The organism is Rhizobium sp. SYY.PMSO (assembly GCF_046840415.1).
In the GTDB taxonomy this organism is placed as follows: Bacteria; Pseudomonadota; Alphaproteobacteria; order Rhizobiales; family Rhizobiaceae; genus Rhizobium.
The window spans coordinates 287558-514051 of sequence record NZ_CP177350.1 but is presented as its reverse complement, the minus strand read 5'-3'; the positions used below and the strand labels follow the sequence as shown (position 1 = coordinate 514051).

At 59.5% G+C, this 226494-nt stretch carries 208 protein-coding genes and 19 pseudogenes (2 of these 227 only partly in view); 86 read left to right on the top strand and 141 right to left on the bottom strand.

Features of this window, described 5'->3' with window-relative positions; translation table 11 throughout:
- Positions 1–469: the start of a magnesium transporter CorA family protein gene (locus ACJJVH_RS20780; protein ID WP_113384269.1), read on the bottom strand. 506 nt of this gene lie to the left of the window's left edge; the window shows 469 of its 975 coding nt (coding positions 1–469); its start codon is at positions 467–469; the stop codon falls past the left edge of the window.
- Between the two features lie 433 nt (positions 470–902).
- Here ACJJVH_RS20780 and ACJJVH_RS20775 point away from each other — a divergent pair, with 433 nt between their 5' ends.
- Positions 903–2093 carry an OpgC domain-containing protein gene (locus ACJJVH_RS20775; protein ID WP_112800205.1) on the top strand — a complete coding sequence of 397 codons (1191 nt, stop codon included), beginning with the start codon at positions 903–905 and terminating at the stop codon, positions 2091–2093.
- 46 nt (positions 2094–2139) lie between these two features.
- Here ACJJVH_RS20775 and fhuB read toward each other — a convergent pair whose 3' ends face one another.
- The 7 genes from fhuB to ACJJVH_RS20740 form a co-directional block, all read right to left on the bottom strand.
- Positions 2140–4101 carry a Fe(3+)-hydroxamate ABC transporter permease FhuB gene (gene fhuB, locus ACJJVH_RS20770; RefSeq protein ID WP_412066006.1) on the bottom strand — a complete coding sequence of 654 codons (1962 nt, stop codon included), beginning with the start codon at positions 4099–4101 and terminating at the stop codon, positions 2140–2142.
- A 34-nt stretch (positions 4102–4135) separates the two neighbouring features.
- Complete coding sequence (locus ACJJVH_RS20765; protein WP_412066005.1) at positions 4136–5086, bottom strand: ABC transporter substrate-binding protein; 951 nt, start codon at positions 5084–5086, stop codon at positions 4136–4138.
- Between the two features lie 8 nt (positions 5087–5094).
- Positions 5095–7509: a TonB-dependent siderophore receptor gene (locus ACJJVH_RS20760; RefSeq protein WP_162749242.1), complete on the bottom strand. Its 2415-nt coding sequence runs from the start codon at positions 7507–7509 to the stop codon at positions 5095–5097.
- A gap of 140 nt (positions 7510–7649) precedes the next feature.
- Entirely contained in the window at positions 7650–8612 is a 963-nt protein-coding gene (locus ACJJVH_RS20755; protein WP_412066004.1) for a FecR family protein, read from the bottom strand.
- A 98-nt stretch (positions 8613–8710) separates the two neighbouring features.
- Complete coding sequence (locus ACJJVH_RS20750; protein WP_113393201.1) at positions 8711–9214, bottom strand: RNA polymerase sigma factor; 504 nt, start codon at positions 9212–9214, stop codon at positions 8711–8713.
- A 480-nt stretch (positions 9215–9694) separates the two neighbouring features.
- Positions 9695–12079, bottom strand: a complete 2385-nt coding sequence (locus ACJJVH_RS20745) for a caspase family protein (protein ID WP_412066003.1) — start codon at positions 12077–12079, stop codon at positions 9695–9697.
- A gap of 940 nt (positions 12080–13019) precedes the next feature.
- The gene (locus ACJJVH_RS20740) at positions 13020–14219 is read right to left on the bottom strand and encodes an adenylate/guanylate cyclase domain-containing protein (RefSeq protein WP_412066002.1); all 1200 of its coding nucleotides are present in this window, start codon (positions 14217–14219) and stop codon (positions 13020–13022) included.
- A 191-nt stretch (positions 14220–14410) separates the two neighbouring features.
- Between ACJJVH_RS20740 and ACJJVH_RS20735 the strand changes: the two genes are divergently transcribed.
- From ACJJVH_RS20735 to ACJJVH_RS20720, 4 genes are all read left to right on the top strand, one after another.
- Positions 14411–14869, top strand: a complete 459-nt coding sequence (locus ACJJVH_RS20735) for a MarR family transcriptional regulator (RefSeq protein WP_112799169.1) — start codon at positions 14411–14413, stop codon at positions 14867–14869.
- Positions 14870–14949: 80 nt separating this feature from the next.
- Positions 14950–17016, top strand: a complete 2067-nt coding sequence (locus ACJJVH_RS20730; protein ID WP_412066001.1) for an FUSC family protein — start codon at positions 14950–14952, stop codon at positions 17014–17016.
- The gene (locus ACJJVH_RS20725; RefSeq protein WP_112799164.1) at positions 17013–17210 is read left to right on the top strand and encodes a DUF1656 domain-containing protein; all 198 of its coding nucleotides are present in this window, start codon (positions 17013–17015) and stop codon (positions 17208–17210) included. The genes ACJJVH_RS20730 and ACJJVH_RS20725 overlap by 4 nt, the downstream gene beginning before the upstream one ends.
- 8 nt (positions 17211–17218) lie before the next feature.
- A complete protein-coding gene (locus tag ACJJVH_RS20720; RefSeq protein ID WP_412066000.1) occupies positions 17219–18352 on the top strand; it encodes an HlyD family secretion protein in 1134 nt (377 codons plus the stop codon).
- 243 nt (positions 18353–18595) lie between these two features.
- On the opposite strand, the gene ACJJVH_RS20715 is transcribed toward ACJJVH_RS20720, so the two are convergent.
- Positions 18596–19519, bottom strand: a complete 924-nt coding sequence (locus tag ACJJVH_RS20715; protein ID WP_412065999.1) for an alpha/beta hydrolase — start codon at positions 19517–19519, stop codon at positions 18596–18598.
- A 99-nt stretch (positions 19520–19618) separates the two neighbouring features.
- Between ACJJVH_RS20715 and ACJJVH_RS20710 the strand changes: the two genes are divergently transcribed.
- Positions 19619–20512 carry a LysR family transcriptional regulator gene (locus tag ACJJVH_RS20710; RefSeq protein ID WP_112799158.1) on the top strand — a complete coding sequence of 298 codons (894 nt, stop codon included), beginning with the start codon at positions 19619–19621 and terminating at the stop codon, positions 20510–20512.
- A 230-nt stretch (positions 20513–20742) separates the two neighbouring features.
- Here the strand turns inward: ACJJVH_RS20710 and ACJJVH_RS20705 are convergent, their stop codons facing one another.
- From ACJJVH_RS20705 to ACJJVH_RS20685, 5 genes are read right to left on the bottom strand one after another with little or no spacing between them, the layout of a single operon-like run.
- Positions 20743–21717: an aliphatic sulfonate ABC transporter substrate-binding protein gene (locus tag ACJJVH_RS20705; RefSeq protein ID WP_412066248.1), complete on the bottom strand. Its 975-nt coding sequence runs from the start codon at positions 21715–21717 to the stop codon at positions 20743–20745.
- A gap of 30 nt (positions 21718–21747) precedes the next feature.
- Positions 21748–22518, bottom strand: coding sequence for an ABC transporter ATP-binding protein (locus ACJJVH_RS20700; protein ID WP_113357142.1), 771 nt, complete (start codon positions 22516–22518; stop codon positions 21748–21750).
- Positions 22515–23321 carry an ABC transporter permease gene (locus ACJJVH_RS20695; protein ID WP_113384246.1) on the bottom strand — a complete coding sequence of 269 codons (807 nt, stop codon included), beginning with the start codon at positions 23319–23321 and terminating at the stop codon, positions 22515–22517. The genes ACJJVH_RS20700 and ACJJVH_RS20695 overlap by 4 nt, the downstream gene beginning before the upstream one ends.
- On the bottom strand, positions 23305–24282 hold the full coding sequence (locus ACJJVH_RS20690) for a formylglycine-generating enzyme family protein (RefSeq protein ID WP_113384488.1): 978 nt from the start codon (positions 24280–24282) through the stop codon (positions 23305–23307). Before ACJJVH_RS20690 ends, ACJJVH_RS20695 begins: the two co-directional genes overlap by 17 nt.
- A gap of 56 nt (positions 24283–24338) precedes the next feature.
- Positions 24339–25775: a sulfatase-like hydrolase/transferase gene (locus ACJJVH_RS20685; RefSeq protein ID WP_113384245.1), complete on the bottom strand. Its 1437-nt coding sequence runs from the start codon at positions 25773–25775 to the stop codon at positions 24339–24341.
- Positions 25776–26013: 238 nt separating this feature from the next.
- Between ACJJVH_RS20685 and ACJJVH_RS20680 the strand changes: the two genes are divergently transcribed.
- Both ACJJVH_RS20680 and ACJJVH_RS20675 read left to right on the top strand, forming a co-directional pair.
- Positions 26014–27054: a LacI family DNA-binding transcriptional regulator gene (locus ACJJVH_RS20680; protein WP_113384244.1), complete on the top strand. Its 1041-nt coding sequence runs from the start codon at positions 26014–26016 to the stop codon at positions 27052–27054.
- Positions 27055–27058: 4 nt separating this feature from the next.
- A complete protein-coding gene (locus ACJJVH_RS20675) occupies positions 27059–28552 on the top strand; it encodes a sulfatase (protein WP_412065998.1) in 1494 nt (497 codons plus the stop codon).
- A 161-nt stretch (positions 28553–28713) separates the two neighbouring features.
- Here ACJJVH_RS20675 and ACJJVH_RS20670 read toward each other — a convergent pair whose 3' ends face one another.
- Together ACJJVH_RS20670 and dsbD are read right to left on the bottom strand one after the other, a co-directional pair.
- Positions 28714–29358 (bottom strand): DsbA family protein, encoded by a 645-nt coding sequence (locus tag ACJJVH_RS20670; RefSeq protein ID WP_412065997.1) that lies wholly within the window; start codon positions 29356–29358, stop codon positions 28714–28716.
- 26 nt (positions 29359–29384) lie between these two features.
- Entirely contained in the window at positions 29385–31142 is a 1758-nt protein-coding gene (dsbD, locus tag ACJJVH_RS20665) for a protein-disulfide reductase DsbD (protein WP_412065996.1), read from the bottom strand.
- Positions 31143–31255: 113 nt separating this feature from the next.
- Between dsbD and ACJJVH_RS20660 the strand changes: the two genes are divergently transcribed.
- A complete protein-coding gene (locus tag ACJJVH_RS20660; protein ID WP_112799141.1) occupies positions 31256–31918 on the top strand; it encodes a response regulator transcription factor in 663 nt (220 codons plus the stop codon).
- A complete protein-coding gene (locus ACJJVH_RS20655; protein WP_412065995.1) occupies positions 31915–33240 on the top strand; it encodes an ATP-binding protein in 1326 nt (441 codons plus the stop codon). Before ACJJVH_RS20660 ends, ACJJVH_RS20655 begins: the two co-directional genes overlap by 4 nt.
- 60 nt (positions 33241–33300) lie before the next feature.
- Here the strand turns inward: ACJJVH_RS20655 and ACJJVH_RS20650 are convergent, their stop codons facing one another.
- The 3 genes from ACJJVH_RS20650 to ACJJVH_RS20640 all read right to left on the bottom strand — a co-directional run bounded on the left by ACJJVH_RS20650 (position 33301) and on the right by ACJJVH_RS20640 (position 35512).
- A complete protein-coding gene (locus ACJJVH_RS20650; RefSeq protein ID WP_412065994.1) occupies positions 33301–34185 on the bottom strand; it encodes an MBL fold metallo-hydrolase in 885 nt (294 codons plus the stop codon).
- A gap of 251 nt (positions 34186–34436) precedes the next feature.
- On the bottom strand, positions 34437–34868 hold the full coding sequence (locus tag ACJJVH_RS20645) for an ArsR/SmtB family transcription factor (protein WP_412065993.1): 432 nt from the start codon (positions 34866–34868) through the stop codon (positions 34437–34439).
- Positions 34865–35512, bottom strand: coding sequence for a peroxiredoxin (locus ACJJVH_RS20640; RefSeq protein ID WP_412065992.1), 648 nt, complete (start codon positions 35510–35512; stop codon positions 34865–34867). Before ACJJVH_RS20640 ends, ACJJVH_RS20645 begins: the two co-directional genes overlap by 4 nt.
- A gap of 122 nt (positions 35513–35634) precedes the next feature.
- Between ACJJVH_RS20640 and ACJJVH_RS20635 the strand changes: the two genes are divergently transcribed.
- From ACJJVH_RS20635 to ACJJVH_RS20615, 5 genes are read left to right on the top strand one after another with little or no spacing between them, the layout of a single operon-like run.
- Positions 35635–36573 (top strand): MBL fold metallo-hydrolase, encoded by a 939-nt coding sequence (locus ACJJVH_RS20635; protein WP_113372240.1) that lies wholly within the window; start codon positions 35635–35637, stop codon positions 36571–36573.
- 17 nt (positions 36574–36590) lie between these two features.
- A complete protein-coding gene (locus tag ACJJVH_RS20630) occupies positions 36591–37022 on the top strand; it encodes a YeeE/YedE thiosulfate transporter family protein (RefSeq protein WP_113422542.1) in 432 nt (143 codons plus the stop codon).
- Positions 37019–37459, top strand: a complete 441-nt coding sequence (locus ACJJVH_RS20625) for a DUF6691 family protein (protein ID WP_412065991.1) — start codon at positions 37019–37021, stop codon at positions 37457–37459. Before ACJJVH_RS20630 ends, ACJJVH_RS20625 begins: the two co-directional genes overlap by 4 nt.
- Positions 37460–37473: 14 nt before the next feature.
- Positions 37474–39150, top strand: coding sequence for a TIGR01244 family sulfur transferase (locus ACJJVH_RS20620; protein ID WP_412065990.1), 1677 nt, complete (start codon positions 37474–37476; stop codon positions 39148–39150).
- 20 nt (positions 39151–39170) lie between these two features.
- Positions 39171–39962, top strand: coding sequence for a sulfite exporter TauE/SafE family protein (locus ACJJVH_RS20615; RefSeq protein WP_412066247.1), 792 nt, complete (start codon positions 39171–39173; stop codon positions 39960–39962).
- Positions 39963–40083: 121 nt separating this feature from the next.
- On the opposite strand, the gene ACJJVH_RS20610 is transcribed toward ACJJVH_RS20615, so the two are convergent.
- From ACJJVH_RS20610 to ACJJVH_RS20545, 14 genes are all read right to left on the bottom strand, one after another.
- Complete coding sequence (locus ACJJVH_RS20610; RefSeq protein ID WP_412065989.1) at positions 40084–40953, bottom strand: F0F1 ATP synthase subunit gamma; 870 nt, start codon at positions 40951–40953, stop codon at positions 40084–40086.
- On the bottom strand, positions 40950–42497 hold the full coding sequence (locus tag ACJJVH_RS20605) for a F0F1 ATP synthase subunit alpha (protein WP_412065988.1): 1548 nt from the start codon (positions 42495–42497) through the stop codon (positions 40950–40952). The genes ACJJVH_RS20610 and ACJJVH_RS20605 overlap by 4 nt, the downstream gene beginning before the upstream one ends.
- Complete coding sequence (locus ACJJVH_RS20600; RefSeq protein ID WP_412065987.1) at positions 42484–43224, bottom strand: F0F1 ATP synthase subunit delta; 741 nt, start codon at positions 43222–43224, stop codon at positions 42484–42486. Before ACJJVH_RS20600 ends, ACJJVH_RS20605 begins: the two co-directional genes overlap by 14 nt.
- 13 nt (positions 43225–43237) lie before the next feature.
- The gene (locus ACJJVH_RS20595; RefSeq protein WP_112799117.1) at positions 43238–43483 is read right to left on the bottom strand and encodes a F0F1 ATP synthase subunit C; all 246 of its coding nucleotides are present in this window, start codon (positions 43481–43483) and stop codon (positions 43238–43240) included.
- Positions 43480–44181, bottom strand: coding sequence for a F0F1 ATP synthase subunit A (locus ACJJVH_RS20590; RefSeq protein ID WP_113372246.1), 702 nt, complete (start codon positions 44179–44181; stop codon positions 43480–43482). Before ACJJVH_RS20590 ends, ACJJVH_RS20595 begins: the two co-directional genes overlap by 4 nt.
- Complete coding sequence (locus tag ACJJVH_RS20585) at positions 44178–44474, bottom strand: ATP synthase subunit I (protein ID WP_162751714.1); 297 nt, start codon at positions 44472–44474, stop codon at positions 44178–44180. Before ACJJVH_RS20585 ends, ACJJVH_RS20590 begins: the two co-directional genes overlap by 4 nt.
- A complete protein-coding gene (locus ACJJVH_RS20580; RefSeq protein ID WP_112799111.1) occupies positions 44471–44761 on the bottom strand; it encodes an AtpZ/AtpI family protein in 291 nt (96 codons plus the stop codon). Before ACJJVH_RS20580 ends, ACJJVH_RS20585 begins: the two co-directional genes overlap by 4 nt.
- Entirely contained in the window at positions 44758–45207 is a 450-nt protein-coding gene (locus ACJJVH_RS20575; protein ID WP_412065986.1) for a F0F1 ATP synthase subunit epsilon, read from the bottom strand. Before ACJJVH_RS20575 ends, ACJJVH_RS20580 begins: the two co-directional genes overlap by 4 nt.
- Positions 45204–46640, bottom strand: coding sequence for a F0F1 ATP synthase subunit beta (gene atpD / locus ACJJVH_RS20570; RefSeq protein ID WP_113434232.1), 1437 nt, complete (start codon positions 46638–46640; stop codon positions 45204–45206). Before atpD ends, ACJJVH_RS20575 begins: the two co-directional genes overlap by 4 nt.
- 388 nt (positions 46641–47028) lie before the next feature.
- Complete coding sequence (locus tag ACJJVH_RS20565) at positions 47029–48135, bottom strand: sn-glycerol-3-phosphate ABC transporter ATP-binding protein UgpC (protein WP_112799107.1); 1107 nt, start codon at positions 48133–48135, stop codon at positions 47029–47031.
- A 9-nt stretch (positions 48136–48144) separates the two neighbouring features.
- Positions 48145–50088 (bottom strand): glycoside hydrolase family 127 protein, encoded by a 1944-nt coding sequence (locus ACJJVH_RS20560; RefSeq protein ID WP_412065985.1) that lies wholly within the window; start codon positions 50086–50088, stop codon positions 48145–48147.
- A 28-nt stretch (positions 50089–50116) separates the two neighbouring features.
- Positions 50117–50986 (bottom strand): carbohydrate ABC transporter permease, encoded by an 870-nt coding sequence (locus ACJJVH_RS20555; RefSeq protein ID WP_412065984.1) that lies wholly within the window; start codon positions 50984–50986, stop codon positions 50117–50119.
- Complete coding sequence (locus tag ACJJVH_RS20550; RefSeq protein ID WP_113357161.1) at positions 50986–51909, bottom strand: carbohydrate ABC transporter permease; 924 nt, start codon at positions 51907–51909, stop codon at positions 50986–50988. Before ACJJVH_RS20550 ends, ACJJVH_RS20555 begins: the two co-directional genes overlap by 1 nt.
- 98 nt (positions 51910–52007) lie before the next feature.
- Positions 52008–53255, bottom strand: coding sequence for an ABC transporter substrate-binding protein (locus ACJJVH_RS20545; RefSeq protein ID WP_113357162.1), 1248 nt, complete (start codon positions 53253–53255; stop codon positions 52008–52010).
- Positions 53256–53449: 194 nt separating this feature from the next.
- On the opposite strand from ACJJVH_RS20545, the gene ACJJVH_RS20540 reads away from it, so the two are divergent.
- Positions 53450–54445, top strand: a complete 996-nt coding sequence (locus tag ACJJVH_RS20540; RefSeq protein ID WP_412066246.1) for a LacI family DNA-binding transcriptional regulator — start codon at positions 53450–53452, stop codon at positions 54443–54445.
- 156 nt (positions 54446–54601) lie between these two features.
- On the opposite strand, the pseudogene ACJJVH_RS20535 reads toward ACJJVH_RS20540, so the two are convergent.
- Both ACJJVH_RS20535 and ACJJVH_RS20530 read right to left on the bottom strand, forming a co-directional pair.
- Positions 54602–54819, bottom strand: a pseudogene (locus ACJJVH_RS20535) (IS481 family transposase); the annotation flags it as partial.
- Between the two features lie 580 nt (positions 54820–55399).
- Positions 55400–56308, bottom strand: coding sequence for a LysR family transcriptional regulator (locus tag ACJJVH_RS20530; RefSeq protein ID WP_412065983.1), 909 nt, complete (start codon positions 56306–56308; stop codon positions 55400–55402).
- A gap of 279 nt (positions 56309–56587) precedes the next feature.
- Here ACJJVH_RS20530 and ACJJVH_RS20525 point away from each other — a divergent pair, with 279 nt between their 5' ends.
- The 6 genes and pseudogenes from ACJJVH_RS20525 to ACJJVH_RS20500 all read left to right on the top strand — a co-directional run bounded on the left by ACJJVH_RS20525 (position 56588) and on the right by ACJJVH_RS20500 (position 60992).
- Positions 56588–57247: an ABC transporter permease gene (locus ACJJVH_RS20525; RefSeq protein WP_412065982.1), complete on the top strand. Its 660-nt coding sequence runs from the start codon at positions 56588–56590 to the stop codon at positions 57245–57247.
- An 11-nt stretch (positions 57248–57258) separates the two neighbouring features.
- Positions 57259–58056 carry an ABC transporter permease gene (locus ACJJVH_RS20520; protein ID WP_412065981.1) on the top strand — a complete coding sequence of 266 codons (798 nt, stop codon included), beginning with the start codon at positions 57259–57261 and terminating at the stop codon, positions 58054–58056.
- A 17-nt stretch (positions 58057–58073) separates the two neighbouring features.
- On the top strand, positions 58074–58922 hold the full coding sequence (locus ACJJVH_RS20515; protein ID WP_412065980.1) for a transporter substrate-binding domain-containing protein: 849 nt from the start codon (positions 58074–58076) through the stop codon (positions 58920–58922).
- Positions 58923–59025: 103 nt separating this feature from the next.
- On the top strand, positions 59026–60273 hold the full coding sequence (locus ACJJVH_RS20510) for a CapA family protein (RefSeq protein ID WP_412065979.1): 1248 nt from the start codon (positions 59026–59028) through the stop codon (positions 60271–60273).
- A gap of 141 nt (positions 60274–60414) precedes the next feature.
- Complete coding sequence (locus tag ACJJVH_RS20505; RefSeq protein WP_113401186.1) at positions 60415–60714, top strand: type II toxin-antitoxin system RelB/DinJ family antitoxin; 300 nt, start codon at positions 60415–60417, stop codon at positions 60712–60714.
- Positions 60701–60992 (top strand): annotated as a pseudogene (locus ACJJVH_RS20500) (type II toxin-antitoxin system RelE/ParE family toxin). Before ACJJVH_RS20505 ends, ACJJVH_RS20500 begins: the two are co-directional and overlap by 14 nt.
- A gap of 51 nt (positions 60993–61043) precedes the next feature.
- Here the strand turns inward: ACJJVH_RS20500 and ACJJVH_RS20495 are convergent.
- Entirely contained in the window at positions 61044–61478 is a 435-nt protein-coding gene (locus tag ACJJVH_RS20495) for a helix-turn-helix domain-containing protein (protein WP_412065978.1), read from the bottom strand.
- A 144-nt stretch (positions 61479–61622) separates the two neighbouring features.
- On the opposite strand from ACJJVH_RS20495, the gene ACJJVH_RS20490 reads away from it, so the two are divergent.
- Positions 61623–61883: a helix-turn-helix domain-containing protein gene (locus ACJJVH_RS20490; protein WP_113401189.1), complete on the top strand. Its 261-nt coding sequence runs from the start codon at positions 61623–61625 to the stop codon at positions 61881–61883.
- Between the two features lie 15 nt (positions 61884–61898).
- Here ACJJVH_RS20490 and ACJJVH_RS20485 read toward each other — a convergent pair whose 3' ends face one another.
- From ACJJVH_RS20485 to ACJJVH_RS20475, 3 genes are all read right to left on the bottom strand, one after another.
- Positions 61899–63311, bottom strand: coding sequence for a hypothetical protein (locus ACJJVH_RS20485; RefSeq protein ID WP_412065977.1), 1413 nt, complete (start codon positions 63309–63311; stop codon positions 61899–61901).
- A complete protein-coding gene (locus tag ACJJVH_RS20480) occupies positions 63308–64549 on the bottom strand; it encodes an MFS transporter (protein ID WP_412065976.1) in 1242 nt (413 codons plus the stop codon). The genes ACJJVH_RS20485 and ACJJVH_RS20480 overlap by 4 nt, the downstream gene beginning before the upstream one ends.
- 99 nt (positions 64550–64648) lie before the next feature.
- The gene (locus tag ACJJVH_RS20475) at positions 64649–65548 is read right to left on the bottom strand and encodes a helix-turn-helix domain-containing protein (RefSeq protein WP_412065975.1); all 900 of its coding nucleotides are present in this window, start codon (positions 65546–65548) and stop codon (positions 64649–64651) included.
- 264 nt (positions 65549–65812) lie between these two features.
- Between ACJJVH_RS20475 and ACJJVH_RS20470 the strand changes: the two genes are divergently transcribed.
- Entirely contained in the window at positions 65813–66826 is a 1014-nt protein-coding gene (locus ACJJVH_RS20470) for a class I SAM-dependent methyltransferase (RefSeq protein ID WP_412066245.1), read from the top strand.
- 190 nt (positions 66827–67016) lie between these two features.
- On the top strand, positions 67017–67646 hold the full coding sequence (locus ACJJVH_RS20465; RefSeq protein ID WP_412065974.1) for a hypothetical protein: 630 nt from the start codon (positions 67017–67019) through the stop codon (positions 67644–67646).
- Position 67647: 1 nt separating this feature from the next.
- Here the strand turns inward: ACJJVH_RS20465 and ACJJVH_RS20460 are convergent, their stop codons facing one another.
- From ACJJVH_RS20460 to ACJJVH_RS20440, 5 genes are all read right to left on the bottom strand, one after another.
- Positions 67648–69669 (bottom strand): relaxase/mobilization nuclease domain-containing protein, encoded by a 2022-nt coding sequence (locus ACJJVH_RS20460; RefSeq protein WP_412065973.1) that lies wholly within the window; start codon positions 69667–69669, stop codon positions 67648–67650.
- Positions 69632–70006, bottom strand: a complete 375-nt coding sequence (locus ACJJVH_RS20455) for a hypothetical protein (protein WP_412065972.1) — start codon at positions 70004–70006, stop codon at positions 69632–69634. The genes ACJJVH_RS20460 and ACJJVH_RS20455 overlap by 38 nt, the downstream gene beginning before the upstream one ends.
- A gap of 23 nt (positions 70007–70029) precedes the next feature.
- On the bottom strand, positions 70030–70434 hold the full coding sequence (locus tag ACJJVH_RS20450; protein WP_412065971.1) for a hypothetical protein: 405 nt from the start codon (positions 70432–70434) through the stop codon (positions 70030–70032).
- A 3-nt stretch (positions 70435–70437) separates the two neighbouring features.
- The gene (locus ACJJVH_RS20445; RefSeq protein ID WP_412065970.1) at positions 70438–71187 is read right to left on the bottom strand and encodes an AAA family ATPase; all 750 of its coding nucleotides are present in this window, start codon (positions 71185–71187) and stop codon (positions 70438–70440) included.
- Positions 71188–71343: 156 nt separating this feature from the next.
- The gene (locus ACJJVH_RS20440; RefSeq protein ID WP_113372272.1) at positions 71344–71724 is read right to left on the bottom strand and encodes a hypothetical protein; all 381 of its coding nucleotides are present in this window, start codon (positions 71722–71724) and stop codon (positions 71344–71346) included.
- 127 nt (positions 71725–71851) lie between these two features.
- Here ACJJVH_RS20440 and ACJJVH_RS20435 point away from each other — a divergent pair, with 127 nt between their 5' ends.
- The 5 genes from ACJJVH_RS20435 to ACJJVH_RS20415 all read left to right on the top strand — a co-directional run bounded on the left by ACJJVH_RS20435 (position 71852) and on the right by ACJJVH_RS20415 (position 75061).
- Positions 71852–72532 (top strand): thermonuclease family protein, encoded by a 681-nt coding sequence (locus ACJJVH_RS20435; protein ID WP_412065969.1) that lies wholly within the window; start codon positions 71852–71854, stop codon positions 72530–72532.
- Positions 72533–72549: 17 nt separating this feature from the next.
- Positions 72550–73182, top strand: coding sequence for a thermonuclease family protein (locus ACJJVH_RS20430; RefSeq protein ID WP_412065968.1), 633 nt, complete (start codon positions 72550–72552; stop codon positions 73180–73182).
- Positions 73179–73802: a thermonuclease family protein gene (locus tag ACJJVH_RS20425; protein ID WP_412065967.1), complete on the top strand. Its 624-nt coding sequence runs from the start codon at positions 73179–73181 to the stop codon at positions 73800–73802. The genes ACJJVH_RS20430 and ACJJVH_RS20425 overlap by 4 nt, the downstream gene beginning before the upstream one ends.
- A complete protein-coding gene (locus ACJJVH_RS20420) occupies positions 73803–74117 on the top strand; it encodes a hypothetical protein (protein ID WP_412065966.1) in 315 nt (104 codons plus the stop codon).
- A 398-nt stretch (positions 74118–74515) separates the two neighbouring features.
- Positions 74516–75061 carry a hypothetical protein gene (locus tag ACJJVH_RS20415; protein ID WP_412065965.1) on the top strand — a complete coding sequence of 182 codons (546 nt, stop codon included), beginning with the start codon at positions 74516–74518 and terminating at the stop codon, positions 75059–75061.
- A 33-nt stretch (positions 75062–75094) separates the two neighbouring features.
- Here ACJJVH_RS20415 and ACJJVH_RS20410 read toward each other — a convergent pair whose 3' ends face one another.
- Positions 75095–75436, bottom strand: a complete 342-nt coding sequence (locus tag ACJJVH_RS20410) for a helix-turn-helix domain-containing protein (RefSeq protein ID WP_412065964.1) — start codon at positions 75434–75436, stop codon at positions 75095–75097.
- A gap of 300 nt (positions 75437–75736) precedes the next feature.
- Here ACJJVH_RS20410 and ACJJVH_RS20405 point away from each other — a divergent pair, with 300 nt between their 5' ends.
- Positions 75737–77083, top strand: coding sequence for a hypothetical protein (locus tag ACJJVH_RS20405; RefSeq protein ID WP_412066244.1), 1347 nt, complete (start codon positions 75737–75739; stop codon positions 77081–77083).
- Between the two features lie 121 nt (positions 77084–77204).
- On the opposite strand, the pseudogene ACJJVH_RS20400 reads toward ACJJVH_RS20405, so the two are convergent.
- The 6 genes and pseudogenes from ACJJVH_RS20400 to ACJJVH_RS20375 all read right to left on the bottom strand — a co-directional run.
- Positions 77205–77496: pseudogene (locus tag ACJJVH_RS20400) on the bottom strand (transposase); the annotation flags it as partial.
- A 524-nt stretch (positions 77497–78020) separates the two neighbouring features.
- Positions 78021–78845, bottom strand: coding sequence for an ABC transporter permease (locus tag ACJJVH_RS20395; protein WP_412065963.1), 825 nt, complete (start codon positions 78843–78845; stop codon positions 78021–78023).
- Complete coding sequence (locus tag ACJJVH_RS20390) at positions 78842–79693, bottom strand: ABC transporter permease (RefSeq protein ID WP_412065962.1); 852 nt, start codon at positions 79691–79693, stop codon at positions 78842–78844. Before ACJJVH_RS20390 ends, ACJJVH_RS20395 begins: the two co-directional genes overlap by 4 nt.
- 31 nt (positions 79694–79724) lie before the next feature.
- A complete protein-coding gene (locus tag ACJJVH_RS20385; RefSeq protein ID WP_412065961.1) occupies positions 79725–80804 on the bottom strand; it encodes an ABC transporter ATP-binding protein in 1080 nt (359 codons plus the stop codon).
- Complete coding sequence (locus tag ACJJVH_RS20380; RefSeq protein ID WP_412065960.1) at positions 80804–81883, bottom strand: ABC transporter substrate-binding protein; 1080 nt, start codon at positions 81881–81883, stop codon at positions 80804–80806. Before ACJJVH_RS20380 ends, ACJJVH_RS20385 begins: the two co-directional genes overlap by 1 nt.
- A gap of 446 nt (positions 81884–82329) precedes the next feature.
- A complete protein-coding gene (locus ACJJVH_RS20375) occupies positions 82330–83277 on the bottom strand; it encodes a hypothetical protein (protein ID WP_412065959.1) in 948 nt (315 codons plus the stop codon).
- Positions 83278–83661: 384 nt separating this feature from the next.
- Here ACJJVH_RS20375 and ACJJVH_RS20370 point away from each other — a divergent pair, with 384 nt between their 5' ends.
- The 11 genes from ACJJVH_RS20370 (at position 83662) to ACJJVH_RS20320 (ending at position 98471) form a co-directional block, all read left to right on the top strand.
- Positions 83662–84624 (top strand): hypothetical protein, encoded by a 963-nt coding sequence (locus ACJJVH_RS20370; protein ID WP_412065958.1) that lies wholly within the window; start codon positions 83662–83664, stop codon positions 84622–84624.
- Between the two features lie 172 nt (positions 84625–84796).
- Positions 84797–86326 (top strand): histidine ammonia-lyase, encoded by a 1530-nt coding sequence (hutH, locus tag ACJJVH_RS20365; RefSeq protein ID WP_412065957.1) that lies wholly within the window; start codon positions 84797–84799, stop codon positions 86324–86326.
- Between the two features lie 175 nt (positions 86327–86501).
- Positions 86502–87251, top strand: coding sequence for a histidine utilization repressor (gene hutC, locus ACJJVH_RS20360; RefSeq protein ID WP_412065956.1), 750 nt, complete (start codon positions 86502–86504; stop codon positions 87249–87251).
- Between the two features lie 262 nt (positions 87252–87513).
- Positions 87514–89568, top strand: a complete 2055-nt coding sequence (locus ACJJVH_RS20355) for a hydantoinase/oxoprolinase family protein (protein WP_412065955.1) — start codon at positions 87514–87516, stop codon at positions 89566–89568.
- A 2-nt stretch (positions 89569–89570) separates the two neighbouring features.
- On the top strand, positions 89571–91532 hold the full coding sequence (locus tag ACJJVH_RS20350) for a hydantoinase B/oxoprolinase family protein (RefSeq protein WP_412065954.1): 1962 nt from the start codon (positions 89571–89573) through the stop codon (positions 91530–91532).
- A 164-nt stretch (positions 91533–91696) separates the two neighbouring features.
- Positions 91697–92587 carry an ABC transporter substrate-binding protein gene (locus tag ACJJVH_RS20345; RefSeq protein ID WP_412065953.1) on the top strand — a complete coding sequence of 297 codons (891 nt, stop codon included), beginning with the start codon at positions 91697–91699 and terminating at the stop codon, positions 92585–92587.
- A gap of 89 nt (positions 92588–92676) precedes the next feature.
- The gene (locus tag ACJJVH_RS20340; protein WP_412065952.1) at positions 92677–93456 is read left to right on the top strand and encodes an amino acid ABC transporter permease; all 780 of its coding nucleotides are present in this window, start codon (positions 92677–92679) and stop codon (positions 93454–93456) included.
- 88 nt (positions 93457–93544) lie between these two features.
- Positions 93545–94315, top strand: coding sequence for an amino acid ABC transporter permease (locus ACJJVH_RS20335; RefSeq protein WP_412065951.1), 771 nt, complete (start codon positions 93545–93547; stop codon positions 94313–94315).
- Between the two features lies 1 nt (position 94316).
- Positions 94317–95102, top strand: a complete 786-nt coding sequence (locus tag ACJJVH_RS20330) for an amino acid ABC transporter ATP-binding protein (protein WP_412065950.1) — start codon at positions 94317–94319, stop codon at positions 95100–95102.
- Between the two features lie 87 nt (positions 95103–95189).
- Positions 95190–96527 carry an MmgE/PrpD family protein gene (locus ACJJVH_RS20325; RefSeq protein WP_412065949.1) on the top strand — a complete coding sequence of 446 codons (1338 nt, stop codon included), beginning with the start codon at positions 95190–95192 and terminating at the stop codon, positions 96525–96527.
- Positions 96528–96584: 57 nt separating this feature from the next.
- Positions 96585–98471: a LysR family transcriptional regulator gene (locus ACJJVH_RS20320; RefSeq protein ID WP_412065948.1), complete on the top strand. Its 1887-nt coding sequence runs from the start codon at positions 96585–96587 to the stop codon at positions 98469–98471.
- 428 nt (positions 98472–98899) lie between these two features.
- Here the strand turns inward: ACJJVH_RS20320 and ACJJVH_RS20315 are convergent.
- Both ACJJVH_RS20315 and ACJJVH_RS20310 read right to left on the bottom strand, forming a co-directional pair.
- Positions 98900–99040 (bottom strand): annotated as a pseudogene (locus ACJJVH_RS20315) (type II toxin-antitoxin system PemK/MazF family toxin); the annotation flags it as partial.
- On the bottom strand, positions 99037–99183 hold the full coding sequence (locus ACJJVH_RS20310) for an antitoxin MazE-like protein (protein ID WP_412066243.1): 147 nt from the start codon (positions 99181–99183) through the stop codon (positions 99037–99039). The pseudogene ACJJVH_RS20315 and the gene ACJJVH_RS20310, both read right to left, overlap by 4 nt.
- A 5-nt stretch (positions 99184–99188) precedes the next feature.
- On the opposite strand from ACJJVH_RS20310, the gene ACJJVH_RS20305 reads away from it, so the two are divergent.
- Complete coding sequence (locus ACJJVH_RS20305; protein WP_412066252.1) at positions 99189–99677, top strand: hypothetical protein; 489 nt, start codon at positions 99189–99191, stop codon at positions 99675–99677.
- A gap of 29 nt (positions 99678–99706) precedes the next feature.
- Here the strand turns inward: ACJJVH_RS20305 and ACJJVH_RS20300 are convergent.
- Together ACJJVH_RS20300 and ACJJVH_RS20295 are read right to left on the bottom strand one after the other, a co-directional pair.
- Positions 99707–99907: pseudogene (locus ACJJVH_RS20300) on the bottom strand (helix-turn-helix transcriptional regulator); the annotation flags it as partial.
- Between the two features lie 250 nt (positions 99908–100157).
- Positions 100158–100409 carry a GlsB/YeaQ/YmgE family stress response membrane protein gene (locus ACJJVH_RS20295; protein ID WP_412065947.1) on the bottom strand — a complete coding sequence of 84 codons (252 nt, stop codon included), beginning with the start codon at positions 100407–100409 and terminating at the stop codon, positions 100158–100160.
- Positions 100410–100499: 90 nt separating this feature from the next.
- Between ACJJVH_RS20295 and ACJJVH_RS20290 the strand changes: the two genes are divergently transcribed.
- Complete coding sequence (locus ACJJVH_RS20290; protein ID WP_412065946.1) at positions 100500–100952, top strand: YidB family protein; 453 nt, start codon at positions 100500–100502, stop codon at positions 100950–100952.
- A gap of 52 nt (positions 100953–101004) precedes the next feature.
- Positions 101005–101403 carry a DUF3597 domain-containing protein gene (locus ACJJVH_RS20285; protein WP_412065945.1) on the top strand — a complete coding sequence of 133 codons (399 nt, stop codon included), beginning with the start codon at positions 101005–101007 and terminating at the stop codon, positions 101401–101403.
- Between the two features lie 209 nt (positions 101404–101612).
- On the opposite strand, the gene ACJJVH_RS20280 is transcribed toward ACJJVH_RS20285, so the two are convergent.
- Positions 101613–101930, bottom strand: coding sequence for a hypothetical protein (locus tag ACJJVH_RS20280; protein WP_412065944.1), 318 nt, complete (start codon positions 101928–101930; stop codon positions 101613–101615).
- 778 nt (positions 101931–102708) lie between these two features.
- Between ACJJVH_RS20280 and ACJJVH_RS20275 the strand changes: the two genes are divergently transcribed.
- A complete protein-coding gene (locus ACJJVH_RS20275; RefSeq protein ID WP_412065943.1) occupies positions 102709–102927 on the top strand; it encodes a hypothetical protein in 219 nt (72 codons plus the stop codon).
- 233 nt (positions 102928–103160) lie between these two features.
- On the top strand, positions 103161–103640 hold the full coding sequence (locus tag ACJJVH_RS20270; RefSeq protein ID WP_412065942.1) for a hypothetical protein: 480 nt from the start codon (positions 103161–103163) through the stop codon (positions 103638–103640).
- Positions 103641–103743: 103 nt separating this feature from the next.
- Here ACJJVH_RS20270 and mobQ read toward each other — a convergent pair.
- Positions 103744–104574, bottom strand: a pseudogene (gene mobQ, locus ACJJVH_RS20265) (MobQ family relaxase); the annotation flags it as partial.
- A gap of 192 nt (positions 104575–104766) precedes the next feature.
- On the opposite strand from mobQ, the pseudogene ACJJVH_RS20260 reads away from it, so the two are divergent.
- The 5 genes and pseudogenes from ACJJVH_RS20260 to ACJJVH_RS20240 all read left to right on the top strand — a co-directional run bounded on the left by ACJJVH_RS20260 (position 104767) and on the right by ACJJVH_RS20240 (position 107141).
- Positions 104767–105092 (top strand): annotated as a pseudogene (locus tag ACJJVH_RS20260) (conjugal transfer protein TraD).
- A complete protein-coding gene (locus tag ACJJVH_RS20255) occupies positions 105016–105330 on the top strand; it encodes a conjugal transfer protein TraD (protein WP_412065941.1) in 315 nt (104 codons plus the stop codon). Before ACJJVH_RS20260 ends, ACJJVH_RS20255 begins: the two are co-directional and overlap by 77 nt.
- 193 nt (positions 105331–105523) lie before the next feature.
- Positions 105524–105961, top strand: coding sequence for a hypothetical protein (locus tag ACJJVH_RS20250; protein WP_412065940.1), 438 nt, complete (start codon positions 105524–105526; stop codon positions 105959–105961).
- Between the two features lie 29 nt (positions 105962–105990).
- Positions 105991–106098 carry a hypothetical protein gene (locus ACJJVH_RS20245; RefSeq protein WP_412065939.1) on the top strand — a complete coding sequence of 36 codons (108 nt, stop codon included), beginning with the start codon at positions 105991–105993 and terminating at the stop codon, positions 106096–106098.
- Positions 106099–106397: 299 nt separating this feature from the next.
- A complete protein-coding gene (locus ACJJVH_RS20240) occupies positions 106398–107141 on the top strand; it encodes a hypothetical protein (RefSeq protein ID WP_412065938.1) in 744 nt (247 codons plus the stop codon).
- A 500-nt stretch (positions 107142–107641) separates the two neighbouring features.
- Here ACJJVH_RS20240 and ACJJVH_RS20235 read toward each other — a convergent pair whose 3' ends face one another.
- From ACJJVH_RS20235 to ACJJVH_RS20150, 18 genes are all read right to left on the bottom strand, one after another.
- Positions 107642–108124: a GNAT family N-acetyltransferase gene (locus ACJJVH_RS20235; protein WP_412065937.1), complete on the bottom strand. Its 483-nt coding sequence runs from the start codon at positions 108122–108124 to the stop codon at positions 107642–107644.
- Positions 108124–108408, bottom strand: coding sequence for a DUF1778 domain-containing protein (locus ACJJVH_RS20230; RefSeq protein WP_412065936.1), 285 nt, complete (start codon positions 108406–108408; stop codon positions 108124–108126). The genes ACJJVH_RS20235 and ACJJVH_RS20230 overlap by 1 nt, the downstream gene beginning before the upstream one ends.
- A gap of 316 nt (positions 108409–108724) precedes the next feature.
- Entirely contained in the window at positions 108725–109072 is a 348-nt protein-coding gene (locus ACJJVH_RS20225; protein ID WP_412065935.1) for a hypothetical protein, read from the bottom strand.
- A 73-nt stretch (positions 109073–109145) separates the two neighbouring features.
- Positions 109146–111950, bottom strand: a complete 2805-nt coding sequence (locus tag ACJJVH_RS20220) for a type IV secretory system conjugative DNA transfer family protein (protein WP_412065934.1) — start codon at positions 111948–111950, stop codon at positions 109146–109148.
- Complete coding sequence (gene virB11 / locus ACJJVH_RS20215; protein ID WP_412065933.1) at positions 111919–112968, bottom strand: P-type DNA transfer ATPase VirB11; 1050 nt, start codon at positions 112966–112968, stop codon at positions 111919–111921. Before virB11 ends, ACJJVH_RS20220 begins: the two co-directional genes overlap by 32 nt.
- A complete protein-coding gene (gene virB10 / locus ACJJVH_RS20210; RefSeq protein WP_412065932.1) occupies positions 112965–114302 on the bottom strand; it encodes a type IV secretion system protein VirB10 in 1338 nt (445 codons plus the stop codon). Before virB10 ends, virB11 begins: the two co-directional genes overlap by 4 nt.
- Positions 114303–114312: 10 nt before the next feature.
- Complete coding sequence (locus tag ACJJVH_RS20205) at positions 114313–115137, bottom strand: TrbG/VirB9 family P-type conjugative transfer protein (protein ID WP_113372286.1); 825 nt, start codon at positions 115135–115137, stop codon at positions 114313–114315.
- Positions 115137–115871: a virB8 family protein gene (locus ACJJVH_RS20200; protein ID WP_412065931.1), complete on the bottom strand. Its 735-nt coding sequence runs from the start codon at positions 115869–115871 to the stop codon at positions 115137–115139. Before ACJJVH_RS20200 ends, ACJJVH_RS20205 begins: the two co-directional genes overlap by 1 nt.
- A 61-nt stretch (positions 115872–115932) precedes the next feature.
- Entirely contained in the window at positions 115933–117006 is a 1074-nt protein-coding gene (locus ACJJVH_RS20195) for a type IV secretion system protein (RefSeq protein ID WP_412065930.1), read from the bottom strand.
- A 31-nt stretch (positions 117007–117037) separates the two neighbouring features.
- Entirely contained in the window at positions 117038–117259 is a 222-nt protein-coding gene (locus ACJJVH_RS20190; RefSeq protein ID WP_412065929.1) for a hypothetical protein, read from the bottom strand.
- The gene (locus tag ACJJVH_RS20185) at positions 117256–118047 is read right to left on the bottom strand and encodes a conjugal transfer protein (RefSeq protein ID WP_412065928.1); all 792 of its coding nucleotides are present in this window, start codon (positions 118045–118047) and stop codon (positions 117256–117258) included. The genes ACJJVH_RS20190 and ACJJVH_RS20185 overlap by 4 nt, the downstream gene beginning before the upstream one ends.
- A gap of 23 nt (positions 118048–118070) precedes the next feature.
- Positions 118071–119243, bottom strand: coding sequence for a lytic transglycosylase domain-containing protein (locus ACJJVH_RS20180; protein WP_412065927.1), 1173 nt, complete (start codon positions 119241–119243; stop codon positions 118071–118073).
- Complete coding sequence (locus ACJJVH_RS20175; protein WP_412065926.1) at positions 119221–121740, bottom strand: VirB4 family type IV secretion/conjugal transfer ATPase; 2520 nt, start codon at positions 121738–121740, stop codon at positions 119221–119223. The genes ACJJVH_RS20180 and ACJJVH_RS20175 overlap by 23 nt, the downstream gene beginning before the upstream one ends.
- A gap of 3 nt (positions 121741–121743) precedes the next feature.
- Complete coding sequence (locus ACJJVH_RS20170) at positions 121744–122070, bottom strand: VirB3 family type IV secretion system protein (RefSeq protein WP_113401279.1); 327 nt, start codon at positions 122068–122070, stop codon at positions 121744–121746.
- Between the two features lie 3 nt (positions 122071–122073).
- A complete protein-coding gene (locus ACJJVH_RS20165) occupies positions 122074–122433 on the bottom strand; it encodes a TrbC/VirB2 family protein (protein WP_412065925.1) in 360 nt (119 codons plus the stop codon).
- Positions 122430–123473: a lytic transglycosylase domain-containing protein gene (locus ACJJVH_RS20160; protein WP_412065924.1), complete on the bottom strand. Its 1044-nt coding sequence runs from the start codon at positions 123471–123473 to the stop codon at positions 122430–122432. The genes ACJJVH_RS20165 and ACJJVH_RS20160 overlap by 4 nt, the downstream gene beginning before the upstream one ends.
- 683 nt (positions 123474–124156) lie before the next feature.
- Positions 124157–124939, bottom strand: a complete 783-nt coding sequence (locus ACJJVH_RS20155; protein ID WP_412065923.1) for a hypothetical protein — start codon at positions 124937–124939, stop codon at positions 124157–124159.
- A 557-nt stretch (positions 124940–125496) separates the two neighbouring features.
- The gene (locus tag ACJJVH_RS20150; RefSeq protein WP_412065922.1) at positions 125497–126561 is read right to left on the bottom strand and encodes a substrate-binding domain-containing protein; all 1065 of its coding nucleotides are present in this window, start codon (positions 126559–126561) and stop codon (positions 125497–125499) included.
- Positions 126562–126761: 200 nt separating this feature from the next.
- Here ACJJVH_RS20150 and ACJJVH_RS20145 point away from each other — a divergent pair, with 200 nt between their 5' ends.
- From ACJJVH_RS20145 to ACJJVH_RS20125, 5 genes are read left to right on the top strand one after another with little or no spacing between them, the layout of a single operon-like run.
- Positions 126762–128045, top strand: coding sequence for an extracellular solute-binding protein (locus tag ACJJVH_RS20145; protein ID WP_412065921.1), 1284 nt, complete (start codon positions 126762–126764; stop codon positions 128043–128045).
- Positions 128046–128056: 11 nt separating this feature from the next.
- Complete coding sequence (locus tag ACJJVH_RS20140) at positions 128057–128989, top strand: carbohydrate ABC transporter permease (protein ID WP_412065920.1); 933 nt, start codon at positions 128057–128059, stop codon at positions 128987–128989.
- Position 128990: 1 nt separating this feature from the next.
- Positions 128991–129848 carry a carbohydrate ABC transporter permease gene (locus ACJJVH_RS20135; protein ID WP_412065919.1) on the top strand — a complete coding sequence of 286 codons (858 nt, stop codon included), beginning with the start codon at positions 128991–128993 and terminating at the stop codon, positions 129846–129848.
- A gap of 4 nt (positions 129849–129852) precedes the next feature.
- A complete protein-coding gene (gene argH, locus ACJJVH_RS20130) occupies positions 129853–131361 on the top strand; it encodes an argininosuccinate lyase (protein ID WP_412065918.1) in 1509 nt (502 codons plus the stop codon).
- On the top strand, positions 131361–132446 hold the full coding sequence (locus tag ACJJVH_RS20125) for an ABC transporter ATP-binding protein (RefSeq protein WP_412066242.1): 1086 nt from the start codon (positions 131361–131363) through the stop codon (positions 132444–132446). Before argH ends, ACJJVH_RS20125 begins: the two co-directional genes overlap by 1 nt.
- A 1209-nt stretch (positions 132447–133655) precedes the next feature.
- Here ACJJVH_RS20125 and ACJJVH_RS20120 read toward each other — a convergent pair.
- From ACJJVH_RS20120 to ACJJVH_RS20110, 3 genes are all read right to left on the bottom strand, one after another.
- The gene (locus ACJJVH_RS20120) at positions 133656–133979 is read right to left on the bottom strand and encodes a hypothetical protein (protein WP_412065917.1); all 324 of its coding nucleotides are present in this window, start codon (positions 133977–133979) and stop codon (positions 133656–133658) included.
- 267 nt (positions 133980–134246) lie between these two features.
- Positions 134247–134570, bottom strand: coding sequence for a DUF736 domain-containing protein (locus tag ACJJVH_RS20115; protein ID WP_412065916.1), 324 nt, complete (start codon positions 134568–134570; stop codon positions 134247–134249).
- 711 nt (positions 134571–135281) lie between these two features.
- Entirely contained in the window at positions 135282–135815 is a 534-nt protein-coding gene (locus ACJJVH_RS20110) for a hypothetical protein (RefSeq protein WP_113503700.1), read from the bottom strand.
- A 307-nt stretch (positions 135816–136122) separates the two neighbouring features.
- Between ACJJVH_RS20110 and ACJJVH_RS20105 the strand changes: the two genes are divergently transcribed.
- A complete protein-coding gene (locus ACJJVH_RS20105; protein WP_112804196.1) occupies positions 136123–136377 on the top strand; it encodes a CopG family transcriptional regulator in 255 nt (84 codons plus the stop codon).
- 2 nt (positions 136378–136379) lie between these two features.
- Entirely contained in the window at positions 136380–136751 is a 372-nt protein-coding gene (locus ACJJVH_RS20100) for a type II toxin-antitoxin system RelE/ParE family toxin (RefSeq protein WP_412066241.1), read from the top strand.
- A 57-nt stretch (positions 136752–136808) separates the two neighbouring features.
- Here the strand turns inward: ACJJVH_RS20100 and ACJJVH_RS20095 are convergent, their stop codons facing one another.
- From ACJJVH_RS20095 to ACJJVH_RS20060, 8 genes and pseudogenes are all read right to left on the bottom strand, one after another.
- Complete coding sequence (locus ACJJVH_RS20095; RefSeq protein WP_412065915.1) at positions 136809–137204, bottom strand: type II toxin-antitoxin system VapC family toxin; 396 nt, start codon at positions 137202–137204, stop codon at positions 136809–136811.
- Positions 137201–137467, bottom strand: coding sequence for a type II toxin-antitoxin system Phd/YefM family antitoxin (locus tag ACJJVH_RS20090; protein ID WP_412065914.1), 267 nt, complete (start codon positions 137465–137467; stop codon positions 137201–137203). Before ACJJVH_RS20090 ends, ACJJVH_RS20095 begins: the two co-directional genes overlap by 4 nt.
- 150 nt (positions 137468–137617) lie before the next feature.
- Positions 137618–138064, bottom strand: a complete 447-nt coding sequence (locus tag ACJJVH_RS20085; RefSeq protein WP_412065913.1) for a transposase — start codon at positions 138062–138064, stop codon at positions 137618–137620.
- Positions 138061–139008 carry a transposase gene (locus ACJJVH_RS20080; protein ID WP_412065912.1) on the bottom strand — a complete coding sequence of 316 codons (948 nt, stop codon included), beginning with the start codon at positions 139006–139008 and terminating at the stop codon, positions 138061–138063. Before ACJJVH_RS20080 ends, ACJJVH_RS20085 begins: the two co-directional genes overlap by 4 nt.
- A gap of 103 nt (positions 139009–139111) precedes the next feature.
- Positions 139112–139732, bottom strand: coding sequence for a plasmid pRiA4b ORF-3 family protein (locus ACJJVH_RS20075; RefSeq protein ID WP_412065911.1), 621 nt, complete (start codon positions 139730–139732; stop codon positions 139112–139114).
- 103 nt (positions 139733–139835) lie between these two features.
- A complete protein-coding gene (locus ACJJVH_RS20070; protein ID WP_412065910.1) occupies positions 139836–140777 on the bottom strand; it encodes a DUF2493 domain-containing protein in 942 nt (313 codons plus the stop codon).
- A 335-nt stretch (positions 140778–141112) separates the two neighbouring features.
- Positions 141113–142134: pseudogene (locus ACJJVH_RS20065) on the bottom strand (toprim domain-containing protein).
- 13 nt (positions 142135–142147) lie between these two features.
- Positions 142148–142706, bottom strand: a pseudogene (locus ACJJVH_RS20060) (methylase); the annotation flags it as partial.
- 192 nt (positions 142707–142898) lie between these two features.
- Between ACJJVH_RS20060 and ACJJVH_RS20055 the strand changes: the two are divergent.
- A pseudogene (locus ACJJVH_RS20055) lies at positions 142899–144117 on the top strand (ATP-binding protein).
- Between the two features lie 52 nt (positions 144118–144169).
- On the opposite strand, the gene ACJJVH_RS20050 reads toward ACJJVH_RS20055, so the two are convergent.
- The 6 genes and pseudogenes from ACJJVH_RS20050 to ACJJVH_RS20025 form a co-directional block, all read right to left on the bottom strand.
- Positions 144170–144508: a hypothetical protein gene (locus ACJJVH_RS20050; protein WP_412065909.1), complete on the bottom strand. Its 339-nt coding sequence runs from the start codon at positions 144506–144508 to the stop codon at positions 144170–144172.
- 242 nt (positions 144509–144750) lie between these two features.
- On the bottom strand, positions 144751–145173 hold the full coding sequence (locus ACJJVH_RS20045; protein ID WP_412065908.1) for an antirestriction protein: 423 nt from the start codon (positions 145171–145173) through the stop codon (positions 144751–144753).
- Between the two features lie 93 nt (positions 145174–145266).
- A pseudogene (locus ACJJVH_RS20040) lies at positions 145267–145564 on the bottom strand (hypothetical protein).
- A pseudogene (locus ACJJVH_RS20035) lies at positions 145561–145829 on the bottom strand (DUF6117 family protein). Before ACJJVH_RS20035 ends, ACJJVH_RS20040 begins: the two co-directional pseudogenes overlap by 4 nt.
- A gap of 74 nt (positions 145830–145903) precedes the next feature.
- Entirely contained in the window at positions 145904–146467 is a 564-nt protein-coding gene (locus ACJJVH_RS20030; protein ID WP_412065907.1) for a hypothetical protein, read from the bottom strand.
- A 389-nt stretch (positions 146468–146856) separates the two neighbouring features.
- Positions 146857–148047, bottom strand: a complete 1191-nt coding sequence (locus tag ACJJVH_RS20025; RefSeq protein ID WP_412065906.1) for a DUF932 domain-containing protein — start codon at positions 148045–148047, stop codon at positions 146857–146859.
- 621 nt (positions 148048–148668) lie between these two features.
- Here ACJJVH_RS20025 and ACJJVH_RS20020 point away from each other — a divergent pair.
- Positions 148669–148911 carry a hypothetical protein gene (locus tag ACJJVH_RS20020; RefSeq protein ID WP_412065905.1) on the top strand — a complete coding sequence of 81 codons (243 nt, stop codon included), beginning with the start codon at positions 148669–148671 and terminating at the stop codon, positions 148909–148911.
- 131 nt (positions 148912–149042) lie between these two features.
- Entirely contained in the window at positions 149043–149483 is a 441-nt protein-coding gene (locus ACJJVH_RS20015) for a hypothetical protein (protein ID WP_412065904.1), read from the top strand.
- 21 nt (positions 149484–149504) lie between these two features.
- On the opposite strand, the gene ACJJVH_RS20010 is transcribed toward ACJJVH_RS20015, so the two are convergent.
- The 3 genes from ACJJVH_RS20010 to ACJJVH_RS20000 form a co-directional block, all read right to left on the bottom strand.
- Positions 149505–149942 carry a hypothetical protein gene (locus tag ACJJVH_RS20010; protein ID WP_113401151.1) on the bottom strand — a complete coding sequence of 146 codons (438 nt, stop codon included), beginning with the start codon at positions 149940–149942 and terminating at the stop codon, positions 149505–149507.
- 121 nt (positions 149943–150063) lie between these two features.
- Entirely contained in the window at positions 150064–150741 is a 678-nt protein-coding gene (locus ACJJVH_RS20005; protein ID WP_412065903.1) for a transcriptional regulator, read from the bottom strand.
- 419 nt (positions 150742–151160) lie between these two features.
- Positions 151161–151628 carry a MarR family winged helix-turn-helix transcriptional regulator gene (locus ACJJVH_RS20000; protein ID WP_412065902.1) on the bottom strand — a complete coding sequence of 156 codons (468 nt, stop codon included), beginning with the start codon at positions 151626–151628 and terminating at the stop codon, positions 151161–151163.
- A gap of 71 nt (positions 151629–151699) precedes the next feature.
- On the opposite strand from ACJJVH_RS20000, the gene ACJJVH_RS19995 reads away from it, so the two are divergent.
- The gene (locus ACJJVH_RS19995) at positions 151700–152563 is read left to right on the top strand and encodes a haloalkane dehalogenase (RefSeq protein WP_113452327.1); all 864 of its coding nucleotides are present in this window, start codon (positions 151700–151702) and stop codon (positions 152561–152563) included.
- Positions 152564–152734: 171 nt separating this feature from the next.
- On the opposite strand, the pseudogene ACJJVH_RS19990 reads toward ACJJVH_RS19995, so the two are convergent.
- The 5 genes and pseudogenes from ACJJVH_RS19990 to ACJJVH_RS19970 all read right to left on the bottom strand — a co-directional run.
- Positions 152735–153354 (bottom strand): annotated as a pseudogene (locus ACJJVH_RS19990) (IS5 family transposase); the annotation flags it as partial.
- Between the two features lie 168 nt (positions 153355–153522).
- The gene (locus tag ACJJVH_RS19985) at positions 153523–154182 is read right to left on the bottom strand and encodes a DUF3313 domain-containing protein (protein WP_412065901.1); all 660 of its coding nucleotides are present in this window, start codon (positions 154180–154182) and stop codon (positions 153523–153525) included.
- A 98-nt stretch (positions 154183–154280) separates the two neighbouring features.
- Positions 154281–155681 carry a sensor histidine kinase gene (locus ACJJVH_RS19980; RefSeq protein ID WP_412065900.1) on the bottom strand — a complete coding sequence of 467 codons (1401 nt, stop codon included), beginning with the start codon at positions 155679–155681 and terminating at the stop codon, positions 154281–154283.
- Positions 155678–156412, bottom strand: a complete 735-nt coding sequence (locus ACJJVH_RS19975) for a response regulator (protein WP_412066240.1) — start codon at positions 156410–156412, stop codon at positions 155678–155680. Before ACJJVH_RS19975 ends, ACJJVH_RS19980 begins: the two co-directional genes overlap by 4 nt.
- Before the next feature lie 107 nt (positions 156413–156519).
- Positions 156520–156870, bottom strand: a complete 351-nt coding sequence (locus ACJJVH_RS19970; protein ID WP_412065899.1) for a hypothetical protein — start codon at positions 156868–156870, stop codon at positions 156520–156522.
- 415 nt (positions 156871–157285) lie between these two features.
- On the opposite strand from ACJJVH_RS19970, the gene ACJJVH_RS19965 reads away from it, so the two are divergent.
- The 4 genes from ACJJVH_RS19965 to ACJJVH_RS19950 all read left to right on the top strand — a co-directional run bounded on the left by ACJJVH_RS19965 (position 157286) and on the right by ACJJVH_RS19950 (position 162513).
- Complete coding sequence (locus ACJJVH_RS19965) at positions 157286–157417, top strand: hypothetical protein (RefSeq protein WP_412065898.1); 132 nt, start codon at positions 157286–157288, stop codon at positions 157415–157417.
- 149 nt (positions 157418–157566) lie between these two features.
- Positions 157567–158637, top strand: coding sequence for an HlyD family secretion protein (locus ACJJVH_RS19960; RefSeq protein WP_412065897.1), 1071 nt, complete (start codon positions 157567–157569; stop codon positions 158635–158637).
- Entirely contained in the window at positions 158634–161399 is a 2766-nt protein-coding gene (rbbA, locus tag ACJJVH_RS19955) for a ribosome-associated ATPase/putative transporter RbbA (protein ID WP_412065896.1), read from the top strand. Before ACJJVH_RS19960 ends, rbbA begins: the two co-directional genes overlap by 4 nt.
- 1 nt (position 161400) lies before the next feature.
- Positions 161401–162513, top strand: coding sequence for an ABC transporter permease (locus tag ACJJVH_RS19950; RefSeq protein WP_412065895.1), 1113 nt, complete (start codon positions 161401–161403; stop codon positions 162511–162513).
- A gap of 112 nt (positions 162514–162625) precedes the next feature.
- On the opposite strand, the pseudogene ACJJVH_RS19945 reads toward ACJJVH_RS19950, so the two are convergent.
- The 4 genes and pseudogenes from ACJJVH_RS19945 to ACJJVH_RS19930 all read right to left on the bottom strand — a co-directional run.
- Positions 162626–163705 (bottom strand): annotated as a pseudogene (locus ACJJVH_RS19945) (phosphoketolase); the annotation flags it as partial.
- A 75-nt stretch (positions 163706–163780) separates the two neighbouring features.
- Positions 163781–164806 (bottom strand): alcohol dehydrogenase AdhP, encoded by a 1026-nt coding sequence (gene adhP / locus ACJJVH_RS19940; protein ID WP_412065894.1) that lies wholly within the window; start codon positions 164804–164806, stop codon positions 163781–163783.
- 201 nt (positions 164807–165007) lie between these two features.
- Positions 165008–168151, bottom strand: coding sequence for a multidrug efflux RND transporter permease subunit (locus ACJJVH_RS19935; RefSeq protein WP_412065893.1), 3144 nt, complete (start codon positions 168149–168151; stop codon positions 165008–165010).
- Positions 168152–168155: 4 nt separating this feature from the next.
- Entirely contained in the window at positions 168156–169331 is a 1176-nt protein-coding gene (locus ACJJVH_RS19930; RefSeq protein ID WP_412065892.1) for an efflux RND transporter periplasmic adaptor subunit, read from the bottom strand.
- Positions 169332–169711: 380 nt separating this feature from the next.
- Between ACJJVH_RS19930 and ACJJVH_RS19925 the strand changes: the two genes are divergently transcribed.
- Positions 169712–170329 carry an outer membrane protein gene (locus tag ACJJVH_RS19925; RefSeq protein ID WP_412065891.1) on the top strand — a complete coding sequence of 206 codons (618 nt, stop codon included), beginning with the start codon at positions 169712–169714 and terminating at the stop codon, positions 170327–170329.
- Between the two features lie 181 nt (positions 170330–170510).
- Here ACJJVH_RS19925 and ACJJVH_RS19920 read toward each other — a convergent pair whose 3' ends face one another.
- Positions 170511–171326: an HpcH/HpaI aldolase/citrate lyase family protein gene (locus ACJJVH_RS19920; protein ID WP_412065890.1), complete on the bottom strand. Its 816-nt coding sequence runs from the start codon at positions 171324–171326 to the stop codon at positions 170511–170513.
- On the opposite strand from ACJJVH_RS19920, the gene ACJJVH_RS19915 reads away from it, so the two are divergent.
- Positions 171325–172185 (top strand): CoA transferase, encoded by an 861-nt coding sequence (locus ACJJVH_RS19915; protein WP_412065889.1) that lies wholly within the window; start codon positions 171325–171327, stop codon positions 172183–172185. The two genes, ACJJVH_RS19920 and ACJJVH_RS19915, sit on opposite strands and share 2 nt — an antisense overlap.
- Before the next feature lie 222 nt (positions 172186–172407).
- The gene (locus tag ACJJVH_RS19910; RefSeq protein WP_412065888.1) at positions 172408–172560 is read left to right on the top strand and encodes a hypothetical protein; all 153 of its coding nucleotides are present in this window, start codon (positions 172408–172410) and stop codon (positions 172558–172560) included.
- Positions 172561–172865: 305 nt separating this feature from the next.
- Here ACJJVH_RS19910 and ACJJVH_RS19905 read toward each other — a convergent pair whose 3' ends face one another.
- The 11 genes from ACJJVH_RS19905 to ACJJVH_RS19855 form a co-directional block, all read right to left on the bottom strand.
- Entirely contained in the window at positions 172866–174104 is a 1239-nt protein-coding gene (locus ACJJVH_RS19905; RefSeq protein ID WP_412065887.1) for an ABC transporter substrate-binding protein, read from the bottom strand.
- A gap of 16 nt (positions 174105–174120) precedes the next feature.
- Positions 174121–175176 carry a CobW family GTP-binding protein gene (locus tag ACJJVH_RS19900; RefSeq protein ID WP_412065886.1) on the bottom strand — a complete coding sequence of 352 codons (1056 nt, stop codon included), beginning with the start codon at positions 175174–175176 and terminating at the stop codon, positions 174121–174123.
- The gene (locus tag ACJJVH_RS19895; protein ID WP_412065885.1) at positions 175166–175498 is read right to left on the bottom strand and encodes a hypothetical protein; all 333 of its coding nucleotides are present in this window, start codon (positions 175496–175498) and stop codon (positions 175166–175168) included. Before ACJJVH_RS19895 ends, ACJJVH_RS19900 begins: the two co-directional genes overlap by 11 nt.
- Positions 175499–175651: 153 nt before the next feature.
- On the bottom strand, positions 175652–176533 hold the full coding sequence (locus ACJJVH_RS19890) for a polysaccharide deacetylase family protein (protein ID WP_412065884.1): 882 nt from the start codon (positions 176531–176533) through the stop codon (positions 175652–175654).
- Positions 176534–176565: 32 nt separating this feature from the next.
- On the bottom strand, positions 176566–177669 hold the full coding sequence (locus ACJJVH_RS19885; RefSeq protein WP_412065883.1) for an ABC transporter ATP-binding protein: 1104 nt from the start codon (positions 177667–177669) through the stop codon (positions 176566–176568).
- Between the two features lie 78 nt (positions 177670–177747).
- The gene (locus tag ACJJVH_RS19880) at positions 177748–178980 is read right to left on the bottom strand and encodes an ABC transporter substrate-binding protein (RefSeq protein ID WP_412065882.1); all 1233 of its coding nucleotides are present in this window, start codon (positions 178978–178980) and stop codon (positions 177748–177750) included.
- 99 nt (positions 178981–179079) lie between these two features.
- Complete coding sequence (locus ACJJVH_RS19875; protein ID WP_412065881.1) at positions 179080–179847, bottom strand: SDR family NAD(P)-dependent oxidoreductase; 768 nt, start codon at positions 179845–179847, stop codon at positions 179080–179082.
- A gap of 13 nt (positions 179848–179860) precedes the next feature.
- Positions 179861–180613: an SDR family NAD(P)-dependent oxidoreductase gene (locus ACJJVH_RS19870; RefSeq protein WP_412065880.1), complete on the bottom strand. Its 753-nt coding sequence runs from the start codon at positions 180611–180613 to the stop codon at positions 179861–179863.
- Positions 180613–181458, bottom strand: a complete 846-nt coding sequence (locus tag ACJJVH_RS19865; protein WP_412065879.1) for an ABC transporter permease — start codon at positions 181456–181458, stop codon at positions 180613–180615. The genes ACJJVH_RS19870 and ACJJVH_RS19865 overlap by 1 nt, the downstream gene beginning before the upstream one ends.
- Positions 181459–181460: 2 nt before the next feature.
- Positions 181461–182360 carry an ABC transporter permease gene (locus tag ACJJVH_RS19860; protein ID WP_412065878.1) on the bottom strand — a complete coding sequence of 300 codons (900 nt, stop codon included), beginning with the start codon at positions 182358–182360 and terminating at the stop codon, positions 181461–181463.
- Between the two features lie 48 nt (positions 182361–182408).
- The gene (locus ACJJVH_RS19855; protein ID WP_412065877.1) at positions 182409–183482 is read right to left on the bottom strand and encodes an ABC transporter ATP-binding protein; all 1074 of its coding nucleotides are present in this window, start codon (positions 183480–183482) and stop codon (positions 182409–182411) included.
- A 554-nt stretch (positions 183483–184036) separates the two neighbouring features.
- On the opposite strand from ACJJVH_RS19855, the gene ACJJVH_RS19850 reads away from it, so the two are divergent.
- Positions 184037–185047 carry a GntR family transcriptional regulator gene (locus tag ACJJVH_RS19850; RefSeq protein WP_412065876.1) on the top strand — a complete coding sequence of 337 codons (1011 nt, stop codon included), beginning with the start codon at positions 184037–184039 and terminating at the stop codon, positions 185045–185047.
- Positions 185048–185122: 75 nt separating this feature from the next.
- Here the strand turns inward: ACJJVH_RS19850 and ACJJVH_RS19845 are convergent, their stop codons facing one another.
- From ACJJVH_RS19845 to ACJJVH_RS19825, 5 genes are read right to left on the bottom strand one after another with little or no spacing between them, the layout of a single operon-like run.
- A complete protein-coding gene (locus ACJJVH_RS19845; RefSeq protein WP_412065875.1) occupies positions 185123–186094 on the bottom strand; it encodes a biotin-dependent carboxyltransferase family protein in 972 nt (323 codons plus the stop codon).
- Complete coding sequence (locus ACJJVH_RS19840; protein ID WP_412065874.1) at positions 186084–186959, bottom strand: 5-oxoprolinase subunit B family protein; 876 nt, start codon at positions 186957–186959, stop codon at positions 186084–186086. The genes ACJJVH_RS19845 and ACJJVH_RS19840 overlap by 11 nt, the downstream gene beginning before the upstream one ends.
- On the bottom strand, positions 186959–188344 hold the full coding sequence (locus tag ACJJVH_RS19835) for an acetyl-CoA carboxylase biotin carboxylase subunit (protein ID WP_412065873.1): 1386 nt from the start codon (positions 188342–188344) through the stop codon (positions 186959–186961). Before ACJJVH_RS19835 ends, ACJJVH_RS19840 begins: the two co-directional genes overlap by 1 nt.
- On the bottom strand, positions 188341–188583 hold the full coding sequence (locus ACJJVH_RS19830; protein WP_412065872.1) for an acetyl-CoA carboxylase: 243 nt from the start codon (positions 188581–188583) through the stop codon (positions 188341–188343). The genes ACJJVH_RS19835 and ACJJVH_RS19830 overlap by 4 nt, the downstream gene beginning before the upstream one ends.
- Entirely contained in the window at positions 188570–189376 is an 807-nt protein-coding gene (locus ACJJVH_RS19825) for a 5-oxoprolinase subunit PxpA (RefSeq protein WP_412065871.1), read from the bottom strand. The genes ACJJVH_RS19830 and ACJJVH_RS19825 overlap by 14 nt, the downstream gene beginning before the upstream one ends.
- 258 nt (positions 189377–189634) lie before the next feature.
- Between ACJJVH_RS19825 and ACJJVH_RS19820 the strand changes: the two genes are divergently transcribed.
- Entirely contained in the window at positions 189635–190543 is a 909-nt protein-coding gene (locus ACJJVH_RS19820; RefSeq protein ID WP_412065870.1) for a LysR family transcriptional regulator, read from the top strand.
- On the opposite strand, the pseudogene ACJJVH_RS19815 reads toward ACJJVH_RS19820, so the two are convergent.
- Positions 190530–190835, bottom strand: a pseudogene (locus tag ACJJVH_RS19815) (IS481 family transposase); the annotation flags it as partial. The gene ACJJVH_RS19820 and the pseudogene ACJJVH_RS19815 overlap by 14 nt on opposite strands.
- A gap of 91 nt (positions 190836–190926) precedes the next feature.
- Between ACJJVH_RS19815 and ACJJVH_RS19810 the strand changes: the two are divergent.
- From ACJJVH_RS19810 to ACJJVH_RS19800, 3 pseudogenes are all read left to right on the top strand, one after another.
- Positions 190927–191148: pseudogene (locus ACJJVH_RS19810) on the top strand (alcohol dehydrogenase); the annotation flags it as partial.
- A gap of 15 nt (positions 191149–191163) precedes the next feature.
- A pseudogene (locus tag ACJJVH_RS19805) lies at positions 191164–191333 on the top strand (mandelate racemase); the annotation flags it as partial.
- 26 nt (positions 191334–191359) lie between these two features.
- Positions 191360–191566, top strand: a pseudogene (locus ACJJVH_RS19800) (ATP-dependent DNA ligase); the annotation flags it as partial.
- Here ACJJVH_RS19800 and ACJJVH_RS19795 read toward each other — a convergent pair.
- Both ACJJVH_RS19795 and ligD read right to left on the bottom strand, forming a co-directional pair.
- Positions 191567–191983, bottom strand: a complete 417-nt coding sequence (locus ACJJVH_RS19795; protein WP_412065869.1) for a DUF4112 domain-containing protein — start codon at positions 191981–191983, stop codon at positions 191567–191569.
- Positions 191980–194622: a DNA ligase D gene (gene ligD, locus ACJJVH_RS19790; RefSeq protein WP_412066239.1), complete on the bottom strand. Its 2643-nt coding sequence runs from the start codon at positions 194620–194622 to the stop codon at positions 191980–191982. Before ligD ends, ACJJVH_RS19795 begins: the two co-directional genes overlap by 4 nt.
- A 177-nt stretch (positions 194623–194799) precedes the next feature.
- Here ligD and ACJJVH_RS19785 point away from each other — a divergent pair, with 177 nt between their 5' ends.
- On the top strand, positions 194800–195003 hold the full coding sequence (locus ACJJVH_RS19785; RefSeq protein ID WP_112803963.1) for a cold-shock protein: 204 nt from the start codon (positions 194800–194802) through the stop codon (positions 195001–195003).
- Positions 195004–195051: 48 nt separating this feature from the next.
- On the opposite strand, the gene ACJJVH_RS19780 is transcribed toward ACJJVH_RS19785, so the two are convergent.
- Entirely contained in the window at positions 195052–195459 is a 408-nt protein-coding gene (locus ACJJVH_RS19780) for a DUF1810 domain-containing protein (RefSeq protein WP_412065868.1), read from the bottom strand.
- Between the two features lie 1017 nt (positions 195460–196476).
- On the opposite strand from ACJJVH_RS19780, the gene ACJJVH_RS19775 reads away from it, so the two are divergent.
- On the top strand, positions 196477–197577 hold the full coding sequence (locus ACJJVH_RS19775) for a helix-turn-helix transcriptional regulator (protein ID WP_412065867.1): 1101 nt from the start codon (positions 196477–196479) through the stop codon (positions 197575–197577).
- A 256-nt stretch (positions 197578–197833) separates the two neighbouring features.
- The gene (locus ACJJVH_RS19770; RefSeq protein ID WP_113452334.1) at positions 197834–198496 is read left to right on the top strand and encodes a hypothetical protein; all 663 of its coding nucleotides are present in this window, start codon (positions 197834–197836) and stop codon (positions 198494–198496) included.
- Positions 198497–198901: 405 nt separating this feature from the next.
- Here the strand turns inward: ACJJVH_RS19770 and ACJJVH_RS19765 are convergent.
- Positions 198902–199299 (bottom strand): annotated as a pseudogene (locus ACJJVH_RS19765) (transposase); the annotation flags it as partial.
- Between the two features lie 295 nt (positions 199300–199594).
- The gene (locus ACJJVH_RS19760; protein WP_412065866.1) at positions 199595–200533 is read right to left on the bottom strand and encodes an alpha/beta hydrolase; all 939 of its coding nucleotides are present in this window, start codon (positions 200531–200533) and stop codon (positions 199595–199597) included.
- A gap of 239 nt (positions 200534–200772) precedes the next feature.
- Between ACJJVH_RS19760 and ACJJVH_RS19755 the strand changes: the two genes are divergently transcribed.
- Genes ACJJVH_RS19755 through ACJJVH_RS19740 form a run of 4 tightly spaced genes read left to right on the top strand, consistent with a single transcriptional unit; the run spans position 200773 to position 205371 of the window.
- A complete protein-coding gene (locus ACJJVH_RS19755; protein ID WP_412065865.1) occupies positions 200773–201849 on the top strand; it encodes an ABC transporter substrate-binding protein in 1077 nt (358 codons plus the stop codon).
- A gap of 39 nt (positions 201850–201888) precedes the next feature.
- Positions 201889–203631: an ABC transporter permease gene (locus tag ACJJVH_RS19750; RefSeq protein ID WP_412065864.1), complete on the top strand. Its 1743-nt coding sequence runs from the start codon at positions 201889–201891 to the stop codon at positions 203629–203631.
- Positions 203624–204697: an ABC transporter ATP-binding protein gene (locus ACJJVH_RS19745; RefSeq protein ID WP_412065863.1), complete on the top strand. Its 1074-nt coding sequence runs from the start codon at positions 203624–203626 to the stop codon at positions 204695–204697. The genes ACJJVH_RS19750 and ACJJVH_RS19745 overlap by 8 nt, the downstream gene beginning before the upstream one ends.
- 17 nt (positions 204698–204714) lie before the next feature.
- The gene (locus tag ACJJVH_RS19740) at positions 204715–205371 is read left to right on the top strand and encodes a GntR family transcriptional regulator (RefSeq protein ID WP_412065862.1); all 657 of its coding nucleotides are present in this window, start codon (positions 204715–204717) and stop codon (positions 205369–205371) included.
- Between the two features lie 46 nt (positions 205372–205417).
- On the opposite strand, the gene ACJJVH_RS19735 is transcribed toward ACJJVH_RS19740, so the two are convergent.
- From ACJJVH_RS19735 to ACJJVH_RS19715, 5 genes are all read right to left on the bottom strand, one after another.
- Complete coding sequence (locus tag ACJJVH_RS19735; protein WP_113452345.1) at positions 205418–206857, bottom strand: serine hydrolase domain-containing protein; 1440 nt, start codon at positions 206855–206857, stop codon at positions 205418–205420.
- Positions 206858–206938: 81 nt separating this feature from the next.
- A complete protein-coding gene (locus tag ACJJVH_RS19730) occupies positions 206939–207790 on the bottom strand; it encodes an amino acid ABC transporter permease (RefSeq protein WP_412065861.1) in 852 nt (283 codons plus the stop codon).
- Complete coding sequence (locus tag ACJJVH_RS19725) at positions 207790–208443, bottom strand: amino acid ABC transporter permease (RefSeq protein ID WP_113452349.1); 654 nt, start codon at positions 208441–208443, stop codon at positions 207790–207792. Before ACJJVH_RS19725 ends, ACJJVH_RS19730 begins: the two co-directional genes overlap by 1 nt.
- A gap of 42 nt (positions 208444–208485) precedes the next feature.
- Entirely contained in the window at positions 208486–209391 is a 906-nt protein-coding gene (locus ACJJVH_RS19720; protein ID WP_412065860.1) for a transporter substrate-binding domain-containing protein, read from the bottom strand.
- A gap of 30 nt (positions 209392–209421) precedes the next feature.
- Positions 209422–210162: an amino acid ABC transporter ATP-binding protein gene (locus ACJJVH_RS19715; protein ID WP_412065859.1), complete on the bottom strand. Its 741-nt coding sequence runs from the start codon at positions 210160–210162 to the stop codon at positions 209422–209424.
- 114 nt (positions 210163–210276) lie between these two features.
- Here ACJJVH_RS19715 and ACJJVH_RS19710 point away from each other — a divergent pair, with 114 nt between their 5' ends.
- The gene (locus ACJJVH_RS19710; protein ID WP_412065858.1) at positions 210277–211191 is read left to right on the top strand and encodes a MurR/RpiR family transcriptional regulator; all 915 of its coding nucleotides are present in this window, start codon (positions 210277–210279) and stop codon (positions 211189–211191) included.
- Positions 211192–211454: 263 nt separating this feature from the next.
- Here the strand turns inward: ACJJVH_RS19710 and ACJJVH_RS19705 are convergent, their stop codons facing one another.
- The 3 genes from ACJJVH_RS19705 to ACJJVH_RS19695 are packed head-to-tail and all read right to left on the bottom strand — an operon-like array spanning position 211455 to position 216062.
- The gene (locus ACJJVH_RS19705; protein ID WP_113452358.1) at positions 211455–213026 is read right to left on the bottom strand and encodes a hydantoinase B/oxoprolinase family protein; all 1572 of its coding nucleotides are present in this window, start codon (positions 213024–213026) and stop codon (positions 211455–211457) included.
- Positions 213023–215053: a hydantoinase/oxoprolinase family protein gene (locus ACJJVH_RS19700; protein WP_412065857.1), complete on the bottom strand. Its 2031-nt coding sequence runs from the start codon at positions 215051–215053 to the stop codon at positions 213023–213025. Before ACJJVH_RS19700 ends, ACJJVH_RS19705 begins: the two co-directional genes overlap by 4 nt.
- A gap of 4 nt (positions 215054–215057) precedes the next feature.
- Positions 215058–216062 carry a 1-aminocyclopropane-1-carboxylate deaminase/D-cysteine desulfhydrase gene (locus ACJJVH_RS19695; RefSeq protein WP_412065856.1) on the bottom strand — a complete coding sequence of 335 codons (1005 nt, stop codon included), beginning with the start codon at positions 216060–216062 and terminating at the stop codon, positions 215058–215060.
- Positions 216063–216245: 183 nt separating this feature from the next.
- On the opposite strand from ACJJVH_RS19695, the gene ACJJVH_RS19690 reads away from it, so the two are divergent.
- Genes ACJJVH_RS19690 through ACJJVH_RS19680 form a run of 3 tightly spaced genes read left to right on the top strand, consistent with a single transcriptional unit; the run spans position 216246 to position 220185 of the window.
- Positions 216246–218075 carry a dipeptide ABC transporter ATP-binding protein gene (locus ACJJVH_RS19690; protein WP_412066238.1) on the top strand — a complete coding sequence of 610 codons (1830 nt, stop codon included), beginning with the start codon at positions 216246–216248 and terminating at the stop codon, positions 218073–218075.
- 57 nt (positions 218076–218132) lie between these two features.
- Positions 218133–218834, top strand: a complete 702-nt coding sequence (locus ACJJVH_RS19685; RefSeq protein WP_412065855.1) for an SDR family NAD(P)-dependent oxidoreductase — start codon at positions 218133–218135, stop codon at positions 218832–218834.
- Between the two features lies 1 nt (position 218835).
- Positions 218836–220185, top strand: a complete 1350-nt coding sequence (locus tag ACJJVH_RS19680; protein WP_412065854.1) for an NAD(P)/FAD-dependent oxidoreductase — start codon at positions 218836–218838, stop codon at positions 220183–220185.
- Between the two features lie 56 nt (positions 220186–220241).
- On the opposite strand, the gene ACJJVH_RS19675 is transcribed toward ACJJVH_RS19680, so the two are convergent.
- The 6 genes in view from ACJJVH_RS19675 to ACJJVH_RS19650 are tightly spaced (at most 39 nt apart) and all read right to left on the bottom strand, a layout consistent with a single transcriptional unit that may run on beyond the window.
- Positions 220242–221063, bottom strand: a complete 822-nt coding sequence (locus ACJJVH_RS19675; RefSeq protein WP_412065853.1) for a sulfurtransferase — start codon at positions 221061–221063, stop codon at positions 220242–220244.
- A gap of 39 nt (positions 221064–221102) precedes the next feature.
- Complete coding sequence (locus ACJJVH_RS19670) at positions 221103–222089, bottom strand: hypothetical protein (protein WP_412065852.1); 987 nt, start codon at positions 222087–222089, stop codon at positions 221103–221105.
- On the bottom strand, positions 222086–223447 hold the full coding sequence (locus ACJJVH_RS19665) for a M20 family metallopeptidase (protein WP_412065851.1): 1362 nt from the start codon (positions 223445–223447) through the stop codon (positions 222086–222088). Before ACJJVH_RS19665 ends, ACJJVH_RS19670 begins: the two co-directional genes overlap by 4 nt.
- Positions 223444–224364, bottom strand: coding sequence for an ABC transporter permease (locus ACJJVH_RS19660; RefSeq protein ID WP_412066237.1), 921 nt, complete (start codon positions 224362–224364; stop codon positions 223444–223446). Before ACJJVH_RS19660 ends, ACJJVH_RS19665 begins: the two co-directional genes overlap by 4 nt.
- 5 nt (positions 224365–224369) lie before the next feature.
- A complete protein-coding gene (locus ACJJVH_RS19655) occupies positions 224370–225209 on the bottom strand; it encodes an ABC transporter permease (RefSeq protein ID WP_412065850.1) in 840 nt (279 codons plus the stop codon).
- Between the two features lie 6 nt (positions 225210–225215).
- Positions 225216–226494 carry the 3' portion of an ABC transporter substrate-binding protein gene (locus ACJJVH_RS19650; RefSeq protein WP_113452377.1) on the bottom strand. The gene runs 209 nt beyond the window's last position, so only the last 1279 of its 1488 coding nucleotides appear in the window; its start codon lies beyond the right edge, outside the window — the gene reads right to left on this strand; it ends in the stop codon at positions 225216–225218.

The following is a 226494-nucleotide window of genomic DNA, read 5'->3' as shown; positions in this document are numbered from 1 at the left end:
TCGACAGGCCATTCAACTCGGCCGCCAGATGTTCGAGGGCATCGGCAACGCGATCCACGATTTCCTCGCACAGCATTATGAAAACCTCGATGCCCGACCTGGCAGCGCTGTGATCCTCGGCAATTTTCCGGGCGACCGTATCGAAGGTCTGCAGCGGCATAAATCGCACCGTGACCAATCGATCCGCCGACAGGACAAATCCAAGCGGAGGCGTCACGCGCGCGCCTTCCGGCCGCTGTGCGGTCGACGGCGTGCTCATGTACAACACGCCGTCTTCGTTCCTGAGCCGGCTCGATGACTCAATTTCGCTGAGAGCCCCCAGGGACGGCAGCTTGGCTCCGATAAGCGTTTCAACGCTTGCCACTTCCGTGGGTGAAGGATCGAGAAGATCTATCCAAATAATGCGACGGGCCTGTTCTCCGGTCTTGGGTGCGGAGTTGTCGCTCTGGTCGGCAAATTCTTTCAACATCGTCGATGGGGGCTCCTGGATTGATCCCGGCTATAATGTCGTACGTCATCGGAAAGCAAGATTTGCTGCATAAATGATCCTGGCACGATCAAATTTCCGAGAGATCGGCCATCGACTGCGAGCCGCCGTCGCCGGCATGTTCCACACTGTTGCGATCATCCGCAATGCCGGTTCGCGGTCTCAGCCGCAAGATTGAAGCCGCTTTTGTCGGCAATGCCGCCATCAAGCGGGATAACGGGGAGGAATTTGGATGTTTTCTCCATAAGGTGCCGGCATTTCGGCGGCGAAGCTGCGCCGATCATAAATGCGCGAGATCATCACGATTCCAGTCAAAACGGCTTTCGTTCAGTTGACGTTCACCAAGGCTTCCTAATTCTGACCGTGAGGGCCGGCCATGAATGAGCGGTTCCGTATCGACAATGGGTCTTGGAACATGAAGAGATACGAAATCATCGATGGTCTGCGCGGCTATTTCCTCGTCTTCATGCTGATCAATCATCTCGTTTTCGTCGGCGGCTATTGGATGCTGCTCGTCAACCACGACCAGCTTGCCTTCGTCGAGGATGCACAGGGCTTCGTCTTCCTGTCGGGCCTTCTGGTCGGCATGGTCTACAGCCGTAAGATGGCGAAGACCGGCTATGAACAGATGCGCCAAAAGATCTGGGACCGCGCCTTCGAGATCTACCGCTATGCCATGGGAATCGTCATGGCGGTGCTGGTGGCTCAGATGGTGCTTCCGGATGCCTACCGGATCTGGCACGACTGGCTGGGCTACACGACGTTCGACGATCCGTTGCGGCTGGCGGCGATCGGCACGCTGCTTTTCCAGCCGACGTTCATGGATATCCTGCCGCAATATGTGGTCTACATGATCTTCGCGCCGCCGATCATCCTGCTTTGCCTGAACGGCAAGTGGGCCTATGTGGCCGTCGTCTCGCTCCTCCTCTGGGTGGCCGCACAGCTTGGCCTGCAGCGGTTGGCGACAGTGTTCATCAACGACATAATCATGGGCAGCGACGAGCAGGGCGTTCGCGTCAGCTTCAACCTGTTCGGCTGGCAGATCGTTTTCTTCTCCGGCCTCGTCGTCGGCGTGCTGACTGCGAACAAGCAGATCGACTGGTCGGGGATATTCAGCCCGGAGAAGACGCTCATTCCGAAGATCTGCCTGATGGTGTGCCTGTTCTTCCTGCCGCTGAGGATCGCCTCGGCCCACGATCTGCTGCCGCAATATCTGCTCGATAAATTCGCCACGATGGAAATCCGCGCCGATTTCGGCCCGGTCTATCTCATCAACTTTCCCGCCGTCGCGATCGGTCTCGTCTGGCTACTGGCGGCCGGTCCGCGCCACCACAACGCCCATGTCCGCCGCCTTGCCGGCGGATTGACGTGGTTGTTCTCCCTCAGCTTCCTGCGGCTGCTGGGACGGCACTCGCTCCATGTCTATATCTGGCATGTGGCGATTGTTTACACGGTCTTCTACATAGACCAGCGCACGCCGGAATTCTCGCAGATTACCAAAACCCTGATCGCTCTGGCCTCGGTCATGCTGCTTTCGCTGCCGGCGCTCTGGCGCGAAAGAGACCGCTTCATCGGCGGACCGCCGGGCAGGCTGGTGAACGGCTAGCCTTCCATGCGAAAATGCGGCGAGATGCGGAACCTCGGCGAAATTTTCAAGTCGGCCGCCGCTGCATCAGCCAAAGAAAATACGGACCACCGATCAGCGCTGCCAGAAGGCCTGCGGGCATCTGGTCCGGAAACAAGACGAGCCTCCCCAGCCAGTCGGCGATTATCATCACCGCTCCCCCGATCAGGGCCGAGGCCGTCAATTGGGCCCCTGTTCGCACCTGCCCGAGCATGCGCGCGGCATGCGGGGCCATCACGCCGATGAAGCTCATGGGGCCGACGATCAGGGTCGAGGCTCCGGCGAGCAACGCAATCACGAGCAGCAGGCAGAAACGACTTTTCCCGAGATCGATCCCGAGCTGTCGTGCCGCTGCGGCGCCAAGCGGCAATATATCGAGCCAGCGCAGCATGAACGGTAATACCAGCATCGAAATCACGAGGATGCCTGCGGCGAGAACCGCGTCCATCGGCTGCGCCAGCCAGGTAGAGCCCGAGAGCCATCGGAACAATATGGCCATGCGCGGATCGCCGGTCCCCATCAGAACCGATACCAGACCGCTGAAAAGCGTGGTGAGCGCAATCCCCACGTAGATCATGCGATCGGGCGAAAAGCTCGATCGGCGCGACAGGAGCAGAAGGGTGGCCATCGTCAGAAACGCGCCAAGGAAGGCGCCGCCCGTCTGCGTCACACGGTCGAGACCGAAACCGCAAAGCAGCATGACGATGACCCCGAGCGCCGCCCCCGTACTGACGCCGAGGATTTCCGGGCTCGCCATCGCATTGCCCGTCACGCGCTGCATAACAGTGCCGGAAAGAGCGATCGAGGCGCCACCGCAAAATGCGGCGACCAGCCGGGGGGCGCGCCAGTAGGAGAGATCGACCAATTCCCGCCCGCCGCTCCAGTGCCATCCCTCAAGGCCGATACCAAGCGAAAGTGAAAGCCACGAGACGACCAGGATCAGGCAGACAATCGCAATGAAGAATATGCCGAACCTCTGCCTTCGTTCCAGCGAACGTGCGGATCGCGCCTCCGTCGTCCAGGCCGCCAGCCGCATTTTCGGCAGCAGCACAAGCAGGATCGGAGAGCCGATCAGCGCTACGGCCGCACCCGTCGGAATCTCTCGCGCCGTCGAAATCGACTGTACCAACTGATCGACCGCCCATAACAGCGCAGCACCTGTCATTGCGGACAGCAGCAATTGCCGTCCAACCGTCCGGGCATCGGAAAGACGCGCGAGCGCTGGAGCTATGAGGCCAACGAAGCTGATCGGTCCCACCACGCTGACGATTTCAGAGGCAATGACGATGGCAATGGCGAGGATAAGGACCCGCACGAACGGCAGCGGCAATCCCAGGCTCTTCACACCCTCGTCATTCAGCGAGAGTAGCACGAGTGGCCTTCGAAGGAGTGCCAGAAGGACGGCGGCGACGGCAAGCCAAGGCGTGATGGAGGCGACGCGAGACCAACCCTGGATGTTGAGAGAGCCCGCTCCCCAGATGAAGACGGTGCGCACACCGCCATGAAAGAGGATCATCGTGCTTGCCAGGGTCGAGGCATAGAGCCCGATGACAAGGCCGGCAAGAATGACGGAGAGCGGCTCCAGCCTTCGCCGCCATGCAAGGGCGATTACGAGAAGAGCAGCCCCGCCCCCTCCGGCGAGCGCTGCGGTTTCTGTCGAAAGGAGGGTGGTCGCCGGCAGCCAGAATGTCGTTGCGACCACGGCCACATAGGCTCCCCCGGTGATGCCGAGCGTGGCGGCGTCTGCAAGCGGATTGCGCAGAACATGCTGCAGAAGTGCGCCGACGACAGCCAGACCGGCTCCTGCCATCAGGCTCAATACGACGCGCGGAAAGAAGGTTTCGTGCGCGACCAGCTGGCCGATATCCGCTTCGCTTGGGCTGAACAGTGCGGACGACCATTCTTCCGGGGGCAGCAGATGCGAGAGGTTATAGAGACTTAGCACAGCGGCAGCGATCGCCAGCGGCAGGACGACAGACAAGGCTCGCATTGCCGGCCTTGGATTTTTGGATATCGCGACCCGGTTACTCATCGACACCCTCCTTCGCGATCGCAGTCGAGACCAGTGTCGCGAAACGAATGATCGATGGCAGGCCGCCCTGCTCGTAAACGGGGGCAATCTCGATGATCCTGTGCGTGGCGACAAAGGGCAGCGCCCGCCAGAAGCGCAGGCCTTCGGCACTCTTGGGAAGACCCCTTCCGCTCGCCGAGATCACGATGACGTGGCTGTCGGGAAAGTCGGCCAATCTTTCGATACCGACGATTATCCGGCCTCCAAACCCGGCAGACGCCTGCCAGGCATTGACCAATCCAAGACGCCGCAGCACGTCGTCATAGAGACTGCCGCGTGCGAAAATCGCAACGTGCCTGTCGTCGACGAAACTCGTCAGAAGGAAAAGGCGCCCGGCATATTTCGTCAGCCGTTCTTGCGCCTGCGAAAGCGATTCCAATGCCGTCGCGATCAGGGCCTGCCCCTTGTCGCGGCGCCCCAAATCGGCGGCGACTGTGGCCGTCGCTGACGCCGCGGCTTCAAGCGACGTGCCATTGCGGTCACGGAGCGAAAAGGACGAAACAGCGCAGATCCGCTCGAGCTGCGTTCTCGCGACTTCGAGTTCCGGAGGGATGAGAATACGATCGGCACGCAGCTCGTACAGCAGCTCATAATTCGGCGTGAACAACAGACCGACATCGACCACGTTTTCCGGCATGGGTGGCGTGACGACGTTGCGGGTATAGTAGGCGATCGCCGGCACACCCACCGGGGCGACGCCAAGGGCGATGACGGTCGCGGCCAGCCCCCAGTCAAGAACAACGATCCGCTCCGGGCTGGCCTCGGTCCGACCCGGCTCCTCGGCCGCCACGGCGCGGAATGCGGCACTGGTCGCGACGGCCGCGATGCCGGATAGGAATGCTCTTCTCGGTGTTCCGGGACGGGCCGAAGGCCCATCCCGTTCGAGTTGATCGGAGATCAACATGGACACCCCTACCAGCGATAGTCGAGCGTCGCATATACGGTGCGTCCTTGGCCCCAACGGCAATTGATATTGGAGCAATCCGACACGTAGACCTTGTCGAACAGATTGGACGCGTTAACGGACGCGGTCAGACCTTTGTATTTCTGGTCAAGGTTGCCGAAATCGTAGCGGACCGCCGCATCGAACAGAACATAGTCCGGTATTTTTGCGGTATTGGTGGTGTTGGCGAAGGATTCGCCGATATAGCGGGCCCCACCGCCGATACCGAGACCGGCAAGCGGCCCGGACTGGACGGTGTAATCCACCCATAGCTTGGCGACATTGCGCGGCACATTCGCCGGTTCGTTGCCAACCAGGCCGCTGTTGTCCTTTGTCACCTTCGGATCGAGGTAGGCATAGGATGCCTGCATGCTCCACGCATCGCTCAGGCTTGCAACGCCCGAGAGCTCGATTCCCCGAGAGCGAATCTCGCCGGTCTGGACCTGAAAGCCGGTGTGAAGAGGATCTGTCGTCGGCACGTTCTGCTGGGTCAGATCGAAGACAGACGCCGTGAACAGCGCGTTCAAACCCTCGGGCTTGAATTTGATGCCGCCTTCGAACTGCTGGCCTGTCGTCGGATCGAGGTAAGATCCGTCAAACGACAAGCCCGTGGAAGGTGTAAACGAGGTCGAATAACTGATGTAAGGCGCCAAACCATTGTCGAAGAGATAGGTCAAACCGACGCGACCGGTGAAAGCCTTGTCGCTCTGTTCGGTCTGGGCGGAGGTCAGTTTGTTGAGTGTATCGCTCCAGGCGTGGTCCTGCCGGCCCGTCAACGTCAGCAGGAACCGATCGAATTTGATTTGGTCCTGCGCGTAGACGCCAAACTGATTGAAGGCCTGCTGGCGATTGAGGTTTATCTTCGGCAAGCCTATCGCCAGGTCGTAGCTCGGATCGAGGACATCGATGTTCGGGCCAACGCCGTAGCGTGAGAAATCGTTCCGCTTGAGATACTGGTAGTCGATGCCGAGCAAGGCCTTATGCTCCAGCGGACCGGTATCGAAATCCGCCTCCATCTGCGTGTCGATGCCGACGCTGTTGGCCCGGCCTTGATACATGTAGGTATCGCGCTGCAGGATCGCCGTTCCTTTGACGAAGTCGTAGGCCTGCAGGGCGTTGTAGACGGAATCGACATGTGAAAAGCGGAAGTTCTGCCTCAGGGTGAAGACGTCGTCGAAACGATGCTCGAATTCGTACCCGATCGATTCACGCTGACGCTTGAACTCTTCAAACGACGGCTGGCCGGTATTGAAGTCGCGCCGAAGCTTGCCGCCCGGCAGGGCCGGATTGGAATACAACGTGCCCGAATATGGCAGCGAGCTCCAAAAGCCACCTTTCGGATCGTTGAGGTAGCTGCCAAGTATCGTCAAAGACGTATCTTCGTCGGGCTTGAATGTCAGAGCCGGCGCGATGGCAAGGCGCTGCTCCTTCATATCGTCGACCTGAGCCCCCGTCGTCCGGCCAAGACCAGTCAGACGGTACAGAAGCGTGCCGTCGCTTGTCACCGGGCCGCCGAAGTCGAACGCAGCCTGCGCGCGATCGAAGGAGCCCGTCTGGAGTTGAACATGGCCAAAGGGCGTGTCCGTCGGCCGCTTGCTCACGAGATTGACCAGCCCTCCCGGCGAGACCTGGCCATAAAGGCCGGACGACGGGCCTTCCAGAACATCGATCCGATCAAGAAAGAATGGGTCGATCTTGTTCTCGATCCAGGCTCCTTGGGTCTGCAGTTTGAGACCATCCTGATATTGGTCGAGCGTAAACCCCCGCGCCTTGAAATATTCGTCACGGGTGTCGGTGTTGTCACCGAAATAGATGCCCGGCATATAGCGGGCCGCCTGCGTCAGGTTCGTGGCCTGCTGCGCGTCGATCTGGGCGCGGGTCGTCACACTGACGGTTTGAGGCGTTTCGATAAGGGGGGTGCTGGTCTTTGATCCGGCGCGCGTGTTCTCGGCAACGAAGCCGTCGCCCGGTCCGGTGGGAGATTGCTCTCCCTGCACAACGATCGGGGAGAGTTCCGTCGCTCCGTCAGCCGATGCCCTATCGATCGACGAAGACGCCGGCGCAATCGCAACCGTAGTGGAATTCGTGAAAGAATATCGAAGGCCCGATCCGTTCAATATCTGCGCGAGAGCCTGCTGCGCGCTGGCGCTGCCCGAAAAACCCTTCGTGGTTTTCCCCGCTGCAATCGAAGCCAGATAGGAAACCTGCAGGCCGGCCTGGCGTCCAAATGCAGCGAGCGCCTGGCTCATAGGGCCGGCCGGAACCGCAAATTTGATCTGCGCCGAGGCCTGGGCAAGGGACTTTTCATTCGCTGTGAACAGGCTGGCGCCAATCACGGTGGTCATCATCAAGGCCGTCACGGATGCCCTGACGGCCTTGTTCATGAATGCTGTCTTTCGATACGCGGTCCCCATGCCCTGCTGCTCCAATTCGATTGTGCCGAAGGGCTTGCATCGCGTCGCAAGGCAAACCCCAAAGCTATTACAAACGGAGCGCTGAAATTTTCCTCTTTTTCTCAAGTTTTTTAAAGCGGCGAAATGACCGTCAGGAACGAGGCCATTCTGTGCACCCGGCCGCCGGCCGGATGCACGACCGCCTCAAGGGCCCGCTGGGGATCGGAAAGATCGAATATGCCGCTAACGCGCATCGAACCGATATAAGGGTCGGCAAGGACAACCTTGCCCGGGATCCAGCGCCCGATCCGTGCGACCAGCGCCGAGACCGTCTCCCGTTCGGCGATGACAAGCCGCTCGCGCCAGGCGCCCACCTGCCCCGGCTCATGCTTGCCGCGGTCGACATCTCCGGACGAGGCGTCGAATGAGACCCAGTCATTCTCGCCGAGCTTTTCGCCCCCGGCCAATATCGAAGTCGAGGCGCGCACCTCGACCAGGCCATGATCGACGCCGACCATGACAATGTCGGCATCGCTGGATACATCGAAGGCGGTGCCAAGAGCCGTCGCGACCACCCCGCCAGCCATCACTCTGAAAGGTTTTTCCGGATCCTTCGTGACGTCGAAGAAAGACATTCCGTCCAGGAGGTCGATCTGCCGGGCATCCTCCCCGTATTGAAGTGCGATGGCACTGTCAGGTCCTAGCGTGGCGACGCTTCCGTCCGGCAGTGAAACAGAACGGATTTCGCCTGTTCCGGTTATGTAGTCCGCACGAAAATCGCGCATCACTCGCGGATAGAGCAAGGAGCCGGAAGCGGCCGCGCCGATACCGAGCGTACCGGCGATCATCAGATTGCGCCGGGTAAGGCCCAACTTCTCTCGCCGTTCGCTCTTGCGCTGCTCCGTCAGGATCTTGCCCGATGCGCCATGAATCTTGGTGATGTGCTGCCAGACGCGCTCATGCTCCCGGCTGCGAGAACACCATTGCCGTACCATCTCGACAGTGATCGGATTCTCGGGATCGTTCTGAAGGCGGATAACGAGATCGATCGCCTCATCGACAAGCCGGTCGTGCTCTGCCCCATCGGCGCCCATCAATATCCTTCCGACCCTCTCGTCATCATTCGCATCTGCCTGTCCCTAACCTATTCTACAATCGAGGCGCACGATTTTTCTCAAGCAAGCGCAAGAATTCAGATATCGCCGACATGCTGCAGAAGATGGCGATAGGCATCGCGGATCAGCGCCCATGTTCGCGTTGTCGACAGATCGAGTTGCTCTGCGACCTGAACGATGGTGAGGCCCGATAACCGGTGCAGTTCAAATGCCTTGCGCGTTCGATCTGGAAGCGTGGCCAGCGCGGCAGCCGTCTGAGCCAGGCATTGGCGTGAATAGACGACGGCTTCAGGGTCTGGAAACGGGTCGGCGACCTGTGCGGCAATTTCCTCGCTGAGCTCCACCATGGGGATCAGTCGATTTCGACGCGAGTGGTTCGTCGCAAGATTATGGCTCACTCTGTATAGATACGCCCTTGGATTGTGATCGGGCCCGGCCTCCCCGGGAGGCGCCGCCAGCACGCGCAAAAACGCATCCTGCGTGAGATCCGCGGCGTCTTCTGGCGCCACCCCCCGGCGCCGCAGCGAACGGATAATGTCCTTTGCGTGCTGACGAAAGAGGTTATGCAGATCCCAAACCAACGCGCACTAACTCTCTGATTCCGAAGTTCGACGGGACTTGCATCCGTCCGCTGGCGCAGCAATGCGGGCGCAATGCCGATAAAGCCGGTAAACTACTTTCCATTCATGCTACAACCACGACATGCTGGCGTGAACCGTTCGCTTGCCTTGGTCGCTGACGATAAAACATGATGAATTTACTCATCATTCCTGGCAATGACAATTGCTGCCGCGCCGATCCAATCGCGGGTTAACGAGCAAAACAGGAATATCGAATTGAAAGTGGTATTTCTGCAACGATCCCGGCGCGGCATCCCCAAAGAGGGGCTTCGCTTACACCCGGCAGTGGCGAGCCAAAGGGTTTGACGTTCGTGGCGGGTGATGCCGAGGCTCATCGGCATCACCCAATCCACAGTGGTCGGAGCTGGGCGACTTTTTCACTCGCGCCTTGCGGCACGCCGCACTGCTACTAACAGATACTCTCGAGCAGGCTGCCCAAGCTCAATGACATGCGGGCAGGCCGGGAGCGCCGCATTTTTTCCTTTCCGGAGGCTTCCGCGCGGCTGGCGGTGCCTTTGCGTGCGGCTGCACGATCTTCGGCTGAGGCCTGGCCGGCGCCTTTGCCTGAACGGCGACATGCGGCATCGGCCTTGGCTGCGCCGCAGCCGGATTGGCTTGCCGGGGCGGCTGTGCGGCGACACGAGGCTGATTGTTGACCCTCGGCCGGCTGTTATTGCTTACCTTCGGCGTCACCGGCGTCTTGGCGGCAATAGCCGGTGTCGCGGGCTTCATCGCCTGCGCGCGAGCGGCGGCCTTCGGCGCAGTCGCGGCGACATTCGGCTTTGCTTGTGCCTGAGCAGGCGGCGTCTTCGAACCGGGAAGCGCGTGCGCATTGGCGTTGGCACCCTGCTGGGCAGGCACAGTCTGCCTTGCCTGGGCCGCACCCGGATTGTTCGGAAGCTTTCCGCCCGCCGGCAACGGCTGACCGTTGGCACCTGGAAGCGCATGCGCATTGGCATTGCCGCCTTGTTGCGCGGGTTGCGCCGCAACTGCGGGACTATGTACCGCGCCAGGTACGGCCTGAGGCGATTGAGCCTGCCTCCCCTGCGCCGCTCCGGGATTGGTCGGCAACTTGCCGCCCGCCGGCTGGGGCTGGCCGTTGGCGCCGGGCAGCGCATGCGCGGCGGCACTTCCCGTTTGCGGTTGTCCCGAGGGCGCAGCCACGGAAGCTCCAGTTGTCGTCTTGCTCGCTGCCGCAGGATTTTGCTTCTGCAGGACTGCGGCCTTCTTCTGAATCGAAGGCGGCAAGGCAACGTGCAGCGCCGCGGCGCCAGCGCCGGCAACGACAGCCGCGCCCGCCATCTTCTGTCCGCTCGTCAAGCCGGAGGCGGCACCGGCAGCGTTGTTCACCGACGTATTATTGATGACGGTGTTGTTCACCACCGTGTTGTGGATATTGTTGAAGATGATGTTGTTTTCGGGCGGCGCAACGTCGCGCGGCGGCTCGACCCATCGGGCAACAGGCACGTAGACCGGCGCCGGCAGCACGTAGAGATCGACCGACGGCTGCGGCGGCGCGAGCGTTACGAAATCCGCTGGCGGCGGCGCCAGGAAAACAACCGGCGGCGGCGGCGCATAGCCGAAATCGGCATCGTCGAAATAAAGGACGGGGCGGTCGACGTACACGACTTCTGGCGGCGGCGGCGGCGGCACGTCGTACTCGATCACGGTGAAGGACGGCGGTGGCTCGAGCGCCGCCTCAAAATGCTCCAGGCGCCGGCGCGCATCCCAGACGTGGGGACCACGCGGATAACGCCTCAGATACGACCAATAGGCCTCCGGCGTATCGGCACGCCAGGTCTCGCGCCATGTGATCGCCTCGCGGCGGGCGGCGATGATGGCGCGCACGCGCCGCGCCATGGAATCGTTCGGATAGGCGGCGAGGAAATCCTCGTAGCCCTGTAGCGTATCGCGATCGAGCGCGGCGAAATAGGCATCCCGCTCGTCGAAATCGCGGATCGCCTTTGTCCGGAGGGCCGCATTGTCATAGCTGGCCACCTGGGCGGCCGGCGCATCCGGGCCGCGATCGAAGAAAGTGAAGGCGTTCTTGAATTTCGAGGCATCCCAGGAGATTTCGGCACCCTTGGTCAGTTCGCCGACTCGCAGGCGCGTCCGATCGAAGACCTCGCCGAGCGGCAGACCGCCGACGCGGATCATTTCCGCCAATGCATGTGCATAGGAACCGTAGGGGCCGCCCTCTTGCGGCGCGACGGTGCCCGGCGCGGCGTTGAAGGCGATCAGCTGATTGGCGTCGGGATCGACGAGCGCCAAGCCACCGGCCAGCGGCTGGCTCGACCGCACGAAGGGATTGACCCTTGCCGCGTCGAGCACGACGATGCTGCCGCGATTGTTGATGGCGGCAAGCGATTTGGTGAAATCGGTCATCCGCAGGGCCTCGACCGGCACATCGGTCGCATTGGCGATTTGCGCATCGATGGGAACAAAGTAGTTATCGCCCTGATATTGCACCCCGTAGCCCGCCAGATAGACGAAGACGACCGTGTTCGGCCCCGATGCGTTCGCCTTCGTCAGAAAGTCGCGCATCGCATCGCGCAAGCCGTTCTGGTCGAGATCGCGCGCACCGATCACATCGAATCCGGCGGCCTGCAACGTCTGCGCGATCAAGCCGGCATCGTTGGCCGGCGTGGGCAAGGCACCCGCCTTGTAGGCGGCATTGCCGACGACGAATGCTATTCGCTTTTCGGGGGAGTTCTGCGCCTGGGCCGGATTCGCGGCAGCGATGCCGGCCAGAGCAAACATCACGGCAAAGAATGCCCAGACAGTCTTTTTGAATGACAATCCCATCATCGACAGCAGTTTTGACATACCGGTTTCTTTCGCAGAGGATCTCTCGGCGTCCCTCGATGTTCTCGAGCCAATCAGCGGCACAAGATTCGCGCTATAGACACGCCAGTCGAAAAATTCGCGCTTCGATTTAGCAATCGTTCATGAACTCTGGCTTAGGCAAGCCTGAAGGGAAGCTGAAGGGACTGTATTGAGAGCGAGCGACAAGGAGCGCGCGTTCATCCTGACTACCGGGATGTCCGGCCGTCTCGAAAGGTGGTCCATTGAGATGGCGGTGCTGATCCCGGACCTTCGCAATCGCCTGGAAGGCGGTGGCCGAAGCTCAGGAAAGGATAGAAAGCTATCGAATACGAGATCCCGATTTCTCGGGACAACCCGTCAGGCCTGAGCCGCGGCCTTGAGGCGGGTTTTGCCGAGGTGACTGGAACTGGTTTCGATGCTTCGAATACCCAAAACAGAAGCGCAACTGCTCCGGTCAGATATAAAAGGACCACAGAACCGTTCATCAGGAGTTCTCGCAGGGGATCAACTCTTGGGCTACGGCAACCAGACTGTCCCAACGCGCCCGTCCGCACCATCCCCCTCCGGGATGATGGTCAGCACCTGGGCCTGTTCTCTATCATCGCACGCGGATGCTCCGAGCCGAGGCAAGTCTTCGCGCGGAAAAAGGCAGGCAATTTCCGGACTTCAGGAGCGACGAGTTTAATACGGCATTTGTCGGCAAGATTCTGGAGGACGGTATCGGCTTGGCGTGAGCGAGGAAATACCCGGCGACGCCGTCCGCGATTTGGCCAGACAGGACGACGGAATGATAGCGGCAGAATTCGGCTTGCAGATGCGGGACGGATCAAACGGAGCCGGCCTCCCGCTTGCGTTCCGCATAAGCAGCCGATGCACTTCGAGCATAGAGCTTAAGCTTGACGACGAAGAAAGCGTTGCCTTGACGCAGGTGAACATCATGTCAGGAGGCGAGTGCGAACAGCTCCATCGGCTTGGTTACGCCACGCAAGACATGGCGTCCGATGGAGGCAGTCTCGATCGTCGAGTCCCGGCCCAGCGCGGTCACAAATTTCGAAGACATGAGCATGTTGGCGGAATGCTCATGGCACAGGCCGGCAATCCGGGCAGCCTCGTTCACGGTCCTTCCGACGACTGTGAAGTCGAGACGATCGCGGCTTCCTATATTGCCGTAGAACACTTCGCCCAGATGAAGTCCGAGATAAACGTCCGTCACCGGCCTGCCTTCGATTTGACGCCGCGCGTTCAAAACGGGAATCTTGCTGCGAAGGCGATAATATGCCTTCAGGGCTGACCTGCAGGCATCGCCTACGGTCCCTGCCCTGAATATCGCAAGGGTGCCGTCGCCTATCAGCTTGAGCACATTCCCGTCTGCTTCATGGACGGAAGAAATAACCGCGTCGCTGTAATCATTAAGAAGCGGGATGATCTCATCGGGATCGCTGATATCCGATAAGCGCGTGAAACCTTCCAGATCGGAATACCAGACAACTGCATCGATGCGGGACGCGTGGCCACGAACGATTTCTCCGTTCAGAACCTCGCGCGCCGCATCCTCTCCCAAATAAACGGATGCGACCGTCCGGGTAATGCCGGTCAAAGCGGCAGCCCTGCTCGCAAGTGCCAACTGCGGAACAAGAATGCGTAAATCCGCCAGCTCCGCCTCGGAAAAGCCATTTGGCGCGACGGTGGTGAAATATGAATAGAAACAGTTCATATCGCCGACGACAACGTCTTTGCCGAATCTGCATGCGAAGGCGATGAAATCCGTATGACCTGACGCGGCCAAAGCTTCGAGTCCGCTGAAATCCAGCCGGTCCCCGAAGCCGATCCGTCTTCGAACCTCCGTGTCGCCGGTTTGAGCCAGGTGGAATAAAGCGGAGCGCCTCCAGCTGTCTGCAGACAGCAGCTGGTCCGCTTCGTATTCCGATATCGACTCGACCGGCTCCTTCCAGTCCCAGCGAAATGCCCGCTCCTCGTAGATCGGATGCAACGTTCCCATGAAGGCCACCGCTCGGCCCAGCAAGATTCCATTTTGCCGGCAGGATTCGCAAAATACAGCCAGAAGATCGAGTTCATTGCCGCCGGCCAGCGCCCGCCGTGCCAGCAGAGAGCCGACATTCACGATAATGGCATCGGTCATGGCTGGCGTCCCTTGCCAGCGGCGTCGCTATGATGCGGATCAGGCATCGGTCACCTCATATGCTTGACGGCCCGATTGGCCGAGAATCTTTCCATTGTACCGGCCGTCTCGCTTTCCCGCGGGCGGAGGGGGATTGCATTCCGGCTTGGACATGATATGTATAGCTACACATATATTGTGTGGCTATATAAATGACAACAGCGAAAGAAAAATCCGAGGCCTCGTTTACGGCCGCGCTTTCGGTTGCGGCACGGAAAATGAGAAACGTATTCGATGCGCGCGTTAAGACGCATGGGCTGACGCTCGCTCGCGCCAGGGCGTTGCAATATCTGGCGCGGGAGGAAAATGTCAGCCAGCGAGACCTCGCTGACCATCTCGAGATCGAGCATCCTTCGGTCGTCAGGCTTCTGGACGGGCTCGAAAAGCAGGGGCTGATCGTTCGCGAAGCGATGGACGGCGACCGACGGGCCAAACGGATAGAACTGACGGCGGCGTCCAGGGACCTTATAAAGGAACTCGACGGCATCACCAAAGCCATGCGTCATCAGCTTCTCGAAGGCATCGATCCGACAGCGCTGGAGACGGCCCTCAGGGTTCTTCAACACGTCGCTCAACAGGCCGACCGCCTCATCGGCGAGTCTGACCGCTAGCATCACCACAAACCAGAAACGAAGCGCTCACGCTCCTCGATGGATCGAGGGGGATGAAACCCTCGTTTTGGAACGAACCGATGGTCACGTCAAAAGCTGCGTTTTTCCAAAGTTGGGCTGCGCCCATTCAGTATCTCCGGAGCCCGGCGATCGGTTCAGCGCCTTGGCGCCGTGCGCTCGTATACGGTCTTCGCTTCTGGATTTCCGTCTGCGCAGCCTTGTTCATCGCCTTCTGGCTGCAACTTGACGAGCCGTATTGGGCCGGCACCTCCGCGGCCGTAGCCTGCCTGCCGCAGGTCGGGCCGTCGTTGCGCAAAGGCTGGCTGCGATTGATGGGAACGGGCATCGGAGCGATCGTGGGCGTGGTGCTGGCCGCATGCTTCGCGCAAGACCGCCCAGCCTTTTTCGTTGCGCTGGCCGCATGGGGAGCGGTGAGCGCCTTCAGCACGACGCTGCTGCGCAATTATTCCTCCTATGCCGCGGCGCTCATGGGCTATACCGCGGCCATCGTCGCCGGCGGATCGCTCGGCGCAAGCGGAGGCGTGCATTCCGATGCCGTCTTCCAACTGGCGGTGTGGCGTTTCACCGAGATTTGCGTTGGTATCGTCTGTGCCGGCGTCATTCGGATTCTGACGGATCGTGGCGATGCGGAACAACGGCTGGCGAGGGCCATAGAGGATCTGGTTGCCGATATGCTGCAGCGATTCCTCGCGGCGCTGGCGACCGATCTTCAAAGCGGCACAAACACGCAATCCCTGCGGCGTGAATTCATCAAACGCACGATCGCACTTGAGCCGATCGTGGAACAGGCCATGGGCGAATCCTCGCGGATACGTTTCAGCTCGCCGCTTCTCCAGCGAATGACCGATGGTCTCTTCGTCGCGCTCGCCAGTTGGCGGGCGGTGGAAATCCATGTTCAGCGCATGCCGGAAGAAGAGCGCCGCAGGGCCTTCCAGGCTGTCCTGCCGATGCTTTCCGTGGCCGAAGCCGTGCTTTCGCAAGGAGCGGAGCCGGCCAGCTGGCGGAAAAATCCACGCCGGATCAGGGATGCCCTACGCGTGAGCGCCGACAAGCTTGCCGCTTTCGAAGCCGAAACGCCGAGCCTTCGGCTTATCGCTGACAAGACGGCCGAGGGTCTGTTCGGGCTGGCGCATGCATTCGACGGGCTTCTTGTGGTCATCAATCCGGAAAGCGTTTTAGGGCTGCGGGGACGCAGTCATCTGCGCGTCCCTGATTTTCTTCCGGCCATGGTCAATGGCATCCGCTCGTTTCTCACGGTCGGAGCCACGGCTCTTCTCTGGATAATCACGGGCTGGCCCAACGGCGATGCCGCCATGACATTTGCGCTGGTCATCACCGTCGCCCAGGTTCCGAGAGGTGACGGCGCCTATGCGGGCGGCCTTGCTTTTTCCGCGGCGACCATCTGGTCGTCGGTTCTGGCGATGATTGCCACCTTCATCATACTTCCCCTTATCCCGATGAACTTCCCCGCCTTGGCACTTGCCCTGGGATGCGTCCTGGTTCCGACAGCCGCTTCGTCCATGATCCTGCGCAAGCCAGCCTGGCTCGGAGGTATGATGGCGACCTCCGCGGTCCTTTTCATGCCGTTTCTGGAAGTGACGAACCCCATGACCTATGACGCGGCCGATCTTCTGAACAAGATTCCCGCCAACGTCGCCGGTTGCCTTCTCGGCGCCATGGCATTCCGGCTGATCCCGCCGCTCACCCCGGCTTACCGCACCCGAAGGCTGCTTTCACTGACATTGAAAGATATATCCCGGTTTGCGCGGGGCGCCCCGCATGAGGACTGGAGCGGACATATTCTCGGCCGCCTGATCGCGATGTCCGCCCACGCCAGCCCGCTGCAGCGCGCCAGCCTCGTCGTCGCCTTTTCAACCGGCAGCGAGATCGAGCAACTGCGAAGGCTCGCCGAACATCTTGGCTTTGCCCGAGGTCTCCAGAATGCTTTGGACGCGATCGCTCGGCTGCAACCCGAAGAGGCTCGTCAGCGGCTTGCAGATATCGATGCCTGGGTGGCTGAACAAGCACCGACACAGACCTCGCTACGCGTCCGCGCCGGGATAGCGGTCCTTTCGGAAGCGCTCGCGCAGCACTCGGCCTATTTCGCCGGGAGGATCCCTGCATGACATTCTCCGAAATCAATCTCTTCGGAATCTACATCGCTCCCATGGCCGCCATGCTGGTCATGGCGTGGATCGTCACCTTCGGGCTGCGGCTGGTCGCCGACCGCTTCCATCTTCTGCGCAATATCTGGCATCCCCCGCTCCTCGTCGCAGCGGTCTACATCATCGTCCTTTCCATCATCGTCTTGCTTGCATAGTGATCGTCATGTCCTCAAAATCGGAAAACCTGTCTCCTTCCCCTCAAAAGACCGGGGAAGCCCCGTGGTCGCCGGACCGCATCGCCACGGCCGAAAAGAAGCGGAACGGCGCTCGAAGGGTTGGGCGCTTCGTTACCGTCATCACAGTCATCGCCGCCCTGCTGCTGGGATATTTTATGTGGAATCGCTACATGGGAAGCCCATGGACGCGCGATGGAACGGTGCGCGCCTATATCGCGACGGTAGCGCCTGAAGTTTCCGGAAACATCGCCAAAGTGGGCGTCGCGGACAATCAGTTCGTCCACAAGGGCGATCTTCTGCTGACGATCGATCCGACGAACTACGACATAGCGGTTCGGCAAGCCGACGCCGCGCTCGCACAGGCAAAAGCCAACGTTGACAATGCGGGAGCCCAGATTGAAATCGAGGAAGCTCAGGTCGCTGTCAACCAGGCCCAGTTGGAACAGGCGCGCGCGGCATTGGATTTTGCGCGATCGCAGGCTTCCCGTTATGAATCGATGCGCCAGACGCAGACAGGCAGCGCTCAGTCCGCAGAACAGTATCAGTCGCAGCTGCGCCAGCAGGAGGCAACTGTGGAAGGCGCGCAGGCGAGCCTGTCCCAGACGCAAAAGCGGGTGGATTCATTGAAGGTTCAGAAGCTGACGGCGGAGGCGGCGGTCATGGCTGCGTCCGCGCAACTCGATCAGGCGAAGACCAACCTCTCCCGGACATCGCTCCGCTCGCCGGTCAACGGATGGGTGACGAACCTGCGTGCGCAGGCCGGCAATTATGCACCTGAGGCAAAGACGGCGATCTCCGTCGTGGATGCGGACTCGTTCTGGATCGATGCATATTTCGAGGAAACGACCATAGCCAGCATCGTGCCGGGAGCGTCTGCCCGCATAAAGCTGATGGGATACCCCAAGGTCGTCAAAGGGCACGTCGCAAATCGCGCCCGCGCTATCGATGTTGCCAATGCACAAGCGAACGCTGAAGGCGTGGCCACTGTAAATCCCGTCTTCACATGGGTCCGGCTGGCCCAGCGCATTCCCGTCCACATTCAGATCGACGACATACCGGACGATCTGTTCCTGGCGGCGGGAATGACGGCAAGCGTCGAGATTGAGCGCGGTGCGCGTTAAAACAACTCCAGGAAAAGTGCAGAAAGGTTTTCCATCCGCAATCGCGTGGAAACAAAAGGATAGAGCCGTTTCGCCATTCGAAGAAAAGCGGAACGGCTCCGGTCAACGCCCGTTTGGACGACCAACAACGATGTGAGCGTGCATCCGCTGCGATCGCGGTAATGACAAGCCAGGGCGGCTTGCCCGTTCACGGGCTTCGCGCGGATCGGGTCCACCGTTGTCCGCGCGAAGTCCGACGTCGTTTCAGAGATTCTCGCCGTAGAACGTCTTGAGCTTCTCCATGGCCCGATCGACGCAATCCGGCTTGTCGTAGAGGTCGTAGTGCGTGGCGCCCGCAACGACGAGGATGTTCTTCACCTTGGAAGCCGCCTTGTTGAACAGCTCGAAGCCGTCGCGGTAGGAGCCGAAGGCGCCTGCCTTGCCGCCGCCCACGATGATCTGCAGCGGCTGGGTGAGCAGCTTGTCCGCCAGGTGATAGGCATCCCAGGTGAAGGCAGCCCCGGTGCTGACGACGTTCAGCTTATTGGGTGAGCCGGGCTTCTGGCCGCGCGGTGTGGTGTAATAGTCTACCGCTTCCACCACATCGACGTCCGTGATGCCGTAGGATTCGAGCTGCCCCTTGGATTGCGGGATATAGGTGGTGACGGCCGGCTCCGCACCGCGGGCTTCCGCCGTGCGTTGCGCGCTGATGCCTTCCAGCGCCTTGATAGCGACGTCTGGTGTCAGGTCGCCCTCACGGCAAAGCCGGCCGTAGTTTGCCCCGACGATAGTGGCGACCGCCTTGAAGCGGCGCTCGGTCATCGCCGCGTTCACCGCATAGCCGCCACCCCCGCAGATGCCGAGCACGCCGATGCGGTTTTCGTCCACATAGAGCAGTGTCACGAGATAGTCTGCCGCACAGCGGAAGTCTTCGACGCGGGTCGCCGGATCTTCCAGATATCTGCCCGGCCCGCCGCTTTCGCCCTGGGTGGAGGCGTCGAAGGCAAGGCAGACATAACCCAGTTCGGCAAGTTTCTCCGCGTAGATCGAGGCCGTCTGCTCCTTGCAGGAGCTGATCGGATGCGCGACCACGATGGCCGGATATGTCTTCTTTTCGTCGAAGCCGGCGGGCATATGCAGATTGGCTGCCACATCCCAGGTCTTGTTCCTGAAGGTTACGGATTTCATGTTCGGTCTCCTTTCCATTTGATGGACCTGAAGATAGCGCTCGCTCCGGTTTTCGATTAGACAGTTCAATCGGGATGCCATCATTAGCAGGACTTATGAATGTCGAATGAGAACCTCCGTGATGTGAACGCCTTCGTTGCCGTTGCGGAGGAAGGCAGCTTCACGCGTGCAGCCGCGCGGCTCGGTGTCTCCCAGTCCGCGCTAAGCCAGACCGTGCGCAATCTTGAAGAACGTGTGGGAATCCGCCTTCTCAATCGCACCACCCGAAACGTGTCGCCGACGGAGGCGGGCGAGCGGCTTCTCGCGCAGATCGAGCCGGCGCTGGAGCAGATCGAGCAAGGCTTCGCCCAGCTCAGCTCTTTGCGCGAGCGACCGTCCGGCACGATCCGCCTGTCGGCCGATGAATATGCAATTCTGAGCCTGCTATGGCCGGCGCTGGAACGGTTCCTCGTGATCTACCCCGAGATCGACGTCGAGCTTGTGACGGACTACGGCCGGACTGATATCGTTCGCGACCGCTTCGACGCCGGCGTTCGTCGCGGAAAGCTGGTCTCGAAGGACATGATCGCGCTGCGCATCGGGCCGGATATGCCGATGGTGGTCGTCGGCGCGCCATCATGCTTTTCGGAGCGGAAAAAACCGAAGCGGCCGCAGGACCTCTCCGGCCACGGCTGCATCAACCTGCGTCTGCCGACCCATGGCGAATTCTTCGCCTGGACCTTCCACAAGGGCGGTAAGGACCTTCGCGTCACAACGGAGGGCAGGCTCGTCTTCACCAGCATCGTCCAGGTCCGCGAAGCCTGTCTTGCCGGCTTCGGCCTCGCCTATCTACCCCTCGATTTCGTGACCGGGCACATCGCCTCCGGCGCGCTTGTCGAGGTGCTTGCCGACTGGCGAAAGACCTTCGAGGGCTATCACCTCTACTATCCAAGCCGCAGGCAGCATCCGCCGGCCCTTGCTGCGCTCATCAAAACGCTCCGGCTTCACGATTAGCTTGAAATCGCGACAGGCAGGAGCAGACGCGACAACAGGGGGCGGAGGTGGGCCTTTCGATTTGCAGCGCACGCGATAGGATCCCGTCGCAAACGTCGGGCTGCCTTGCTCGCCGGTTCAACAGCCACAAGTCATGACCTCCGCCGTGGGTGCAGGTTTGCCGATCATATAATTATCCCGGCGGGAAGAGAGCGGCTCTATCCCGCCGGAGCATCGTCGGTGCTTGAATTCTATGCCTCAAGAAACAGCTTCTGGTCGAAATACTTCTCCGGCGGCTGCGGGTCCTTGATCGTGCCGAAATCGACGAAGAGCTGGTTGAACTGCGTCAACCAGCGGTTGACGCTGCCGTCCTTGGTGAATTTGTCGAGATCGGCGGATGACAGGAGCTTGCGGCTCTTGGCAACGTTGGTCGTCGCGTCGGCGGGTGCCTTGAGGTAGGCGATCGTCAATTCGACGGAGCGGTCGAAATTCCGGATGCGGTAGTCCATCGCCTTCTTCATCACCTTCAGGAAGGATTTGACCAGCGCCGGGTTCTGCTCGACGATCTCGTTTCGCGCCACGAAGGTATTGATGAATGAGGTATCCGGATAGAAGTCCTTGTTGGAGGCGAGTTCCTTCATGCCAGGCACGCGCGGCTTGATGGCATCGACCAGCGGGTACCAGATTCCGGCGCCCTCGATCTGCTTCGAGGAGAAGGCCGCGACGATCGTGCTCGGGTCCATCGGCACGACCTGCAGGTCGGTGATCTTCATATTTGCCTTGGCGAGCGCCATGCGCAGGATCATATCACCGGAGGTGCCCTGCGGCACGCCGACCTTCTTGCCCTTGAGGTCGGCGATCGAGCCGATGTCGGCCTGGGCGATCACCCGGTCGCTGAAGCCAATGTCGTTGACGCCGAGCACCTTGCAGCGACCGCTCGCCGGCAGCCACAGCGCGCCGGGCCCGATCGTGCCGAAATTAAGACTGCCGGCGCCCATGGCCTGGATCTGGATCGGACCGTTGGTGAAGACCTTGATGTCGGGCTTCAAGCCCTCGGCCTCCCAGAGTTTCTGATCCTCGGCGATCGCAAAGACGCTGGCATTCGGATAATCGGCGATATAGCCGATGGTCAGCGCGTCGGATGCCGCCTGCGCGCTGCGGCTGAGCGGCAGGGAGCCGGCGGCGGCAATGGCAGCCGCGGCAGTCATGAAATTGCGTCTCGTCAGCATGGCATTTCCTCCTGAAATAACTTGGTTTTACTGGGGTGCGGGATGATAAACGGCGCGCCAGACGCGGTTTCGCAGCTCCGCGAATTCCGGTGACAGGCGAATCTCCTCCGTCCGCGGATAAGGCAGCGCCACCTCGATGATTTCGCGCAGCCGCCCTGGCCGCGCCGCCATGACCACCACGCGGCTTGCCAGGAACACCGCCTCGTCGACGTCGTGAGTGATGAACATGACAGTGCGGCGCTCCTTGCTCCACATGGAGAGAAGCTGGTTCTGCAGCTGCACGCGCGTAAGCGCGTCCAGCGCGCCGAAAGGCTCGTCCATCAGCAGGATTTTCGGATTGACCGCATAGGCGCGGGCGATCGCGCAGCGCTGCTTCATGCCGCCCGACAACGTCTTCGGCAAAGCATCGGCGAAATCCTTCAGTCCGACGAGGTCGATGAAATGATCGGCGATCTTCCGCCGCTCGATCTTCGAACGGCCCGAGATCGTCAGGCCGAACTCGACATTATCGCGCACTGTCAGCCAGGGAAACAATGCATATTGCTGGAAGATCACGCCGCGCTCCGGCCCCGGCCCCTTGACCGGCGCATTGTCGACCAGGACCTGGCCACCCGATGGCGGCGTCAGCCCGGCAGCGATGTTCATCGCCGTCGACTTGCCGCAGCCGGAGGGGCCGACGACGGTGATGAACTCGCCGTCCTCGATATCCAGATCGAGGTTGTTCAGCGCGGTAAATGCCGTGCCGCCTGTGGTATCGAAGCGCTTGGAAACGCCCTGGAAGGAAATCTTGGGGGTCATAGCTTCTCCTGCCAGGCCGTCAGCACGCGGTCGGCGGCCATCACGATGCGGTCCATGACGAGACCGAGGATGCCGATGGCGATCAGGCTGACGAAGATCGTCGGAAGATCGTAGTAGAGCTGGGCCTGCTGCATGCGGTAGCCGAGCCCGGATTGCGCGGCAATGAGCTCGGCGGCAACGACCGTCGCCCAGGACGAACCGAGGCCGATACGCATGCCGACCATGATGTAGGGCGTCGAGGCGGGGACGACGACGCGGCGGAAGATGGTGAAATCGCCGGCGCCCAGCACGCGGGCGGCATTGATCAGGGTCCTGTCGACGCTGATGACGCCCTGATAGGTCGCGACCACGCTGGACAGGAACGCCGCCAGGAAGATGACGAAGATCTTCGGCGTCTCGTCGATACCCATGGTGACGATCGCCAACGGAATGATGGCAAGCGGCGGGATGGTGCGGAAGAATTGCACATAGGGCTCGATGATCCCGCGCGCGACGCGATACCAGCCCATCAGGAAGCCGACGGGAATGGCCGCGACGATGCCGAGACAGAAACCGGCGAGCACCCGGCCGAGGCTTGCCAGCGCGTCGTCCCAAAGCACGCCGCTCTTCGCCTCGCCGACAGCCGTGGCAGCGACCTGCGCTGGCGTGGGCAGGCCGACAACGCCGGAAGCCGTGAACGCCCACCAGATCAGGATACCGACGACGACGGCGAAAATATTGAGGCCGAGCATGCCCGACCGCGTTGCGAACAGCGGCTGCCGCCTTGCACCGTCGGGCACCGTCGCATCAAGGGTTGCGCTCATTGCGGTCTCCTTTCCCTGCCGCCGGCGCGGCTTCAACCTTCCCGGATGCCACCGGCATCCGCCAGGCACAGCGAAAGCCGACATGGGTCGTGGCGCTGTCGATCATTTCAGGGTGCCGCGCCGCGGGTCGGTAGCGACGGCAATAGGTCGGTGCGCAGAGATGCGAGCCGCCCTTCAGCACCTTGCGCGGAATGCGGATCGCCGGCTGCCGGGGATCGTAGCTCTCTTCCGCCAGTGCGGCGCGCGGGTTCACCGGCACGCAGCAGGGCTTGTGCGCTTCGTCGGGGTGGCGATCCGTCCAGAAATCGTCGGTCCACTCCCAGACATTGCCGATCATGTCGGAGAGGCCATAGCCGTTTTCCGGATAGGAGCCGACCGCAGACGTGCCGAAACCGCCCCCGTCGCCGCCCCCCATCGGAAAGGCTCCATCCCACACGTTGGCCATACGCCGGCCATCCGGCTCGAAATCGTCGCCCCAGCCGTAGTCCGCGCCTTCGAGGCCGCCGCGGGCGGCAAATTCCCATTCCGCTTCGCTCGGCAGTACCTTGCCGGCCCAGGTGGAATAGGCACTCGCATCTTCGAACGAGACGTGGACGACCGGATGATCGAGCCGATCGTCGGACAGCGGCGCGACCCCATCCGGTCGATACCAGCAGGCGCCGGCGACATAATGCCACCAGTCGCCCCAGAAGCGCATATCCTCGCGCCTTTGCGGCGCGCGGAAAACCAGCGAGCCCGGTTGCAGCATGGAGAGATCGGCGCCGGGAAAGAGCGCCGGGTCGGGTGCTCGCTCGGCGGTCGTGACATGGCCGGTTTCGCGAACGAACCGAGCGAAATCCCGGTTGGTGACGGGTGTCGGATCGATCCAGAACGTGTCGACCCGCACCTGATGAACCGGCCCCTCTTCCGGATAGAAGCGGTCCGAACCCATGCGGAAGCTGCCGCCCTCGATGCGTACCATGCCCACGGGCGCCTCCACGGCTGCCATCGACGTTCGAGATCGTTGGGCCGACTCTCTCATCGCGCATGCACCATCAGGTCGCGGGTCTTGAAGTTGGAGGAGATCAGCCAGTCCCGCATCACGTCCAGAAGCTCGCGTTTCTTGTCGGCATAAGCCGGATCGCTCCAGAGGTTGCGGACCTCCTTCGGGTCGTTCTCGAGGTCGAAGAGCTGGCCATCGTCGGAGCCCTTGAAGTGCACGAGCTTCCAGGTGTCGCTGCGCACGCCGGTCATGAACTCGACGCCGCCCGCCATGGCGACATCGCCGATCTGTTCGCAGAAGACATGAGTGCGCGGCGTCCAGTCCTTGCCTTCCAGACCGGAGCGCAGGCTCTTCGCCTCGAAGGAGGCGGGCGGGGTGATGCCGGCGTAGTCGAGGATGGTCGGACCGAGATCGAAGAGCTGGCAAAGGCCGTTCAACTCGCGGCCGCCCTCGAAGCGGTTCGCGGTCGACCAGATGATGGTCGGGACGCGTGTGACGATGTCGTACATCGACCATTTCTGGATCAGACCGTGCTCTCCCAGGCATTCGCCGTGATCCGAGGTAAAGATGACGATCGCGTCTTCGAGATAGCCGCGCTTTTCGAGGGCTTCGAGCAATTCGCCGACCTTCTCGTCGATCAGCGTGACGTTGCCGAGATAATGCGCCCAGAGCCGGTGCATCTGATCCGGCGTCGGATCGAGGCTCCAGACGACGGAATCGTGGTCGACCTCGACGTCATGCCGTCGCTTTTCCTTCAGTTCCTGATGCAGGCCGTCGAGTTCCTCCTGCGAGGGCTTCGGTAGAGGCAGATCGCTGCGCCGGAGATAGGGTTCCGAATAGCGGGCCGGCGGATCGAAAGGCGGGTGCGGGCCTGGAAAGCCGACCTGCAGGAACAGCGGTTCGGTGAGCGGATAGGTCTCGACCCACCATTTGGCCATGTTGCCGACGAAAGCGTCGGAGTGCAGCTCTTCCGGCAGTTCCCAATCGAAGGCGCCGAGACGCTCGCGATAATCGTCAAGCTTGCGATATTCCTCGCGCTGCTGCTTGACGAGACCGTTGGCGGCAAGCGCCTTGTCCCACTCGTCGAAATACCAGCGGCCCTCCATGTAACGGTCCTTGTTTTCCACGACATACCGTTCGTGAAAGCCGGAATCCGAATTGTAGGGAATCGTATGCATCTTGCCGACATTGACGCAGCGATAACCCGCATCACGCAAACGTTCGACCCAGGTGTGCTGCCATTTCTGACCGTTGGCGAGGACGCCTGTCGTATGCGGATAGTAGCCGGTGAACAGGCTGGCCCGCGAGGGAACGCAGCTTGGCGCGGTGATATGGCAGTCGGTCAGCGTCACGCCCTTCCGGGCCAGCGCGTCGAGGTTGGGCGTCGTCGCATAGGGAAAGCCGAGCGCGGCGATCGAATCATAGCGCTGCTGATCCGTCATGATGAGGATGATGTTGGGACGCTCTGCCATGCCATGCTCCGTTGCGGACAATCGAAGGATTGATCGCCGATATCTTGATAAAAACTATGTTTTCAGTGAATTATACAGTCAATCGCGCGTCGCGGCATTCTTCTGCACTTCCGCATTTGAAATCCTCCGACGGCCAATTTTCCCGGCCTCTTGTCCTCACAAGCCAAAGGTGGCACAAAGTTATCGCTAACGCAACGCTCACTTTGCGCTGCGTTTATCCGAGGGAGGAGGACGGCACATGGCTGACGAGGTCGACGAACGCACGACACGAGCGCCCTCGACGCTGGCATCGATCGCCGGACGCGTCGGCGTGTCGGTCAATACCGTGTCCCGGGCGCTGCGGGCGCCGAACACCGTGCGTGCCGAGCTTCGCCGCGAGATCGCCAAGGCGATGGAAGAGCTGAACTACGTGCCGAACCGGCTGGCCGGGGGCCTAGCCGGAACACGGTCCGATATCGTCGGCGTCGTCGTTACCTCGTTGTATTATTCGGAATTCGCCGCAATCGTCGACACGCTGCAGTCGGCGCTGCTTTCCAGCAACCTGCAGGTCATGCTCGCCAATACGCGCTACGACGCCGACCAGGAATTGAAGCTCGTGCGCTCGATCCTCAGCTGGCGGCCGGCCGCCGTTGCCATCATCGGCGTCGACCACCATCCCAAAGTGGACGAGCTGCTGCGCCGCTCCGGCGTTCCTGTTGTCGAGATGTGGGATATTGACGGGAAGGTCATCGATTCCGCCGTCGGCCTCGATCATGTCGCCATCGGCTCCGCCCAGGCCGCGCATCTTGTAGAGCGCGGCTATCGTCGTCTCGCTTTCCTCGGCAGCATGCGCGAGAACGACGCGCGGGCGCAAAAGCGTGCGCGCGGGATGCGAGAGCTTGCCGAGACGCATGGATTGGAACCGGTCGTCATGGCGACCCGGCAGGAAAACGGTCATCCCGATCTCGGCGAAGCCCTTACCTTCGAAATGCTGGAGCGCCACCCGGCTATCGATGGCATCGTCTGCAACAGCGACGTCATCGCCTTCGGCGCGCTGCGCGCTTTACAGCGTCTCGGAAAGCGTGTGCCTGACGATATCGGCCTGATCGGATTCGGCGACAGCGAAGCCAGCGCCTGCATGAGGCCGGCGCTGACCACCATCCGGCCGGATCGCGAGGCAATCGGGCGTCTGACGGCAGAGGCATTGCTCGCTCGCATTGCCGACGGACCGCCGAAAACGACACGGGTCGAATGGCGGCTCATGGAACGCGGGACGACACGCGGCATCGAAAGGACCTGACGACGTGAGCGAAGAGCCGAAAAGACCGAACATCGTCTTCATCATCACCGATCAGCAGCGGTTCGATACGATCGCAGCGGCCGGTTTCGACCATATGATCACGCCCAATCTCGACCGGCTGGTGCGCGAGGGCGTCTGCTTCAGCCATATGTACGTGACCTCGCCATCCTGCGCTCCCTCGCGCGCCAGCCTTTTCACCGGCCTCTATCCGCACACGAACGGCGTCTTCCGCAACGACGAGCGCTGGACGCACAGCTGGGTGCGCCGGCTCGCCGATGCGGGCTATCGCTGCGTCAATGTCGGCAAGATGCACACCTCACCCTTCGAGGATTCCTTCGGTTTTCACGAACGGCATGTGGTGGAAAACAAGGACCGTGCCACGGAGCGCCTGCCCTTCTACCTGGACAATTGGGACAAGGCCTTCTGGACCCGGGGCCTGGAGAAGCCGAGCCGCGTCACCTATCGCCGCCGCAACGACTATCGCGACCAGCTCGGCGCCTTCGTCTGGGATCTACCGGAGGAGCTGCATTCCGATAATTTCGTGCCGGAGCTCGCCGCAATGTGGCTCGACCGCTACCACGGCGCGGAGCCATTCTTCCTGCAGATCGGCATTCCGGGTCCGCATCCGCCCTACGATCCGACGCAGGAGTATATCGACAAGTACCGGGATCGCGAGCTGCCTGAGGCCATCCGCGATCAGTCGGCGATCGACCGCCAGCCATCGGCGCTGAAGAAGCTGCGCACGCAGCACCTTGCCGTCGATCACGACGCGGTCGTGCATCTTGAAAACCCGACACCCGAGCAATTGCGGCGCCAGCGCGAGCATTATTTCGCCAATGTCACGATGATCGATGCACAGGTCGGCAAGCTGATAGAGGCGCTGCAGCGCCGCGGCGTGCTGGAGGATACGATCGTGATCTTTACCTCCGATCACGGCGACTGCCTGAACGACCACGGCCATAGCCAGAAATGGACGATGTACGAGCCGAGCGTCCGTGTCCCCGCGATCGTCTGGTCTCCCAAAAACGTCGAACAGGGCAAGGTGGTCGACGACCTTGTTTCCCTGTTCGATTTCGGGCCGACGGTCCTGGAGCTGGCCGGACTGGCCGTGCCAAAATGGATGGAGGCGAAGTCCCTCCTTCCCTATCTGGCCGGGAAAAAGGTCGATGCGCGTGATTTCGTCTTCTCCGAACATGCCGGCGATCGCATTCTGAGCGGCACCGAATTCATGACGATGATCCGCGATCGGCAGTACAAGCTCGTCCATTTCGTAGAGAACGACGAAGGCCAGCTCTTCAACCTCGTCAACGACCCCCGCGAGATCAACGACTTGTGGGACGATCCGGCGCATGAGGCCGTCAAGCGGCGGCTGATCAATGAAATCCTCAAATGGCGAATCCGCAGCGACCTGAAAACACAGGGATGGACGGAGGCGATTGCCGAGGAAAGTGCCGGCATGACGCCCGTGGGAAAAGGTCGCAATTCCGGCCGGGGTTGATCCGGAGGCTCCCTTTTTCCACGCTTCAGTTCAAGTTTCCTTGCGCTCGGCTCTTTTTCGTCGAATTGCAATCCCGCCAGCAAGCAAGCGGACCCTTAAAGCCGCCGGTCAGGCCCGCCAGGGCATCGCAACGGGCCGTGCTCTCATCGAGGATACGATCGTCATTCCGAAATCCCCTGGCCGGCAGCCTGGCGGCGGCGCGCTTCGGCCAAGGCCTGCCTGAAGCCGTCGTAATCAAGTGTCGAGGTCCGGAACGGACCGATCAGGTAAGTGGGCGTGCCCTGCATCCCAAGAGCGTCGGCCTGATCCATGTTCCGCTTCAGGAGAGCTGCGATATCGTCGGCATGCGCCTTCAGATCAGCATCGAGGCGGGTCATATCCACGCCTGACGCTTTGACGGCTTCCAGCATCCTGGCTTCGGGGATCTGTTTGCCGGGAATCCCCATCAAGGCATCATGAACGGCCTCGTACCTTCCTTGATATTTGGCCGCTAACGCCAATTGAGCGCCATAGACGGAGGCCGGCGTCAGGATCGGCCAGTCCTTGTAGATGAGCCGCACCTTGCCATCCTCGGCAACGATGCGCTTGAGGTCGGGGGCGGACGTCTTGCAGTATGGGCAATTGTAGTCGGTGAAGGCAACGATCGTGACGTCGCCCTTCGGATTTCCACTCTCCGGCGTGTCCGGGTCGTGCAGCACGGCCTTGACGTCGACGTTCTGGGCCGCTGCCGGCGTCGGCAGAAGCGGGATAAACGGCAACAGCGACGATGCCGCAACGATCAGTCCAAGCAAGGTTCTTCGGTTCATAAGACGTATCTCCGATTTTGTGTGGTTCAAGCGCCGGCATCCGCCAGCCGCCTGGAAATGTCTTCTGTGATGATGGGGCCAACGAGTCTCGATCCCGGTTGCTCGGCGCCTCGGCTGTTGAGGATGAACATGGTCGGCGGACCGACAACGCCAAAGCGCGTCATCAATGCCTGCTCCGCTCCGCTTTGAGCCGTGACATCGGCGATGATCACGGGAATATCGGCCAAAAGCCTGCTGACGGCGGGGCGGGCGAGAACGGCTTCGTTCGATTTGCAGACCGTGCACCAGTCGGCCGTAAACGACACGAAAATCGGTTTACCGCCATGGCCGAGACGCTCCACGGTGCGATCGAATTCTTCCAGCGACGAAATACGGCTCTCGGAAACGCTCGCCGGCTGCTCCGGGGGTTTTGATGACGTCAGGAAAGCAAGCGGCTGGAACGGATCACTGCCGCCTCCGGCATAGCCGACGATGAGGATTGCCCCGTAGAGCGCCGCCACAAGGCCGATCGATTTCGACAGGCGGCCGGTCCAGGCGTTGGCGGCGCTCATTCGGTCGAAGGCGCCGATGCTCACTCCAAAGCCAATGGCGAGCATGCCCCACATGGCCATCGCCGTGCTCTCCGGCACGAAACGCGTCACCAGCATCACGGCCACGCCGAGGAACACAAACCCGAAGGCGCTTCTGATCTGCTCAAGCCATGGTCCTGATTTTGGGAGGAGGCGTGGCCCGAACGTGCCGAACGCAATCAGCGGCAATCCCATGCCGAGCCCGAGAAAGAATAGCGCAATCGCTCCCTTCGATGCGTTTCCGCTTTGCACGCCGTAGAGAATGGCTGCGGCGAGCGGCGGCGTGACACAGGGGCTGACAATGAGCGCCGAACCGAACCCGAGCACTGCCGCTCCGACGAGCGAACCTCCGGAACGCCGTCCGGAAATCTTCGAAGCCAGCGCAGACGGCAGGGAAAGATTGAAGACGCCGAACATCGAGAGCGCCAGTCCCACGAAAATCGCAGCCGAAACGCCAAGCGCCCAGGATGTCTGGAGCATGACCTGAAGATTTGCCCCGGAAAGACCGGCGGCGAGGCCGACAAGACCATATGCGGCTGCCATTGCGAAGACATAGGCTGCCGACAAGGCAAAGCCGCGCATGGCAGGCAGTGGCTTGCCGGTCCCTGCGAGCATGGCGCAGAGAATAGGTATCATCGGAAATACGCAGGGCGTGAACGCCAGGAGCATGCCGAACCCCAGGAAGGCAACCGCCATCGTCAGCATATTGCGAGTGAGCGCCGTGGTGGCGTCGTTGCCAGTCGATGCGGCAACGGGCGCAACCGTCTCCCGGCCCGGCGCGGAATGGTTTGACGTAAGATTCAGCGTTGCAAGATCGATGCTTTTCGTTACCGGTGGATAGCAGATGCCAGCCTCCGCGCATCCGCGATAAGTGACCGTCAGGCTTCCCGCGACGGGAGCATTGACCGTCGCGTCAAGAGTTCGGTGATAGATTTCGACCGGACCGAAATTCTGATCGTCCTTCTGCTCGCCCGCCGGCATTTGCAGGGGCAGAGCCTCACCGCCGGCTTTCGCGTTGATGCTGTCGCGATAAAGATAATTGCCGTTGCCTATCGTCCAGTGAAGTTTCAGGGCGCCTGCCGCGTCTCGCTGGACATCGAGCTTGAACACCTCGTCCGCGCTCGGCGGCGGCTTGCCGAAGTTCACCTCTCCGAAAGCGGAGATGGGTAACAGAAGCAATATGGCAAGATTCAAGAGGCGCAGAAACGACTGCATTTGAAAGAGACTCCGGATTCAACTGACGAAATGGGAATCTCGACGCGTACCTTAAGGCAAACTTAAGGTACGCGTCGGACTGAACGCCTAATGAAATTAACGGACAGCACGAAATGCGCATTCTGATCGTGGAAGACGATCCTGTTCTCCTGGACGGGCTGATTGCCGGCCTTCGCCTGTGTGGGTGGGCGGTGGATGACGTGTCGACCTGCGGCGACGCCGAGGCCGCGCTTGCCTCTGCTGACTTCGACGCCATGGTGCTCGACGTCATGCTCCCGGACGGCTCAGGTATCGAGCTGCTGGAAAGGCTCCGGCGAAGAGGGAACCAGACGCCCGTCGTTCTCCTGACGGCACTCGACCAAACCCATGATAAAATCCGGGGACTGGATTCCGGCGCGGACGACTATCTTGGCAAACCGTTTGACCTCGATGAATTGACGGCGCGCTTGCGCGCACTCGCCAGACGCAGCAATGGAAATGCAAGCGCCGTGTATCAGGCAGCGGGCCTGACGGCCGACCCGAAGACGGCAACGGTGAGCTGCGATGGCCGCACCATTTCGCTATCGCGCCGTGAGCAGAGTATTTTGATCGCCCTGATGGAAAGACCGGGCACGATCCGGTCCCGAAGCGAACTGGAAGATCGCCTCTATGGATGGCAGGAGGAGATAGAGAGCAATGCCGTCGAGGTTCATGTCCACAATCTGAGGAACAAGCTCGGACGGGACGTCATCGAGACCGTTCGGGGCCTGGGTTATCGATTGAGAGGGAAGTCTTGAAATCGCTGCGCGGCAGACTGTTTACCCTGCTTCTCGGGGCAACCGGCATTATTTGGCTATGCGCCGTGGTATGGATCGGGTTTGGCAGCCGGTCCGAGCTGGAGCATGTCCTCGACACGAGACTGCAAGAAGCCGCCCGCATGGTCCATTCCATGGTCGCAAGCGGCAATGTCAGCGCGTCCTCGACCTTGCCGGCTCTCGAGGACGGCGCCTACGAGCGGCAGCTCTCTTGTCAGATCTGGTCGCTCGACGGTCAGCTCGTGGCGCGGTCGAGCGGCGCTCCGGATCAAAGCCTGGCAGAGGATCGGGAAGGTTACGCGGACCGGACCGTGGGCGGCGAGGTCTGGCGGGTTTACACGATTGTCGATCATGTAAAGGGCGTGAGGGTCGCAGTCGGCGACCGCATCGGCCTGCGCGACCGGCTGGTACGCGATATTATCGCGGGCCTGATCGGACCCGCCTTGCTGATCGCTCCCATCCTCGGCGCGCTGATTTGGCTGGCGCTTGCCCATGGGCTTTCCCCCTTGAAGGCGGTTACCGACGAGATCGCGATGCGGGATGGGGAGGATATGCGCCCGATCTCTCCCCGCGACGCGCCGGAAGAAATCCTTCCGCTAACGACCGCCTTGAACGACCTGTTTGCGAAGGTCGAGGCGGCTCGACGCCACGAGCGGGAGATTACGGCATTCGCGGCCCATGAGTTACGCACGCCCCTGGCTGGCCTGAAGACTCAAGCACAAGTCGCGCTGGCGACCCCGGATGGCCCCGGCCGCGAGCGTGCGCTACGCCATATCATCACATCCGTCGACCGCACGAGCCGGATCGCCCGCCAGCTCCTCACCTTGGCGGCACTGGAGGCAGCGGCGCCGGCGCCGGTGGATACCAGGTTCAAGGTGGGGGAAGTGCTCCGCGAGATCGTCGGATCGACTGTCAAGCCCGATCCGGTCTCCGTCGACATCGACGATGCGATCGACCATCTGAACATGAGAGGCGATCCGGAAAGCTTAAGGCTTGTCCTGCGCAACCTCCATGAAAACGCAATTGAACACATGCCGGGCGGCGGGCGGATCACCTGGAATGCCCTGCCTCAAGGTCATGGTATCGCAATCGAGGACCAGGGTTCCGGTATCGATGAGGATGAGTTGCCACGGATGACGGAACGTTTCTTCCGGGGTCGCAACCGCAGCGTTTCCGGCACCGGGCTTGGCCTTACCATTGCAGCCATGGCTGCCGAGCGATTGGGTGCCGTCATCAGCTTCCGGAATCGAGCCGATACGTCGGGTCTCATCGCTGAAGTTCATTGGAGCGAGGAAACCCGTTGATGCGCCCCGTTGCAGGAGGGCGGGACGATGCCTCTTCCCGAACTGCGTCAGAGGGTATCGCTAAGCGCTTTCCTGCCGAGACTCGAAATACCCGACAGGGATTTTGAGATAAGACCGCCCGTTGCCTTCCGGCTCCGGCAACCGCCCGCCACGGATATTGACCTGCAAGGCAGCGAGCATCAGCTTCGGCAAGGGCAATGTCGCATCCCTTGCGTCGCGTACCCTCACAAAATGTTCTTCCGTCGGCAGGCCCTTGAAGTGCTTGTTGGATGCGAGGTGTTCCCGGACGGTCGCCTCGCATGACGGAGCACGGCCTTCGGGCGCATAGTCATGGCCGACGAACAATCGGGTGTCGAACGGCAACTCGAGAATGCGCCGAACGCTTCTATAGAGTTCGCGCGAGTTTCCACCGGGAAAATCGGCGCGGCTCGATCCGCTGTCCGGCATCATCAATGTGTCGTGCACGAAAGCGGCGTTCCCCACCACATAGGTGATCGATGCCATTGTGTGGCCCGGCGAGAAAAAAACCGTGACGGGCATGTGGCCGACGTTAAAGCGCTCACCATCCTTAAACAATCGGTCCCACTGTGAGCCATCGGTACGAAACTCATCACCGAGATTGTAGATATCTTTCCAGAGCGCCTGGACTTTAACGACATGCTCGCCGATTGCAGTTGGCGCGCCAAGCTTCCCTTTCAGATAGGAAGCGGCCGAGAAATGATCGGCGTGAGGGTGAGTGTCGAGAATCCAGACGATCTCTATCCCGGCCTCTGTGATATAGTCCAGAATCTCATTGGCCCGGATTGTGTCGACGGCTCCGGCCAACGGGTCGTAGCCGAGCACCGGATCAACGATTGCACCTTTCATCGTTTCCGGGTCGTGGAAAACATACTGCCAGCTCCCGGTCGGCTTATCCCAGAACGACTTGATGATTGGGTTGGGCATTGCATGCTCCTACTTCGCATTCCGCGTGGCAATTGGCCCGAAAGCTGTGAGAAGGCTTCGGGCGCCTGTGCTGCCTCCATCGGCGAGCGGCCGGCTCCGATACAGACGGAAGTCCATGGTTTCGACGATTTCCTTACGGCCCTGGCCGCCCTTTCTGCGTGAAGCGCGGCCATTCTTGTTTTCGACCGGAACTCGTCGGTCATGTGCCATTTCCCGACCTCGCATTTTCAAAACTGGCGTGCCCTGGCACGTCACACCGCCTTTTCGAGCCGTGCCCAATACGCCATTTCGCCTGGAAACACGGCGCCTGACTTTCGGTTTGCTGGCGCCGATAACGGCTTTGCAGGCGGGATGTCGGTTTCGACCGCCGGCGCCGCGCCACAAAACATTTGCATCAGCATCGTCATGACGACCGCCACCCGGTCATCGGCGATCGAATAGTAGACTTGCCGGGATTCCCTTCGGGTCTGCACCACGCCTGCCTGCCGCAACTCGGCCAGTTGCTGGGACAGCGCCGGCTGCTTGAAATCGAGATCGTCCTGAATTTCGCCGACCGAGCGCTCTTTCCGGGCGATATGGCAGAGCAGCATCAGACGGCTCGGCGTGCTGAAGAGACGCATGAACTCGGCGGCTTCGACAGCCTTTTCCTGCATTATCTCGGGGGAAAGCGAAGGATCGATCATGCGCGGCGCTCCCGGTAATACCAGGACTGCCCGTCGGCCGCCTGCGCTGCGTCCTCCATGGACACGGCCGCCGGCTCCACCAGCGCGTCACCGGGATGCCAACCTTCCGGGGTCAAGGCGCATTCCCGCTGCGATGTCTGCAATGCTTCAACGAGGCGCAGCAATTCTTCCACGGACCGGCCGACATTCATCGGATACCAGACGATGGCCCGTATGAAGCCGTCCGGATCGATGACGTAGGTGGCGCGGACGGTGCCGCTGTTTTCTGAGGACGCGTCCAGCATTCCGTAGGCCCTGGCGATCACCATCGACGAATCCTCGATCAGCGGAAACGTCACCTTGACGCCGAAACTCCGCTCGATGTCGCGCAGCCAGGCGACATGCGAATAGAGGCTATCGACCGAGAGGCCGAGCAGATCGCAGTTCAACCTGCCGAATTTCTCCTGTGCCCTGGAGAGCGCGATAAACTCGCTTGTGCAGACCGAGGTGAAATCCGCCGGATGCGAAAAGAACAGCAGCCAGCGGCCGTGGTAACTCGACAGCGAAACCTCGCCCGCCGTGGAGCGTGCGGTAAAGCCTGGCGCCTTGTCATTCAGGCGAAGGGCGACCGGCGCCTCCGTTCCCCTTAAACTCGTCGTATCCATATCCGATCCTCACTTCCTTGGCCTCGAAAGCCTATAGCGAAGGGTCAATTGCGTGGCTACAAAATACATACTTGCACTGTTAATGTAAATATGCATCCTATGTCTGCCGACAGGAGGCAAACATGACTGCAACCGAGCTTGACGTTCATCTCTCCCATGCAGCGGAAGTTATTCGGGACGCTCTCGCAAATTCTGCGCTTCGGCCGGCGATCAGGTCATTTTTCGACCCTTCGACCTTTACGATCAGCCATGTCGTACGCGATCCGGGCTCAAATGCCTGTGCAATCATCGACAGCGTTCTCGACTATGATCCAGCCTCCGGGCGGACGATGACTGCGTCCGCTCAGGCGCTCATTGATTACATAAAATCAGAAACTATTGAAGTGCAGTGGCTGCTGGAAACGCATGCGCATGCGGATCATCTCTCCGCAGCGCCCGTTCTCCAGGCCGCGATCGGCGGACAGCTGGCGATTGGTCGGGATATCATCCGCGTTCAGGAAGTCTTCGGCAAGATCTTCAATGCCGGCACGGAGTTTCAGCGGGACGGCAGCCAGTTCGACCGGCTTTTTCAAGACGGCGACCGCTTCAAGATCGGCAATCTCGATGCGACGGTCCTGCATGTGCCGGGCCATACGCCTGCCTGCCTAGCCTATGTCGTCGGCGACGCCATCTTCCCTGGCGACACGATGTTCATGCCGGATTATGGAACGGCCCGTTGCGACTTTCCCGGCGGTGACGCCCGCACGCTCTATCGCTCCATCAAGAGACTGACGCAGCTCCCGGACGACGCGCGCATGTTCATGTGCCATGACTACAAGGCGCCGGGCCGTGACGACTACGCCTGGGAAACGACCGTTGGCGCCGAGCGAACCGGCAACATCCATGTCCATGACGGGGTGAGCGAAGACGAATTCGTCAAGATGCGCACGGAACGTGACGCGACGCTGGCGATGCCGAAACTCATTCTGCCCTCCGTTCAGGTCAACATGCGCGCGGGCAAGTTGCCGCCTGCCGAAGACAATGGCGTGCAATATCTCAAAATCCCCGTGAACGCCCTATAGGTGCCGAGTTCGTCATCATGTCCACGTTCCATTTCCTCTGGCCGCTCACAGGCGGTCTTCTGATCGGTCTTTCCGCAGCGCTCTATCTGCTGCTTGACGGCCGCATTGCGGGAATATCCGGCCTGACGGCGTCTGCCCTTGGATGGACGGGTGCCGGCATCAGCGCGCTGGGCATCGGATTCCTCGGCGGGCTTCTTGCCGGGGCGGCATTCGCGTTCGCCTATCTCCGTCATACCAACCTGACGGTCACCTCATCGCCCGCACTCCTCGTCGTCGGGGGCCTCCTCGTTGGTTACGGGACGAGGCTTGGCTCCGGCTGCACCAGCGGACACGGAGTCTGCGGCCTCGGGCGCCTTTCGCCACGCTCGATCGTAGCCACTTTTACATTCATGATCGTGGCGGCAATCACCGTCTACGTCTCGCGGCATGTGATCGGAAGCTGGTCATGATCCAGCGTGTCGTGGTCGCCATCTTGTGCGGCATTCTGTTCGGCATCGGCCTCGTCATCTCAGACATGGTGAACCCGGCCCGTGTCCTGGCCTTCCTCGATGTCACGGGATCATGGGATCCGTCGCTTGCCTTCGTCATGGGCGGCGCGCTGATCCCGTCATCGATCGCCTATGCAATCAAGCGGCATCGCGGCAGGCCGGTTTTCGAGATGCGGTTCCATGTCCCGACCAACCGGACGATCGATGGCGCGCTAGTGTCGGGCGCGCTTCTCTTCGGGTTCGGCTGGGGCCTGGTCGGCCTGTGCCCCGGCCCCGCCCTTGCATCGCTCGCAACGGGCCGCTGGGAGGCGGTTCTGTTCGTCGCGGCCATGATTGTCGGCATGTTCGCTTATCGCACCACCTCGTCCCGGCATTCTCAGCCGCTTCGGATTCACTGAAGGAGGAAAGACCGATGGATATCCGCAAGATCAATGACAGCATCAGCGTCTCGCCGCAGATCAGGCTGGACGATACGCACGAGCTTGCAAGGCTTGGCTTTAGGTCGATCATCTCCAGTCGACCCGATGGCGAGGAAGACGGTCAGCCCAATGCCGAAAGCATATGCATGGCAGCGGCAGGCGCCGGCCTGGAATTCCGGCACATTCCGGTCATCGCATCGAGCATCACGGAGCGCGACGTAACCTTGTTTGCCGATGCCATGAAGGATCTGCCCAGGCCGATCCTGGCCTTCTGTCGCTCCGGTACGCGGGCCGCAATGCTTTGGGCGCTATCTGAGGCCGCCGATAAGGACGCGGATACAGCTCTCGCTGCGACCAGGTCCGCTGGATACGACCTCGAACGGCTTCGTCCGCGTCTTCGGTCTCCGGAAGCGTTGAATGCCGGGAAAGCCTCTGTGGCTTGCGACGTCCTGATTGTCGGCGCGGGCGCCGCCGGCATCGCGACGGCAGCCAGCCTGTTGAAGCGTCGCAAATGCATGAACATCATTTTGGTGGACCCTGCGGAACGCCATGCATATCAGCCTGGCTGGACGATGGTCGGCGGCGGCATCTTCAAGCCGGAGGATACAATCCGTCCGATGGCTGACGTGATCCCGAGCGGCGTCCGATGGGAAAAAGCGGCCGTTGCCGAGTTCGATCCGGACCATGATCGCGTCGTTCTTGCGGATGGCCGGCGCATCGACTACCGCATGATGGTTGCAGCCCCCGGCATTGAATTGAACTGGTCGGCGATAGAGGGGCTGGAGGAAACCCTCGGCCGGAACGGCGTAACATCGAACTATCGCTACGATACGGCGCCCTACACCTGGTCGCTCGTTCAGAACCTGAAGGGCGGACGCGCGCTGTTCACCCAGCCGCCGATGCCGATCAAATGCGCCGGGGCTCCGCAAAAGGCCATGTATCTGTCCGGCGATCACTGGTTCCGCCAAGGCCGCATCACCGACATCGCCATCGAGTTTCACAATGCGGGTCCGGTGCTGTTCGGGGTCAAGGAATATGTGCCAGCGCTGATGGAATACGTGAAGAAGTACCGCGCCGATCTGAACTTCGGATCAAGGCTCGTCGCTGTCGACGGAGCGAAAAAGGAGGCGCGCTTTGCCAGGACGGCGACCGACGGCACGCTGACCGAGGAAACGCTGGGCTTCGACATGATCCACGTCTGCCCGCCGCAGATCGCACCCGGCTTTGTCCGCAACAGTCCGCTTGCCAGCCAGGCGGGCTGGATCGAGGTCGACGAGACGAGCCTCCAGCATAAGCGCTACCCGAACGTCTTCTCGCTCGGAGACGCCGCCGGCACGTCAAACGCCAAGACGGCGGCCGCTGCCCGCAAGCAGGCTCCGATCGTCGCCGAAAACGTGATCGCCGTTCTCGATGGGCGGCCTATGCCGGCCGTCTATGATGGCTACGGATCGTGCCCGCTGACTGTCGAACGCGGGAAGATCGTGCTTGCGGAATTCGGCTATGGCGGCAAGCTGCTTCCGACCTTCCCGACCTGGGTGATCGATGGCACCAGGCCATCGAGCCTCGCCTGGTATCTGAAATCGGAAGCGCTCCCGCCGATCTACTGGCACGGAATGCTCAAGGGCCGCGAATGGCTCGTCTCGCCGAACCTCAGGAAGGAAGCCGCCTGAAGGCGGCCGAGACGAACGCCATGGTCCTTGATCCCCTTCAATATGGGCTCGGCGGTCTTTCCGGCGCGCTTGTCGGCTTCACGCTCGGCCTGTTCGGCGGCGGCGGTTCGATCCTCGCGGTTCCCCTGATGGTCTATGTCGTCGGCGTGCCCAGCGCTCATCTGGCGATCGGCACCAGCGCGTTTGCGGTCGCCGCCAACGCATTTGCCAATCTTATCGGCCACGCGCGGCTCGGAAACGTCAAGTGGCGTTGCGCCGGCGTCTACAGCGTTGCCGGCGTCATCGGCGCCTTCGTCGGATCGAGCATCGGCAAGATGGTGGATGGGCAGAAACTGCTCATTCTATTTGCACTGCTGATGCTTGTTGTCGGCGTGCTGATGTTCCGCAAGCGCGGCACCGAGGGCAATCCGGGCGCCCAGTGCTCGCGCGAGAATGTCCACAAAGTGGCGGCGTTCGGCGGTTTGACGGGCATCTTCTCGGGTTTCTTCGGCATCGGCGGCGGCTTCCTGATCGTTCCGGGCCTGATCGCCGCGACGAACATGCCAATCCTTTACGCCATTGGCTCGTCCCTGGTGGCCGTTACGGCCTTCGGCCTGACGACGGCACTCAATTACGCGTTTTCCGGCTATGTCGACTGGCTGCTTGCGGCGATCTTCATTGGCGGCGGGGTCGCGGGTGGTGTCGTAGGTGCTTATCTGGCGCGGCATCTTTCCGCACGCAAGGGCCTGCTCAACAGCCTCTTTGCCACCTTAATTTTCGTCGTCGCCGCCTATATGCTCTACCGAAGCCTCGGCCCGGCGCCGCATGCCTGACCCGATAGCACCGCAATGCCTGCGATGAAGCTTTCAAGGCGCATATTCCAGCGCGGATTTTAGACGAAGGAGTTTTCCGGGAGGAGCATCCCGGAGCGGTTCAGCTTTTCCCGGGATCGCTTTAATTTCTATCGGAATTGCTTTGGGCCTCCTTGGTTCCGCCAGCCAATTCGACGATCTCATTGGTAATCTCCTCCTGCCGCAGTTGCCGCGACAAGGCCGTAAGGTTGTCCAGCGTCTTGGCAACATTCGTCCTGGCTGCGATCATCGCGCGAGTGCGCGCCTCGTTTTCGGCCGCAAAAGACAGCGTTACCGCCTCGAGGATCTCGGCGAAGATATACTCTTCGGCAAGCTTTTCCGCCAATTGTCCGGCCGGCTGGCTAATCAGCGGCGGCTCGCTCATATGCATGAGCGGAAAGCGCTGATAATCAAAGGGAACGAGACGTTTGCGCGTGATATCGAGATCGGCCGCCGTTTCCGGCGCGGCATAAACGAGGGTAACTTCCGAAATGCTTCGGTCGCCCAGGCGCTCGTAAAGAGCGTCGATGATCCGCCCGGCAAGATCGGCCGCCTGATCGACGTGAGTGATCATCGGCGCGGACCACTCGACCGTAAGCCCTCTTTCGGCGGCAATCATCGCGCCCCTGTCGCCCGCCAGCAGAAAACGCCCGGCCCTGCCCGGCGGCACGACAGCCGCGGCAGCATCCAGAATCTTCTCATTGAAGGCCCCGACAAATCCCTGTTCGGCGCACAGAACGACGATCGCATGATCTCCCCTGCCCGCCCCCACGATCGTCGGCCTTTCCGGCAGCAGCGCCAGTGCCTGTCCGATTGCGCCGGCAATCGCATCCGCATAGGCGCGAATCCCGGCAAGGTGATTCCGCGCCTCGCGCGAGCGCGCGGCTGCGATGCCCCGCATGGCAGTCACCACCGCCGAAAGCTGGCGTACGGAACCGATCCGCGCTTCGACGTCGCTCAGCCGCTCGGTCATGGGTCGGGTCCCTGCCCGTCAGCCTCGTCTGCGGGCGAGATATCCCCTGCCAGCCGGCGCACGGCAGCGGCCAGGGCGGCATGATCCTCGTCACCGAGCTTTTCGCCCTTGGCGATGAGATCGGCGGCACTCGTCTGGTTGGCGTCAAGGAAGGCGGGCAGCCGCTCCCGCAACGTCACGAGGCTGGCCGAAGAAAGTCCATCGAGCGCCCCGTCCGCAAGCGCGGCCAGCAGCGCTACCTGATCCAGCATTCTAAGAGTGGTGAAACGCGGCTGCGAAAGGAGTCCACGGATATGCTCGCCCCGCACCATCTGCGTCTTGATGCGCTTATCGGAGATACCCCCGAAGCGGGTGAACATCTCCAGTTCGAGGAATTGCGCGTAATCGAGGCGGATGCGCCCCGATGCCTGCCGCAGCGCGGGATGCTGCGCCTTGCCGCCGACGCGGCTGACACTGAGGCCAACATCCACGGCGGGACGCTGGTTGGCGGCGAAGAGCCGCGAATTCAGCACGATCTGGCCGTCCGTGATCGAGATCAGATTCGTCGGGATATAGGCCGACAGGTTTCCGGCGTCCGTTTCGGCGATCGGCAACGCGGTCAACGATCCTCCGCCGAGCTTTTCCGAAAGTCTGGCGGCGCGTTCCAGCAGGCGGGCGTGCAGATAGAAGATGTCGCCCGGATAGGCTTCGCGGCCTGGCGGCTCGTGGGTCAGAAGCGCCAGTTCGCGATGGGTCGCCGCGTGCTTGGTCAGATCGTCGATGACGATCAGCACATGGCCGCCGCGGTCGCGGAAATATTCCGCCATGGTAAAACCGGCAAAAGGCGCGATCCATTGCAGCCCGGGTGCGGCGGAGGCGGAGGCGACGACGAAGATGCAGCGCTCCGGCGCGCCGTGCGTGCGCACCGCCTCGATGACACGCTCGACCGCGGTCGCCCGCTGGCCGATGGCGACATAGACGCAGATCACGTTGGAATTCTTCTGGTTGACGATGGCATCGAGCGCGACGGACGTCTTGCCGGTGGCGCGGTCGCCGATGATGAGCTCGCGCTGTCCCCTTCCAAGCGCGAAAAGCGCGTCGACGACGAGAATGCCGGTCTCGACCGGGCGGGAAACGAGATCGCGCTCGATGATGGCGGGCGCCGGGCGTTCAACCGGATGATGATCTTCAGCATCGATCGCTTCCCCCTCGTCGAGAGGCCGGCCAAGCGGATCGACGACACGGCCGAGCAGACCGGGGCCCACCGGCACGCGCACCACCTGCCCCGTACCGGTGACGGGAGAGCCGGCTTCGATGGCGGCGCCGTCATCGAGCAGCACCGCATCGATCGTCGCAGCGTCAAGGGCGAGCGCAAACCCCGTACGGCCACCCGCGAAGATCAGAAGCTCGTTGAGACGCACGTCCGGCAAGCCGGAAATGCGAGCGATGCCGTCCGCCACATGCTCGACGCGCCCGATCGCCTCGGCCTGTGGCGCGAGCCTGACGCGGTCGACCGCCGCGCGGCTTGCGGCAAACCAGTCTGCGACTGCGCTATCGCTGGTCATGTCGGTTCAACTCCTCGGCTATGCGATCGAGATCGGCACGAAAGCTGTTGCGCACAAGGGCGTGGTGCGTGTCGACCTCCAGCCCGGCGATGAGGTCGGGATCGGCGGTGACGGTGACTTTGACCGGGTGTCCGAGCGCGGCTGAAAGCCGGCTGCAGCAGGCATCCTCCTCTTCCGCGGTGAGCCCCCTCGGCGCCCGAAGCGCAACCGCCTCGCTGGCACCGATGGCCGATCTCGTATCCTCCGGCAGCGCGGCGACGGCCTGCGCCAGTCCATCGATGAAACCGGCGACGCGCGCGCTGTCCGGCAGGCGGGTGAAGAGCCGGCGGGCGATATCGAGCGCGAGTGCTCTGGCCTGGTCGCCATAGGCCGCCTGCGCATCCAGCCTTTCCCGCGCGATCTCGGCTTGCGCCGCGCTTCGCAGCTTGTCGGCATCCTGACGGGCTTCGGCAAGGGCGGCAGCCTTCGCGGCGGCGGCCTCCCGCAGGCCTTGCTTGAGCCTTCTCTCCCGCTCTGCCAGAAGGCCTGCGGTTTCGGCGGCGGCCTTTTCCCGCTCCGCTTCCGCACCGGCCTTCGCCGCGCCCGCCTCGTCCATCAGCTTCTTCGCCGCCGCCTGCCGGGCCGCGATGATGCCGGCGACCGGCTGCAGCAGGAAACGCTTCAAGAGCCAGAGCAGAACGAGGACGTTGACCGTCTGCAGGGCGAGGGTCCACCAGTCGATGTGCATGTCAGCCGGATCCCTAGCCGATGAAGGGATTGGCGAAGAGGACAAGCAGCGCGATGACGAGGCAGTAGATTGCCATCGTCTCGATCATGGCCAGACCAACGAAGAGCGTGCGCGAAAGCGTGCCTGCCGCCTCCGGCTGGCGGGCAATGGCATCCATGGCCGCCGCCACCGCGCGCCCTTCCGCCAGTGCCGGCCCGATAGCACCGAAAGAAACGGCCACGGCCGCGGCGATGATACTGACGATGCCGATGAGATTCATGGGCTTTGCTTCTCCCTGGAGGACGATGTGGATGGTTGCGGCCGCTCGCCGACGGCCGCGCCTATGAAAACAGTGGAAAGAACGGCGAAGATATAAGCCTGCACGGCGCCGGTCAGCATGTCGAGCGCCATCAGCGGGATGGGCACCAGCAGGCCGGCCAGCGAAAGCACGATGCCGACGATGAAGACCCCGCTCATGATATTGCCGAAAAGGCGCACGATCAGCGAGAAGGTGCGGGTCAATTGCTCCACGACGTTCAGCGGTATCATCACCCAGCTCGGCTCCGCGAAGGTCCTGAGATAACCGAAGAACCCGCGCGATCTCAGGCCGTAACCGATCGTCGCGGCCAGCACGATGAAGGCAAGCGCCGCATCCGTTTCCAGATGCGCGGTCGGCGGCTCGACACCCGGCGCCAGCGACGACCAGTTGGCGATCAGCACATAGATGAAGATGGTGCCGATCAGGGCGCGGTAGGGCTGCGGATCGACCTGCATCGTGTCGCGGATCTGCCCGTCGATCGTCTCCACCAATATTTCGAGAAAGCTCTGTGTCTTTGACGGCACGAGCGAGAGACGACGCGTGGCAAGGAAGGAAAGCAGCGTAAGCACGATCATAATCGCCCAGGTGGCGAGCACCGGCTCGGTGACCGGCACGGGACCGAGATGGAAGAGCGGTTCGAGCGAGAGCGGAGAGTTCATGACATCCCCTTCACCCGCCGCAGGATCAGGCTGCGGGCGACCAGGATGCCGATCGCGGCGCTAAGCAGCGCCAGAGCGCCAAGCTGAGCGACCCCGTACAGAGCGCCGGCGAGAACGGCAAAGCGCAGGAGCTGGACGACAAGCGCACGCAGCACGCTGCCATTTGCGAGGTAGCCGACATTCCACCAGAGGGCGCCGAAATGGAAAAGGCCGAGCAGGCCACCGACGGCAAGGCCCGACAATGCTTGAAATCCGACCGCGGCGGGCGACAGGGCAAGAAGGTTTTCGGTCATGAGCGATGCATCCATTTCCAGGCCGACCAGAATCCGAACGCCGCGCCGAGCATGATGCACGGTGCGGAAAAGAAGATGCCCGTCGAGAAGCTGCGGTCGAGCCAGCGTCCCAGAAGCGTGGCCAGAAGCGTCGGCACCACGATCGTCCAGCCGAGAATGCCGATCTGGCCGAGTCTGGCGCCGAGCGAGGGTTCCGGATTGCTCCTGCCCTCCTTTTCCCGCTCCGCGGCGCGGCGAGCGGCCTCGGCAAGATGGTCGCGCTCCCGCGGATCGGGCGGCGACGTCACGACAGGCCCTCCCCTGGCTGGATCAGCGCGTCCGCGCCGCTGCCGTCGCGGAGCAGGCGCATGAGCTGGCGCACGGCATTGGCGTGCAGCCGCGTCTGCGCCACCCGCGCTGCCCGGTCGGCATCGATGCCCGCCGCCCGCATTGCCTGCACCTGCGCCTCGAGCGTGGACAGGTCGTCGCCAAGCGTGCCCTGGCGGCAGGCGACGAGAACGCGGTTTCCACCGGTGACGGTGAAGATCCCGCCGCCCTGCGCGCAATAATGCGCTTCCCCGGCACCGTCGCGCCAGCGCACCACCGAGGCGGGCAGAACGGTAAGGAAATCCGCATGGCCCGGTAGGATGCCGAAACCACCGCTTGCGTCTTCCGCACGCACGGATATGGCATCCGGCAGTTCGACGAGCACCGATGAAGGTGTGCTGATCATCAGATGCAGGCCCGCCGTCATGCCGCAACTCCCGTTCCGTCGGCCTTGTGCGCCGCCTCTTCCTTTTGCCGCGCCTCCTCCAGCGATCCGACCATATAGAGCGAGCTTTCCTGCCATCCGTCGCATTCGCCCGCAAGGATCGCCCGGCAGCCGGCGATGGTATCCTCGATCTTCACCGACTTGCCAGCAACCCCGGTGAAAGCTTCCGTGACGGCGAAAGGCTGCGTGAGGAAGCGCTGCAAGCGCCGGGCACGCTCCACGATGCGGCGGTCTTCGCTGCTCAGTTCCTCCACCCCCAGCAGCGAAATGACATCCTGAAGCTCGCGATAGTGTTCAATCGTGCGGCGCACCTCCATGGCGGTTTCGGCATGGACAGCGCCAACCACGAGCGGATCGAGCAGGATCGACGAGGACGCGATGGGATCGACCGCCGGATACATGCCTTCCGCCGCCATCTCGCGCGAGAGAACCACCATGCTGTCGACATGGGCGGCGATGGTCGTCACCGCCGGATCGGTGAAATCGTCGGCGGGAACATAGACCGCCTCGATGGCGGTGATCGCCGCATCGCCGACCGAGGCGATGCGCTCCTGAAGCGCTGCCACCTCGCTTGCGAGCGTCGGCTGATATCCCACCCGCGAGGGGAGGCGCCCGAGAAGACCGGAAACCTCCGCTCCGGCCTGCACGAAGCGGAAGACGTTGTCCATCAGCAGAAGCACATTCTGGTGCCGTTCGTCACGGAAATATTCGGCGATCGTCAGCGCCGTCATCGGCACGCGCCAGCGGGCGCCGGGCGGCTCGTTCATCTGCCCGTAGACGAGGGCCGTGCGCGCCAGCACGCCTGAATTGGTCATATCCAGCAGCATTTCATGCCCCTCGCGCGACCGTTCGCCGACGCCGGCGAAGACGGAGATGCCCTGATAGCTCTCCACCATCGCATGGATCAGTTCCATGACCAGCACTGTCTTGCCGACGCCGGCGCCGCCGAACATCGCTGCCTTGCCGCCCTGAGCCAGCGGCGTCAGCAGATCGATGACCTTGACGCCCGTCGCGAAGATGGCCGACGTGCCCCTCTGGCTGGAAAGCGGCGGCGCGCTTCTGTGGATCGGCCGGCGGGGCACGTCCGCTTGAAATTCTTCGCGCCCGTCGCCGACGGCGCCTGTGACATCCACCAGCCTCCCGAGGACGGCCTCGCCCACCGGCACTGCGATCGGACCGCCGACCGGCTGCACCACATCGCCACGCTTCAGCCCGTTCGTCGCCTGCAATGCGATCGTCCGCACCGTCTTCGGATCCAGATGCGCCTGCACCTCCGCAAGCACGCGCATGCCGCCGATGTCCTCGATGATCAGCGCATCCTCGATCGCCGGCAACGCGCCCGCTTCGAAGGCGACATCGACGACCGCACCGCGAATGGCGACAACCCTGCCCGCCAAGATCGTGGAAGTGTTCATCCGGCTTCCTCGCCCGTTGTCCCATACGCACATGCGTCTGCACGCCCGGGATTAATCGATCAGCGTGCGTGTCTCATCACCAAGCACGGTCATCCCTGCTTAGATCTCGGCGGCATTCGGAGATTTGATTTTCATCAAGCTTTGGCGGAAAGGCAAAGAAAAAAGCGTCTTCCCTTCGCCGGTTCCATTTTAACCGGCGCCAGGGAGCATGCTTGCGGGGCGGCCAGCAGGCCGGACTTTGATCGAGTGAGTGCCTGGAATTGGCACCCCGGCGAAATCACTACAATCCCATAGATCGCCGGACATGGTCTCGCACTTGTCAAGTGTCAGACGCCCGGTTCCTTCCGGGGGCGGAGAAAGAACGCCCGGGGCGTTAAGATGCATCCGATTATGGCTTTGGAAGCGACAAAGCCACACCCGTTGCCACGTCGAACAAATGCATCTGGTTCATATTGAACGACAGCGGCATAGCCGTCAGCGGCTTGGGATTGCTCTCGGGATCGATACAAGCACACAGGTTCGCCTCGCCAATGGAAAAATAGACCATGGTTTCGGGACCAAGCGGTTCCACCAGATCGATCTTTGCGACGACATCTGCAAAGCCGGGGCGCTGCTGACGATCGCGGATCGATTCCGGCCGTATGCCGAATACCACCGATTTTCCCGCATGGCGCCTATACTCGTTCACCCGCGCCTCGGGAACTGGAAGTTCAGTACCGTCCTCCAGAACGACGGCAAGTCGCTCGCTGCCCGAACTCAATCGCGCCGGCAGGAAATTCATCGACGGCGAGCCGATAAAACCGGCAACAAACTGGCTGACGGGGCGATGATATAGTTCCTGTGGTGGGCCAGCCTGTTCGATCACGCCGCCGTTCATCACGACCACGCGATCGGCCATCGTCATGGCCTCCACCTGATCATGCGTGACGTAGACGGTCGTCGTCGGCAAGAGCTGATGCAGCCGCTTGATCTCCGTGCGCATCTGAACGCGCAGTTTCGCATCGAGGTTGGAAAGCGGCTCGTCGAAGAGAAAGACCTTGGGATTGCGCACGATGGCGCGTCCCATGGCGACGCGTTGGCGCTGCCCGCCCGACAACTGCCCCGGCCGCCGGTCGAGGAGCTCACCAATATGCAGCGTTTCGGCCGCGTGCGCGATGCGGGCATCAATCTCGGCTTTGGCAAGCTTTTGCTGTTCGAGGCAGAAGGAAATATTTTCCCTGACCGTCATGTGCGGATAGAGCGCATAGTTCTGGAACACCATCGCAATATCGCGCTTGCCGGGACCAAGCCGGTTTACGACCTGATCGCCAATGACGATCTCGCCGGCGGTAATATGCTCCAGACCCGCGATCATGCGCAGGGTCGTCGATTTGCCGCAGCCGGACGGACCGACGAAGACAACGAACTCGTTATCCGCAATTTCCAGATTGATACCACGTACCGCTTCATAGATGCCGTAGGATTTGACGACGTTCTTCAGCTCCAATCGTGCCATGACCTGCTCCTATGCTTCCTGCAGCCAGATCGCCATCGCCCCGGCGTCGCGATTGGCCCATAGATGATAGGGGATCGCCTTGAACGGCCTCGCCTTCAGGACCGGTGGCGACGTCCGGTAAAGAGCATTCGCCCAATCCGCGGTATCGGCTTCGAGCGCGGTTCCCTCCAGGACGGTCGCGCCGCCGAGCAACTGCGCATCGTAGCGGGCGGCCAGTTCCGCGGATGCGGGCAGGCGGAGCTGCTGCGGTTCGCTGCCGATGTCGGTTTCCTCGACGCAGTAGACGACCGGTCCGCGCTTCAGGGCAACACGTCCGCCGTCCTCCGAGACCGCCGGATGGGCGTAAAGGCGATCGATCGGCATCGACAAGGCGATATGCACCTCGTCGCCATCGCTCCAAATCCGATCAAGCGCCGCATAGCCCTTGACGGTGCAAGTGGCCAGATCCACCGCTTCGCCGTTGACCGAAATCGAAGCATCTTGGCACCAAGCCGGTATTCTCAAACGCATGATGAAACGGCTCGGCTGATCGATTGAGACGTGCAGCCTGATGTCGCCATCCCAAGGATAGCTTGTATCCTGACGCAACCGAAGCAAGCGGTCGCCGAGCGCAAGCTCCGCCACGTTCGCGCCATAGAGATGCACGGCAAGTTCGCCTGGCTTCGTCGAATAGAAATATTGCCCCAGTGATGTGATGAGGCGAGCGATATTTGTCGGGCAGCACGGGCAATAATGCCACTTCCAGCGACGATGCTGGCCGTGGCTTTCGAGCACGTTCTCATAAAAATAATGTTCGCCGTCGCGTGCGATACCTGAAAGGGCGCCGTTGAACAGAACCGTTTCGAGCTTGTCGGTGAACTTGCCATCAAGATCGATCTGAGCCATGCGATGGCTCCAGAACCCGAGTGCTACCGCGGCACAGGTTTCGGCATAGGCGGTTTCATTCGGCAGATCGAATTCGCGCGTGAAACCCTCGTTCGAGGCGGACGGCCCGAGACCGCCCGTCACATATAGCTGTCTGCTTGTCAGGTTGTCGAAAAGCCTGTCGCAGGCGGCCTTCAGGCTTGGATCGTCGTTTTCACATGCAAGGTCCGCCATTGCGGAAAAAAGATACATGGCGCGGACGGCATGGCCGACGACCTGCTCCTGCTCCCGCACCGGCATATGCGCCTGACTATAGGCATAGGTCTGGTAGACATAATCCTCGGGACGCTCTCCGCGTTTGACCGCCTCCTCGTCGTAATAGGACGGCATTTGCCCTCTTTCGTCCACGAAATAGGTCGCAAGCGCCAGATGCCGGGGATCGTTTGTGACGCGATAGAGCTTTACGAGCGCCAGTTCGATCTCCTCATGCGCATCATAGCCGCGCAACTTGCCGGGCTCACGTCCGAAGGTATCGATGATATGATCGACCGCACGGATCATCACATCGAGAAACCGGCGCTTGCCCGTTGCTTCGAAATACGCGACAGCTCCTTCCAGAAGATGTCCCATCGAATACATTTCATGCAGGTCGCGCAGGTTCGTCCAGCGCTTCTCGGGTTCGCGGCGAATGAACCAGCTATTCAGATAGCCGTCCGCCATCTGGCCATGCTCGAGCTTTTCGACAATGGCGTCGATCTGCGACTCGATTTCCGGATTGGGATGCGCTTTCAGGGTGTAGCTCGCAGCCTCGATCCACTTTCCAAAATCGGAATCGAAGAAATGTTGCATCGACAATCCGCTCGGCTGGATGGGGCGGGCAAGCGGCCCGGCCGGCTTGTCGAAGTCGAGAACTTCCAGGAAACCCTCTTCGTCGAGCCGCTTATGCTGGGTGGGAATGGTGACGTCGCGCACCGTTTGCGTCCAGCTTTTCCAAAAGCCATCATCGAAACGAACGCGGGAATGATCGACCGGGACATAGCGTTGCACTTCCGGTGCCCGCTCGGATTGATTGGAAGCTGGTGAGGACATGAGAACTCCTTGAGCGGCAAAGCCGTCGTCATTTCACGGCGCCGGCGGTCAGGCCGCGCACGTAGTAGCGTTGCAAAAGAAGAAAGAGGACGATGCAGGGCACCATAGTCACGGCAATGCCGGCTTGCAGCGCGCCCCAGTCGATGATGCCGTAAATGCCGGAGGAGACATTAACCAGCATGATCGGCAAGGTGAACTTGTTCTGGTCGGAGAGAAAGATCAGGGCGGCCAGGAATTCGTTCCAGGAGTTCAGGAAAGCGAACATGGCGACGGTTGCCACCCCGGGAAGCGCAATCGGCAACATGATACGGCGCAGAATGGTCGCCTGCGACGCGCCATCGATGCGGGCCGCTTCAATCAGCGCCTTGGGCACGGCATCGAAGGCATTGCGCATCATGAATACCGAGAACGGAAGCTGGAACGTGACATAGATCAGCACCAGCCCGAAGAGGCTGTTCTGCAGCCGAACCGCCTTGAGAATGAGAAAGAGCGGCGTCAGAATGGATTGAAACGGGATCATCATCGTCGCCATTATGAGCACGAACAGCAGCCCCTGCCCCGGAAAGCGAAACTTGGAGAAACCATAGCCCGCCGGAACGGATACCAGGACGGTCAGCAGTACGGTGCCTGCTGCGATTATGACGGAATTGCCGGCATAGACATACCAGCCCGCCCCGACATGTTCGAGACGATGATAATTCTCCAGTGAAAAAGCCTTCGAAAACAAGGCAGCCGGATTGGCAAGCGCCTCTGCTGCCGGTTTGAACGAATTGGCGAAAGACCAGACGATCGGCATGGCGAAGAACAGCGCGAAAAGAAGCGACAGCAGGATAAAGGCGACATAGCTCAGTCGCTCACCCATCGGCTTCGACTGCGGTTTGAAATTCAGACGCTCCATCAGCCTTCCTCCGGGCGCTGTCGCAGAAAGACGAACTGAACGGTGCTGATTGCGACGAGAACGATCAGCAATGCAAGAGAGATCGCCGAACCATAACCGAGGCGATAGGATGAAAAGGATGCGAGATAGATCGAAAATACCGCGGAGATCGTACTATTGGACGGTCCGCCCTGCGTGATGATGAAAAACTGGTCGAAAGCGAGCATCGACGAGGTGACATTGAGAACCAGAGCCAATACCACGGAATTGCGCATCAATGGCAGGGTAATCCTGCGAAAGCGGCTCCAGACATTGGCCCCATCGATCTTTGCCGCTTCGATCACATCGGTCGAGATGCTCTGCAGACCGGTCAGCAGAATGATCATCGTAAAGCCGGACGTCTTCCAGACCACCATCAGAACAATGACGGCAAGTGCCGGCCAGAAACTTTCGAGCGGCCGCGGCGCACTATCGATTAGCCCAACAGCACGCAAGACCTGGGCAAAAACGCCGCTGTCCGGATTGAGCAGCCACATCCACAATGTCGAGGCGGCACCGAAACCGATGACGACGGGCATGAAGTAGACAGTGCGGAAGAAGCCGGCAATTCGTAACGGCCGGTCAACCAGCAGGGCCAGCGGAAAGGCGACAAGGAAAATCGCCGCGGTCACCAGAACGGTATAAAGCAAGGTAAAGCCGAGGGAATGCCACAGCTGGGTATCGCCAATAAGCTCGGCATAATTGGCAAGCCCTATGAATTTAGCCCGGCCGAGAAGCGGCCAGTTATAGAAGCTCATCCATACCGTCATGATGAGCGGCACGAGGAAAAGCAAAACAATGAACAGGAAACCCGGCAGGATGAAAGCAAGGCCGAGCCAACCTCTTGGCTCAGGCTCGCCATGCGTGTCTGCCGGATTCCTGCCGCGACGCAGCGATGAGCTCACGGCACCGCTCCTTTTTCTTGATCGATCGGCAGGGAATGGCGGCGAAGCGCCATAGGACGACGCTTCGCCATTTGTCGGCCCAGAGACTTAGTTGAGACTTAGTTCGGGTTGGTACGCTCGAGGATACGGGTAAAATCCGCCTGGGTCTTGGCGATCGTGCCGTCGACATCCTCGCCGAAAATAGTTCCCTGGATCAGGTTCAGGAAGGGGCCGGTACGGCTCACGAAAAGCTCGTCCGACGAGAAAGTATAGGGAGTGCGGGCCTTGGTCAGCACGTCATAGGCGACGAGGTTGCGCTTGTCGAACTTGGCGTAGGCCTCTTTTGCGAGATCGGTCCGCGACGGCATGCCGGATTCCTGGGTGATGTAGACCTGCTGTTCGGGCTGCATGTAGAAATTGACGAAGTCGAGCGCGACTTTTTTCTTCTCGTCGCTGATGCCTTTCATCAGCGCCATCGTATCACCACCGGCAAAGCTCGATTCACCGCCCTTTGGCCCCGGGATGGGCGCGACATTGAACTTGACGTCCGGATACTTGCTCGTCAGCAAATTGACGATGTAGGAGCCGGTCATAAGAATGCCGACCTTACCGGAGGCAAACGCCTCGACGGCATTGTTGCCGTTGCCGGATCTCGAAGTCGGATGGATGGCGCCGGCTTTCGCCATGTCGCGGTAGGCGGCGATCGTCTCTCTTAAAGCCGGCGTATCAATCGTTGCCGTGCGGCCGTCTTCACTGAGGACATCGGCTCCAGCCGCCCAGAGATGCGGCAGAAAGTCGTAAATCAGCCAGCTGCCTGAATTCGCGACGAAGTAGAAGCCGTAGGTGTCGTTGCCGAGAGCGGTGATCTTCTTGGCATCCGCTGCGATCTCCTCGAGCGAGGCAGGCGCCTTGTTCGCATCGAGGCCGGCCTTGGAGAACAGATCGGTGTTGTAGGCGATGATCGAGGCATCCGGCAGGGCCGGCACGCCATAGATTTTACCGCCGTAGGTCGCAAGACGAATATGCGAAGGGCTGAGGGCGGATGCATAGGGCAGTCCCTTGACGAAATCGGTGATGTCCTCAAGGCTATCTGCAGCCGCAAAGGTCGGAAGATAGATCAGATCGAGCACGGCTCCATCCGGCGCGGCACCGCCCGCGATTGCAGCGCCAAGCTTCGGCACCATCTGCTCGGCGGTGATTTGCGTTACGTTGACCTTGTCGGAATGGCTCGCATTGTACTTGTCGGCCAGCCCCTGCAGCACCGCGCCCGAGGAGGTACGGACCCACAGCGTGATATCGGTCGCATTGGCAAATGTCGCACTTGCCATCAAGGCGATTGCAGAAATCGTCAACTTTAACTTGAACATGAAAGTTCCCCTTTTCCTTATCGCCAACGGCCTCCAGATGGCGTGATCAAGACGTTAGTCGACATTTTTCGATGTCGACAGTCTGTATGCATGTTTTTGGAGGGAATCTGATAAAACCTTTTAACATCACGATTATTTCTGATAAAAGGTTTTATCTACAGATTTCAAAAGATGTGATTTGGGTCGGGAAAGACATGCGTCGACAGACTATTCGGGATCTCGCAAAAGCGGCGGGCGTCAGTATTTCGACGGCGTCGAACGCACTCAACGGAACCGGCCGCACAAATGCGGAAACGATAGAACGCGTTAAACGTGTAGCGGAAGAAATCGGCTTCAGGCCGAATGCGCTCGCGCGCGGCCTGTTGACCAAGCGCAGCCACGCGATCGGCATGCTGACCAACGACACCTACGGCAGGTTGACGCTGCCGATGGCCGCCGGCGTTTCGGAAGTACTTGTCGATCACGGCTTGTCGGTCTTTCTATGTGCCACCAACAACGACCCGCGCCTGGCACGCCTGCATCTGGAGACGCTGCTGGACCGTCAGGTGGACGGCATCATCTTCACCGCGACACGCCTTGATCTGAAGCCGCCGCCGGAGCTTGCAAAGCTCTCGATACCTGTCGTCTACGCCTTCGCCGAAGGACCGGCGGACAGCATCAGCTTCTTTCCCGACGATGCTCAGGGTGCTCGCCTCGCCGTCGAACATCTGCAGGCTTTGGGCCGTTCGCGGATCCTGCACATAACCGGACCGGAGGATTATCTTGCCGTCCGCGTCCGCGCGAAAGCCTATCGTGAGTGCGTCGGCCCCAAGGCCGAAGTCCTTTATGGCGACTGGTCTGAGGAATGGGGCCACGAGGCCATTCAACAGATATTCGCACGCGGCGACGCTAGACCCGACGCCATATTTTGCGGGAACGATGAAATCGCGCGCGGCGTCATCGACGCGCTGCGCGATAAGGAACTTGCCGTCCCCGCAGATATTGCCGTCGTCGGCTTCGATAACTGGGAGGTCATCTCCCGACAAACCAGGCCGCCGCTCACAACGATAGATATGGAATTGAAAGAGATCGGCCACCAGGCAGGCCTTGCCATCCTCAGCCTGACAAAAGGAGAAACCGTCCCGACAGGAATTACCCGCTTGCCATGCCGCTTGGTCGCGCGCCAATCCTGCGGCGGCCTGCCTGACTGAGCCTGTCGTCACCGACCGCCAAGCCTGAGGCCACGTTGAATTTGCAGCTGAATGCGCGGCCCCAACCGATAGCGGATCCGGCGGAAGCGAGGTCGCGCTCGGATAGCCGGCCCCTGACGGTTCATCGTGGAAGATCCGGAACGATACCAGGTGTAGTCCCGGCATGTGATGGTGCGGGTTAATCTTTAAAATTGGCGGGTCCCTTGTCCAGGCCTCGCAGATTACCTGATAGGCTGGTCGCCATCACAGCGCCTTGAGATGTTTGACGAAGTTGTAAGCGGTGACGAAGAACAGGAAATGGGCCTTGAGGCTGTCGAGATGTCATATTGGTAGACCTTGACGGTTGCCTCATTGATGGTGCGGTTCATACGCTCAACCTAGCCATTATCCGGTATATGATCTTTGGTGCCTTTCCGTCCTGCTGTTCTTCTTCTGGGACGGCCTTGTGGTAAGCCCATTCGGGACGTGGGGCACCGGGAGCACGAAGGTGCAGGCAGGTCGTCTTAGACCATGGGCTGCGAGCCTGAGGTCGCTACATGGCCGCCCCTCGCGACTTTTCCGGATGCGCTGCGGCTCGGATCAGTAGATGTCGTGTTGCTCACCAACTCCCGTCTTTCGAGCCAGGAGTGAATAGGCATACGCATTATCCGGCTGGATATCTATACCGCCTTCGCCAAAGCGGTGACAGGTCGCCGATCGATTCGCGCATAATAGGGTGAAGTTGACCAGCAAACTGCTTGGCTTCCCCGACCAAGGTTAAGACCTCGTCTTCAAGCACTGCGCTCCCGGCCTCGTCCGGCACGATCGGTTCCATATACGAAATGTCCATGCCGAATATTATGCCGGTTGTAAATTCATAAATTTCAATGAATTATAATAAACGTCAGATGAGAAATATGCTGGTTTGAATGCCGCTTTTTCCAAGCATGGAAAACGCGGTTGCTTATAGGCAAATCAATCCGACGCCCCAAGCACGGCAATCAATGCATCGAGGGTCTGTCGCATGCCGACGGTGAGTTGGCGCCCTCTTTGCCAGAACACCACGTAGTGATAGATGGCGCCAGGTTCAAACGGCCGGAACTCCAGCCCAAACTCCTTATATTCCCGCGCTATCAAGCTGTTGATGATAGAAATTCCGACGCCGGCCGCGACGAACCCCACATCATGGCCATTTGCATCATACTCAACGGCCAGATCCGGCTCCACGCCGCTATACCGCAGGGCATTGATATTCATCTGATGGGCTGCAAACTGGGGCTCAATGTCCACCAGCGCCTCACCGGCGATGTCTTCCGACTTGATAATGTCTTTATCGGCGAACCGATGCCCGGCCTGAAACAGGCAGACGTTTCTGGCGGTGGCCGCCGGTAGCCATTCGAAAGCGCGCTCGTCGAGCGGCAGACGCGATACTCCGAGATCCGCTCGACCGTTCAGGACGTGCTCTGCAATCTGCTGATAGCTGCCGGACTTGATCTGAAACGACAATGCATTGCTCTCGCGAATTGCACGGATAGCCCGAGGGATGGCGCTTAGGCAGAAAACTCCCGGAACGGCCAGGCTCAGCGAAACCTCCTCTTCGTTGCGCAATGCAGCGATTGATTTCTCAATGCGGTCGACGCTTTGCAGAGCGCCGTTGACGCGCTTCAACAGATCCCAGGCAAGATCGGTGGGCGCCAGCCGATTATTCTCACGCGCAAACAAGGCAAGACCGACCTCCCCCTCAAGCTGCCTGATCTGCTGGCTGATGGCCGGCTGAGTGATTTTCAGGTTCTTCGCCGCGAGTCGTTCCGACCCGGTGCGCAAAACCTCGCGGAAAATCTGCAGCTGCCGCAGCGTCACTCCGGGGGTGGATCTTGCAAGCATCTTTTCGGCCTCACCGTCTTGCGCTTAATCCCAGCCCAGAGTCCGTTTTCCAAAGCGGCGGCGAGCGTCGGCATATAAGCCAAGCTTATCAGAATTAAGAGCACCTTATAGATTGACGCTGCCGATTCAAAGTATAAATCTCGTATGTAAGCGAATATTACTTTCGATTATCAGCATTTAAAATGCTATCACAGGTAGTATCGCGATGGTATTATAGAACAATATATATACGACGACCCTATGTCTGTGTCACGCGGGCCTAAGGCGGAGAGGATCTGCGTGCTCAATTTCACACTTCAATTCTTCGAAGGACTCCAGATCACCGTTGTACTTACCCTCGTGAGCGGCGTTCTCGGATCACTTTTTGGATTGCTTGTCGCCATCGTCAAGCTATCGAAGGCGCGCGTCCCTGCCCTCCTCGGCCAAGCCTACACGACAATCGTCCGTGGCTTGCCCGAGCTGCTTGTCATTCTGGTCGTCTATTTTGGGGGGACGGCAGCCATCACGGCGCTAACGGGCCGTTACGTCGAAATCAACGCTTTTGCCGCAGGCGTCACCGCATTGACGATTGTCTTTGGAGCTTATTGCGCCGAGATTTTCCGCGGTGCGATCATGAGCGTGCCGCAAGGACAGGCGGAAGCTGCGCGCAGCCTGGGCCTGAAACCTTGGCAGATCTGGGCGTTCGTGATCCTGCCGCAGATGCTGCAAGTCGCCCTTCCCGCCTACGGCAATCTCTGGATTTCGCTTGTGAAGGATACCTCTCTCGTCTCGGTCATCGGGCTGACCGACATCATGCGCGTGGCTTTCATCGGTGCCGGGTCGATGAGGGCTCCCCTTCCCTTTTATCTGATGGCCTCGGCTCTTTACCTTGCCCTCACCAGCCTGTCGCTCGCGTCGTTTCGCGTGCTGGAGCGACGTATCCAGATTCCAGGCCACTGAGGAAGCTGAGCATGGACCTCGATCTCATCATCGAAAGCATCTCCGTGCTCGTGCACGGTGTTTTCCTCACCCTCTTGCTGACGCTTTTGTCGCTCGTGATCAGCTTTGTTCTATCGGTGCCACTCAGCCTTCTGCGGGCATCACCGAACAGAACGCTGTCGGGATCGGTACTGGCCTATACCTACCTATTCCGGGGCACACCATTGCTGGTGCAGCTCTTCCTCGTCTACTACGGCCTCAGCCAGCTATCGATCGTCCGTCAGAGTATTCTCTGGCCTGTGCTGCGCGAACCGTTCTGGTGCGCCCTCATCACCTTCTCGCTAAACAGCACTGCCTACACAACGGAAGTCTTTCGGGCCGGCATATTGACGGTTCCACGGGGCATCGTCGAGGCGGCGAAAGCCCTCGGGCTGAGCCGACTGATGCAGATACGGTTGGTCATATTCCCATTGGCATTCAGGGCGGTGCTTCCCTCCTATGCGAACGAAGTGATCGGCCTGGTCAAGGCGAGCTCCTTGGCAAGCACAGTCACGCTCCTGGAGATCACCGGACTTGCGCGCCGGATGGTCTCGGAAACGTTCGCACCCTACGAGGTTTTTCTGGCGGCAGGAATTCTTTATCTGCTTCTCAACTTCACCGTTTCGGTATCCTTCCGATTGCTCGAGATACGTCTCACTCGCTCGGCCACCAGTTATTCGAAGATTGCGCCGGTCGGCGCGATGATTTTTGGGCTCCGGTTTCTGCTAAAGCTGACGAGCAAGCGCGCAAACACGAAACCGGGCAGCCAATCATCCATCCACTCGCTATAAAAAAGGGGAATCCACAAATGCGTAAATCCATTCTCGTCGCGTCCGTCATCGCTCTTGCACTCAGCCAAGTCAGCGCCCAAGCCATGGACCGCAAGACGCTCACGATTGCGACCGAGGGTGCCTCTCCGCCCTGGGATATGATCGATACGGAGGGAAAGCTTGTCGGTTATGACATCGACGTCGGCAATGAATTGTGCCGACGTATTGCGGTCGAGTGCAAGTTTGTCGCACAGGATTGGGATGGAATGATCCCGGCGCTGACCGTCGGCAAGTTCGATGCGATCATGTCCGGAATGGCGATCACCGAAAAACGCAGGAGATCGATCGCCTTTTCACGCCCTTATGCGGGCGGCTTCAATCAGCTGGTCATGCGCAAGGATCTCCAACTCCCGCAGACTGACACCAAGATCAAGATCAACCTAACAAGCGTCGGCAAAGCACAGGAGGCGGTCCTCGAGCAGCTGCAGTCGGCCCTTTCCGGCAAGACGCTTGGTGTGCTCAGATCATCGAACTCTGAAGCCGTCCTCAACGATCTCTTCGGCAAAGTTGCGACGATCCGCAGCTACGACACCCAGGACAATCTCCATCTGGACCTTGCTGCGGGCCGTATCGATGGCGGCCTTGCCGACTATTTCACATGGAAGACCTTTCTCGACAGCAAGGATGGCGAGACCGCTGCTTTCTATGGCCCGGAATTGTCAGGCGGTCTCTGGGGACCAGGCGTCGGAGTCGGCATCCGCAAAGACGACACCGCCCTGGTTGCAGACTTCGACAAGGCCATTCAGGACTGCATTGCCGACGGAACATTGAAGAATCTCAGCCTGAAGTGGTTCGGCATCGATATTTCTCCGCCGACGACGCCCTGAGCCGGCGCGACCGATTGAGCAACGCACATAGTCCAGCCGTCAACGCCAGGAACTGGATATCTGGTTTCCGGTTAGAACCAAATTACTTTTTGCAGGTATATCAATGCCATCCCCTTTTACCCTAGCCATCACCGGTCAGTCGCTTATTCATCATGATATCAGGGCCTGCGTTGATCCGGGCTTTTTGCAGATTGTCGAGATTTTGAAAAAGGCTGATGTCGCCTTCACCAATTTCGAGGGGACCATATTGGGCCGCCATGGCGGGTCGCCCATGAAGGGCTCGTACTTCGGATATTCCGATCCTCAGGTTCTCGACGCCCTGAAACAAGCGGGGTTCAACGCCCTGGCGCTTGCAAACAATCATGCCTTCGATCTTGGCCCGCCCGGCATTCTGTCGACGCTCGAGGAGGTTCGGGCTCGTGGCTTTCTTCACGCGGGGATTGGACTTGACCGCGATCACGCCATAGCGCCGGGCGTAGCAGCTATCCGCAGTCGACTTATAGGCCTGGTGGCGATGGATGCCGGACCCGGGCCTCGAACCATGTATGCTGACAATGCGCGTTACCGCCGCCCATCCAGGCCAGGCGTGAACCAGCTAGAAGTAACGCGCATCTTCGAGGCTGATCGGGCGGCATTCGACATGTTGGCAACAATCCAGACGACCTTTCAAATTTCAAAACTGGAACGAGCCAACTATGCTCAACCAGACGACCCACCGGTCCTCGACGAGGACGCCGAAATCGACTTCTATGGCACCATCTTCCGGCGCGCTGACGTCAATCGTCGTGTCATTGCGGTCGATCCCGATAGTGCTTCAATCCATCTAGAGGCGATTGCAAGGGCACGATCGCGCGAACAGTTCGTCATTGCCTATCTCCATCATCATCACTGGGAGCCGAATTGGCGTGACGTTCCCGATTGGGTCAGGGCATTCGCACATGCTTGCATCGATGCCGGCGCCAATGTGTTCGTTAGTCATGGAACCCCCGTCCTGCAGCCGATAGAGATCTACAAACGTGCCCCGATCTTCTTCGGACTTGGGAACTTCATCTTCCATACCGAGAAGGGTGAAACTGAATGGAGTTCACCCGACGTCTGGAAGAGCGTGGTCGCAACCTGCGCCTTCGATCCGGCAGGGCCCTTGCAGATCGACCTTTTGCCCGTGGCACTTGGCGGCGAGGAAAGGATCGAAGGGCTGGATTTTCACGAGCGGCAAGTCCCTATGGTCGCCTCCGGCAAGATAGCGCAACAGATCATTGACGATCTCGCCGAGCGTTCGGCCATCTTTGGCACCACGATAGAGCGGCACGGTCCAACGGGAAGAATTCAGGTCTCCGAGGGACAGAGATAAGGTCAGATCTGGACAGTTTTGACGATGTCGCACCTGGAGGTGATGCAGCCACCTCGAATTAAGACGAGAGCTGGCAGGGCTTTGAATATATCTCAATTGAGATACATAATCGCGCTAGCCGTGATATTAGGAGAAGCGATAATGGCCGCGCATACATCCATGCTGCACATTCGAGTAGATGATAAGCTTAAGGCCGACGCCACCGAAACGCTAGCCAATTTCGGCTTGTCCGTTTCAGACGCTGTGCGGATCTTCCTAACCCGCGTCGCCAAGGAGGGCGGCTTACCGGCCGGCCTGACGACCGACCCGGAAGCCTACGACGAATGGTTCCGTGCCAAGGTGCGCGAGGCTCTGGCCGATACTCGGCCAAGCGTACCGCATCGGCAGGTCATGGACGAAGCACAAGCATTGATAGATAGGAAGCGTTGTGCCCGAACTTGAATGGCTGGAGACAGCTCGAGCCGATCTATTGGCGATTATCGATTACATCTCTGACGACAATCGACGCCGCGCAAAGGTTAAAAGGTGATATCGAGACCAAAGTCACCAAAGTCGCGAAGCTTCCAGAGCACCCCCGACTTTACCGGTCCGGTCGGCTCGAAGGCACGCGGGAAATGATTGTGCGGGCAAACTACATCGTTGTGTAGGTGGAAGATCCCGACGCGACACGAATCCTGCGCGTCCTGCATGCCGCCCAGCAATGGCCATCGGAAAATTGAGGAAATTCCCTCTCAATCACCTTTCGGAAGAAGCTTCCTTGGTAATCCGATTCAATCGGCCTCGCCCTTGTCTTCATCTCCGGCAATCGTCCTGATCAACGCCAACGTCCGGGTCCTGAGCTTTGGCGATAGGCGTAGAATTTCTTCGACAAAGCGACGCCCTTCCGCCGTGGCGAGATAGGCGATACGCTCGTCCGCCTCGGGGGCGACGGTCGCCCCCACGCCTGAGCCCGGCTGTGGCAGTCCGTCGAAAAAGCAGCTCACCGGCACATTCAGTCCGCTGGCGATCTCATAGAGCATCGAGGCGCTGATGCGGTTCTTACCACTCTCATATTTCTGTACCTGTTGATAGCTTAAACCGACCTTTTCACCGAGCTCGGTTTGCGAGAGGTTGGAGTGAATTCGTCTGATGCGGAGCTGCTGTCCGACATGGATATCGACCGGATGCGACACTCGATTGCCCTGCTTTTCTACCCGATCATGCATCGCGTTTGCCCTTAGATGGGAGACGCCACTCGCGTCATCACTTGGGAGCGGCAAGGGTGTACGTGCCCCGAAGTTGGAGCTGAAAACAGAATATGTAGAATATATTCCATGGATTAATGCAACGCAAGATGTTGCCCATTGCGCATGGAAACTCGTGCGCGCATAGCGTGGAATCTGCGACATCACAGGTCAGCGCAAAAGCTTACGCAAGAAAACCTCGCGGTAGACGCGCATGTGGATCGCACCGTGATCAGTGATCTGGAAAGAGGAAAGTACAACGCCTCTATTGATCTGCTGGATCGCATTGCGAATGCGTTATCGATAGATATCTCTCAGTTCTTTTTGGAACCGTCGCCTGGAGATAAGCCAAAACCGCTGAGGGCCGGAAGGAAGCCGAAGGTCTGAGCTAAGGAACCGAAATTATTTTGCGAGCGCCCACTCTGGATCATCCACGCTCAAAGTGCCTTCGCTATGGTGAACCCTGAGATGGACCCATAATGGGTCATCAGCAAAACTCTCGAAAGTGCCACCAGCTTCCTCCAGCGAGAGGCCGCGATAGTTGTCGAGCGCGGGCTCGATGTTACCCGAGCCCAGGCTATTGAGCTCTGCAAACGGCTCGGCATTATCCAGAAGTACCCGATGTCCCCAAATTCCCGACCGGCGGTCAGCAGCGATCGTAGCAGCTAGCTCGAGCTGTCCTTCCATGGTGAGCGCCCGAGAAAAGGCATGGCGCATTAGGGGATAGTAAACGGTGTGCCGGCTGCCGCCGAGGACGCGTATGCCCGGCAATATCGCCGTGACGATGAACATCAAAAGAAGATTCGGAATAATCTTGCGCGCCTGTAACGCCTCGATGACTGCATCCACCTCGAATACAAGGGAGCAATCCTCCGCTCTCCCTGCCTCGAGCCTGTGCCCCACTACTCGCAGGGGAAAGAGGCGGCCCCGATCGCTACCCCAGAACAGGTCGGTGGAATTCTTCAACCAACCCTCCCAGGGACCATTGGCAAGGTCGTCAACGGAGGAGAGCAGACCTCTCACGAATCCGCAGTTCACAAACAAATTCCGCGCCAGCCAGGACGATTTGTCCTGAAGATGATCGACAACGAGATCGGCCACATCCTCGTCATCGATCTGCAAGAAGGCAATGTCAGGATCGAAATATCTCTTCCAGAGGTGCAGATTGGCATACTTGATCGCAGACGCAGCGGACGGATATTCGCCCTGCGGCAATATCGAACGCAGCCGTGCGACGAGGTCGCTGTCGTTCCCGCCGCCATCGACATTTTTCAGAGCGAAGCGATAGGGGCCGTTTCGGGCAAGTATGCTATAGGGGATCATCTGGCTGCGGCTTAGGCCGAAGACGTTGATGGCGTCGCCGCCGATCTTTAGCCACCCGGGTCCCTTTCGGCCTCTTTCGACGAATTTGACCGTCGATACCGCATAGGAAAGATAGGCCGAACGGCGATGCGCCCTTAGACCCATCAGACTGAAGAGATGTGTGTAGTAGGCATCCGGCTCGATCAGCAAATGCAAGTGAGGTCCGGCTTGCATGACAGGGGCATGGACGATCTCGGCCGCGATCGCACGGACCCGATCATCCACGAGGCCAGCCTTCCTGCCCGCCCGGAAGATAGATCGTTGAAAGAGCGACATCGCGTGTTGGCGGACACCACACGTGCTTCTATGCGGCTCGGTGTCGAACGCTTCTCGAGCATAATCCACCAAGCTTCTTTGCCGGAAGTCGTCGATCCATGGAAACAGGGTGCCGATCAGATCCAAGACGGCGTGCTTGGTCAACTGAGGATTTATATTTCCCGACCATTCGCTCATGACCGCGCCTCTCGGCGTTTGGAACTTTTCGATCTGGCGAAGTTCAGGAGATAGCCGGCAATAATGCAAGCGATCATTCCGAGCCCGAAAGCCAGGAACACCGTGGACGGACCGACACCGTCGCCGACGGCGGTAAGAGCAGCGTAGATAGTCAAGCTGAAGCCCATGCAGATGGCATGCATCCGGCCTTTCGCTCGGCCCAGCTTTGCACCGGCTATAAGCTTCTGTATTTCGACATCGATCAGTACCCGCGAAAGGTTATAGCCAGCACCAAGGATTGTTACTAGCACACATGCAATGTTGAGGTCCCGCGTCGTGCAGAGGGCCGCCATTGCCACCCCCGACGAAAAGACGATGATCGGAATGACGCTGCCACCAGCCCTGCTGAAACACCGGAGCGTCAAAATCAGCATGCTGATCATTGCGCCGGCTCCCCAGGAGAATTCGAGGAGGCCGAACTCAAAGGCGGTCCCCCCAAGCTCCAGCAGCACGAACTTCGACATGAGCGCACTGACAAGCATTCCCATGGCGTAGATCAGCACATAGCTGGCGACAAGGAATCTCGGCACACGAGCTGCCTTCTCGCCCTCGGAAGTTTCCGAGCAGGGTTGAGGAGCACAGCGATCATGGGTCGCCCCGTTTGGAAGGCGGAGGGTGACTTGAGGCATGCTGAGCATCGAAATCGCGAATGTACCCGCAGCGAACAGGAATGAAACCGTTTGCACGGTAGCGCCGAGCAGCCATCCGGTTATTACCGCCGCGAGCATGTTTCCCACCTGCATGGCAGCATAAGCTAGGGAGTTGAACCCCACCAGACGCTCGGATGCTGTGATCGACGGTATGATTGCCGAAGAAGCGGTAAGATATAGCCGGTCGGCCGCCGCATAAAAAACCGCTGAGACATAGAGCGTGTCGTTAGGCGTTTGCTTGATCATCACGGCAGCTGTGATGATCAAGATGGCGATCCTGATAGCATCGCCTGCCAGGCACAAGCGCGTCCGGTCGAAACGATCGACGAGATATCCGACCGGCGCACTCGCCAGAAACTCCGAGATGCTGCCTAGGGCCAGGAACAGAGCGATGGACTCCGCACTATTGCCCGCCTCTGCCAGGATCCAGATTGCTCCGACGTAGTAGGCATTGCGGCCGGCGGCAGAAAAGAGAACGCTAAGCAGGAAGAAAGAGCGGACCGAGCGTGGCCTCAATTGGTCCGGTGCGACATTGGCATCTTGATCCATGTATCCGCCAATTTGTGGAGGTAGCGCTTACGTGCGGTTACTCTAGCGGACGATGCGATATTCCACTTTCAGAATCCTGCTGCAATCCGCTCGGACGCGTCAGCGTACTTGTGTCTTCCATTCTGCTCTATGTTGTTTCGGGGTGGTCCCCATTACGCGGCGGAAGGCTGCCGCAAGATGACTGGGGCTGGAGAAGCCGCAAGCATAGGCGATCTCGGTTATCGAATGTTCGGAATAGCGAAGCATTTCGCTCGCCCGCTCCACGCGTCTTCGAACGATGTATGCATGGGGTGGCGAACCCGTCGATTGCCGAAATGCTTTCGAGAAATAATACTCGCTCAATCCCGCCTCTTGAGCCAACTCGGCCAGGGTCAAAGACCCATCCAGATTCGCATCGATCTTGTCGATGAGGCGCTTCAGGACCGCGGACGAAAGACCGCCTTTCAGGTATATTGGCTCTTGGCCGGAGAGACGAAGAAGCCGTAGGAAAATCGTCCTCGCATGGCTTTCCACCGTCATATGGGACAAGGGATCCCGTTCCCCTAATTCGGATCGAATGCTACGTGCAGCATATTGTATCTGTGAATCCTCGAAACCGAGTGTCGGTTTCAGTTGGTCAAAATCGGTTCCGGGCACGTCGTCGAAGTGGTCCCGAATGAATTTCTTGCCTACGGTAATGAGGAGATAGGACGCGGTGGTGTCCCCATCGTCCCAGCCGCTCCAGCTGTGGTCTGCCGGAATGAACGATAGGGAGCCGGGTTGCCTTTGTTTAAAAGTGACCTTGCGGCCGTCGAGATAGTCTTCGCCCTCTTTTGCAACGCCTTGCATGTTCAACAGGATGGCATGGTTGTCCGCAATAAGATTTGTTTCCTGTCGTCCGAGCCCCGTTCTGCGGACGACATCCGCGCGCACAGATCGCCAGCAAGCAAACTCGTGTAGGAATGCGGATTGTTCTGAGCGTCTGATCATAGCCGGGTCAAACGCACCAGAACGAACCATCCATAATTCCTTTCCATCGATTGTCTCACGAACGCCGCGCGAAGCAGGCGATACCTTCTGCCACTAACTAAAGCGAGATTTCGATTTGTCCGCTGCAACGCAAAATTTTATGACAATTTTTTGAAAGAATAACGAGATTGTGACGGTTGAAGGTCAGGCTTCTTGCAACTGTGCCTGTGCACGGTGCTCGTTCGGCTCAATGGAGCGGCAGCAAGAGCTTTCGCGGCAAGAGCATCGATGCGTGTCGAACCGATGGAGCACGACATGCGGGATTTCTCCACCTTTTTCGAAGAATGCGAACGCGCGCCGCGTCTCAACGAGCTTGCAGAGTTCTTTTCGACAACCGCTTCCGGGCGGGCAGGTATGCCGTTTCGACCGCCTTGGCTTGATCACCGCCTGTTTCCGCAGGACCTGACATTCAGGCACTTTTCAACCCTTCATCCGCTGAGGCAAGGTCCGTTCGATCAGCATTACCTCAGTAGCATACCTTATCGATTCGAAGAGGAGTGTCGCCTCGGTTGTGCAATTCTCAAATATGCTCGTGCCAGAAAAGGAAGGCTTAGCATCTATACCTTGGGAACAGCCGAGGGCACGATGGCTCGCGTGATTGCGGAGATTGGCAATGGCAGGGTCGAAACGCTTTCGTGCAGCCCAAATATCGAGAATCTGAGAAGCTTCTATGCCTTTGGGGTTACTCCTCATGCCGCGTTTTTCCACGGCCCGTTTCATCATTTGACACCTCAAAGGCTACGAGATGACACCGAGCTGCGCGCATTTGCAGATGGTTTCGACCTAATAGTCGAAGACACGACCTTTCAGATGTACTCGCCCAATCGCTTCGATCAGATCCGTTTCGTGTCGCAGCATCTGAAAATCGATGGACTCTTCATATTCGTCGAGAAGTTCACGCATGACGATGGCGAGGAGTACCGGCGGCGCGAACTGCAAAAGGACTATGGCTTCAAGGCTCGTTTCTTCAGCACCGCCGATATTCACGAGAAAGAAAGCACCGTTCTGAAACGAATGAATCAAAACGAAGTCAGTCTAGGGCAGATGGGTGACACACTACGGAACTTTTTCAGTCACACATTCGTGACCTGGAATAGCGGTAATTTCTATACCATCATTTCCAGCAACAATCCGGAAAACCTCGACCGCTTCATGTCGAAGCTCTGGCCCGCCGCAATACCGGGCGAATATGTCTATGCAGAACTTCCCTATCGGCTTTATCCCGAGTCGGATGTGCGGCTTGTATCTGGTAGATCCTGGACGCTTTAGTGATCGCATTCACTTGGCTTGACTTGGTGATTGTTTCCAAAGCGATTGGAGCATCCGCGCCGATGCTCCTCACTGATAGATACGTTGGATTACGTGCACTGATTGGCAACATAGTTCACATAGGTCAGCTGTCAGACTGACAATGGAATCTTTGAAGGGACAGAGCTGGAGACAGCTTGGTTGTCTGCCCATGAACCTCGATTCTCATGACTTTTACTGCACATTCCGCAGCATCGGCACTACAGGAATTATCATCTTTGAAAGAGACAACGTTCTTCTTAAGAGCAGGAGTTGTTCCGCGGATCTCACGCTGGGCGATATCAATGAAAAGCTTATTCGATACTTACGGGAGCTGCGAGAACGAAATATTCGCTTCGGTTTCATCTCTCGCGACTGCCCCGAGGATATCTCGCTGAGAGGGATTCTCGATACCTTGCTCAGAGTTCGAGAGGCCTCGCCCGATTTTTGGATAACGGCGGTTGGTTCACCGCAAGATAGTCGAGAGAAGAATCCGGATGCAGATGAAATGTGGCGCAGAATCCGAGTCGCCGCAATTACGTATGCGATGGAGCGGTACAGGATCAATAGAAGCAAAGCCGTATTCGTCAGCGGCACCTCGTCAGCTTTCACTGTCGCTAAAACTGCTGCTATCGCAGCCTTTCAATATTCAGGACTGGGCAACAGCCGAGACTCGTCCGCCGAGCTTGCAATGGCTATACATCTCCCGGGCCTATTGCCTGTAACGGGCGACGTGCGGGAACTCCATGCCAAGATCGAACAAATTTTGGGATTGAGCTGCTCGAAGAGCCGAGACTGGTAATTCAGCGACCTCGGTCCCGATCCTTTTCCTGGGGCGGCCGAAGCTTTATCGACCTTGGTGCTTCACAATCGCGCCGCCGTGTCTTCTCACGTTCACGATCCGACCGATCCGCTTCCGGCCCATCATGCTCGGCGTTGGACCGGGCGATACGAGATTGATCGAAAGAGCGGTCGTTCGAACTCTTGTTGACGATCCTCTGCTCTGCAACGTGATCGCGCCCGGCGGCCGATTTCGTCTCAAGGCTGTCAGAGCCGCGTTTGCCCTTGCCGGTCTCAACGCGGTCTCGGTTCTTCACCACGCGGGAGTCGAGCTGCAGCCCGACGACCTTTCCAATGACCTTTGTCGCCTGCTCGAAGATAAGCCGATCGGATGGGTTGGCGATTTTCGAGGCGAGGCGCAACGCGGTATTCGCGAGCGTTTCTTTTGCGGTCTTTGCCTGGGCGGCACTGATGGGTGTCGATCGCAGCATGTTCTCTTCGCCTTTCTCTTTTGCGGGGTTGCGGCCCTCCTGGGCGGCCTTCTCAAGCCGCCGGTATTCGCGTTGCAGCCCTATCGATAAATCCTGGCTCAACTCGCGCGCAGTGCTCGGCGCCGATCGGTCCTTGGCTATGCCGTCCAACATCTTGATAACAAGCCTGACAGAGCGCCGGCTCTGTTCGAGCCGATTCCTGGCATCCTCCAATTTCGGAGCGGTCGGTGCGTCGCGAACCTTGGCCAAGACCTTATCGACAACGTTGCCTGGGGCCGTGGCCCCCATTTGACGGAACATCTCCCATTCCCAACGCTTGACGGGCGGTGGACCGGCACGCTCGATGCGTTTCTGGCGGTCGATCGGGATACCCCGCTCGCGAGCTTTGTCGGCGAAGCGGAGCCGCCATTCGGTGAAGTCGCGAATGTTGGGGTTCAGCGTCCTGCCATCGGCGTTACGCAGTGCTACGATCACATGCAGATGCGGATGCTTTTCAAGATCGTTGCGATTGTGGACGGCATAGGCATAGCGATGTCCGGTGAATTGCTCTTTCAGGAAGTCACGGCCGGCTTGGATGAGCTGATCACGGTCGACATTCGCGGGCCCCGACAGCAGCAAATGCATGAAATCCCGCGGCTGCCGGGTCTGCATGAGAGCGCCGACGACCTTCCCCTCTGCCGTCAGTTGCTTGTGATCCGCGGTGGTGATCTCGCGCCGCTCGGCGCCGTGCAGGTAACGCCCGCTCTTGCCGGGCCGTTCCTCGATATGCGTTGTCGTCGAAAGCGTCACTTCTGCACCCCTGCGCTGCATGGTGTGGAGGGTTGCGGTCAGACCTTTCGGGCCGGACGAGAATTCGGCTGGATAACGCGAGATCGGTGTAATCCCCTCCTGCCGCAAAGCGTCATCAAGCCGCGCGTCGATGGCATGCACGGCGTCGATCTCCGCCGGGATCCGGTTGTGGCTGCTTCGGTCCGACCTGTCCTTCTTTTCGTGCGCAATCACCAGTGCGAAATGCAGCCGTGCCTGCCCCTTCACACCCTCGCTTACGCTGAAAGCATAGGTCCGGCCGACGTCGCCGGCCTGGTGAAAGCCATCTTCCGCGAGCAAACCGAGAGCGTGGGCTGTGTTTTCCCGGCTGGTGCTTTCAAGCTCATAGGTCAGGCGAAGAACGTCCTTACTACCTTTGCGACTGCCGAATTCCCTTTCCCATGAGCGCACGGCTTCATTGAGATCGGACACTTCGCGGCCATCCTGGTCGCGCGCCTTTTCTTCCTTGCTCTGGTAAGAAAGCACATTGCGGGCAGAACTGCTGCCAGCACCGTAGGACAGAACCTTGACGACAACGGCGTTGTTGCCAGCTGCTCGACTGATAGCCGAGGCGGCGCCGGGGTGTTTTACTCCGGTATAATTACCTTTCCCAAATGGCGGCCGTTTCCCACCTCCGCCGCCCCCACCGTGGCGGCGCAGCTCATCCTCGATCAGATCGAAATATCTCGGCAGCCGGCGACCTTCGGGTTTAGAGCTCAAGTGGCTTCTGGACGGCTCGTTCATCATGCCTCCTGATCAAATCGACAATATAGGAAGATGGCCGGACGAAGGCGGCATCGCGAATGGCATCGAGTGCGCCCATGACCTCGTCCAGCTTTCGCGCGACTGCTTTGGCGCTCTCGCCACCTCCTCGCACCTGGGAAAGGAACTCTTCGTTGCGAAAGGCAAGCTCGCGCAGGAACTGGTGCATATTCGCCAGCTGCCGATCGTGTTCATCGAGCATCGCCGGAACGTGCATGATCTCCCTGGTGACGATCAGCTTGGCAACGATATTGACAGAGATCCCAAGCCGTCCGGCAAGAACGCCGACATTGCCCAGGACGTGGTCGGGCAAACGGAACATGATGGGCGGCTCTCGCATCCGATCTAAAGCCCCCTCGCCTTCAGAGCCTCGAGGATGAGTCTCAGCGTCGCCGACGACAGTTGTTCGTGACGTTCCAGCGAGACGCGGAAGATCTTGGTCAAGACGTCGTCATCGAGATAGAGCGATATGCGCTTCCGTTGTTTAGCCGCGTCTGCCGCCGTGGTGCGTCCGTTGGGCATCGATTGCTCAAGGCGCTGATGTTTTACTGGGCCGCGTCTTTCGAGCGACGACGCATCGGGAAGAGCGTTTTCCGCCTGACCTTGCGCCCCGCCATCGGGCATGAGCATTTCGAGGTCGATATTCGTAGGCATATACGAGGTCGCAGCCTCCTCGACGTCCTTTGCCTGTTCTTCCCTCGATCGGGTCAGGGCAAGTATGTTTCTGACCGGCGTTCTCTTCCTCGACATTGTTTACGCCGCCTCCGCCTGCAGCAGGCCGATGAACTCGTTGTTGATCCTTTTTATAAGGTCGATCGCATCGAGCACGCTCTCCGAGGCCCGTCTCCTGGCCGACGGGGTTAGAGCAGGATTATTCTCGATGCTGGCGAGCTTGGAATAAAGCGAGCCGTAACCGGCGCCGACATCGCTGAAATGGTTGCTCTTGCGAACGACCGTCTCCACCATGGGGATCCTGCCGCTCGTCAGGATCGCGTGGACCTCGGGAAGGGACCGATTGCGCTTGAGGGCGATCATGTCCACATAGTTCCAAATCGCCGCATAGGGGATCGGCCCCCGATCCCGTTTCCGGGATATCTCCGTCAAGATCGTGGCCACCTTGATGGCCGACGTCGCGGCGGTCGGCTCAGGGATGACAGGAATGAGGATGGCATCGCACTCGTGGTAGACGTCGATGGCGCGCTGATGCACATAGCCGCCGACATCGTAAATCCGGATATCCGCCTCCGGAGCTTGGTCGAGCCGATCCCGAAACCTGTCTCCAGGGGCAACGCGCAGATGCAGCAGTGTTCCGTCGGTTGGCAGCAGTCCCCGCTTCATGGAGACATTGTACCAGCGCGTTGCCGATTCCTGCTCGTCGCAATCGATCAGTAGCGTCCTGTGTCCCTGTTGGGCGAACTCGGCTGCGAGATTGACGTTCAGGGTCGATTTCCCGGCGCCGCCCTTGAAGGTCGAAATGGCAAGCGAAAGGGGTTTTGCTGTCATGGAATTCCTCACCCTTTGGAACCGAAAGTCGGTGCCGCAGCCAGCCGATCGGATTGAGAAACAAAGGAGGATGACCGGCGCGCAAGAAGCCGGGGACGCCGGCTTCGCATCACCCCCACGCACACACGCGCCCGAAATCCTGGTCCAAACCTTCCCCTAGAGCTGGCCGCGCCGTCGCGCCGCGATCAGATCGTCGTTCAACCGCACTGCTTCCCGCTCACGGGCTGCGTCGGCGATCGGATCCCTCCCCGGCCAAAGCCGCAGGATCGGCAGGAAAAGGAGCACAAAGAAGGTGATCGTCGCAGCCTTGAACCAGGGCGACCCGTCATAGAGGTCGGCGGCCCACTGCCACAGCGTCGCTGTCCATTCTGTCGGCAGGAACACATAGGAAAACGTCAATGCAATCGCGTAGCCGATAAAGGCCGCGACGAGGACGCAAGCCGCCGACACCAGCAAAAAGGTCACGATCAGGATCAATATCCACGCCGCCCGGAACGGAAGGGCGATGGCCCTGAGTACCTTTCGATGCATCACCATCTGCTTGTCTCCACATGCAAATTGAGCGTCCGGATAACCTTACCCCAATTCCAATGGAATTTCCAGACTTGTACTGCAGTACAATTTCGTGCATGGTCAAAAAAGTCAACAGGTGACGGATGCGGACATGAGAAATGGCGCATGGCGACCCTATAGCCGCCTCTTTTGGACGTCTGTCGGTTTCTTGATCGCTCTGCCAATGGCCGCGCGGGCCGACTCGGTTTCGGAGTTCGTCAGCTACTATCAGGAGGCCTATGCGCAAGGGCGGGATCTGATCCCCGGACCTCAGGCGCCACTCGACACCTCTTCGATCGCAACGCGGCTTGATCTGCAAAGCGTCAGTCCTGAAGCCGCACTGAGCGGTAGCGCGTTTCTCGCATCGGATGGGACAATTGTCAGGCTGGCCGGAGTGCAAGGCTGCCTTTCGATCGAACCGCTGGAGTATGCGGGTGTGGTTGCGACATGCGCCATGATCTCGCTTGCCGGGATGACTGCTGTTGTCGGCGAGGCAAAGGCAAATGCCGGCAATGCGTTTCCATGCCATGAGCTGGGGCACAATCCCGGACAGCCGTCCGTGCGCTTCGCGGAGTGCTTCTTCATGGAGGACGGTGCGGTGCAGTCGCTCTCGGAAGCGCTCATCCGCAAGGGCGTGGCCTTTGCTTTTCATGACGGCGCTGGGCGGCCCCTTTTCCCGGAATATGCGCGAGCCGAAGACGCCGCGCGAAGCGCGAGAACGGGGATCTGGGCCAACTCTCAATTTGTCCATCCCTACGGTGCGCGCTATCGCGCAAATCCAGCAATGCATTGATGCGGATCGGAACCCTCATGCTGCTTTCCACGATGACAGTTTCCGGCCTTTATGCAGGCATCGCCGTCATGCCGATGCTTGCCGGTGCGGAACTTCCCCAGACGCGACCTACCTCACCCCCGGTCGTTTCTGTTCAGGCGCCGCAAGCCGAACGCCCGGCACCGAAGGGCGAGGATCGCGCTTCGACCGAATTTACGCCGTTCCCGGCGCAGGCGCTGTTCGAAACCGGCGACACCTGGGTCTCCGACGGCCGGCGATATCGCCTCTATGGCCTGCAGGCGTGCCTGCGCGGGACCAGCATCACGCTTTCCGGCGGTACAGTCCGAGATTGCGGAGACCTCAACCTCATCATGACGCAGGCCTTGATCAAGGATACGCGACCCGTCTGCACGACCCTAAGGGACATCGACCGGAATAATGCGGTCGTCGCATGCCAGACGACGGCAGGCCAGCATCGCTACGATCTTGCAACCTATATGATCGCTGAGGGATGGGGATTTGCGGCAGTCGACGGTGCCGGCCATTTGATCGTGCCGGGCTATAGGGTCGCCGAGGAAAGCGCGCGTGCGGCTCGTGCGGGTCTCTGGGCATATCCGGACATGCCGCATCCGGTCGCCATCCTCATGCAGCAGGTGGGAGCATCGCGATGAAAGCTGCCATCCTCACGATGATATTGCTCGCACTGACCCCGACGGGATCATTGGGGCAGGCTCGCCAGACTGACGTTCCGCGCCAGATTTACGGCAAGGTGCGGGTCGTCGACGGCACCACGTTCGAATTCATCAAGAGCCGTCAGGTCGTCCGACTCGCTGGATATGAAGCTCCTCGCCTGGAGCAGACGGCGACAAGCGAAGGCGTGACGTGGCCGGCCGGGCAGGTCTCACGCGCCTGGATGATCCTTCGAACGCTTGGCCAGAACGTCAACTGCGCGCCGATCGGCCGGGACACCAGCAAGGTTCTGATCGCCCATTGCTTTGTCGGCGAGACGAACCTGGCCGCGACAGCGATCGCGGAAGGCATCGGATACGCCTTCAATTATCGCAATGAACCCCATGTTCCCGCCTATTTCGATATCGAGCGGAAAGCCCGCGGGCTCGGCTTCGGCGTGTGGTCCTCGCCCGACCTGCTTCCACCTTGGCTCTACAGCGCATCGGCAGGGAATGACGCACAGTCCGATCGTCTCTCGTCGGAACCCGACCAGAGCCTGCCGTTGCCCTTACCGGTCACGCCAGACAGCGCAGTGTCCCTTACGAACACGCATGGAGGTTGAATGAAGCGCTTTTCCGAACTATTCGCCATAGCGGTGCTCCTGCTGACCATCGTTCCGGCCGCGACCGGCGCGCAAGACGGCGCCACCGAGAAGCAGATGGAACAACGCGATCCCGATTTTTGCGGCGCGGGCGGCGCCGGCTGCGATCCGGCGGACGTGCAGCAGTGGAAGGCGGTCGGCAACCGGCTTGCAGACCTGTCCTCGGCAGACCTCAGCCAGTACGCCTACGCCTGCGCGAAACATCGTGAATGGAAGAAGGATTGCGAAACCGATCCGGTCGCGATCCTCAAACGTCTAGGCATCGAGGGATATTGAGATCGCATGAGTAGCTCTCACGAGGGCGCTGTTTTCGCCGCCGCTATCTCTCTCCTGGTTGGAACGGTGGGCGGATACGCGATCAACGAGCTTCTGCGAATTGGTCACATAGCCGAGCTTGAAGAAGAGATCGGGCGGCTGAAGGCCGAGGCACAGAAGGTGTTGGAGGTGGAAGTTCAAGCAACGAGGAGGCGACTGCCGCGATCGCCAGGTCAGGCCGCTCGATCCGGATTTCGGAATGCAAGCCTCGTGAGGCCGTGCCCGGCGTGACCTGCACCGGCATCATCACCACGATGAGCGGATCGTTTGCCGGGGCAACACAGACTGGTGCCCTCTCGTTTGCCAAGATCGATGGCACATGGACACAGATTCAGTAGGAGAACCAAAGGAGACGAGCAGTGAAAGCGATCGCGATCTTTGCCGTGGGCTTGATGGGTGTGGCGAGTGGGCTTGCGTCGGCGCCGGCAAAAGCTGAAGACGCCTCCTGGGGATGCCAGATCTTGCTGTGTGCGGCATCGCATAATCCATCCTGGCATGGCGTTCCCTACTGTGTTCCGCCATTGACAAGGCTGATCGCTGCGATGTCGAAGCCCGGATTTTCGTGGCCGATTTGCCATGAAGCCAGCGCGGGGAGGCCAGGGCAGGAAATCTACGAGGACTGCCCCGGGGGAACGACCATCGGCTATTCCTCGCAAAGCGACCGCGGCTCGCGTGGCGAGCCCGATCAATGCATCAAGACAGTCAATGTTTGCCAATCGTCAGGTCAGCGCGACGGTGATGCCCGGTTGGCGGGCCTGACGATAAACCGACGATATGGTCGGGAGGGAGAGAGCTGTATTCAGGAGATTGCAACTCCGCGGCCGCGGCGCACAGATCCCTGGTACTTCGATATTTCGAACGACGAAGGCGTGAAGGAGAGGTTCTGGTTCAATCTGAACCACTAGCGCGCGCTCGAGGGAATTGCGACGGCGGCTAAATCAGGACGATGTTTCGGCCGTCTTCTTTTTCCTGCGTCGCGCTTTCCAGACCGCTATCCGATGGAGGTCTGCTTCGGTGACCTTGAGCAAATCCTCGATAACGACATTCCACTCGCGCTGCATCTTGTCGAGGGTCGATAGTTTAACGTCCCGCATGGCGCGGGCCACATGCGATATGTATGCCTCGTCCACGCCGAGCTGCTCGGCCAGCACCCTGTTCGTCAAGCCACGCTCAGCCTTCAGGCGCTCCAACCCGATCGCGAGCCTCTCCTGGAAGGTCAGAGAGTTCAAAGTCGAGATGTCGACTGGTTCGACCGGAATATCGCGTTTCAAACGAGGCATCGAACACCATCCCTGGCTACGCCTGCCATTGAACCGCGACAGGCGGCCACGCCAGTATAATGACGGCAAAGCCCGCCGCAGCTTGTTCGCACTACCCATGATATTCTCATCTTCATTCTACATCCGACTGGAGACCAACGCCGCCAAGCATAAACCAATTGTTGTCTATTTTACGCATTGCGCGGTTCACACATTCTGTTCGCACCTTACACCTACACTGCTGCGATCAGCCGGTGCAAGAGGACCGAAAACGGCATGCGTTTCGCATGGCGGCGGTTATACCGTCGGTTGGTTGTTGGCGTGCGTATAGTCGTCAGGAACAGCCCCGCTCACATGCTGGCCGAACTTACTGAGCAAGAGGCCGCAGCACTACGAGCCTGGTATGGCGACGCTGCGTCCAAAGAGGATGAGGCGATCGCTCTTGCGGTGATCAGGCGCGCCAGGGTGATGAACGGCTGGATCGAATGCGACTGCCTCAGTGGTCGATACCAGCCTTTGCTCGCGCCGATCCAGCAGGAACGGACATTTACCTTGCGACGACTGACGCCGAAGGATGAGGACCCACTTCGGCATCAGGAACGGCCAAACCACGCGTCCACCTGTCTCTTCCATGTCGACAAGGACGCCACTCCCGCGCTCATCGACCGCAGTTATCACATCCGGCCTGTCCAAAAATCCGATCGCAGCTACATCGACGCATTGCCCGCCATTCCCAACCGCCTGGCAGATGTCGCAGACCGCGACCTCGCGTGCTCGTCGGAGCGAAACGACCGGCCCTCCAGGCTTGGCGGCATTCTGTGGCGGCTGCTCGACCACGCCGGCACAAATGTCATGCCGCCACTGCAGGATGATCCCGATCTCGCACTTCGAAATCAACTTGCAGCGATCCGTGCCGCCGCAAAGGAGCTCAGGGTCTTGCGGACATGGTCGCTGAATGCTCTCCTGTCGACATGGGCGGCCGACTATTGGGATCCAGACAGCCGCTGGCAACGGTTGCTCGAAACCTCACGTCCGGATTGGCCGCAAACACTTCGCCGGACCGGTTTCATGCTGCTTTTTGCAAAAAACGTCTCCGCGCAGGCGATCATGCCGGCCTCTTCATCGCGGCCAATTGAGGTACTGGGTAAAGTGCGCCAGCCGCTGCGGGGCGATCCCGCGCGTCGCGGCCCGTTCCTCAGTCTGCTGAACGTTGACTTTCAGGACAACGATGAGGGACCGGTTCGGGCGGTCCAGGCCTATGCGCAGCCGGTCTATAATGGCGATACGCTGTTTCCGGTGGAATCGGGTTTCGAGAGGGAGGTTTCGCATCTGCTGTTCTGGCTGCAGCAGTCTTTGTTCGATGCCGTTCCGGATTTGCGCGTGAAGATCATCAAACCGCTCTTCGCGTCGGAAACGCCGCTCGGGCCATGCCGGCCGGACTTCCTGATAGAAGCCATCTACAAGGAGCATCAACCTGTCACGCTCGTCATCGAAGCCTTCGGTATAGAAACCGAAGAATATCGCGAAGCGAAGGACAAGACCGTCCCATACATGAGGCATCTCGGGCCGATTTTCGGCGTTTTTCCTGAGGATCTCGCGGAAGAGCAAGCGCCAGTCACCGCCAAACGCCTGCAGGACTGGGTGATCGACAAAATTCGCCATGCTTGAAGCAATGTATTCAAATGGTTGCAAAGTAGCTTAAAGTCGCGTGTGTCTCCATTTCGAAGGAGTGTACTCAATGTAACCTTATGAAACCAACTGCTCCATCTGCTGTTCCCTACCCAAACATGCGAAGATGGTTGTCGCCACGCCGGGATATATGGCCGCCGTAATCGACTTCTCCCGATTGATAGCGTCTGGTGGTCAGGCCGATCCAGGGCGCCAACCGAGCGCGACTTTTTGAAGTTTTCCGGGTCCTCAATCGCTGCAATGAAGGAGGAAGCTGTCACCGCGTCGACACCCGGGATCGATGCAAGAAGTCGGCATTGCTCACTCGCGCGTGCAGAAGCGACAAGCTGCTTGCTCAATTCGGCAGCGCCGGCACGCGTGCCTTTCCAGGCATGAAGCAGCGGCCTAATAATTTATTCCAGTCCGACATTCGTCGCCAGCGGGCTACACTCATGGTCCTCGAACACGCGCTATAGGCGGCGCCCTAGCTAGGTTGAGCGTGTAAGAAGACCTATGTGCTGGATATTGTGGTTGCGGAGGCTCGCAACACCCGATTCGTGCGATTGGTCGAGTGCGCGATACCAAAACTGGCAGCATAAGCAATCATCGGTGTTGGGTCTTGAGAGGCGCCGAACCTCGGGCCTATGGAATCTTGGCTCGGTACAACAACGCCTTAATCAGAATTTGATATGCCGATGGACAATAATAGCCCGCACGCCTGTTCTCGAAGTTTGCGGGATCACCGATCTCGCCCGGGAACTGCAAATGCGCGATAAACACAAACGCAAGTTGAAGGCGCTTCTCGGCGAGTTCGCAATGAAGCAGGAGTTCTTCGCCAGTGTGAAAGCTGCCGTCGACGTTCATGCCAACCTGACGACTTGACGCAAAGCACTGGCCGGATTTCTATCCGGCCGCTCTGTTCGATCGTCTGCGTCGATCAATTGCGCCTTCCGGTGAAGACGTTCAGCCCGACCAATCTGTCGATGGCAATGACGATGATGGCAGATCCGATCACGGACCAGGTCGACACCGCTGCGATAAGCGGACGGTATTGGTAAAGCAGATACTCGTAGATCTTGATCGGAAGCGGCTGCAGCTCGCGAGGCGTCAGGAAGATCGAGATCGAGAAATCGTTCCACGATGTGATGAATGCGAATAGGAATCCGGCAATCACGCCCGGCTTGATAAGCGGCAGCATGACAGCGATGAAAGTTCGCCATGGTGTCGCCCCAACACTGCTGGCCGCATCCTCCAAGGCAGGATCCAGCCCCTCCGTCACCGCCGTGATGGTTCGGACGGGATAGGGCATTGTGATCATGATATGGCCGATCATCAGCACGAAGAGGTTCGTACCCCCGAAGGCATAGATCATCACGGAATATAGCGACAGCGCAAAGATCACGGACGGCACCAGCAGCGGTCCCATGAAGGACAATGTCAGGATTTTTGCCAGCGCCGGCGGCGCCTTGCGCAACTGAATCGCCACAGGCAGAGCGAAGATCGTGGAGACCGTCGCGGCAACGATTGCGACGGCGAAGCTGATGATAGCGCCTTCAACAAAACTGCCTTCGGTAAGTGCAGCGATCATCCAATGAAGCGTCAGCTGCCTTGGCGGGAATGACATCGCTTCTGCATTCAGCGCCGCACCCGCGACCACGATCAGCGGGGTGATCACAAAGATAAGGCTTAGGGATGCGGCAATGGTCAAGCCCGAAGGGATCGGAAGCCTGCGGGCATGATTGATCTGTGTGCTCGCGGTCATGCGGGTCTCCTCACCGTGCGGAAGGTCCGATTGACTACAAACAGATAGACCGCCGTCATCAGGACGCTGAGGATCGTAAGGCTGATGCCAACCGCCGCGGCGAACGGAAAATTGCCCTGCACCGTCGCCTGATCATAGACCATCATGCCCATCATCTTGACGCGCCCGCCACCCATCAGGGCCGGGATTGCAAATGCCGCCGCGTTGAGCGTAAAAGCGATCAATGTGCCCGCCACGACCCCTGGCAGCGACAGCGGAAATGTGACCGCCCAGAACGTCCGGTACTTGTTTGCACCGACGCTGGCAGCCGCTTCCTTCAACGCCGGATCGATTGCCGCGATGACCCCGATCAGCGGCAGGACGACATAGGGAACAGCAATCTGGACAAGGCCGATCAGCACGCCGAGCTCGGTGTACATGATACGAACCCGTGGCATCCCGATCCGGCCAAGCGCGCTGTCGACCAGCCCGCCGTTCATCAGCAGGACATTGAGACCGAAGACACGGATCACGATGTTAACGCATAGCGAGACCACGACCATGCTGGTGATCAGGCCGCGCCGGTCCGACGGCAGTTCCGCGATGTAATAGGCCAGCACATAGCCGATGATCAGCGCGAAGAACGTCGACAGGACCGAGAGCTTTACCGTCGTCCACAGGGCCGTCTCAAGATAGAAGGGATCGATCCAGAAACGGGCGTAATGTTCCAGCGTGCCAGTGAACTGCGGCGCGCTGCCGACGACATGGGTGGACATGCTTGTCCCGACCAGCCAGCCCATCGGGATGAAGAAGAACAGAATGACGAAAATGAATGGTACGAAGAGCGGAGCACGGGAAAGGGATGCCAACAGACGATCCCGCGCTGCGTCCTCATGCCCCTCACTCCGTTGTGACAACAGCGCTGATGACATCGACGGTTACCTTGTCTCCGGGATTGAAAGTATCTCCACTTGAACGCTCCTGCAGGAAAACAAGTGAGGATGGGTCGTGGTCGAGCTTCAGGCCATAGCGAACGACCGAGCCTTCGTAGATGGTCTCGCTGACTGTCGCCTGGAGCTGATTACCAGCAGCGGTACCGCTGCGATCGATCAGCATCCATTCCGGCCGCACGACCAGCTTGACATTGCTGCCTGTCTCGATCGTTCCGGGCATCGTCGCCGATACCAGAGCACCGTTGGCGAGCTTGATGACGCCCTTGCCGGCAGGCCTGTTTTCAGCAACGGACCCCGGCAGGAAATTGGCGCTTCCGAGGAAGCCTGCCACGAAGCTGTTGGCCGGCCGCTCATAGACGGTGCGGGGATCGGCAATTTGCTGGATCCTTCCGGACTTCATGACGACGACCTGGTCGGACATCGACAGAGCCTCCTCCTGATCGTGGGTCACGAACAGCATGGTCACGCCGAGTGAACGTTGCAGCCCCTTGAGTTCGATCCTGAGTTCCTCGCGCAGCCGCCGGTCGAGGTTCGACAACGGCTCGTCGAGGATGATCACTTCCGGATCAATCGCCAAGGCGCGGGCCATGGCGACACGCTGCTGCTGTCCGCCGGAGAGTTGCCGTGGATAGCGATCATTCAAGCCCGTCAACTGGACCATTTCCAGGGCACGGTCGACGCGGCGGGCGATCTCCTCCCTCGGCAATTTGCGGATCCGCAGACCGAATGCGAGATTTTCGAAGACCGTCATATGCGGCCACAGGGCGTAGTTCTGGAACACCACACCGATGTTGCGCCGGTATGGGGGCAGGGTTGTCACCTCCCTGCCCCGGATCGACACCCGTCCGCTATCGGGAATGATGAACCCTCCGATAACACGCAATGTCGTCGTCTTGCCGCAGCCGCTCGGGCCAAGAACAGTGATGAACTCACCGGTCTTGATCTTGATGGAGACGTCGTCAAGGATGTTGATGTCTCCGTAGCGCTTGCTGCAGTTCAGTAGTTCAATGTCGAAAGTTTCAGCCATCAGCGTTGAATTTCCCGTTCCCAGCGCTGCTGCCACTGGTCGTAGACCGAGACTATGTACTTCCAGTCCGCGCTCTGCAGGCTGTTCACATTCTCCGGAGTGATCATCATTTTCGCCTGCACGTCAGCCGGAAGCCTTGCCCCCTTGTTCGTGGGGAAATAGCCGAGCTTTTGAGCCATGATGACGCCGGCCTCGGGGCTGAGCAGCACATTGGCCAGCTTCTCGGCGAGCTCGGTGTTCGGGCGGCCAGCAACGACGCTGACCGTCGAAGAGAGCGCGAAGAAGCCTTCCTTCGGGATAACGCCCTGGACCTGCACCTTCTCGCTATCGCGTGCCCATGCAATTCGGCCGTCTGTCCACATGCTCATGGAGATCTGGTCATTTCGGTAGAGCTCGAGATGGTTTGCATGGGAGTCGACCCAGACATCGACGTTCTTGGCGATCTTCGCCATTTCGGCGAAGCCGGCGTCCGGGTTCCGCTCACTCCCGCCCGCCTCCTTGGCAAACAGCGTGATCAGGTCGATGTTTTCCGGGCGGAATCCGCGAAGCGCGACGCGGCCCTGATATTCCGGCCTGGCGAGATCATGCCATGATTGCGGCGGTGTTTTCACCTCCGCCGGATTGTAAGCGAGGACGTAGGCACCGAAATTGGCCGCAACGACGGAGTCTGAATAGATGGCTTTCGGGTACAGCAGCTTGAGGTTCGGGACCAAGGCCGGATCGAGCGGGACGAATGCCTTTTCCGCTTCCATCCTCAACGCGAAGACCGGATCGGAAATGATGACATCAATTTCCTTGTTGCGAACGCGCGGGATGTTGTTGGCGCCGGATCCTGCAACGATGGTCACTTTGACATCATTGTCCTTTTCAAAAGACTTGATGCTGTCGGCCATGGCCTCGTCATAGGCACCGCCAAAGCCGCTGAGGATGAGCTCTTTCTGCTCTGCATTCGCGACAGTTCCCCACGCCACCGAAGCGGCGAAAACGAGGCTGGTAAGCATAGTGCGGCGTGCATTCCATTTCATTGCGATGTTCCCTTTTTTGTTGCTTGCTAGTAGATCGCGGCCAGCCGAACCCATTGCGTCAAACGACCACCGTCGACGCCATGAGATTTCGGAAACTAAAATGACGATCGGAGCTTCGCCGCCTTGCAGCTTTCCGCGACCGCCTGCTCTTGAACTCGATCAAGGGCGTCCTTTCCGCAGAAACGCGGAGACGACCTTTGTGGAGTCGAGAATTACGTGCAGCGCGAAGCGGTGAAGGGGCCGCAGCCCTCGGCCACGATCAGCAAGCACATAGAAACATCACACGCTGTTTCCGTCGCCGGGACGCTGTCATGCATCCCTCGCGCTGGCTGCGAAGGATCTTTAGTCGTAGGCAGTTCAAAACAGAAAGCCATGTCGAGTTCCTCTCGGTCCGCCTGTTAATCGGCGGTTTGGTATGTACATAATATCGAAATGGATCAGCCATTCAAGTCGTTCAAAAAGTCAAAAAGAGCGGCCACGAAGAGCCGCTCTCTGGCTGCTCATGCCAGTTCAATGGTAAGCATGATCGGCGTCTTTTCGCCGAAGTTGCTCTCGAGAACGGCACGACCAACCTTGTAGATGTCTTCGGTATATTCCGGCAGGATCTCGCCAAGGACCGGCGTTGCGATGTCCTCCGTGACTTCACCATACTGGATGATGACCTTGTTGCCAGTGCCCTGCGAATAGCGAATGCGGCCGACGGGAGCGTCGCATTGGCGTTCCCTGACATTAACTTTAGAGGTACTCACGACCGGAGCCCAGGCGTACATTGATTCACCGCTGACAACGGCATGGTCCTGTACGACGGTAAAGGGTAGCGCCTGGATGACGTCGTTGCAGAGCTCCGGGTTTTCCTTGGTTGCCAGATGCGCAATGACGCTGATGCCCAGCGGCTCCCAGGTGAGGCGGACCTTCTGGCCGTCGGAGATCTTCACGCGACGGGACAGGTCGGCCAGCGCAGCAATGGACCCCTCCGGTGCCTCATAGGTCAGATGCTTGCCAACGCTCCATGGGAAATAGTGGAACGACCAGGCAGCGAGCCGATTGAGGTAGCCGAGAAACGCCTTGACGGCATCGACTGCCTCTTCACGGCTGGAGGCGGTCGGAAGATATTTGGTGATCGCTTCCGCAAAGGCTCCCATTTCCGGAAGGCCGCTGTAGCGGAGATAGTTGCTGTAGGCATAGTCGAAACGCTGCACGAGCGCACAGCACTGCTCAACGCTGAAACGCTGGTCCTGGAATGTCAGCAGCAGCGGATACCAGGTGTACATCGACTGGTCCCGCAGCATGCCGTTCACGAAATCGAGGTTGGTGAAGTACTGGTTGTTGGTGCCGACCGCAAACGTTCCGGTGCGGATATCCCGAAGCTCCTTCGGCTCGTTGCTTTCATACGCAGCCGTCTTCTCCCGCACCGCCCTAACGACTTCACCCAAGCTCTTAAACGACATTTCTCAGATTCCCTTTGCTTGATTTTGTGTGGCACCTGAACCCCACTGCCCGATTAGCATATCCATAATGGCAGTTTTGTATAGACCATTAAAATATTTTGGTAGAAAATTCGCTGACCAGCGCCGTCCATATGAACGAAAATGCGGCCATTCCGGATGATGGGCTTCGTATGCGCGCCGTTTCTGATAGAAAATTATTCCACATATTGTGGATCATGACCGAAAATTAGACAAATATGCCATTTTGTCTGGTTGTTTTCTTCCAAATGCAGCAATTTCGGGCCGAATTTCCGGTTGCAGCGATCCAGACTTCAATTATGGTATATACTTATTCGAGATCTGGAATCGTCCGGCTCGAATTTTTCTCCAAAAGGACAACAATCGATGGGAAGATTGATCGATATCGCATGGCCGGAGCTCGACATTTCGGTCGTGGCGGAATTGGCCGACGAAGATAATCCGGAGCTTTGCGAGGAGTTTTGGCAGGATCTGCCGTTCAAGGTGATGCAGGCGCATCCGGTTGTTTCCGGCGAGTCCCTTTATGCCTGGACGCCGACAATCAGCACCGCGCCGGTGCGTCTTCGCCGCCGAATCGTCGATTGCGCCGTCGGCGACCTGAGATATTCCCAGGCGACCGGCAACAAGTTCTCGATACAGTATGGCAAGGGACTGGAACCTCTCGCCCAGCCGGTGCTCGGCAAGGTCCTGCCCGAATATCATCGTCTCCTGCCGATCGTCGGCAAGGCGATCTGGAACAACCTGTTCTTCGCCAAGGAAAAGATCTTTGTCGAAGTGAAACCGCACAATCCGGAAGAGGCATTCAAGGGCGAAGGACGTTTTGCCAAACTCACCGGCGTCGCGGCGGAATTCCACAACGAGGCCAAGCGGATCCAGACTGTGGAGCCGGAGGATCTGCGCCGGATTCGGACCGGCGAGATCGGCGATACCGGCACCTATGGCCAGTACTTCACGGCCTGGGACTTCGCAAACGGCATGCTGCGTGACTACATCATGTACACGGCCTATCCTCTCCTCAAGTTGATCGACACGCTCTCCCACGATGACTTCGTGGCCTCGGTCGAGGCCTTCGACCCAGCCTATTCCGAATATCTCGGCTATTCCGGCCTCAACACGCTGCTGGATTTCTCGAACAAGCTTCGGGCGGCCATCAAGGAGACCGAAGATCGGGAAGAACTCAAGACCCTGCTGCGTACATTCATTATGTATGGCAACCGCCTGTGCGCCTGGTCATACCATTACTTCCCGTGGTACCTCGGGATGTTCTACGGACGCGCGGTGAACGGACAGGAGTTCCCCGGCCGGTTCAATCCGGTCAAATCAGCATAATCAATTGCTTGCTTCCCACTCAAGATATGAGGGCGGCTCCTCGCGGTGCCGCCCTTGACGTTTTTGCGGAGCCCGGCTTTACATTTAAGCTATTTTCATATTGGTATATACAAATTGGAGGCCATATCGCAATTATGTATGCCTCTTGCTCTCTCCCCAGAAGGTTTGCGACATGGTCATTACGCTTAGTCCCGGAAAAGTCTCACTTGAAACACTTGCCGACGTCTACCAGGGCACACTCGTACCCGCTGTAGATGCCGAGGCGCTGAATCGGGTCCAGGCTTCCGCCGATAAGGTTGCCGAGATCGCGGGCGGGGATAAGGCCCATTACGGCATCAATACCGGCTTCGGGAAACTGGCAAGCGTGCGAATTCCCGCGGATGATGTTGAAACCCTTCAGCGAAACCTGATTCTTTCGCATTGCTGCGGCGTAGGCGCGCCGCTGGCGGATGGGATTGTTCGCCTGATCATGACGCTCAAGCTTATTTCGCTCGGACGAGGCGCCTCCGGCGTCCGTGCACAGGTCATCCATGTTCTATCCGCGATGCTGGAGAAGGATGTTCTCCCGATCGTTCCGGAAAAGGGGTCCGTGGGAGCATCCGGAGACCTCGCGCCGCTCGCCCACATGACCGCGGCGATGATCGGCGAAGGAGAAGCGAAATTCGATGGCGAGGTGATGCCGGCCAAGGAGGCCCTCGCAAAGGCTGGACTGACCCCGATCGTTCTGAAGGCAAAGGAGGGGCTCGCCATGATCAATGGCACCCAGACCTCCACGGCTCTTGCACTTGTCGGCCTTTTCCGCGCGCATCGTGCGCTTGTCTCGTCCCTGATTTCCGGCGCCCTTTCGACCGACGCGGCCATGGGCTCGACCGCCCCGTTCCATCCGGAAATTCATGTTCTGCGCGGCCATCAGGGCCAGATCGATGCAGCACGCGCTTTGAGCGCACTCATGGCCGGATCGGCAATCCGCGCGAGCCATGAGGAAGGCGACGAGCGCGTGCAGGACCCCTATTGCCTGCGTTGCCAGCCACAGGTCGTCGGCGCATGCCTGGATCTTCTTCGCCAGGCCGCGAAGACCCTGATGATCGAGGCAAACGCTGCAACGGACAATCCTCTCGTCCTCTCCGACGGCACGATCGTTTCCGGCGGCAATTTCCATGCCGAACCGGTCGCCTTTGCCGCGGACCAGATCGCCATTGCTATTTGCGAAATCGGCGCCATCGCGCAGCGGCGCATCGCTCTGCTTGTCGATCCCGTGCTGAGCTATGGCCTGCCTGCGTTTCTCACGCCCAAGCCGGGTCTGAATTCCGGCTTCATGATCGCGGAAGTGACTTCGGCGGCCCTGATGTCGGAGAACAAGCAGATGTCTCATCCGGCCTCGGTCGACTCCACGCCGACTTCGGCAAATCAGGAAGACCACGTTTCCATGGCCTGCCACGGCGCGCGCCGCCTGCTGCAGATGACGGACAACCTCTTCTCGATCATCGGGATCGAGGCGCTGAGCGCCGCGCAGGGCATCGAACTCAGGGCTCCGCTCGTCTCCAGCGCGGAACTCGATGCGGTTCTCACGGTCATCCGCGCGTCCGTACCCAAGCTCGAGGACGACCGTTACATGGCGGACGATCTCAAGCGCGCGACCGAACTGGTCGCCACCGGCCGGCTTGCATCGCCGGTCTCGAAGCACTTATTGCCTGCTCTCTGAGATTTACCGGATATGGAGAAGGCATAGGTTTCGGGCCTGACTGGAGCGACCAGGAGCCCGTTGGTATACGGCCAAAACACCATATGTTATAGACCAATGAAAGGTCCGCAACGTATCGTGAAAGAGGTATGACTGGTGAACAACGCTCGCTCTCTTAAGGCTGCTACGACTAGCAATGGATGATTTCGCAACAGATAAGCAGGCATCGTCGCGCTATTTGGAAATCCAACGCGACATCGAAAATAAAATAACCACGGGGGAGTGGGGCCCCGGAACGCGAATTCCGCCCGAGCGCGAACTCGTCGAAATATACAATTGTTCACGAATGACGGTGAACAAGGCTCTGTCGAGCCTTGCCGCATCAGGCATGATTTCCCGAAAGCGGCGATCCGGATCCTTTGTTGCGCCGCCGCGTATCGAAGAGCCGCTGATGCACATTCAGGATATCCGCGCGGAAGTCCTGGCCATCGACAGAACCTACTCGTTCGAGATCACGGACCGGAGCATCCGCAAGGCCACGGACGCTCTCGATGCGCGTCATGTCGGCGTTCCCGTCGGAACGCGGCTCCTCACACTCGAGGTGATGCACTATGCCGACAATCTTCCCTTCACGATGGAGACGAGGCAGATAAACCTCGACGCCGTCCCACAGGTCGAGCGGATTCAGTTCAAGGAGGAACCGCCCGGAAGCTGGCTGCTGCACAACGTTCCCTTCACCGAAGGCGAACATTCGATCCGGGCGGTTTCAGCGGATGCGATCCTGGCCCGGCGGCTGCAGGTCGTCGAGCGTACCGCCTGCATATCGATCGCCCGCCGCACATGGCTGGACGGCAATTTGATCACCTTCGTGCGACTGATCTACCCGGGGGATCGCCATCGCTTCGTCGTGCGTTTCAAACCCAACACGCTTCCGGTTGGCCCATAAGGACAAACCTGATGAGTGTGATAAAGCGCCCAGCGGGGCGCTTTTTTAGCCACGAGGCCCATATGCCGTGAAAACGCTCACATCGGCCGAATGTTCAAAAAAACTTATCAGCCAGTTCATTAAAAATGCACTACGAACATTCGGCGTTTTGTCCCTAAGATACGTCATCAAAAGCTGAATGCAGAACGACTTTCCACATGGCTTCAACTGCCGTGCCGGCTCCGCTTTGCCTTCAGGCAAGTCAGTAAATGGGAAATATTTGATGGCATTGGTTCGAATAGGCGTGGATATCGGTGGCACCTTCACCGACTTCGTGGGATGGCGCTCCGACTCCAGCGCCGGGATAAAGCGCTTGAAGGTGCCTTCAACGCCCCCGAACTTTGCCCAGGGTTTCCAGGATGGATTCGAGCGGCTTCTTGCGGCGCTAGGCGTTCAGGACGATGATGAAGTCGTTGTCATGCATGGAACGACGGTCAGCACGAACACGGTCATCGAACGCTCCGCAGATCCTGTGGCGCTGTTCGTCACCGAAGGCTTTCGCGACATTCTTGAGCTGCAGCGCCTGCGCCTGAAAAACCCGATCGACCTCTTTTCCTCCCGCGCATTGCCCCTGGTTCCGAGAAATCTGGTGTTCGAAATTCCCGAGCGCCTGGGTGCGGACACCGAAGTGCTTATGGCCGTGGACGAACAGGCCGTGCGCGATGCCGTGGCTGCCGTACAGGCACAGAAGATTGCCTCGATCGCAGTCGTCCTGCTCCACAGCTTCCGTGAGCCGGCCCACGAGCGAAAAGTCCGCGACATCATCGCCGTGACGGCGCCCGATATCGATGTCTGCATCTCTTCTGATATCTGGCCGCGCATGGGCGAATACGAGCGCGCCGTGAACGCGACCCTGAACGTCTACGTCAAACCACGCGTCAAATCCTATCTCCAGGAAATCGAACGATATCTGAATGAACGGCTGTCTTCGGCACGCCTTTATGTGACTCGTTCCAACGGTGGCGCCCTGGGCCTCGCCGACGCGATGAACTTTCCGGTTCATACGCTTCTGTCCGGTCCCGCTTCGGGCGTGACGGCCACGCAGACGATCGCCGGCTCCAGCAGGCACGAATATATGCTGACGTTCGACATGGGCGGCACCAGCACGGATGTCTCGCTGGTTCGCCAGGGTCAGCCGACTGTCACCGCGCAGGGCGCGGTCGGCGATTTTCCGATCACGCTTCCGGTCACCGAGATCGAGGCGATCGGCGCCGGCGGCGGTTCATTGGTGCGCCTGAACGGTCCCGCCATGCGGGTCGGCCCGGAAAGCGCCGGCGCCTTTCCCGGGCCTGCAGCCTTCGGCCGCGGCGGCGACAAGCCGACCGTCACGGATGCCTATCTCCTGTGCGGCTACCTTAATCCTGAAAATTTCCTCGGTGGCGCAATGCAGCTCGATATCGATCGAGCCGCATCCGCCTATTTGCCGGTAGCCCAACAGCTTGGCGTATCGACGACCGAGGCGGCGGATGCCTGCCTTTCCGTGACGACCTCCAACATGGTCAGCCGGATCCTCCCGTATCTCGCGGCGCATGGCCTCGATCCGCAGAATGTCACGCTCGTCCTGTTTGGCGGGAATGGCGCGCTGCACGGTCCGTTGCTTGCCGACGAAATCGGCATCAACTCCATTGTCGTCCCCCCTGCCCCTTCGGTCTTCTGCGCGCGCGGCGGCGTGGTCACCTCCCTCACCCACGACGTCATTGCGGTTGTCCAGGGTTCGACGATTACCGACGAACTGATCTCGAATGAATTCGAGACGCTGAAGGCAGAAACTCTCGTCTGGCTATCCCATCAGATCGATATCTCTCGGCTGATTTCGGTCGAGCACGAGTTCTGGGCGGAGCTGCGATACAAAGGGCAATCGTTCCAGGTTGCCGTCGCTGTTCCTGTTGGCGCCAACGGCAAATTCCCCGATCTGACGGCGATCGCTGGCACCTTCCACGACGAACATAACAGGCTCTATAGTCATTGTGACAGGGCTGCGCCGGTCGAATTCGTTGAGCTGCGCGTACGTGTTTGCGGTAGCCTTCCGATGCCTCAGGATGAACAGGCCCCTGTTGAACCGGTTACGGAAATCGTGGCGGCCGGCCATCGCGATATCCGCATCGCGGGCAAGCTTCATTCTTCGGCCCTCACCTATCGGCGCAAGGATCTGAACGTCGGCAGCTCGGTCCCGGGGCCATGCATCATCGAAGAAGGCGACTCGACCGTCCTCGTCCCAGCATCATTCCATGCAAGCACTCTCCCAACCGGTGCACTTGCACTTACGCGGAGGCCGTAACGATGGATCCCGTACAAACCGCCATCATGGCAAACCGGTTCAACGCAATCGTCGAGGAAGCATCCTCGACCCTGCAGCGCACCGCCCACACCACATTCGTCAAACTCGTTCAGGACTTTCAGTGCGCCCTTGCAAATGCCGAGGGTGAGGCCTTCGCCTACCCGGTCAACACCGGCGTCAGCGCGTTTATCGGCCTTTCGGTCAAGGGTGGCCTGGGGGACATTCCCCTGTCGTCCCTCAAGCCGGGCGATTGCATCATCACCAACGACCCGTACTCAAGCGACGGCATGGTGACCCATATGATGGATGTATCCCTGGTGCGTCCGATCTTCCGCGATGGCCAGCTCATCGCGCTGGCGTGGGCCTTTGTCCACGCCTCCGACATCGGCGGTGCGGTACCCGGCAGCATCGCGCCGACGCTCACGGAGACCTTCCAGGAGGGCCTCAGGCTCCGCCCGGTCCTGCTTTATCGGGAAGGCGTCCTCAACGAGGCCGTCAGGAACATCCTGCTCGACAACAGCCGCATTTCGTCCGAGTTATGGGGCGATATCCAGGCAATGTTGTCCGCCTTGAAGAGCATGGACGTCCGGCTCGGCCAGCTCTGCGATCGTTATTCCACCCAGGAAGTCATTGACGGCATGGGTGCGACGCTTGCCCTGTCCGAAGCTCGCGCCCGGGAGGTGATCGCCGAAATCCCCGACGGGACTTACGAATTCGCCGACTATATCGAGGGCATGAAAGCCGGCGAGTTCATCAACATCTACGCCCGGATGACCGTCTGCGGCAGCGACTTGCTGTTCGATTTCACCGGAACGGATCCCCAGGTTCTTGCCGCCTTCAACTACGTCACCGGCTCAACGACCCATCCCTATACCCTGCAGTCGCTGATCTACTACATCCTGACGAAGGCTCCGGACGCTCCCCGTAACCGAGGCCTGCTGCGGCCCGTCAAGATCATCGCTCCGCGCGGAACCATCATCAATGCGAACTTCCCTGCCGCCGGCGGGTCGCGGGTGACGGCATCCACGCGTGTCTATGACGTGGTGCTCGGCTGCCTGAACGCCGCCATCCCGGAAGGCTTGGCAGCCGCCGGCCCCGGCATGTCCGGGATCATCGTCGTCACCGGTCGCGACCGGCTTCATGGCGGCAAGCGGGTGAGCGTAATCAATCCGATTTGCGGCGGGGGCGGCGGAAAGATCGGTCATGACGGTATCGATGGCGTCGACAATCGCTCGGGCTCCTTGCTGACCGTCCCGGCCGAGACGATTGAAGTCGAAACCGTGATGCGCGTGCGGCGCTACGGGCTGGTCGCGGACAGCCAGGCGCCGGGCCGCTGGCGCAGCGGCGCCTCCGTCGTGCTCGACCTGGAAAACACCGACGTCGAAGCGGTGATGACGGTGCGTGGAATGGATCGTCTGAAGTTTACCCCCTGGGGCATCATGGGCGGCGCGCCGGGTTCACTTGCCCGGGTCATCGTAAATCCGGGAACGAAGGACGAGCGCGACAACGGAAAGATCGATGTTCTTCACTTCAAACGCGGCGACATTGTCCGTCTGATCACGCCGGCCGGCGGCGGCTTCGGATCGCCCTCTGAACGCGATGCCGAGCTGGTGCTGTCGGATGTCAAGCGCGGTCTGGTCTCGATTGAAAAGGCCCGCACGGCCTATGGCGTCGTGATCAGGGAAGATTTGTCGCTCAATCATAGCGAGACCGAAAAAACCCGCTCCGCCATGAAGACGCGGGAAGGACGTTTCTCTCACTGCGAAACACGCGAGACCCTCGATGCGATCTGGCCCACCGAAGTTCGAGCGGCATTGGCCGTAGGCGCTTTCGAATATGACGGATCCCTCAGGGCAGCGCTCGTCCGAAACACGGTCTCTCGCTTCGTCGAAGACCGCAAGGTCGCGACAATCGACGCAATTCCGGCGGCATTGGCGGAAGAGGATCGGCGCCTGCAGCAATAAAAGACTGGTGAAATGTAATTCACCATAACACGCGTCGCCAGGAATGGAGGCTACGCACCACCCCAAGGAAAACGACAGCATGAAACCGTTCGCAAGCTCAAGACAGATCACTCGAAAAATCGAGATCGCCTTGAGTTTACACTATCAAAATAAAGGGGAATACCATGAAACATCGTTTTTATGCTCTGGCAATGAGCGCTTTACTACTTGCGGGCGCGACATCGGTCCGCGCCGGTGACACCCCCGAAGGCAAGAGCTTTGAAGTCAAGGCTCCGAGCGAGCTTTCGAAAACAGTCGAGCCACCGGAGAAGCTGGCGAAAGCCGGAAAAATCGTGCTCTGCACGGAATTGGGTAACCCGCCCGGCGGGTTTTTGGCCGAGGACGGCGCGACGCCGAAAGGCTTCAATATCGACATCATGTCCGAGATCGGTCCGGTCATGGGGATCAAAAGTCAAATCGTGAACCTGCCGTTCGCAAGCATCTTCGCGGCTCTTGATACGGGCAAATGCGATGCCGTGATGTCTAACAGCGCCAAGACGCCCGCTCGCGTCGCTAAATATAACTTCGTTCCCTACATGACGATGAATCTAGGCCTGATGGTGCCGAAGGGAAATCCCCTTGGCCTGAAGACCTATGAGGACCTTTCCGGCTATCGGGCGGCCGTTCTGGTCTCCAGTACAACGGAGCGCCTCGTGAAGGAAGCCAGCGATAAGGCTGTCGCCGCCGGCGGAAAACCCATCGAGATTCAGTCATATCCGCAATATACGACGGGTGTGCGTCAGCTGGAGCTCAATCGCGTCGACGCCTTCGTCGGCGACACGATGTCGATCGGCTATTTCGTCAATCTCACAAAGAACAAGTTCGAGGTCGGCGGCACGCCAGGCGCTCCCCTCACCATCGGGATCGTGGTGCGAAAGGATGACTCGGAGATGCAGGACGCGATCCAGAAGGCCTATGTTGCCCTCTATAAGAGCGGGCTTGTTCAGAAGTCCGCCGAGACATGGGGGATGGCAGGATCGGTCAGCTTCTGCGGCGCGGATTCGGTTTGCCCTTGAGCCGGAGCCTGAGGATGTCCGGCCTTTCGGCCTGATCAGTCAGAGGTCTGCGCGCCGAGGTTTGGCGAGCAGACCTTGCGAGCGAACGCATGATGAAAAAGCTCGGCTTCGAACGATCCGCCGAACTGAACAGGAACGCTATCGAAATGCAGTTCGATGTGCCATTTTTCCTAAACTTCGTGTTCCATCCGAGACCAGCTCTGCTGTTCGGTTTGGCGACCGCCTTGGCGACGACCATCATATCAATGGCGCTCGGCATCTTGCTCGGATTGCTTTTGTGTCTTTGTGGTCGGTCGAAATTCTGGTTGCTTCGCAACTTCAATAGCGCATACGTTTTTGCCTTTCGGGGGACGCCCCTGCTGGTGCAGGTCATCCTGATTTACTTCGGCGTCCCGTATCTGACCGGCGTGGATCTTTTTCCCGAGACTGTAGATCTGCTTGGACTGGTCTCGCTGCAAGGCGCGATCGTCGCAGGCATCGTCGCCTTCGCCCTGAATGAGGCAGCCTATATCAGCGAGATTGCCCGCGCCTCCATCGGTTCGATCGATCAGGGCCAGTGGGACGCAGGCAAAGCGCTCGGGATGAGACCAGCTCTGCTTATGAAGCTCGTCATTCTGCCCCAGGCCGTTCGCGTCATGCTGCCGCCGCTCGGCAACCAGGTAAACGGAATGTTCAAGGCGACTTCACTTCTTTACCTCATTGCGGTGCCGGAGATGATGTTCATCGCTGATGCAGTCAACTCGGTAACGTTCAAGACGTTTGAAGTATATCTCGGAGTGTCGGTCTATTATCTGGTGATAACGACGGCATGGAGCTTTGTTCAAAAGGCCCTGGAGCGGCGGTATTCGAAAGGCGTCGCGACCCTATGAAACAGCCCGATCCATCATTCGCACGGCCCATTGCCACCATTTCACCTCAGCTCGGAAATGGCGACGCGCCCTGTCGGGGAGGCAAGTGATGATTTTCGACGTAAGGTATTTTCTCGAGCTCGTGTTCGAGCCGTCGACAGCGATGCTCTATGCCGTTTGGATCACCGTTTCCGTCACGATCTCCTCGATGATTGTCGGGATTGGGGTAGGTCTCCTGTTGGCCCTGCTTGGCATCAGCCGATACGGCGCCTTGCGGGGCTTCAACTGGCTGTATGTATGGTTCTTCCGCGGGACGCCGATCCTCGTTCAGCTGTTCCTCATATATTATGGCCTGCCGGCGCTGGCGGGTGTCGATCTCTTTCCTTCAACGCTGAATGTCCTCTCCCTTTCAATCAGCGGCAGCATCCTCGCGGGGATCATCGCATTTAGCCTTCACGAGGCAGCCTTCATGAGCGAGATCACCAGGGCAGGAATAAGCTCGGTAGATCGAGGGCAACACGAAGCCGCGCAGGCGCTTGGAATGTCTCCGGCGCTGGCGATGCGGAGAATCATTCTCCCGCAGGCACTGCGGATCATCGTTCCGCCGTTGGGCAACCAGTGCAACATGATGTTCAAGACCACGGCGTTCCTGAGCCTAATTGCCGTACCCGAACTGGTGCATGTTGCCGACAGCTTGCGCGCAATCAACTTCAAGACCTTCGAGGCCTATGCTGCGATATCGGTCTACTATCTGGCTCTCACAGGCATCTGGACCCTGCTGCAGCAAACGATCGAACGTCGCCTCTCCTGGAGCCCGCGCAGCACGGCTAAGCCGCTCAAGGCAAAGGCCGCAACAACTTTTCTACAGATGGACAACTGATATGGCCGAACAAAACAATGGTGACGGCGTCGCTGCCGTCGAACTCAGGAGTGTGAGCAAGTCATTCGGTCCGGTCAGCGTCTTCGAGAATGTATCGCTTGTTGTAAAACCCAAAGAGACCGTCGTCATCATCGGTCCCTCCGGATCCGGAAAGACAACGCTTATCCGCTGCATCAACCATCTGGAGAAAATCCAGAGCGGCGAGATCTTCATCAATGGATCCTTGGTCAGCAACAAGATCGTCGGTGGTAAAATCGTCGGCCTGACTGAAAAGGAAAAGGCGGCCATCAGGCGAAACGTGGCGATGGTGTTCCAGAGATTTAATCTCTTCCCCCATCTGACGGTGCTGCAAAACATCATTGAAGCGCCTGTGCATGTGCTTAGGCAGCCCAAACAGGAAGCCGCAGCGCGCGCGATGGCGCTTCTGCAGCGTGTTGGTCTCGTCGACAAGAAAGACCGGTATCCAGCCCAGTTGTCCGGCGGACAGCAACAGCGAGTGGCGATCGCCCGTGTCCTGGCGATGAACCCGGAAATTGTCCTCTTCGACGAGCCGACGAGCGCGCTTGACCCCGAGATGGTCGGTGAGGTCCTGGCTGTCATGAAGGAACTGGCCGGCAAGGGAATGACGATGATCGTCGTCACCCACGAGATGGGTTTCGCGCGTGAAGTGGCCGATCGTGTCGTCGTTATGGACAAGGGTTCAATCATAGAGCAAGGGCCGCCGGAGCAGATCTTTGGCCGCCCGCAGAATGCCCGGACCGCTGAATTCCTGGAGCGGATCTCCTGATTTCTGGACCGGCTTGCTCAAGCTATGGATAGCCCTGAGACATTGCCGGCCATCGCTTTTCAACTGTTATGCAAGGTAGTCTGCGGCATGGTCATCTCGGCAACAATCGCACTGTCTGATTTTATCGCGAATACCCGGGAATTGCCCTCCGCGGTCATCGAACGGGCAAAGATTCACATTGGGGATACGCTTGCCTGCATCTACGCAGGAACAGTCTCCAGGCCGGTGGAGGTGCTCATTGCCGCGTCCGCTCCTGCAGGCGATGGAGATGGTGTCCTCATCCCGGGCCTCGGCCGCTGGACCGATCCGTCGCTGGCCGCACTCCTGACGGGCACCTGCGCCCATGCAGACGATTTTGACGACACGAGCGAGTTCTCGATGAACGGCCACCCTAGCGCGCCGATCGTCAGCGCGCTGTTGCCAACCGCCTTCCTGCTGCGATCAAGTGGCCAGGCATTCCTGCTCGCCTACGCGATCGGCGTCGAGATTGCCTGCAAGCTCGGCGTCGCGGTGGGCACTGCACATACGCACCGGGGCTGGCATACGATGTCCACGCTCGGCGCGCTAGCCGCCGCCGGGGCGGTTGCCAATCTCCGAGGCCTCACCGCCGCCCAGACGGAACGGGCGCTTGCCATCACCTGCTCGTTCGCGGGCGGCATTTTGGGCAATACCGGCACGATGACGAAGAGCCTGCATTGCGGCCGGGCCGCCAACGCCGGCTTCCTTGCGGCAATCCTGGCGGAAAAGGGCCTCACTGCCGGTTCCAATATTCTCGAAGCGCCTGCGGGTTTCCTGGAGGCGTTCGCCAGCCGGCCGGCGGGAACACTTGCTCTGCCTCCGCTTGGAGAGCCCTGGGAGCTAGTTACGACCGGCTTGGCGGTGAAGCTTTATCCGTGCTGCAGCTGCACGCATCTGGCGATTGATGGCGCCCTTGAGCTCCGACGCACGCCGGGGTTCAACATCCGCGCGATCGAGCGCATCGACTGTTTTGCGCGTGAGGAGTGCATCCATTATCTGCGATTTGAAAAACCAAGGACGGCGATCGAAGCCAAGTTCAGCATGAACTACACGGTGGCCGCGGCACTGCTTCAGGGAGAACTGACGCTGGACGATTTCGAGTCGGCCGCCATCGAACGCGGCGACATTGCAGCCTTGTCGGACAAGGTCGAGATGCATGTCCGCGAGGAAGGTTCCGCCCAACCGGATATCGCGGTGAGCTTCTCGGATGGAACGCGGCTTGGTCAGCGGCGCGATGCTCCGCGCGGAGCACCTCAAGACCCGCCGGGATGGGACGATATCGCCAAAAAGCTGTCAGGAGGTTTCGCCCGCGCGAAAGACCGGTTCCTTCCGGCAGACTTCGAAAGACATGTTGCGGCCCTGCAGCAGTTGGAAGATGTGCCGAGGTTGTCAGATATTTTCGCCTGAGGTAACCTGGTTTTTCAGTTCCGGAACCTTTGATCCGCCGTCTCAGCCGAGGTGAGCATGCCGAAGATTGACTATCCGCATCTGGCAGCTTTCGTTGTCAGCTGCGACAGTCCTTCGATGGCGTATGCTGCCGACAAGCTCGGCCTCCTCCCCTCCACCCTGAGCACCAGATTAAGCACCCTCGAAGCCCAAATCGGCGTTACGCTCTTCGGACGCAAGGATCGTAGCTCCTATCCGCTACGGTCGGCCGCGTGGCTTTATAATCGCAGTGTCCGCCTTCTGTTGGCGGAGGAATATCTCCGCCTCGCCAGCCAAAACAACGGCTCGGCGCCGCCGAAATGCATCATTCTTCATATCGACGTAGACTACATCTGGACAGCCATTTCATACGCGATAATCGCTGCAATACGCAGCTTCCATTCAAAGCCTGGCCGACCATATGTCGACCTGATTTTCACCGGCGCCAGAGCTTTTGGGGCGCAGAAAGCCCCCGTCCCGCTCTTGTCCGACACCTCGACGGTCGGGAAGCTTGAAATCCATCATTCTGCCGGAGAGCCAGCGTCGGCTTCCGCAACCATCATTGTGTCGGACCATTGGGTCAGGCTTATCCACGCTGGCGGCGCTTTTTCTCGGCAGGACGAGATGGCGTTGGAGATCGCCATACCCGATCTTCCCGGGACGCTGCAAAGCGATACCAAGTTCAGCGCTTCAAATCGCATGGCGACCTCGCGTATCTCGGCAACCGACCGGAGTTTGCAGGACCTGGCCGGCCTTCTGGACGACCTCCAGAAGGCCGATTTACTTTTGCCGCGACTGATCGTACCTCCCCGGTTAAGCGGCCAAGGAACCAACATGGTTCCCGTGGCCCAAGGGCCAGCATGCAACGTCATCGCCGACATCTCCGGCGAACATGAATTCTTGGCTAATCTGCTCGACGAAATTCGAAACCGGGGTGACGGCGCGCTGCCATTTGCCGGAGCCACGGATTTTAGGCCTGAGATCGGCCTGAAACAGATCGCAACCGTCAACCGGGTGATGCAAACAGGCAGCATGGCCAGTGCCGCCCGCGTCACCGGGCGGACGGCGGCAATCATCCCGGCCCAGCTTGAACAGATCGAAAGGGTGCTGGGATCGAAGCTTATAGAAAGGCGGAAAAGCGGTTCCGAACCAACGGACTGTGCGAGACAACTGCATCCGCTCTTCTTGGGTATCGAGCGCTCGTTCAAGGATGCGTTTGGCGAGCGAAGCCATATCGCCGCCGTGTTCGAGCAATCAATAAGGGTTGCGCTTCCGGTGAGCTGGAGCGCCGATTCATTGACTTCGGAGTGCATGGCCGCCGCGCTGAGTGCTTTTCATGCCGAATATCCAAACTGCCGGATCGAGGTTGTCGAGGGACCTCGACATGTCCTGCATCGCGGTGTTCAGACTGGCCAGTTCAACATTGCGATCGTCGGCAGAATCGATCCGCAAGTCGGCTCATTGCCGATTGGCCGAAGCGAGGATGTGGTCCTCATCGTCAACAAGAAAGCGCATTTCAGGCCGAAGACTGATAGAGTGACGGCTGATGAGTTGCGAAACGTTCCACTCATTCTGGCGCCTACACAGCTGACGATGCACCAAACGCTTCTGACCGCCCTTGCGAAGTCGACAGTCCAATTAGAACCAGTGATGCGACTTGGATCGGTTCCGTTAATCGTGTCGGTCCTGCGCCGTTCGCCGCTCGGAACGATCCTTCCCGCGTCGGTGATGATAAAGGAGATTCAGGCGGGCATCGTGGAAGTCTTTCCTCTCGACCATCTCGTTCCACCGCGTCGACTATGGGCAATATTTTCCACTTCAGACACACTTAACGATACGGAGCGCGCCTTGATCGGCCATATCAAGGAAGCGTTCCAGCGAGCGCTCGGCTCGATTGCTTTTCCGAGAAACTTTGAACTTCAGTAGGCAAGAGAACATTCCACGCTTTGAACGCGTGCGTTTAATGATACTCGCCAAAGCGGGCTCAGAGCCCGAAACACTCTACGGCGCGTCATCTCGCTCAGTGCCCTTCGCCGACAATCCGCCGATGTGACAGCCGCGACATCGGTTATCCAGAGGAAGCGTTTTCAGCGGCAGACGTTATTTCACGCTCTGGTATGCTATTGATGTCTAAGGGAGCCGATTTTTCGCATCGCAATTGGTTGCGAGCGTCAGCTAACCCGATTTGCACCCGTGGAATTAAGTCTTTGATTTCATTGGATAATGGATAGCGACGCCGATTTTGGCGTGAGATAAAGAACCCGGTAACCTATTGCGCTACCAAGCTTTTTTCGTCTTATCTTGGTTGCGGGGGCTGGCTTCGACCGCTGGCATAAAACCGGTTGGCGTTTGGGTTCCGTATCATCCGATGTGAAGGCGCAGACGGTAATCGAATCCGTCCCGTCGAAACTGTCGTCCTGTACGATCACGACCGGGCGCGGTTTCCCCGCATAATCCTTGCCGCCCGCAACCGTCCAGATATCGCCTCGCCTCATTCATCGCCGCCATTGTCGAAATAAAGGGCGGAGACGGCATCGAGGAACGCCTGATCGTCCGCTGCATGCGCGCTTGCTGCGACCGCAAGGGACTGACGATGGGCCTCTGCCTTGAATGAGGACGCACGCACATCCGGCACCAGCCCTCATGGCGCTCTGGCGCAAATGGCAGGAAGTCCATCAGCGGCGATACGAGCTATGCGTCCTCCAGCAAACCCGCGAAGCCCGGATTCTGCAAACCGTCGGCAGGTTCCCCATCGTGAAATTGCAGGTTCCCGGTGAAGAAAAGCCCGTCGTCGCATACACCGATCAGGAGATCGAGTGCGCGCTACCCGGACCGGAGATGGCGGAGGCTCGGCAATGCGCCAAGGACAAGCTGCGATCCTTGAGAAAGATGTGGAACGCGGAAGATGAGCGGATTGGCTACAGCCGCGCCTACGAAGCGGAGCGGGAAGTGATGGACGCGGAATTGAAGCTGGCGAACGCCTTATGGAAGAGGCCGGCACATTCCATTGAAGGCGTGACCGCCAAGCTGCATCCGCTGGTCGAGATCGAAGACCCGAACGCTCGAATGGAAGATAGCCCATGGCCCATGCTACGCTCTCTTCTCGCCGACATGATCGGAATGCGCGCATAGACGAACCGCGTTCGGCGGTTGTTGTCATTATCCGCCTTGTCCCCCGGTCGCCAACGGACAGGATCGGCAATCCAGCGATTGATTTCCGATTCATGCCACCCTGCCCCATTGACGCTGATCCTGATCTGGGCCGGGAACGTGCCGTCCGCGATCTTGCGATAGATCATGGACCGGGACAGCCCGGTGCGATCAAGCACGGTATTCAGGCGAACGATACGGTCTATGGGCATGGGGGTTGCCTCCTTCTAGTTGCTCGTGACGGTCGCTGACACAGTGAGAACGGATATCGACCGGCGCACAAGCATTTTTTTGCCGCATCGTACTGCGGCGTGCAAAAGGGATGGTTTCAAATTCCGATCTCCGACCCCTCCCAAGATGAGGGAAACCCGTGGGCCGCTCGACCTTGGCCCTCACATTGACAGGCCATCGAAAGCCAACTGGCGCCTTATGCTAACTGCGCTTCTTATTCCTTCTGATCTATCAGCGCCGGCCCTGGAGAGCATGGTAAAGCCAAAGGACAACGACAGAGCCGATGACTGCGACGATGAGGCTATAGATATTAAATCCGGTCACTCCGGACGCCCCGACAACGCTGAACACCAGACCACCCACGATCGCCCCGACAATGCCAAGCACGACATCCATGATAACGCCCTGACCCGACTTGTTGACGATCTTGCTGCCGATGAAGCCGGCCACAAGTCCAAGGATAATCCATCCGATAACTGACATGCTGTCCTCTCCTGTCGACGTGATACTCTTGCCATCTCATGAGCGTAGATTAGATTTGCAAAGGTGTTTTAGTCTACAAGGAATTGATCCATGGGTATTTTTGACGATGCCGTTCCGGGTGGAAATATCTCGAAGCCGCTGATGATCGCGCTCGGCGCGTTGCTGGTCGGCAAGATGTTTGCCGGGAATTCTTCTGCAGCAGAGAACAAGCCTGAAGTTTCCGAGCAGCCACACCAGGATGGCGGCCTTCTTGGCGGGCTGGGCGGCTTGCTTGAGAAGCTCACAAACGCGGGTCATTCCGAGACGGTCGATTCCTGGTTGAAGCCCGGCGAAAACAAATCGATCGATCCGGGTCATCTTGAGAGTGCGGTAGGTAGCAAAACCATCAGCGATCTCGCACGTCAGGCGGGCGTACCGGAACAGGAGTTGCTGGAGCAATTGTCGAAAGCCCTTCCCGGCCTGATCGACAAACTGACACCCGACGGGCAAGTTCCGACACAGCAGCAGATCGCCAGCCTGTTGGGACCGTCAACCCCGGCTTGAACTGTTCGCGCGGAAGCGGCGTCCACCATTCGATATGAAAAAGAGAGTGACGATGGGAATTTTTTCTTCGATCAAGACCGCGATATTTGGGGAGGCCAAGGCTCAAACCGTCCAGGCGGCGCCCGATGCGGCAGTACCCACCGCGTTTGACCCTGCGAACGATACCGCTGCAGCTTCTGCGTCCGTTCCGTCCACGGTCGATGTAGAATCAATCCTCGACAATGCCGTCAGGACAAGCGGACAAAAGCTCGACTGGAAGCATTCGATCGTCGATCTTCTCAAGGCTCTCAATATCGACAGCAGCCTTGCCGCTAGAAAAGAACTCGCCTCCGAGCTTGGCTATGGTGGCGACACCAGCGATTCCGCGGCCATGAATGTCTGGCTACACAAGGCTGTCATCAAAAAGCTTTCGGAGAATGGCGGAAAAGTCCCTGCCGATCTTCTTGATTGAACGCGTGCCGGCCAACCCCGCGAGGAAGTGGGCTGGCCGCTACAGCCTACGTTTCAAGCGGTTGCTTTCGTCTCGGCCTCTGTCGTAGCTTCTGGAACATTTTTCCTGATCAATTGGATGGCTGCAGCCGATGCTTTGGCCTTATAACCTTGCGAGCCGAGCGTAAGCTCGCATTGGGGTCCCGAAACCGGAACCCGCCTGCCTTGTCCTTATAAATTTCGAATATGTACATCATGCTCCCTTTCCCGGGATTGCCTTGAATAGCATTCATCGCCGGTCGAGTGGTTGCGCCCCTCAAAGCTGACAGGCTCTAAAGCAAGAAAGAGACTGGTTGTCAGCGGCGGCCTGTCTACAGGCTTGCCGTATTCCAGTTTCTGCCAATAGCCGGCGGGCGGACGAGGAATATCGTAGGCATCGCAGGTCTTCCCCAGTTGCACTGGCCTCACCCCAAACTTGCCAGCGAGCGACTTCAGAGGATGAGACCAGACGAGGTTATACAGTTCAAGACGGGTGAGACTCTTCGACATGATGGACTTCTTATTGCTTACCGACATCGTGTCATCCGATCGGTTCCCAGCTCATAACTTCGTGACCACGACACCTGCGGCAACGCCGAGCGAAGGTACATCCGCGGTCGCGTTGGAGACAAAATCTGGAGACGTCCCTCATCCTTCAATCCAGTCCGATCATGGCGGCGTTGGATATGAGCCAAAGAAAATGGGGCCTTCGCCATGAACGCATGATGAACAACCGCCGATCTATTGCTTTTGTGTTGCGGTTCGAGCATAAACTAAGCGAAGCAGGGCTGCTTTTGGCTCTACAACCCGATACCCCTGCCTCTTCGAAGGCCATGGCTGAGGGTGAGTTGCTGACAGATCCCCATCCCTGCGTCGAATTCCATCTGGATGCCGCGTTGCCTCTTGCATGTCCAGCACTAATTCCAGTTGCGGATCGCGGTCAAGGCTTTTCGCCATGTCCCCATCGTTGACCGTGTAGCCCGACATGCTACCTTCGGCGTGCTGACATTGGCTGCGCTGGTCGAGTTTTTGCCAGCGGTGCACGAACCGGTCGGCGAGGCGTTCAGGATCGTGCGGATTTCCGTGTCGAGCTGAAGGGTGCGATTTGCCCGGTTGACCTTGCCATCGCGGTTTCCGCATCCGGCCAACCGTCAGGCGCAGCTCTCGAATGCCCTTCGGGTCTCTGCTACCGGCTGGCGTGAGGCCGGCCACAGTCCTATTGTGCGGCGCAATATGATGACGTAACTATGTCACGCACCGGAGAGCTTAGTCAGTGAAGGAAACGCACATGAACCTTGCAGAGTCCGTCACATTCGCCGTCGTGAACGGTGAAAACATCATCGCCGCAATTTGCACCGCATCCCGGTACAGTCTTGAACAATTGAGCGTCGTATCGGGGCTTACAACTTCTGAGATACTGGCGTTGCAGGACGGTGTCGCTGATCCCGAGAAACTGCAGCGGCTGTTAACGTCTCTGTCGCTCCCTTCGGACATTGCGAAGGCTTGATCATATCGCGAATTGGTGCCGTGTCCGGACCGCATGGTGGGCATGCTTTCCGATGCGACGATACCGCCTACATCAACGCGCATGGCAGCGGGCAATCCCATACGCGTGAAGGCACGCCGGCAGTGTTAACGTGCGTCATTGACCTTGGAGAGGCGGAGTGGTCGATCGTTCCACGGCCTTTTTAGACAAGAACACCGTGACTTCTGCCCACCCTTTGGGGTACAGCGTTGGGAATGAAATTCACATCGGCGATGGTCCTTGCAGCAATCCTGCTCTTACCTGCTATAGCGAACGCGCGCGATTTCGCTCCCATCTTGTATCAAAAAGGTAATTGGCGGGTCATAAGAGGAGATAACGGTCCTTTCGAGGTCTGCCTTGCCCAGTACGTGCTGGAGGGCAAAGTTTCCTTGATGTTCTCGAAATTCAGGGGAATTGAGGAAGTCTATTTCGGTGCGCCGAAGGCAGTCAAGGACGATACGGTCACCATTCAATTCGAAGGGCTCTTGGTCGGCCAGGACGCCATATCGCTGGATGTCCGAAGCCGTTCGAGCACAACCGTTCTGGCAACGACGGATTCAATCCCCATGCTGGAGATGGCAATGACAGCATCGGCAATGACCGTCAGCTTTGGGACCTATTCGATCAAAGTACCCTTGAACGGTGGATCAAAGATCTTCACGACGCTCGATACCTGTTTAACTGACCCCGACTAGCGAATATTGAAGGATGATCCAGGGGAGGTCGGGCATCCGCCTTGCAGAAAAAATCGCTCCATCATGACGATGGATGGAGCATGTTTGAAATTGCGGGCGAATAATCGAACTGCTCCAACCCGTCACTGTGGCGATGCGCAAACATCGCCATGTCCCGGCGCGTGAAGGTCGATTGCTGATGTGTGATTGCGTCCAGCGCAATGGAAGGATCGGCAATGATCCGCGCGCCGTTGTTGCGGGCAATCTCCCGGTGAAGGTCGGCGCGGTCTGCTTCCTCGATCCCTTCTCCCTCGATGCGCTGCGCTGGCGCTCCGATCTGGCTTTGCGGTTCCAGTTCGATGCCCTGCGCCTCAAGGCTGCGATGGTCGATGCGGGCGTCTATGTCGAGTTCGGCCAGCCGTTCGTTGATATGATCGGCCCAACGCTCGCGCCAGCGCTCGATCATTTCCGTTCGATTCCAGTCGCGCACTTTTGGGCCGAAACCGTTCTCACCGACTTCGCGCATGGTTAGCATGACATGGGCGTGTGGCTTGGGGCTTCCGTCCTCGGCAAAATCCCAATGCACATTCAGGTCGGCTATCATGCCCTGATCGACAAATTCCGATTGAACGAAGTCGCGCGCAAGCTCGATGCCTTGGCCCTGTGACAGTTCACGCGGAATGGCGAATTCCAACTCGCGGGCAAGCTGGGCGTCCTTGCGAACCTCGAACGCCTCCACATCGTTCCAGAGCCGCTCGCGGTCGCCAAGATGCTCGGGGGCGTTCTCCGGCAACAGCACCTCGGAATGGACAACGCCGCGTTTCGCGGAAAAGTCCTGTGTGCGGTCAAGGCGCTCGTCGCGCAGCCGTGAGCCGGAGCGGTAGGCGGCGGACGCCACAGCACTTGAGCCTGCTTTGCGGCCAATGACCTTGACGTGAAGATGATAGATCGCCATCGCGATCAAATCATTTGCACTTCTGAGCGCACGTCGGAACGACGTATAAGCGCGCCCTCAAAATGAATTTCTCGGGACTGCCCGCGCCGTCCCACGCCGTCCCGGCAACATAGAAGCATTCGGCACGGTGCTCAACTATGATCAATCCATCGACGGAAAATCACGCGACGACACGAACCGATGGAGATGGAAATGCGCAAACCACGAAACTTCGATGCCGAATTGAAAGCGCTGGAGGACAAGGCAAGGGAACTGAAAGCCCGTAAGGTGCAACAGTTAGGCGAACTCGTCATCGCGACCGGGGCCGATGCGCTCACCGCCGACGAACTGGCGGGCGCGCTGGTCGTGCTTGCGGAGACGAAGGATGCCGCGAGACGGGAGGCGTGGGCGAAGCGCGGGCGGCGTGGTTTCGGGGGAAATCACGGCGAACTGCGCCGGCAAATGATGATGACGAACGCAGCGATCAAACGCAGCCGCGCGGCGCGCAATCGTCATCAGGCGCAACGGGCGCGGCGTGACATGCGCTCATGGCAGGTCGATCGGCGAAAGAGAACGCGGCATCTCATCGAGTTGGGCGGTCTCGTCATCAAGGCGGGCGTCCTGGACCTGACGAACGATGACCGCACCATAATCTTCGGCGCGCTGCTCTGGATGGCTGACAGGCTCATGAGCAAAGACGGAGAACGGGTGCGCGTGGCCTGGAATCAACTCGGAAAGATGGCGTTCGAGGTAGAGCAATCCGATATGCGCGACTGATCTCGGGCTTAGCGGGGCAGGATAGGGCACAATCGAAACGTGGACCGCCATTGTGCGGCCTGCCCTTAACGCATTATGGTCGAAAATATGTCGCAAGTTTTGGGAAGACCGTTCTAAAACGCTCATTGCGGCACCTTTTGGGAATTTTCAGACAGTCTGCGGGAATTTTGCGAAGGAGAGGCGGTTGTCTCGGATGGAGGAATTGAAAAGGAAATTTCAGGAGAAAGGTCGTGCTGCCGTGACATACCTGGAGTCGCCGCGAGGACAATTTGGCTCCGCTCTCCATAATTTCACGGAGAGCACCTACGCGGCATCTTCTTGGGATAAGGATTTCGAGGATGAGCTTTTCAGGCGCTACGAAATCGAAGCACCCGCCGACCTGGCGACGTGGCTGGCGTCAGCCACGGAGGGGCTTTTCCGGTCTGTGGGCGCGCCCCCGACATGGGTCGGAGAGGTCGACTGGTGTTTTCACAACGGTGCACCGCTGGAGTTTCTAGCGCAATTTGCTGACGAGAACGATGTTACTTACTACGTGTTCCGTGGCTTAACCGGAGAAAAGCGATTGTTCTTCAAGATGCGGGCGTGGCAGGGCGGGGACCGAATTCATCTGGACGGTAAAATTGACGGCTAGGCTGCTGCGACAGGGGCCGAGGATCTCTCATGTATGCCTTCGGTCTGGGGGTTGAAAAGGATTATGTCCAAGCCGTTGCATGGTGCCGAAAGGCGGCTGATCAGGGTCTTGCCCAAGCTCGAAATAACCTCGGATGAATGTACGCTGCCGGCCGAGGTGTGAAGCAAGACAATAGGCGAGCGATCGAATGGTTTCGGAAACCAGCCGATCAGGGCATGGACGAAGCTCAGGAAAACCTCGACGCGTTAAAGCCCGAATGAAAAAGATGCCGGGATGAATTTTAATGGGAATCCTTTCTCGCCTATTTTGCAAGACCCCTTCGGTTAGGCTGTGGTATGCGCGAGGTCGATGAGGCGCCAGATCAGGAGATCTTGGTGACGGACAATCGATAGAAACGGAATAAGAAATTTCCAGGAGCGAGACACACGGGAGACCTTTGAAAGGTGCTGCACATTACGATTTTTGTCGCACAATTCTCGATTCAGGTGTCATTCTGACCAGCGACCGGCCGTCGCCGATCATCGGCGCGAGGGAAAATAATTTAGGAAGTACATTGAATAGCCAAGTACGCCTTATTCAACACCCGGAGGATGAGCGCGAATTCGCCAACGCAGTCCTCGCCGAAGATGCGGTCCGTCTGATCAATGGGCCGCGCTGGAGCACGGAGGAGCCTCAGACCTTCCGCTCGATCAGCGCGATTGCGGGCAATTATTGTATTATCTGGTCCCCGCAGGATCGGGCCAAGCTAAGCGCCCGCTATATCCCGGCCCAGAACGATTGGTATTGCGACGCCGAGATGGTGACGATCCAGTTTTTGCGTTCTCAGCTTATCGCTTCAACCATAATCGAAGGGCGCATTGCAATCAGCACGACCCATGCCGAGGCGGCAGAGGCAAAAGGCGTTGAGCGGCGCTTCAAGGCTCTCTCTCGCTTCATCAAGAAAAGGTACCTGAACTCCGTATTGTGCTGGTACAGCCCGGATAATCCTATCGGGCCAGCCACGAGCGAGCGCACGGCAAATCCAAGCGCCCCCGATTCGCACGTTTGGGTGGGCCCGCATGCTCTTCACTGGCTTAACCAGAATCGGAATCGGCACGTTAAACAGTTCATGACTAGCACGGTACATGCCCAGTTGGTCGATATCGCCCAACTCGCGGAACGGATGTCGCAGAAATCCTAGAGGCTGTCCAAAATTCCCTCGGCGATTCCAGAGGATAGTCGGGTGTGGTAAGATTTACCATGGCACATCTTTCTGGAACAGACCGCTCACAACTGATGCTTTGCAGCGACCTGGGGCCGATTAAAGGCAATTTCGATCACGCCTCCTGCGGCCTATTGCACGTTGCGCAGGCGCTGCAGGTCCGCAACGGAGGGGGTGTCTGGATAAAGGGCGCGGAACTTCGCTTCCGCCCGATCGACCGTCTCATCTTTCGGCCAAGGCGGGGGCTCGCAATACACAGTTGCTGCGTAGTCTAAACAGATGCCAGGATCGGCCCAGACGGCACTTCTATCCGTTTAAGACTGCGCTCCTCGGGCACCGTCAGCGCCTGCAAGATTGGGTGACTACTCAAATACCTCATACGTAGGACCAAAGCAAATGCGACCGGATGCGCCTCAGCGTGTCGGCTGCAATCGCGGTACCGCCGGGAAATGCGCAGATAAATGCGACTGTCCCCAGCCTTATCCGGTCCTCGTCTTGAGCGAGAGCACCAGCGTCATGGGATGATTGGGCGAGCACTGGAATCCGTAGTGCTCGTAAAAGGCTTTGGCTTCTTCGGAAATCGCGTGAACGAGAAGACCGCGAATGCCCATGATGGGGGCTGCCTGCACCGTGCGCAGAACGGCATCCTGCAATAGCGCCGCGCCCAATCCTTTCCCCTGCCAGTCGCGGTCGATGGCAAGGCGGCCGAGAACGGCGATGGGTATGGGATCCGGCATGTTTCGGCGAACCGATCCCGGCGCATCGGCGAGATCGAGCGCGCCGGATGCAAGACAATAAAATCCGACGACGCGCGGCCCTTCCGCGACAACATAGGTGCGGGACGCGCCGCTGACCTGATTGGATCGGGCGCGCCGGCGCAGCCACTCATCCAGGGTATCATTGCCGCTCTCGAACAAGTCGAGGTCATGCACTTCCGCAAGAAGCGCCGGAGCGGAGAGCATCAGGGCTGCCAGGGCTTGGGCGCGTTCATCAGCCGCTCGAAGCCTTCCCCGCTTGGCGGCTGGTCGAGGATGGCCAGGAAATGGCGATAGCTGTCTTCGTCGACCCGCACAAGTGTCTGGTCGAGCAACGCATCTTCCGCAGCCCGGTAGGCCGCATCGATCATAAAGTCCGTGCGGCTCTTGCCGCGAATGCTTGCGGCGCGGTCGATCACCTTGCGCACGTCCTCGCGGATGCGCAGATGGACCGGCTTGGCATGCGAGTCCGTCAAAGATTTTGTGGCCATGGCTTGGTTCCTTTCGAGGCCATGACAGCACGACCAGATACACATTGTGTATCTAAAAATTGGTGGGCATAGAGGGTGAACAAAACGGCCAGAAGCCGCTGACGGAATACCGTGGTACGGGAACCGCTCCACCGAGAATGTCACAAAGGCTCCATGCCCGATAGGCGGGGTGAGCGAAAGTCTCGCCCCGCCGCCGCGGACGCCCCCCCGGTTACGCTCCCACCTCCAACAGGTGGCGCGCATCCAAACTGTGCGCAGTCCACATCGAACACTCCGGATTTGAGCGGCCTGATCGGTCCTATCGGCACGCACGCTATCAGCGGTTATCAATCCACCTGGGCGCATCCAGTTCGCGTTTGGCAGCATCAAGAAGAGCTTCCTGAATCGGAGCCAGCCTCTCGGGAGGGCAGCTTCCGAACAATCGTGAAACGAGGTCGTCCGCAAGTTCCGATAGAAGCGGCTTCAACCTCTCCGGAAACAGATGGTCAATTTCGCCGTCGTCAGCATCGAGACGCTTGAGTTCGGCCCTTATCGCGCGCCATTCCATCTCGCGCTCCTTCACCATCAACCAGAAACCCGGATCGGCCCTGGCGGCGGCGACTATCCGTTTGAGACTGCGCTTTCCGGAAAGATGACGACCCAAGAGATGTTCGATTTCGCACATAGCATCGTCCTCTCGATAATCAGGGGCCGCGCGCCAGCATCAGCGGCGGCTCGTTGGATGTAGATTGCCCTCGCTATCCTCCGTGTCGCCCGGTGCCGGACCGCTCCTCATCTTCACGCAGCGGATCGCGCGCCGTGTCGGCGAATTCGCGCAGATAGACTCTTGAGCTCTCCTCCGTCAGGCGGCCAGACAGGGTGTTGATCAGGAGTTCGACGTCTGGATTCAGTTCCGCTGGCTCGACCACACTCTCCTCGGCCCGCTGGAAGATCGCCTCGTTCAAGGCTTGAAGATCACCTCCGAATGCCTCTCTGACTTCCTGGCGCCGGAGCACAGGAGAACCGGATGTCCGGCTGAGGACCGAGTCTGCGGCGACCGATGGATCGCCCCGTTGATTGCGCCGTCGTGCTGCAGGAGAACTCGAATAGACACTTCGATTAAGCTTCTCCTCATCGATTTCGAGATCGACATCATCAGCGGGTTTGGCACGAGGACCTTCCCCCAGGCTATTCTTGTCTTTCCAGGCCGCTGCGCCAGATGCCTGCCTGCGTCCCTGCGGCGGCGGCTCCTTTCCAAGATATTCTTCGGCCACACCCGCTGCCCGCTTCTCATCGAGATCCAGGCGATGGCGCAGTTCATCGAGCGAAGAAATATAGACATGGCGAACACCGTCCTTGACAATGAAGCGAAGGTTCTGTGACTGCCGAGCACGATCAACGGCCGCAAAATCGACGTCAACCGCCGCACTCGGGACGCCCTCCCGATCCGCCCGCTTCGGCACTTTTGCTGTCGGCGGTGCGGCCGGTTTGAAGTTGTCACTGTCGGCAATCGTCCATTCGACGGGCTTCAGACAGGGCCTCGTCACCATCTTGAACCTGCGCACTTTCGCGAACATCCGCTCACCGCCAGAGTCCAGTTTCATGATCCGCATCAGCGGCATGCCGGTGACCTGTAGGATCGCCTCTTCAGGCTTCATCATCATCAGCGTGTTGACAGGCAGGAGATCGACGGCGACTGGTACTTTCGAGACCGACCGCTGCCTGCGGCCATGACGATGGGAATAGGACGACTGCTCGACCCATTCCGTCGTCTTTCCGGCGGCGAGCGAGACCGCCGTCGCATCGTCCTGGTTCTGGAAGTTCATGAACAGCTTGATCGTCGAAGCGCCCATCAGGATCTTCTGGCCCGAGCGTTGGTAGAGGCGCTCGAGTTGGGCACCGTCCTGAAGGATGAAGACGAAGCGCACGCCGTTCTTGCGGATCAGGGGTGCGAGCGTCAGCACCGTGTCGATGCGACCGCCATTGCCGAACTCGTCGAGCATCATCAGGACCTCGTGCTCGCCATTGCGCAATTCACCCATCTGCACGAGTTTGTCGGCCATCTGCTGGATGAACATCGAGATCAGCCGCTCGTAGATTTGCATCGCATTCCAGTCGGCCTGGACATAGATCACGAGCTTGCGCTTTCGGATGGCGTCGATCGGGATAGTGGTGATCGAGGTCAGCGCCTCGACCAGGGGATTCTGCAGAAAATTGAGCTTTGCGACGATCTCCGCCGCGATCCCCTCCCCCAGCTTCTCATGACGACCGGCAAACTTGGTGAGTTGCATGCGGGTCTGGTCGGAGAGCACCGGCTCGTAATTTTCCAGCAACTGGATGATTGCCTTGCGCTCGTCCGACATCGAGTTGAGGATACGGTAGAGTTCGCTGAGCGACTTGCGGGTGTCCGGGCATTCAAGAACAAAACCCAGCATCGCAGTGAAAAGAATTCTGGCGCTCTCCTCCCAGAAGTCGGAAGAGTCGGACCGCAGGCGTTCCGGCAGCAACATCTGCGTCATCTTCTGCAGGTCGGTGATCCGCTCGTACGGGTCGGTGCTGATGAGATCGAGCGGATTGTAGCCGTCGGTGAATCTTGACCCTGGCGCCAGCAGGAACGTCTCGTAGCCCTTGCGCTTCAGATAGCCGGAGGTCTGCTTGTAGAGCTCGCCGCTCATGTCGAGCACGACTTGCGACCCTTGGAAACTCATCATCGTCGGGATGGCGAAGGCACGGGACTTGCCCTGTCCCGGCGAACCGATGAGCATGACGTGCTGGTCGCCGTCATTGCGCAGCAGAAGCCCCTGCTTCAGCCCGAGCACGATACCATGCTTGTCGCGCAGCCGAAAGTCGGCTGCGTCTTTCAGCGTCGCCAGCCGCGCCTTGCCCATGATCATCCGCTGGCGCTTCTGGATTGCCGCGCCGATCGGGAAGCCGATCAGGGCACCCGCGGCAGCAAGGCCTGCGAGTGCAGCGAGCACCGTCTGCCGGGAGGGCTTTTGATAGGTGCCTGCAGCGTCTGTCGCACCAAACGGCGCCTGGTACATGGCGGCAAGATGATTGCCGAAATAGCTGGCGATCTCGGCATGTTCGCCGGCCTTGGTGGCGACGAGGTAGAATGCGACGCCATAGGCGATGACGCCGGCATAGGCGGCTGCGAAGATCAGAGCCGTGTGAGCGATCAGGCTGAACATCGACCGGACATGCAAAAGGTAGAGGATCTTGCGCGACAGCGCCCGGCCACCTTTCAGCATCCAGAGGGACAGGAGAAAAAACAGGAACGGCGAGGAAAGGGCAAACGCCAGGAGGGATAATCCGACTGTATTGCGAGTGTGGATGATGGACCAGGTATAGCGGAGAGCGTCGACGAAGCGCGCTCGTGCGACGTAGTCGAAGTAGGATGCGGTTCCGAACGAGGTGATATAGGCGTCGTAGATCAGCGTGAAGAAGGCCAACCAGATCATGGCGACGCCGAACAGCGTAAGCGGCAGCGTGAATAGCGACGCGCGCTGCAGACCGGTCCATCTCGGGCGGTCAGTCTCGGTGTGCGTGAATACGCCTGCCATCTTCGTCCACCTCATCGGCAAAATAGATCTCGCTGACGCCGCGGCCGCCGGCGGCATCGCTCTTCTTCAACTGGACCACGATCGGGATGATCGAGCGGATGTATCGAATGATATCGTCGCGCTCCATGCGCACATTGCTGTTGAGCACCAACGTCGATAGCCTGTTGAAGGCATGGTGGGGCGAGTTTGCATGGATCGTCGACATCGATCCCGGATGCCCGGTATTGATGGCATTCAGGAAGTCGAACGCCTCGTCGCCGCGCAACTCGCCCATAAAGATGCGATCTGGCCGAAGGCGCAGTGCCGTGGCCAGCAAATCGGTCATGGTCACCCGCGCCTCACCCTGACCGCCCTTTGAGACGAGCAGCGAGACGACATTCTCTTGCAGCGGCTCCAGCTCGGCGGTGTCTTGCATCAGGATAAACCGCTCGTGCTTCGGGATGGCGGTCAGCATGGTGTTGAGGAATGTCGTCTTCCCTGTCGACGTGCCGCCGGAGATCAGCATGCTGCGGTGGTTGATCGCGGCGAGTTTAAGGAAATCCCGAACCCTGCCCGCCCGCAGCAATCGCGACAGGTCGATATCGACATCATCGGTATAATCAGCACCGGTGACCTTGGTGAAGCGGAACGCGCCGGCTTTCTCGTAGTCATCGAGATCAAAGCGGCGGATGAACTGTTTGCGGATCGAAAAAGCATGGCCGGTCGCCGACGTCGGGTTCAACACGAACTGAACGCGTTCACCGCCCGTCAGCGTCGCCGACAATAGCGGGTTTTCGGCGTTGATGGTCTGCTTAGTAAACGATGCTGCCCGAGAGGCCATGTGACGGATCGCGTCCTGATCGAGGCCGTCGACCCGTTGCCTGACCATGCTCAGCTGGCCGATCTTCTCCAGCCAGAGTTCATTGCTGCGCTGACAGGAGATCTCGACGACGGCGGGATCGTCAAGGAAAGCCCTGATCGGTTCCAGCGCCTCGGCCAGAAAATGCTGTTCGGCGGAGATCTCGGGGCGTGCGTTCATCTGTGGTTCCTCTGTCGACGCAAACGCTCGAACTCCTCGCGCACCGGATCGGCATAGAGGTCGGCGAAATCAAGATCGCGCGTGACGAAGACGTTGATGTCGGAGCCTTGCGGAATGTGGATGGTCGGACGGATATTGCGGCTGTCCTGGAACGCTTCGGTGCCAAGCTGCTGGATGCCGGAAGCGATGGTTTCGGCAGCGATTTGCCGGGCGCGATCCTGTGACGTCTCGCCACTGTCCTGCGGGATACGGGTGATACTGCCGTTGTCGTTGACGATGGTGATGTAGCGATCTTCCTTCTGGCCAAGCTGGGCGATGTGTTGCGTGGCGCCGCCGATCAGCGTCATCAGCGCCGGCGGCCCGAAACGCTCCCAGTATTTCCGGTCGACGACACCGGTCATACCCGAGCGTCCGAGCCGGTCGGTGCCATAGGAGCCGAGCTGTACCGAGACGCCGTCGCCGCGGATCATCCGCGTCCAGACGATCAGAATGCGCTCCTGCCCCCGTTCGACGCCGGATTTATAATCGCCGATCAGCGACGAGCCGGCCGGTATGAGGATGCGACGTCCGTCGAAGGAATAGACGTCCTCGCGCACGATCCCCTTGACCATGCCGGCAAGGTCGGAATTGATCGCGGTCTCCAGTGTGCCGCGGATCATCGTGCCCTGCGGAATCCATGCGTCAGTGCGTCGGTTTTCGGTAGCGATGGAAACGTCGACTCCCTGACCGCCCATCGCCTTGAGAAAGGCACGGTCGTTGTCGACCGCACCGCCGCCATCCGAGGCAGTCGCCGGCTGGGCGCCCGTCCCGATCCCCGAGCCGAATGGGCTTGCAGCCGCGCCATCAGCGGAGGCGCGGGCCGCACCATTCGTCTGGTCCGATTGGTCGAAGACCATGGCCGAGGAGCGTACGCGCTCCAGCAGTTTTGCTTCCCGTGCGAGCTCAATGCACCGTGGGTTTTCGGGGTTCTTGCCTCGGGTGCAATCAACTTCGGCAGGAGGTAAGGCCGGAGCGGCGGCCGGCAAGACCGGTGCTGACGGCGGCGGGGGTGGAAGCGGAGGGGCCTCGGGGACCTCCACGGTTGGCAGCGGCGGGGGAGACGGCGTCCTGAAACCTTCGTTGCGCGGCGCCTGGGCTGGACGAAACTCTTCGCGCGGGGTCGTATCGACGGGCGGCTCCTTCTCTCCTCCTGCTAGAAGGAAATACAACACCACGCCGACGCCGGCGATCGCCGCCACGACCGCGGTCGGACGCATCAATCCTATCCCGGAGCGCCGGACCTGTCCTCCGATGGCGGTATCGTCGTCGATCGAATGGTAGTTGGGATCGGACATGGCGCGCCTCCTATCGGGACTGGGGTTGCTGGTTGCCGGTTCCGATCCGCTTCGGTGCGACCGCACCTTCGATCGGCGCCGGGATATCGGCGGGAGCGGTCCGGAGATTGAAGAGGCAGGTCTCGGCCTCGGTGCCGTAGCGTAGCGTCCACTGCCGCGAGACCTTGTCGATGACGATGTAGTCGGCCTCGCGCCGGTAGTTCACGAGGCTCTCCCGGCGCCTGCCGTCGACGATGAAGATGGCCGGAACGTCGCCGGTGAATTTCATGAAGGTCTTCAGCCCGTCGTCGAAGACCCACAGCGGCTTGGCACCATCGCTCCCCTTGAAGCCATAGTCGTAATTGACCTTGTCGCGACGGATGTTCTTGAGGTTCGGATTGCGCTCGGCTTCCTGCGCCTGTTTCCAGAGTTCGGCCGTGCCTTTCAAGCCGGCATTCTCTGGGTAGATGAACGTCAGCTTGAAGGTCTGGTTCTGCATCGCCTTGCTGTCGTTGACGCGCAGATCGAACGAGTAGGTCCGCTTGGTGGTGACGACCGAAAGATTGGTTGCCGCGTCCTTTTCCATCGGCTTCAACGTCAGCGAGCGCCGGTCGGCCGAGGTGAGAATCTGCCAGGAAACGGTGTCGCCTGCGACCACCTGGGTGATCTCCTCGTCCGCACCGAAGAGGATTGTCGTCACCAGTCCGTAGGTGCCCGTCACTTGAAACACCTGCTCCGCCGAGTAGGGAAGGGAGCGTACGCGAGGGTCGAGCCTTCCGGGCCGCGCCAGCAGTTCGGCATGTGCAACGATCGGTGAGAGCAGCAGAAGGAGGGAGAATGCGGGGGTCCATCTCATTACGGGGCGAGCCCCGACGGCATGGTCTCCGGGACTTTGGCATATTCGGTCACGACGAATCCCAACGGATTATAGAGTCGAACCCGGTTGCTGGCAGGGAGATTGATCTGGCGGTAGCGCACCGTCGCGGACCAGCGATTGACGACCTCGCCGCCGCGGCGCCGCTCCCGTGTTTCGAACCGCACCGCCATGGTCGAGGGATTGAGGGGATTGACCGAGAGGATCTCCGGCCGGATGTCTCCGGTGGCCCCGATCATCTTCACCGGCCCCCTCGGGTTGGAGGGGTTCATCCACTCTTCGTAATCCTTGAACGCCTGAGAGCCCGGCTCCGACCAGAGCGCGATCATGTCGAAATTGTCCGACAGATAGCGCGGATCGTAGGTCTCGCGCCGGATGACGTAGTTGCCAACGAAAGACGCGCGCACCGCTGGCATTTCCGAGACGTTCGATCGATCCTTGTCGAGCGTCGTGACGGTCTCCATGTAGCCAGTGTTCTTGTCGACGATAAGCGGAACGACCTCGGTGCGAACGAGCGGGAAAAGTTGCGCCACCGAAAAAGAAAGCACGCTGGCGACAGCCCAACCAGCGACGGCGAACGCCAGCAAAATGAGACCGATCAGGGTGCGCAGAGATCGGTTCTTTTCGCCCCAGGAGAGATGCTGGTCATAGATCTCTTGCGGCCCCGGGACATGGTCGGCCGCCGTGGCCCTCAATTGCCTTTTGAACAATGCCAAGTTTTAAACCTCGAAGTCTTCGTCGTCGTAATCTTGAAGTCGCCCGGGCCGTCTGCCCCTCTTATTCGCTGTTGCGACGGCGGTTGGTCAGCATGCGTCCGAGAGCGCCGGCGCCTGCCATGCCGCCACGTCCGGCAAGCACCGCTGCACGCATCGCTCCTCTCGGGCCTGCCAACATGCCAAGAGCGACGGCTGCAGCCTGCCCGGTCCTCGCATTGCTGGTGGAGAGTTTTCCTCGCACCCATCCGTAAGTCGTATCCACGCCCCCTCCTCCAGGCATTGTGGATAGGGCCGCGCCATAAGCGAAGGTGCGGGCAAAATCGGGCACCTGAAAAATGAAATAGGAGATCAGCGCCAGGTAGAGCACCATGGCGAGCACGATCGCGAGCGCATTCTCCTTGGTCGCCATCTCGCCATTGATGGTGTCCATCATGCCGATGAGGAACCCGAACGACAGCCCGGCCATGATGTAGGTGAAGAGAAGCATGAACATGCCGTAGGCAACGCCCCTCACCCAGGCATCGAAGACAAACCGGGTGATGCCGAAGAAATAGCAGAGAATGGCGATCGGCCCGATCGCCAGCATGACGGCGGTAATCATCTTGGCAAACAGCGTCACACCGGTGAGGATCAACAGCATCGGCAAAAGCCCGAAGACCAGCACGATAAAGACGACCACGGCGCCGGTGACATTCGGCAGCCAGCCGGACTCGTAGGAATTAAAGAGCTGCATCGCGAAGTCGTAGACCTTGCGCGCCATCGAGGCGACTTGGCTGGCGAGATCCGCTCCGGCCGACTGCCCGCCCATCGCCGAGGAAATCGCCGAGCCGAGGTCCTGTGGCGTCGATAGCACGAACTGGCCGATATTGTCGTAGAATGTGGCCCAGGACATGATCAGGGCGTAGGCGAGGACGAGCTTGAAGGCGGTGACCGCCATGTCCTGCAGCGCGACGCTCGACAGCCCGAGCGCGCCCCAGAGGAAATAGAGGATCAGGAAGATCGCCAGGATGCCGGAGACGAGATCACGGTGCTCCGCAAACAGCCCCCAGGCGCGCTCAAGCGATGCTTCGTTGATCTTGTCGAAGTATCGCAGAGCATCGCCGTAGAAATTGATCGCATAGCTGACCGGATCCATCTCGCATCCTAAAAGTGGTTCCTGGAGTTGCCTAAAATTGATTGACTGGCCGCATCGGACCGCAATCATCCCTCATTGCCGCCGACAGCGCCTCTTCCGGCAGGGCTGGTTTCGAACCGTCTGCATATCCGAGCGCCGGCACCGGGTTCTCGTCGGCCGAGCATTTCGCCAGCTGTTCGTATTTGCCGCCGCAGCCACTCAGCACCGCACAGCCCAGGATCAGGACGAGGATCAGCCTCACCTTCACCCTCACTGGGACTGTTCCTCGAACGCCCGAAGCTGATCGCGGACCGAGGCTCCTTGCTGCTCAGTACCGCCGCCACGCATGACGCTGTCGGGAAGTGTCGCAAAGGTCTTGAGGTTCTGGGACGATGTCGCGAGTGCTGCCTTGTATTGCTGGTTCAACAGCATGACCTGATTGTTGAGCGAGCCAACGGCCTCGTTGGCGGTCTGATTGCCCTGCAGCACCATCTGGGTGTTCTGCTCGAGCGCCCCTTTCAAATCCTGCGCCGTGCCTACCTGCTGCGTCGCCTGCATGAAGGAGTTCTGCCGGTCCTTGGTGGCGCTGTTCATGGCATCGGTGAGCGCCGTCATGGTCGTCAGCGCATTGATGCCTTGCGAATAGGCCTGGTTTGCACCCGACAGTTCGCCACCCTTCACGGTAACGACAACCATCTTCACGAGATTGAGCCCGTTGATGAGCTTGGCCGCAGTATTTTGAAACTGGCCGCTAATACCGCCGAACACGGCCTGGTTACCCGATAGGATGCTGTTGAAATCAGGCGCCTGCCCCATGCTGAATCCGTTTCCGGTCGCAAGTTTTTCGAACTGGCTGGCGTCCTGGGTGCGATCGCCGGTGATCGCCTGCAGCGTCTTCGTCGTGTTGTCCTTGACGACCGACGTGTCTTCCTGGATCTGCTTTGAAAGCCGTTCGATCTCCTGGCTGATCGAGATATTGGCCGAGTCCTTGACCGGCACCTGTGCGTTGGCATGCGATATGGCTGTGATGCCGAGTGCTGTCGCGATAACGAATTTTCTCATCTGTCTGTCCTCTCTTTGCCTGTTCAGTTCGCCGCGGGTCTGGAGTCCACGACCGTCACCAGCCCGAGGGCCGGATCTTCCATCACCGAGAAGGTCGCGATGCCGCCATTGGCGCGCGCCTGTTCCTGGAGATCCGTCAGCCACCTCTGGATCTCATCGGTCGTGGCGGTCGACGGCACCGCAAAACAGCGGGTGCCGCCGGTGTCGACAATCGTCGACGGGCATTGGACTTGCGCCATGACGAGAGAGCCATCGAAGTCCTTGGAAGTGCCGCCGCCCGAGCCGCGCAGGTTGGCCGAGGAGGACTGCAGCCCTGCCTGAAGGCGCTGCAGATATTGCTGGTTTGCCTCTGCCGATTTCCCAAGCAGCTCGTTCCACACGTTTCCGCGCTCTATCTGCGCCTCAGTGTTGCGATCGACGGCCTTTTTCAGCTGTTCGCCGCAACCCGCGTTGTTGCTGACCGTCTCCGGTTCGGGTGTGCTGCCTGTCGGCGTGCGGTCGCCATTCTGCGCCTTGTTGCGGCTATAATAGGCGGAGACCTTTTTCACGTAGTCCTGGGTCTCGGGGATGTTGGGAATCTGGCCGCTCTGCAGGGACTGGCGATACGGGCCGGCATTGTAGCCGGCGGCGATGAGGTCATATCGATTGCCGAACATCCCTTGCAGCTGCTTGATGTATTTGACACCGCCACGAATATTGTCGCGCGTGTCGTAGGGGTTGACGCCGAGCCCTGCCGCGGTTCCCCGCATCAGTTGCATGACGCCGTTGGCGCCGACGGCCGATCGCGCCGATTGCCGGAAGCGTGACTCCTGCTCGGCGATGGCCAGCGCAAAATTCGGATCGACGCCCTGGCGGATCGCCTCGTCCTCGATCATGCGAGCGACTTCCTGCTGGCTCGACGTCCGTTTCGATGGCCCGGCCGGAGCCATATCGCCCCCCACGCCGTCTGCCGAGCAATCAGCGGGTGCGCCGGAACCTTGACCGGGCGCCACGCTGTCCGTCGTTCCGCCCGAGGCGCCTTTCACACCTCGCGTGTCAGCCTGATAGGTCTTGTACCAGTTCTCGGTCGCTTGCTGGATGTTTCGGCGGGCATTGTCGATGACAGGCACCTGCGCGACGACAGGCGCGGGCGTCAGTAGGGTGGAGAGCATGATGGTGCTGACGGTTACCAGCTCAGGAAGCCTTGCTGTCTTCATCGGACGCATCCCCCTCCCAATCGCAAAATTTCGACAGCCAATTCTTCGGATCGTCGCCATATTCATCGAGCAGCATCTCGACCTCGCGGACGGTCTCTTCGCGACCGGAGAGGACCTTGATGAACTCGGGCATGTGGGACATATCCACGCGTGCGATGACGCTGCTCTTCGCCTGCTTGATCAGCATGAAGCGCGAGCTGGGGTCGCCGTTCTTGACCCAATCGAATTCGGCTCTGGAGAGCCCGAAATGCCCCATGTAGGAGCTCTCGTCGGCCTTCGAATTGGCGAAGAAGATGTTGGTCGACGTCTGCTCGATGATCGTTCGGCTGACACTCGATTGCACCACGTCATCGGCCGACTGCGTGCCGAAGATCACAAGGCCGTTCCGCTTACGGATGGTCTTGAAGTAGTCCTTCATCGTGCGCTTGAACTCGTCGTCGTCGAGCAGCTTCCAGGCTTCGTCCATCAGGTTGATGATAGGCGCCTTGCCGTCATAGATCCCGTCAAGCCGATGGAACATGTAAAGAAGGGCTGCGGTACGCACCGTCGGATCGTCGAGGATCGAGGTCATGTCGAAGCCGATCATCGGCTTGGAGATGTCGAGATTGTCGCCGGCATTGTCGAAGAGCCAGGCATAGGGGCCGCGATCGACCCATTTGTCGAGCCTGGCGATCAGGCTACTCTCGGTTCTCTCGCTGCCGGCAAGCAGGGCACGCAGCGACAACAGACGACGATAGGAGCGATCCTTGGTCTTGAGAACGGACTTGATCGCATTGCGTATGATTGATTCTTCCTGCGGCGTCAGATTCTCGCCTTCTTTCGAGGGCTTCAGCATGAAGCTCAGGAGCCTGTACAGGAAGACGCGGTTTTCCTCAGTGTCCTCGAGAAGGAGTGGATTCCAGCCGGAGGGTTCGCCGGGCTCGAGCGTCATGTAGGTGCCGCCGGCGGCGCGCACCATGATGTCGAGGCCGCGATCCTTGTCGAAGACGATCGTCTTCAGGCGCGGGCTGACGCGGTAGGCCTGCAGGATCAGAAAGGCCATGATGACGGTCTTGCCCGACCCGGTCGGACCGAAGACGGTCGTGTGCCCCACATCGCCCTGATGGAAATTGAAGAAGAACGGCGTGCCTGACGTCGTCTCGAAGATGGTGATCGCCGGCCCCCAGTGATTACCGTCCGGCCTGCCGTAGGGATAGGCATGGAAGCTGCTCAAACCCGCGCAGTTCAGCGTCGAGATCAGGGCGCGCCGGGCGATATAGGCCTGGTTGCCCGGGAGCTGCGCCCAGTAGGCCGGTTCGGCGTTCAGGTCTTCGCGGACATAGGAGGCGCCGAGCGCACCTAATTCATTGCCGATCAGCGCCACCGCATCATCAAGCTGGATTGTCGTTCTCGCGATCGGCATGACGGTGAGGTGGTGTTCGGCGAACGCGACGCGTTTGCGAGCCAGTTCGTCGCGGGCAATGTCGAGATTGGCCTGGACACTGGAACCGCCCTCGTCGGCTTTCGACAGCTGCCGGTCGAGTCTCTCGATCCGGCTACGGGCCGTCATATCGTCGACGAATGACATCGACTGCGTCAGCACCAATTCGAAAGGCTGCTTGAGGATATAGTCGAGCATGCCGGCGCCGGTTTCGGGCGGGTATTCCCTCAGTGACACCATCGCCGCGTAGCGGTCGCCGTCCGGCGTATCGCCCTGGAGATGAATGATCCGATTGCCGATCGACGTACGGCGTGCCGGAAGCATCTCGTCGATCGGAATGTTGCCGAGCCGGATCGGTCTGACCTTTCCTCCGTTCAAAAGGGTGTAGAAAAACTCGCATTGTTCGGAAAACCAGATCTTCCGCGCACCTTCCTCGATCGCCATATCCTCAGTGAGGTCGCGATAAATCGTCTTTCCGCTGCCAAAATCGGCTTTGATGCGCTGCACATCGCGCAGCACCTTCGGGCCATAAGCAGACAACGACTTTTCCAGAGCCCGTGTCGCCTCGACGAGCTTGTCGCGCATTGCCCTGAACTGCTCCTTGCGCATGACACTGCCGCCCACGCCCATGATGCGGGAGAGCGCCGACCCTTTCCTGAACAATGGCCGCACGACCAGCGACACATAGGTGTCGTTGACGAACATCTCGTTCTTTGAGATGCCCGATTGATAGACTTCATCGAGTCGTTGCATGAAGCGGTCGGAAAAGCCGGACGGCAGCGAGGGCGCGACCTTTCGCCTGATGACATGGGTGTAGAGCGCAAAATTGCCGATGGACGAGATCGCGCGGAACGCAGAGTTGCGCTGGCGCTGTAACACGTTGATCGTCTCGATATCGGCTGTCTCGAACGAGAATCCGGTCAACTTGACGGTCGAGACCAAGCAGTCGTTCTTCAGCCGGATGATGCCGTTTTCGATCGGCACGTAGAAAGGGACATGGGTTGATATCCTTCGATCCGCGAAGATCTCCCACCCTTTCGACAGGCTGCCCTTCAGCGATCTTGCTATCATGCTCATGGGTCAGGCTCCGTAGGTTCGGATGCCGCCGCCGAGTTTGCGGCCGAGCGGGTTGACGCCGCACATGCTGAATTTCCCGGCAATGTCGAAGAACCAGAGGTCGAGCTTGACGGTCAGCACATAGAGAATGCTGTGAAGGATGGCGAAGGAGACCGGAAACCAGAGGATCGATCCGAGGATCATGAACACCATCAGCGAGACGAAGCATTCCGCCAGAAAATAGGTGTAGGGTATGCCCATCACTGTTGGCGGGCGGGTGAGCGCGAGAATGACGGGATAGGATTCGATGTAGTCATCGCCCCCATCGGCGTTGGTGCCTGATGCCGCCATGGTTCAAGATCCGTTGCCGGCCAGGAAGTCGACGATTTCCGCTGAGGCATACATGCCGGCAAGGCTCCCGCCGACGCGGAGCAGCGCACCCCACGACCAGTAGCCAAAGGCTGCGGCCAGAAACATCCCGATGAATGCAATCGCTCCGACCGACCGGCCGAATGCCCCGGTGAAGAATTGCACGAGCCGATCAGCGGCGTTCTGCAAGGCATCGAGGTTCTGCGCCGCGGCCGGCTCGTATTGGCTGACGACCAGGATGATGGCCGCAAGGAACACCATTACGATATGGCCGGCCCGCCGGCGCTTGATCATCGAACGGCAGGCGACGCTGCCGTAAAGCACTGCCACTACAAGCATGTTCATTGATGCACCTCTTCCTTGACGATGTTCAGCGGGCCGCCGAACCGTTTCGCCTCCTCCACCTGGTGAAGGCGAGTTTCCGGTGCGCGTGGGTCCGCACTCGAGAAAACAAGCATTGAGGATCTTGCCCGGTCGGCGGGCTTAATTCGGCGTAGCGACCTCGGCTCAGCTTGAGAAAGCAGATCAGGCTGAGAAGTGGCGGCAGGCGCCGCCGCGCCGATGTAGTAGCCGACGACCCGCGTCACATAGTCCGCGGTTTCGCGAGTCAGCGGCAGGGACTGATGGACGTCGACACGAGGCTCGCCGGCATTGTAAGCCGACGCGATCAGCACCGGATTGCGATATTTGTCGATGAGGACACGCAGGAACCGGGTGCCGGCGCGGATATTCTGCTGGGGATCGGTGAGGTCTTGTGCGCCGAAAGCCTCGCCGATCTTCGGCATCACCTGCATCAAACCGATCGCACCGGCGGAGCTGACCAATTGGGGATCGAACCCTGCGTTTTCCGCTCGCATGATCGACAGCACCCAGTTCGGATCGACGCCCTCCTCGTCCGCGATTGTCAGTGCAAGCTTGGTGTAGGCGTGGGGAACTCCTGAAAGCAGATCAGGCCGCGGTTGCATCAACGCCCGGTCGGCATCGGTATGCGGATCGGTCAGCAGGCGGGCTGGGCCCGGATCAAAGGAAAAGACGCTGATGGGTGAGAGCACGGCGCGTTCGTGCCGTGCTCTCACGCTACCTGCCACTTCTCCTGTTAGCTCTGGATCGCTGCCACCGAAGTCGACACCGGCTTGATCGATGCGAAACCGATTTGCCGCGTGCGTGTCGGAATCCTTGGTTGCCGCAAAACGTCCGTTGAATCTGGCCAAATCGATTAGTGGCGGTGGAAGGCGGTTTTCGTCAATGGCCGCATAAGATGCGGGAAAAAGCCTCGGGAGCACGCGAGCTTCCCTTTGATGCAGGAGTATTCGATCGGGATTGCCGATATCCGGTTGTGATCCACGACCGGCGAGACTGCAGGTGAATCCGGTAAAAAGAACCACGGATGTCACGACGGGCCAAAAGGCACTGCATGGCCGACGGAATAGCGGTTCCTTTACGGAAGAATGCGAGCTGCAATTCATTGCCGAACTAGCCCCAACTTGTACTCCGGTACAAGTTTTGAACTGCATTCTTCGGCAAAAATCAACACTAAAATTGCACTGCAGTACAATTTATGATGCGAAGAGACGGACTCTACCGATCAGAAATTCAAGGAATTCAATCGCGTAGGCGCGACCATCGATCCGGCTTCCAGCGGTACTCGATCTGCTCCCGATCGCCCAAAATGCGCGCCAACCGCACGGCGGTGCCGCCTTTGACCATAACCGAACCGGCATCGGCTCCGGACCGGCTACCATAGATTCGGCATGTGAAATTCGGCAATTCGCGCTGAACCCTCGATACGGACCAGCACATGAGGACCTGATAGCGGTACCCATCGAGTCCCCTCGCCAGATCGCGTGAGATCAGTTGCACGGGACCGAGACGATGGCGTCCGAATGCGGTGCCATATTCCAGCTGGCACTCGACGATGTTGCTTGGATAGTTTCTGCAGGCGGCAAGAGTGAGATATGCAAACGGCTCTGGCGGCAGCGGTCGCGGAGCCTGCCTTAGCTGCCCACAAGCAACCAAAGGGATTGCCACAATTGCCGGCAAAAGCAAAGCGGACGGTATTCGCACGGCTTCATCTCCTGATTTCCTGCCGATAGCCGGCATGTTCGAGGGCTTCGAGAAAAACATCGCGGGCGAGCCCGCAAAAGGGCGACGCCGCCTGAGCCATATGCAGTTCGGTCAGCACCAGCCCGAGATTGGAGATGGTCGCGACGACCTCCGCCAGATCGTCATTGAGACCGTCGCGAAAGATCTCGCGACCCTCATGACCCTTGACGATGATGGCGTAGTCGTTACGCGCGATGCTGTGCCATAATTCGAGGGTTCCGGTTTCACCGCCGTGGCTCTCCGTGTGGCAGATGAGCATCATCGCGTAGTCCGGATGCGGCAGGTCGCACTCTTCGATCGACGTGCCGCCGTGGAACTCCGTCAACGCCACGTCCGACGAGAACAGCAGCAAGCGCTCATTGACCAACAGCCGCCGCTGTCCGAGGCGTACGAACCCGTTCATGACGGCCGATCGCAAGAGGCTTGGCGCAAGGTTTTCCGCGCAGTGTTCGCAGATCGACACCAATTGATCGTTCCTCAGAGCAAACGCGTTGTGGAAACGATCGACAAGGAAGCGCTCGATGTTCTCGGTGCGACCGGCGAGCGACTCGATGAACGCGAAAACACCAAGCGGCGCCCACGGCTTATCCAGGACATCGTTCTCAGCCGACAACCCGGCGACAGCCACCAAGCTCGACGGCCCGACGACGATGCCGACGGACCGGGACTGCGCGCCACAATCCGGGCAATCGATGCAGATCGGGACCTTGTACCATTCCTTCGTGAGTACGGATCGATGGCTTGTCACAGAAAAACCCGTCTTGCTGATGGAAGACCTCGCAAATGCCGGCGCAGATCAGGCGCCCGCTGCCCCGCAGCAGACGAGAAATGTGGCCCACAACGCATAGGCTTCCTACGACAAACTTGCACTACAGTACAATTTTGTAGCAGCTTGAAGCAGATCGCTCAAGATCAGAAAGTTGGGGTTTGGTGACGAATGCCGATCCGGCCATAGGGCCGGATCGCCTGCGCTCGTGCTTACCGACCTACCCTGTCGGCGATGCCTGAGCCTGCCGAACCGATGTGAGCCGCCCTGCCCCAGTTCTGCACAACGGCACTAGTTCCAAGCCTGAGATTATGCCGAACCACTTCCCAGTTTTAGTAGCGCAACCAGCATCGTCTAAGGATCGCCCCGCGCACGATGTCCAGGATGGGGTGGAGGGCGGCTTGACCGCTTTAAATCCGTTGGCCGCCAAAGCAGCCGATTAATCAAATGTGCAGACGAATCGACCAGCCGAGACAAGACGCTTTCCTTGTCGCGATCTCACACGCCTGGAGCCGGTAGGATGTGGCTCGGCAATCAAGCTATGCCAGCCTCCTGGGGTGCCCAACAGAACTCCTAAGGATCAAATCCACCTCAGCGATCTCTCGAGTCTGCTCCTTGTCCCCCCCTGCTTCGACGAGATCGATGAGAATCTCGGCTAAATGTTCTCCTGCTTCGCGCACTGACCTGAAGGTGGACGTTAACGGCGGGTCGAAGTCGGCCGGCCGAATACCGCGAAGGTCATCATCGTGGCAGACAACGGAGATATCTCGCCCCACCTGAAGGCCGCGCTCAGCGACGGCTCTATAGACCCCCTGGGCCAAAAAGACCGATCCGCAGATAAATGCTGTTGGCGGATTATCGGAGGCGAGGAGGAGTGTGGAAAGATCATATCCCGCCTGTTCCGTCATCGGTGTCTCGAACATCATATCGGGGTCTGGAAGTCTTCCCCGCGCTTCAAGCGCCCGGCAATAGCCGGCACGTCGCGCATGTGCATAACGGAAACGTAGGAAGGAATTGAAAACCCCAATCCGCTCGTGCCCATAATCGAGCAACAAGTTCGCAAGCTTCTCGAACACTGCTGTGTTGTCGATATCGATGAAGGAATAGGGCAGATCCACGTCGCTGCGTCCATGCACGACGAAGGGAATTCCGATATCGCGCAGCAGTGAAATGCGCGGGTCATCGACGAGCGGACGGGTGATGATGATGCCGTCGACGATCTTCGAGGTCGCCAGCTTGCGAAGGACCTCCTGCTCGTTGTCGGAAAACGGCGTGAGCAGCAGGCTGTAGTTGCGGCGCGTGACCACGTCGCTGATGCCGGTCAGAACGTCGACGAAATTCGTCTGGGCGAGTTGCAGTCGTTCGAGCGGAAAAACGAGGCCGATCGCTTCGGTCCGGCCTGTGGCCAAACCGCGGGCACGGGCATTAGGACTGTAGCCCATTTTCTGCGCCGCGGCGACCACACGCGCCCTTGTCTTTTCAGGAATGGAGTGATGCGCGCTGAGCGCGCGGCTGATCGTCGACTGGGAAAGCTCCAGTTGCTCTGCCAGGGTTTTCAGATCCACCCTCTGGGCTTTACGCAAGGGCTTGCTCTGATCGTTCATTTTTTGCTCCCGTATGCGTAATTTCGTCATTCCGCAAGGAAGGTGCGGATTACCGATTTTAGAAGAGAAACAAACCAAATCAACATTTTAATGCGGCGATCTGGGCGATTTCGTCACTTGTTGACAAATCCCTCCGCTTCTGGCTTTTTACGCAAGCGCTTGCGTAGCGTTGCGGAGAGATTTCATAGGGAGGAAGGACGATGCTGCTCGCGTCGACTCGTGGTCTGTTTTCATCGGTAAAAATGCTGTCGGCCGGAGCGTTCGCGCTCGGCCTCCTCGCCGCCCAGCCGGCCGGCGCCGTCGAAATCGAATACTGGCAATATGTCTTCGAAAGCCGCGTCCAGGCGATGGACGAGCTGATCAAGGAATTCGAGGCGGAGAACCCGGATATCATCGTCAAGCAGGTGACATTCCCCTATGCCGACTACCAGACGCGCGTCGTCGCGGCGAAGGCCGCCGGCAAGGGGCCGGACGTGGTGCAGCTCTTCTACGGCTGGCTCGATAATTTCGTCGCTGGCGGGCTGATCCAGCCGCTTCCGAAGGACAAGTTCCCCGCCGCAGAGATCGAGAAGGATTTCTTCCCGATCGTTTCGGCGATGAAGCGCGGCTATAATTACTATGGCCTGCCTACGGCGGTGCGCTCCATGGCGCTATTCTACAACAAGAAACTGTTCAAGGCAGCCGGGCTCGACCCGAACAAACCACCGCAGACGCTGGACGAGATGGTCAAGGCTGCCAAGGCGACGACCAAGCAGGACGCCGCCGGCAACTTCCAGACGGTCGGCATGGCGCTCGATATCGCCCGGCAGGATCATAACTGGTGGCGCGAAATCCTCGTGCGCCAGTTCGGCGGCACGCCTTATTCCGACGATGGCGCAAAAGTCACCTATAATAGCGATGGCGGGCGCAAGGCGCTCGACTTCTATACCGGCCTTCAGACAGCCGAGAAGGTGGGCCAGGAAGGTTTCATGGACGAGGGTCAGGCGGCCTTCCGTGCCGGCCTTGCGGCCATGGTGGTCGATGGCACCTTCCGCCTCGCCTCGTTCAACACGATCTCCGGCTTCCAATGGGGTGTGACGGAACTGCCCGCTGCCGCAGATGGCACGCGCTCGAACTATGCCAGCTATTTTGCCAACGCGATCGGCGGCACCGCCAAGGGCGAGAAGCTGAAAGCGGCGGAAAAATTCCTTGCCTTCATCTCTTCCGAAAAGGCGATGAACGTCTGGTTGGAAAAAGTGGGTGAACTGCCGGCGCGCAAATCGGTGGCTCTTTCGGAAAAGAACCTTGCCGATCCGATTTATGGCCCCTTCATCCGTGGCCTCAATTATGCGCATACCACGCTTTTCGTCGATGAAGCCGCCCAGCGGCAGATCACCATCGACATGGTGAACTCGGTGCTGTTGCAGGGCCAATCGACCGCCGACGCCCTGAGCGCGGCAGCTGCAAAGGAGCAGCATCTCATTGACAAACGCAAGGCCAACTGAGGATCGAACCCATGTCGCTCAATCAAACGGCGGCCGGTGCGGGGCAAAAGCCCCGCGCCTGGGACCGCTTAACCATCTCGACCAAACAGATCGTATGGGCTTGGACCTTCCTTGCCGTGCCGATGCTGTTCTTCACCGTGGTCCGCTTCTATCCCACCGCGGAAGCCTTCTATCTTTCGCTGACGGACTGGGATTTCCTGCGCCCCGCAAGCTTCATCGGGCTTGAAAACTACAAGACGCTTCTCTCGGACCCGGTCTTCTGGCAGGTGTTCCGCAACACCTTCGCCTATCTCCTGATCGGCACGCCGATCAGCATCGTCTTGTCCTTCGTGATCGCCTACTATCTCGACCGCATCGAATTCGGCCACAGCTTCATTCGCGCGCTCTACTTTCTGCCGTTTCTCACCACAGCCGCCGCCATGGCCTGGGTCTGGCGCTGGTTCTACCAGCCGCCGCCGATCGGCGTCATCAACAGCCTGCTCGGCGCCTTCGGCATTAGCGCTCAGCCTTTCCTGCGCTCCGTCGACCAGGGCCTGCCGGCGATCATGGTCACGGCGATCTGGGCCGGCCTCGGCTTCCAGATCATCATTTTCCTGGCGGGTCTGCGGGCAATCCCCGCGACCTATCACGAGGCGGCGCGCGTCGATGGGCTCGGCGAGTTCACCATCCTGCGCAAGATCACCCTGCCGCTCCTGAAACCTACCACGGTCTTCCTCGTCGTCTTTTCGTCGATCGGCTTCCTGCGCATCTTCGACCAGGTCTACAACATGACGAGCAACGACCCCGGCGGGCCGCTCAACACCACCAAACCCCTCGTCCTGATGATCTACCAGACAGCCTTCTCGTCCTACCAGATGGGCTATGCCGCCGCGCAGACCGTCGTCCTGTTCCTCATCCTGTTTGCCATCTCGATGGGACAGCTCTGGATTTTGAGGAGCCGCTGACATGACCACAGCATCCGCATCCGCCACTACGGCGGCAGGCAAGTACCGCGTTCGCCCTGGGCTGATCGTCGCCTGGACGCTGCTCTTCATCGGCGGCGTCATCATGATCATGCCGCTGCTCTTCATGTTCTCGACCTCGCTGAAGTCGGCGGGCCAGGTCTATGACCTGCGCCTCATCCCGGCCGCCCCGACGCTCGACAACTATATCCGTGTGCTTTCGGATGGCCGTTTCGTCCGGTGGTTCCTGAATTCCAGCCTCATCGCCGTCATCGTCACCGCCTCCTGCCTGTTCTTCGACAGTCTGGTCGCCTACACGCTGGCGAAATTCAACTTCGCCGGCCGCAAGATCATTTTCCTTGCGATCCTCTCGACGCTGATGATCCCAACCGAGATGCTGGTCATCCCGTGGTATCTGATGTCCAGCAAGTTCGGCTGGCTCGACAGCTACTGGGGCATCATGTTCCCTGGCATGATGACGGCCTTCGGCGTCTTCCTCATGCGCCAATTCTTCAAGACCGTGCCGAACGATTTCCTGGAGGCCGCGCGCGTCGACGGGCTGAACGAGTTCCAGATCTGGTGGAAGATCGCCATGCCGCTGGTGACACCGGCGCTCTCGGCGCTTGCCATCTTCACCTTCCTCGGCAACTGGACGGCATTCTTCTGGCCGCTAATCGTGACCACCGACAAGGACCTTTACACCCTGCCGGTCGGGCTTTCGAGCTTCGCCGTCGAGCAATCCATACAATGGGAAATGATCATGACCGGGGCGGCCATCGCCACCATCCCGACGCTGCTCATCTTCCTCTTCTTCCAACGCTACATCGTTCGCGGCGTCATGCTCGGCGGCGTAAAGGGATAGAACCATGACAACACCTCAAGCCCGGGACCGGACGAAATTCCCCGATCCCGTCTACACGAGCACGGTGCTCAAGCCTTTGTTCGACGGTGCGAAACAGCACCACGCACGCGCCCTCCAGAAGGTCGACCGCGCCCATCTGGTGATGCTGGTGGAAACCGGCATCGTCCCCGCTGAACAGGGCGGCCGCATCGCGGCCGCGCTCGAAGCCATCGCCCACGAGATCGATCCGGAAACACTCACCTATACCGGCGAGGTCGAAGATTTCTTCTTCCTGATGGAGAAGGAACTGAAGGCGCGCGTCGGCCCCGATCTCGGTGGCCGGCTGCACACCGCCCGCTCGCGCAACGATATCGACCACACGCTGTTCAAGCTCGGCCTCAAGGAGCGCATCGACGCGCTGCTCGCAAAAAGCCGGGCACTGCTGGCCGCGCTGATCAAGACCGCCGAGCGGGACAAGGCGACGCTCATTGTCGCCTATACCCATGGCCAGCCGGCGCAGCCGAGCACTTACGGCCATTATCTCGGCGCGGTGATCGAGGTGCTGATCCGCGATATCGAACGCATGGAAGCTGCGCGCGGCATCGTCGACCGCTCCTCCATGGGAGCCGCGGCGATCACCACTTCGGGCTTTCCGATCGATCGCCACCGGGTCGCCCACCTGCTCGGCTTTTCCGGACCGTTGCAGAATTCCTATAGCTGCATCGCCGCCGTCGACTATATCACCTCGGTCTACGGCGCGCTGGAACTGATGTTCCTGCATCTCGGCCGCCCGGTCCAGGATTTCCAGTTCTGGTCGAGCTTCGAGGTCGGGCAACTCTACCTGCCGAACGCCTTCGTGCAGATCTCCTCGATCATGCCGCAGAAACGCAATCCGGTGCCCTTCGAGCATCTGCGCCATCTCGCCAGCCAGACGGTCGGGCGGGCGCGGGCCATGCTCGACGTCGTGCACAACACGCCCTTCACCGACATGAACGACAGCGAGGGTGAGACGCAGGAGATGGGCTACCAGGCGTTCGACGTCGCCGAGCGCGTGCTCGATCTGCTGGCCGCCGTAGTGAGCGCTGCCGAGATCGATCCGCGCCGGGTGGCGGTGAACCTGCGCCGCTCCTGCGTCACCATCACCGAGCTTGCCGACACCCTCGTTCGCCGGGAAGGCCTGTCCTTCCGACAAGCGCATGAGATCGCGGCGGTCGTCACCCGCAGTGTCGTGGCCATGGACGGAGATCTGCCGGCCGATGGCTATACGCCCTTCCTCAAGGCTTTCGAGGAAGCGATCGGCCGCGCGCCGGAGATCGATGCAAAGACGTTCGGAACGGTCGTTTCGGCGGAGAATTTCGTCGCCGTGCGCGAACGCTTCGGCGGACCGGGCGAAAAGGCGCTGGAGGCGGCGATTGCCGGCTACCGGCAGGATGCGGCCGCCCTTGCGGCGAGAGCGGAGACACGCGCGCAGCGGGAATCCGACGCGGCGAAGGAACTCGATCGGAAAATTGCCGAACTTGCGAGAGGTGCATGATGGCAAGCATTGAATTGAACAAGATCGTCAAGACATATGGCGGCGTCACGGCGGTCCACGGCATCGACCTGTCGATCGAGGACGGCGAATTTGTCGTCTTCGTCGGTCCATCCGGCTGCGGCAAGTCGACGACGCTCCGGATGATCGCCGGATTGGAGGATATCTCCGGCGGCGAGCTTCGGATCGGCGGAGAGGTCGTCAACCAGCGCGAGCCCAAGCAGCGCAACATTGCCATGGTCTTCCAGAATTATGCGATCTATCCGCATATGACCGTTGGGCAGAATATCGGCTTCGGCCTCTATACCTCGAAACTGAGCAAGGCCGAGAAGGATGCGCGCATCCTGGAAACTGCAAAGGTCCTGGGACTCGAAAGGCTGCTCGAGCGGCGTCCGGCCGCGCTTTCCGGCGGCCAGCGCCAGCGCGTCGCCATCGGCCGCGCCATGGTGCGCGATCCACAGGTATTCCTGTTCGACGAGCCGCTTTCCAATCTCGACGCGCAATTGCGCGGCCAGATGCGGCTGGAGATCAAGCAGCTTCACCAGCGCCTCAGCACGACCATCGTGTTCGTTACCCACGATCAGGTGGAGGCCATGTCGCTCGCCGACAGGATCGTCGTCATGCGCGACGGTCACATCCTGCAGGTCGGCGCGCCGATGGACCTCTATAACCGTCCCGGCGACATCTTTACCGCCCGTTTCATCGGCAGCCCGGAGATGAACATCATCGGCGCGACCTTGCGTGACGGGCGCGCGGACTTCGGCGTCAATGCCGGCGCTATCCGTTGGAACGCCGGCGGCGGCCTTCCGTCCGGCGGCGGACGCAAGGTCAGCATCGGCGTGCGACCGCAGGAACTGACGCTGACGACGGAGGACGACAACCAGGCCGCTTTCCTCATCGAGGGCACGGTACGCGTCGCCGAGCCGCACGGCTCGGAAACCTTCGTCCATCTCGATCTGCCCGAAGGTTCCTTGGTTGCCCGCGCGCCGTCCGAACGCGTCTACCGTCCTGGCGACAAGCTTAGCTTCGCCTCTGAAGGTAAGAGCGTGCGAATCTTCGATGCGGAGACCGAGAAGCTGCTGCATTGAAGTAGTAGACTGATATGAGACCTGCGAGCGATTTTCTCGCGGGTCTCCACAGACGCAAGTTGAACTTATCAGGCAACAGAAAAGCGTTGTGGAAGATTGCACGCTTGTGGCGTAGAAAGGACCTTCAGCATGATCGGCGGCCTGTCCGCGTCGGGAAGCCGCATCTGAATTCCTGCTTCTGCGATAATGGTACCTCCCGGTCGCCGAGCAATCACATCAAATGACCAGTTTTAGGTAAGCCGGGTTCGACCACAAATGGCCGCGATTAAGGTCGTAAGCGGTCGCGAATTCGGGATTGATCCGTGTCTGATCCGCACAGTGCCACTGGTTTGCTCGTTAACCGATTGGCTCAAGCGCTCGTTTACCGATCCGCCGATCCGCTCAATCGGTAAAGCACCTATTCGCCTATTCGCCTGAGGGCGGATGGACGCAATTGCCGATGCACGCATTTTCCCAGTGACCGAAACACTGATCGGCGAAATCGCTTATCCACCGATAACGCCAGCTGATTCTCACCACGGTTCTCACCGTGGCCGTAAGCCGCCTGCCACACGCTCAATGCTGGCATCCCACCCCTCTCCTAACGGCATGCTTGATCGCGTCAGCGGCAATCGCCCCCTGGGCGAAACGGCTATTGGTATACCAATAGCCTATCCTGCCATTTCTAACTGACCGGGCTGGGCCACCGTGCTATTCCTCCGGCGCCGCTCCCAAGCGATACGCCTGGAAGCGGCGCCTCGGGCACGGTGGCCCAGCCCGGTCAGTTAGAAATGCTGAAGCGAGCCGAGTCGTGAGCGGCCGGGATGTCCGTGACCGGAGGGAACGAGCATCGATGGCGCGCGAACGACGATGGCGAGCGCACCGCAGGAAAGGAGGATCGCCGGAAGCCGATGCCCGAAGCATGAGGGCGTAGCGCTAGGCGAACCTCCTTTCCGTCTTGTTTGGGGAAGTCGCGGCAGCGTCCGCCTACCGGCCCGAAAGGCCGGACGGGCGTCAGCCCGCACCGCAGGGAGAGGGGAGCTTGAGATGGGGTGGTTGCCGCCCCTCAGACGGCATCACAATGTGCCAAACGGTGGGGACGAAACCCCGAACCCAAGCAGAAGGACGGCAACCACCCCATCTCAAGACCGCGCGCAGGCTCGATGCCTGCAAGCGGTCAGGAGATCGGGGAAAAAAGACGAGAGGCGGTGGCCGCGTCTCGTCTGAAGCTCAGTCGGATTCAAGTTCCCGGATCACGGCCTTGACTGGCCATTGGCCGAAATGCGTCCGGCGCTGAGCGACAAGGATGTCGATCGCCGTTTCGTTGGCCTCGATCGCCCGGATCGCTTCGTCCATATCGTCGTATGGACCAAGATTCTCCACCGGTTCATAGTCCCCGTAGTCATCGTCCCAACGGCCGCGGATGTACATCGGCGCCCGCTCGACGCGCGCCAGTGCTCGTTCGGCCTCATGGATGAGATGGAAGCCATCGGTCCGCTGCCGCCAGTATTCCGGGCTGCCACCGTCGATGTATCTGATCTTGCGCTGTGTCACGAGAATCTCTCCTTCCGTTTTTCGATCTCTGACGGAAGGTGTCGGCGTTGTTGGCCATGCGGGGTCAAAGACGGCGCAAGCCGCCGCGGCGCGGCGAGCGGAGAAACCATGCGGTTTTGACGCGTGCCGTTCCGTCATGGCAGACTTGTCTTTCTGAGCAGACAGACTTTCCTCTCGTGGGGCACCCGGACATGCGGGCCGTTTCGCGCGATCGCGGCAGGAAGCACGCGAAGAAGCCGGCCCCTTGCGGGGCCGGTTCTGCTCGGCTTACTCCGGGTTGTTCCAGAGGAGCACCCTCTTGCCGTCTTCGCCGCCCGGCGCGGGAGCCAGGTTCCCGAAGATCACGCCGATCTCAGGCGCTTCCAACCGGATCGAGACATACTCTACCCCGCTGCGCGGCGAGATCCGGTTCCAGCCCGCGCCGATCTCGAACCCGGTGCGCTTGTTGATGACGCGGTAGTCCGGGGCGTCCTCGCGGGCCTTGTGGGCGTTGGGGAGGACGGCGATCGGGGCATTGATGCGGAGCGTTGCGAAGACGCCTTCCATCGAGCCGTCGGACTTGGTGGTGAGGTTTGCGATCGTGGATGCCATGGTAGTTCTCCTTCGGTTCCATCGGGACCGTTCCCGATGGCGGCAAAGGAGAGGGCTGACCTGCTGCGGTCAGCTCGGCGGAAAATTTTGCAAAATTCGGTTTTCCGCCAGAGGCGAACAAACCGAAATCGAATTTTGCAAAAATTTCTGTCGAGTCTTACCCCTTCAGGGGTTGGCCGCAAAAGCAGGCAGTCCTCTACAAAGTTGGCATCAATGGGAACGGGCCGGGTGGAACAGGAGGCGATGCGCGCCCTGGCGTCCCGACTTGCTGCCTCTCCGCCAGCGCCCAGACCTGCTCGTGGATGCGCCTTTGCCAATCGGTTCGCCCGCCATTGCCCTCGCCGCCCTTCCCGCACGACCACCCCGCGAGGGTGCTCCGGGCTGCCGCCGTCTTCGCAAGCGCCCCGACGTTCGCCGGCGCGGGCTGGGACTGGGTTGAGCTGTGCGGTGGGCCCGGTACGCCGCGTCCCGGATGGAGGCTTCGAGATCAACGTGATCTTCGACGTTGGTCCTGGCTCTCCGCGCCGGGCGGCGAAGACGGCAAGAAGACGATTTCTGCGCACGACACCGGCGTGTCCGAGCGGACTGGGCCCGCGAGGGCCGGCTTCCGCGCGGGCGGCGGAATGCCGTGACGATCATCGTGACAGGCTCTCGCGCGCAATTTGGCCGCCGGTCGCGGCCAAACACAAAGCCCACCGGACCGACGGCCGATCACCCGTTGGCGAGGATGCGTTCGTCCTCGGTCATGCGGGCATCGACCTGCCGCAGGACGTCCCGGCCAGCACTGCGCAGCATCTCGTGCCAGTCGGGAAGGCTGCGGAGCGTGAGATTCATACTGCGCATCGTGTCGTAGACGACGCAGGGCGCGCCGACGGCTGCGAGACGCAGCATGTTGAGGCATGTGCCCGGCGAGACGCCATCCCAGATCATCAGGCCGTAATCGGCGCGCCGGGCCATCTCCCGGTCCTTTTCGGCATGAAAGGCGTAGCCCTGCGCGCCGCCTGGCACGGGCCAGTGATAGGCTGCCCAGTCGCCGAGATTATTGCGCGGCTCGCTGCCGGCGTGGAAGACACCGACATGCTCATAGCCGTAGCCGGCGAGCAGGCTCTGCGCCTCCGCGTCAGCGCCGGGCGCATCGCCGACCAGCACGCCGTGCTCTGCGGCGATCATCGCACCTATGCGCGCTATCGCCGGCTCCGGCAGTTCGAATATGTCGCGTGATCCGCCTACGAATATCATCGCCATGATCGCTCTCCTTTTTCTACCAACAGCCCTACTCCTCTCCCGGCCCACCTCTCCTCTCTGAACGACCTGACCGGCGTGTGTGAACAGGCCGGCGCAGCCGGCTGGAGAGCGGCCTATCCTCCGGCTGCGTCGGGCCGGCGTGCGGCCGCTCCGGGATGTGAAGAAATCGGCTGGGGACAACTGCGCCGACCGCCCCTGTACGACGGGGTCTCCTGTCATTTCCTGCTAGGCCCAATGTCAAATATTGACATTGGGCCTTCGATCCGTGAGAATTCGAGGCAATTGAACCAACCAGGAGGGCGCGGCCATGACCAGCAGTCTGCATGTGAGTTTGCCCGATGAAATGCGCGCCTTCGTCGATAGGCGCGCGAACGGGAAGAACCAGTACACGACGCCGAGCGAATATGTGCGCGCGCTGATCCGCGAGGACATGGCGCGCGAAGAGGACCGGCTCTATGCGGTTCGCTCCCTGCTGCGGGCCGAGCAGGAATTCCGGCGCGGGGACATACTTCCCCTCTCCGCGCTGGATGAAATCGACGCGGAACTCGATAAAGAACTGTGAAAGTGACTCCTCGCATCCTGATCCTGCCGACAGCGATGGAGAACTACCGTCTGGCGGTGCGGGAAACGGCACGGAAATGGTCGCCGCAACAGGCAAAAGCCTATGGCCGCCGACTCCGGCAAGGCTTCGAGGAGATTCCCGAGGTCTATGCGCGCGTCCGCAACAGGAAAGACGAGCGCGTCGGTTCGTCGCTGTTCCGGCTCCACAAGATCGAGCACCATTACGCCGCCTATATCGCCGTGGACGAGACAACCTTCGTTATTGCCGCCGTCCTGCACGAGCGGATGGACATACCTGCGCAGTTGCTCACGGTCGAGCGATTGACCGATCGGGAATATGAAGCACTCATGGGCCGTCCTCGCCCGAAACCCTGAAAGCGCCTTCCCCTGGGCCGATCGCTCGGCTGAACGGCAACGCCGGCCGTGGGTCGGTCAGGCCGTAGGATCCGAGCAGGTCAAGTACGGCACATCGTACAACGGCACGTTCTGATCCTCGGAAACGAAATGCGCATCCTCAGCGATCGCCTGCGCCATCAGGAGGTGGTCAAACGGATCGCGATGGTGAATCGGCAGTGCGGCCAGCGCTACCAGATGGGCATCGGCGATGTCGAGACGCTGGAACCCCTGATCGGGGAGGATGTCGAGGATTTCGGCAATATCTGCATCGAGCTTACTGATACGTAGCTTTACGGTGATCTCCCATAGGGAAACTGCGCTGACGAGAACCTCGTTCGCGGAATCGCCGATCAGGCCGCGTGCACGGTCTCCCAGCTTCTCATCGTCATTCAGCCACCACAGCAGCGTGTGGGTATCGAGCAGAAGCCTCACGCCTCGTTTTCCATCGCCTTCAGGACGTCCGCAGGAAGAGCATCGAAATCATCAGCAAGCTTAATCTTGCCGCGCAATGCGCCGGGCTTGCGGACTGCGACCTCGGAGGACGGCGGTCCGATCTCCGCAACGACCTTGTGATGAGACGTCAGGACAAACCGTTGCCCTTCCTCGACTTGGCGCAGGAAGGATGTCAGGTTACCGCGAAATTCCCGCACGCCGACGCGGCGGGGAGAAGATGTGTTGTGTCGAGGTTCGGCCATTGCGTCGCTCCATTTCAGAGGAAATGTGTACACAATTCCTCTGAAATGCAAGGCTTGAGTTCGACCCGCATGAGGAAAACGGCGCTTCCCAGGCTGTGTCAAAACGTCTGTAATTCTGATCTGAGGCGCGAGCGTGAAGGCGCGTTCGGTTCACACCGGTCGCGCTTTCAGATTAAGGCAACGCATCAGGTTGAACGCGATCACCGACAGAGCCATTTCGGTGCTCGTCCCCTTGATGCCTCTGGTCAGAAACCGCCCCGTCATCATTCGCATTATCGTTCCGAACGGATGCTCAGCGGCACATCTGCGTAAACGCATCAGGTCAGGACTTGCAGCAACGCGCTCCGCCATCCGCTCAAGAGCATCTTCATGCTGGTGTCTGCTAACCCAGCGCCGTTCAGACTGCGTGCATTTCGGTTTCAGCCCACAATCCGTGCAATCCTGAGAGACATAAGTATAGCCGCTGCGGTTCAGGGGGCCCTTTCGGTTCAGGATTCGACCCGCAGGGCAGGTAAATTGATCGCGCGCTGCGTCATAAATAAAGCTGGAGCGATCGAACTGATTGCCGTCACCTCGATTATTGACGGAACGCTTCACCGGAACGCAAGCAATGATTCCGTCATCCTCGCAGGGGCCGCCGCGTTGCCGTTTGAGTATCCGGTATCGGCGACTACAGTCAGTTCTTCCAACTCCAGCAAATCCTTTGCGGCTTTCGCCATGGGATGTAGCATCCGCTGATCATTGACCTCATCGGTAACCGCGTGATGCAACACGATCCCCGTATCGGCATCCACCGCGATCTGCACATTGTATGACGGAGGTTTGCCGCCCCGACCGAAGCCCATTGGGCTCGCCTCCGGCTCACCCTGCACCACAAGGCGACGGTCGTCCTGATCCAGTCGTTTCGACAACCGCTCCAGCTCAGCATGTCGCTCCTTCAAAACATGCAGAGCATTTTCGACGGCGTTTCCAGCATCGGTGATTTCCCTGCTATCTTCGCCGTCAAGACGGTCGAGATAATCAGAGATCTGCTTGTCGAGTTTCTCTTGCTCTTCGCCGATGCGCGCCTTGTCGAGCACACGCAACGGACTTGCCGCCGCACGTATCTTCGAACCGTCGATCGCGACAAGGCGAGCTGTAAAAAGCCCTTGCGCATGGCAGAATATGACGAAGGCACGGCAAGTTCCGACGATCCCATCGCCATTGACGCGGCGAAAGTCGGCAATCGTCTTGTGGTCGGGAACCAACTTACCTACCAGCCACATGACTTCGACGTTTCGCCTGCATTCACGCTCGATACGGCGGGAGGAGCGAATCTCGTTCAGATACGTATAGAGATAGAGTTTGAGCAGATCGCACAGATCGTAGCCTGGTCGACCTGTCGGCGCAGGTGTTGACCGTTGGAAGCCCAATGCGGAAACATCAAGGTTCTCAACAAATGCGTCGATGACCCGCACTAGAGAATCCGCCTCAACATAATCATCGACCATCGCTGGCAGTAACGATGCCTGATACCGATTAATTCCTGCGATATATGCCATGCCCATCCCACCGCTTCAGATGGAAACCATAGCAGAATCTGAAGGATAGCGGCCAATTAATCTGCATCTCACCGCCTTGCGGCATGATTTTTACCGTTGTCGCTCAGTCACGCTTCTGACTTGGCTTTGGCTGATGCAATCGACGCTTCACGCTCGGTCGCAGGGCGTTGCGCACATCCTTGTCTGTCACAGCGAGATCGAACCATTCAGGGTCGAAATGCCCACCACACCACCGTTTGGTTTCGGCATGTTCGGGGTCTGCCTTATCTGACATGATTTCCAGGAAACGCTCGTATCCGGGCACGCCGCCGACATCTTCGGGCGGCCTGGCACGCGCCCCATCGATGCAACTCCCGTGTTTGGGTGTAACATCGAAGGCCCCGAATTCCTCGACTACGATCGTGTGGCGCCAGCTATCGCCGAAGTCGTAGAGATAACTGAAAGTGGCCCCCTCCTCGAAGTCGCGAAGATGGACGTCTCGGGAGTTGAATACACGAGGATCACCATCAAAGGCATCCTCGGTCAGTAATTCCACATCGCCATAGCGCAATCCACCGATCCGGAACTCGTGAAGGTGGTAATTCCACCAATTGAAAGCCGCCTGGATGGCAAGGTGCAGTTCATCGAGATTCCAACTCGCCGGCAAAACCAGCCGACGCCAGATCTCCGGCTCGATCTTATCGAGCGATACATGAATTTGCACGGCGTTGATGGCTTTGAACATGCTGTAAATGAACAAGCGGATCAGAAAAGATCAAGTCAAAGCCATCGGCCTATTTGCAGAAAACGCCATGCGGAGAAACCGCATGGCGTTTTGACACAGCCTGTCACGCGCCGTCTCCTTTCAGTTCCCAGACGGTGATGCCGAAGCGGCGGGCCTTGTCGCGAAGGTTGTCGGTAATGCCGGAGCCGGGAAAGATGATAACGCCGGTCGGCATCACGGAGAGCATCTCATCGTTGCGACGGAACGGAGCGGCCTTGGCGTGCCGGTTCCAGTTCGGCTTGAAGGCCACCTGCGTGACGCCGCGGGCTTCGGCCCAGCACGCTGCGATGCGCTCTGCGCCCTTGGGCGAGCCGCCGTGCAGCAACACCATGTCGGGGTGTTTCGCGTGCACCTTGTCGAGCACAGCCCAGATCCGGTCGTGATCGTTGCAGTCCATACCGCCGCCAAAGGCGATCTTCGTGCCGGCGGGGATCATCACCGAGGTCTCGGCGTGCCGGCGAGCGGCGAGGAAATCCCGGCTATCGATCATCGCCGCGGTCATATTGGCGTGGTTGACTTTCGACCCGGTTCGGGGGCGCCATGCCGATCCGGTCTGTGCCTCGAACAAGTCGGCGGCGAAGTCGCGCATGAACTCGAAGGCGTTGCGACGTTCGAGGAGCGTGATGCCTTCGGCGATGTGGCGCTCGAGCTCGACGCTCTTCACCTCGGAGCCGTCCTGCTCGCTTTGCCCGGCACGCTGCGCATCCTCGTTACGCTGCAATTCGCGCTGGATGCGCTCCCCGGCGCGGTGGAAGAGGTTGACCGTCGACCAGAGCACGTCTTCGAGATCGGGTTCTAGCCGCGTGTCGCCGAGCATCTCGAACATGGCGTCGAAGATTGCGGTCAGCGCCGACTGGACCTGCGGCTCCTCGGGCAGCGGACGCGGATCGGGTTCATCCTGCAAGGGGCGATGGCCGTAGAGCTGCATTTCGTAGATGAACCGGTCGGTGGGAGAAGAGGTGAGATGGGGCTCGAAACCGCCGTCGGGGGAAAGGGAAAGGTTCATGGTGGTCTCCTTCGGTTGGGGCCGCGCCTCCCGCGGCCTGACGGCGATCCCTTCCATATGGCGACGGACCGGAACCGCGGCGCCCCGTGTCGCGGCCCAGCGCAGCGCCGGGCGGCGGAAGGAAGGTTTCTTGGCCATCGCGAGGAATGACGGGCCGCCCCGCGGCCTGTCAGGGGAAGAAACCTGACTGACCCGCTGAAGGCCCGCCCGCCGTATGGTAAGGGTCGCCTCTCAGCAGGCCCGCGGGCGCGCGCCGCACCGCAGCGGGGACAGCGGCGAACCGCCTCCTTCTCCGGCCCGCGCGCGGCTCCGCAGGCCCACCCCCGCCGACCGGATCACGCAGGCAGGAAGGCCAGCGCGTCTTCAGACGCAAGCTGCGCCCGGATATGCGCACTGAGCCGGCCCGGTCCAAGCTGGCGCAGATCCTCGTTGAAGTCGCCGAGTTCCGGGGCGAGAACGAGCGGCAGGATGCCGAGCGCGCGGGCGCGGCGGCTCAGGCCTTCGATCCCATGCCGGCCGGCCGCGTCAGCGTCGGCGGCGATATAGAGACGCAGGCATCCGGCGGAGAAGCGAAAGGCGGCGAGGTGATTGGCCGTCAGCGCCGAGACCATCGGCATGCTCGGCATCACATGCGCAATCGACAGCATGCTTTCGAGCCCTTCGCCAGCCACCATGACCGGCACACCGTCATGGATCGGGAAGCGGAAGCGAACGGCGTTACCCAGCAGCCCGCCAAGAGCCCTGCGCGGGTCTTCGATTTTCGCCTTGCCGTCGCCGTCCGGATCGAGCCAGGTACGATGGACGCCGGTGATCGCGCCGAACGGGTCGGTCACCGCGGCGATCAGCGCCGGATAGCTGGTCGTTCGCCCGGTCACGATATCCCGGTAATAGCAGTTCGGGTGGAAGCCCAGGGCCGTATGCAGCGCTGGCGTAGATAGTCATCGGCGAGCGTGCCGGCCAGAGGCTGCGTCATACGGAACAGGCGTCGCGCCCGTTCCGCGGCCGGCCGATCTTCCGGGGCGTCGCCCCTGCGGGACGACGCCGGGTGGGGTTGGATCGGATCGGGCTGGGGAAGACTGAGGAAATGCCGGGCCTCGTCGGCAATGTCGCGGAAATCGACAAGACCGCAGGTTTCGCGAACGAGATCAAGCAGGTCACCGAACTGCCCGGTCGCCGCATCGGTCCAGCGACCGGCACGAACGCCGGTCAGATGCACATAGAGCGACTTGCCCTTGTTGTTGGCGACGTCGCCAACGATCCAGTAGTTGCCGACCCGGCGGCCGGCGGAAAGGTAATGGCGGCAGACCGCCTCGGCATCCTGTGCGAGACGGGCCGCCAGTTCGGAGGCGGATAGCATGGGAAAACCTCCGTCACGACCGGCTGACGACGTCGATCAGCTGATGGCGCCGTATCAGGCGGCTGAGAATCGCCGGTCCTTCTTCCGTGGTTGGCACGAAGAGACGAAGCTTCCAGGCGATCATCTCGGAAAAAAGCCCGATGGACCGCAGCCAATCGCGCATGCCGACGCTGAAACCGGTCAGTTCGACGCGATAGTCGTTCATCACCCGGACGCGGCGCAACGTCATGTTGCCGGCAAGGCCGACGATCGAGGATCCGTCGAGCACCGCTTTCCACGCCTGCTCGGTGCTAAGCACCTGCGACCGGTCGATACCGAAGTTGTTGCAAAGCCGGGTCAGGCCGGCGGACGATCAGGCGGCCAACGATGCGCTCCCCTTCGTCGGTCTGCAGCCGGTAGACGCGGCAATAATCCTGCGGCAGCAGGAGGCCGTTGACGACATGGAAGGTCGAGGTCGAGAATTCCGGTACGCCGGCGACCTCCGTCTCCCATGCCGCCGCGAAAATGCACTCGTCGACTTCCTCCCAGTTCGTCTCTTCGAGTTGCCGCATCTCAAGGCGCAATTCGTCCAGCCGCTCCTTCCCGCCCCCCTCTGCCTCTTCGATATCCGGCCGATATGCCCGAATGCCCGCTGCGGGCGGAACGCGGTTGAATGCACGGTTCGTACAGCTTCCGGATTGCGGATTGGCTGGTTCCAATCAACAGTCTGCTAACTTCCAATTATCATGCTCTATAGTTCCAATTTTCGAAGAATCGGAATGAGCATGTACAAACGGTTCGTGGAGCGCCGGGCAGAGGAAGCCCTGTCGGATACCCCCGTGGTCCTGATCGTCGGTCCGCGGCGATCGGGCAAGACCACGCTGGTGCGGAAGATGGACGAGGCAGGCCGCAGCTACATCACGCTGGATGACCAGACGGTCCTCGCTGCCGCCCAGTCCGATCCCGTCGGCTTCATCCGCGGTCTTGACCGGGCCATCATCGATGAGATCCAGCGCGCCCGACCTCCTGCTGGCGATCAAGAAGACGGTGGACGAGGACTATCGCCCCGGCCGTTTTCTGCTGACGGGCTCCGCCAACGTGCTCACTTTGCCGCGTGTTGCCGACAGCCTGGCGGGCCGCATGGAAACGATCCATATGTTGCCGCTCGCCCGGGCGGAGATCGAGGGCACTGCGTCGACCTTTCTGGAACGCCTGTTCGATGGAAAGCTGCAGAGTGACCGAAAGGCGATCGTCGGTGACGATCTCGTGAAGCTCGTGTTGCTCGGCGGGTTTCCGGAGGCGGTCGCAAGAGAAAGCGAGCGGCGGCGTCAGGACTGGGCCAGATCCTACCTGACGTCAGTTCTGACGCGCGACCTGCGAGACATCGCCGATGTCGAGAAGCTGACCGAGCTCCCGAAGTTCGTGCGGCTGCTTGCCGAGCATTCGGGGCAATTGGTCAACTACTCGCGGTTTGGATCGAGCATCAACGTCAGCCACAAGACCGGACAACGATATGTCGGCCTCCTGGAACAGGTCTTCCTGATCGCCACCGTACAGCCCTGGTACATCAATGCGCTGAAGCGGATCGCCAAGACGCCGAAACTGCACTTCATCGATTCCGGCGTGCTGGCTGCGACCCGAGGACTGACCGTTGACAGGGTGAAGGCGGATCGCGGTGTTTTCGGGGCTTTGCTGGAGAGTTTTGTGTTTTCCGAAATCCTGAAGCTCATGACGGGCTCGGATCTGCGGCTGGCCCCTTACCATTTCCGGGACCAACAGATGCGTGAGGTGGACATCGTGCTTGAACGAGACGACGGCATGATCGCGGGGATCGAAATAAAAGCGAGCGCCACGGTCAGGGCGAGCGACTTTGGAGGACTGAAGACGCTTGCGGAAGCTTGCGGGGAGAAGTTCGCCTTCGGTGTCATCTTCTATGACAGCACCGATGTGGTTCCCTTCGGCGACCGGTTTGCCGCAGCTCCGCTCTCCTGCCTATGGCGATGACCGTTCCACGGTCAATGCCTTGTTTCGGCCATGCCGACGACATGCAGGGTTCTTATCCGCATGACATCTCTTCCCGCAAACGGAGGTCGGCATACGCTAGTCTAACCTCACCAGCGTCGGGATCGCCGTCCGGGAGATAGACGAGAACGCGACTGGCGATGAAGACCTGTAGCGTGCTCTCGCAGTTGCGCGTCGACGCGTGGAATGCTTCGAACAGCTCACGTCTCCTCAGATGGATCGAGTTCACCGGTCCCGTGTCCGTGAGCAGGACAAGGCCATCTTCCGTTTGGCTGCATTCGAGAACGCAGGACAGAACCAGCAGTTCAAGCGGTGTGATGTTGGCGCTCGGCAGCGCCGGATAGGTGATAATCTGCATTTCGAGATTGGTCATCGGTCTGCCTTTTCAGATATGAAAAAGCCCCGTGCGATCCGGGTTAGGTTGAAGGGACGAACGATCTGCTGCGCGTCGGCATGGCGCCGAAGCATTTCGCGACAGAAGCGTTTTCGCGCCTTCCGCTTCGCCGGATCGCGTCGGGCTGGCCGCGCGAGCCTGCGGCGCGCGGCGCGGATGGCAGCCCAGTTGCTGGCCACCATGAAACAGCGCCCCACCGAAGGGCGGAACGCGTGCGAGGTTCAGTCGATGGCCTGGAATATTTCGGACGCCTCTGAATGGCCGTCGAGATTGTCGCGAAGGCGGTGGAAGCCTTCCACCAGGAGGCCGGCTTCGAACTGGAAGGAGAGGTGCGAAAGCGTGAACATCGTGGCGATGATGCCTGCGGCCTCCGCCGAGACCTCGCCACGAAATTCAGTCAAGTCGCTCTCGATCCGGTAACGCGGCCTGGACGTCGGCGCGAGGAACAGCGGCTGACCGTCTCGCTCGTAGAAGTTCCAGAAGCCGCCGCGATAGTCGTAGGGGCTGAGCCGCTCCATGATTGTATAGACAGCGGCCTCGGCAATGATGAAGAGCCGATGGCCGAACAGTGTCGGCAGGAATTTCTCGCGGCGATGATCCGGAACGAGGGTTGCAAAATGAGAAGTAGCGACTTGCGTGGTCATGGGGCTGTTCTCCAGAGAGCGAGAAAGGGCAGGCCCGGACGGCGCTCTCTTTTCGCCCGTCCGAACCATCCCGGCCCCAAAATCCTCTTCCTCTCAGTCCCAAAGGCCGTCCGCGACCTCGCGCGTGAGCATGGCCTGCGCCTTCATCATCACGTCGTCACCAGACGTGTCGATATGCCCATAGAACCGCGCGGGGGGACAATTCTCGGTCCAATCGGCATAGTAGCAGTAGGTCCGCTCCGTGAGCCGAAAGGCCCTCATGTCGGATGCCCAATGCGGCTTCGGTTCCACGACGACGGTGACGGCGCCGCGCCGTCTCCTCCCACGGAAGCGAATGCGTAGCGGGCGGATTGTTGCGATCGTCGGCGAGGATCTCGTCGATCGTCATCATGATGCGCCTCCATCTTTGGAGTTCTCGTGGAAGCCAGCCGGATCGTCGGGGTTGGGCGGCAGATAGGCGTCGTAGGGATTGCCATCGGCGAGATGACCGAACGGCGTCATAACGATATCGCCGTCATCTGCCCAGCCTACGGCGCAGACGACATAGCGACGCTCGCGGTGACGGCATCCAGGCACCCCATGAGCGCGAGATTGCCGTCGCCGGCGGCGCGCAGCAGCGTGTTGAAATTCGTGCGGGCATAGTCGGGGATAGCCATTGGTCTCCTCCTAAGACGAGAAAAGCCCGGCGTGATGGCCGGGCATTGTTTTGGGCATGCTTTCGTGGGATGGTTTACGCCGCGAGCGGAAGTGCTGCGCGAACGGCGTTCCGCCAAAACGGATCGACCAGTCGGCCGGCAAGCACACTCGCTTGAAAGCGCAGGTTTTCCGCTGTGCTGAAATTGTCCCAGCCCGCCTCAAACGAGGCTACAGCACGCAAACGCACGACTTCCGCGATAACGTCACTTGCCTCCTCGTCCGAATGGACCGGAGGGCACCATCGCACAGTCTCTCCGCTGAAATCACCAACAAGGGCCAGCCGCTGTTCATCGTCGAGAACGGTGAACAGGCGTGGCGTGAAGCTCAGAGCGCCATCGGAATCGGAACCGAGATCGTTCCTGGCAATCCTCTCCTGAACGATATCGATAACCTCTTCGATCGTTTCGCACTCGTCCATGACCAAGCTGTGCTCAACGCAATATGTGCCGAAAACTGGATCGTCCTCCGAATATTCGGTGACCCCCGAGCATATGATGCGAAGGGGCGAAGCCCCCATGTCCGAGACGACGGAAACGAAATTCGGATGGCGGCGCCCATTGAGAAAGAGCGAGAGAAACTTGCGAAGGATATTGGTCATGCGGGTTCTCCATGACGGGTATCGGGAGCCTCTCTCCCGAATTTCAAACCCGCCAGCGAAAAATAGACCGCGCGCTCCCTCTTGCCGGTTGCCCCAACGCTGGTGGTCGAATTGAGGCTGGACAAATCTACAACAATACACGGCAGTTAGCGAAAATGAAAAAGTCCGGTCGGACTGGTCAATTGGAATCTTTGGTAACATCACGTCTCGCGGAGACGAAACATAAGCGTCCTCAGCACCTTCATCGCCTCTTGTCAGGGAGGCAGACGGCGGGAAAATCTTCCGATAGGGAGGATCGCCAAGCATATCGACACCTCTGCGGAAAGGGCAATGCCGTCGGCAGAATTGAACCGCGCGACGGCATGGGAATGATTGAGGACTTTCGAGCGTCAGGCCACGCTTTGGAGCAATTTCTTCGCCTTACCTTCAAGTTCGAGACGGGCGTCCTGGTTGGCCTTGTCGCGCGCGAGCGCCGTGATCCCTTGCACGAAGTCAAAGATGGACTCAGGCGGGTGATGTTCCTCGGACAGAACCGTATCGATGATCTTGCCGGTCTCCACTTTCGAAAAGCCGCGGCGCCGTAGCAAAGTGTTACGATCCTCGTCGTTGCGGGCGACAATGCGTTCTCGCGCGGCACGGATCCCGGCGATAAAGGGCGCGGGCGAGGAATTGGCGAAACTCGTTAGCGCCGGAGCTGCCTCGTGAGCGAAACGATCAGCCGCGAATTTGGAGTGCCGGATGGTGATTTCCTCGAAATTTTCCGAGCCCCAAATGTTCCGATTAGCGCAAACGGCGCGGAGGTAAAAGCTTGCGATTCCAAGGGTCTTGCTGCCAACTTCACTGTTCCAGCAATAAAACCCACGAAAATAAAGATCGGGCTCGCCATTGGGCAGGCGACCGGCTTCAATGGGGTGGGTATCGTCGACCAGAAATATGAAAACGTCCCTGTCGGATGCGTAGAGCGTGGTAGTATCCTTCGAGATGTCGACAAAGGGATTGTGGGTCATGCTCGCCCAATCGAGGAGGCCCGGTACTTTCCAGATGGTGTCGCCGGTTCCATTGCCGGCGATCTTCATGACGGCCGACACGAGTTCGTGGTCCCAGATCCTGCCGTATTCAGGGCCGGTCACCGCCCGTAGTTCGAGGCGGCCATCGTCCATCTCAAGCGTTTTCACCAATTCCGCACGGTGATTGAGGAGACCGTGCTGGAGATTGATCGCAGCGAGCGGTGCAGGCAACTGGCGCATATAGGTTGCCGGCGCGCCGACCAGGCTGCAAAGCTGCCCGTAGCTCCAATGCGTGGGTGCCAGCGCCTGGCGTTCGCCGGGCACGACAAGGGAAAGGCGTTCGGCATTGTCTCGGGTGGCTTCGACGCGGATCGCTGAACTCTCAACGGTGCGGACATGAGCGCGGTCGGCTCGCGATCTGACGGCCTGGTGAAGCTCGCTGAGCGACAGGTAACGTTCGTCATCAGGGCGAGAGGACCATTCGGACGACACGCGACCGATGCGCTCGCCTCGTGAAATATCGACCCGGTAGCCAGCGGATACGGGCCGGGATTGGGAAATCATCGTGTTCATGATCAGGGTCTCCTGAAACGAAAGAGCCCGGATGCCGCCTGCGACAACTGGGCTGGTGAGGTGGATTGCGGATTGGCCTCGTGGCGGGGACGAGTTGGGTGCTGAGAGACGGATGGAAGCGGAATATCCTCTCTCCGGTCCGCCAACGCCCCTCCGTCGGCCCCCCCTGTACCTCCTATAGCCCCGCCCCGCCCCCATTACTCCGGTGGCCCTCTTTTCTGTCTAGAGATATCGTCCTGTCGGCGATGATTCATTGCATTTCTTGGCAGTCTTATTGTGGGTTGGAAGCACGCGCCTCCACGCGGCGACATGTCGGGGGCACCTGTTCAGTACATGAGCGTAGCTCGGACAGCCAAGCTGAGATGTTCATGTAGAATTCTGATTCACCGCTCAGGCGACATTGATGAGACTTACGCGGAGATCGCGGATGACGGCGGGAGAGGTCGTCAAGTTCGTCAAGTTCGTTAAGTTTGTAAAACACCTGCAATGGACCCATTTTCTCACGTTTACCTTGCGAGAACGGGGGGACCGTACCTTCTCGAATTCAGTCCGTGACCGCCGATTTGAAGACATCTGCCTGTCATGGCGATGCGATATTCCGTTTGTGAAAGGGTATCGACCATGACGAAAGACACCTCATCCGATATCGCTGAGATAGCGCGCACGGTTACCGACCTCGTCGCTCCAGGTATGTTGCCAAAGGATCTCATCCACGCGGTGCGGGAAAAGCATCCGGGTGCCTCTAAGAAAGAAATTTCCAGGGCGGCATTCTACGCCGTCATCCTCGCAGCCGAGCAGAAATCTGAGCGCGCGAACAGATTATACGACTTCGCGAGCGTTACCCGAAACGATCTTGATGATTGAACGCCCCGCTATGGCTCCAGGCCGTTGGTGGCTTGTTATCTCGCGCGGTCTCGGAATCCAAGGTCGCCTTTCTGATGCCATGGTCTGCGGTAAGCTGCGCGGTATGAACCAACGCGCTGGAGTGGCCCGGCATGAGCCTCGCTGTTGTGGTGATGACAATTCTTGGGTGCGACGACGGCGGGATAAACTGCCGCTACATCGCCACCGTAGACCAGCGATGGGAGACCGTGCTGGCGTGCAACGATGTCTCGGAAAGTCGTTTGAATGATTACCGCGACAAGCCCTACCCGGTTATCGTCGCGGTCTGCCAGAAGCCTGAGATCAAGACCATTGCCGATATCTATGTCAAACCTCTGATCAAGAACGAGCAGCTGCCAACCGATCAAACGGCGGACGCGGATAAAACACCGCCTGCTGTAACACCGGAGGAGGAGAAAAATCTCGCCGACCTTGCAATCGAGCGGGTTCGCAAAATCCTGCCGTCGACCGAGGGTCTTAAAAGCACGGTACGGAAACCTGTCCGGTTGGTTGAAGACGGCTACTCCTGGGTGGCCAGCCAATTGCGACGTTAATGCCGGCCCCAGCCAGGAACATCACCTCGTAAAGCGATCCAGCATCCTTCTGAGTTGAGCGTTTTGCGATTGCAGTTTCGCTTTCAATTGGCGACGCAATTCCTGGATTTCTTTGTCCAGCATCAGAAACTCATCGTGTGCGTCCGCCGGCAACAAGGACGCTTTCGGCGACAGACCGGTTGCCGTCGTCTGCTTCTTCCGCGCAACTCGTATTCTGGCGGGCTTTCTGGGTAGCTTGGGTCGGCTGTCATCTTTCGCGCGCGTTCCAGACGATGTCGCTGGCGTCTCCGCGCTGGCGATGCCAGGTTCAGCAACGATAGTCGTGGGCTGAACCTCCTCGCTCTCGGCTTCGGCGACTTCAGGTTCGGAGCTAGCCTCGTCCTCGGCGGTCGGCCCTGATTGTGCCTTGCGATCTCGGCCAACCAGCCTGGCAAGGAAATTCCATGGGGATCTCGCCATTTTGCTCAACCTCTCTGTTGTGCCGCTCGTTCAAATGCCAACGCTCGGCGTCAGCAAGGCTGGCGCCAAGAGCGGTTTTCGGAGCTCGATAACCAAGGTTTTGCCCGATGCAAAACGCCCTTCAGCTCACGCCCAGGCGCTTGCGAAGGTCCGCGTTTTCGGCGCGCAGCTTCTCAGCAAGCTGCTTGCGTAGTGCCCGGTTCTCCTCCTCCAGCTGGAGAAGATCTGCCATCTCGTCCGCCGCGGTCACGGGCGCAACACCAGCAGCGGCCGGCGCAGCGGAGGCGCGGGGCGTAGGAGCCTTTTTCGCCGGCTTCGCTTCAGTAGTCGCCGACTTCCCCTTCGACAGGCGGCGCTGCTTGCGTGGCTTTCCGGCTGCGGCGGTAGCCGGCTCGCCAGCCGCTGCTTCGTCGGCAGCTGCAGCGATGGTTGCGGGTTTCGGACTGCGCGCGGCGCGCTGCTTCTTCGGTTCCGTGACGGTCGTAGCGGCTTCCGCGTTCAAGTTTTCGGTATTGACGCCTTCGGTCGTTTCGTCGGCCATCGCTCTCTCCTGTTGGGACACGTTACTTTCCGGCATCCTGGAGGATCGTGTCAATAACGGATTGGCCTCGACATTTGGAGATTTGCAAGAAATATCGGCCGATATTCGCGAAGATGCCGGAAATGGGGTTTTCTCTTTCGCCACGGAATCTGTAACAGTTTTAAGATCAAGATTTCCCCATATCGATCTGGGTGTTGCGGCTTGCTGTCGGCGGCGAGATTTGAGTTCAACAACGAAGTTTCGTTGTGGCTTTTTCATGCGGTATCCTGGACGTTGATGGAGATCGTCTTGGCTGGTTGCAGCATCGATCCTCATACGTCGCTGAACGTCGTTCGTCGAGAGCCGTGCGATTGCTCGGGCTTCAGACCGCCAGTCTCGACTGGACGGACGCACCCGACAGAGATTTGACGCGGAATGTGCCGGCGGGTTTCGCGGTTCAACGCACCGGAACTGCATGTCATTCAGGAAGCTCCTTCCCTCAGGATCGTCGATGACGGGCTATGGCAAAAGGTGAAGAAGCGGCAAGTCAGGCATTCCAAGCATTGAAGCAATCCCTGCGCCTTCTCAGCCGACCTTGAACCGATCAAACACCGTCAGGTGCTTGACCGACAGGTCGGCATCCCACCGATAGATCTCGGTGCGCGGGAAAGCGCATCCCTCAGGCCATTCAGTTCCAGTCATCGGCTCTGGGATCCCACATCCTTACCTTGCAGCTTGCCGAGCAGCACCTGCAGAGCAGAACGCAAAACCTCCAGGTCCCTTTCGCCGAGGAGCTGCGCCCACTGTTCTTCGACGCGCTTGCCGGTGGCCATCGCGAGCGGACGTATCTGCTTTCCACGTTCCGTAAGGAAAACCAGGCGTGCTCGCTTGTCGGTTGGATGCCGCCGCCGCTCGACATAGCCTAGTTTCTCCAGTTCCTCCACGGCCTGCGCCATCGATTGCTTGCGCACGCCCGCCTTCACAGTCAGTTCAGACACCTGAATCCCTTCGTTCGGCACGAAGCTGAAGACATTGGCGTGATGTGGGCGAATGTCGCCGAAACCGCATTGGTGCAGCACCTCATCGACTGCCGACGCAAAATGCTGGTGAGCAAGCCGCAACAGGACGCCGAGCGAATATGGGGCAGGAATAGGCTCTGGAGACATATTGACAGGTACCTGTCTATTTAGTTTAGATAGACAGGTACCTTACTAAATCCAACTCAGGGAATTAAGCCATGCCTTCGCTGCAAGTTCTCAATTCCACAATCTTCTACCGCGACACCGGGACCGGAAGCCCATTCGTATTTCTACACGGCAATCCGACGTCGTCCCATGTCTGGCGAAACGTCATTCCGCATGTCGGCTCACCTGCCCGCAGCCTCGCTCCCGACCTCATTGGCATGGGTCACTCCGGAAAGCCGGAGATCGCCTACCGCTTCTCCGATCATGCCGAATATCTCGACGCCTGGTTTGAAAAGTTGGCGCTCGACCGAGTGATCCTCATCGGCCACGATTGGGGCGGCGCGCTCGCCATGGACTGGGCAGCTCACCATCCGGAACGTGTCCGGGGCATAGTCCTCATGGAGACGATCCTGCGTCCGATGACTTGGAATGATTTTCCCGACCAGCATCGGCACCGATACGAGTTGATCCGCACGGCTGGCATGGGCGAGGCCAAGGTCCTTGATGAGAACTTCTTTATCGAGCAAGCGCTCAAGGTAACCATTCGGTCCGGCCTGAGCGCCGAGGATCACGATATTTACCGGCAGCCTTATCCCACGCGAGAAAGCAGGCGTCCCCTGCTGGCCTGGCCGAGAGAAATGCCGATAGAGGGCGAACCCGGCGATACGGTGAGACGCATCGAAGGCTACGGCACCTGGTTGGCGAATTCGCCGGAAATCCCCAAATTGCTGCTGGTCTTCGACAATTCAGATGGAACCCTCATGATCGGACCGGAAATGTCAGGTTGGGCGCGGGAGAACATCTCGGCCCTGGAGGTAGAGGCATGCGGACCGGCTGCCCACATCTGCCCGGAAGATCAGCCGGAGATCATCGGCAAGGCCATCGCCGCATGGGCGGACCGTCATAAGCTACGTTGAAGCATGTAAGGATGCGCGCCATCACATTGGTGCTGCCGTCGATATCATCGGGGTGGAAAATGGCCCAACAACGTCGGTGACTTGAGACCCAATTTTCCTCCGGGATTTTGGAGAGTCTTGGTTTCAGTGCACTGAGCCCAAAGTTTGGACCGCCGGGAATTAGGCTCAGGATCATAGCCAGAAGACAACGATTGCGGCGAGCGCGATGGCTGAGAAGAAGGCCATTGGGCACCTGTCGTAACGGGTAGCAACACGCCGCCAGTCCTTGAGACGCCCGAACATGATCTCGATCCGGTTGCGCCGTTTGTAGCGGCGCTTGTCGTATTTAACGGCCTTGTTGCGGGATTTTCTGCCCGGAATGCAGGGGTTGATCCCCTTCGCCTGTAATGCGTCACGAAACCAGTCGGCGGCGTAGCCACGATCGGCCAACAGCCATTTGGCCTTGGGGAGTTCATCAAGCAAAGCGGCAGCGTCGGTGTAATCGCTGACCTGTCCTGCCGTTATGAAGAAGCTGACCGGGCGACCATTCGCATCCGTTACGACATGAAGCTTGGTGTTCATGCCGCCTTTCGTGCGTCCGATCAGGCGGCCTGCGCGCCCTTTTTTACCCGCAGGCTGGAAGCCGTGCAGTGAGCCTTGAGATAAGTCGCGTCGATCATGATCGTCTTTCGCTCTGCGGCCTCAGGGACAGCTAAGCCTTCCATCATCTGGATAAAAACGCCCTTGTCACCCCAGCGCTTCCAGCGGTTGTAAAGCGTCTTTGCAGGGCCATATTCCTTCGGCGCAGCGCAGGTCGGAACAAGAACTGTTCCCCGCAGACACGCTAAGACCGAACGGATTGTGAACGTTATGCAGCAATGACGAAAGGTCGGCGAAAGCTGGGCATGTTGTTCGATCGCATTGCAGTATATTGTTTGCGGATCACGCAGGCCATCAGCGGATAGCTCCCGTAATCTTTGTCATTGCAATTCTGCTAGCAGAGCATCGGCGCCTTTTTGAATGCCGACCTTCGATGCCTGCAGGGAGGAGAAGGTTGCGCCGACATTCATGGCATTGGGATATTGTTTTGTAACATACGCCCTTAAAAGCTTGTTGCTCTGGGCGTCGAAGATTTCGACGGCGTAGTTGACGGAGCCGGTCATACTTCCTTCGCGACCGCGAACTGCCTGGACGGAGTTGTAAACTCCACCGCCTACGTCAAGATGGGAGAACGGCCCGAGTACGGGCGTCGTCGTTTTCGCACCCGTCAGCGTCAGGCGAAGTCGTAGTGTCGACGAACCTGGCATGTCCACCACTGCGAAGCGTGTCCGCAGCTTGGTGGCAAACTCGCTGCGCATATAGCCGGCCAACTCGGCCTTGTCTTTTTCTTGCATCTTGACGAACTGATTGTCCCGGCCAGTGTAAACGACGACCGGCTCGACAATGATCTTATTATATTGTCGCCAGTCGGCGTTGCCTCTGTACTCGTACGGAACCCGGCCACCTTTGTCTTGGGGGTTTGGTTGAAGATGCGCAGCCGACGCAAGCCCCTCATAGACGGTCGGATCAGCGGTCGTGCAGGCCGCGAGGACGGCACAAGTCGTCAGACAAACTGCCACGGTGAATGTTTTTCTCGTCAAAAGCGTGCTCCAGCAAAACGGGGAATGTGCTGGAACTGTCGTATCGAGAAGCAGCGTTGTGTTGTAATCTATAATATTCAGAAATGTTCGCGAGACCCTCAGTCCGCGGAAGAGATCTCACATGGCCCTCCGGCTCTTGCGGAAGCGGTGGAAAGTGCACCGATCCCCGTATCCCGCACAGCCGGTAAAATGATATCGATGATCAGACCATGCGGTTTCCGGTCCCGCAGTGTCATGGCTCCGCCATGGCCTTTTCTGATCATTCCTTCCGCCGTTGGAAGGCCCAGACCGAACCCTCCGCCGGTTCCGCTGGTTCGCGCCGCGTCAGCCTTGAAGAAGGGCTCCATAACTTTGACCTTTAGCTCGTCTGACAGGCCGGGGCCGTTGTCGCACACCCTGACACAAATCCCGCGATCGCCTGCATCCTCCAATTCGATATCGACCTGGGTCGCATAGCGAGACGCATTTTCAACCAGATTGGAAATCGCCCTGGTCATCGATTCCGGCTTGCAGATATATTTTAGCCGCCGGGGGCCGGAAAATCTCACATCTGTGCCTGTCTCGGAGAAATCCGTAGCAATGGTTTGCAAAAGACTTGAAAGATCGACTTTCCGAGATTGAACCTTATGTGAGGCGTTAGTCAGAAACGCCAGGCTCTCGTTGATCATCGAATCGAGCACCGTCAGATCGTCCAGCATCTTGCGCTGAAGCTCTGGCGGTTCACAGCGCTCAACCCGCATACGCAGGCGCGTCAACGGCGTTCTGAGATCATGGCTGATGGAGCTCAGCATTCTTGTCCGACTTTCAGCCATCTGCAGGATTCGCGAGCGCATCACATTGAGAGATGCGGCGAGGCTTCGGATTTCGGACGGCCCTTCGGCTACGAATGGATGTTCCAACCTGTCGTCCGCGCTGGCGAGCTCGGCAGCTGCCGCAAAACGGGCCACCGGTCGGATAATCAGCCAGCTGCTGAGATAGGCTAGCACGATGAGGGGGATGACGATTTTCAGAGTACCGCTCGCAACGGCGGGATAGAACCACAGCGAAGGGGCGAAAACGGGAAGCTGGAACAGCAGCGCTCGCTGGTCATCAACCAGCACAGCGAGCGGCGTAACGGTCGATTTCTTATCGAATAGATGGCGAAGCTCGTTTGCAAACTCTGTCTCAAGCGCCGCGCGAGCTCGTTTGGCAAGATCGCCGGATCTGGCTTCTTCGCGGTCGGCAACAGGGATTTGGTCGACACCGATCGCTTCGACAGCGAAGCCATAATGCGGAGCAAGGCTCAAAGCCACGCGTTCCTCTGCGGTAGTGCGTGCCGCCCGATACTGGTCGACCAGACGCTCGATGCGGCCGGCCATGAGGCCGATCTCGACCCCTTTGTCATGCCGACCGTAGACAAACGGCTCCGTTGTTGCCGCAACAGCCGAGACAAGAACCACCAACAGGAGCGCCAGCACCAGAACCTGCGTGCGGATCGACGCCCTGCGTAGACGGTTCATCGCGCGCGCTCCACGCTTGCTGCGAATAGATAACCGCCCAGTCTGACCGTCTTGATGAAGACCGGATCCTTCAGATTGGGTTCGATCTTCTGACGGAGCCGGCTAATATGGGCGTCGATGCTGCGTTCAACTGGTCCGGCGGATCCCGCATGTGTCATGGAGAGCAGCTGTTCACGGGTCAAGACCTTGTTCGGATTGCAGCAAAATGCCCAGAGCAAATCGAATTCCGCCGTGGTCATGGAGACTTCATCACCATCGGCGTCGAACAGTTGCCGACTCTTGGGATCGATGCGCCACCCTGCGAAGACGAGCGGTACATCTTCCTCGATATGCTGTTGCGATAGGGCAGACCGACGCAGTATGCTCTTGATCCTCGCCAGCAGCTCCCGCGAATTGAATGGCTTCGTGACGTAGTCGTCAGCCCCGAGCTCCAGACCAAGAATCCGGTCGATGTCTTCACGTCGGGCGGTCAACATCAGGATCGGGATTGCCCGTGATGCCCGAAGCCGCATGCAGATGCTGAAACCATCCTCGCCTGGCAACATGCCGTCAAGCACAATAAGATCGATCCTCTGGCGTGACAGAACCCGGTCCATATCGACCCCGTTCGCCACCGTCGAGGCATTGTAGCCATTGTTTTTGACAAGTTCGACAAGCATGCCGGCAATGTCACCGTCATCCTCGACGATGAGAATATTAGGTAGTTCGCTCATACGCTCTGATGCCGCCATTTCATATGCCGCCGCGCCGACCTGTACAGGGCCGATCATCTCATTTGTCGGATCAAGTGTCACGCCGTTACTTCTGATACAGTAGGCACCGTCGAGATTTATCTGCGTCATGCCAGCCGACGTTCCGCAGAAAGGATGGAAAAGATGCGTCTGATGAACGCGGCTCCGTCGAACTGTCTTCTGCTAGCCGAACCCGCCGGATCGGGCCTCTCGAAGAAGAACGTTTCGATATTGACCACCGGCACATCCAGCAGCGATCTGACATGACCGATCATGGCCGTGTAGGTGACGACGAGCCCCCAATCTGCCGCTTCATGGCATTTTGGCGATTGGCCTGCGGCTATGACGTTCGCATTCAGCCCATAACGGGCAAGCGCTGAACGAATACGGTCAGCGGCTTCATCGCTTTCAAGGAAAATCAGCACGGACAGCTGAGATGAGGACGCTGGAACAGACATGGAATGGCCTCTGGTTGGGACAAGGCCACTCTAGAGAAGTCCGTGCAAAGCAGTGTTCTGATTTGTTGCGTTATGTTGTGCGACAGTCAGAGGCAGGGTCCCTGCCGCCAACGACAACGGCAGAGCCGGGCTCATCAAAAATCATCTGCCGCAATGAAACTGAACACACAGTATCTCTCTAAGCTGATCTGATTGCCCGATCATCAATAGCTTGGGGTCCCGAAGAGTGACTGGAATCTCGCGGGTAGGTCTTTCGCGAGGTGAGAGTGCATCTAAGCATTTGCCCAAATTATTCTCATTGCTCGGCTGGGGTGGCGGCAATGCGATATACTGGCTGCTCAACGCTGGTCTCCATCAGACAATCGTTCTCAACGTATGCTACCTGCTTATGCTGATCTTGCGATATCAGCAGTCAATGTCGGATACTGAGAAGCTTGGTCCCAATCGCGCCGGCAGGGCGCTGCTGATCTTTTCGCTTCAGATTGTCGTCGCCTGCGATGGTGTCAGCGTCCTGATCGATCATCTTTCACCCACCTCCCTTTACTGAGTCCATTCCGCGTTGTCAGTTGCGGGGGGCCTCACGCTCACAACATTTCTCAATAAAAAATCACGCAATGCAATCTTCTCAAGATGCATCTTCTTGTTACGGCGGGGAATGCGAATTGACAATGCCCGGCCACAGGCGGGGGCAAGGATATGAAACTGGGTAAATCGAAATGGCGTATTACGGCTGTCATAGCTGTTGCTGTGGTAGCTGGATATCTGGCATGGCAGGCCACGTCGCGCCCCGGCTTGCCTTCCGGTATCGCAAGCGGCAACGGCCGACTCGAAGCCGTCGAAATCGATATTTCGGCAAAGACGGCGGGCCGCCTGAAAGAGATCATGGTCGACGAAGGGCAATTCGTCAAAGCCGGCCAGCCCCTGGCGCAGATGGATACGGTGCAGCTCGTGGCAAAGAAACGCCAAGCAGAGGCCGAGCTTCGCCGGGCCCAGATCGCCATCGAAACGGCCAACAGCCTCGTATCACAGCGCGAAGCCGAGCGGGGGGCGGCCGAAGCCGCCGTCGATCAGCGACAGGCTGAACTCGAGGGTGCTCAGAGTAAACTTGCCCGATCCGAGCAACTTGCCCGTGGCAACACGATCTCCCAACAGACACTTGACGACGATCGTGCAGCTGAGCGAAGCGCAAAAGCGGCCGTGGCCGCGGCGAAAGCATCACTTGCCGCTTCTGATGCGGCGATCGGATCGGCGAAAGCGCAGGTGATCGACGCCGAGGCAAGCGTGGAAGCCTCCCACGCAGCCATCGAAAGCCTTGAGGCGGATATTGCCGATAGCACCCTTGTTTCACCGAGAGACGGACGCATCCAGTATCGGGTCGCCCAGCCCGGCGAGGTTCTGTCCAGCGGTGGCCGCGTGGTCAACATGATCGATGTGTCCAACGTCTACATGACCTTCTTCCTGCCCACAGAGCAGGCGGGACGTATCACACTTGGCGCGGAGGTCCGCCTTGTTATGGATGCCGCTCCGCACGCCGTCATTCCGGCGACGGTTTCTTTCGTGTCGGACGTGGCGCAGTTCACGCCGAAGACGGTCGAAACGGAGGAGGAACGGCTCAAGCTGATGTTCAGGGTGCGGGCGCGTATCCCGGCCGACCTACTACAGCGTTACATCGAGCAGGTGAAGACCGGCCTTCCGGGCATGGCCTATGTTCGCCTCGATACGTCAACATCATGGCCGGCCTTCCTTGAAGCGAACCTCGTGCGATGAACAAGCGCCCCAACGCCCCCGTTGCTTCCTTCGAGCGGCTCGAACTGGTCTACGGCAGGACCCGCGCCCTGGACGGTATCTCCCTGTCGATCCCGGTAGGACGCATGGTCGGGTTGATTGGTCCTGACGGTGTCGGCAAGTCGAGCCTGTTATCTCTGATCGCCGGCGCCCGCGCCATACAGGAGGGTAACCTGCAAGTCCTCGGTGGAGACATGCGCTCCTCCAGCCATCGCCGGCTCGTTTGCCCGCAGATCGCCTACATGCCGCAGGGACTCGGCAAGAACCTCTATCCGACACTGTCGATCTTCGAGAATGTCGACTTTTTCGCAAGGCTGTTCAGTCAGGATGGACGGGAGCGTGAGGTGCGCATCGCCGATCTGCTGCAGGCAACCGGGCTTACTCCCTTTCGCGACCGGCCTGCCGGAAAGCTCTCCGGCGGTATGAAGCAGAAGCTCGGCCTTTGTTGCGCCCTCATCCACGATCCCGACCTTCTGATCCTCGACGAGCCGACGACCGGCGTCGATCCGCTTTCCCGGCGGCAGTTCTGGGAGCTGATCGACCGCATCCGCGCCGACAGGCCGGGCATGAGCGTGATCGTCGCCACCGCCTACATGGAAGAAGCCGCACGCTTCGACTGGCTGGTAGCAATGAACGCGGGGAAAATCCTCGCGACCGGGACGCCCGTGGAACTTCTGACCAGGACCGGAACTGAGAACCTCGACGCCGCCTTCATCGAGCTTCTTCCAGAGGAAAGCCGCAAAGATCATCACAAGGTTGATATCCCGCCGATCGAGGATCGTGGTAGCGACGGTTTTGCAGTCAAGGCCGAGCACCTGACCATGCGTTTCGGTGATTTCACCGCGGTCGATAATGTGAGCTTCCAGATTCCGCGTGGCGAAATATTTGGCTTCCTCGGCTCGAACGGCTGCGGCAAGACCACGACCATGAAGATGCTCACCGGGCTGCTGCCTGCGAGTGAGGGCACGGCGAAACTGTTCGGGCAGGAGGTCGATCCGAACGACATGGCCGTTCGCCGGCGCGTCGGCTACATGAGCCAGGCGTTTTCGCTCTATGGCGAACTGACTGTCTGGCAGAACCTCCAGCTTCATGCGCGCCTTTTCAAAATGGATGAAGAGAAAATATCTTCCCGCGTTATCGAAATGGTGGAGCGATTCGAACTCGACGACGTGATCGATGTTCTTCCAGATTCCCTCCCGCTCGGCATCCGCCAGCGCCTGTCGCTGGCAGTCGCGATGATCCACGCGCCGGACATCCTTATCCTCGATGAGCCGACCTCCGGTGTCGACCCGGTGGCCCGCGACGCTTTCTGGCAGATCCTCGCCGACCTGTCCCGGAAGGACGGCGTTACCGTCTTTGTTTCAACCCATTTCATGAACGAGGCTGAACTTTGCGATCGCATTTCGCTGATGCATGCCGGAAAGGTGCTCGTCAGCGATACGCCGAAAGCCATCATCGGGAACAAGTCCGCCGCCAATCTCGAAGAGGCCTTCATCGCGTATCTCGAAGAGGCGACCAAGGATCAAGCCCGTCGACCTGTCGCGCCCCGGCAGGTTGAAGGGGCGGATGGAATGGGTACCCCCCTGACCACAAAGGCCCCTCCATCCGCCCGCCATTTTTTCGATCCCCGACGCATGCTGAGTTATGCGCGGCGTGAAACGCTCGAACTCGTGCGTGATCCGATCCGCGCCACAATGGCCGTGCTTGGCACCCTGATCCTGATGTTCGTGATGGGCTACGGCATTAACACCGATGTGGAGAACCTCACCTTCGCAGTTCTCGATCGCGACGATTCCACCATCAGCCGCGCTTACGTCCTCGAGATCGCCGGCTCGCGCTATTTTGCAGAAAAGCCGCCGATCACAGACTATGACGACATGAATCGTCGGATGCGCAACGGCGAACTGAACCTCGCGCTGGAGATCCCGCCCGGATTTGGTCGCGACGTTCTACGCGGCAAGGACGTCCAGATCGGCGGTTGGCTCGATGGCTCCAATCCCGGCCGCGCCGAGACCGTCAGCGGATACGTCCAGGGCATGCACGCCACGTGGCTTACGGCACGGACGCGCGAGCAGTTGGGCGGTAAGGCAACGGAAGGCGGTTATTCGATCGAGCTTCGCTATCGCTACAATCCGGACGTCAAAAGCCTTGTCACCATGGCACCGGCTGTCATCCCGTTGCTGCTCCTGATGATCCCCGCGATGCTGTCGACACTGAGCGTCGTACGGGAAAAGGAACTCGGCTCCATCACGAACCTCTATGTGACGCCGGTCACCAGGCTTGAATTCCTTCTCGGCAAGCAACTTCCCTATATCGTCGTCGCGATAGTGAACTTCCTGCTGCTGACAGGCTTCGCGATTTTCGTTTTCGACGTGCCATTCACCGGAAGCTTCGTCGTTTTCCTGCTGTCCGCCGTGCTCTATGTCATGGCCGCCACGGCGATAGGCCTTGTGGTATCGGCCTTCGTCAAGAGCCAGATCGCCGCCATTCTGGCAACCTCCGTTGTGACGATCCTTCCAGCAATGCAGTTCTCAGGTCTCGTCGATCCTGTTTCGTCGCTGGAAGGGTTTGGCGCTTTCATCTCTAAAATCTATCCGACGACGTATTTCACCACGATTGCCAGGGGCACGTTCTCGAAAGCGCTCGGCTTCGAGGAACTGTCGGCCTCCATCATCGCGCTGGCGATTTCCGTTCCGGTGCTTATCGCCCTCGGTTCGATCCTTCTCAAGAAGCAAGAGGCGTAGGATGTTTTCCTCGAACATCGTCCAGCTCGCCATCAAGGAGTTGCGGGGTCTCGTGCGCGACCCGGTCATGCTGATCCTGATCCTGTTCTCCTTCACCGTCTCGGTCTATACCAACGCGACCTCGGCTCCGGAAACCCTCAACCGCGCCAGCATCGCCATCGTCGACGAGGATCAATCGCCACTGTCCGGACGCATTGCCACGTCTTTTTATCCGCCCTACTTCATGCCACCCCAGATGATTACCGTCTCGGAGATGGATCGACGCATGGACAGCGGCCTCGACACCTTCGCTCTCGATATACCGCCGAACTTCCAGCGCGACCTGCTCTCAGGCAAATCGCCCGTCATCCAGCTTAATGTAGATGCGACGCGAACCTCCCAAGCCTTCACCGGAGGCGGATATATTCAGAGCATCGTTTCGGGTGAGGTATCCGAATTCCTGCAGCGCTATCGAACCAATGCCGCCCCGCAGATCGATTTGTCGCTGCGCTCACGGTTCAATCCGGAGGTCAACAAGGGATGGGTGAATGCGCTCAACGGCATCATCAACAATATCACTATGCTGTCGATCATCCTCGCCGGAGCAGCCCTCATTCGTGAGCGGGAACACGGCACCATCGAGCATCTGCTGGTCATGCCGGTCACGCCGTTTGAAATCATGGTAAGCAAGATCGGTGCGATGGGCCTCGTGGTGTTCGTCGCCTCGGCGTTCTCGCTGCTGGTCGTGGTGCGCGGCCTGCTCGAAATCCCGCTCTATGGCTCGCTCGCCCTGTTCTTTCTCGGCGCGGCATTACAGCTCTTTGCTGCGACATCGCTCGGAATCTTCCTGGCAACGGTCGCGGGCACGATGCCGCAGTTTGGCCTGCTGCTGATGCTGGTTCTCCTGCCGATCCAGGTTCTCTCCGGCGCAATGACGCCGCGCGAGAGCATGCCGGAGATCGTTCAGAAAATCATGCTCGTGGCCCCGGACACGCATTTCGTGATGCTGGCCCAGGCGGTTCTTTTCCGTGGGGCGGGCCTCGACGTCGTCTGGCCACAACTGCTGGCTCTCGCCTTGATTGGCCCGGTCCTGTTCTTCTACTCGCTCAGGCGCTTCCGCGCTTTCCTGAAGTAAGAACCCGAGAGGTCAGAATGCGAATCGGGAAACTATTGGATTTCTCTGCATACCTGCATTGTTGAAAGACAATATGGAATTTTTAGCGTGCGGAAATCGTGGAGACTAAGACGCCTTTGCGCCGCTCGCCGCCGGGCGACAGCGCCCGGAGTTCCTCCTTCAGACGACCGTTGGTGTCAAACAGGTCCTCCGGATCGTAACTGCGCATCCAGTCATCGAGGATCTTGCGGTGGTCCGCATCCTCGCGGCAATTAGCAACTGGTACCTGGTGGGCACGCCAGAAATCCTCCAGCTTCTTGCCATCCACTTCCTTCGGCCCGGCCCAGCCCTTGGGGCTTCTGAGGACGATCATCGGCCAGCGCGGGCATCCTTCCTCCGGTTTGCCGCTGCGGGCGCGCCGCTGGATGGCGCGGATGTGTTTGAAAGCTGTGTCGAGCACCGTCGCCATCTGCTGGTGCATGTCGTCCGGTTCGTGGCCTTCGACGAAGAAGGGTTCGTAACCATAACCACGGAACAGATGCTCCAGATCCTCGTCACTGACACGGGAGAGAACCGTCGGATTGGCGATCTTGTAGCCGTTCAGGTGCAGGATCGGCAGCACCGCACCGTCGCGAGTGGGATTGATGAACTTGTTCGATTGCCAGCTGGCCGTCAATGGCCCGGTTTCCGCCTCGCCGTCGCCGACCACGCAGGCGACCACCAAGTTTGGATTGTCAAAGGCGGCACCATAGGCATGCACCAGCGCATAGCCAAGTTCGCCACCCTCAGGGATGGACCCGGGCGTTTCCGGTGCCGCATGGCTCGGAATGCCACCGGGGAAGGAAAACTGCTTGAAAAGCCGCTGCATGCCGGTCGTGTCTTCGGAAATGTCCGGATAGATCTCGCTATAGGTACCTTCGAGATAGATGCTGGCCACCATGCCCGGCCCGCCGTGGCCCGGGCCGCAGATATAGATCACATCGGCATCGCGCGCGCGGATGATGCGGTTGAGATGGGCGTAGATGAAGTTCAGCCCCGGCGTCGTACCCCAGTGACCGAGCAGGCGCGGCTTAATGTGTTTGGCTTTCAGCGGCTCGCGCAACAATGGATTGTCGAGCAGATAGATCTGCCCAACTGAGAGGTAATTGGCGGCCCGCCAGTAGCGGTCGATCAGGCGAAGTTCCTCGCCGTTCAGGGCCTTTTCCTTCGTCATGCTCTTCTCCTTGAGTATCGGATGCGCGAGGTATGGATGGGCGACGCCCGTCGCGCGGGCACCGGCTTCGATCGTTCAATTAAGATCCAGCACGATGCGGCCGTCGATTTTCCCTTCTTCCATGCGATGGAAGATGTCGTTGATGTTGTCGACCCGGTCCCAGGAAAAGTGGGCCGCAACCTTACCTTCGGAGGCAAAGCCAAGCGATTCCTCCAGGTCCTGGCGCGTGCCGACGATCGATCCGCGCACCGTGATGCGCTTGAGGACCGTGTCGAAGACCGGAAGGGAGATATATCCTGGCGGCAATCCGACAAGCGACATCGTGCCCTTGGAGCGCAGGAAGCCGAAGGCCTGTTCCATCGGCTTCGGGGAGACTGCGGTCACCAGCGCACCATGCACACCACCCGTTGCCTTCTGGACCTTTTCGACGGCCTCCCCGTCCCTGCCGTTCACCACCACATCGGCGCCGAGCTTTTTCGCAAGCTCAAGCTTGTCATCGAAGATATCGGCGGCGACGACATGCATGCCCATCGCCTTCGCATATTGCACGGCCATGTGGCCCAGCCCGCCGATCCCGGAGATTGCCACCCATTCGCCGGGCTGTACCTCGGTTTCCTTCAAACCCTTGTAGACGGTGACGCCGGCGCAGAGGATAGGCGCGACCGGGCCGAATTCGAGAGCGTCAGGCAGCCGGCCGACGAAATCGGGGTCGGCGAGACCGTATTGCGCGAACGAACCGTTCACCGAATAACCGCTGTTCTGCTGTTCCGGGCAAAGCGTTTCCCAGCCGGTGCGGCAGGGCGTGCAGCAACCGCAGGCGGTGTGCAGCCACGGTACGCCGACGCGGTCGCCTTCCTTTATCCGCTTGACGCCAGCACCGACGCCAGCGACATAACCGACACCCTCATGGCCGGGAATGAATGGCGGCTTCGGCTTGACCGGCCAGTCACCGTTGGCCGCATGCAGGTCGGTATGACACACGCCGGTCGCCTCGTATTTGACGAGGATCTGACCGGGCCCGGGCGCGGGGATCGGCATCTCCTCGATCACCAGTGGCTTGCGGAATTCCCGAACGACGGCTGCTTTCATTGTCGTGGCCATTCTTTGCGATCCTTTTCGATGCGAAATTGGCGTGAACGTTAGAGACCTTCTTCACCCGGAATGATGACAACTGGCGCGGCGTAGACTTCATCGCCAGCGATCTCGGCCCCACAGTGGACCGTTGTAATATCGATATCTGCAGCACCGGCGCATTGATGAGTATCAAGTTACTGGTCCCGTAGAACGTCATCATCCCAGCTGTTATTCTGCCGGCATCGCCTTCCCCTCGTCTCCCGACGCCCGTTTTCGGCCCGAGAGTTTGTCGATAAGTCCGATGACGACCGTGAAAAACACCGGCACGAAGAATACCGCCAGCACGGTTGCGGAAATCATGCCGCCCATGACGCCCGTGCCGATCGCCCGCTGGCTTGCGGAGCCGGCACCGCTTGCGATGACCAGGGGAACCACACCGAGGGTGAAGGCAAGCGATGTCATCAGAATCGGGCGGAAGCGAAGATGGGCCGCCTCGACCGCAGCGTCGTAGGCCGACCTGCCTTCCGCGCGCAGGTCCTTGGCGAACTCGATGATCAGGATGGCGTTCTTGGCGGAAAGCCCGATAATGGTGATCAGACCAACCTTGAAATACACATCATTCGGCATGTCGCGCAGCATCACCGCCGCCAGCGAGCCGATAATGCCAAGCGGAATGACCAGCATGACCGAGAGTGGAATGGCCCAGCTTTCGTAAAGCGCAGCAAGGCAGAGGAAAACAAGCAGGCACGACAGCCCGAGCAGCAGCGGCACCTGTGAGCCTGACTGGATCTCTTGCAGCGACTGGCCGCTCCATTCATATCCGAATCCCGCAGGCAGCAAGGCGGCGATCCGTTCGACTTCGGCGATCGCATCGCCGGACGAATAACCGGGGGCTGCCTGACCACTGAACCGCATCGCCGGAAAGCCGTTATACCCGACGAGTTGCGTTGGCCCCTTTGACCAACTCACCGCAGAGAAGGCAGAGATCGGCACCATGCCGCCCTCATTATTGCGGACGCTCATGTCGAGAATATCATCGATCGTGCCACGCTTTCCAGGTTCGGCCTGAACCGTGACCTGCTGCATTCGCCCCGCGTTCGGGAAATCGTTGATATAAGACGAGCCGATATTGGTGCTGATCGTCTGGTTGATATCGGCGAACGTGACGCCGAAGGCATTTGCTTTCTCGCGGTCGATCGTCAACACAGTCTGCGGTGCATCTGCAAGCCCTTCCTCCCGGACGCCTGCCAGGATCGAGCTCTTTCGCGCCTCAGCCAGGAACTGGTCTCGAGCACTGCTCAACGCCTGATAGCCACGATTGGCACGGTCCTGAAGCCGGAAGGAAAAGCCGTTGCTGTTGCCGAGCCCAGAGATTGCCGGTGGAGAGGTGGCAAAAGCCAGCGCGTCCTTGATCGACAGGAAGGCGCCATTGAGCTTTTGTGCGATTATCGCGGCCGACTGGTCGGCGGATCGTTCACTCCAGTCCTTCAGGGTCATGAAGACGAGTGCCGCATTCTCCCCGGCGCCAGAGAAGCTGAAGCCATTGATGGCGACGACACGCTCGACCGACGGATCGTCCAGTACGGTCTTTTCCATCGCAGCGACCGATTCCGCCGTTCGCGCTGACGTTGCATCGGCCGGGCCCTGGACCTGGGCCAACAAAGTACCCTGATCCTCGACCGGCAGAAAGTCGGTCGGAAGCCGCAGGAACATATAGGAGGTGGCGCCAGCCACAACCAGATAGACAAGCATGACCCGCCCTCCCTTTGTCAGCAGGTATCCGACCCAGCTGCTGTAGCCATGAGAGGTTTTGTCAAAGCCGCGGTTGAACCAGCCGAAGAAGCCCTTCTTTGTGTGAGCATGACCCTTTTCGATCGGCTTCAGGAAGGACGCGCAAAGAGCCGGCGTCAAGGACAGCGCCAGGAACGCCGAGAACAGGATCGAGGCGACCATCGTCAAGGCAAACTGTTTGTAGATGACGCCGACCGCGCCGGGGAAAAACGCCATGGGGACGAAGACCGAGGTCAACACCAGCGTAATGCCGATCACCGCCCCGGTGATCTGCTTCATCGCCTTCTTCGTCGCCGCCTTCGGCGAAAGCTCCTCCTCCATCATGATGCGTTCGACATTTTCGACGACGACGATCGCGTCATCAACAAGAATGCCGATGGCCAAAACCATGCCGAACATCGTCAGAACGTTGATGGAAAATCCAAGCGCAAGCATGACGGCACAGGCACCAAGCAGCGCGATCGGTACGACGATGGTCGGAATGATGGTGTAGCGGATGTTCTGCAGGAAGAGCAGCATCACAAAGAAGACCAGCACCACCGCCTCGACGAGCGTCATTAGCACCTTTTCGATCGAGATCGAGATGAAGGGCGTGGTGTTGTACGGGATCGACCATTCCACGTCCGGCGGGAATGAGGTCGAAAGCTCTGTCATTCTTGCCTCAATCGCGGTTGCGACATTGAGCGCATTCCCACCGGCGGCTAGTTCGACCGAGACACCGGATGCGGGCTTGCCGTTGATGCGGACAGAAGTGCTGTAGCTTTCCGCGCTGATCTCGATGCGGGCGACGTCGCGCAGCCGGACCGTCGAGCCATCCGCCTGGGCTCGGAGCACGATCGCTCCGAATTCCTCCGGTGACGTCAACTGCCCCTTGATCAGCAAAGATCCGGTCGTGCGGCGGTCCGGCCCGGCAGGTGATGCCGCCAACCGGCCAGCCGCCACCTGGGCATTCTGCGACTGGATGGCTTGCGTCACATCCTGGGGTGTCAGGCTGAAGCCGAGAAGTCTGTCCGGATCGACCCAGACGCGCATGGCGCGCTCGCTACCGAATTGCTGAACGCTACCGACGCCCGGCACACGCCGAAGCTCGCTCGCGACATTGCGGCTCATGTAGTCGCCAAGCCCCACACCGTTAGTGGCGCCACTTTTCGACGTCAGGGCGACGACAAGCAACGTCCCGCCGCCTGTCGCATCGACGCTGATGCCCTGTTGTACGATGGAGGAAGGAAGCCGGGCCTCAACGCGTCTCACGCGGTTCTGCACCTCGACAGCCGCCGTCTCGGACTTGGTGCCCGGTTCGAAAGTGACGGTAATGTTGATCGATCCAGAGGCATCGGAAGTCGATTCATAGTAGAGGAGACCGGGAACCCCGTTTAGCTCCTCCTCGATCAGACGCGTCACCCCGTCATAGGTGTCTTCTGGCGATGCGCCTGGATATACCGCCGAGATCTTGATCTGCGGCGGCGCGACGTTCGGATACTGCGATACCGGTAAAAGCGTCAACGACAATGTGCCGGCCAGCATGATGACGATGGACAGGACCCAGGCGAAGACAGGGCGGTCGATAAAGAAGGCAGCCATCGGGTCACTCCTCCTTCGCCGCGGTAGTCTGCGAGATAGCGGGATCGGTCCAGGGTTCCGCTGCCACCTGCGCATCCGGTGCCACCTTCTGGAACCCTTCTACGACCACCCGATCCCCGGCTGAGATTCCTTCAGTGACGACCCATCGCCCATCGACGAGCCATCCGAGCGCGACGGTCCGCAAGTCGACTTTTTCTTCCTTGCCGACGACATAGAGCTGAGGTTTACCGGCAGTGTCGCGCTGGACCGCCTGCTCGGGGACTGCGAGCGCGCCGTCCATCGCAGCCTGTTCGATCCTTGCGCGGACATACATGCCTGGCAGGAGGTTGAGATCAGGATTGGGGAACTCGCCGCGCAGGATGAGTTGACCTGTCGCCGAATTCACTGTCGCTTCCGAGAACAGCAACTTGCCATAATGAGGATAGGGTCGGCCTTCCGCCGAAATGAGCTTCAGCACCGCACTGCCGCTCTCGTCGGCCTGCAGTTTTCCGTCAGAGACCGCGTTCTTCAGCGCGATCAATCTGTCGGCCGGCTGGGTGAAGTCGGCATAGACCGGGTCCATCTGCTGGATCGTCGCCATCACATCGGATGTCGGGCTGACTAGCGCGCCCTCCGTCACAAGAGCCCGCCCTATTCGCCCCGAGGCCGGGGCGCGGATTTCAGTGTATTGAAGATCGAGTTCAGCCGACTTCAGGTCGGCCCGCGCACGCTCCATGTCGGCATTGCTCTGTGCAAGCTCGGCGACGGCGGTGTCGAGGTTTTCCCTGGCTGCCACGCCGGTTTGCGACAGACGGATTTGCCGATCCGATTTTTGACGCGCAAGGCGCTGGGCCGCAATCGCAGAGTCAAGCGTTGCCCTTGCCGCATCGACCTTTACCCGGAACGGTTCGGGGTCGATGACGTAAAGGAGGTCTCCCTCTCGAACGGTCGAGCCCTGCTCGAACACGCGTCTCAAGACGATCCCGGTGACGCGGGGGCGCACATCGGCGGTCACCATCGGCGCGACCCGACCAGGCAATTCGTCAACGACCGGCAGGCGTTCGGGCTTTACCTCAAAGACGGAAACTTTGGACGGTATCGGAGAAGTCGACTGGCTCTTTTTTTCTTCCGAGCACCCCACGAGAGCGATAAAGGCGCAGATCGCAAGCAGGCGGCCTGATCGGCCCCAAAATACATTCATTGAACATCCTCTACATGTCGATGCCCTCCACCTCTCAATCGAGGGCCAGCATGTGAGTAGCCAACGGCAATTCTCCTATTCATGCGGCGAGCGTGTCAGTTGAATGCCAAGCTTAAGCGATCGTCGCGTTGCGATAGATTGTTTGTTGTTGAGAGATGTTGTGACTCTTGCGGACATCGACACAAACTGACCGGCCTGTCGCTTGATCATGGAGAAAGTCGACCAGAAAAGTCCCGGTTCAGCGGGCCGAACAACCATCGCAATATAACGCAATGTGAAAAGACACTCCGCAACATTGGAATGATGCATGGTTCTTTCCATGAGACGGACCGAGCGATCGCGACACCGCTCTCTAAGTCTGCAATTGAAAGAGGCAATCTATGCGTATTAAAGTCATCGCTCTAACCACCCTGGCTCTCTCGGCTGCAATGCCAGCTGTCGCAGCCGATCTCACCAATAACGAGCCCGCTCCTCCGGCCGCGCAGGAGGCCTATTCCGCTTATGATTGGTCGGGCTTCTATATCGGTGCGCAGGGTGGATATAATTTCAACCAGGCGACCGTGTTGGGCTCGGATCAGGATATCGATAGCGGCTCTGCGGGTATCCATGCTGGTTATAACTTCCAGTCCGGCAATATCGTCTACGGTATCGAAAACGACTTCAACTATAACTTCGAGGACAATAAAAATGCCAATCTCGAATGGGATGCATCCGGACGCGCCCGTGTCGGTTATGCGCTCGACCGTACGCTGTTCTTCGCAACAGCAGGTGTCGCCGCAGCAGGTGGTAAGGTGGATGCCGCGGGCATCGGCAAGAAGGACGATATCCTGATCGGCTGGACCGCAGGCGGCGGTATCGAGCACGCGTTTACCGACCATATACTGGTTCGCGGCGAATATCGCTACTCGGATTTCGGTAACAAGGATTTCGGCGACGGGATCGGCGACTTTGGCGCGACCCAGCATAAGGTCCTGTTTGGCGCCAGCTATAAATTTTGATATTACAAGGTCGCCAAGTGACAGGCACGCTTGGCACTTGGTGTTTCACCTCTATTCCAAGGGCACGCAGTGCAAGGGGATTCCTGGATGAGGATAGAGGCGTCGCACAAGCAGCGCCTTACGGCAAAGTGAGTGTTGACCGGCGTGCGGGAAAGCCCGAGTGAGTGAATATCATAATCGATCATTTTATCCCCTTGCAGCTCTCGGTCGCCGCTGCCAACAGATAACGGGCCCGTTCAACCACTGGTCGGTCGATCATCTTGCCTGCGAACTGGCTGGCCCCTTCGCCGCCCTTGCTGACGGCATCGAGGACACCGCGCGCCCAGGAGAGTTCGTCTTCACTTGGCCCAAATCGCGCGTTGACGACGCCGACCTGGCGGGGATGTATGCATAACTTTCCGCCGTATCCGAAGTCTCTTGTCCTCGCTATGTCGGCTTCAAGCGCTGTGTCGTCGTTCAGCGCGGTAGTAACACCGTCGATGGGTTGCGGCAGACCCGCATGGCGAGAGACGATGGCGATTTGAAATCGGGCCTGATCCAAGGCTGGGCTTGTTGGTGACATACGCGCATCGGTGCTGAAGTCTATATTGCCGAAAGCCAGACGCGCAACGCCCTTCATGCTGGCAATCTCGCCGGCTTGAACCAGGCCGGGGACGGTCTCGATCAGCGCAATCGGCGACCGGTCTACGAGGTAATGAATGACTTTTTTCATGGTTGGGAGTTCCGCCTTTGGCACCATGACTTCGGCGCCCGGACAGTCGGCTATGGCATGCAGGTCGGCATCGAACCAGTGGCTGTCCGCTGCATTGATCCTCACCACGCCCCGGCCGCCCAGTTGCAACCAACGGACCACTTCCTGCCGTGCCATGTCCTTGTCGGCAGGTGCCACCGCATCTTCCAGGTCCAGTATGATGCGCTGCGCACCGGAACCGGCCGCCTTGGCGAAACGGTCCGGTCGGTGGCCGGGGACAAAAAGATAGCTGCGCGGCTGGCTCATGAGACGACTAGGCGATCTCTTCCACCAGCGGTCCGGCACCGTAACCGCCACCGGCGTCATGTATGCCAACCGCGCCACCGGTAAGCCGTCGCGCCTCGGCCCTTCCTATCATGATCAGTTCGCCGGTTGTTACGCCGTCATGTCGATCCTGGCCGCGCTCGTCGATCCATCGGCGCCGAGCGAACGCCGCAATATCGAGCTCGGCCTTTATGAGACGGGCCTGCATATTGCCGCCCGCGATCTGGTCGGCGTGCAGTTGAAATCGCAGATGACGGGCAAGCCCGAACAGGAGCCCTCGCCGGAATTCAGCATGCCTGGTTACGGCGCCTACGAAACGTCAGACGGGCGCTGGGCCTATCTCGTGATGCTGACCGACGACCATTGGCGCCGGTTCTGCATGGCCGCGAACATCACGCCGGATCCGGAATTCGTCACGCTTCGGCATCGCCGTAAACGGCGGGCGGAAGTAGAGGCGATCGTTGCCCGTGCGGTCGGCAACCTTCCATATGACGAGATCGCCGCACGGCTGGCAGCGGCTGGCGTCGGTTTCACCGAAGTCCTCTCGGCCGACCGTGTGCTCGACGCGCCACAGGCGAACGAACCGATGAAATATTCCGAAATTCCGTTTGCAGGTTTCAATTTCCAGGCGCCGAACTTTCCGCTGCCCGCGTTCACGCGCCAGACCGACCTCGAAGAGGCGCCTCCCTTGCTCGGCGAACATACGATTTCTGTGCTTCGCAGCGTTGGCTATTCGGAAAGCGACGTTAACGGCCTGATTGATGTCGGCGTAGTCCTGCCGGCAACGCGAGATAGCGACCTTTGGAACATGCGCTCGGAACCACAGGCCGCTGCGGGGTAGCAATCTTCGCAAGCAGCCATCACAACCAGCGTCACCGGCAATTACGAGTCCTGATCACAAGAGCGGCCGCTAGCGCGGGTGGGTTGGATGGCTTAGGCTTCTTCGAGAAAAATTGTTCATTTTCGCCGGTGAGATTCTTGATGGAATGCTGCACTGCAGCGGAACAATGAGCGGCTCCGCCAATTCTCAAAGTCATCACCCTCCCGTAGCCAGGAGGTGACAATGGATCCCACGGTCGATCCCGTTTATTTCGCCAGGAAACAGGACGATGGAACGTGGAGTATCGTCGACAGTCAGACCGGCCTGACCGGATTTGATTTATGCAATGATGCTGCTGTCAGTCGAGAACATTGTTCTGGATTTTTCGCAGCGTAAATTTAAACTTCGCGGAGGTCATTTCCTTAATCACAGGTGTCTACAGCAAGTTAAGTGCACGGCATGTCTGACAATATGGAAGGGATGCACGGCATTGAACTGCGAAATCATGGCCGTTGCCTGCAGCAGTACGCGATCGGCGTTCTGCAAATGGTTACGGGCTAGTTCTGCTGAACCCTTGGTTCTAATCACATAACACTGCTGAATTGTTCTCACTGGTCTCCTCGACCAACGTGACAGGATCGAGACTGCCGAATTCGATCAAGACCGAGAGCTGCCGATCGATTTGCCGAGATGTGTCTGTGTCATAGGCCCTGCTCTCCCCTGCCGCCCACAAGCTGCATCCAGCGGCGTACCAGATAATTGTGCTCATCCATTGTCGTATTCCAGATGGCAATGCAATTGGCGCGCTGCCAATAGGACCCGCCGCTGCGCATCGACCCCTTTCTGATCCGCGCCTGCCCGTCCGGGCCGGGCAGATCCTCTATCGCGGTGGCACCTTCGTACCAGTAGTCCCATTCGGCCTGCGTCATGAACCGGCGAGAACGCTGCGGCGTCGAAATATAATAGCCCTGCCGCGCAACGACGGCACCCGGCCAGCCAGAGATCCACCAGTTCAGATAGTCGTAGGCGACATCGAGCAGACGACCACTGAGATGCTTCGAAAGGCACAGGCCACCGTGCCAGGCGCGATAACCCTCCGCAGGAACGGCCTGCTCGACGGGGGAGCCCTTGGAATTCAGGATGCCGATGCCGGGCGACCACATGCTCTGGACGCTGGTCTCGCCGGCGATCATCAGCCGCGCCGCATCCTCGGCGGTTTTCCAGAAATCCCGGAAGAAGCCGGCTTTCTTGCGCTCCTCCAGAAGATCGATCAGCTGGTCTATCTCCTGGATAGACATATTGCCGATATCGTCAAAGGATATGAGACCGGCGGCCTGTGCCGCCAGTGCAGCATCGAAAATGCCGATGGCGGGCTCGTCCACCAGGGCGACCCTGCCCGCCCAGCGCTCGTCAAAAAGCACCCCCCAGGAATGCATGCCGACGCCATTCGGCGCCAGATCGGTCCGATAGGCGAAGCTATCGAAATTATGTGTCGTCGGTAGCATCGAGATGAAGCGCGATGGCGTATCGCCCAAGGCGAGGTTCGGCTGTACGAAAAGCTTCTTCGCTGGCACGTCGCCAAGCCCCATTCGCGGGTTGGGGCCGATATGGCCGGTCTTCGTCAGATCGTTGACCTCATCCCAGAGCACGATGCGCTGGGTGTCGACCGGCTGGATCGCGCGCCAGTGCCAGACGATATCGAGATTGTGAAAGCACTGGTCGTAAATATCGTAGGTTTCCGGCTCGCGGGCCGCCTTGTACTGCGTCGTCAGGAAGTCGTTGTTGTCGAAAGTGACATCGATGCCGAGATCGTCCTGTGCGCGCAGGCGCAGTTCCTCCAGCAACGAGATTGCAGTGCCGAGAACGCGCAGGCGCGGCCGGCCCCTCAAATGCAGAGCGGGGGCAGACATGCTTTTGGCGACGGATTCATGCTTGTTCATAGAGATACCGATTGTCTCATTGCGCCGCGGCGGTAGCGTAAGACGCAGCTGCGGGCACGCGCGCCAGTGTGAAGGCTTCAAAGGAGCGTTTCAATAGCGCGCCGTCGAGCCCATCCAAGATGAAAACCAGCCGCGAGGCGCGGTCCTCCGAAGGCCATCCATCCATATGCACCGGCGTGTGAACCAGATGCTGAACCCCATGAACGGCTACCGGGCGCTCCTCGCCACAGAGATTGAGGATACCCTTCACCCTCAGCACGCGCTCGCCATGCCTGTTGAGCAGCATGGTCAGCCAGAGCCCGAAAGCCGTCCAGTCGACGGGCCTGTCGATGCTGAGCGAGATCGAGGAAATGGCAGCCTGATGCGGCGCCCCGCCGGAGGAGACGAGCTGCATCGGCGCCTCGCAGTAAAAGCCGCTCTGCGACAGGCTGCTGCTGGGCGAGATAGCGCTTTGGGCGGTGACGAGCGAGGAGAGATCGAGATCTGGGTCGGCGGCCATCAGGATCGGCGCATCAGGGTTCAGTACACGGAGGCGAGCTTGAAGATCCCCTCCATCATAGCTCGCCTGAAGATCGGTCTTGGTGACGATCAAGCGGTCCGCGACCGCGGCCTGCCTGTTGGATTCGATATAGGTGCCGAGCTGACGCAGCCCATTCACCGCATCGACCGTCGTAATCACATTGCCGGCGCAGAAGTGATGGCGAAGGACCGGATCTGCCTTGATGGTCGATAGAACCGGGAAAGGATCGGCAAGCCCGGTGCTTTCGATGATGACGCGCCGGAATGGCGGCAGCAGCCCGCGCTCGCGGCGGGAGTAAAGTTCCTTGAGCGCGGCGGCGAGTTCGCCGCGCACCGTGCAGCAGACGCAGCCGGAGCGCAGCAGCACCATTTCGCCGTCGACGCTTTCAACGAGATCGTGGTCCAGCCCAATCTCGCCGAATTCGTTGATGAGCACGGCGGTATCGGCAAAGGCCGGGTCCGCCAGAATGCGCTTGAGCAGCGTCGTCTTGCCGGAACCGAGAAAGCCGGTCAGCAGGTTAATCGGCAGAAAGCCGCTTGTCTCAGCCGCCATGCCGCGCCTCCATCCTTGCGACGAAGGCAAGATCGAGGGGGTCGCAGGGCCGGCCGACGAGCCTTTCGGCCGCCGGCCAGAGATGACCCAAATCCTCGATGATCTCGCTCCTGCCCGTTCGCGTCGACAGCACGAAGGAGGCGCCCTGCCAATCGGAAAGGACAAGGCCGAAGCCTGAAAGCATCTCGTTGGCGGCACGCACGCGCTCGACGCGCTCGCGCCGCCTGTCGACGCTGGCGTGATTACGGGTGAAAACGCCCGGCCGGGCCGCGGCATCCGTCCAGTGCTCATTGCCGCCGAGCACGCCGCACAGTGAACACATGGTGATCCGTCTCCTTGAGGATTGGTGCTCTCGGTCTTTCAGACTAGAGCCTTTCCGCTTTTCTTCGAACCGCGAAAACGCTCTACCTCTTCGTTTGTACGCAATTCCGGGCGGAAAGCCGCGACGCATTTTTCCTGGAATTGCTTTAGCCGGCTATTTCTTGCGCGGAAAGCGGGCGGCGAAATCGTCGGCGATCTCGTTCATCGTGACGAACTTTACGCCCGGATGCTTGACCATATGCGCGTAGAGTCGTTCGAGCATCATCAGCACCTGCGGCCGGCCGGCGACATCAGGATGGATGGTGATCGGGAAGACGGCGTAATCCATCTCGCGATAGACCCAATCGAACTGATCGCGCCACATCTGCTCGATATGATGCGGATTGACGAAGCCGTGGCTGTTCGGGGATTTCTTGATGAACATCATCGGCGGCAGATCGTCGAGATACCAGGATGCCGGAATTTCGATCAGATCGGTTTCCTTGCCGCGCTTCAGGGGAACCATCCATTCCGACGGCTTGCTCAAATAGTCGATCTTCGTCCAGCTGTCGCCGACGCGCACATAATAGGGTGTGAAGTCATTGTGCATCAGCGAATGATCGTACTTGATGCCGCGCTCCAAGAGCAGCTCGTTGGTCACATTGGAGAATTCCCACCAGGGCGCGACATAGCCGGTCGGGCGCTTGCCGGAAAGCTTGGTTACCAGCTCGATGCACTTGTCGAGGATTTCCGTCTCCTGCTCGCGCGTCATGGCGATGGGATTTTCATGGCTGTAGCCATGGATGCCGATTTCATGGCCGGCATCGGCCACAGCCTGCATCTGCTCCGGGAACGTCTCGATGGAGTGGCCGGGAATGAACCATGTCGTCTTGATGCCGAAGCGCTCGAAGAGCTTCACCAGCCGCAGGCTGCCGACTTCGCCGGCAAAAAGGCCACGCGAGATGTCGTCAGGCGAATCCTCGCCGCCATAAGAGCCGAGCCAGCCGGCGACGGCATCGACGTCGACGCCAAAACTGCACAAGATTTCCTTTGCCATGGGATGACCTCCTTCGATCGGGTTTTTAATTATCAATGAGCTGGGATTACGGTCGCGTCGGCCGAATCCCAGGTAAGCATGACCTCGGCGCCGACGAGAAAGGCGCCAGGCCGGTATTTGTCGACGTGAGCTTCCAGCGCCAGGCCACGGCCGTCGGGCAGACTGATGCCGATCTGCGAGATATGGCCGACCACGTCGAAACGCTCGACGCGCGCGCCGACCACATTGCCGCCGAAAGCCCGGGCGAGATTTTCGCGCGCCGAGCCGCCCGCTGCGTGAACTTCGATCGCCTCCGAAGGAATGACGATGTTGACCTTGCTGGAGAGGCCGCCATTGGCACAGCCCGACAAGGTACCGAAGGATGTCGCGACGAATGTGCTATCGGCCTGCGTGCCGGCGACCTCGCCTTCGAAGATGGTATTGCGGCCGATGAACTGCGCCACGAACGGCGTATCGGGACGTGTATAGAGCTGATGCGGCGGGCTGATCTGCTCCACCCTGCCCTGGTTCATCACCACGATACGATCGGACAATGCCAGCGCTTCCGATTGCGCATGGGTCACGAAGACGAAGGTGACGCCGAGCTTCTTCTGCAACAATTTCAGCTCGTTCTGGATCGCCTTGCGCAGGTTGGCATCAAGAGCGCCCAGCGGCTCGTCGAGAAGCAGCACATCCGGCTCAACCACGAGGCCGCGCGCAAGCGCGATGCGCTGGCGCTGGCCGCCGGAGAGCTTGTCCGGCTTTCGCTCGGCGATATCCTCCAACCCGAGAGTCGCGAGGATACGGTCGACCCGCGCATCCCGTTCGGCCTTAGCCATGCCCTTGACTTCCAGGCCATATCCGACATTCCGGCGCACGGTCATATGCGGAAACAGTGCATAGTTCTGGAAGATCATCGACGTCGGCCGCTTCTGCGGCCGGACATCGTTCATGCGCTCGCCCTTGATCATCATGTCGCCGGAGGAAATGCTTTCGAAGCCGGCGATCATGCGAAGCGTCGTCGTCTTGCCGCAGCCCGACGGGCCGAGGAATGCGATGAATTCACCCTTCCTGATCGAAAGATTGAAGTCGATGACGGCCGGCGTGCCATTGTCATAGACCTTGCCGACATCGATGAGTTCCAAATCATACGTCACGAGAGATCTCCGGGCGTGGTGGAAGAGGCGGACATCGCCTCCTCGCGCTACTGGGAATGGGCGGCTGACGCCGCCCCATTACGCATTGAGGAATTCATCCCACTTCTGGACGAGATGGTCGTATTCGTCCGGCCACTGGTGCCAGTAGGCGACATTCTTGGCGCGCTCCGCCAGCGAGCCGCCGTCGCGCAGGTCGCCTTCCTTGATGCCGCGCTCGGCGGCGCCGACCCAGGGCTTGCCCTCGTACCAGAAGGCATATTTGTCCGGCGCCATGACCTTCTCGATATTGGTCGACGGCGAATAGTAACCCTGCTCGGAAACAGTGATGCCGGGCTCGCCGGAGAGCCAGTAATCGGCATAGGCGATCACGGCTTCCTTGTTCGGCGTGCCGGCGATCATCGACGGGCCGATCGCCCAGCCGCGATAGCCTTCCTTCGGCACGGCATATTTGCACGCCTTGCCCTGAGCCTTGACCGCCATGACGGCCGGCTGCCAGGCGTCGCAGACGACCATTTCACCCGATGCCATCAGATTGACCAGCTCGCCGAAATCGCCCCAAAGCGCCCGGAACTGCCCGTCCTTCTTCTTGGACACGAGGAACTTCGCCGCCTCGTCGATCTCGGCCGTGCTCGGATTGCCCGGGTTCTTGACGTTCGAAAGCCCGAGTGTGTTCATGGCCATGATGGCCTGGCCGAAGGCGATCAGCGGATCGGTGTTGAGACCCGACTTGCCCTTCCACTTCGGATCGAAGATCGCCGACCAGGTGTTGGCTTCTTCGGCCGAGAGAACGTCCGGATTGTAGCCGATAGAATCGTAATTATAGACCGCAGGCACCATGTTCAGCATGGTCTTGGCATCATCGGCCCAGATCTGGCCGACGATCTGCTGCTTCGGATCCCATTTGTCGGAGGGGGTGGTGAAGGTATCGCGGATATTGGCCCAGTTCCTCAGCGAGGCTGCCGGCACCGGTTCGACATTGCTGGTCATGACGATCGACGGCAGGCGCTCGCCGATGATCTCCCAGCAATCGTAATCCTTGGAGCCGGAAAGGATCTTGGTTTGCGCGTCCGGGAAGGTCGCAGCCGTGCCGGAAGTCTGGCCGACACCGCTCACCTTTCGGAAGTCATCGAGAATGCGCTCCTGAACCGTCACCGAAAGGCCAATGGTACGCAGTTGCTCCTTCGCGAGATTAGCAGCCTGCGCATAGGCCGCCCGCGACGACAGGAAGGGCGTGCTACCCCCGATCGCGAGAGCCATCACGCCGGCGGAATGCTTCAACAGAGAGCGTCTGTTCATTTCCATTTTGGACATTTTTGTTCTCCAGTGCTGATTGCTGTTCCCTTGGCTCTTGGTGAGCCTGCTTTATTGCCGTATCGCCGTGTGCCCGGTCCGTTGCCGGGACGATGGCGATCAGTACCGCCCCACCAGGAGGCCGCCATCCACGACCAGAACCTGGCCGGTCATGTATCTCGCGCCCTTCGACGCGAGGAATGCGATCACGTCGGCGATGTCTTCGGGCTCGCCGAGCCGGCCCATCGGAATGAACTCCGCCGCCTTTTCCGCGCCTGCGGGCCCGAGCGAATTCTCCTCCGAAAGAAGCTGGGCGGTGCGGATGTAGCCCGGCGCGATGCCGTTGACCCTAATGCCGTCTCTCGCCAGTTCGACGGCAAGCCCGCGCACCAGCCCGACAACACCCGATTTCGCCGCCGAATAATGGATATGCTCGTCCCACCCATAGGCGACACCCATGATCGAGGAGAGCGCGACGATGCTGCCCGATCTGCGGGCACGCATGCCAGGTACGGCGGCACGCACCAGCCTGAAGATGCCCTTCAGGTCGACATCCATGGTCAGATCCCACTTGTCGTCGGTAAGCTCACCGAGCGGCGTACGGTGGGCGATGCCTGCATTGGCGACGATGACGTCGATCTTGCCGAAGCGCGCCTCGACATTGGCAACGAGCTTGTCCGCGGCCTCGGTCGAGCGCACGTCATAGAGATGGAATTCGGCGGAGCCGCCGGCGGTAAGAATGTCGCGAACGGTCCGCTCACCTTCCTTTTCGAGGATGTCGGTGACGACGACATGGTCGCCGAATGCAGCAAAAGCCTTCGCCGCCGCCTGGCCGATACCGATGCCCGCGCCCGTGACGATGACGACTCGCTTTTCTAAACTGTCCATCTGCTTTTCTCCTTCAGAGCATCACGTCACCGGAATTGGGTCCGAGCGTCTGGCCGACAAAAAGGCTCGCTGCCGGCGACGCCAGAAAGGCTACGGTCGCGGCCACCTCCCCAGGTTCGCCAAAGCGGCCTAGCGGCAATTCGCGCTTCTTGCGTTCACGCCATTCTTCGGAAAGACCGAGCACCAGCGGCGTATTGATCGGCCCAGGCGCGACGGCATTGACCCGCACGCCGCGGCTCGAAACTTCGCGGGCAAGCGCCTTGGTCATGCCGATAATCGCTGCCTTGGCGCCGGAGTAATGAACCAGCTCGATGCCACCGATCTGCCCGAGCTGCGAGGCGACGTTGACGATGACACCCTCGCCACGCGCCAGCATCGAGGGAAGGACGGCCTTGGTCATCAGAAAAGTGCCCCGCACATGCACCGCAAACATCCGGTCGAAATCCTCAAGCTCGAGGTCCTCGAATGCTGCCTGATGGGCGACGCCAGCATTGTTGACGAGAAGGGCGACGTTGCCGTGCGAGGCCCTGGCAGCGGCATGGATCGCGGCCACATCCTCGAGTCTGGCGACGTCACCGGTGATCGCGGTCGCCGCACCGCCCGCCTTTTGGATCTCCGAGGCAACAGCCTCGGCACGCTCGCCCGAGAGGTCGTTGACCAGAACCGCATAGCCATCGGCACTGAGGCGAAGCGCAATGGCGCGGCCAATACCGGAACCGGCGCCGGTGACGATGGCGGAAAAGGGGGCTGAAACCCTCTGCGTCATCACGCGTCCTCCTGAATGCGGACACGCTTGGCCCGGCGGACCGACAGGCCTATCAGGATCGCGTAAGTGCCGAGAAGCGCGAAGGAAAACAGCGTGGTCAGAACGCCAAAGGCGAAGACGTTCGGATGCACCTCGACGGAGAAGGTGCCGTAGATGGCAAGCGGCAAGGTCAGTTCACGGCCGGAGGCGAACAGGGTGCGGGAGAACTCGTCATAGGACAGGGTGAAGGCGAAAAGCATGGCCGAAAGCACGCCCGGGAAGATCAGCGGGAACGTGACCTTGCGGAAGGTGCGCGCCGGCGTGACGCCGAGCGACCACGACGCCTCCTCCATGCTCGGATCGAACCTGTTGAAGATCGCAAGCATGACGAGGAAAGCGAAGGGGAAGGTGTAGACGACATGCAGGACGAAGGCCGTGCTCCACCAGTGACGATCGATGCCGAAGGCGTTGGCGACAAGTGCCATGCCGAGACCGACCAGTACGCCCGGCACCATCATGCCGAGAACGATCAGATAGAAAGCAACGCCCGAACCGCGGAACTTGCGGCGAAAGGCCTGTGCCGACATGACGCCGAGCACGGTTGAGACGATCATGGTCATCAGCGCCAGTAAGAGCGAGCGGATCAGCGCCTGGTCGATCGGCAGCGGCGCGATGCGCGATGGCGGGGTCAGGCCGAAGAGATGCCGATACCAGTAGGTCGACCATTCGATGATCGGAAATTGCGGTCCGCCCTCAGGGCCAGTCTGGAACGACAGGATCGCCAGGACGACGAGCGGTCCATAAAGGAAGATCAGGAAAAGGGTCGTATAGACGCCCAGGCCAAGCTTGATGCCGCCAGCATTCATGATCAAAGCTCCTTTCTGAGGTCGACGACCTTGAGCAGGGCTGCGACAACAGCGCCCATGATGATCGTCAGGACGACGCCGGCGACCGCCGCAAAGGCCCATTTCAGCGAGCCGACCTGGGTGACGATGATATTGCCGAGCAGATTGACCTTGCGACCGGACAGGGCCGCCGACGTTGCGAATTCGCCGAGAACCATGACGGAGACGAAGATCGCGCCAACCACCACGCCGGGCATGGAAAGCGGCAGGATGATGGTGCGGAAGATGCGCCAGAAGCCCGCACCGAGATCCTGGGCCGCTTCGATGACCGAGGCGTCGATGCGGCCCATCATGAAGGCGATCGGCCCAACCATGAAGACGCAGTAGATCTGCGTCATGCCGATGACGACGGACAGTTCCGAAAACAACAACACCTCGATTGGCTGCCGAATGACGCCCAGATTCATCAGGATCATATTGATCGCGCCCTCGGTGCCGAGCATGGGCCGCCAGGCGAGCACGCGAATGAGGAACGATGTCCAGAACGGGATGACGCAGAGAACGAGAAGCACCGTCTGCAACGTCTTGTTCTTGATGAGGAGGCCGACGAAAAGCGCTGCCGGATAGCCGACGACGAGCGTCGACAAAAGCACAAGCAGCCATATGCGGATCGTCGTCCAGAGCGCTCCGAGATAGGTGGGGCTGGTCAGGAAGGTGATCCAGCTCTGCAATGTCAGCGTCGGTTCGATCTTGAAGGTCGTCTGCGTCCAGAAGGAAACATAGACCATCATCAGGATCGGCAGGACGAGGAATGCGGCCATCCAGATCATGCCCGGCGCCAGAAGCCAGAGCGTCTTGTTCGATTTCCGGCGCACGGTTGCGCCTTCCTGCACGGCTTCCTCGCTTGTCGCGACCATGGTCATCTCTCGCTCTCCTTGGAGGGTCCGGTGGAAGGTTTCGAAGGGCTCATATCAACCGAAAACAAGGGCATCCTCCCCCTTCCAGACGAGCGCATAGCGGTCCTTCTCGACAAAGGCAGGCCGGCGGGCGTGGCTCAAATGGGATTCGACCTCGAAGACGTGGCCACCATCGAGCGCAAAGAAGGAATTGACCGCCGCGCCGGAGTATTCGCTGGCGATAAAATCAGCTTCGATGCGCACTTCGCCATCCGAGAGCGCCGCATCGCGGGGGCGGATCGAAACGCGGTCGTAGCGGATCGCATAGGCTGGCTGCGGCGCCTTCCTGCGCGATCCATTCAGAGGAAAGCGGCCGGCAGGCCCGACGAAAGCATCCTCGACGACATTGCCGGCAAAGAGGTTGTAGCAATTGAGAAAGCGGGCGACGGAGGCCGTTGCCGGGCTATTGTAGACGACATCCGAAGCGGCGGCCTGCGCGATGCGGCCGCGATCGAGCACAAGCACCAGATCCCCCATCGCCAGGGCTTCGCTCTCGCTGCCCGTGACATGCAGGAAGGTTACGCCGCAGCGTTCGCGGATGATCTTGAGCTCGCTCCGCATGCGGCTGCGCAGATTGGCATCGAGCGCGCCGAGCGGCTCGTCCAGCAGCACCATCTTCGGCTCCGTCACCAACGTACGCGCCAAGGCGACGCGCTGGCGCTGGCCGCCGGAAATCTGCGTGACCGCGCGGTCATCAAATCCCTTGAGGCCGACCAGCGACAGCATGTCCTGAACCCTCTTTGCCAGGACGCGCGCATCCGTCACCGGATCGACCTTGCGGTTGCGCAGGCCGAAGGCGACGTTCTCAGCAACGGAAAGATGCGGAAACAGAGCAAAGTTCTGAAAAACGAAACCGATCCCGCGATCATGCGGCTCCACGCCATCGAGCCGTTTGCCGTGAAAGAATATCGAACCGGCATCCGGCTCCTCGAAGCCGGCAATGACGCGCAGCAGCGTCGTCTTGCCGGAGCCGCTCGGCCCGAGCAGCGAGATATAGGCATTGTCGGGCAAAGAGAAATCCACCCTGTCCAGCGCGGCTGACGCGCCATAGGACTTGGTGACTTGGCTGAGCTGAAGAACGGTCGACACCGAATTCCCACCAGTTTCAAGGCAAGGACCATCTTTCAGGCAAAGCTCCGCCGCCGCCGGGATCGCATCGGCCCGGACGCTCAGACGTCAGCCTGCGTTCGCGCATTATCACATGCGCGTCAAAGAGATGTTCCTTGGCGTTTCAAAGAGTTCCACCTGCGGCGCTTCTGACGAGCGCCTTGATGATGAGAGCATTACATAAATGATTTTTGTATTCAATAGACTTTTTGTGAAAAAGTGAGTGTCCGAAGCGACAATCGATTGAGGGGTACTCGGCGGCGGCGCGACGATATCGTCAGATATCTCCATTTATGCGCAGAATCGGCGGCAAGGTGGCCGCTGCAAGCGCCACGTCATGACGCTGCACTCAGAAATCATTCAGCAAGCAGCGCGCTTTATCGCGCTATGGATCGGCACCTATCGACGCGATAGCTCACCATGCTCGCGCACATAAAATATATTTTGTATTCAATATTCATTTATTTTTGCGCTATGTTAGCGCAACAAAAAGCGTAAGAGTGGGGCATCAGAACGACGTGAGTCCATTGGATCAGATGACCGAAAACCGTGCGCGCCCGAATGCGCAAAAGCGCTACGAGATCGCCGAGGATGTTCTGCGCAGCAATATCGAAGACAACACGCTGCCGCCGGGCGTGGTGCTCCTCGAAGGCCCGATCGCCGATATCCTGCAGATTTCCCGGGCGCCCGTACAAAGGGCATTGCAGACGCTGGAAGGCGAAGGGCTGGTGCATCGCTTCAACGGGCGCGGCTATCTCGTCGGCCCTGCCGGCCAGGGTATCGAGCCGAATCGCACCGACATCAAGACGCTCGGCCTGACCATCCCGCGCCACGCCGACGAGGCCTTGCAAAGCCGCTCCTCCTGGGAACGTATCTACAATACCGTCGAGGCCGATGTCGCCGGCTGCGTCGTCTTCGGCCAATATCGCATCATCGAGATCGAGCTTGCCGATCATTTCAACGTCAGCCGCACCGTCGTCCGCGACGTACTCACCCGCCTGCGCGAGCGCGGCCTCGTGCGCAAGAACCAGTCGTCCCATTGGATCGCCGGCCCGCTGACGGCGCAGATGATCAAAGATCATTACGGCCTGCGTGGCATGCTGGAGCCGCAAGCACTGGTCGCCGGAGCCAGCCGGGTCGATCGGGAGCGGCTGAACGACTTGTTTCTGCGCCTCTGCGATCTCGAGCGGCACGAACCGGCCGACCACCTTGCTGCGCTGGAGGCCATTCATGCGGATTTCATCGAGATCTGCATCCTCGCAACGCCGAACGAACGGCTGAAGGAATCCATCCGCAACAACCTGCTGCCTGTCACGGCGACGGAACGATTGCTGCGGCGGCTCGGCCTGCCCGGCGATCCCGCCATCATCACGGAACTGCGCCTGATTGCGGAGCTGTTGCTGCGCGGCGCGGTGAAGGCGGCGGCGGCGATGATGGAGAACCATCTCGAAGCTTCCGTCGACCGCACGATCGCGCAGATGAAGATCGTCGCCATCATCCCCGGCCCCGGCGTGACGGCCGCCTATCTGACCCGTGTTCTCGAATGAAGCGCAGGCAATCCTTGCCCTATTCCATCTATGCCGGAAGCAGGGGATCGAAGAGGCGGCCATCCGCTTGACCCTCTAAGTCAGAGCCGCGCGAAGGCGCGCAAGCAGCGCCTGCCGGTCCGCGCGCGCCGCCAATGCCTGCTCCATGGTTACCTGCACGAACTGCGTCGGCGTATGCGGCTGCAGTTGCGCGATCAGATCCATGTCGGCCGAGATCACCGTTCCCAGCATGAAATAGCCGCCGCCGGAGACGGCATCGCGGTGCAGGATGATCGGCTCGGTTCCGCCCGGCACCTGAATGGAGCCATAGGGATAGCAGCTGTCGACGATATTCGACGGATCGGAGCCGGCGCCGAAGGGCTGCCTGCGCTCGACGAATTCCAGCTTGCGACCACCGCGGAAACGATAGCCCATGCGATCGGCTTCCGGTGCCACTTTCCATTGGTCGGCAAAGAAGTTGCTCTTCGTCTCCTCGGTCAGCCGATCCCAGTAGAGCCCCGGCAAGACCCTGAGCTCCGCCGGCATGCCCGGTTTGCGGCGCAGCTCCTCGGCAACGGACAGCCCCACATTCGTCATGGAACCGGAGCCGACGGGAAGCTCATCGCCCGCAGCGATCGCCCGGCCATTAAGACCGCCAAGCGCGCCGATGACATAGGTCGATCGGCTGCCCAACGCTTCGGGAACATCGATGCCGCCGGACACCGCAATGCAGATCCGCGCGCCGGCCTTCAGAAAGTCGAAGCTTACGGTTTGCCCTGCCTTGACCTTCAGCGCCGTCCACCCCGGCTGCAGCTCGCCGTCAATCCTGACGGGCATGTCCGCGCCGGTGACTGCGATCAACGCATCATCGAGAAACTCGAGCTTGGGGCCCATGAAGACGGCCTCAAGCCCGGCTGCACCTTCGTCATTGCCGACAAGGAGGTTTGCCGCCCGCATGGCGTAGCGATCCATGGCGCCGCCAACGGGAATGCCGAGATGGAAATAGCCAGGCCGTCCGAGATCCTGAATGGTGGTGGAAAGGCCGTGATGAAGAACCTTAATGGCCATGCAGCGCACCCTCCAGCTTGGCGTTGTAGCCGTCGATATCGGCCTGATACTGCCGGAGATCGAAACTGACCTCGCGGATCGGCGGAGCGAAGCGGCCCTTGTCGACATCCTCGACCGCCTGGTCGTAGCCGTCGCGATCGATCGGCCGGAATTTCACGATGTCGCCCGGGCGGAAAAACACCATGAAGTCACGCAGATAGCTGGTGGACTGCGTGGGATCGAAGATCGGCATCGGCGTGATGCCGAACATCTGATAGCCGCCCGCCCCGCGCACCGAATAGATGCAGCCGAAGCAGCCGCCATGTCCCACAGTCAACCGCGGCGTATCGGTGCGCGGGCGCAGATATTTCGGCACCTCGATCTGCCGCTGCCGCTCCACCATCTGATACATGAACGGCAGCCCGGCGACGAAGCCGACCATCGATACGAACCAGGGCGATCCGGCATGGGCCGAGATGAAATCCTCGGCTGCTCCATAGCCGTTGATCCTGGTGGCGTAGTCGAGATCCGTGCCGGCGGGCTCCTGATGCCGTTCGCGGAAGCGCATCAGCGTCTCGTGCGTCCAGGGGTCATTGTAGAAGACCGGGATTTCAACGATGCGGGTGGTGATGACAGGCTCGGCCTTTTCGGCGGCGCCCTCGATTGCCTTGACCTCGCGCAAGAGATCGTCCGGTTTGATCAGATCCGGATCGAACTTGATCTGGAAGGAGGCATTGGCAGGGCAGATTTCGGTGACGCCCCTGATGGCGCTCTCGCGCACCCCCTTCGCCATCGACAGGCTTTTGAAGAAGGCTTCGAGGGACATCTCGTCGCTGCATTCGACGAAGAGATGCTCGTCACCTCCGAATGTAAAGCGAGCAGGCATCAGGCAACCTCCGCCGATATGCCGGTAACCGCGGCAAGACCGGCCTCCAGCCAGGATTCGAGAAAACGCGTGTGGAATGCGCCCTTGCGCACTGATGGATCGCGGGCAAGCGCCAGGTGCAGGGGGATCGTCGTCGGCAAGCCTTCAATCGTCAGATTGGAAAGAGCGCCGGCCAGCCTGTCGAGGCAGGCATTGCGATCCTCGGCCCAGACGATCAGCTTGCCAAGCAGGGAGTCATAAAAGGGTGGCACGGTATAGCCGGCATAAAGCATCGTATCGAAACGGATGCCCTCGCCTTCGGGAATCGAAAGCCGCGTCACGGTGCCGGGCGCCGGCAGAAAGCCCCTGGCCGGGTCTTCGGCATTGATCCGGCACTCAATCGCATGACCACGCGTCCGGATATCGGACTGCGACAGCGACAAGGGAGCACCGCCGGCCACTTTCAGCATTTCCTGCACCAGATCGATGCCGGTAATCATCTCGGTCACCGGATGTTCAACCTGGATGCGGGTATTCACTTCGATGAAGTAGAACTGCCTGTTATCCTCATCGTAGAGATACTCGACCGTGCCCGCGCCGCGATAGCCGACTTCGGCGGCAAGGGCGACGGCGCTGGCGCAGAGGCGTTGCCGCACCTCATCCGGAAGAAGAAAAGCCTGCGCCTCTTCCCAAACCTTCTGACGGCGGCGCTGCAGCGAGCATTCGCGCTCGAAGCAATGCACGAAATTCCGTCCGTCGCCGAAAATCTGCACCTCGATATGGCGGGCGCGCGTGATGACCTTCTCCATGTAAAGGCCGCCATCGCCGAAAGCGGCTGCGGCCTCCGCCGATGCGAGCGGGAACTGCTCTCTGAGTTCGGCCAGCGACTGCACGATGCGAATGCCGCGTCCACCGCCGCCGGCCGCAGCCTTGATCATCACCGGAAAACCGGTGCGCCCGGCAATCGCCTCGGCGGCGGCGATATCCGCCACGCGACCGTCACTTCCCGGCACTGTCGGAACGCCGGCCCGTTTCGCGATCTCGCGGGCGGCGACCTTGTCGCCGAGCAATCGGATGGCCTCGCCGCTTGGCCCGATGAAGATCATGCCCGCCGCCTCGACGGCATCGGCGAAATCTCCGTTCTCGGAAAGGAATCCATAGCCCGGATGGACGGCATCGACGCCGGCCGCCCGCGCAGCAGCGATGATGGCTTCGATGTTCAGATAGGATTTCTTGGGGGCCGGCGAGCCGATATTGATCGCCTCGTCGGCCAGCTTCACCGCCAGCATGTCGGCATCTGCGGCGCTATGGACCTGCACCGTGCGAATGCCGAGCGCCTTTGCCGCCCTGATGATCCTGACGGCGATCTCGCCGCGATTGGCGACCAGAACCGAGCGGATCGTCATGGGTCCACCTCCGCGATGACTTGCCCGGCCATGACAGGCTCTTCATTGTCGACCAGGAAGGTGATGTTCCTGCCATCGAGCCCGGCGGGAATCTGCTGGAAGGTTTTCATGACCTCGATAAGGCCGATGGTATCGCTCGCGGCGACCGCATCTCCCTCGGCCTTGAAGGGCGGAACGTCCGGAGAGGAGGCTCTGTAGAAGGTTCCCGGAAGGGGTGATCTGATCTCAAGCTTGCTCATGGGACCTCCGCGCTGCGTCGCTGTTCAAAATCTGTGAAACGGGTGCAATCCTGATACCCTCGGCAATGAGGGCTTCGCGCATGTGGCGCACGATGGCGAGCGCACCCAAGGTATCGGAATGAAAGCAGATGGAATCGAAGGCGATCGGAATATCCGCGCCGTTGACGGTGCGAACGACGCCCTCGATACAGGCTCTCACGACCTTGCGGGCGATCGCTTTCGGATCGGGGCGACCGGCATCCCGGGTAAAGACGATCCAGCCCGTATCGCCATAGTCGCGATCGGCATAGAACTCGCGCACGACAGGCTGGCCCGCTTCCTCAGCGGCAAGGCAGGTGGCCGAACCATCCATGCAGAAGACGAACATGTTCGGCGCCACGGTGCGCATATATTGGATGAATATCTGCGAGAGATCGGCGTTTGCCGCCAGTTCCATGTAGAGAGCGCCATGCGGCTTGACATGCTGCACGGGCACGCCGTGGCGCCTGGCGAACTCGCGCAGCGCACCGACCTGGTAGATCAGATCGTTGACGATCTCGCGGCTGGTGCCGTTGATCTTGCGGCGCCCGAAACCCTGGAGATCGTTATAGCCGGGATGGGCGCCGATACCGACGCCATGGGCGGCCGCCATCCGCACGGTCTCGTCCATCAGATTGGGATCGCCTGCGTGAAAGCCGGCGGCAATATTGGCCGAGCTGATAAGTGAGATGAGCTCCTCGTCATGCGCATCGCCGATCCGCCAGCGGCCGAAGGCCTCCCCCATGTCGCAGTTGATGTCGACAGCTTCCTTCATGCATTTCCTCAGATATGTGCGCTCCGATCGGGAGCGATGTGAAGACGCTAGAGAGAAAGATGCCGCTTGAAAAATACAATTTTCAAAGTTTCATTATCTGATAAATTGATATCAGCGCTCAAAAAGGCGTCATGAATTATATTCAGTTATCAATATGATAGCGATACCGCACAAAATTAGATCGAAAATACGCTCGTTTTAAGCCTGCTCAATCTGATTCAGTACAGCAGTTTTCAGATAAATGGATGAGAAGACATCATGAGCTTGAGCCTACGACAGCTTCGCTACTTCGTCGCAACGGCCGAATATGGGCAGATCTCGCATGCGGCCGTCAGCCTGTCGATCTCACAATCGGCCGTCACTGCGGCGATCAAGGATCTCGAATTGACGGTCGGGGTCTCGCTGTTCAACCGCACGCCGCAAGGGATGGAACTGACGACGGCCGGACGACAATTCCTGTCTCACGCCTATGAGATTCTGACCAAGGTCGACGAGGCGACCCATCTCAATCTCGTCAGCAGCGATATCGAAGGTGAGCTTGTGGTCGCCGCCACGTACACCGTCATCGGCTATTTCCTGCCGCTTCACATCGAGCGCATCCACCGTCTCTATCCGAAGCTAAAAATCCAGCTCTACGAGGTCAATCGCGAGTCGATCGAAGAAGGCCTATTGACCAATCGCTACGACATCTCGGTATTGCTGACATCGAACATCCTCAATCCGATGCTGATAACCGAAACGCTGCTGAGTTCGGTCAGGCGCCTCTGGCTTCCGGCCGGCCACGACTTGCAGCGACGGGACGGGATAGGTCTACGTGAAATAGCCGAAGAGCCGTACATCATGCTGACGGTGGATGAAGCAGCTCATTCGTCACTGCGATACTGGAGCGGAAGCTCCTATCAGCCGAAGGTGCTCTTGCGGACCAGCTCGATCGAAGCAGTGAGATCGATGGTGGCGAATGGACTCGGCGTTGCTATTTTGTCAGACATGGTGCATCGCCCCTGGTCGCTCGAGGGTCGACGGATCGAGACCGTAAACATCCAGGACCCGGTCCCCCCCATGGATGTAGGGTTGGCCTGGCGCGCCAATGTCGAATTCAGCCAGCCTATGCGTGCCTTCCGACGCTATTTTCAGCAGGTCTTCAATCTACCGAGCACAAACGATTGAAGATAATGCCGATGCTCGATGCCGTTGGCGCGGCTGGTGCCCCGGCGCGGCTTTCGAGTAGGTCGGCGAAGGCCATGCTGTTGTCTGTCAGCATGGTATAGATCTTATAAGGGAAAACCTCCACCGCGTTGCGAAGGAAAGCTGCGCCTTCCATCTTTCCAGCGCAGTCGTGGAACTCGACATGGGTGAACGTCGAAACCCGGTCGATGGCGAGGAACATGACTAGCTTCCGGCGCAATTCGCAGCTCTCGATATGGACGTAACCAATCTGGTCGCTGTTGAAGCGCTTGCGCCGCTCCTTGGTCCCACAATTCCGGTATGTCGCCGATGATATCCTAGATGGGTTTCTCGCATTTGCCCGCAACAAAAATGCCAACCTTTAGGTCGTCGAACTAGACGTCCGTACACTCTACTTCAAGGATCTTACATTCCTCGGCTGCACATTCCAGGACGACGTCGTTGTCGAAAACCTAGTCTCTTACGTGGAGCGCGGAGAGATCAAGCCCAATGTCGGCCGAACCTATCCGCCCCGCCAGATCGTGCAAGCACAGAAAGATTTCCTGTCCAAGACCGTCAGCGGCAAGCTGGTCCTTGTCGTCCCTTGAACAATGGTCGTTGAAATGAAAGAATTGAAGATCAAACAGATCGACGTTTCCAGGTCGATCTTCCATATGCCGGCGGTTTCTACAAACTATCTGGCGGACGTGAGTATACCAGTTTCGACGCCATGATCGTTCGAATTATAACACAAGATGGAACCGAAGGATGGGGTGAAAGTACCCCCTTTGGCCCGAACTGAATCACGGCCCACGTTAGACGCTCGACAAGCCGAGAACCAAAAAGCCGGTCGTGCCGCTCATGGGGAAGAATTACGTGTTCGCGCAACCGACGCTCATCGCAGAGATTGAGTTTCGTGGCTGGACGGATGACGGAAATCTGCGGCACGCCTCCTACAAGAGGCTGCGAGAGATCCAGGATAACGCCGCGGTGTTCCATATGGCCGCGATTTCCCAGAGCCAATGATCATGCCCTGCGGTCGAGATCGGCATGGTCCAGGCCGAAGTGATCGAGAACGAGCTGGAGATTTCGGCGATTGGACTTGAAATAGACGTCAAAGACGTCGCCGACGACCGGGACACTTCCCGCTACCGTATCGAAGCCCACATTCATCAGCATCTTGAAGAGCGTCTCCTTCGGCACGCCGAGACGACGCGCCTCGTTGACGATGAAGAGGCTGACCGCGGCGGCGCCGAAGTCGCCGATGCCAGGGATCAGCCCGAACACCGCGTCCGCGCCGAACGAGATACGCGTGCCCGGAATTCGCAAGGCCGTGTCCATCAACCTGGCCAGCCCGCGGATCCGGCGAAGACGCATCAAGTGCTGGATCGGAATGTCATGCTTCACGCCCCCTCTCAGTCCCCTGCCCTGTCTCGCGCTCATGCTGCGGCCTTCTGCTTACCGAGCCGCTTGATCGCCTGCTCCAGCGGACGCTGCCCATCGCAATAGTCCTTCCAGGCCGTCGTTTTCGCCAGCAGCGCCGGCACAGTCCGGACAGTGAAGCGTTTCGGATCGAGGTCGGGCTTGACCTGCGTCCAGGTCAGCGGCATCGATACGGTGGCCCCCGGCCGAGCCCGCGGCGACAGCGGCGCCACGGCGGTCGCCATGCGATCGTTGCGCAAATAATCGAGGAAAATTCGCCCGCCGCGCGGGCTCTTCGTCATCTTGATCAGGTAGAGGTTTGGATTGTCGCGGGCCATTTCCTGGCAAACGTCATGGGCAAAGCCCTTGGCCTCGGCCCAAGACAGCGGCTTGCGCTTGTTGACGGCGAGCGGCGTTACGACATGCAGTCCCTTGCCGCCGGTGGTCTTGCAGAAGCTGATAAGGCCGAGATCGTCGAGCCGATCGCGCATCTCGCGCGCTGCGGCGACCACAGCGGAGAACTCGACATCCGGGCCGGGATCGAGGTCGAAGACGAGACGGCCCGGTACTTCGGGCTGGCCGGGCTCGTAGTTCCAGGGATGTAGTTCGATCCCGCCGATCTGGGCGATGGCGATTAGTCCTTCGACACGATCGACCTGCAGGTAAGGCTTCTTGTCACCAAAGACCTTGACCAGCTGTAGCAGGCTCGACGTGCCGGGCACGGCATGACGCTGGAAAAACTGCTCGCCACCAATGCCGTCGGGCGCGCGGATGATCGAACACGGCCGGCCCTTCACATGGTCGATGAGCCACGAGCCGACTGCCTCATGATAGCGGGCAAGATCCTCCTTGGTGACGGGCTCGCCATCGCCGGCATCCGGCCAGAGCGGCTTGTCCGGATTGGAGAGGAGCACGCCCATCACGTCAGCTTTCGCGCCCTTGCAGCGGCTGGGTTTTGCCATCGCCGCGGGCGCGGGCTCCGGCGTCTCGGTCTTTGCGGGCGAAGCCGGCTTCTCAGCCTCGACCTCAGCCGCCGGCTTATCCTCCCGCAGGCCCTTGAAAGCTGCCTGGCGGACCAGCCCATCAGCAGTCCAACCGGCGAACTCGATCTCGGCGACGAGCTCCGGCTTCAGCCAAACAACCTCCCTCTCCTTCTTTGGCGCGCCGATTCCGGTGAAGGGGCAATTTTCCGTTCCGACCGCTTTCAGCTTCGGCAGCAGTGTCTCGACCTTCTTGGCGCCATAGCCCATGCCAACGCGGCCGACATAGACGAAGTGGTCGCCGCGGTTGACGCCGACCAGCAGCGAGCGGAATTTGCCGTTCGTCTTGGCATAGCCGCCGATCACGACTTCATGGCCGGCACGGCATTTCGATTTCGCCCAGGTCTCGGTGCGGCCAGATCGATACGGTGCGTCGGCCTGTTTTGAGACGATGCCCTCCAGGGAGAGCTTGCAGGCAGAGCGCAGCACGGCGTCGCCGCCGGTTTCGAAATGCTCGACGAACCGCAGATGGGGGTCGTCTGTGGCATCGGCCAAGAGATCCTGTAGCCGCAATTTCCGCTCGGCCAAAGGCTTCTCCCGCAGATCCTCGCCGCCGTCGAACAGCAGGTCGAATGCGAAATAGACGAGGTTACCGGTGTTCTTCTCCGACAGCGCCGCTTGAAGTGCAGCAAAATCCGGCGCGCCATTGTCATCGAGGGCGCAGATCTCGCCGTCCATGATGCAGTCCGGAAGCGATGTGGCAACGTCCGCGATCTCGGGATATTTGGCCGTCCAGTCCAAGCTCTTGCGCGTCTTCAGCGTGACCTTTCCGTCAGCAACCCGCATCTGGATACGATAGCCATCGAACTTGATCTCGTGCAGCCAATTCTCGCCGGCGGGCGGACGGTCGAGTGTTTCGCAGAGCTGCGGCGCGATGAAATCTGGAAGGTCCGCAACCGTTGACGTCGCCACCTTTTTGCTGGATCGATTTTTCTTGCGCTCGTCAGCCGCAAGTCCGGTCTTGCTATCCCAGACGGCATCGGCCCCGACATCGCCACTTGCCATCATAAACGGTTTTGGCTTTCGGCCCTTGCCGGCGGCGATCTGTTCCATGGTCCGGCCCGATGCGACGGAGGTCAGGTTCTCATCGAGGATGGCCGCGCCGTTCTCCTCGACGGAATGGTCGTCATGATGCTTGATCAGCAGCCAGTTGGTGCGCTTGCCGCCGTCGCGGTTGTGACGCATCCGAACGAGCACGAAGCTTCCGTGCAGACGCTTGCCGTGCAACACGAATTTGAAGTCGCCCTTTTTGAGCGCCTCTTCCGGCGACTTGCTGCCCTCCGGCTCCCAATAGCCTCGGTCCCACAGCATCACCGTGCCGCCGCCATATTGGCCTTTCGGGATCGTACCTTCGAAATCGCCATAGTCGAGCGGATGATCCTCCACCTCAACGGCAAGCCGCTTGTCGCCCGGATCGAGTGAAGGGCCTTTTGTCACCGCCCAGCTTTTGAAAACTCCGTCGAGTTCGAGCCGGAGATCGTAATGCAGCCGCGTGGCATCGTGTTTCTGAATGATAAAGCGCAGCCGGTTCGACGGCTTGACCTCCGTCGATCCGCTCGGTTCCTGGGTCTGCTTGAAATCCCGCTTCTTCTTGTAGGTTGAGAGCTTGTCAGCCGTCATCATCGACCTCGATCCATCTCACGTTGACAACGCCGTCGAAATTCGGCGACGACGAGAAGAAAACCCCACGTGAACGATCCTTGTTCCCAAGCGCTCACCACGATGTCTGGTTGCGACAGCCGCACCTGGCAAGTATGCTCGCCGCTGGCGCAATGCCGCTCACTTACGAGGATCTTCATGGCAACGGGTACAGTCAAGTTTTTCAATCAGGACAAGGGTTTCGGGTTCATCACGCCCGACGACGGCGGGCAGGATGTCTTCGTCCATGTCTCGGGCGTCATCTCGGGCGGACCGCTGCGCGATGGCTCGAAGGTCAGCTACGACCTCGGTCAGGACCGCAAGACCGGCAAGTCGAAGGCGGAAAACGTTCGCGCGATCTGATGGGCGCGGGTCAAGGGCGGCGGTTATCGATGCCGCCGCCCGAGCAATTCAAGGGTGCGTCGATCCGGTTCGCCGCTGAAGGGCGAGCCGAAACTTTTCCTCCGCCGCGCCGGCAGCTTCATTGAACAGGGTCATGGACGAGCGGAATTTCAGATCGTCCGGCGACCCGAATATCTCGTGGGCGGTACGGTCGGATACCCCGAGCACCGCATCGACCGAGCAGGCCAATCGTTCAGCAAGCATGGGATGCTGGAGATAGGCCCGAGCCTCCTCAATGGAGCCGATACCGTAGAAGCTCGCAGTCGGAGATCTGCCGAGTGCACGCAACTGCGGAAAGACGAACCACATCCAATGGGTTTCCTTGCGTCCTGCCCTCAGCTCGGCAAGGACCGTAACGAATACAAAATCCTGCGCCCACACGAAGCGGGAAAGCTCAAATGGATCGTTCTCTGCCATCGCTCGTTGCCTGTGATGCCGATCTCAGTCGGGTGCGGCGGCCAGCAGAACTGCGACAGGCACCGTTAAGGCCAACGCGCTGATCGCCAACGCCGTTGCATACCTGATGATGCGGGCGCGCCGCGCGCGCCGGGGATCCCATTCATACGCCATATAAGCCCCTCCGACCGAAAAGAAAGCATGGGCAATACGCCGAGTCCATCCGTGCAGCATCGAAACGCCACCTCGCGAACGCTCGCCATTGCAAAGCGGCCGGCCGCTCCCATCTTCAGGCATGGGAGCCTGCGGAGAAACGCAATGCGACAGTTTTTCGAGAATATCGCGTCGGATGATGGGATCGAAATCATCACCCCGGCGAAAAGAGCAACCGGCTCGCGCTGCTCTGCCGTTTGCCTCTGCTGCGAGCGGACGGACCAACCGATGGATGACGACGGTTGCGGCATTTGCGATGCATGTCTCGGTTTGACTGTTCGGACAAGGGAGGATCAGAATGGTCTTGAACTTTCGGCCCCCTCCCATCTATCGCTCACCACCCGTATTCGATGACTGCCCGCAGCGATGGTGCTCTGTCGCGCGTTCGTAGTCGTCCGGGTCAATTTTCCTAGCCTTCGTTACCGTAGGGAACGGCAGCGTGAGGCTAGATCGAAACCAGAAACTCTCCAAGGGATTGAAGAAAATTCTGGCCGAAGATTAGGGGTTTGTCTGACAGAAATAATGATTGGCCAGATGGGACAGATTCGCCGTGCGGGAGTGGGCTAGCCCTGCGATCAAAACCGCAAGCATTGAACGGTGCCTCTTGCTCAACCGGAGATACGTCGATAGCGTACTCGTGAGAGCGGCATGAAACGTCGGCATACTAAAGATTCTTTTAGCGAAGAATTCAGTGAATTCAAACTCATCATTCTGTTCTCATCCTGACCGTCATGTACGGTATGGAAAACGTCAGGCCGAGCGTATGCGCTCATATCGCTTGATGGGTTAGTCGTCTATTGTTGTTTTTGCAGCAGGCATCTCGTCATGACTGAAACCTCAACAAATTTTGACCTGATCTACGAAGCGGCGGTCAACTCGGACCTCTGGCCGCAGGCTCTTGAATTCGCAGGCAGGCGGCTTGCTTCCATATCAGGCGAACTCATCGTTTTCACTGATCTCGACGAAGCTCCGAGATTTAAAGCGACCGATTTTTCCAGAGACGCTCTTCGCCGTTGGATAGATTCAGGCTTTTGGCAAGACAGCGTTATGCAGAGAGTGGCCCGCGCCGGTAGGCCGGCCTTCCAAACGGGTGTGATCTGTACGACCGATATGCTCTCGGAGGATGCCTGGCAGGCTGATCCCACCGCGCAAGTTTTCGAATCAGTGGGCTTGCATGACCAATTGTTCGCGCCGATTTTTATGCCAACGGATGAAGTCGCCTTTATCAGCTTCGAGCGACGTCGTATTGACGGTCGCTTCGCGCCAGAAGCAGCAAATGAGTTTGCAAACCTTCTGCCGCATTTTTCCCGTTCCGCTCTCATCACTGCGCGCCTGCGTCTGGAGAGGGCTCAAGCCGCGGCACAGGCACTGGAATTGCTCAATCTACCTGCCGCCGTATTGTCTTCGTCTGGAAAGGTCTTAGCTGCAAACAATCTCTTTTCCGATGGCGATCAAATTTTCATTGCCGGCGCCATGGATAGAGTTCATCTGAAAGTTTCAGCATCGGACACCCTTTTTCAGCGAGCCGTGGCACACGTTGGCAATGTTTCTTCAGTGGTCCGCTCCATTGGGATGCGTGCGACAGAGGAGACGATGCCGGCGGTCATCCACGTTCTTCCTCTCAGACGTTCTGCCCACGAGATTCTTGCGCGCGGTGATGTTCTGGTCATTGCCACCAAAGTGGGTTCCCAGCCGCAAGCAGCAAATTCTAGCCTGCTGATTGCCCTCTTCGATCTCACACCCGCAGAGGCACGCATCGCCTCGCTTCTCAGCCGCGGCAAAACGATTGAGGCAGCCGCGTTGGAAAGCGGCTTAGCGCGAAAGACAGTCCGTTCATATCTCGAGGACATATTTGCCAAGACAGGGTGCCACCGGCAGAGCGATCTCCGTCAACTCTTGCGCGACGTGGCTTCAGTCGCGACTTGAGCTTAAATCCTTACTCCTGCTCAATGTGTCTAAGCGTATTTCCAGAGCTGAGCTCACATCTCAACGTGACTTCCTCCTAACGAACTGAAACGCAAGCAAGATTTTTCTGGTTGCATTATTATAGCGTTTTGCTTTGGTCGTTTTCTGCAAAGATTACCGGCATTTGCCGGTTACTCCTGCCAGGCATCTTTGCCTAAGCTCACCCGGCGGCGTGGACCTTGTCCGTTGGCCGCGATTGGCACTTAAGGAGGACGCCATGAAAACGATGTTCTATTTCGCCCAAGCCGATATTTTCATCGATACGATGTACAGCGACGGTCCAGGCGACGAAGATGTCAATACCAAGTCCGGCCGGCAAACCCGGGTCAAGGTCAAGACCGCGACGCCAGCCCCCGCTGCCAATGCGCAAGAAATCCAAGTCTATGTCGATTATTCAGTCGAGGAAGTCCATAAGGACTATACTCATCTCAGCGGGCGGGCGGTGGCTCGCATTCAGCTGGAGTCTGGCCTAACGTTCAGCAAATTCGGGGCCGGCTTCAAGGACGCCTCATACAGCGAGACGATTGGTGGCCAAAAACACAATTGGATCGATATTTCGTCCGCAAACGGCATTGTTGGATCCGTACTACAATGGTGCAGCGTTAAAATTGACGGCAAGGGAGACGACGCCAATGGCAACACACAACTTCGAGGGCATCTCTCCGTGCCGCTTTGGGTCAACGTCGAAGAATCCAATCCAGCAAACAGAGGAGAAGTTTCAACGGCGTCAACTTCCCTTCCGCTCACGATCACCGAGGCTCTTTCTTCCCACCACCCTGCCACTAGGGCACTTGCCGAAAGCTCAAGTGGAAAGGGCGTCGTGAAGATCGTTGTCTCTCAAGCCCCGTCGGTGTCCGCCAAAACCAAGCACCCGGCATAATGCTGTTTATAAACAAGAACTATTGATCCGGTGCAGATGATAGTTGGTCGGCGATCGTCCGAGGCTGGTTCGGTTCAGTCAAGTGACTGGATGAGCATCAACCTGCGACAGTGCCGGATCGATGAATCAAGCTATAAAGGGGATACTCCGAGACGGACTAGGGAAGTTCGCTTCGATTCAAACGCAACGCGCTTGAGGAAGCGCACTTTCCTACTTCGGCGGTCCATGTCAAAAATTTCGACGCCTGAATACGTACCGGTCGTGGAGCGTACCGGCGACTGGCAAGCCACTTTCTTCATCACCTGCGCAAGATCAGGTGATTTCATAGGCATTGACCTGCGGGGAGAGGTGGCTCGGTTTGTCTGAACAGTTTCGGGCTGTTTGCTAAGTGGATTTCCGCCTCGATCATGCTGTCGCCATCATCGGCGTCAGCGGTTGAAGTAGGTCTGATCCGGCGTCTGCCGGTCAAGGGATGAATGTGGGCGTCGGTTGTTGTAAAAGTTCAGATATCAACCGATCCCAGCGCGGGCCTCCGACACGCTTTTGTAGGCGTGGAGATTAACCTCCTCGTATTTGACCGACCGCCAGAGCCGCTCGACAAAGACATTGTCTCGCCACGCGCCTTTGCCATCCATCGAGATGGCGATCTCAGCTCTCTTCAGCACGGCGGTGAAGTCGATTGAGGTGAACTGCGATCCCTGATCGGTGTTGAAGATGTCGAGCTTTCCGTAACGAGCAAGCGCTTCCTCGACCGCTTCGATGCAGAAGTCCGCCTCCATCGTGATCGACAGCCGCCACGACAGCGGTGTCGAGCGCCCGTCGGTAGGTATCGCTTGCGTATTGGCATCCGGGTCGGCATGATGGATACAGCCCGGTGGAGGTTTCCTGTTCTCGATTGCCGAGTCCGCCGCCGCTAACGCTAGTGGCGTATCGAGACGTCTCGAAAAAGCATATCCCACAACCTTACGGCTGCAGGCGTCGAGAATGACAGCCACAAGATCGTCGACCCTGTCAGTCCATCGTGCATGCCACAACGACAAGTAGGCGCATAATTTCCATTGAAGCGGCAGAGACAATGAAGTGATCTATATGGGGCTTTTAAACATCTATGTCCGTGGGAGCAGAGGAATCCGTCTCAACGTCGTCATCGGCGGTGCGAAGATCAGCGGCGATTTCTACTAGCGGTCGTGGCAATTGCCGAATAATTTGCGCAAAAAAATCCTGAATACGGTCGACGTATCGCCTTTCATCATGCGCCGCCCCTTCCATCACCTCCAATTCACAAGAAATACCTGCTGCTTCAAGCGATAATTTGAGCGTCGCTGTTCGTTCCGGACGGGTGCGACCAGCGTCGTTTGCTCCTTCCATGAAGTATCGAGAACCAGGACGATGAAAAATTTCCCAGGTCTCCAGGTCGACCGACCCCACCGCCATATGGACCGGCACTGACCTCAGCATTTCCAAATTCAGCGAAATGCCGAAAATCGAAGCCATGTCCTTTGTTCCAATCCACCAAGGCTTGTCAGGATCAATCAGTGTCACCGAACCCGGCGCTCCGATCGAACACGCGGATAAACGGTCGGGATGAAGAAACAAAAAGCGATGGACGAAGTGACCTCCTCCCGAAAATCCGCATAGCATAAACTTCGAAAGCTCAACGCCATAGCATTCGGCGACTTCACTCACCATCGACAAAAGGACGAGATCGTATCGAATGTCCTCTTCGATTATGTATTTGTAGCCGTGGAGGTTCCGGTCTCCACGCACCCCGGCTGGGAAAAGCGGACACATAATGATGCAGTTGTTCCAGCGGCCGAATTCACTCAGCGAACGCAAGGTAGTTTCGAACTGCCGCCCCGTTCCATGTATTGAAACCAGCAACAGAGGCTTGGACCCCTCATCAAAAGCTGACTTGGGGACATATAGTGAATAACTGAACCGCGGGTCGGCCTTACAGGCTTGGTGGACTGTAAAGCCCTGATCATAGGGAGAGATCACCGTCTTGGCGTGCACCGGACCGTTGAAGCTTTGGTTCATAGAGAGGCACCTCCTTCTTTCATTCTTGGCTTGACATACCCCTCCAACTTTAGCCCGGCAAGAGAGCCTTGAATAGTTTGCGCAAATTATTTTCTGCATCATAACCCAAAAAACAATTACTTACTTCGTAATTCAACATGATGATCGCCAGCTCTCGTATTTAAGTGCTTGACGTTCTCTCATATTTGCGCAAATCAAATGACAACCTGATATCAGAACTCATCCAAGGGAGGATTTCGATGAGAAAATTGAAACTAGCTATTGCTGCGCTGTCTGTAGTGGCGGCAGTGATTGGCGGCCAGACCGCAGTTGCAGCGCCTGCGGCAGAGGTCGTTGAGGGGTCAAAAGCCGAAAACCGGCTACTGGTCTATTCCAACATGGGAACGGACAATTGGGACCCCATTGTTGCGGGGTTTAACAAGCTCTATCCATGGATCAAGATCGAAACGTTGAACCTCGGTGCGAGTGAGCCGATCAGCCGCTATGAAGCCGAAACGGGAACTGGAAACGCTTCGGCCGACTTCATCGTGACCGGTTCGATCAGTGACTGGATACGTTTTGCGGATAAGAAGCTCGCTGCCGACTACAAGTCGAGCGAGGACGCGAGCCTGCCGGACTGGAGCAAACCTTTCCGTGGCATCTATACTTTTTCCACCGATCCGATGGTCTTAGGATACAGCAAGCTGCTCTTGAGCGATGATCAGCAGCCTGACAGCTTCGAAGGGTTTGCCAAGGTTATCAGCGAACATCCTCATCTCTTCAAAGGCAAGGTGGGCAGCTATGGTGTTGATGGGTTTGGTGGCTCGATCAACTGGGCGTTCGTACGCCAGCATGGAGACAAGGCCTGGCAGTGGCTCGACGCGATCGGCCCGAGCGTCAAGGCGGGTGATGGCAGTGGTCCGATGATCGAAAAGCTCGCGCGCGGCGAATATACCGCAGTTTATTTCCTCTCCGGTCCCGTGGTGATGCCGAAAATGGAAACCGGCCTCGATCAGGTCATTTCCTGGAAATATATGAGCGACGGCACTCCGGTTTTTATGCGCGGCATGGCGATTACCGGCAAGGCAAGGAACATGAATTCTGCCAAGCTGCTGCTCGACTACATACTTTCTCCCGAAGGGCAGATCGCGGTGTCGAAGGCCGGCTTCATGCCTTATCGCGACGGGCTTCCGTCTGACCAGCTGAGATTTGGCTCCCTTGAGCAGTTGGGCAAGCAGATCGGTGAGAAGAACATCATCCTCATCAATTACGACCGCAACATGCTGACGGGCTTTGATGACTTCACCAAGCGGTGGGCCAAGGCGATGGGGCAGTAATCCTTTGGCTGATGACAGAGATCGAACGGAGGAGAAACCATGGCAACCGACGCTTCAAGCACAGTTCCCGCCCAGGCTGGCAATCCGCAAAGCAAGGGGATTGCCTTCTTGAGGAGCAAGGGCGTCCAATGGCTCGTAGTGATCATCCTGGCGGTTCTCGTCCTGACGCCTCTCTTGCCGATGCTGGTGCAGGCCTTCGCGTCTGCACCGCTTTACGACAGCAATTGGCACTTCACACTTGTAAACGTGCGAGAATTTTTCGGTTCGACGGCCTTGTGGTCGGCGACGTGGAACACCATCATTTTTGCCCTCGCATCGACTACCGTTGGCCTTGTGGTCGGCGTCTTCACCGCCATCCTCGTAGGGCGGACCGACCTGCCGATGCGCGGCTTCATCGGCGACCTCTTCATGGTGCCGCTATATCTGTCGCATCTGATCTTGTGCATCGGATGGTTAACCATGTACGCCCCAGGTGGATTTGTGACAACTTGGGCGCAGCACATCGGACTGCCCCAATGGAATCTATACTCCATGAGTGGCATGTCGGTCATGGCGGGAATCGCCCAGGCACCTCTTGTCTATATGTACTGCCTGTACGGGACCGCTGGTGGAGCAAGCGCAAGCCTTGAGGATGCGGCACGTACCGTGGGTGCCGGTCGCCTCCGCGTTCTCTGGTCGATCACATTGCCGTTGATGACGCCTGCGATCATATACTCAGCGGTCCTAAACCTCGTTGCCGGAATGGAAATGCTCGCCATTCCCCGGCTTCTGGGCAAAACCTCCAACATCGAAGTGCTTTCGACGTTCCTTTTCGACATCGGTATCGATAACCCCCAGCCGAATCACGGTTTGGTGGCCAACGCCGCTTTCCTGCTGATGGTGTTGGTTGGTGCTTCGCTCTTCCTTCAATGGCGGCTTTTGCGTAATGCGTTCAGGTTCACGACGGTCCAGGGCAAGGTAGGTCGGGCCAAACGTATCAGTCTCGGTGGTTGGCGTTGGATAGCCCTCCCTATCCTACTGATTTATATGGCAGTCACGCTGATCATACCGGTTAGCGGAATCATACTCAGGGCCTTTACAGTCGTCCTGACACCGCTGGTGCCGCTCTCAAAGGTGCTGACCACGGCAAATACTACGAGGATGTTCCAGGAGCCGCGCTTCTTTCAGGCCATCGTCAACACCATAGAAGTTGGTATCCTCTCGGCAGCAATAGGAACAGCTCTCTGCCTTGCCCTGGTGCTTGTCAGTCAACGATCGAATTTCCGCTATGCTCCTTTGGTGGACGGACTTGCGATGCTGCCCCGCATACTTCCTGGCTTGATCGTTGGACTTGGTGTTTTCTATGCTGCCGTGATTTTCCCGCCATTTGGATGGATCAGAAGCTCCATCTGGATTCTCGTCGTCGCCTATCTGATGAACATGATTCCGCTCGGCGTCGGCGTCATCGCACCGGCAGCGTTGCAGGTCAGTCGAGAGCTTGACAAGGCAGGCCGTGTCAGCGGCGCGGATTGGTTACGCACATCGACCGGCATCGTGATCCCGCTCCTTAAGCCCGCCATGGCAGGCACCTTCATCCTAATGTTCGTTGCGAGCCTGAAATCCTACACCATCGCCATGTTCCTGTTTTCCCCTAACACCGAGGTAATCGGTGCCTCTATCCTGCTCCTGGCGGGTGATGGCGACACCGGTGTCGCCTGCGCCCTTGCTACGGTGCAGATCGCTTTCACACTTATCATCGTTCTCATCGCGCGATGGCTCATGGGAGTTCGCATCTATGGCTGAGCTTACGCTTTCCGGCATCACGAAAAACTATGGCGATGTCGATGTCATCAAAGGACTAGATCTCTCGATCAAGAGAGGGGAGTTCATTTCCCTGCTTGGCTCCAGCGGCTGCGGCAAGTCAACGACCCTTGCCATGATCGCGGGCCTGGAAGCACCAACGTCGGGCAAGATATTCTTCCAGGACAAAGTTCTGGCATCGCCGACCGACGGCATCTTTATCGAACCCGAGAATCGGCAGTTCGGCGTCGTCTTCCAGTCCTATGCGCTGTGGCCGCATATGACGGTAGAACAGAATCTCGCTTTTCCTCTAAAAATCAGAAGGATCCCCACAGACGAACAACGCAAGCGAATCAAGGAGACTCTTGCGCTCGTTGGACTTGACGGCCTTGAGAAGCGTTACCCCGGCCAACTTTCCGGGGGGCAGCAACAACGCGTTGGTCTTGCGCGAGCGCTTGTCTACCGCCCGCAGCTTCTGCTTCTCGACGAGCCGCTCTCTAACCTTGACGCCCTCTTGAGAGAACAGGCGCGAGTCTGGCTGAAAGATATTCAGCTGCGCCTCGGTATGACCACCATCTACGTCACACATGACCAGACGGAAGCCTTGTCTCTCAGCGACCGGATTGTCGTCATGAAGAATGGGTTGATCGAACAGGTCGGGTCACCAGCTGATATCTACGAGCGCCCCGCTACGCCTTTCGTCGCCGAGTTTGTCGGTTCCTCCAATTTCCTGCCTGCAACCGTCATCGGCTCCCATGAGAAAGAGATCCGCATTGTGCTGCCGGGCGAACAGGTCGCAACAGTTTCCAGCGCCCGTCAATTTGCTGACGGAGAAAAGGTCAAGCTTGCATTGCGACCTGAGCGGTTGAAGCCTGATCAGGCGCAAAATCAGACAAACATTTTGAAAGTGCATCTGCGTCGCAACGTATATGTCGGCGAACGCTTCAGCTATGAATGCGAGTTGGAAGGTCAGGTGCTGCAGGCATTTGGAGAACGGCCACTTCCAGCGGGGCCGGTGGAACTGTATTTTGCACCTTCGTCTGCAAGCATCTTCGCAGACCAGGCATGAGGATATCGCGTCCGGACATGGAAACCGATCTGGCGAAAAGAATGCGTGCAGACCTCCTGATGGGAGAGTTTGAACATGGCCAATGGCTGCGGTTGAACGAGCTTGAGAGACGGTACTCCGTTAGCCGCTTCGAAGTGCGCAAGGCACTCGCCGCCCTTGCCGCAATTGGAGCGCTCGAGCATATTGAAAATCATGGCTATCGCCTTCCTCTGGCTGATCCGGAAAAAGATGCGCACCATCGGGAAGCGCGACTTGTTCTTGAGCTGGGCGCGGCCCCGAATGTTTACTATCGTGCGACCATGGATGATCTTGTCCGCCTTTATGAGCTTGCCCGCAAGTTTGCGCAAGCCATCGAGGTGCCGTCCTTGATCGAGGCGCAGGTAGCAAATGATGAGTTTCACAGAGGTTTTTTTGCGCTCTGCGGCAATCCGGTTCTTGCACAAATGATTGACGAAATGCGCGAACTCGTCCGCCCCTATAGCCGTCATCCTTATTCCACCGACGAGAATCGTCGCATGAGCTCCGCCGAACACTTTGAAATGCTCGATTGCATCGAGAGGAAGAACCTGCCTGGTTTACTCGACGCGATGCGTCGCCATCTTTATCGTGCATCAATCGCGCCGATCGTTGACAGAACAGCGCCAGCACATCTAGCCCGACGAACACCAGGATGACAGTTCATAGGCGCACCGCAATTGAACGAGTTCGGGTAGACTGCAGCTAGCCGACTCTATGGGCTCTATAAAGGGGTCGGGACGTCGACCCGCCGTTAATGTTCACCTTGCGCTCGATATAGAGTTCGGACCCATCTCCATCGCAAAACGTAAAAGTGTCGAGAAACGGCGTCTCAACGAAGTAGCAATCTATGATCAATTTACCTTGGCGTTCATAGGCCGCAGCACGAACAAGTGCGGCTTCCTCCTGATAGGAGTGGTGCAAAGCGCCGGTCGAAATACCGGTTCTGTCTGGGCGCCAGCCGCCGAACCCCGCGACGAGCGTGTTGTTTCCCCTTTGGTCCGAAAAGGTAATTTTGACCCTGTCTTCCTCAACCTTCACATTCAGCGCTGTCAAACCGTCCACATTGGCTTCCAGATGCCAGTTTCCTTCGATCTGTTTCCAAGCATCGCCCGGTCGATTGCGCAGGGCAGGCTGATCAGCCGCAACCGCTCTCGCCGCTCCTCCGATCCGTTCGATTCTCCGCTGATTATTGGCCCCGAGAAGCGTGCCAAAGAGAGCATGCAGCATCTGCTTGTTTCTATCATTTGGCATCGCGGCATTGATCGCCACAACCGCATTCTGCCGGGGCAACACGATACATTTCTGGCCAAACATGCCGGACGCATAGTATGACGAGTAGGGACCGCACCAGATATGATAGCCATAGCCTTCCCGTAGTTCGGTCTTCGCCGGCGTTCTCTGGTATCGCTTGCCGTCAAAGACCGACGCCGCAATGTTCGGAACATGGGGGCGGGTAGCGGTTTTAATCCACGTGGCAGGGACGACCTGCCTTCCGTTCCAGACACCTTCCTGCAGATGGACGATGCCCCATTTCAGGAAATCGGTCAGCTTGAGCTTCAACCCGTTTCCCCCGGCGCTAATGCCGTCCGGATCGTCGTCCCAAACCAGATCCGCAATGCCGAGAGGACCGAAAAACCGCGGCTCCAGGAAATCGCGGACTTTCGTTCCTGATGCACGTTGCACGATGGCCGAGAGAATGTGCGAACTGGCGCTGGAATATATGAAGGACTGGCCTGGCGGTCTGGTGACCGCAGCCTTAAAGAACTCGGCAATCCAACTGGTCTTCAGAAGGCGCCATTCGCCGCCTGACAGGCCAAACTCGTGCCCGCTGCGCATTGTCAGAAGATCGGCGATCGTCATTGCCGCAAGGTGTTCGGACGTATTGCCCGACGCAAATTCCGGGAAGTACGCCATCACCTTGTCGTCGAGCCTTACCAGGTTTTCAGCGACTGCGAAGCCAATTGCCGTGCCGACAAACGATTTGGTCGCAGAGTGCAGCGTATGAAAGGTCTCCGCGGTATGCGGCCACCAATATTGCTCAAATGTCGTTTTGCCATTTTGGAAGATTACCAGCCCGTTCAATGACAGACCGGACTCGACCGTCGCTCCGATGAACGCATCAATCTGCCGTTCTTCAATCATGACAAACGTCTCCTGATAAATCGAGCGTCGACTACTGCGCGAAGAGCCCGCAATGGCTGTGGATCGATTGAGTTGGCCAAGCTAGAGATGGGCCTCCACGACCGCTGAAGACCTAAAAGTCCGCGTCGGCCGCGAAGAGCGGAGACGGCGGTCGAGCGCACGGGCGATCGTGGCCAGAGCGAGGTCCACCACGAGATAGACGACCCCGACCGCCACATAGGTTTCGAAAAGATATCCAGTATATTCCCCCATCGTCCGGCCGCGCGTGAGCAATTCCGGATAGCTGACGATGAATCCGAGCGAGGTGTCCTTGAACAGCCGAACGTACTGGTTGACGAGGGGTGGCAGTACGATCCGGGAGGCTTGCGGGATGAGGATCGAGACATAGGTCCACCACATGCTCAGTCCCAGCGACCGTGCCGCTTCTGATTGGCCTCGAGGCACAGCCTCGATCCCCGCACGGATTATCTCGCTCAGGACGGATACATGATAAATCGCCAGCGGTGCGACCAGTTGCCAGAAGACGGGGATCTTCAGACCTGTCGACGGCAGGTAAAGCTGAAAAAAGAATATGATGAGAAGGAGCGGAAGCGCCCGGGTGATTTCCACATACCAGTAAGCGAACCCGGCAAGCCAATGGTTTCGCCCGAGACGGATGATCGCGACGAGTGCGGAAATCGGAAACGCCAGCAGGCCCGCAACCAGACCGGCCTGCAGCGACAGCAGAAGCCCCTCAGCCAGATAAAGCGAAACGGGCGCCGCAAATGTCGCTTCCCACGGCTCGGGCGAAAGATGGCCATGTTGCCCCAGTTGAATAAGGGCTTCGATCAGGATAACGGCAAGAACGACGCTTACGAGCATCGTTATGATGGCCGTGCGACGGCGCGCCTTCGGTCCCTGCACGTCAAACAGGAAATCGGAATCGGCTGCCATCAGAATTTCCTCCGAATTCCCGTCAGCTTGGTTTGGTACCAGGAGGCCAGAAAGCCGACGGAGAGAGTAAGGACGACATAGCCAGCACCGACGATAATGAACGTCGTCAGGATCTGGCCGGATCGGTCCTGGACGCGGGTGGCGACATTCGTCAGCTCGACAACGCCCAGGGAAGCTCCGAGCGCAGTCGCCAGAATTGCGGAGATGAAAATGTTCGCCAAGGGTTGTATCATGCTTCGGAAGGCGGTTGGCAGAACAATCAGCGTCAGAATCTGCGTGATCGAAAAGCCAAGAGAGCGGGCCGCTTCAATTTCTCCTCTGGGAACGGCGAGTATCCCCGAACGAATGGTCTCGCACACGTAGGTGCCGGTGTAAGCCCCGATTCCCAGGACAAGACATGCAAATATCGGCAAGGTCAGGCCGGTATCCGGTAGACCGAAGATGAGAAAGATCAGGATGACAAAGAGCGGCACGTTTCTGACGATCTCGACGTAAGCGGCTCCGAGCATCCGCAAAACCGGAACCGGCGATACACGGCAAGTCGCCATCAATGTGCCCACGACAAGAGCGAACGCGAATGAGGAGACCGCCAGTTCCAGGGTCGTTAGAAAGCCGACGGCGATCTCCCTCGCCGCCGAAACAACGAAAAGCATGCTTGTTCTTTCTTTTCAGGTTCGTTGGGCAAGACGTGTCATTTATGAGCCCGGCACGGAGCCGATCTTGGGCGCCTCCGGCACGGGCGCGAGATCTCCCACGGTCGCCTGCCACAACTTGGCGTAATCGCCACTTTTCTCTATCGTCGCCAGCCAGTCGTTGACGATGGACTTCAAAGCAGGGTCGCTTTTAGGCAGGCCAAAGCCCATGGCAAGGGTAGTGAACGGCTTGTCGCCGACCACCTTGACCTGTTTTTTGTATTTGGACGCGGCGCTGAGCAAAGTCGGCACATTCAGAACCATCGCGTCGACGCGCCCCTGTATGACGGCATGGATTAGTTCCGTGCCGGTATCGAAGGCGATGACCTTGGCCTTCGGAGCGGCGGCGAGGATGTTGTTTTCTCCGACGCCCGGGTTGGTGGCGACCGTCTTGCCGTTCAGATCGTCGACGGAATGGATAGTCGTATTGGATTTCGCAACAAGAATGCCATCGCCGGTCATCAGATAGGGACCCGCGAAGTTTACCGTTTTGGCGCGCTGTTCCGTGATCGCATAGCCGCTGGCGACGAACTCCACCGTGCCGTTCTGCAGGAGCGCCTCGCGATTGGCCGAATTCACAGCAACAACCTTGATGTCCGGCGTTCCCAAGACGTATTTTGCAAACATGTAGGCGAGGCCGGCTTCAAACCCCTCGAGCTTCCCCGTGGCCGGGTTCAATTGTGAAAACAAAGGCGTGCTGCTGTCTCCGCCGAAAATCAGAAAGCCGTCTTTCCGGATGCGGTCAATCGTCGGCGAATCCGGCAGGTCCTTAGCCACCGGCGCGCCATCTATCACGTCCTGCTGTGTCGGCTTCATCCCGCTATCGGCGGCAAAGGCAAGCGAGCCATCTCCGATCATACAGGCCGAGCCGACGATCAGCGCACCTATCGTTAAGCGAAGTTGTTTCATTGTTCCTCCTCCTCTTCATCTGTTCGTTGCTCAATGCGTACGGACTTTCGACAGAAACTGCCGAGCACGCTCCGTAGCCGGGTTTGAAAAAAACTGTGCCGGCGGGGCCTCCTCGACCACCTCACCGTCTGCCATGAAGACTATTCGCGAGGCCAGGTTTCTCGCGAAACCCATCTCGTGCGTGACAACCAGCATCGTGACACCGGAGCACGCGAGCTCGCTCATGACCTGAAGGACCTCCTCGATCATTTCCGGATCGAGGGCGCTCGTCGGCTCGTCGAAGAGCATCAGGGCAGGCTCCATGGCCAGCGCACGGGCAATCGCGACACGCTGCTGCTGCCCGCCCGACAGCTGCGACGGAAGTTTGTGAGCATGCTCCGCCACGCCCACCCGCGCCAGCAATTGCCTCGCCTGTTCCTCAGCGTGAACGCGCGGTATCTTCTTCACACGCCGCGGGGCCAGGGTCACGTTTTCAAGGACCGTTTTGTTGCCAAACAGATTGAATGACTGAAAAACCATGGACATCTGAGAGCGCACAGCCGCAAGCGCTCGCCCTTCTTCAGGAACCGGCGCGCCCCGGAACAGGACCGCGCCACTGTCGATCGTCTCGAGACGGTTAACGCAGCGGCAAAGTGTCGACTTCCCCGAGCCGCTCGGTCCTATTATCACCACGACTTCGCCGGCCGACACATCGAGACTTACGTTACGCAGTGCCGAGACTGTGCCATAGGTTTTAGAGACATCGCGAATCTCGAGCACCGTCTGTTCCATCAGGCTGCTTCCTCCCCAGCATTTGCGTATGCTTTGTTTGTAGCATAAACTACAAACTGTCAACAATTTGTAGTGATAATTTTGGAATTCTGGTTTCGTTCGAATGGAGATGGCATGGACATAGCAAAATCGGGTGCGGCCAAACTGAAGGCGAGGATCCAGGCGGCGCGACCGCAGCTCAGTCCGGCAGAGCTTCGTGCCGTTCTCTATCTTCGCGATCATCCGCAAGACGTGTTGTTTGAGAACGTCGCGACACTCGGTTCCCTGTCCCAAACTAGCGATGCGACAGTCGTTCGCGCGGTGCAAACCCTAGGCTACAAGGGAATTTCCGAGCTCAAACGGGAGCTCGGCAGGGATCTGATCACCAAGACAGCCCCTGCCGAAAGACTCCATAGCCGCCTGGAACGGAATAGAGAGCACCAACGCGACCCGATAACGGCCGTCTTCGACGAATCGCTTGCGCGTCTCGAACAGGCCCGCGATTCCATTCAACTCGACACGATCGTTGCGGCCGCAAATCTTCTGGCAGGCGCCGTCCGGGTCTACACATGGGGTTTGGGAGCCTCCTCTCATGAAGCGTCCTACGCCGCGCTTCGCCTGAGACGATTGGGAATCGGGGCATATCACCTGGCGTCCACGGGATTTCATCTCGGCGACGAACTGCTGCTCATCGGCGAAAATGATGTCGTCATGATTTACGTGCGAGGCCGCAGGCTTGTTGACGTCCAGGTTATGATCGACGCGGTCGTGGCTGCGGGAGCCAACATCCTCCTCATTACCGGTGCGCTGGGTGCAGCCTATAGCCAGCAAGTTTCGGTCGTTTTGGAAACGTCAGATTCACGGGAGGGATACACCAGAGAGGCGCTCGCCGCGAGCTTCGTGACGGACGTGCTCATGCTGGCGCTGGCAGAGCGAGATGAACCCAGGGCCATACAGAGCTCGCAAAAGCTTTCCGAGCTACGCGGCGAACTGATCGGGAAGAGGGCCAGCAAGCGGAAATCACTTGCGACGGCGCGGAAAGAGGCTTGAAGGTAAGCGCGATTTCGATGCGTATTGACCTGTGAATCGGCATCGTGGAATAGCCCCACCTGCGCGAGAAATTACAAAGAGTTATTATGCGTATCGGCATCGAGACCCCTTGCCGATTTACACTAACGGCCTTGTCCATGTCTGTGACGAGAACGATGAGATGATCGAGCGATACCAAAGATCTTTTCCTATGTTTTCCGGGCGTGACAAAATCACGCCCGGCAGACGAACACGAGGAAAGCATTTTTCCGGAGGGACTTTCCTTAGAGCGCACCCCATCCGCCGCCGCCGGCCGTTTCCATTGTGACGATTGTCCCGGCCGCAACTTTCGATGTGCTCTTTCCGGGCAGCATTTGCTCACCGTTCCCATCGGAGAGGGTGATGCGCGATCCCTTTGCGGATGTCCCGCCCATGACACCCCATGGCTGATGCCGGGTCCTGTCGACATGCACCGTCAGCACGGAATCGGCATTGACCAGGATGGTCCGCCGCAACCCCAGACCGCCGGCAAATTCGCCGTCACCGCCGCTTCCATCAACGAGACCATAGTGCAGAACGGTCAGCGGATATTCCCGCTCGATCAGCTCGACAGGAGAATTCGCCGTATTGGTCATATGGCAATGAACGCCGCTTGCGCCAGATTTTCCAGGCAGAGCGCCCTGCCCGCCGGCATAGGTCTCCACATAGGAATAGGCCCTTCCGGTTGCCGGGTTGAAACCGCCCAAGATGAGCGCATTCATGCTGCCGGTCGAGGCAGCGATTGGCCTTTCTGGCCGAATCTGGTTGAACGCACCGATCAGGGCATCAGTGATCCGCTGGCTGGTGATCGAGGTGCAGAGAGCGACCGGGACCGGTGCTGCGGCGTTGGCGATCGATTTTTCCGGCGCCACGACGGCGATGCGGCGGAAAAGACCGGCATTGGACGGGATCTCCGGGTCGAGCATTGCCTTGACGACATAAAGGACGCAACTGGCGGTCAGAAAAATTGGCGCATTGACCGGCCCTGCGACCTGGCCTGATGTGCCGGAGAAATCCGCCTGCAGCATGCCTTCGGTAATGCTCAGGCGAACGTCGACCGTGAGGTCGACATCCGCGCCGTTTTCATTCCATTCCAGCGTGTCCGAGAACTGCCCACTGCGGCCCTCAAGCGTCCGCAGCGCGTTTTCGAGCCGCTTTTCGGTGGTCGCAAGCAGGATATCGACCGCTGAAGAGAAGCGCTCAATGCCGGTGCGTTCGACAAGCGCGGCCAGCCGCCGGGCGCCGGTCGTGTTGGCGGCCGCCTGCGCCAGAAGATCGCCGGCCACCATGTCCGGCGTACGACTTGCCAGCTTGAACAGCGACAGGGTGGAGCGCTCCACCTCGCCATGTCGCACCAGCACCATCGGCGGGACGCGAAGGCCTTCCTGGGTAATGTCGACCGTGCCAAGCGCAAGGCTGCCCGGCGCAAAGCCGCCGAGATCCACCTGATGCGCCATGTTGGCGACATAACCCAGACGCCGCCCGCCGGCATCGACCGGGGCAATGACGACCACATCAGGAAGATGCGAGCCGGTCAGCCAGGGATCGTTGGTGACGATCATCGTATCGACCGGGATATCGGACCCGAGTTCGGCGATCGTCCGCTCGACGACACCGGCGATCAACCCGAGATGGACCGGAATATGCTCGGCCTGCGCGATCAGCTTGCCCGATGCATCGAAGACGCCGCAGGAGAAGTCGCGACGGTCACGGATATTGATCGAGTGGGCGGTGCGGATAAGCGCCGCGCCCATTTCCTCGGCGACGGCCTGCAGGCCGTGACGGACGACCTCGGCAAGAATGGTATCGCTGCTCATTTCTGCATCCTGATGATGAGACTACCATGGTCGTCGACGGCCAGTGTCTGGCGTCCGACGATCAGCGTCGTGTCCTTTTGCTCGACGATCAGCGGGCCGGTCAAGTGCGCGCCAGGCACAAGCTTTTCCCGGTCATAGACGGGAACGTCGCGCATCGCGCCTTCGAACCACAGAGCCGAGTGGGTAATGACCGGGTCCTCGTTTTCGGCAATGACGGGAAGCGGCAGCTTGTCGGATAGCGGTGGTGCGCTGCCGCTCAAGCGCAAGAGGCAGATTTCGACGCTTTCGCCACGACGGTCGTAGCCGAAGCTGCGGTGATGCGCCTGATGGAAGCTCTCGACGGCGGCCTCGATCCCCTCGCCCGCCCAGGTGATGGACAGCTGATGACCTTGGCCGCGGTAGCGCATCTCGATGACCGCATGAATGGTGATATCGCTTCTCGCGACACCATCCTGCGCGGCCTGGCCAGCGACCTTGGCACTCAAAGCCTCGACGGCGCGGGCAATATCGTCACCGGTCATCGTCTCGGCAAGCGCCGACAGAACAGCTGTTTCGTCATGCTTCCACGGCGCGAGCAGCAGGCCGATGCCGCACAGGAGCCCCGGCGATGGTGGCACGATGACGGTTTCGACATCGAGTTCGGCGCAGAGGTCCACCGCGTGCAACGGGCCGGCACCGCCGAACGCCATGACGGCAAAATCGCGTGGCTCGAGCCCGCGTTCGACGGTGATGCGCCGCATGCCGCGAACCATAGCGGCATTGACGACCTGAAGAATGCCGACTGCGGCCTCTTCCACCGAGATACCCAGCGGATCCGCCACATGCGTCCTGATCGCAGCCGCTGCCCTGTCGCGGTCGATGAGGATACCGCCACCGAGGCCGCGGCCCGGACGCAGCCGGCCGAGAATGACGTTGGCGTCGGTCACCGTCGGGCGCTCGCCGCTCTTGCCATAGGCGGCAGGGCCCGGTCGCGCACCAGCGCTTTCCGGCCCGACCTTCAGCAGTCCGCCGGCATCAACATGGGCGATACTACCGCCTCCTGCCCCGAGCGTGATGATGTCGAACATCGGCACGCGCAGCGGAAAGCCCTCGATCTCGCTCTCGTAGCGGGTGAGGATCTGACCGTTCTCGATCAAGCCAACGTCGAAGCTCGTGCCGCCCATGTCGATCGTCACGACATTGGCATAGCCGGCCGCCTCGGCAAACCGGCGGGCGCCGATCATGCCCGCTGCAGGACCGGACAGGCAGGTATGCACCGCCTTGACGCCGCTTGCCGTCTCGATCGGCATCACACCGCCGCCGGACTGCATGATGGCGGGTTCGACTGTGACACCGTCGGCCTTCAGCGTGTTGGCGATCCGCTCCAGATAATCCTTGAGGGGCGGCATGAGATAGGCATTCATCACCGTGGTCGAGGTGCGCTCGAATTCGCCCGGTTCGGCCAGAACATCCGACGAGACCGAGATCTTGAGATCGGGCGCCATCTCACGCACGATCTCTGCCGTGCGGCGCTCATGTGCCGGATTGGCGTAGGAATGCAGGAAGCTGATCGCGACGGTCTTTATGCCGGAGGCAAGGATGGCCTTGACGGCGTCACGCACCGTCGCCTCGTCAATCTCCGTGGTGATTGCCCCGTCGGGCCCCAGCCGTTCGGCGATCTCGAAGACGAAGTCGCGCGGAACCAGCGGTTCCGGCTTCCGCGCATACTGATCGTAGAGATGCGCGCGGGTCTGGCGACCGATCGCCAAAACGTCGCGAAAGCCTCGGGTGATGAGCAGCGCCGTGCGAGCGCCGCATCGTTCGAGGATCGCATTGGTGGCGACCGTCGTGCCATGGGCGAAGCCCGCGAGATCGGCCGGTGAAAGGCCGGCCATTGCAAGCGCCGTGCGGGCCGCCTCGATGACGGCCGTCGCCTGATGGCCCGTCGTCGTCGGGGTCTTCACGAAGAAAGTCCGGCCGCTTTCCTCTTCGAACAGGCAAAGATCCGTGAAGGTGCCGCCGACATCACATCCAATGCGATACGCCATGTCGTCAGCCTGCCAGATCGTTGGTCAGAAGGCCGGCAAACGGATAAAGTGCCGGGGAGCCGCCGCAATGGATGAAGAGCACGGAGCTGCCCCTGGCGATCGAGCCCTTTTCGACGCAACCCATGATGCCGGCGAAGGCCTTGCCGGTATAGACGGGATCAAGAAGCACGCCTTCCTGATTGCCGGCGAACTTGATCGCGGCATTGCCGTCTGCTGACGGGATCGAATAACCGGGACCGATATAGTCGTTTTCGATACGGATATCCTCGGCCGTCCAGCGCTTGTTAAAATCGAGCAAGTCGGCACCGGCATTGGCCATCACCGCAATACGCTCGCTAAACGGAACCGCACTGCCGGTCACAGCAATGCCGATGACTCCGGTCTTCGGCAGATACAAGGCGCAGCCGATATGGAGCCCGGCCAGCGTACCGCCCGAACCGACGGGGGCAACGATATAGTCGGGTACCTGCGTGCCGGCCGCGCTATACTGTTCGGCCAGTTCCTTGACAGCATTGACATAGCCCATGGCGCCGAGCGCGCTCGCGCCGCCGAGCGGGATGATATAGGCCTTCTCGCCTCGTGCCGCAGCTTCCGCCGCATGATGATCCATACGCGGGTTGATCTCGGTGAAATAGGCATCCGGATCGAGGAAGTCGATTTCAGCGCCGAACAGGTGATCGAGCAGAAGATTGCCTTGGTAGAGTTCCGGGCGGTTGCCACGCAGGACGAGGATCGGCTTCATCCCGTATTTGCGCGCGGCAGCAGCCGTCATGCGCGCATGGTTGGACTGGTGTCCCCCGGTGGTGATGAGCACCTTGACGCCCTGCGATACCGCGTCGGCCATGAGATATTCCAGCTTGCGGACCTTGTTGCCGCCACCGCCGAAGCCGGTGAAATCGTCGCGTTTGATCGACAGCGAAATGCCGAGCTGTTCGCTGATACGCTCAAGCTTTTCGATCGGCGTCGGCAGGAAGCCGAGCGAGAGCCGCGGAATGTCTTCGAGTTTCATCTGGTGAATTCCCTTGCTGGTGCGAGCGACATCGCCAAACGGCGCCGTCACGTTCAAGATATATAATATATCCTATATCGAGACTGGCAAGATGCTTTCATTTGTGGCATGCAAGATAAAGAGGCAAAAAGAGGCCTGCGCTCGCCCGCGTGACTGAAAGGATCTGCCGTGAACGAACCCGTCATGACCGTTTCCAGCCTGAAGACCTCCTTCCGGCGAAAGGGCGTCTGGCTCCCGGTGGTGCGCGACGTCTCCTTCGATATCCATGCCGGGGAAACGCTAGCACTGGTCGGCGAGTCGGGCTCCGGCAAGAGCGTGACCGCAATGTCGATCATGCGCCTCTACCAGCCGGATAGCTGCCGGATCGAAGGCTCGGTCAAGCTCGAGGGGCAGGAACTGACAACACTGCCCGAGCGCAAGATGCGCGATATGCGCGGCAACCGGATCGCCATGATCTTCCAAGAGCCGATGACCAGCCTCAACCCGTCTCTAACGATTGGCGACCAGATTTCGGAAGTGCTCGTCGCTCATCGCGGCCTATCCTTCAAAGACGCGATGAAAGAAACCCACGGGCTTCTCGAAAAAGTCCGCATTCCCTCGGCGCGAAAGCGGCTGGAAGAATACCCGCACCAGCTATCCGGCGGCATGCGCCAGCGGATCATAATTGCCATGGCGCTTGCCTGCCGGCCACAGCTGCTGATCGCAGACGAGCCGACAACGGCGCTCGACGTGACGATCCAGGCGCAGATCCTCGAACTCATCAAGCTCCTTCAGGAAGAGGAAGGCATGGCCGTTCTCTTCATTACCCATGACATGGGCGTCGTTGCCGAAATCGCCGACCGCACGCTTGTCATGTATAAGGGCGAAGCGATCGAGCGCGGCCAGACGGACGAGATCTTCGCGGCACCACGGCAGGGCTATACCAGGGCCCTTCTCTCCGCCGTGCCGAAACTCGGCTCGATGGAGGGTGAAACCAGCCCCGCACGCTTTCCGCTGATCGATGTTGCAAGCGGCCTGCCGGTCGAGATGCCACCGGTCGCTGATACGGTATCGACAAAACCGGTGCCGCTCCTGCAGGTGCGCAACCTGGTCACTCGTTTCGATATCGGCGGCGGCTTCCTCGGCTCCACGTCCGGGCGCGTCCATGCGGTCGAAAACATTTCCTTTAAGCTGAAGGCCGGCGAGACGCTGGCGCTTGTCGGTGAATCGGGTTGCGGCAAGTCGACGACCGGCCGCACGATCATGCGCCTGCTGAATGCGGATTCGGGCTCAGTGAAGCTCGACGGGCAGGAGATCCTCGGCCTCACCGGCCAGGATATGCGAGCCATGCGCCGGCACATCCAGATGATCTTCCAGGATCCGTTCGCCAGCCTCAACCCGCGCATCCAGGTGGGCGATGCCGTTGCCGAGCCGCTTCTGACCCATGGCATCGCCTCGGGAAAAAGCGATGCGCGCGAACGCGTCGCTGAACTGATGGTCAAGGTCGGCCTGCAGCCGGACATGGTGACCCGTTTCCCGCATGAGTTTTCCGGTGGCCAGCGCCAGCGTCTCTGTATCGCCCGCGCGCTCGCCATGGCACCGCAGATCATCGTCGCCGACGAGGCCGTCTCGGCACTCGACGTGTCGATCAAGGCGCAGGTGATCAATCTGATGCTCGACCTGCAGGAAAGCCTCGGCCTTGCCTTTCTGTTCATTTCCCACGACATGGCCGTGGTCGAGCGGATGAGTCATCGCGTCGCGGTGATGTATCTCGGCGAGATCGTCGAGATCGGCCCGCGGCAGGCGATTTTCGAGAACCCGCAGCATCCCTATACAAAGCGGCTGCTGGCAGCCGTCCCGGTTCCCGATCCGGCGCGACGCGGCATTCGCCGCGGGCTCAGCAATGAGGAAATCAAGAGCCCCATCCGGCCGGTCTCCTACGTGCCGCCGAAACGGACCTATATCGAGGTTTCGCCGGGGCATCAGGTTCAGGTCTGGGGTGACGAATGGGGCGCGGCGGGCATGGCTGCCTGAGCCTTACCTCTCTCGAGGCTCAGGTGACGAGCATCATCATCATGAAGGAATGACAGAATGCCGATATCCAGCCGGGTAGCGATGATCAGTGGCGCCTCGCGCGGAATCGGCGCCTCGATTGCAGAAAAGCTTCTGGCCGAGGGCTGGGCGGTGAGCCTCGGGCTTCGCAACCCGGATGGCTCGCCTTTCAAAACCCATGCTAACGCGCTGACCTGCCGTTTCGACGCACTCGACTCCGAAAGCGAACGGACATGGCTCGATGAGACGCTGCATCGCTTCGGGCGGATCGACGGGCTTGTACTCAACGCCGGCATGATGATCCAGAAGACCGTGTTGGAAGCCAACGATGCCGATTTCGACCTGATCTTCAACGTCAACGTCAAATCGCCGATGCGGCTTAGCCAGCTCACCTGGCCGCATTTGGAAAAAGCGGACGCGGGCCGGATCGTGACGATCGCCTCGCTCTCCGGCAAGCGGGTGAAATCCGCCGGTTCCGGTCTTTATGCCATGTCGAAATTCGCCGCGGTTGCGCTGGGTCATGGCCTTCGCCAATGCGGTAAGGAGAATGGCGTCCGTTCGACGATCATCTGCCCGAGCTATGTCGCGACCGATATGGGAAATGCGCTTGCAAACCGCGAGAGTACGGAGCTCACCCAGCCGGACGATATCGCCAGGATCGTCCATATGGTCCTCGAACTCCCCAAAACCGCAAGCATCGCCGAGATCCCGGTGCATTTCAGCGTGGAAGACGCCTACTGACATGAACACTCTCATCGCCCATAGCGGCCCGGCGGTTCGGCCGGTGACGAATTCGCCTGCCCTGCCGACATCCGTCGATGTTGCCATTATCGGCGGCGGCATCATCGGCGTATCCGCGGCTTGGTTTCTGGCTCGCCGTGGAATCAAGGTCGCGCTTTTCGAAAAAGGCCTGATCGGCGGAGAGCAATCCGGCCGAAACTGGGGATGGGTGCGCCTTGCTGGCCGCGATCTGCGGGAACTGCCGCTGATGCTGCGGGCGCATGAGATCTGGGACGGCCTCGCGGGCGAGCTGGGTGTCGATGTCGGCTATCGCCGGCGCGGTATTGTCTATGCGGCAAAGACCGAGCAAGCCCGTCAGCGCCAACTGGGTTGGGCCAATGCCGCCCGCCAGTTTGGTATCGAGGCGCAGATCCTCGATCCATTCGCCGTGGCCGACTTCGCGCCGGGGCTGAACCGCAGCCCCCTCGGCGGACTCTATGTTCCAGCCGACGCTGGCGCTGAGCCGCAGTTGGCAGCGCCGGCCATGGCGACGGCAGTTCAGGCTGCCGGCGGCTTCATCTTCCAGCAATGCGCCGTGCGTGGCCTCGATATCGAGGCCGGCCGTGTGAACGGCGTGGTGACGGAACAGGGCCGAGTGGGGGCATCGAGCGCCATCGTTGCCGGCGGCGCTTGGTCCTCGCATCTTGTGTCGCGACATGGCATCCGCCTGCCGCAGCTCAAAGTGCTTTCCTCCGTGCTGCGCACCGCGCCGATCGAGGCCGGCATCGACACGACGATGGGCTTTTCGGATTTCGCCATCCGCAAGCGGCTCGACGGCGGCTATACGGTTGCCTCCTCCGCATCGAGCGTCGCCGATATTGTGCCCGACAGCTTCCGATATTTTTCCGAGTTCATGCCCGCCCTCAAGCTGGAGCGGAAGGCGCTGAAACTGCGGTTTGGCAAGCCGTTCTTCGATGAGCTGATTAGCTATCGCCACCGCCCCTTCGACCAGCAAAGTATTTACGAGAAGATCCGCGTGCTCGATCCGACGCCGGACGACGCGCTTCTGACCAAGGTCGAGGCATCTTTGAAGGCCGGCATTCCCGCCTTCAAAGATGTGACGATCGCGCAAAAATGGGGTGGCATGATCGACACCATGCCGGATGTTGTTCCGGTGATCTCCACGACCGAAAGCCTGCCCGGCCTGGTGATCGGGACGGGCTTTTCAGGCCACGGCTTCGGCATCGGCCCGGCCGGCGGCCAGCTGGCAGCAGAACTGGCGATTGGCGTAACACCCTGCGTCGATCCAACGCCGTTCCGGCTACCACGCTTTGAGGACGGCAGCCCAATCGAAATCCAGAGCTGGCTCTAACTTAAGAGATCTCAACAGCCCGATGGCGACTTATCGCCTTCGGGGTACGCCACGCCTCAGACTTCCTCGGCAGGGCCGATCTCGATCGGCAGGGCTTGCTTGCCGGCCCATTCATGCCAGGAACCCGTATAGATCCGCACCTTGTCGAAACCGGCAAGCCGCAGGCCGTATCGCGCCGTCGCAGCGCGGGCACCGCGGTGGCAATAGGTGATGATCTCGCGATCCGGGGATAGGCCTGCCTGCGCGGCGATCTCGCGGATTTCCGCGGCTGGGCGATATTTGCCGTCGCGCAGCATGTCTTCGTAAAAGGCAAAATGCGAATGCGGGATACGGCCCGGACGCGCGCAGCACGGATGAACGAACGTGCCTTCGAATTCGGTTTTACGTCTGACGTCGAAAATATCGGCGCCGTGCTCCGCATGATGGAGAACCTCATCCGTCGAGGCTGCCAACTGGCGCTGAAAGGCAATCCCCTGCGTATCCGACTGGCTGATCGCATCAACAGCGCCTGTACCCGGCGCCGTCTCGCCGCCGGCGGCCTTCCACGCTTCGATGCCACCATCGAGGATCAGCCCGCCGTCAAAGCCGACAAGCTCGAAGAACCAGAGGCCACGCGGCGAAATCATGCCCGTCTGCTCTTCGAAGAAGACCGGGATCCGATCCTTGCCAAGACCGAGCCGGTCGAAGGCCTCGCGCGCACCGGCCGCCATGCCGGCGATACCTGCCTCGTCGCTGTTGGGGATGAAGTAATCATAGACGTTGAGGCTGACTGCGTCGGGAAGCGTTTCTCCGCGAAACGCGGCTTGCGGGCGAACATCCACCGGCACCAGATTGCCATGAGGCAGCTGTTTCAAGAGTTCTGCGGCGGTGATGAGCATGGCCGGGTTCCTTTCAGAAAAACGGATCAGATGGGCGAATTAGATGGAAGTCAGAAGCGTGCCGATATTCAGGTCGTCGGCCCGTCGCAACAGGCGCGCGGCAAAGGCGATATCGAAGACATTTAGGCCGAAGCTCGAAAAGTAGAGCGAGGCGTCGGCTGGTGGCTGCCAGCCATCCAGAAGGATGGCTGGCAGGTCCGCCGCCACGCGCTCGGCCAGAAATTGCCCGGCGCGATACATTTGAAAGAGGCTCTTGGCGCTCTTTTCGGCAAAATCACCCCAGAGATCGACCGTCACGAGATCGGTCGCGGCGATGGTCTCGAACATGACCTCATGGAAGCCGATCTGCATGATAAGTCGACCGGCGCGAACGGTCGAGACATCCAGAAACGGCTGAGGCGACGACGTGCAGCAAATGACGACGTCGGCATCCCGCAATGCCTCGGCAAGCGTTTCGCACGCGGCAACCTTTGTTGCTACGCTGGAATCTGCCTTGGCCAGAAGTGGATCCAGATGCGGCCACGTCCGGTTCCACAGTGTGATGGCCGGAAGGTCAGGATAGCGGTCCAAGAGCATGTCGAGATGGGTCTTGGCATGCGCGCCAGCGCCCAGCAGTGCGACGGACTTAATCCCATTTGGCTTGAGGCCGCAGATAGCGGCAGCAGTCACGGCAGCCGTCCTGACTTGCGTCACCAGCGCGCTTTCGACGCTGCCAACCGGCGCCCCGTCGGTCAGCCGGTTGATGATGGTCGTGCTACTGATGCTGGGAAGATCGCCGATCGGCTCGGCCCGATGAACGGTCCATTTGAGGCCGGCGGCATCATAGGTGCCGCCGATAAAGGCAGGCAGTCCATAGGCCTTGGTGCGAGGGTCGGCGCCAAGCGGCATGACGCTTTCAGCCACCATACCCGCCTCACCGGTTCGCAGCAGGCTCAGTGCGGCGGTGACATCTTCGATCGCCGCATCCCAGTCCATTGCACCGGCCGCGATCGCATCGGCGCGGGACAGATGGCGGATCGTTCTCATGGTGCCTCTCCTTCCTCGGCCATCGCATCGAGCCAGATGGCGATCGACCAGATGAAGCGACGAAAGCCTTCGAGCGTCATGAACTCGTCGATGCCATGGGCATTGCCACCGCGGCCGGCTCCAGCCAGCAGGAAGGACCCGGCATGTGGTGCAAACGCATAGGCCGGTGCAGCGCCGATCGCCCAGGGCCAGATCTGCGGCGCGGCGACCGCCGTCGCCTCATAGCTTTTCAGAAGCGCCGAAACGCCCGGCGCCTTTGCCGGAAAGCGGAAACCGGGATAGCTGTCGGCAATGGTCAGCACCGCACCCGGCATGTTCGCAAGAGCTTTTCGATAGTCGGCGAGGAAATCCGCCGGATCGAGCGATGGCGGCGCACGCAACTCGAAGCCCGCGCGGGCACCATGTGGAATAACGCCATCGGCACCAAGCGGCATGCTTTCGAGGCTCGATATGTTGAACGACGTTGTCGACAGGACATGTTCGAGAAGCTCTCGCCCGCTGCCTTCGATTGCGAACGTATCCGTCTTGCGGAAGCGCAGTTCGGCGGCGGGATCGAAGGCCTTGGCAAGGGTCGAGATCACGGCCGCGGCTTCCGCGTCGATTGCGATCTTGTCGAGCGCTCCAGTCGGGGAGGCGCCGATCAGCGACAGGGCTTCAACCAGGCGGGCAGCTGGATTGGCAATCCATGGCGCATTGCTGGAATGGATGGCCGTCCGCGGCCCACCCCAAGCGCCGCCCTCGACCCTGACCTCGCCCTTGGCGATGCCAGAAAAACCGAGATAGATGCGCGGCGCCCCTCCGCCATATTCGCAAAACGACGGAAAAATGGCAGATACGCTCGGTCGCACCTGGCAGGCAGGGTCGGCCAGATAATCGCGCATGGCGCTGCTGCCGCTTTCCTCTTCGCCATCGACGAGAATTTCGACATTGACCCGCAGTTTCCCCGCATCCGCCAGTGCCTTCAAGGCCCACAGCATACCGGTAAGCGGCCCCTTGTTGTTCTCTGCGCCGCGCGCAACGAAGCTTCCCCCGATGCCGGGAAGATCGACAATACCCCCGGCGAACGGATCGGCGGACCAGCCCTGCAGCGTTGCCGGCATCACATCATACATATTGTAGAGAATGACGGTGGTGGCTGCGCCGACATCGAGGCGCGCGTGAATGACAGGTGCTCGACCGGCCGGAGCGACGGCCGAGACGATCTCGGCACGCAATTCGGCCTTCAGCCAGTCAACGATCGCGCTCGCCTGCCGGTTCAACGCCTGCTCGTCGCCCTTGACGGACGGGATCGTACACCATTGGCGCGTGAGATCGAGCGCGTTGTTGAAGCATGCGTCAACCGTCGAGAGCAAGGTCACAGCCGGATCCTCGGATTAAGCCAGACATAGGCAAGGTCGACCAGAAAATTCACGATGACGAAGACGGCGGCGGCAAAGAGAACAACGGCCTGCACCACCGGGAAATCGCGGTTCTGGATGGCTTCGACGGCCAGACGCCCGATGCCAGGCCAGGCGAAGATGATCTCTGTGACGAGCGCACCGCCCAGCAACGAGGCGAAATACATGCCCTGGACGGTGATGACCGGGATCAGTGCATTGCGCAGCGCATGATGCACGACGATCCGCCAGGAGGAAATGCCTTTGGCGCGGGCTGTCCTGATATAATTCTCGCCGAGAACCTCGATCAGGCTGGCACGCACCAAACGGGTGATCGCGCTCAGATAGTAGGCGCCAAGCGCGATCGACGGCATGATGAGTTGCGCCGCCGAGCCAATGCCGCCCGATGGCAGCCAGCGCATCTTGAGAGAGAAGAAGATGATCAGCAGCAGGGCTAGCCAGAAGACCGGGATCGCCTGGCCGAGAAGCGAGATCACGCGAATGGCAAAGTCGATCGCACTGTTCTTGCGCACGGCTGCAATCGTGCCGAGCAAGAAGCCGAGAAGCGAGCTCCAGAACAGCGCCACGCAGGCGAGCAGCGCCGTTGCCGGCAGCCGCTCGATGAGCAGATCCAGAGCGGGTCGGTGGTAGCGCAGGGACGTGCCGAGTTCGCCTGTGAGGGCGTTCCCCACGAAGCGGCCGTACTGGATCCAGATAGGATCGTTGAATCCCATCGCCTGGCGGAAGGCTTCGATTTCGGCACGTGAGGCATCCGGTGACATCATCAGCGCTGCCGGATCGCCCGTCAGGAACAGGGCGAAGAAGACGATCGCCGAAACGCCGAACATGACGATGATGCCTTGCAGCGCGCGTCCGGCAATGAAGCTCAGGGTTTTCATGGGTTTCACGCGTCTCTGCTGTCGGCGCGTCTCACGAGCCAGTCACCAATGAGATTGCAGCCAATCACAAGCGCACCGATGACGAGGCCCGGATAGAGAACCAGCCAGTTGGCGAGCAGGATATAGGCCCTGCCCTCACCGATCAGATTGCCGAGCGTCGGCGTTGGCGGCTGTACGCCAAGCCCGAGAAAGCCGACGGATGCTTCGAGAATGATCAGCCGCGGCAGGTCGAGCGTCATCAGCACGGTCTGCGGGCCGATGATATTCGGCAGGACATGACGGAAGATGATCGCCATATCCGACAGTCCGATCGAGCGCGACGCATCGATATATTCGAGTTCGCGGATCTCGAGCGTCTTGGCTCGAGCCACACGAGCAAACACCGCCCAGCCTGTGACGCCGAGAACCACAACGAGATTGCCCATGCTTGGCCCGATGACCGCGACAATCAAAAGGATAAGGAGGATGAAGGGGATCGCCAGCTGCACATCGACCGCGCGCATGATCACAATGTCGAACCAGCCACGGTAATATCCCGCGACCATGCCAAGTGTGGTTCCGAGGATAGCGGAAATCACCGATGCCGAGATCACGATGACGAGTGAAATCAGCGTGCCGAGGCCCAGTCGAGCGAGGAGGTCTCGCCCGAGCTGGTCGGTGCCCAGCGGATGGAATACTCCACCGATGACCGAAAGCGGCGGCTTGAATGTCGCAGTCAGTGTTCCCCGCAAGGGATCGATCGACCAAGCGAGTGGCACGAGCACGCAAAGCGCCAGAACCATGACCAGAAGGAACATGGCGAAGATCGCATCCGCATTGTCCCTGACATTCCAGAACCGTGTCATGCCGTCTTACTGCTTCTTGATGTCGAAGACAGGGATACGGGCATCCGGACGACCGTCGAAGGTCACTGTCTTCGCCTTACCGTAGAGTGCATCCTCCTGGTAGAGCGGAATGACCGGAACCTGCTCGGCAGCAAGGTCCTGGATCTGACCGAGCACCTTTTCACGCGCGACCGGATCAACGATAGAACGGCTCTCATCGAGTAGCTTGTCGAGCTGCGGGATCGAGGCCGTGGAATACGGTTCGCCGGTCTTGAAGATCGCATACACGGCAGCGTCTGCATCGAGCGTCTGGGTGGAACCCCAGCCGAGCATGAAGATCGGCCCCTTGCGCGGCACCTGCTGCGTGTAAACCGACCAGTCGAGCACTTCCTGATCGACCTTGACGCCGATATCGCCGAATTCCTGTGCGATCGCCTGAGCGACCTCGCCATCCTTCATGTAGCGGTGAGTCGACTGCATCTTGATGCTGAAGCCGTTCGGGAAGCCGGCTTCGGCAAGCAGAGCCTTGGCTTTTGCCGGGTCATAGGCCGTAACTGGAAAATCCTTATAACCGAAGTCAGCAGCACCAACCTGTGTACCGCGCGGCGACGCCATGCCCTGCAGGATGTTGGAGACGATCGACTTGCGGTCGATCGCCATGTTGAGCGCCTGGCGCACCTTGACGTTATCGAGCGGCTTCTCGCTCATGACGAGCCCGAGATAGATCGTCAGGCCGCCATTTTTGACCTGAACGAGATCGGCATTCGGGCTCTCCTTGACCATCGGCGCGATATCGACCGGAACGTTCTCGATCAGATCGACCTCGCCGGTCAAAAGCGCCGTCACGCGGGCGGTCTCGTCGGGGATGGCACGCCAGGTCACCTTGTCGATAGAGGGAGCGCCGCGCCAGTAATCCTTGTTGGCTTCGAGGATGACGTGCTGGTCGGGCACGAATTCGACGAACTTGTAGGGACCCGTTCCGACAGGATGAGTCGCGAATTTATCGTTGCCCACTTCCTTCACGTATTTTGGCGGCACGATATAGGCCGGATAGCGGCTCATACGCGTTGGAAGCAGCGGATCCGGTCCCTTGGTCTTGATGCGGACAGTGAAGGGATCGACGACCGTCACGCTGTCGATCGTGCGGATATAGGAAACAGTCGGAGATTTTGCTGCAGGATCCAGCACACGGTCGATGGTGAACTTCACCGCTTCGGCATCGAAGGGCTCGCCGTCGTGGAACTTGACGCCTTGGCGCAACTTGAATTCCCAGGTCGTGTCATCGATCGCCCTCCAGGATGTTGCA

Excerpts from the sequence above, each read along its gene's own strand:
- ACJJVH_RS20275 (WP_412065943.1), top strand. The coding sequence starts at position 102,709 with ATGAACCTTGCAGAGTCCGTCACATTCGCCGTCGTGAACGGTGAAAAC.
- ACJJVH_RS19780 (WP_412065868.1), bottom strand. The coding sequence starts at position 195,459 with ATGGCAGAGAACGATCCATTTGAGCTTTCCCGCTTCGTGTGGGCGCAG.
- ACJJVH_RS19860 (WP_412065878.1), bottom strand. The coding sequence starts at position 182,360 with ATGACCATGGTCGCGACAAGCGAGGAAGCCGTGCAGGAAGGCGCAACC.
- ACJJVH_RS19655 (WP_412065850.1), bottom strand. The coding sequence starts at position 225,209 with ATGACACGGTTCTGGAATGTCAGGGACAATGCGGATGCGATCTTCGCC.
- ACJJVH_RS20600 (WP_412065987.1), bottom strand. The coding sequence starts at position 43,224 with ATGCACATCGACTGGTGGACCCTCGCCCTGCAGACGGTCAACGTCCTC.
- ACJJVH_RS19910 (WP_412065888.1), top strand. The coding sequence starts at position 172,408 with ATGGATCCCACGGTCGATCCCGTTTATTTCGCCAGGAAACAGGACGAT.
- ACJJVH_RS20760 (WP_162749242.1), bottom strand. The coding sequence starts at position 7,509 with ATGAACAAGGCCGTCAGGGCATCCGTGACGGCCTTGATGATGACCACC.
- ACJJVH_RS20250 (WP_412065940.1), top strand. The coding sequence starts at position 105,524 with ATGGAGGAATTGAAAAGGAAATTTCAGGAGAAAGGTCGTGCTGCCGTG.
- ACJJVH_RS19970 (WP_412065899.1), bottom strand. The coding sequence starts at position 156,870 with ATGTCTGTTCCAGCGTCCTCATCTCAGCTGTCCGTGCTGATTTTCCTT.
- ACJJVH_RS19915 (WP_412065889.1), top strand. The coding sequence starts at position 171,325 with ATGAGACGACTAGGCGATCTCTTCCACCAGCGGTCCGGCACCGTAACC.
- ACJJVH_RS20455 (WP_412065972.1), bottom strand. The coding sequence starts at position 70,006 with ATGTTCCGTTTGCCCGACCACGTCCTGGGCAATGTCGGCGTTCTTGCC.
- ACJJVH_RS19660 (WP_412066237.1), bottom strand. The coding sequence starts at position 224,364 with ATGAAAACCCTGAGCTTCATTGCCGGACGCGCGCTGCAAGGCATCATC.
- ACJJVH_RS19715 (WP_412065859.1), bottom strand. The coding sequence starts at position 210,162 with ATGGAACAGACGGTGCTCGAGATTCGCGATGTCTCTAAAACCTATGGC.
- ACJJVH_RS20195 (WP_412065930.1), bottom strand. The coding sequence starts at position 117,006 with ATGGATCCGGTCAGCTATGCGATCAATTTCTACGGCGATGCTCTGCGA.
- ACJJVH_RS20730 (WP_412066001.1), top strand. The coding sequence starts at position 14,950 with ATGGTCACGTCAAAAGCTGCGTTTTTCCAAAGTTGGGCTGCGCCCATT.
- ligD (WP_412066239.1), bottom strand. The coding sequence starts at position 194,622 with ATGACGGCTGACAAGCTCTCAACCTACAAGAAGAAGCGGGATTTCAAG.
- ACJJVH_RS20270 (WP_412065942.1), top strand. The coding sequence starts at position 103,161 with ATGAAATTCACATCGGCGATGGTCCTTGCAGCAATCCTGCTCTTACCT.
- ACJJVH_RS20560 (WP_412065985.1), bottom strand. The coding sequence starts at position 50,088 with ATGTCCTCACCAGCTTCCAATCAATCCGAGCGGGCACCGGAAGTGCAA.
- ACJJVH_RS19745 (WP_412065863.1), top strand. The coding sequence starts at position 203,624 with ATGGCTGAGCTTACGCTTTCCGGCATCACGAAAAACTATGGCGATGTC.
- ACJJVH_RS19750 (WP_412065864.1), top strand. The coding sequence starts at position 201,889 with ATGGCAACCGACGCTTCAAGCACAGTTCCCGCCCAGGCTGGCAATCCG.
- ACJJVH_RS20545 (WP_113357162.1), bottom strand. The coding sequence starts at position 53,255 with ATGTTCAAGTTAAAGTTGACGATTTCTGCAATCGCCTTGATGGCAAGT.
- ACJJVH_RS20630 (WP_113422542.1), top strand. The coding sequence starts at position 36,591 with ATGTCCACGTTCCATTTCCTCTGGCCGCTCACAGGCGGTCTTCTGATC.
- ACJJVH_RS20355 (WP_412065955.1), top strand. The coding sequence starts at position 87,514 with ATGGCATTGGTTCGAATAGGCGTGGATATCGGTGGCACCTTCACCGAC.
- ACJJVH_RS19920 (WP_412065890.1), bottom strand. The coding sequence starts at position 171,326 with ATGAGCCAGCCGCGCAGCTATCTTTTTGTCCCCGGCCACCGACCGGAC.
- ACJJVH_RS20640 (WP_412065992.1), bottom strand. The coding sequence starts at position 35,512 with ATGGATACGACGAGTTTAAGGGGAACGGAGGCGCCGGTCGCCCTTCGC.
- ACJJVH_RS20340 (WP_412065952.1), top strand. The coding sequence starts at position 92,677 with ATGATGAAAAAGCTCGGCTTCGAACGATCCGCCGAACTGAACAGGAAC.
- ACJJVH_RS20725 (WP_112799164.1), top strand. The coding sequence starts at position 17,013 with ATGACATTCTCCGAAATCAATCTCTTCGGAATCTACATCGCTCCCATG.
- ACJJVH_RS19905 (WP_412065887.1), bottom strand. The coding sequence starts at position 174,104 with ATGAACAAGCATGAATCCGTCGCCAAAAGCATGTCTGCCCCCGCTCTG.
- ACJJVH_RS20110 (WP_113503700.1), bottom strand. The coding sequence starts at position 135,815 with ATGGCGATGATATTCGTAGGCGGATCACGCGACATATTCGAACTGCCG.
- ACJJVH_RS19725 (WP_113452349.1), bottom strand. The coding sequence starts at position 208,443 with ATGCTTTTCGTTGTTTCGGCGGCGAGGGAGATCGCCGTCGGCTTTCTA.
- ACJJVH_RS19735 (WP_113452345.1), bottom strand. The coding sequence starts at position 206,857 with ATGATTGAAGAACGGCAGATTGATGCGTTCATCGGAGCGACGGTCGAG.
- ACJJVH_RS20635 (WP_113372240.1), top strand. The coding sequence starts at position 35,635 with ATGACTGCAACCGAGCTTGACGTTCATCTCTCCCATGCAGCGGAAGTT.
- ACJJVH_RS19680 (WP_412065854.1), top strand. The coding sequence starts at position 218,836 with ATGAACACTCTCATCGCCCATAGCGGCCCGGCGGTTCGGCCGGTGACG.
- ACJJVH_RS19975 (WP_412066240.1), bottom strand. The coding sequence starts at position 156,412 with ATGGCGGCATCAGAGCGTATGAGCGAACTACCTAATATTCTCATCGTC.
- ACJJVH_RS20595 (WP_112799117.1), bottom strand. The coding sequence starts at position 43,483 with ATGAATCTCATCGGCATCGTCAGTATCATCGCCGCGGCCGTGGCCGTT.
- ACJJVH_RS20735 (WP_112799169.1), top strand. The coding sequence starts at position 14,411 with ATGACAACAGCGAAAGAAAAATCCGAGGCCTCGTTTACGGCCGCGCTT.
- ACJJVH_RS20565 (WP_112799107.1), bottom strand. The coding sequence starts at position 48,135 with ATGGCACGATTGGAGCTGAAGAACGTCGTCAAATCCTACGGCATCTAT.
- ACJJVH_RS20615 (WP_412066247.1), top strand. The coding sequence starts at position 39,171 with ATGGTCCTTGATCCCCTTCAATATGGGCTCGGCGGTCTTTCCGGCGCG.
- ACJJVH_RS20010 (WP_113401151.1), bottom strand. The coding sequence starts at position 149,942 with ATGGCGAGATCCCCATGGAATTTCCTTGCCAGGCTGGTTGGCCGAGAT.
- ACJJVH_RS20090 (WP_412065914.1), bottom strand. The coding sequence starts at position 137,467 with ATGGCCGAACCTCGACACAACACATCTTCTCCCCGCCGCGTCGGCGTG.
- ACJJVH_RS20385 (WP_412065961.1), bottom strand. The coding sequence starts at position 80,804 with ATGGCTGAAACTTTCGACATTGAACTACTGAACTGCAGCAAGCGCTAC.
- ACJJVH_RS20220 (WP_412065934.1), bottom strand. The coding sequence starts at position 111,950 with ATGGCAGGCGTATTCACGCACACCGAGACTGACCGCCCGAGATGGACC.
- ACJJVH_RS20710 (WP_112799158.1), top strand. The coding sequence starts at position 19,619 with ATGTCGAATGAGAACCTCCGTGATGTGAACGCCTTCGTTGCCGTTGCG.
- ACJJVH_RS20715 (WP_412065999.1), bottom strand. The coding sequence starts at position 19,519 with ATGAAATCCGTAACCTTCAGGAACAAGACCTGGGATGTGGCAGCCAAT.
- ACJJVH_RS19965 (WP_412065898.1), top strand. The coding sequence starts at position 157,286 with ATGTCGGATACTGAGAAGCTTGGTCCCAATCGCGCCGGCAGGGCGCTG.
- ACJJVH_RS20510 (WP_412065979.1), top strand. The coding sequence starts at position 59,026 with ATGCCATCCCCTTTTACCCTAGCCATCACCGGTCAGTCGCTTATTCAT.
- ACJJVH_RS20745 (WP_412066003.1), bottom strand. The coding sequence starts at position 12,079 with ATGTCAAAACTGCTGTCGATGATGGGATTGTCATTCAAAAAGACTGTC.
- ACJJVH_RS20530 (WP_412065983.1), bottom strand. The coding sequence starts at position 56,308 with ATGCTTGCAAGATCCACCCCCGGAGTGACGCTGCGGCAGCTGCAGATT.
- ACJJVH_RS20700 (WP_113357142.1), bottom strand. The coding sequence starts at position 22,518 with ATGACCCCCAAGATTTCCTTCCAGGGCGTTTCCAAGCGCTTCGATACC.
- ACJJVH_RS19875 (WP_412065881.1), bottom strand. The coding sequence starts at position 179,847 with ATGGACAGTTTAGAAAAGCGAGTCGTCATCGTCACGGGCGCGGGCATC.
- ACJJVH_RS19830 (WP_412065872.1), bottom strand. The coding sequence starts at position 188,583 with ATGAGCAAGCTTGAGATCAGATCACCCCTTCCGGGAACCTTCTACAGA.
- hutC (WP_412065956.1), top strand. The coding sequence starts at position 86,502 with ATGGATGATTTCGCAACAGATAAGCAGGCATCGTCGCGCTATTTGGAA.
- ACJJVH_RS19690 (WP_412066238.1), top strand. The coding sequence starts at position 216,246 with ATGACCGTTTCCAGCCTGAAGACCTCCTTCCGGCGAAAGGGCGTCTGG.
- ACJJVH_RS20030 (WP_412065907.1), bottom strand. The coding sequence starts at position 146,467 with ATGACCAATATCCTTCGCAAGTTTCTCTCGCTCTTTCTCAATGGGCGC.
- ACJJVH_RS20775 (WP_112800205.1), top strand. The coding sequence starts at position 903 with ATGAAGAGATACGAAATCATCGATGGTCTGCGCGGCTATTTCCTCGTC.
- ACJJVH_RS20350 (WP_412065954.1), top strand. The coding sequence starts at position 89,571 with ATGGATCCCGTACAAACCGCCATCATGGCAAACCGGTTCAACGCAATC.
- ACJJVH_RS20440 (WP_113372272.1), bottom strand. The coding sequence starts at position 71,724 with ATGGTGATGCATCGAAAGGTACTCAGGGCCATCGCCCTTCCGTTCCGG.
- ACJJVH_RS20505 (WP_113401186.1), top strand. The coding sequence starts at position 60,415 with ATGGCCGCGCATACATCCATGCTGCACATTCGAGTAGATGATAAGCTT.
- ACJJVH_RS20025 (WP_412065906.1), bottom strand. The coding sequence starts at position 148,047 with ATGAACACGATGATTTCCCAATCCCGGCCCGTATCCGCTGGCTACCGG.
- virB11 (WP_412065933.1), bottom strand. The coding sequence starts at position 112,968 with ATGAACGCACGCCCCGAGATCTCCGCCGAACAGCATTTTCTGGCCGAG.
- ACJJVH_RS20680 (WP_113384244.1), top strand. The coding sequence starts at position 26,014 with ATGGCTGACGAGGTCGACGAACGCACGACACGAGCGCCCTCGACGCTG.
- ACJJVH_RS20170 (WP_113401279.1), bottom strand. The coding sequence starts at position 122,070 with ATGGCGGCATCAGGCACCAACGCCGATGGGGGCGATGACTACATCGAA.
- ACJJVH_RS19730 (WP_412065861.1), bottom strand. The coding sequence starts at position 207,790 with ATGGCAGCCGATTCCGATTTCCTGTTTGACGTGCAGGGACCGAAGGCG.
- ACJJVH_RS20335 (WP_412065951.1), top strand. The coding sequence starts at position 93,545 with ATGATTTTCGACGTAAGGTATTTTCTCGAGCTCGTGTTCGAGCCGTCG.
- ACJJVH_RS20520 (WP_412065981.1), top strand. The coding sequence starts at position 57,259 with ATGGACCTCGATCTCATCATCGAAAGCATCTCCGTGCTCGTGCACGGT.
- ACJJVH_RS20575 (WP_412065986.1), bottom strand. The coding sequence starts at position 45,207 with ATGACGGCGGGCCTGCATCTGATGATCAGCACACCTTCATCGGTGCTC.
- ACJJVH_RS19840 (WP_412065874.1), bottom strand. The coding sequence starts at position 186,959 with ATGCCTGCTCGCTTTACATTCGGAGGTGACGAGCATCTCTTCGTCGAA.
- ACJJVH_RS20685 (WP_113384245.1), bottom strand. The coding sequence starts at position 25,775 with ATGGCAGAGCGTCCCAACATCATCCTCATCATGACGGATCAGCAGCGC.
- ACJJVH_RS19675 (WP_412065853.1), bottom strand. The coding sequence starts at position 221,063 with ATGCTCATCACCGCCGCAGAACTCTTGAAACAGCTGCCTCATGGCAAT.
- ACJJVH_RS19825 (WP_412065871.1), bottom strand. The coding sequence starts at position 189,376 with ATGAAGGAAGCTGTCGACATCAACTGCGACATGGGGGAGGCCTTCGGC.
- ACJJVH_RS20555 (WP_412065984.1), bottom strand. The coding sequence starts at position 50,986 with ATGGAGCGTCTGAATTTCAAACCGCAGTCGAAGCCGATGGGTGAGCGA.
- ACJJVH_RS19785 (WP_112803963.1), top strand. The coding sequence starts at position 194,800 with ATGGCAACGGGTACAGTCAAGTTTTTCAATCAGGACAAGGGTTTCGGG.
- ACJJVH_RS19695 (WP_412065856.1), bottom strand. The coding sequence starts at position 216,062 with ATGAAACTCGAAGACATTCCGCGGCTCTCGCTCGGCTTCCTGCCGACG.
- ACJJVH_RS20620 (WP_412065990.1), top strand. The coding sequence starts at position 37,474 with ATGGATATCCGCAAGATCAATGACAGCATCAGCGTCTCGCCGCAGATC.
- ACJJVH_RS19895 (WP_412065885.1), bottom strand. The coding sequence starts at position 175,498 with ATGTGTTCACTGTGCGGCGTGCTCGGCGGCAATGAGCACTGGACGGAT.
- ACJJVH_RS20175 (WP_412065926.1), bottom strand. The coding sequence starts at position 121,740 with ATGAGCATGATAGCAAGATCGCTGAAGGGCAGCCTGTCGAAAGGGTGG.
- ACJJVH_RS20295 (WP_412065947.1), bottom strand. The coding sequence starts at position 100,409 with ATGTCAGTTATCGGATGGATTATCCTTGGACTTGTGGCCGGCTTCATC.
- ACJJVH_RS20150 (WP_412065922.1), bottom strand. The coding sequence starts at position 126,561 with ATGAACGATCAGAGCAAGCCCTTGCGTAAAGCCCAGAGGGTGGATCTG.
- ACJJVH_RS20625 (WP_412065991.1), top strand. The coding sequence starts at position 37,019 with ATGATCCAGCGTGTCGTGGTCGCCATCTTGTGCGGCATTCTGTTCGGC.
- ACJJVH_RS20585 (WP_162751714.1), bottom strand. The coding sequence starts at position 44,474 with ATGACCGAAAACCTTCTTGCCCTGTCGCCCGCCGCGGTCGGATTTCAA.
- ACJJVH_RS19850 (WP_412065876.1), top strand. The coding sequence starts at position 184,037 with ATGACCGAAAACCGTGCGCGCCCGAATGCGCAAAAGCGCTACGAGATC.
- adhP (WP_412065894.1), bottom strand. The coding sequence starts at position 164,806 with ATGGCCACGACAATGAAAGCAGCCGTCGTTCGGGAATTCCGCAAGCCA.
- ACJJVH_RS20075 (WP_412065911.1), bottom strand. The coding sequence starts at position 139,732 with ATGTTCAAAGCCATCAACGCCGTGCAAATTCATGTATCGCTCGATAAG.
- ACJJVH_RS19880 (WP_412065882.1), bottom strand. The coding sequence starts at position 178,980 with ATGTCCAAAATGGAAATGAACAGACGCTCTCTGTTGAAGCATTCCGCC.
- ACJJVH_RS19925 (WP_412065891.1), top strand. The coding sequence starts at position 169,712 with ATGCGTATTAAAGTCATCGCTCTAACCACCCTGGCTCTCTCGGCTGCA.
- ACJJVH_RS19700 (WP_412065857.1), bottom strand. The coding sequence starts at position 215,053 with ATGGCGTATCGCATTGGATGTGATGTCGGCGGCACCTTCACGGATCTT.
- ACJJVH_RS19960 (WP_412065897.1), top strand. The coding sequence starts at position 157,567 with ATGAAACTGGGTAAATCGAAATGGCGTATTACGGCTGTCATAGCTGTT.
- ACJJVH_RS20435 (WP_412065969.1), top strand. The coding sequence starts at position 71,852 with ATGAGAAATGGCGCATGGCGACCCTATAGCCGCCTCTTTTGGACGTCT.
- ACJJVH_RS20140 (WP_412065920.1), top strand. The coding sequence starts at position 128,057 with ATGTCGCTCAATCAAACGGCGGCCGGTGCGGGGCAAAAGCCCCGCGCC.
- ACJJVH_RS20370 (WP_412065958.1), top strand. The coding sequence starts at position 83,662 with ATGGGAAGATTGATCGATATCGCATGGCCGGAGCTCGACATTTCGGTC.
- ACJJVH_RS20485 (WP_412065977.1), bottom strand. The coding sequence starts at position 63,311 with ATGAGCGAATGGTCGGGAAATATAAATCCTCAGTTGACCAAGCACGCC.
- ACJJVH_RS20180 (WP_412065927.1), bottom strand. The coding sequence starts at position 119,243 with ATGAAGACAGCAAGGCTTCCTGAGCTGGTAACCGTCAGCACCATCATG.
- ACJJVH_RS20695 (WP_113384246.1), bottom strand. The coding sequence starts at position 23,321 with ATGAGCGCAACCCTTGATGCGACGGTGCCCGACGGTGCAAGGCGGCAG.
- virB10 (WP_412065932.1), bottom strand. The coding sequence starts at position 114,302 with ATGTCCGATCCCAACTACCATTCGATCGACGACGATACCGCCATCGGA.
- ACJJVH_RS20470 (WP_412066245.1), top strand. The coding sequence starts at position 65,813 with ATGCGGGATTTCTCCACCTTTTTCGAAGAATGCGAACGCGCGCCGCGT.
- ACJJVH_RS20165 (WP_412065925.1), bottom strand. The coding sequence starts at position 122,433 with ATGAACATGCTTGTAGTGGCAGTGCTTTACGGCAGCGTCGCCTGCCGT.
- ACJJVH_RS20480 (WP_412065976.1), bottom strand. The coding sequence starts at position 64,549 with ATGGATCAAGATGCCAATGTCGCACCGGACCAATTGAGGCCACGCTCG.
- ACJJVH_RS20475 (WP_412065975.1), bottom strand. The coding sequence starts at position 65,548 with ATGGTTCGTTCTGGTGCGTTTGACCCGGCTATGATCAGACGCTCAGAA.
- ACJJVH_RS19670 (WP_412065852.1), bottom strand. The coding sequence starts at position 222,089 with ATGAGAACGATCCGCCATCTGTCCCGCGCCGATGCGATCGCGGCCGGT.
- ACJJVH_RS20395 (WP_412065963.1), bottom strand. The coding sequence starts at position 78,845 with ATGACCGCGAGCACACAGATCAATCATGCCCGCAGGCTTCCGATCCCT.
- ACJJVH_RS20380 (WP_412065960.1), bottom strand. The coding sequence starts at position 81,883 with ATGGGTTCGGCTGGCCGCGATCTACTAGCAAGCAACAAAAAAGGGAAC.
- ACJJVH_RS20045 (WP_412065908.1), bottom strand. The coding sequence starts at position 145,173 with ATGACCACGCAAGTCGCTACTTCTCATTTTGCAACCCTCGTTCCGGAT.
- ACJJVH_RS20430 (WP_412065968.1), top strand. The coding sequence starts at position 72,550 with ATGCTGCTTTCCACGATGACAGTTTCCGGCCTTTATGCAGGCATCGCC.
- ACJJVH_RS20235 (WP_412065937.1), bottom strand. The coding sequence starts at position 108,124 with ATGCTCTCCGCTCCGGCGCTTCTTGCGGAAGTGCATGACCTCGACTTG.
- ACJJVH_RS19900 (WP_412065886.1), bottom strand. The coding sequence starts at position 175,176 with ATGGCGGCTGAGACAAGCGGCTTTCTGCCGATTAACCTGCTGACCGGC.
- ACJJVH_RS19820 (WP_412065870.1), top strand. The coding sequence starts at position 189,635 with ATGAGCTTGAGCCTACGACAGCTTCGCTACTTCGTCGCAACGGCCGAA.
- ACJJVH_RS20650 (WP_412065994.1), bottom strand. The coding sequence starts at position 34,185 with ATGCCCAACCCAATCATCAAGTCGTTCTGGGATAAGCCGACCGGGAGC.
- fhuB (WP_412066006.1), bottom strand. The coding sequence starts at position 4,101 with ATGCGAGCCTTGTCTGTCGTCCTGCCGCTGGCGATCGCTGCCGCTGTG.
- ACJJVH_RS19775 (WP_412065867.1), top strand. The coding sequence starts at position 196,477 with ATGACTGAAACCTCAACAAATTTTGACCTGATCTACGAAGCGGCGGTC.
- ACJJVH_RS20285 (WP_412065945.1), top strand. The coding sequence starts at position 101,005 with ATGGGAATTTTTTCTTCGATCAAGACCGCGATATTTGGGGAGGCCAAG.
- ACJJVH_RS20320 (WP_412065948.1), top strand. The coding sequence starts at position 96,585 with ATGCCGAAGATTGACTATCCGCATCTGGCAGCTTTCGTTGTCAGCTGC.
- ACJJVH_RS19755 (WP_412065865.1), top strand. The coding sequence starts at position 200,773 with ATGAGAAAATTGAAACTAGCTATTGCTGCGCTGTCTGTAGTGGCGGCA.
- ACJJVH_RS19995 (WP_113452327.1), top strand. The coding sequence starts at position 151,700 with ATGCCTTCGCTGCAAGTTCTCAATTCCACAATCTTCTACCGCGACACC.
- ACJJVH_RS19760 (WP_412065866.1), bottom strand. The coding sequence starts at position 200,533 with ATGAACCAAAGCTTCAACGGTCCGGTGCACGCCAAGACGGTGATCTCT.
- ACJJVH_RS20450 (WP_412065971.1), bottom strand. The coding sequence starts at position 70,434 with ATGTCGAGGAAGAGAACGCCGGTCAGAAACATACTTGCCCTGACCCGA.
- ACJJVH_RS20000 (WP_412065902.1), bottom strand. The coding sequence starts at position 151,628 with ATGTCTCCAGAGCCTATTCCTGCCCCATATTCGCTCGGCGTCCTGTTG.
- ACJJVH_RS20305 (WP_412066252.1), top strand. The coding sequence starts at position 99,189 with ATGGCGCTCTGGCGCAAATGGCAGGAAGTCCATCAGCGGCGATACGAG.
- ACJJVH_RS19930 (WP_412065892.1), bottom strand. The coding sequence starts at position 169,331 with ATGAATGTATTTTGGGGCCGATCAGGCCGCCTGCTTGCGATCTGCGCC.
- ACJJVH_RS19845 (WP_412065875.1), bottom strand. The coding sequence starts at position 186,094 with ATGGCCATTAAGGTTCTTCATCACGGCCTTTCCACCACCATTCAGGAT.
- ACJJVH_RS19835 (WP_412065873.1), bottom strand. The coding sequence starts at position 188,344 with ATGACGATCCGCTCGGTTCTGGTCGCCAATCGCGGCGAGATCGCCGTC.
- ACJJVH_RS20135 (WP_412065919.1), top strand. The coding sequence starts at position 128,991 with ATGACCACAGCATCCGCATCCGCCACTACGGCGGCAGGCAAGTACCGC.
- ACJJVH_RS20145 (WP_412065921.1), top strand. The coding sequence starts at position 126,762 with ATGCTGCTCGCGTCGACTCGTGGTCTGTTTTCATCGGTAAAAATGCTG.
- ACJJVH_RS20460 (WP_412065973.1), bottom strand. The coding sequence starts at position 69,669 with ATGATGAACGAGCCGTCCAGAAGCCACTTGAGCTCTAAACCCGAAGGT.
- atpD (WP_113434232.1), bottom strand. The coding sequence starts at position 46,640 with ATGAACACTTCCACGATCTTGGCGGGCAGGGTTGTCGCCATTCGCGGT.
- ACJJVH_RS20345 (WP_412065953.1), top strand. The coding sequence starts at position 91,697 with ATGAAACATCGTTTTTATGCTCTGGCAATGAGCGCTTTACTACTTGCG.
- ACJJVH_RS20225 (WP_412065935.1), bottom strand. The coding sequence starts at position 109,072 with ATGTGCGAAATCGAACATCTCTTGGGTCGTCATCTTTCCGGAAAGCGC.
- ACJJVH_RS20080 (WP_412065912.1), bottom strand. The coding sequence starts at position 139,008 with ATGGCATATATCGCAGGAATTAATCGGTATCAGGCATCGTTACTGCCA.
- ACJJVH_RS20205 (WP_113372286.1), bottom strand. The coding sequence starts at position 115,137 with ATGAGATGGACCCCCGCATTCTCCCTCCTTCTGCTGCTCTCACCGATC.
- ACJJVH_RS20755 (WP_412066004.1), bottom strand. The coding sequence starts at position 8,612 with ATGGGCGCCGATGGGGCAGAGCACGACCGGCTTGTCGATGAGGCGATC.
- ACJJVH_RS20610 (WP_412065989.1), bottom strand. The coding sequence starts at position 40,953 with ATGACCGAGCGGCTGAGCGACGTCGAAGCGCGGATCGGTTCCGTACGC.
- ACJJVH_RS19740 (WP_412065862.1), top strand. The coding sequence starts at position 204,715 with ATGGAAACCGATCTGGCGAAAAGAATGCGTGCAGACCTCCTGATGGGA.
- ACJJVH_RS20375 (WP_412065959.1), bottom strand. The coding sequence starts at position 83,277 with ATGTCGTTTAAGAGCTTGGGTGAAGTCGTTAGGGCGGTGCGGGAGAAG.
- ACJJVH_RS20720 (WP_412066000.1), top strand. The coding sequence starts at position 17,219 with ATGTCCTCAAAATCGGAAAACCTGTCTCCTTCCCCTCAAAAGACCGGG.
- ACJJVH_RS20410 (WP_412065964.1), bottom strand. The coding sequence starts at position 75,436 with ATGCCTCGTTTGAAACGCGATATTCCGGTCGAACCAGTCGACATCTCG.
- ACJJVH_RS19705 (WP_113452358.1), bottom strand. The coding sequence starts at position 213,026 with ATGAGCAGCGATACCATTCTTGCCGAGGTCGTCCGTCACGGCCTGCAG.
- rbbA (WP_412065896.1), top strand. The coding sequence starts at position 158,634 with ATGAACAAGCGCCCCAACGCCCCCGTTGCTTCCTTCGAGCGGCTCGAA.
- ACJJVH_RS19865 (WP_412065879.1), bottom strand. The coding sequence starts at position 181,458 with ATGAATGCTGGCGGCATCAAGCTTGGCCTGGGCGTCTATACGACCCTT.
- ACJJVH_RS20465 (WP_412065974.1), top strand. The coding sequence starts at position 67,017 with ATGAACCTCGATTCTCATGACTTTTACTGCACATTCCGCAGCATCGGC.
- ACJJVH_RS20660 (WP_112799141.1), top strand. The coding sequence starts at position 31,256 with ATGCGCATTCTGATCGTGGAAGACGATCCTGTTCTCCTGGACGGGCTG.
- ACJJVH_RS20105 (WP_112804196.1), top strand. The coding sequence starts at position 136,123 with ATGACCAGCAGTCTGCATGTGAGTTTGCCCGATGAAATGCGCGCCTTC.
- ACJJVH_RS20185 (WP_412065928.1), bottom strand. The coding sequence starts at position 118,047 with ATGAGAAAATTCGTTATCGCGACAGCACTCGGCATCACAGCCATATCG.
- ACJJVH_RS20590 (WP_113372246.1), bottom strand. The coding sequence starts at position 44,181 with ATGAACTCTCCGCTCTCGCTCGAACCGCTCTTCCATCTCGGTCCCGTG.
- ACJJVH_RS20490 (WP_113401189.1), top strand. The coding sequence starts at position 61,623 with ATGGAAACTCGTGCGCGCATAGCGTGGAATCTGCGACATCACAGGTCA.
- ACJJVH_RS19950 (WP_412065895.1), top strand. The coding sequence starts at position 161,401 with ATGTTTTCCTCGAACATCGTCCAGCTCGCCATCAAGGAGTTGCGGGGT.
- ACJJVH_RS20070 (WP_412065910.1), bottom strand. The coding sequence starts at position 140,777 with ATGAACCTTTCCCTTTCCCCCGACGGCGGTTTCGAGCCCCATCTCACC.
- ACJJVH_RS20645 (WP_412065993.1), bottom strand. The coding sequence starts at position 34,868 with ATGATCGATCCTTCGCTTTCCCCCGAGATAATGCAGGAAAAGGCTGTC.
- ACJJVH_RS20605 (WP_412065988.1), bottom strand. The coding sequence starts at position 42,497 with ATGACCAGCGATAGCGCAGTCGCAGACTGGTTTGCCGCAAGCCGCGCG.
- ACJJVH_RS20280 (WP_412065944.1), bottom strand. The coding sequence starts at position 101,930 with ATGTCGAAGAGTCTCACCCGTCTTGAACTGTATAACCTCGTCTGGTCT.
- ACJJVH_RS19870 (WP_412065880.1), bottom strand. The coding sequence starts at position 180,613 with ATGACGCAGAGGGTTTCAGCCCCCTTTTCCGCCATCGTCACCGGCGCC.
- ACJJVH_RS20050 (WP_412065909.1), bottom strand. The coding sequence starts at position 144,508 with ATGACCAATCTCGAAATGCAGATTATCACCTATCCGGCGCTGCCGAGC.
- ACJJVH_RS19935 (WP_412065893.1), bottom strand. The coding sequence starts at position 168,151 with ATGGCTGCCTTCTTTATCGACCGCCCTGTCTTCGCCTGGGTCCTGTCC.
- ACJJVH_RS19890 (WP_412065884.1), bottom strand. The coding sequence starts at position 176,533 with ATGGCAAAGGAAATCTTGTGCAGTTTTGGCGTCGACGTCGATGCCGTC.
- ACJJVH_RS20540 (WP_412066246.1), top strand. The coding sequence starts at position 53,450 with ATGCGTCGACAGACTATTCGGGATCTCGCAAAAGCGGCGGGCGTCAGT.
- ACJJVH_RS20765 (WP_412066005.1), bottom strand. The coding sequence starts at position 5,086 with ATGTTGATCTCCGATCAACTCGAACGGGATGGGCCTTCGGCCCGTCCC.
- ACJJVH_RS20020 (WP_412065905.1), top strand. The coding sequence starts at position 148,669 with ATGACGAAAGACACCTCATCCGATATCGCTGAGATAGCGCGCACGGTT.
- ACJJVH_RS19720 (WP_412065860.1), bottom strand. The coding sequence starts at position 209,391 with ATGAAACAACTTCGCTTAACGATAGGTGCGCTGATCGTCGGCTCGGCC.
- ACJJVH_RS20245 (WP_412065939.1), top strand. The coding sequence starts at position 105,991 with ATGTATGCCTTCGGTCTGGGGGTTGAAAAGGATTATGTCCAAGCCGTT.
- ACJJVH_RS20515 (WP_412065980.1), top strand. The coding sequence starts at position 58,074 with ATGCGTAAATCCATTCTCGTCGCGTCCGTCATCGCTCTTGCACTCAGC.
- ACJJVH_RS19685 (WP_412065855.1), top strand. The coding sequence starts at position 218,133 with ATGCCGATATCCAGCCGGGTAGCGATGATCAGTGGCGCCTCGCGCGGA.
- argH (WP_412065918.1), top strand. The coding sequence starts at position 129,853 with ATGACAACACCTCAAGCCCGGGACCGGACGAAATTCCCCGATCCCGTC.
- ACJJVH_RS19710 (WP_412065858.1), top strand. The coding sequence starts at position 210,277 with ATGGACATAGCAAAATCGGGTGCGGCCAAACTGAAGGCGAGGATCCAG.
- ACJJVH_RS20325 (WP_412065949.1), top strand. The coding sequence starts at position 95,190 with ATGGTCATCTCGGCAACAATCGCACTGTCTGATTTTATCGCGAATACC.
- ACJJVH_RS20425 (WP_412065967.1), top strand. The coding sequence starts at position 73,179 with ATGAAAGCTGCCATCCTCACGATGATATTGCTCGCACTGACCCCGACG.
- ACJJVH_RS20495 (WP_412065978.1), bottom strand. The coding sequence starts at position 61,478 with ATGCATGATCGGGTAGAAAAGCAGGGCAATCGAGTGTCGCATCCGGTC.
- ACJJVH_RS20330 (WP_412065950.1), top strand. The coding sequence starts at position 94,317 with ATGGCCGAACAAAACAATGGTGACGGCGTCGCTGCCGTCGAACTCAGG.
- ACJJVH_RS19770 (WP_113452334.1), top strand. The coding sequence starts at position 197,834 with ATGAAAACGATGTTCTATTTCGCCCAAGCCGATATTTTCATCGATACG.
- ACJJVH_RS20005 (WP_412065903.1), bottom strand. The coding sequence starts at position 150,741 with ATGAAAAAGCCACAACGAAACTTCGTTGTTGAACTCAAATCTCGCCGC.
- ACJJVH_RS20255 (WP_412065941.1), top strand. The coding sequence starts at position 105,016 with ATGATGATGACGAACGCAGCGATCAAACGCAGCCGCGCGGCGCGCAAT.
- ACJJVH_RS20445 (WP_412065970.1), bottom strand. The coding sequence starts at position 71,187 with ATGACAGCAAAACCCCTTTCGCTTGCCATTTCGACCTTCAAGGGCGGC.
- ACJJVH_RS20420 (WP_412065966.1), top strand. The coding sequence starts at position 73,803 with ATGAAGCGCTTTTCCGAACTATTCGCCATAGCGGTGCTCCTGCTGACC.
- ACJJVH_RS20670 (WP_412065997.1), bottom strand. The coding sequence starts at position 29,358 with ATGAACCGAAGAACCTTGCTTGGACTGATCGTTGCGGCATCGTCGCTG.
- ACJJVH_RS20015 (WP_412065904.1), top strand. The coding sequence starts at position 149,043 with ATGAGCCTCGCTGTTGTGGTGATGACAATTCTTGGGTGCGACGACGGC.
- ACJJVH_RS20115 (WP_412065916.1), bottom strand. The coding sequence starts at position 134,570 with ATGGCATCCACGATCGCAAACCTCACCACCAAGTCCGACGGCTCGATG.
- dsbD (WP_412065996.1), bottom strand. The coding sequence starts at position 31,142 with ATGCAGTCGTTTCTGCGCCTCTTGAATCTTGCCATATTGCTTCTGTTA.
- ACJJVH_RS20230 (WP_412065936.1), bottom strand. The coding sequence starts at position 108,408 with ATGGCCACAAAATCTTTGACGGACTCGCATGCCAAGCCGGTCCATCTG.
- ACJJVH_RS20690 (WP_113384488.1), bottom strand. The coding sequence starts at position 24,282 with ATGGTACGCATCGAGGGCGGCAGCTTCCGCATGGGTTCGGACCGCTTC.
- ACJJVH_RS20740 (WP_412066002.1), bottom strand. The coding sequence starts at position 14,219 with ATGACCGATGCCATTATCGTGAATGTCGGCTCTCTGCTGGCACGGCGG.
- ACJJVH_RS19795 (WP_412065869.1), bottom strand. The coding sequence starts at position 191,983 with ATGAGCGCGAGACAGGGCAGGGGACTGAGAGGGGGCGTGAAGCATGAC.
- ACJJVH_RS20125 (WP_412066242.1), top strand. The coding sequence starts at position 131,361 with ATGGCAAGCATTGAATTGAACAAGATCGTCAAGACATATGGCGGCGTC.
- hutH (WP_412065957.1), top strand. The coding sequence starts at position 84,797 with ATGGTCATTACGCTTAGTCCCGGAAAAGTCTCACTTGAAACACTTGCC.
- ACJJVH_RS19980 (WP_412065900.1), bottom strand. The coding sequence starts at position 155,681 with ATGAACCGTCTACGCAGGGCGTCGATCCGCACGCAGGTTCTGGTGCTG.
- ACJJVH_RS20290 (WP_412065946.1), top strand. The coding sequence starts at position 100,500 with ATGGGTATTTTTGACGATGCCGTTCCGGGTGGAAATATCTCGAAGCCG.